We start from the raw sequence: 223511 nt of genomic DNA on the forward strand, positions 1-223511 counted from the left end.
TGCCAGACCCCGCGAGCCCGGCCTGATCGGCAAGACACCCCCCCGGACTCGACTCAGGCGGTGCGGGCCCGGCGCGAGACGACCGCGCGCAGCACGCGGCCGCCCTCGACGGAGAGCTCGCGGGCTCGGCGCAGACCGGTCGGGCCGTGGGCGGCCGATTCGAGGACGGCCTGCTGGCGGCGGAGCTCCCCGGCGAGCAGCGGGCCCGCGCCGTCCGCGCCCCCGGCCCGGCAGCGCTCGACGAGCCCGTCCGGCACCCCGGCGGCGTCGAAGCCGCCGTGCAGGGCGAGGGCGGTGGCGGAACAGGCATCGGCCCAGGTGCGGAGGGCCTCGCCGGCCCACGCCGGCGGGGCGCTCGCGAGCATCCCGCGTACGGCCTCGGCGTCCTCCGTACCGGCCGGGCCCAGCTCGACGAGGGCCTTGGCGACGGCCTCGCCCCATGCCGTCCCGTCGCCGCGCGCGACGGCCGCCCACACGGGCCGCAGGGCGTCGCCCCCGTCGGAGGCGAGCAGCGGCAGACAGCGGTCGAGGCACGCGAGACCGGCCGCGGCCAGCCCTCGCTCGTCGGCCCCGTCGATCAGGTCCCGCAGGCTCCGGCCCGTTGCTGTCTTCGCCGACGTCATGGACGCCTCCTCGCCACCCGAATGCGGACGCAGTACTTCCACTTACTGCGCCGGGCGGCGCTTTTTCGTCACTGCGCGGCCGGAATCATGCCAGTGGCCTTGGTGTGCTGCATAGAGGTCAGACGCCGGACGAAGAGGATCGCGAGGACGGCGGCGACGATGTCGAGCGCGTCGCTCACGAGGAACCAGTTCGCGGCGGACTCGTACTCCTCGAAGCTCTCGGCGCGGTCGAAGATGCGGCCCGCCACCCGCGCCACGAGGGTGTCGACGACGAAGACCGACCACCAGCCGTTGAGCAGCAGGAGTTCGCCCGGGCGGTCGGCCGCCGAGGGCTCGGCGCGGCTGGCCCGCCAGATGTCCGCGGCGATCCCGCGCGGGATCCAGAGGTTGGCGAGCGGAATGAACCAGCCGCCGATGGCCCAGCCGGGCGTACGGCCCTGGAGGCCCCCGGCCCAGACCTCGGCGTTCCCGCGCAGCCGGTGGAACCAGATGATGAAGACGGTCGCGGTCGCGAGCAGCAGCAGGATCTGGAGCAGGCCCGCCACGGCCATGGACGCCATCGCGAGGTCCCGCCCGGACACATCGCCCCCGACATCCTCCGTGACGGCGGTCCGGAGCTCGGAGGTGGCGAACAGGCTGAGGACATCGGCGAGGATCGTGCCGCCGAGCAGGGCCGTGACGGCAAACGAAAGGCCGTTCGGATTGCGGAGCATGGTGTGCGGTTCCCCCCAGGAACGTGCGACACCCCTCCCCGGGGCGCCGGCGGCGGCCGAGCGGCCGCCGCCGGGGGAACGTACGCGAACCGGACGCACCGCGTCCACGCCGGACGTCGGGTCGCCTCAGCGCACCTTCGCCGCGAGCGCCCGGAACTGGTCCCAGGTCAGGACCGGCTTCCGCTCGTCCCACAGCTTCTGCGCCGTCGCCGTCAGCGGCATCCGGATCCCGTCGGCCACCTGCGCCTGCGTCTGCGACCGGGACAGGTCGCACCAGACCGCGAACCGGCCGCCCAGGATCTGGGGTCCGTACCGGGCCGGCACCGGGGTCGTGCCCCGCAGGACCAGCGGGGTCCACTGCTCGTAGATGCGGCGGCCCGTGGGGTACGTGAACTGGTTGGGCTCGCCGAGGACGTAGTAGAGGAACTCGTCGTTGAGGTTCACGACCTTGCGGCCCTCGGCCAGGTACTCGGCGGGCGGGCGCGCGCCGATCTCCTTGCCGGTCCAGTACTCGACCTCGATGCGCTTGTCGGCGGTGACGACGCCGCCGCGGAAGAACCCGTCGTTCCAGGCCTTCGCCACCTTGCCCTCGCCACGGACGACCGCCGCCCGGTCGTTCAGCCAGCCCTCCGCCAGGTCCTGGACGCCGGCCTGGGGCCCGTACTTCTGCCGGGCCGCCGTGGCCAGCTGCGGGTACGAGGCGGAGGGGTTGCGGACGGTCAGCGCCTGGTACTCGTCGGCGCCGACGTGGAACCAGCCGCCGGGGAAGAGCGCGGAGTACTCGCGCAGCAGATCGTCGACGATCCGCGCCGAGGCGGGCTTGGAGATGTCGATGGCGCCCTGTCGCGGGACCCCCTGGACGTTGCGCAGCTGGAGGTCGGGGTGGGCGCGCAGGACGGCGCCGAGGTGTCCGGGCGAGTCGATCTCGGGCACGACGGTGATGTGCAGGCTCTGTGCGAGAGCGAGGATCCGGCGCACCTCGGCCTTGCTGAGGTGCTGGGCGGAGACGATCTCGGGGTGGGAGTCCGAGGCGATCCGGAAGCCCTGGTCGTCGGAGAAGTGCAGGCCGAACTGGTTGAGCTTGAGGTCGGCCATCTCGCGCAGCCGGTCCTCGATCCAGCCGGCGGTGAAGTACTTGCGGGCGATGTCGACGTTCAGTCCGCGCTGGGGCTTCGCGGGCGCGTCGGTGACGACGCCCTCGGGCATGGCGCCGGTGGCCTTGACCGACTGCTTGAGCGTCCGCGTGCCGTAGAAGACCCCGGCCTCGTCGGGCCCGCTGATCCGGACGCGGTTGTCACGGACGGTCAGGGTGTACGACTCGGGGCCGCCCGTCCCGCCCAGGGCCAGCTCGACGTCCCCGGGTCCGGCGGCGACGGCGCCGCGGTACGGGACGCCGAGCTCCCCGGCGAGCAGCTTCCCCTCGTCGGCGAGGCCCGCGCTGTTCGGGCCGAGGACGATCCCGGCGGCGGGCGCGGGCTTCCAGCCGGGTCCGCGGGCGGGCTCGTGGTCACGGACGGCAGGGACCGTGCGGGGCGCGGTGGAGAGCGGATACGTCCGCGTCGGGGTGGGGGTCGGCGTCGGGGAGGGCGGCGCGCTGGTGGGCACGGCGCTCGTCGCCGTCGTGCCGGAGGGCGCGGAGGGCGCGGAGGACGACGACGCCCCGGACGGAGAGCCGCTCGAACAGGCCGCCACGGTGGCCAGTGCCACCGCGGTCGCCATCAGTGCGGTGCCCCGGCGGGGCACCCGTATGGAGTACCGCATCATTCGGAATCCTCCCGTACGGAAGACGGTCCGGCCAATCGGAGGACACGCTGAACGGGTGACGGGAACCGCGGACCGGAAGCCGATCGTCCATCACTTGTTCCGAAACTCTCCCTTCCGGGTGAAATTCGTGCATCCGTCGGACACTTCCCTCGTCCCGTCGATAACGTTGCGTCACGCCCACCCCGCCCGTCCCGGAGTACCGGAGCCCACGCTGACCAGCGACACCCACGCCCCCTGCCGGAACCCGGGCTCCACGGACACGCCTGCCATACCCGCCCAGAACAAGGGCCCGGCCCACGCCGCCCTCCACGGGCTCACGCGTTTCAACGCCGCCTCGCCCGCCGAGGCCGAGGCCCTGCTGCTCTCCTGCTGCCACAGTCCCCGGTGGGCCGAACGAGTGGCCGCGCACCGCCCGTACCCGACGGTCGACGCCCTGCTCGCCGCCGCCGACGAGGCCGGCTACGACCTGACCCGCGCCGATCTCGACGGGGCGCTGGCCGCCGAGTCCTCCGCCCCGCCGCACCCCGACGCCCCGTCGGCGGCGCGGACCGCGCTGCGGGCCGCCCACGCCGCGTACGAGAGCAGTTTCGGACACGCGTTCGTGATCAGCCTCGAAGGAGTAAGGCCAGGAGAGCGTCTCGACCAGGTTTTGGCAGGCATCCGGTCACGTCTCGGCAACGAACCGGAGGAAGAGCGCGTGATCGCCGCCGACGAACTGCGCCGGCTCGCCCGCGCCCGGCTGGCCTTCCGGCTGGCCGAGGGCCTCACGCGGCGACACTCCGAAGCGTGATTCCGACCGGAACAGGGCGATTTCGGCTTGTGGGATAGCCCGTCCGTGCCTGTTTGATCACACCGATGGACCCCGCGCGAGCGAACCGACAAGTCGTCGCTACGATGACCGGGGCCGGTGGACCGTACCCGGCCGGGTCAGACCGACAGAGAAGCCGGCCGACCCTGATCCCCGCTCCCGGAGGGTTTTTCCGTGCCGGCTGGAACGCTGTACCGCGGCCGGGAAGGAATGTGGAGCTGGGTGGCTCATCGAGTCACCGGCGTCCTCATCTTCTTCTTCCTGTTCGTACACGTGCTGGACACCGCTCTCGTCCGCGTCTCGCCCGAGGCGTACGACGAGGTCGTCGCGACCTACAAGACGCCGATCGTCGCTCTTCTGGAGTACGGCCTCGTCGCAGCCATCCTCTTCCACGCGCTGAACGGCCTCCGGGTCATCGCCGTGGACTTCTGGTCCAAGGGCCCGCGCTACCAGAAGCAGATGCTCTGGACCGTCGTGGGCATCTGGGTCGTGCTGATGGCGGGCTCGCTGTACCCCGTCCTCGGCCACGCCGCACGTGAACTGTTCGGGAGCTGACGCCAGATATGTCTGCTGACACCACCTCCTCCGCCGCCATCGGCCCCGTCGAGGGCGCCGTGTACGACGTGGACAACCCCGCGCCGTACATCGAGGCCCCGCGCAAGCGCACCGGCAAGACGCCGAAGGCGACCCGCGGCAACTTCGAGATGGCCGCGTGGCTCTTCATGCGCCTCTCCGGCGTGGTCCTCGTCGTCCTGGTCCTCGGCCACCTGCTGATCCAGCTCTTCCTCGACGGCGGCGTCTCCAAGATCGGCTTCGCCTTCGTGGCCGGCCGCTGGGCGTCCCCGTTCTGGCAGGTCTGGGACCTGCTGATGCTCTGGCTCGCCATGCTGCACGGCGCCAACGGCCTCCGTACCGTCATCAACGACTACGCGGAGCGGGCCAACACGCGCCTGTGGCTCAAGGGCCTGCTGTACACCGCCACGGTGTTCACCATCCTTCTGGGCACGCTGGTGATCTTCACCTTCGACCCGAACATCCGCTAGGCACGGGGCTGAGGTAATCCACGTCATGAAGATCCACAAGTACGACACCGTCATCGTCGGCGCCGGTGGCGCCGGCATGCGCGCGGCCATCGAGTCGACGAAGCGCAGCCGCACCGCCGTGCTGACGAAGCTCTACCCCACCCGCTCCCACACGGGCGCCGCGCAGGGCGGCATGGCCGCCGCGCTGGCGAACGTGGAGGAGGACAACTGGGAGTGGCACACCTTCGACACGGTCAAGGGCGGTGACTACCTGGTCGACCAGGACGCCGCCGAGATCCTGGCGAAGGAGGCCATCGACGCCGTCCTCGACCTGGAGAAGATGGGCCTGCCGTTCAACCGCACCCCGAACGGCACCATCGACCAGCGCCGCTTCGGCGGTCACTCCCGCAACCACGGCGAGGCCCCGGTCCGCCGGTCCTGCTACGCCGCGGACCGCACCGGCCACATGATCCTCCAGACGCTGTACCAGAACTGCGTCAAGGAGGGCGTGGAGTTCTTCAACGAGTTCTACGTCCTGGACCAGCTGCTGGTCGAGGAGGACGGCGTGAAGAAGTCCGCCGGTGTGGTCGCCTACGAGCTGGCCACCGGCGAGATCCACGTCTTCCAGGCCAAGGCCGTGATCTACGCGTCCGGCGGCACCGGCAAGTTCTTCAAGGTGACCTCCAACGCGCACACTCTGACCGGTGACGGCCAGGCCGCGTGCTACCGCCGCGGTCTGCCCCTGGAGGACATGGAGTTCTTCCAGTTCCACCCGACGGGCATCTGGCGCATGGGCATCCTGCTGACGGAGGGCGCCCGCGGTGAGGGCGGCATCCTCCGCAACAAGGACGGCGAGCGCTTCATGGAGAAGTACGCGCCGGTCATGAAGGACCTCGCGTCCCGTGACGTCGTCTCCCGCTCCATCTACACGGAGATCCGCGAGGGCCGCGGCTGCGGTCCCGAGGGCGACCACGTCTACCTGGACCTGACGCACCTTCCGCCGGAGCAGCTCGACGCCAAGCTCCCGGACATCACCGAGTTCGCCCGTACGTACCTCGGCATCGAGCCGTACACGGACCCGATCCCGATCCAGCCCACCGCGCACTACGCCATGGGCGGCATCCCGACGAACGTCGAGGGTGAGGTCCTCTCGGACAACACCACCGTCGTCCCGGGTCTGTACGCGGCCGGCGAGGTCGCCTGTGTGTCGGTGCACGGCGCCAACCGCCTCGGCACCAACTCGCTGCTCGACATCAACGTCTTCGGCAAGCGCTCCGGCATCGCCGCCGCCGAGTACTCCGCCAAGGCCGACTTCGTCGAGCTGCCGGAGGACCCGGCGTCCCTCGTCGTCTCGACGATCGAGAAGCTGCGCAACTCCACGGGCAGCGAGCGGGTCGCCGACCTGCGCCGCGAGCTCCAGGAGACGATGGACGCCAACGTGATGGTGTTCCGCACGGAGCAGACGATCAAGACGGCCGTCGAGAAGATCGCCGAGCTGCGCGAGCGCTACGAGAACGTGTCCATCCAGGACAAGGGCAAGCGCTTCAACACGGACCTCCTCGAGGCGATCGAGCTGGGCAACCTGCTCGAGCTGGCCGAGGTCATGGCAGTCTCGGCCCTCGCGCGCAAGGAGTCCCGCGGCGGTCACTACCGCGAGGACTACCCGAACCGCGACGACGTCAACTTCATGCGCCACACCATGGCGTACCGCGAGGTCGGCGAGGACGGCTCCGAGACCGTCCGTCTCGACTACAAGCCGGTCGTCCAGACCCGCTACCAGCCGATGGAGCGTAAGTACTGATGGCTACCCCCGTACTGGACAAGGTCGAGGCCGAGTCCGCCGCCTCCCCGTACATCACGGTCACGATGCGGATCCGCCGCTTCAACCCCGAGATCTCGGACGCCTCGGTCTGGGAAGACTTCCAGATCGAGATCGACCCGAAGGAGCGCGTCCTCGACGCCCTCCACAAGATCAAGTGGGACGTCGACGGCACGCTGACCTTCCGTCGCTCGTGCGCGCACGGCATCTGCGGCTCGGACGCGATGCGGATCAACGGCAAGAACAGGCTCGCCTGCAAGACGCTGATCAAGGACATCAACCCCGAGAAGCCGATCACGGTCGAGGCCATCAAGGGCCTGACGGTGCTGAAGGACCTTGTCGTCGACATGGAGCCCTTCTTCCAGGCGTACCGGGACGTCATGCCGTTCCTGGTCACCAAGGGCAACGAGCCGACGCGCGAGCGTCTGCAGACCGCCGAGGACCGTGAGCGCTTCGACGACACCACCAAGTGCATCCTGTGCGCCGCGTGCACGTCGTCCTGCCCGGTCTTCTGGAACGACGGCCAGTACTTCGGTCCGGCCGCGATCGTCAACGCGCACCGCTTCATCTTCGACTCGCGTGACGAGGCGGGCGAGCAGCGCCTGGAGATCCTGAACGACAAGGACGGCGTGTGGCGCTGCCGCACGACGTTCAACTGCACCGACGCGTGCCCCCGTGGCATCGAGGTCACGAAGGCCATCCAGGAAGTCAAGCGCGCGCTGATCACGCGTCGTTTCTGACATCTCGTCGGCCGAGCATTCGGCTGTGAAGCCCGCTTCTGTACGCTGCGCGTGCAGGAGCGGGCTTTTTCCGTTGCGGAGCTGTGTGGAGAGCGGGGACTGATGAGCGAGCCGAACCCTTACGCGGACGGGGAGTACCAGTGGGGGCCTGGCCAGGGGGCCGGGACGCCGGGGTACGGGTATCCGCAGGACGCGACGCCGGGACCGGGGCCGTACCAGGCGCCGGCCTACCAGCCGACCCTGCCGGGCGGGGTGGTCGTGCCGCCGCAGTATCCGACGGGCGGGGCGCCGTCGTTCGCCATCGGGGACATCAGCGTGGTCGGTGACCAGATCCTCACCCCGGCCGGGCCGATGCCGCTGCGGGGCGCGGTGTGGAACGCGATGGACCTGTCGCGCACCGAGGAGAAGATCTCGACGGTCGGCATCGTGCTGGCCTGCCTCTTCGTCGCGGCCTGCGGTCTGGGACTGCTGTTCCTGCTGATGAAGGAGCAGCAGACGACGGGCTTCGTCCAGATCACGGTGAACAGCGGCGGCAAGCACCACTCGACGATGATCCCGGCGGTGCGCCCCGACACGATCCACTGGGCGATGGCTCAGATCAACTACGCGCGCTCGCTGAGCGTCTGACCCGTCCTCAGGGGCGGCCGGCCCCGAAGGCCCGGTCAGTCCCAGTGGCGGCTGTTCTCCGCGCTCTCGGCCTCGACCATGATCCGGCGCAGCAGGTCGTTGAGCTGGTTCCGCTCCTCGGGGGAGAGGACGCCGAGGAGCCGGTACTCCTCGTGGCCGAGGACGTCCATCGCGCCGAGCCAGGTCTGGTGACCGGATTCGGTGAGTTCGACGACGACCCGGCGGCGGTCGGTCCTGGACTGGGTACGGCGGACGAATCCACGCTTCTCCAGGGCGTCGAGGCGGCCGGAGACGGAGGCGGGGGCGAGGTCGAGGTCCTGGGCGAGCTCGGACGGGGCGGCGGTGCCGCCGCGGCCGGCGAGCTTGTGGAGGGTGTCGAACTCGTGGCGCTCCAGGTCGAAGTCGACGAGTGACTGCTCCCTGACCCGGCGGAAGTGGACGGAGAGCTTCTTCATCCGGGTGACGGCGCCTTCGACGACGGGGTCGAGGCCGGGCAGGACGGGCTGCCAGCGGGCGACGTGGTCGTCGGTCCAGTCGTGGGGTTCGCGGGGTTCGCCGGGGGCACGCGGTTCGTCGGGGAGCGCCATGGGGTGATCGTACGTCCGGGCGGTGGATCAAGCCCGGGAGCCCGGAAGCCCCCGAGAAAGTATTTCGTTGACGAATTATTCGGTACCGAAATACTCTGCGGTCCATGCCCGCAGCTCCCGCGCGCGCCGTCGCGCCCGCACCCGTCCCCCATCCCCTGCGCACCCGCTCCTTCCGCCTCCTCTTCACCGGCCGCGCCCTCTCCCTCCTCGGTGACGCGGCGATCCCGGCCGCCCTCGCCCTCGCCGTCCTGGAGGCCACCGGATCCACCTCGGCACTCGCCCTCGTCCTCGGCTGCGCGATGGTCCCCCGACTGCTCCTGCTGCCCCTCGGCGGCGTCGTCGGCGACCGCTTCGACGCCCGTACGGTCGCCCTCGTCACCGACGTCGCACGCTGCGCCACACAGCTCCTGGTCGGCGTCCAGCTGCTCGGCGGCACCCCGAGCCTCGCCGTCCTCGCGGTCGCCGAGGCGATCGGCGGGGCCGCCGGAGCCTTCGCGATGCCGACCGGCTCGCCGCTGGTGAAGGGGACCGTGGCGCCCGAGGCGCTGCACCGGGCCAACGCGGCGATGGGGATCGCCCGGAGCGCCAGCCGGCTCGGCGGACCGGCGCTCGCCGGCGCCCTCGTCCTCACCGTGGGGCCGGGCTGGGCGTTCGTCCTGGACGGGGCCACCTTCGCCGTCAGCGCCCTGCTCCTGACGGCCGTACGGGTGACGAGGGTGCGCATCCCGCGCCGCTCGCTCCGCGCCGACCTGGCGGAGGGCTGGCAGGAGGTCCGCTCCCGGGACTGGTACTGGACCAGCCTCATCGGCCACAGCGCCTGGAACGGCGCCGCGGCCGTCCTCATGACCCTCGGGCCCGCCGTCGCCGTGCAGCGGCTCGGCGGCGGCACCACCTGGGTCCTCCTGCTCCAGGTCGGCGCCGTCGGCTTCCTCCTCGGGGCGCTGCTCGCCGGCCGGGCCCGCCCCAAGCGCCCCGTCCTGACGGCGAACCTCGGGCTCGCCACGTACGCACTGCCCCTGATCCTGCTCGCCGTGGCCGCGCCCGCGCCGCTGACGATCGCGGCCTACGGGCTCGCACAGGCGGGGCTCGGCTTCCTCTCCCCCGTGTGGGACACCGCCGTCCAGCGGGCGGTGCCCGAGCACGCGCTCGCCCGGGTCACCTCGTACGACTGGCTGGTCTCACTGGCCGCGATGCCGCTGGGCTACGCCCTGGCCCCGCTCGCCGCCTCCGCCTGGGGGCCCGAGGTGCCGCTGCTCGCCGCCGCGGTGGTGGTGGGCGGCTGCTGCCTCGGCACGGCGCTCGTCCCGGGGGTGCGGCGCTTCCGCTGACGGGCCCGTTCTCGGGGGTGCTCCGCCTTCACTGACGTCCCGTCACGGCCGCCCGGGAAGCTCCGCCAGGAAGGCGGTGAGCAGTCGGGCGGTCTCGGCCGGGCGCTCCAGGGCGGGGAGGTGTCCGGCCCAGTCGAGGTCGAGCCGGCGGGCGGCGGGCAGGAGCCTGGTCAGCTCGTCGGCGACGGCCCGGAAGTCGGGCACGTCGTGGGCGCCGGCGACCACGAGCGCGGGGGCCTCGACCCCGGCGAGGTCGTCCGCGGTGACCCCGGTCCGGACGGGCGAGAACTCGTCGGGGACGGCCAGCTGGACCTCGAAGGCGCGCCGCTGCATCTCCAGTACGAGCGCGCGGGCGGCCGCGTCGGCCTCGGGGCCGAGCCAGGTGTCGACGTTGAGCTCGACGGCGCCTTCGAGGTCGCCCGCCTCCAGGAGGGCGTCCTCGCGGCCGCCCCAGGCCCGCAGCTCCTCGCTCGGCTCGAAGCCGGGCATGCCGGAGCAGAGCAGGGCGAGGGCGGAGACGTGTCCGGGGTGGCGGACGGCGAGCTCCAGGGCGATCTGGCCGCCGAAGGAGGACCCGACGACGGCGGCGCGGTCGATCCCGAGGTGGTCGAGGAGGTCCCGGACGTCGTCGGCGTGGGTGTGCGCGGCGTCGACGGGGGTCTCGCCGAAGCCGCGGAGGTCGCAGCGGACGACACGGTGGCCCGCCTCGGCGAGCGCGGAGAACTGCCCGTCCCACATCCGGCGGTCGCAGACCCCGGAGTGCAGCAGGACGACGGTCGTGGGGCCTTGGCCGGCCAGGTCATGAGAGAGCGTCACCCGCCGACCCTAGATGCGGCGGATCCGGGCGGCCACCGATTTGAACACGCGACTTGAACACGTTCAAGAGGAGGTCTACAGTCATACCCAACAGCTTTTGAACGTGTTCAAGGGAGGGTGGGGCATGGACCTCACTGTCGTCGCGTATGTCGTCTACCTGCTGATCAGCGTGGCCCTGACCATCTGGGTCGCCCGCACGCTCAGCCGCAACGGAAGGATCTTCCTCGCCGACGTCCTGCACGGGAACGAGAAGCTCGCGGAAGCCGTCAACCACCTCCTCGTGGTCGGCTTCTACCTCGTCAACTTCGGCTTCGTCGCCCTCTACCTGAGCCAGGAAGAGGCCGTCACCGACACCCGCGCCCTCTTCGAGGCCCTCTCCGTCAAGCTCGGAGTGGTCCTGCTGGTCCTCGGCGTGATGCACCTGGGCAACGTGTACGTGCTCAACAAGATCCGCCGCCGGGGCGTCATGGAGCGCGAGCAGGTGCCGCCGGTCGGTCCGCAGGGCTGGACCGCTGCCCCCAAGGCCGGCCCCTGGGCCCCGCCGGCCCCCCAGCGCTGAACCGCCGTGCGCACCCCCGTGAGACACCTGACCGTCCTGTACGACGCCGACTGCCCGCTCTGCGTGCACCTCAGGCACTGGCTGCTGCGGCAGCGGCAGCTCGTCCCGCTCGACCTCGTACCGGCCGGATCGCACGAGGCCAGGCGCCGCTTCCCGGACCTCGACCACTCCGCCACCCTGCGGGAGATCACCGTGGTCGGGGACCGGGGCCAGGTCTACCGGGAGACGAACGCCTGGATCGTCTGCCTCTGGGCGCTCGCCGACCACCGGGCCAGGGCCCACTGGCTGGCCACCCCCGCGGGGCAGCCCTTCGCCCGGGTGACCGTCCTGGCCGCCGCGAAGTGGCGCGAGGCCCTCAAGGGCCCGGACCGGGAAGGCGGGCACTGCGAGGACGGGCACTGCGAAGTGCCCGGTCCGCCCGACTAGGCTCAGTCCCGTGACGCAAGAGAAGAAGGCCGACGAGAAGAAGGCCCCGAAGAGCGAGCAGACCCGCACGCTCATCCTCGAAACCGCGCTCCGGCTGTTCAAGGAGCGCGGTTACGACAAGACGACGATGCGGGCCATCGCCCAGGAGGCCGGGGTCTCCGTCGGCAACGCGTACTACTACTTCTCGTCCAAGGAGCACCTCGTCCAGGGCTTCTACGACCGGATCGCCGAGGAGCACCAGGCCGCGGTCGAGCCCATCCTGAACGGCCCCGAGAAGGACCTCCACGCCCGGATCAAGGGCGTCTATCTCGGCTGGCTCGACATCGCCGAGCCGTACCACGAGTTCGCTTCGCAGTTCTTCAAGAACGCCGCCGACCCGGACAGCCCGCTCAGCCCGTTCTCACCGGAGTCGGAGGGCCCGCGCGAGGCGGCGATCGAGGTCCACCGGCGGGTCATCTCCGGAGCGTCGGTCAAGGTCGACCCGGAACTCGCCGAGGCGCTCCCGCAGTTGCTGTGGCTCCAGCAGATGGGCCTCGTGCTGTTCTGGGTGTACGACCGCTCGGAGGGCGCCGCGAACAGCCGGCGGCTCGTCGAGCGGCTCGCACCGGTCACGGCCCGGGCGATCTCGCTCTCCCGCTTCCGGATCCTGCGTCCGCTCGTCAAGGAGACGCACGAGCTGCTCTCCGACTTCATGCCGACGGCGGCCGGGATGGCGGCCTCGGGCAAGCCCAAGCGGGCCACCGCGAAGCCGCCGACCACCTGACCCACGGGCCCGGGGCCTCGGACCTCAGGCCTCGGGCCTCGGGCCTCAGATCCAGCTGAGCTCCCACAGGCGCCAGATGCCGGTGCCGTCCGTGAGGTACTGGGAGCCGGCCACGGCCTCCGTGGCGAGGACGAAGTCCTTCTTCTGCCACAGCGGGACGAGCGGGACGTCGTCGGCGACCTCGTCCTGGATCTCCTTGAAGTCGGAGGCCGCCCGGGAGCGGTCGCTGAACTGCTGCGTCGAGGAGATCAGGGTGTCGATCCGCTTGCTGGAGAACCCGTTGTGCAGGGTGTTCGCGGTGCCGACGAGCGGCGCGGTGAAGCTGTCGGAGTCGGGGAAGTCGGGGAGCCAGCCGACGGTGTACGCGTCGTAGGTGCCCTTCGCGTACGCCTTCTGGAACTCCGTCCACTTGACCTCGACGGTCTCGACCTCGAAGAGACCGGTCTCCTCCAGCTGCCGCTTGATCTCGGCGGTCTCGGCGCCGTAGGTGGCGTCCGCGCGGTAGCCGAAGGTGAACTTCACCGGGGTCGCGATCCCGGCGGCCTTCAGGAGCTTCTTCGCCTTCTTCGCGCTCGGCGCGGGAGTGGCGTCGTAGAAGGCCGTGCTGTGGCCCACGAAGCCCTGCGGGATCAGGGAGTAGAGCGGCTCGACCGAGCCCTTGTACGCGCCGGTGGCGATCTCGGGGCGGTCGATGACGGCGGCGACGGCCTGGCGCACGGCCTTGTCCGCCATCGGCGTGCCGGGCCGGACGTTGAAGTTGAGGTTGCGGATCTCGGCGCTCTCCGCCTCGGTGACCCGCGTCCCGTCCTTGGTCTCCAGGTTCGAGAGGAACTCCGGCGGGAGCTGCCGGTGCGTCACCTCGATGTCCTTCGCCTTCCAGGCGTCGGCGAGGTCCGCGGACTGGCCGTAGTACTTCACGAGGACCGGGCCGCCGGTCTTGGTGACGGCGCCCTTGTAGTTCGGATTGGGCTCCAGGAGGGCGGACTCGCCCTCCTTGTACTCCTTGAGGACGTACGGCCCCGATCCGTCGACGCCGGAGCCCGTACGCAGCCTGTCGGCCGGGTACTGGTCCTTGTCGACGATCGAGCCGGCACCCGTGGCCACCTTCAGCGGGAAGGTCGCGTCCCGGCCGCTCAGGTGGAAGGTGACCGTGCGGTCCTGCGACGTGACGCTCTTCAGGGTCGGGAAGAGGGCCTTCGGGCCGACGTCCGTCTTGATGCGCAGCATCCGCTCGAAGGAGTACTTGACGTCCTCGGCGGTCACCTTGCGCCCGTTGGCGAAGGAGAGGTCGTCGCGGAGCGTGCACTGGTACGTGGTGAGCTTGCTGCCCACGAACTTGCAGCTCTCCGCCGCGTCCGGAACGGGGGTCGTGAACCCCGGCTTGAACGTCAGCAGCGACTGGAAGATGTTGCTGTACATGGCCCAGGAACCGGCGTCGTACGCACCGGCCGGGTCGAGTGAAGTGATCGCGTCGGTGGTGCCGACGCCGATGGGATCATTCCGGCCGCTGTCGGAGGGCAGGAGTTGCCAGCCCCCGACCCCGGCCGCCACCAGTACTCCACAAGTGATGAGGATCCGCAGACGGACCGTCGACCGCATTGCCGTGTTTCCTTTTTTCGTACCACCTAAGGCACGACGCCCCCCGAAACGCCGCATTGCAGACAGCCAATCACACGACCTTCACAGGGGGAAGGAAAAACTTTCACACAGCAGGTAAATGTCCGGGATATGAGACTTTAAGTCGCCTAGCAGCACGTATCGCTCTCCGTGCAGGGCGTCACCCGCCCCGATTACGCCTGCTTCGAGGCGAGTTCGACGACGGTGATGTCGGAGGGCGCGCCGACCCGGACCGGGGGTCCCCAGGCGCCCGCGCCGCGCGAGACGTACAGCTGGGTGTCGCCGTACCGCTCCAGGCCGGCGACGGTCGGATTGGCCAGCTCGGCGAGGTACTCGCCCGGCCAGAGCTGACCGCCGTGGGTGTGGCCGGAGAGCTGGAGGTCCACGCCGTGGCGCACGGCGTCGTGGACGACGATCGGCTGGTGCGCGAGGAGGACGGAGGCACGGGCCCGGTCGCGGTCGCCGAGGGCGCGGGCGAAGTCGGGGCCCTGGCCCTCGCTCTCCCCCGCGACGTCGTCGACGCCCGCGAGGTCGAAGCCGGCCGCGATCTCCACGCGCTCGTTGCGCAGGGGGCGCAGGCCGAGCTCGCGTACGTGGTCGACCCAGGCGTCGGCGCCCGAGAAGTACTCGTGGTTGCCGGTCACGAAGAAGGAGCCGTGGCGGGCGCGGAGCCGGGCGAGCGGCTCGGCGGCGGAGCCGAGGTTCTCGACGGTGCCGTCGACGAGGTCGCCGACGATCGCGATCAGGTCGGGCTGGGTGGAGTTGATCGTGTCCACGATCCGCTGACTGTGGGCACGGCCCAGGATCGGCCCGAGGTGGATGTCGGACACGACGGCGATCCGGTACCCGTGCGCGGCGCGCGGCACCTTGGCGAGCGGAACGGTGACGCGCTTGACCCGCGGCCCGCGCAGCACGCCGTACGTGCCGTACCCGACGGTCCCGAGCGCCACGGCCGCGGCGGACCCGCCGACGACGCGCGAGACGAAGAGCCGCCGGGAGACGTCGGCGGGGGCGACGGCCGGAGGCGCGGGCTCCTCCGCCGGCACGGGCACGGGCGTGGACACGGACGCAGGCTTCCCCGCGTCGGGCACGGTCACGGGCTCGGGCTCGACGGCCGGGACGGGCGCGGGGGCGGCCTCCGGCGGCACGGCGGCCTTCGCGTCGCGCCGGGCGAGCCGGGCACGCAGGACGGGCCGCACGGCCTCGCCGACGATCAGGGCCAGGGTCACGTACAGGAGCAGCGCGAGCCACAGGAACCCCGGCCAGGCGACGACCTGCTGGAACCAGAAGGGCGCGCCGGCGCGCGAGGAGCTCAGGGCCGCGAGCGAGAGCAGCGGCAGGGCGACGACGACGGCCGTGCCCAGCCGGCGCGGCAGCCCGCCGGGCGCCGTCACGTCACGGACGAGGCGCCGCCACACGTACCAGTGGACCCCGCCGAGCACGGCGAGGACCACGACCAGGATCAGCAGGAAGGCGACCACGCCCCGAACCCCCTCTTTCTCGCTTTTCCGCCCAGGACCGGACAGTCCTAGGAGCTGTGACCGGTATCGCGACGCGCGCCGCGCACACCACGCAACCCGAGCACACCGATCACCGTCCCCAAGACAAAGGACGTGACGGCGAGCAGCAGGTGAACCCAGAAATAGGCCGTCGGGTCGCCCGCGTCGTCGAAGGCGAGGCCGCTCCCGTCGTTCCAGAGGTTCTTGACGAAGGTGATCCAGATGAACCAGCTCCACACCCCGAACGCGAGCAGGAACCAGGAGACGCGACGGCTGAGCTTCATGGCCCCAGTATCACCGTCCGCCTCTCGGGACCCGCGTCCGGGTGGACGAGCCCGGACGAACCGCCCGGTGGGGTTCGGATCCCTGTTCCGTACCTGTACGTTTTCGACCGTGTCTGCTTCGAAGAGGACCGCTTGGGCGGTCGCTGCTGCCGTACTCCTGCCGCTCGTCATCGCCGCGCCGGCGGCCCACGCGGACGAAGGGAAGGACACGAAGGACAAGCAGCCCAAACCGCCCGCCACGATGTCCGCGGTCGGCGGCGCGCTGCTCGGGAAGCCCGGCACCCAGGCCCAGCTGCTGCCCGGTGCCCCCGTGCTGCCCAAGGAGCTGTCCGCGCGGTCCTGGATCGTCGCGGACGCGGAGAGCGGCCAGGTCCTCGCCGCGCACAACGCGCACTGGCGGCTCGCCCCGGCGTCCACGCTCAAGATGCTCTTCGCGGACACCGTGCTGCCGAAGTTCGAGAAGACGAAGAACCACCTGGTGACCACCCAGGACCTGGCCGGGATGGGCTCCGGCTCCAGCCTGGTCGGCATCAAGGAGAAGCAGACCTACAGCGTCCACGACCTGTGGCTCGGTGTCTTCCTCCGCTCCGGCAACGACGCCGTCCACGTCCTGTCGGCCATGAACGGCGGCATCCCGCAGACCGTGAAGGACATGAACGACCACGCGGCCGAGCTCCAGGCGCTCGACACCCACGTGGTCTCCCCGGACGGCTACGACGCCCCGGGCCAGGTCTCGTCCGCGTACGACCTGACACTCATCGCCCGCAACGGCATGCAGAAGCCGGACTTCCGGGAGTACGCCGCCACGCCCCGCGCCGCCTTCCCCGGCGAGCTGAAGCCGGGCAAGAAGCGCGAGACCTTCGAGATCCAGAACACCAACCGGCTCCTCACCGGCGACCTCGGCGTCGCCCCCTACCAGGGGATCGCCGGCGTGAAGAACGGCAACACCACGCACGCGGGATCCACCTTCACGGGCGTCGCGGAGCGCGGCGGGAAGGTCCTGCTCGTCACCGTGATGAACCCGTCCTCGAAGGAGCAGCACGCGGTCTACAAGGAGACCGCCCGGCTGCTCGACTGGGGCTTCGCGGCGGCCGGGAAGGTGACCCCGGTGGGCGAACTGGTGCCGCCCGCGTCGGCCCGTACGGGCACGGGCACGGGGACCGGGTCGGGCGGCGGGACCACGCCCGCGCCCGGGAAGCAGGCCCCCGGTGCGTCGGCGACCGCCGCCGTCTCCGAGGAGAAGTCCGGCGGGGTCGGGATCGCGCTGAGCATCGCGGGCGGGGTGCTCGTCCTGCTCGCCGGCGCCGTCTTCCTCGTCAACCGCCGCTGGCCGCTGGCCGGTTCGGGCTCGCGTCGGCAGCGCTCGCGGGCTCCTCGGGATCCGGACGTGAACCCGTAGCCGTCCAGGCCGCGCAGAAGAGCAGGAGCTTCGCGGTGAAGTTGATCCACAGCATCAGGGCGATCGGCGTGCCGAAGGCCCCGTACATCGACTTCCCCGCGACCCCCTTCATGTAGCCGCCGAGCAGCAGCTTGAGCAGCTCGAAGCCGACCGCGCCGATGAGCGCCGCCACCACGAGCCGGCGCCGGGGCGGCTGGACGCCGGGCAGCAGCGTCAGGAGGTAGAGCAGCATCAGGAAGTCGGCCACGACGGCGACGAGGACGGCGGCGGCCTGGAGCAGATAGCCGCCCGCCCCCTCGCCGGAGATGCCGACCCGGTCGGCGGTCCAGCCGACGGCGGTGGAGCCGAGCCAGGACGCGGCGAGCGAGCAGATCGCGACGCCGCCGAGGCCGAGGAGCACGAGCGTGTCCTTGCCCTTGCGCACGATCGGATTGCCCTCCTCGGCGTCGTCGAGGCCCCACACGACCCGCAGGCACTCCCGCATGGCGCCGATCCAGCTGATGCCGGTGAGGAGCAGCAGGGCGCCGGCGATGAGTCCGACGGTGCCGGCGTTGGCGACGAGCCCGTCGATGTCGAGCTGGTCGGAGATGCCGGGCACCTGGTCGGCGACCTTCTCCTCGATCTTGTCCAGCTGCTTCTGGGAGAGGAGCGCAGCACCGATCGCGGCGGCGACGGTGATCAGCGGGAAGAGGGCGAGGAAGGAGAGGAAGGTGATCGCGGCGGCGAGCCGGCTCCAGTGGACCTCGTCGAGGGTCTCGTACGAGCGCCACGCGTGGGTCCGCATGAGGCGGGTGGCCACGGGGCCGATGACGGGGAGCTTGGTCAGCCAGTCCATGTCGTACGCGTACCCCTCGGTCCGTTGGTCCGGGAAAGGCCCGGTGCCCGGAGTACGAGAATCCCCCGGCGGGGCAGCCGCGCCGGGGACCGACATCCCGGAGGCGACGGCAGCAATACCGGCATAAGCGACAGGTCCGGCTATACGGTCACCCTGATGGCCGTCGAGACCCACCGCCCTCTGAGGAGTACCCCACGATGAAGGACGCCTTCGGCACCCCGCAGTCCCTGCTCGTCCTCGGCGGCACCTCCGCCATCGGGCTCGCCACCGCGCGCCGGATGATCGCCCGCGGCGTCCGGACGGTCTGGCTGGCCGGCCGCCCCTCCCCCGCGCTCACCGCCGCCGCGGACTCGCTGCGCGCGCTCGGCACGGACGTGCACACCGTCCCCTTCGACGCGCTCGACACCGAGTCGCACGAGGAGCGGCTCGGCAAGATCTTCACGGAGGGGCCCGTCGACGTGGTGCTGCTCGCCTTCGGGGTCCTCGGCGACCAGGCGCACGACGAGGCCGACCCCGTCGCCGCCGTCCGCGTCGCGCAGACCAACTACACGGGCGCCGTCTCGGCCGGCCTGGTGTGCGCGGGCGCGCTCCAGGCGCAGGGGCACGGCTCGCTGGTGGTGCTCTCCTCGGTGGCGGGCGAGCGGGCCCGGCGCGCCGACTTCATCTACGGGTCGTCGAAGGCGGGTCTCGACGTCTTCGCCCAGGGCCTCGGGGACGCGCTGTACGGCACGGGGGCGCACGTCATGGTCGTCCGGCCCGGATCCGTGCGGTCGGCGGCCGCGCCCGGGCGGTCCGGCTCCCGGCGGTCCGGCTTCGCGACCACTCCCGAGGCGGTCGCGACCGCGATCGAGCTGGGGCTGCGGCGCCGCTCGGAGACGGTGTGGGTGCCGGGGACGCTGCGGATGGCGATGTCGGCGGTACGGCACCTGCCGAGGCCGCTCTTCCGCCTCCTGCCCGTGTGAGAGGCAGGAGCGGGAGCCCGAGCGGGAAGGGTCAGCCGGCGGGGGTGGCGGTCGGCGCGTCGACCGGGCTGCCGCCCTGCGTCGGGACGGCCGAGATCGGGCGTCCGCTGCCGAACTCGTAGTCGTACAGCTTCCGCCACACGCCGTCCGGGCCCTGCTCGTACAGCGCGAACGAGCGGCACGTCCAGGCCGCCTCGTACCCGGCGAGCTCCTCGAACGCCCGGTCCATCCCCTCCTCGGAGATGGCGTGCGCCACGGTGACGTGCGGGTGGTACGGGAACTGGAGCTCGCGCGCGAGCGGTCCCTCCTCGTCCCGGATCCGGTGCTGGAGCCGGTTGCAGAGGGGGACGCCTTCCTCGAGCTTCACGAAGACGACCGGGGAGAGCGGCCGGAAGGTCCCCGTGCCCTTCAGACGGACGGGGAACGGCTGGTACCCGGCGGCGACCCCGGCGAGGTGCGCCTCGATCTCCGGGAGCCGCTCCTCCGCGACCTCGGTCGGCGGGACGAGGGTGACGTGCGTGGGGATGCCGTGCGCGGCGGGATCCCCGAAGCCCGCGCGCCGCTCCTGGAGCAGGCTGCCGTAGGGCTCCGGGACCGCGATCGAAACGCCGAGCGTTACGGTCCCCACGTCGTTCTCCTCCGTCGTCCGTCGAGTCGTGTGCCTGTGGTCGTGCTTGTGGTGGTGCAGCCGCCAGTGTGCGTCCTGCACCACCCTCGTGGCCAGGGTCCTAGGACTCAGTGCTTGGCGGGCAGGAAGCCCATCCGGTCGTAGGTCTGCGCCAGCGTCTCGGCCGCGACCGCGCGGGCCTTCTCCGCGCCCTTGGCCAGGATCGAGTCCAGCGTCTCCGGGTCGTCCAGGTATTCCTGGGTCCGGGCCCGGAACGGCGTGACGAAGTCCACCATGACCTCGGCCAGGTCCGTCTTCAGCGCGCCGTACATCTTGCCCTCGTAGCTCTTCTCCAGGTCGGCGATGCTCGTCCCGGAGAGGGTGGACAGGATGGTGAGGAGGTTGGAGACGCCGGCCTTGTTCTCCGGGTCGAAGCGGATCACGGTGTCCGTGTCGGTGACCGCGCTCTTGACCTTCTTCGCGGTGACCTTCGGCTCGTCCAGGAGGTTGATCAGGCCCTTCGGCGTGGACGCCGACTTGCTCATCTTGATCGTCGGGTCCTGGAGGTCGTAGATCTTCCCGGTCTCCTTGACGATGTACGGCTTGGGGACGGTGAAGGTGTCGCCGAAGCGGCCGTTGAAGCGCTCCGCGAGGTCGCGGGTCAGCTCGATGTGCTGGCGCTGGTCCTCGCCGACCGGGACCTCGTTGGCCTGGTAGAGCAGGATGTCCGCGACCTGGAGGATCGGGTACGTGAAGAGGCCGACGGTGGCGCGGTCGGCGCCCTGCTTCGCCGACTTGTCCTTGAACTGCGTCATGCGGGAGGCCTCGCCGAAGCCGGTGAGGCAGTTCATGACCCAGCCGAGCTGCGCGTGCTCGGGGACGTGGCTCTGGATGAACAGCGTGCAGCGGTCCGGGTCGAGCCCGGCGGCGAGCAGCTGCGCGGCGGCGAGGCGGGTGTTCGCCCGCAGCTCGGCGGGGTCCTGCGGAACCGTGATGGCGTGCAGGTCGACGACCATGTAGAAGGCGTCGTGGGACTCCTGCAGCGCGACGTACTGACGGACCGCACCGAGGTAGTTGCCGAGGTGGAAAGAGCCCGCCGTGGGCTGGATTCCGGAGAGCGCGCGAGGACGATCAGAGGCCATGCACATCATTCTCTCAGGTGTGGGAACCGATCCCCGACTGCCGGTGTATCAAGAGTGTGAGGACGCGGGAGGGGACCCGGGAGGGGGGCCTGGTCGACGACGAGGCCGTGGTGATCGCACGGGTGCGCGCCGGAGAGCCGGAGGCGTACGCGGAGCTGGTCCGCGCGCACACGGCGGTGGCGCTGAGGGCGGCCGTGGCGTGCGGCGCTGGGCCGGAGGCCGAGGACGTGGTGCAGCAGGCGTTCTTCAAGGCGTACCGCTCGCTGGGGCGGTTCAAGGAGGGTGCGGCGTTCCGGCCGTGGCTGCTGCGGATCGTCGTCAATGAGACCAGGAACACAGTGCGCTCGGCGGGTCGGCAGCGGGCCGTCGCGGACCGGGAGGCGGACCTGCTCGGCGGCGAGCCGCGGATACCGGAGTCGGCGGACCCGGCGGTCGCCGCGGAGGAGCGGGAGCGGAGCCGGCGGCTCCTCGACGCCCTGGACGGTCTCGCCGAGGACCATCGGCAGGTGGTGATCCACCGCTATCTGCTGGAGCTGGACGAGGCGGAGACGGCCGCGGCGCTCGGCTGGCCGAGAGGGACGGTGAAGTCCCGGCTGAGCCGGGCGCTGAAGAAGCTGGGACTCGTGCTGGAGGGAGGTGAGGAGCGTGGCTGACGAGCTGCTTCCGGAGGAGCTGCGGGAGCTGGGGCGGCGGCTGCGGGTGCCCGACGTGGACGGCGGGTCCATGGCGGAGCGGGTGCTCGCGCAGCTCCTCGCCGAGCATGTACCGACGCCCGCGCCGGAGCTGCCGGGGCCGTGGCGACGGCGGTGGGCGCGGGTGCGGGCATGGGTGCGGGAGCGGCGGCGGGCGCTGGTGGCCGGCCTGACCGGGGTGCTGATCGTGCTGGTGCTCACCCCTCCCGTGCGGGCGGCGGTGGCGGACTGGTTCGGCTTCGGCGGGGTCACCGTGCGCTACGCCCACGACCCCGCGGGCCGCACCGCGCCGCCCGGCGGGGCGGTGCCGGGCTGCTCCGACCCGGTGCCGGCGGCGGAGGCCGGGCGCAGGGCCGGGTTCGAGCCGGTGATACCGGGCGCGCTCGGCGCGCCGGACGCGGTCTCGGTGACGGGGTCGGCCGAGCGGGGCCGGGCGGTGATCAGCCTGTGTTGGCGCGTCGGGGAGCGGACGGTCCGGCTGGACGAGTTCCCGGCCCGGCTGGACATCGGCTTCGCCAAGGAGGTCACGACGCAGCCGGAGTGGGTGGATCTGCCGGACGGGGCGCAGGGCTACTGGTTCGCGGCTCCGCATCTGCTGACGGTCCCGATGACGGACGGGACGGGCGGGAGCTGGACCCATGAGGTCCGCACGGCGGGCCCCACCCTCCTCTGGACGCGGAGCGGGGGCGCGCTCACCTTCCGGCTGGAGGGCATACCGGACCGGGAGGAGGCGCGCCGGACGGCGGAGTCGGCCGGCTGACCGCGGCTGCGGCGTTGGCCGGCGGGCGCCCGCGTGTGGTGGGCGCGCCGTCGTCGAGGTTTCCGCTTCCGGCGCGCGAGCGACGATAAGAAGGGGAGCCACAACCCCTGAGCTCCCGGGCCGCAGGACGAACGGAGATCCCGTGTCGAGGACGCAAGACGCGATCGCTTCCGCGGAGGCGCACAGCGCTCACAACTACCACCCCCTTCCGATCGTCGTCGCCTCGGCGGACGGCGCCTGGATGACCGATGTCGAAGGGCGCCGCTATCTCGACATGCTCGCCGGGTACTCGGCGCTCAACTTCGGGCACGGCAACCGCCGGCTGATCGAGGCCGCGAAGGCGCAGCTGGAGCGGGTGACGCTGACCTCGCGCGCCTTCCACCACGACCGCTTCGCCGAGTTCTGCACGCAGCTCGCCGCCCTGTGCGGCAAGGAGGCGGTGCTGCCGATGAACACGGGGGCGGAGGCGGTCGAGACGGCCGTGAAGACCGCCCGGAAGTGGGGGTACGAGGTGAAGGGCGTGCCGGACGGGCACGCGAAGATCGTGGTCGCGGGGAACAACTTCCACGGCCGGACGACGACGATCGTCAGCTTCTCCACGGACCACGAGGCGCGGGACCACTTCGGCCCGTACACGCCGGGGTTCGAGATCGTCCCGTACGGGGACCTGACCGCCCTGGAGGCGGCGGTCACCGAGAACACGGTGGCGGTGCTGCTCGAACCGATCCAGGGCGAGGCGGGGGTCCTGGTCCCGCCGGCCGGCTATCTGCCGGGGGTGCGGGAGCTGACCCGCCGGCGGAACGTCCTGTTCATGGCGGACGAGATCCAGTCGGGTCTGGGCCGGACGGGGAAGACCTTCGCGTGCGAGCACGAGGGCGTCGTGCCGGACGTGTACATCCTGGGGAAGGCGCTGGGCGGCGGTGTCGTGCCGGTGTCGGCGGTGGTCGCCGACCGTTCCGTGCTCGGGGTGTTCCGGCCGGGTGAGCACGGGTCGACGTTCGGCGGGAATCCGCTGGCCTGCGCGGTGGCCCTGGAGGTGATCGCGATGCTGCGGACGGGCGAGTACCAGGAGCGGGCGGCCGAGCTGGGCGAGCACCTCCACGCCGAGCTGAGGCTGCTCGTGGGCGGCGGTGCGGTGGAGGCGGTGCGCGGGCGCGGCCTGTGGGCGGGTGTGGACATCGCGCCGTCGAGGGGCACGGGCCGGGAGATCTCGGAGAAGCTGATGGAGCGGGGGGTCCTGGTGAAGGACACGCACGGGTCGACGATCCGGATCGCGCCGCCCCTGGTCATCTCGAAGGAGGACCTGGACTGGGGTCTCGAGCAGCTGCGGGAGGTGCTGTCGGACTGACAGGGGGCGGACCCCCGGGGCGGCCGGTCGTCAGGTGCGCAGCGCCTCCAGCGGCTCGACCCTGGCCGCCCGGAGCGCCGGATAGAGCCCGGCGAGCAGTCCGGTGAGCGAGCCGACGGCGGGGGCGACGACCACGGTGTAGGGGTTGATGACCGCGGTCCACTCCTGGGCGAGTGCGACCACGGCGACGACTCCGATGCCGATCGCCGTCCCGGCCAGTCCACCGAGCGTTCCGAGCACGGTGGACTCGGTGAGGAACTGGGCCGCGATGTGCCGGGGCCCGGCGCCCAGGGCCCGGCGCAGGCCGATCTCGCCCCGCCGCTCCAGCACCGCGACCAGCGTGGTGTTGGCGATGCCGACCGCGCCGATGACGAGGCAGATCCCGGCCAGGACCAGGAACAGTCCGGAGAGCGAGGTGTCGATCTCGTCCCGCAGGCCGTGCGGGTCGGGCGGTGGTACGGCGGTGAGCAGTTCGGGCCGGTCGGGGCGGAGGGCGAGCGGCGCCTGGTGGGCGATGAGCCGCGCCGCGCCGACATCGGTCCCGATGAGCATCCGGGCCGGGGAGTCGCGGGGCGGACCGTAGGCGCGGAGGGCCGTGGACTCCGGGATCATCACGCCGAGCAGGAGGTCGGGCAGCCGCTCCACGTCCGAGACGATCCCGACGACCGAGTAGGGGGTGCTGTTGATGAAGACGACCGGCTGGTTGTCGACGCGGGAGATCCCGAGCAGCCGGGCCGCGCCCGCGCCCAGGACGCAGACCTGCTCGGCGCGGCCCCGGTGGAACTGGTTGTACAGCGTCCCGGCGGCCACGACCGGCCGGGCCGCCTGCAGGGCGCCGGGGGACGCGGCGAAGAGCCGGACGCTCCGGGCGCGGGCGCTCTCGCCGGGTGGGGCGGGCCGGGTGCCGACGGAGGGGCTCCGCAGGGGAAGCTGCCACCACACGCCCGCGGCCGCCACGCCGTTGAGGCGCTGGACGCGCTCGTCGGCGTCCGGGGGGAAGCTCAGGACCGGGGTGGTCGAGGGGTCGGTCGGGGTCCGGTCCTGCACGGTGACGGTGGTGGCCGTCAGGGCGGTGAAGGCGTTGCCGATCTGCTGGGTGGCCGACGAGGTCAGCCCGAGCACGGCCACGAACGCGCCGACGCCGAGGACCGTGCCGAGCATGGTGAGGACCGATCGGCCGGGCCGCTGCACGAGCCCGGCGATCGCCTCGCCGAGTCCGTCGCGCAGCCGGAGCCGGGAGAAGGGGGGCAGCCCCCTGTCCTCGTCCTTCGTCCGGGTCATGCGGGGGTCTCCGCCGTGCTTCCCAGCTCTCCGTCGCGCATGACCAGCGTGCGCCCGGCCCGCGCGGCGACCGCCGGGTCGTGGGTGATGATCACGATGGTCTGACCGCTGCGGTGCAGCTCCTCGAAGAGTTCCATGATGATCTCGGAGGTGCGGCTGTCGAGGTTTCCGGTCGGCTCGTCGCAGAGCAGCAGCCGGGGCCGGTTGACCAGCGCGCGGGCGATGGCGACCCGCTGCCGCTCGCCTCCGGACATGGTGGGCGGCAGCGCGTCGAGCCGGTGCTCCAGGCCCACCCGGCGCAGGGCCTCGACCGCCCGGAGCCGCCGGGAGCGGGCGTCGCGGGCGACGTAGAGCTGGGCGAGTTCCACGTTCTCGGTCGCGGTGCGGTACGGGAGCAGCTGGAACGACTGGAACACGAAGCCGATCAGGTGTCCGCGCACGGCGGTCCGGCGCCGCTCGCCGAGCCCGGCGACGTCGATGCCGCCGAGCTCGTACGTACCGGCCGTGGGGCGGTCGAGGAGACCGAGGAGGTTGAGCAGGGTCGACTTGCCCGATCCCGAGGGGCCGACGACGGCGAGGAACTCACCTTCCCGCACATCGAGTTCGACGGGGCGCAGGGCGTGCACCTCGACCGTTCCCGGGAAGGTGCGGCTGAGCCCCCGCAACCGGATGACGGGAGCCTCCGGGGCGCTCACTGGCCGATCACCACACGGTCGCCCGCCGCGATCCGCTCACCGCCCCCGGGCGTGATCTGCACCATCCCGTCGGCCGACACGCCCGCGATGACGACGACGCGGCGCTCGGACCCGTCGGCGGCGAGGACGGTGACCGTCGTACGGGCGTCCGCGCCGGTCAGCATCGCCGCCTGCGGCACCGCGAGCACCTTGCCGTCGGTCAGGGCGGAGGAGATCTTGATCATCACGTTCTGGCCGGCCAGCTGCTCGCTCCACGGCTTGTCGGGGACGACGGAGACGGGCAGGAAGGGCACCCCGCCGTTGACCGTGCCGGCGTCGTCCTGCCGGGCCTGGCCCGCGGCACCGCCGGACTCCTTCGTCCGGGACTTGGCGTCGCCCGGCGTGACCTGCGCCCCGACGGAGCCGACCGTGCCGGTGGCGGTCGTCCCCAGGGCCTCGCTGGTGATCTCGACCCGGGTCCCGGTCGTCACGCGCCCCTTGAGGGCCGGGTCCAGATATCCCGTGAGTCGCGGACCGCCGCTCGTCAGGACGGCGACGGGGCCCTCGACGTCGTCGCCGACGGCGAGCGGCAGGGATGTCACGCGGGCGGGGAGGCGGGCGGCGAAGACCATCTCCGACATGGGGATCATGACGCCGTCGCGAGCCACGGCCTCGCCGTACGCCACGCGGGCCGCCGCCAGCTCCTTCCGGGCGCGCCGCAGGGCGTCGGCGGTGTCGGACGAGGTGGCGGAGCCGGAGGTGCCGGAGGTGTCGGAGGAGCCGGAGGAGCCGGAGGAGCCGGAGGAGCCGGAAGTGTCCGCGGAGTCGGAAGTGCCCGCGGAGCCGGAGGTGTCGACCGCACCGGCGCTGCCCGCGGTGTCGGCACTGCCCGCGCTGCCCGCGCTCCCGGCGCCCTCGGCGCCCTCGGCGCTCCCCGCACCCCCCGCACCCCTCGCGTCCCCCGCGCCCCCCGCATCAGCCGTCGGCCGGGGCGTGGGCCGCTCCGTCCGGCCCTTCACGAGCTCGTCGACCTGGCGCTGTTTCTCCTCCAGGGCCGCACGCGCCTGGGTCACCGCGTCTTCGGTCCGCGGCCCGGTCACCGGCGCCGCGTACCCCATCCGCCGGTAGAGCCGCTCGACCGCCCTCTGCGTGCCGGCGCCGAAGTACCCCTCGGGGTCGCCGCCGCGCGAGAGGCCGAGCCCGGCCAGCGCGTCCTGGAGCTGGGCGATGTCCTCGCCCCGGCGTCCGGGCAGGAGGTCTCGGTAGCTGGGCAGCGGGCCGGGCAGGGCGAACACCGGCCGCCCGGACACCTCCACCAGCGGGCGGGCCGCCCCGACCTTGGCCCCGGGGTTCACGAGGACCTTGGTGACCACGAGCCTGCCCCCGCCACCGCCCTCCCCCTCGCCGCTCTCGCCGTCGGCGGCCACGGCGCCGGTAGGGGTGATCTCCGTCTGCCGTCCCGTGCCGAAGTCCCCCCGGAAGACGATGGACTTGATCATCCGGCGCTCGACGACCGGCGCCGTGATCAGGCTCGCCTTCGGCGGCCCGCTGTCGGCGAGCGCCTGCGCGGGGGACTTGATCGACATCGATCCGATGACGCCACCCGTCGAGAGCAAGGCGGCCGCGACGGCCACGGAGATCGCGGTGCGCCGTCGCCGGGTGAGCGCCGAGGCCATCAGGAGGCCGCCCCTCCGGTCCCGGCGATGATCGCGTCGATCCGCTTGTTCTCCTCGACCAGCCGCTTCTGGTCGTCCTTGAGGGTCTCGGCGTTCTTGTCGATCTGCTCGTTCTGGTAGGCGGTCTCGACCGCGACCCAGGTGCCGACGACGTTGCCCTTCTTGCCGCAGGTCCAGGAGGCGACGGCCACGGCGATCTCCTCCGAGGTGGCCTTCGGGGTGTTCCAGCGGGTGTCGGCGGCCGCGTCGAACGAGTCCTGCTTGTAGTTGATGTAGCCCCGGTCGGCCATGCAGGCGACCCACTTCTTCTCGGCCGCGATCACCCGGGGGTCGTTCTTCGCGATCTCGAAGGACCGCGCCTTGATGGCCGCGGCCGTGTCGGCGTGACCGACGCGCTTGCCCTCGCCCGTCCCCTGGGCGAGCTTGCGCCGTGCCTCCCCCGCGCAGCCCTCCTTCGGCACCGACTGTCCGCGGAAGGAGGTCACCGGGGTGCCGGCCCCGTCGTCCTTCATCCCTTTCAGGACCTCGACGACCTCCTGGGAGTGACGGACCATCATGTCGTTCGTGAACGACCGCGGATCCCCCTGCGCCATATGGAAGCCGTACTTCTGTGCCGCCGCGAGCGACTCGGGCGGCCCGTAGCGGCGGGCGTGCGGCGACCCCTGGTTGACGGTCGCCTTGGGGTAGGCGATCGTCAGGCCGTAGCGCGCCAGGCAGTCCGACACCAGCGCGTTCTGCGCGAGTTGCGTCTTGACCATCTGGCCCATCGAGACGTCGTAGGCGTCGATGGGCAGCACGAGACCGGTGGTGTCCGCCTTCTTCTCCGCCTTCCCGACGCCGGGAACGGCGCGCGGCTCGGCCTGCCCGGCGGCCGCGCCACCGCCTCCCCGGGCCTCGCCCTCGGGAGCGGGATCCGAGGAACATCCCACCGCAAGGGTGAGCGTGGCGACGGTGGCGAACACGGCGAGCAGGCGCCGGGGAGCATTCATGACCAGGTACACCTTGGAGAGGGAGGCGGAAGAGGGAGAAGAGGAACGCGGCGGTGGCCGCATCGACGGGACGACACGGCCACCACGTACGGGATCAGGGATAGATGTTGCCCCAGGCGATGCCGGTGCCGACCATCGTGGCGGCGTTCTCGTTCCAGGTGTAGTAGAGCGGGCCGCCCTCCCCGTCGCGCGCCCAGTCCCAGTTGCCCTTGTAGCCGCTGTTGAACCAGACCGTGCCGCCGCGGCCCTGCCGGTACTGGACCTCCATGGCGGTGGCGTTGTTCTTCACCAGGTCGCCGGAGCCGGTGCCGGTGCCCGCCCGGAAGCGCTCACCCGCCAGGTCGGACCAGCTGCCCTCCTGGGCCCACACGGCCTGGGTGCCGGTGTGGTGCCAGAACAGGCACATCGGCATGCTGCCCCACGTGCCCGGGACGTGGCACTTCGACGAGTTGGCGTTGCCGGTCGAGCGGTGGTTCGGGTTCCAGTACTCGCCGGTCGCCGAGGCCGGGGACGTACTGAGAGCGAACACGGCCAGCGCGCCCGTGAGGGCGGCCACAGTTCTGCGGATCATGATGCTCCTCTGTCGGTTCACGAGATGTCTCTACGGAGAGGGCGGTCCACGTCAGTGCCGCGCAAGTTCACACGAAGCCGTTCGGACTCGTCAACAGCCTTTTTTGGACAGGGACTTGACGGAGTGTCAGGAATGATTGCGTCCACCTCGGAGGAATGATCGCTTCCTCGCGGGCCGACCTCGGAACACTCCGTGCGATCGGATCGAGCCATCGCGGACGGGACAACTGGGGCCATTGACACGAGAGTTGGTCTAGGCCAATGATGCCGCCATGCCGAGACTCCGTCTGCGTCACGCCGTGCGTGCCGCGCTCGCCGCCCTCGTCCCCCTCGCGCTCCTCGGCGCGTCCACGGGACCCGCACACTCCGCCCCCGGGGCGGCCTGGCCCGAGCCCGTCCCGGTCGTCTCGCACGTCGAGACCACCGACCCGGTCGTCTTCATCACCATCGACGACGGCTGGTACCACGACCCCGCGGCGGCGAAGCTGCTGCTCGACCGCCGGGTACCCGCCTCGCTCTTCCTCCTGCCGGGCGCCTACTCGTACGACTCCGGCTACTTCCACACCCTGCTGAACCAGGGCAGCTCCCGCGTCGAGAACCACACCGTCAACCACCCCGACCTGACCGCGCTCGACGCCGCCGGACAGAAGGCGGAGGTCTGCGGGGCCCGCGACCAGCACCTCGCCCGGTTCGGCGACGGCCCGCGCCTGCTGCGCCCGCCGTACGGCACGTACGACGCGACCACCCGGACCACCGCGCGCGCCTGCGGGGCGAAGGCCGTCGTGACCTGGACGTACGACCTCACCACCTGGGGCTCGTGGACCCCGCCGGCGCCGCAGCTCAAGGCCGGCGACATCATCCTGCTGCACTTCAACGAGACGGTGACGCAGGACCTGAAGCGGGCCCTGGACCTGGCCGAGGCGGCCGGCCTGAAGCCCGCGCCGCTCAGGGAGTACGTCCCCGAGTAGGCGGGCCCAGTGGGCCCCGTAGGGCCCGAGCGGGACTCAGAGGATCACGTGCGGGAGGAAGCGGGCGTACTCGTCGGTGACGAGGCCCGCCGACTCCCGGATCCCGAGCCCCGCCGCCTCGTTCTCGACGACCCACGCGCCGAGCACCACCCGGTTGCCGTCGAAGTCGGCCAGCGGGGCCAGCTCCTGGTAGCAGCAGGCCTCCCCGTCCCGCACGAACGGCTCCGTACCGGCCTCGTGCAGGGTGACGCCCGCGCCCTCGCGGCCGAGCAGCGGCTTGGCGACCCAGCCCGTGGTCGAGGCGAGCTCGCGCGGGCCGTCGAGGTAGGCGGGGAGCAGGTTCGGGTGACCGGGGTTCAGCTCCCACAGGATCGCGAGCAGCGCCTTGTTGGAGAGGAGCATCTTCCAGGCGGGCTCGATCCAGCAGGTGGTGCCGGTCCCGCCGCCGTTGTCGAGGGTGTCGAGGACGTGCTTCCCGAAGCGGTCGGTGGTCAGCCACTCCCACGGGTAGAGCTTGAAGCAGGCACGGATGAAGCGGAGCCGGTCGTCGACGAAGCGGCGCGAGAGCCGGTCCCAGCCGATCCGCTCGACGGAGAGCGCCTCGGTGTCGAGCCCGGCCTGCTGGGCGGTCTCGCGCAGGTACGCGACCGTCATCAGGTCCTCGCCGAGCTCGTCGCCGTCCGAGTGGACGAAGTGGACGGGGCCCGGCGGCAGCAGCGGCGCCTGGCGCTTCCAGGCGTCGACGAGGCGCTCGTGGAGCGAGTTCCACTGGTCGGCGCCGGGGAAGCGCTCCTCCATCCAGAACCACTGCGGGCTGGCGGCCTCCACCAGCGAGGTGGGGGTGTCGGCGTTGTACTCCAGCATCTTCGCCGGGCCCGTACCGTCGTAGCGCAGGTCGAACCGCCCGTAGAGGGAGGGGAGTTCGGCCCGCCGCCGCCAGGACTCGGCGACCAGGGACGCGAGCTTCGGGTCGGTGATCCCGAGCTCGGCGAACCGGTCGTTCTCGACGATGTGCTCGGCCGCCCCCAGGCACATCGCGTGCAGCTCCTCGACGACCTCCTCCAGCGCCTCGACCTCGGGCAGGGTGAAGGAGTAGTACGCGCTCTCGTCCCAGTACGGACGCAGCGAATCGTCCGGGTAGCGGGTCAGGGGGTAGATGACGCCCTGCTCCTCGACGATCCGCTGCCAGTCGGGCCGGGGCTCGATGGTGTGCCGCTTCATGTGCCGGGCCCTCCTCAGCCGCCGCCGGAGCCCGAGCAGCCGAAGCCGCCGGTGTCGACGGCCGCCTTGCTGAAGCTGCCGCCGCTCACCTTGCCGCTCCGGACGGAGCCGCCGTAGTAGTACGAGCCCCGGGTCGTGGTGCCGTTGCTGTCGTCGTCATCGTCGCCGCCACCGCTCTCGCACCGGTAGCTGGGCAGCTCCTCGCGGGTCAGCGGGTCCACACACCGCTGGTCCGGTTCCGAACCGCACGCGGTGATCGTCGCCGCGAGCACACCCATCCCGCCGAGCACCACCGTGCTCGACCTCAGCCTGCGCATGTCCGTCGCTCCCCTTCGCGGTCGTAACCGTCGTGGGCACGACAGTCGCGACCGCACAGTGTAGGCCGGTGTTTTCCGGCCTCAACCCCTAGAGTCGTTTCGTGCTTCTCGGGATGATTTGTGCGCTTGCTTCGGCCTTCTGTTTCGGTGCGGCCTCTGTCTTTCAGGCGATGGCGGCCCGTGCCGCGGAGCCGGGGACGGGCGGGGGCGTCGATGTCGCCCTGATGTGGCGCGCGCTGCGCCAGTGGCGCTATCTCGCCGGTCTGGGGATGGACGCCCTGGGCTTCGCCCTGCAGATCGTGGCGCTGCGGACCCTGCCCATCTACGTGGTGGGCGCGGCGCTCGCCGCGAGCCTCGCGGTCACGGCGGTCATCGCCTCCCGGCTGCTGCACGTGCGGCTCAGCCGGGTGGAGTGGACGGCCGTGGCCGTGGTGTGTCTGGGGCTCGCGATGCTGGCGCTCGCCGCGGGGAGGGAGGGGCACGAGGGCGGCTCGGAGGCGCTGCGGTGGGCGCTGCTCGGCGTCTCCTTCGGGGTGCTGCTGCTGGGAGTGGTCGGGGGCCGGCTGCCGGCGAAGCCGCGCGCCCTCGTCCTCGGCCTCGGGGCGGGCTTCGGTTTCGGGGTGGTGGAGGTTGCGGTCCGGCTGATCGACGGCATCGACTTCGCCGACCCGGTCTGGTACGCGCTGCTGGTGGGCGGCGGGGCGGCGTTCCTGCTGCTGACCTCGGCGCTCCAGCGGGGCTCGGTGACCACGGCGACGGCGGGCGCGGTGCTCGGCGAGACGATCGGTCCTGCGGTGGTCGGGGTGGTCTGGCTCGGGGACAGTACGAGGGAGGGCCTGGGGTGGCTGGCGATCCTCGGCTTCGCGGTGGCGGTGGCGGGCTCCCTGACCCTTGCCCGCTTCGGCGAACCGCCGGCCCCGGAAGGATCGACCGGCCCCGCCGAAGCTCTGGAGGCGGACGCGGGCCAGGCCCAGGCCCCGGGCCCGGCTTCGGCCCCCAAGCGGGGCCCTCGCACGCCCTGACGGGCCGGGGCCGCCCGGGCGGCCGGGCCCCGTCGCTCAGGGCAGCACCCTGCACAGTGTCTGGAGCGCGCCGTGCCAGCCGCTGTCCGGGGGTGTGGCGTACCCGACGACCAGGCCGTCGAGGCCCGGCTCCACACCGGGTCGCCGGAACTGGTTCAGCCCCAGCACGGCGAGCCCGTGCCACGCGGCGGCGCGCAGGACGTCCTGCTCGGTGCCGGGCGGCAGCGCGAGAACCGCGTGGAGGCCGGCCGCGATGCCGCTGACCCGCGTCGCCGGCGAGTGCGCGGCCACCGCCTCCACCAGCTGGTCCCGGCGCCGCCGGTAGCGCAGCCGCATGGCCCGTACGTGCCGGTCGTACGCCCCCGAGCCGAGGAACTCGGCGAACGCCAGCTGGTCCGGCGCGCTCGACGCCCAGTCCACGGCCCCCTTCGCGGCGACCACCTCGCCCACCAGCCTCTCGGGCACCACCATCCACGCCAGCCGCAGCCCGGGTGCGAGGGACTTGCTCGCGGTCCCCAGGTAGACGACCCGCTCGGGGTCCAGGCCCTGGAGCGCGCCCACGGGCTGCCTGTCGTAGCGGAACTCGCCGTCGTAGTCGTCCTCCAGGACGAGGCCGCCCGAGGCGCGGGCCCAGTCGACGACGGCCGCCCGCCGGTCCGGCGGGAGGGCGCCGCCGAGCGGGAACTGGTGGGCCGGCGTCAGGAGGACGCCTCCCGCGCCCGTCAGCTCCTCGACGCGCGTACCGCGTTCGTCGATGGGCAGGACCGGGGTCCCGAGGCCGGCCCTGGTGAGGAGGCCGGCGTGGACGTCGAGACCGTACGACTCGACCGCCACGTCCCGCACTCCGCGTCCGCGCAGCACCTCGCCGATGAGCATCAGGCCGTGCACGAACCCCGCGCAGATCACGATCCGTTCGGGCCGGACGTGCACGCCCCGCGCCCGGGCGAGGTACTCGGCGAGCGCGGTGCGCAGTTCGATCCGGCCGCGCGGGTCGCCGTAGCCGAAGGCCTCGTTCGGGGCGGCGGTGAGCGCCCGCCGGTAGGCCTTGAGCCATTCGGCGCGGGGGAAGGAGGCGAGGTCGGGGGTGCCGGCCTTCAGGTCGTGCGCCGGGGCGGCGGGCGGGCCCGGCCGGACCGGTGCGGAGGGCCGGGGCGGCGGGGAGGGGGGCGTGGTCCTGCGCGGCGCGGTCCTGCGGGCGACGCGCGTGCCCGAGCCCTGCCGGGCCGTCAGCCAGCCCTCGGCGACCAGCTCGGCGTAGGCGTCGGCGACGGTGTTGCGGGCCATGCCCAGGTCGGCGGCGAGCGACCGGGAGGACGGAAGCCGGGTGCCCGCCTCCAGGCGCCCGCTGCGGACCGCTTCCCGGAGCGCGTCCATGAGGCCGGCGCGCCGACGCGGACCGCGCAGTTCCAGGTGGAGGTCGGCTCCGAAAGTGGCCCACTCGTTCGCCATGGGAATGGACCATACTCCTGTGCCATCCCGCTCGTACGGTGGGAGCCATGACCACCACGGCAGCAGACACGACAGCAGGCACGGCGACGGACACCGCAGCGGACAGGCACGCGCACGAGCACGCGCCCCGCCTCGCTTTCGCCGAGCGGGTCCCCGAGTTCTACCGGGCGATGATCCGGCTGGAGACGGCGGCCGCGAAGGACGTCGACCCGACCCTGTACCACCTGATCAAGATCCGGGCCTCGCAGGTCAACCGCTGCGCGTTCTGCCTCGACATGCACACCAAGGACGCGCTGGCGGAGGGCGAGACCGTCGAGCGGATCGTGCAGCTCTCCGCCTGGGAGGAGTCCCGGCACTTCTACACCGAGCGGGAGCTCGCGGCCCTCGCCCTGACCGAGGCCGTGACCGTCCTCACCGACGGCTTCGTCCCCGACGAGGTGTACGCGACGGCCGCCGCCCACTTCGACGAGACCGAGCTCGCCCGGGTCATCGCCGCGATCGTCACCATCAACGCCTGGAACCGGATCGGCGTGACGACCCGGATGACCCCCGGCCACTACACCCCGCGCCCCTCGTGAGCCCGGGTGGTGCCGCGCCCGTGAGCCGGGCACGGCACCACCCGATCACGGCACCACCCGTCCGTCAGTACGCGCCCGGGCGGAAGAACTCCAGCGCCACGCGCAGCACCTCGCGCTGCTTCGGCCAGTCGCTCTCCGGACCCGCGGCCAGGATGGCGTAGTGGTTGCCGTCCGCCGCCGTGAAGGCCCGGTCGACGACCTTGCGACGGCCGCCCTCGCGGGAGTACGCGTACACCAGCTCGGCGGCGTCGGCCGGGGCGCCCGGATCGCCGGTGACCCGGTCGAGGCTGATCTCCACGTACCCCGGCTTGTTGGCCTTGCCGTCGTCCGAGGCGCCGCGCAGGGCCTCGTACGGCGTCATGTCCGGCTCGGTCACGACGAAGACCTGGAGGAGGCTCTTCCCGTCCGGCGCGTTGTAGAAGACGCCCTGGTCGGACTCGGTGCGGTCCCAGCCCTCGGGGACGCCGACCGTGAAGCCCTTGAGGTCCTTCTGCGCGCGGTAGCCGGGCGGCGGGACGCCGTCCGTGGAGGCGGTGGCGGAGCCGGAGGGCGTGGGCCCGCCCGACGGGAGGCCCGTCGCGGAGTTCGTCGGCGAGTCCGTGCCGTACGAGGGCTCCGCGTCGGTCGGAGCGTCCGTCGGGTACTCCGAGGACGACGTCTCCAGCGACTCCGAGACGGAGACCGCCGGGCCGCCGGCCGCCGCGCCGTTCCCGTCCTCGCTCCTGCCCCAGAGCAGCCACGTGCCCACGGAACCGGCCGCCAGGACGGCGACGGCCACCCCCGCCGCGACCGCGCCGCGCGCCCGCGGCCGGCCGCCCGCCGCCCCGGCCGGGACCGCCGCGGTGGCGTACTGCCACTCCCCCGTCTCCGCCACGTACTCCGGGGCGTACTCCGGGGCGTACGAGGGAGGCGGGGGCGACGCGGGCGCGACGGGAACGGAAGCCGGACCGGCCACGGGACCGGAGGCCGGAGCAGGCGCCGGACCGGTCGCGGGCATCGGCGGCGGGACCGGAGCCGGGGACGGCGCGCCCCCGACCGTCTCCCAGCTCTGCGTCTCGTCGTTCCAGCGGGCGCTCATCTCACCCTCCGAGCAGGGCGCCGACGGCCTGCCCGACGGCCACGCCCGAGGCGAGGATCCCGGTCACCGCGCCCGCGTCCAGGAGCGCCTGGCGCAGCCGGGTCAGGCGGGGCGTACCGGCGCGCCCGAAGCCCTCGATCTCGTCCTCGGCGTCCGAGAGTTCGACGTCGAGGGCGGCCGTCTGCTCGGAGGCGACGACGCCGCCGAGGTCGGCCCGGAGCTTGCGGATGGCCTGGAGGAGCTCCTCCTGCTGCGGGTCGCGGGTCGGCTGCGCGCCGTTCACCGTGCTGGTGACGGTGTTGTTGTCGCCGATGGTGACGTTGCCGCCGGCGTTGGTGACGTGAATGCCGCCGCGGTCACGGGAGTTGTCGGTGTCAGCCACGGTCGCCTCCGGTCGTGGAAGTGGTGAAGGTCTTGCTGGTCACGGTGTTGTGGTTGCCGAGGGTGACGTTGCCCTTGGTGTTCTCGATGAACGTGCCGCCCTCGGCGACGTGGATGATCTTCTGCTCGAACTCGGCGGTCTCGTAACCGGCTTCGCGGAGCGCGACGGTCACCCCGTTCGCGACGCGGTCCTGGATGCTCTTCAGGTAGCGGCTGAGGTCCATCTCCTGGAAGAGGGAGGCGTCGTCGTCGGAGCCGAGCTCGCGGACCGAGACCGCGGGCCCTTCGGGCAGCGCGTTCGCGTGGCCGGCCGTGAGCAGCCGCCAGCCGTGGCCGAGCGCCCGCCAGAGCGTGGCGACGGCCTGTCCGGCGGAGCGCGGGGTCTGGCCGAGCGCCCAGACGGCCTTCCCGAAGTAGTGGTTGTGCCGGTAGCGGTGGGCGATCCGGTCGGCGTACCGGTAGAGCGGCTTGACCGGCCGCAGGACGTGCGGGGCGACCTCCAGCATCAGCATGCCGCCCTGCGTGTGGACGCGGACGAAGACGGTGGCGACGATCTCCTCGCCCCAGCCGCCGACCCGGATGCGGAGGAAGTGACGGCGGGTCTCGCCGCCCTCCTCGATGGCGCCCGAGCGGTGCAGCTCGAAGCCCTCGGGGGTGTACGGGGCGGCGGTGCGGGCCGGCAGCCCGTCGACGGGCAGGAAGACGACCTCGTCGATCTCCAGCTCGCGCAGCCGGTCCCGCACGGCGGCCTGGATCTGCGGCGAACCGTGCGGGGAGGGCACGCGCAGCGCCTCCACGAGCGGGACGACGTGCCGCATGATCGCGCTGTTGTCGAGGGGCTCGGGCGCCTTGGCGTCGAGGTTCTTGCGGGGGCGCAGCTCGATGGAGAGCGACCAGGGTTCGTACGGGGCTCCGGCGCCGCAGAACGGGTCGTCGGAGCCGTACATGACGAGGCGCGCGTGCTGCTCGATGCGGATCCGGTCGCGCAGGCGGCGGGAGCGGCCGCCCTCGGCCTGCTCGGCGGGGTCGGAGCGGAGGTCGGCGAAGCGGTCCCTGGAGAGCTCCTGGGTGAGCGCGCGGGCGAACTGGCCGCGCTGGGTCGCCACCGCCCAGGCCACGAGCAGCGGCACGGCGACGGTGATCCACACCTCCAGCGGGCCGATGCCGAAGATGCCCTCGGCGGCGATGCCGAGCGCGGGCCCGGCGAACTCGCCCGCCTCGGAGACCTCGCCGAGGAACTCGTAGCCGGACTCGTCGTCGCCGAAGCCGAGCAGGAGCAGGAGCAGCGCCGACTGGGCGAGGAAGATCCGCCCGTACCAGCGCAGGAGGAAGGCGGGGACGGTGCGCCAGAGAGGCGCGGCGGCGGACCGGCCACGGACCCAGCGGGCGAGGCCGAGCACGAGGAACGGCACGACCAGGAGGACGATCACGCCCTTGGTGAGCGGGAAGGCGATGATCCAGAGGGCGAGGATGCCGGCGGCCCAGGCGAGTTCGACGCGGCGGGCGCGCAGCGCGTGCGCGAGGACGCGGCTCGCGTCGAAGCCGAGGGAGGGTGCGGCGAAGCGCTCCTCGTGGACGTACAACTGGTCGATGACGGCGTCCCGGAAGCCGTCGTCGAGGTAGGTGCCGGCACAGAGCAGGCGGGTCGACTCGCTCGCGGAAGGTAAGCGGCGCGGATCGACGGCGGGCGGTGTACCGGGGGGCGTGCCGGGTGGTGTTCCCGGCGGCGTACTCGGCGGCTGCCCTGGCTGCTGCGGCACGAACGACTGCGTCAAAACTCCCCCGATGTGCGTGACTGTCCCTGTTTTCCGCTCACTTGGCGCGGAACCGGTGGGACAGCATAGGGGAGGCGGGGGCGGCCTGTCGGTGCGGCGGAGCGCGGGGAATGACGGAGCCCCCGGGCCGTACGGTCGGTCGTACGGCTCGGGGGCGCCGGGTATGCGGGGTGCCGTCAGGCCGTCAGGCGGTCAGGCCTTTGGGCGACGGGCGTCGGGCGGCTCAGATGAGGCCGAGCTCGCGGACCGTGTCGCGCTCCTCCGACAGCTCCTTGACGGAGGCGTCGATGCGGGCGCGGGAGAAGTCGTTGATCTCCAGGCCCTGGACGATCTCGTACTTACCGTCGGCGCAGGTGACGGGGAAGGAGGAGATGAGGCCCTCCGGGACGCCGTAGGAGCCGTCGGACGGGACGCCCATGGAGGTCCAGTCGCCCTCGGCGGTGCCGTTGACCCACGTGTACACGTGGTCGATGGCGGCGTTGGCGGCGGAGGCGGCCGAGGACGCGCCACGGGCGTCGATGATCGCGGCGCCGCGCTTGGCGACGGTCGGGATGAAGTCGCCGGCCAGCCAGGCCTCGTCGTTGACGATCTCGGCGGCGTTCTTGCCGGCGATCTGCGCCTGGAAGATGTCCGGGTACTGGGTCGCGGAGTGGTTGCCCCAGATGGTGAGGCGCTTGATGTCCGTGACCGAGGAGCCGGTCTTCTTGGCCAGCTGCGTCAGCGCGCGGTTGTGGTCCAGGCGGGTCATCGCGGTGAAGCGCTCGGCCGGGACGCCCTTGGCGGCGGACTGGGCGATCAGGGCGTTGGTGTTGGCCGGGTTGCCGACGACGAGGATCTTGATGTCGTCCGCGGCGTGCGCGGCGATGGCCTCGCCCTGCGGCTTGAAGATGCCGCCGTTGGCGGCGAGCAGGTCGCCGCGCTCCATGCCCGGGCCACGCGGGCGGGCGCCCACGAGCAGGCCGATGTTGGAGCCCTCGAAGCCCTTGTTCGGGTCGTCGAAGATGTCGATGCCCTTGAGCAGCGGGAACGCGCAGTCGTCGAGCTCCATGGCGGTGCCCTCGGCGGCCTTCACGCCCTGCGGGATCTCGAGGAGGCGCAGCTTGACCGGCACGTCCGCGCCGAGCAGGTGGCCCGAGGCGATGCGGAAGAGCAGCGCGTAGCCGATCTGGCCGGCCGCGCCGGTGACGGTGACATTCACGGGAGTGCGGGTCATGGCGATCTCCGTAAGACAGCTGGCGGTGGGGGTCCCTGCCCCGGGTTCCGGACATCTCCTCTGATCGACGATCGACGATCGATCGGTCTGATCGATCGGTGTCTCGACGTGAAGAGATTTCCAGCGGTCAGGCTATCGGACCCGGGGGCCCACGAACCCCCACCCCCTTGTGGTCCGGCTCACTGCCACCCGTCCGATGCCTCGTCCGCGCCCCTTGGAGGTACGTCAGTTCGCGGTGCGGGTCCCGCCCGGTCCGCGATGCGCGGCTCGCTCAGTTCGCGGTGCAGGTCTCGCTGCCGTCGGCGAGCGTGGCGCAGGCCGTCGCGTCCGGACCGGCCGTGACCGCGAGCATCGGGGTGTACGCGTCGGTGTCGGCGCCTTCGGGGACGGACGCGCGCCGGGTGGCCCCCGCGACCTTCACCGTGACGATGTCCCCCGGCGCGGCTCCGGTGATCCGGGCCCAGGCCGCCGCGCAGGTCTCGCTGTGCCGGACCTCGACCAGGGCGGTGCCGACGTGGGTGCGGGCGACGGTGGTCGCGAGAGGTCCGCCGCAGCCCATGGCCTCCGGGTCGCGGCCGGTGCAGCCGGGGCCCGCGCACTTCACCCCGGCGGGGAGGCCGGTGCTCGGCGCGGCGGTCGGGGTGGTCGGCGAGGGCGGGGTCGCGGCCCGGTCGTCCGTGCCGTCGCCCGTACCGCCCAGGTCGACGAGGAGGAGGGCGGCGGTGACGACGAGCAGCGCGCCGAGGGTCGCGGTGACGTAGAGGAGGAGGGTCCGCCGGGGCCGGGGCGGGGACGGCGGCGGGGACGGGGACGGGGACGGCGGCGGGGAGTCGACGGTCGCGGTGGGGGCCGGTTCGAGGCGCCGGATCTGCATGGTCCGGTCGTCACGGGGCCCGTCGGAACGGTCGGAGCCGCCGGAGCCGTCGGAGCCGTCGGAGCCGTCGGAGCCGTCGCGATCGAGCGCCTCCTCGCGGCGATCGCTCCGCGCCCACGCCCGTTCGGCGCGCTCCCACTCCGCCGCGAGGTCCCCGGGATCGGCTCCCGTCACCTCGGCGAGCGCCACGACGGCGTTCCTGGGGACGGGGCGACTCCCGCCCAGATAGGCGTCCCACGCGCTCCGGTCGTGTCCGGTGCGCTCGGCCACGGCGCTGACGCCGAGGCCGCTGCGGTCGACCAGCCGGCGGAGCCGCTCGGCGAACGCACGGACGTCCGGGTCGAGTTCGTCCGACAGCGCCTTCCAGCCAGGCATGTACGCCCCCCTTGTCCGCGACCTCCCCTGCGTCCTCGAAGGATGGCAGCTCCGAGGGCGATCCGCGCCCCGGATGCGGAGGCGAGGTGGCGGAATGGTCACTTCCGTGACACAGGGAGCGGCTGGAACTTGAACCACATTGGCGCGTACATGACCCTTGATCACAGCGGCGCCCGCCCTCCCACGGGGGAGAGGGCGGGCGCCGTACGCGATCGTCGTCCTCGTCGCGTCACCGCTTCTAGGTCACGGTGAGATGGAGGACGTCCTCCAGGAACGGGATCCGCAGCCAGGGACGCGGCTGCACCATGAGCGCGAGCAGCACGATCAGGCTGCCCATGACCCCGTACGTGATCATGTCCGTGAAGCGGGACCGGACGGCGAGCATGCCCACGGAGGGCACCACCCGACGCATCACGGCACCGATGAGCAGGGCCACTCCGACCAGCATCGCGCCCACCCGGAAGGACTGCGGGAACGGCTCCACGCCGACCACGACGAGGCCGATGCCGGCGAGGACGAGAACGCTGAGCAGCGGCCACTGGCGGGCGGGCGCCGAGGCGTCGCCGGGCGCCGCCCGGCCGCCGCCCTCGGGCGGCGCGGTGTCGGTGGTGAGGCCGAACCGCCGCCGACGGGCCCTCTTGGCGGCCTCGACCGCGGCCGTCTCGCCGCCCGCGGCCGCCTCGACCGCGGTGGCCTCCCGCTCGACGGCCTTGTCGTCGGAGGCCCCGGCCGCACCCTCGGCGGTCATGCTCAGAGCGCCGCGGCCGCGCGCTCGGCGGCCTCGACGACGTTCACGAGGAGCTGCGCGCGGGTCATCGGGCCGACACCGCCCGGGTTCGGGGAGATCCAGCCGGCCACCTCGGCGACACCGGGGTCGACGTCGCCGAGGATCTTGCCCTCGCCGTTGCGCGAGACGCCGACGTCGAGGACGGCCGCGCCCGGCTTCACGTCCTCCGGCTTGATCAGGTGCGGCACACCGGCCGCCGCCACGATGATGTCGGCGTTGCGCAGGTGCGCCGACAGGTCGCGGGTGCCGGTGTGGCACTGGGTCACGGTCGCGTTCTCGGAACGGCGGGTGAGGATGAGCGGCATCGGACGGCCGATGGTGACACCGCGGCCGACGACCACGACCTCCGCGCCGTTGATCTCCACGCCGTGCGCGCGGAGCAGCGTGATGACGCCGTTCGGCGTGCAGGGCAGCGGGGCGGGCTCGTTGAGCACGAGACGGCCGAGGTTGGTCGGGTGCAGGCCGTCCGCGTCCTTGGCCGGGTCCATCAGCTCCAGGATGCGGTTCTCGTCGATGCCCTTCGGCAGCGGGAGCTGGACGATGTAACCGGTGCAGGTCGGGTCCTCGTTGAGCTCCCGTACGACCGCCTCGATCTCCTCCTGCGTGGCGGTGGCCGGAAGGTGACGCTGGATGGAGGCGATGCCGACCTGGGCGCAGTCGCGGTGCTTGCCCGCCACGTACTTCTGGCTGGCCGGGTCGTCGCCGACGAGGACGGTGCCCAGGCCGGGCGTGACGCCCTGGTCCTTGAGGGCCGCCACACGGGCGGTCAGTTCGGTCTTGATCGCGGCTGCGGTGGCCTTGCCATCGAGAATCTGGGCGCTCATGCGGACATCCTCCCGGATGACCCCCGCCTTGTTCCAATTCGCTCACGCCGGAAGGCTCGTCATACGGAACGACAGATTGCACTTGCACAACTCCGCCACGTATCGACTGGACAAAAAGTCGACGCTACGACGACGATGACGGCGAAGTACCGCGGAAAGTGCCGGGGGGAAATCCGCTCAAATGCCGTGAAAGTCCTCCGCGCGGGCCGCGTCGTCCCCGCACAGAAAACTTCACGGAGGAACCCCCCGATGAGCTTCGGCGACTCGAACAACCCCTACGGCCAGCCCCAGGGCCAGCCGCAGCAGCCCGGCTACGGCTACCCGCAGCAGGCCCCGCAGGGCGTGCCGCCGCAGCAGGGCTACGGCTACCCGGCGGCCCCGCCGGTCTCCCCGTACGGCGGCGGCGGTTACCCGGGCGCGGTGACGGAGATGCCGGGTTCGGTCAAGGCCGCCCGCGTCATGCTCTTCGTCATCGGCGGCCTGCAGATGATCGGCGTGGTCCTCTTCGCGCTCACCGCGATGACCATCTCCGCCGCGAAGAGCGACCCCGCGGTGAAGGACGACGTCCAGTTCCAGCAGCTCGCCGACATGTCGACGGGCGCGATCTGGGGCATCACCGCCGTCGTCCTGGCCTGGGGCGTCCTCGCGATCGTCCTCGGTGCCAAGTTCGGCAGCGGCGGCAACGGCATCCGCATCACGGCGCTGGTCTTCGGCATCATCACCGCGATCCTCGGCATCTACCCGTTCATCATCGTCGGTCTCGCGCACACCGTGCTGGCCATCCTGGTCGCGGTCTTCGTCGGCAAGGCGGACGGCGCGGCCTGGTTCAACCGCAACAAGCAGGCGCAGTACTGATTCACCTCGTAAGCCGGAGGGGCCGGGTTCCGTACGGAACCCGGCCCCTCCGGCGTTCCCGGCGGGTCACACCTTCTTGAGCACCGCGAAGCCGTCCGAGCGGTACGTGATCTCGTACCGCGCCTCCGGATGCAGTTGCGAAGCCAGCTGCGCCGGGTCCGAGATCTGCTGTGACCAGCCACGCAGGTCGAAGGCGAGGTAGTCCGGGGTCGCCCCCTTCGAGGTGCCGACCCAGTAGACCCGGTGGTCCGCCGTGAGGTGGGCGAGGAGCGAGACGTCCGCCTCCACGCTCGCGCCCTCCGGCACCGCGTCCACCGCCGCCTGCGCCTGCTCGGCGCGGGTGTCCGTGCGGTACGTCTCCGACTTCAGCAGCTCCCGCAGCGGCAGGTCCATGGCGAGGACGAGCGCGACCGCCGTCGCGACGGGGACGACGACCTTCGCGTAGGCAGCGAGCCAGGCGCGCGGCGAGGTGCGCACGGACCGGGCCGCGTCCACGAGGGCCAGGAAGACCACCGGCATGAGGATGGCGCTGTAGTGCCAGTGCATGCCCCAGTGGTTGGCGTCCTGGGAGAGGAAGCGCCAGCCCAGGGTCGGCAGGACGAGCAGGATCAGCGGGGAGCGCAGGGCGAGGAAGCCGACGATCGCGAGCAGGAAGAACACCATCTCCCAGCGTTCGCCGGAGGCGAGGGCGTCGCCGATGACCTGCCCGAAGGACGTCTCCGCGCCCTCGCCCGTCTTCTCGATCTTGGACCAGTAGTCGTACTCGCCGACCCGGCTCGCCGCCGGGATCAGGACGAGGACCGTGAGGGCGAAGGCCGCGACACCGAACCCGGCCAGGGCGGCGCCCAGCCGCTTCTGCCCCTTCACGAAGAGGACCACGCCCACCATGGTGACGGTCAGCCCCATGTCCTCCTTGACGAGGACGAGCGGGGCGGCCCAGGCGACGGCCGTCGTCCAGCGCTTGAGGATCAGCGCCCGGCAGGTCAGGGCGAGCATCGGGACGGCGAAGGCGATCTCGTGGAAGTCGGACTTGACGGCCTCCTGGAGCCCCCAGGAGAGCCCGTACGCGAGGGCGAGACCGATGCCGGCGGCCCGGCTGCCGAGGACCTGCTGGGTGGTGCGACCGACGACGACGGCCGACGCGGCGAAGAGCGCGGCCTGCCCGAAGAGCAGGGAGGCGGGCGAGGGCCAGATCCAGTAGAGGGGCGCGAGCAGCGCCGTGACCGGGCTGAAGTGGTCGCCGAGTATGTGGAAGCCGGGGCCCTTGATGTCGACGACGGGGGCCCGGAACTCGGCGTACGCCCTGACGGACTGCCCGAAGATCCCGAGGTCCCAGGAGGGGGTGCGGAAGTGCGTGTACTGCACCCAGGAGTAGAGGAAGTACAGGCCGCAGAGGACGACCGCGAGGATCACATAGGGCCTCAGCGGGGCCGGGGAAAGGCCGTCCGGCGCCTCCGCGTCGGTGGTATCCGCAGCAGGCCTGTTCAGTACGTCCAACACCACGTCCCCCACAACCGGCGGCCGACAAAAGAGCAACCCATTAGACCAGAGTCCACTCGTTCGGCGGATCCGTCGCCACCACGCCCCTCCGTGCACACCCCGTGACGTTCTGCATTCGTTTATCGCCGCTTCCTACCCTGACCGCGCACGCAGACCTCGGGGAAAGGAAGCGTCATGTACAGCATCATCGTGGTGCCCGCACACGCCGCGGACCCCGGGAGCCAGGTCAGGCTGGCCCCCGGCGAGAGCCTCCCGTTCGGCCGTTCCACCCCTTCAGTCCCCTCCACCCTCGCCTCCCCCTCCACCCTCGCCGGCCCCTTGAGCCCCGGCCTTGCCATCCCCCACCCCGGGATCTCCCGTTCCGCCGGGGAGATCCGGGCGGCCGGGAGCTACTGGCTGCTCAGCAACTTCAGCGCCACCTCGACCTATGTCGTCGAGAACCCCGAGGGTGCCGGGGAACACATCAAGATCGCACCGGGCCGGCTCGACGCCCCGGTGCCGTTCGAGTTCTCCCGGGTCGTCCTGCCCGCGGGCAGCGAGCTGGTCGACTTCGGGGTCTGGGCGCCCCGCCACGACTACGCGGAACGCGCGCACGCCGCCCAGGAAGGCGAGCCGACCACGCTCGCCTTCCCCCTCGACCGGTCCAAGCGGTACTTCCTCGTGCTCGCCGCCCTCTGCGAGCCCCGGCTGCGCGACGATCCGCACGCGCCCCTTCCGACCGTCGACCGGGTCGTGGAGCGGCTCCGTCCGCTGTGGCCGGCGGCGACCCGCGCCTCCGTGCAGTGGAACATCGACTACCTGGCGGTGAAGCTACGGCTCAAGCCGGGCCCCGAGACTGCCGACCCGGGCCCGCGCCTCAACGGCAAGAAGGAGTCCCTGGTCTCGCTGGCCCTCCGCTTCGACCTCGTACGGGAAGACGACCTGGCGATCCTGGCGACCGCGCGGTGACCGGCTTCCCCCTCACCGTGCCGCACGGCTACCGGGTCGGGACGTGGACGGTCGAGCGCCCCCTGGGGGCCGGAGCCTTCGCGAGCGTGTACGCGGCCCGGCGCGCGGAGGCCCACCGCCTCGACCCGGCGGGAGCGAGCGCCGGCGCCGGGCGGGCCGCTCTGCCCGACCGGGTCGCTCTCAAGTTCCTGCCGACCGGCACGCACACCCCGCGCCAGCTGCGGCACCTGCGCGAGCTGGCCGAGCGCGAGGTGGAGCTGCTGAGCCGACTGCGCTCACCGCGCCTGATCCGGATGTACGAGACGCTGACCGTCGACGACCCGGACCGGCCCGAGCTCGACGGCGCGACCGTGCTCGTCCTGGAGGAGGCGGAGCGGCCCCTCCAGGCACTCCTCACCGGGACCGTCCCGCCCGCCGAGGGCCCGCGGCTGCTCGTCCAGGTCTGCGAGGGGCTGCACCAGCTGCACACGGCGGGCTGGGTGCACGGCGACCTGAAACCCGGCAACGTCCTGCTGATGCGGGACGGGAGCGTCCGTCTCGGCGACTTCAGCACGGCGAGCGAACTGGACGGCACCCACGCCTACGCGACCGGTTTCGCCACGGCCGACTACACGCCGCCGGAGCTGCTGTGGACGGAGCTCGGCGAGCGGGGCATACGCGTGCGCCCCAGTGCGGACGTCTGGGCCTTCGGGGTCCTCGCCCATGTCGTCCTCACGGGTTCCCGGCCCCTCCCCGGCGGCACGGCGGCTGCCCGCCGGGACGCCGCCGTGCGCTACGCCCGGGGCGAGGAGGAGCTCCGCCTGTCGCCGGAGCTCCCGCCCCTGTGGCGGGAGATCGTCGCGGACTGTCTGAGCCGTACGCACGAGGCACGGGCGGCGCACGACGCGGGGACGCTGTTACGGCGGGTGGCGGCGGCCGCCCGAACCACCCCGCCACCCGGACCGCTCCGCCGCCTCCCCCGGCCGCACCTGCGCCCGCGCCGGGGCCGCCCCCGGCGCATCCCGCTCGTCGTCGCCTCCGCGACGGTCGCCGCCACCGGGCTCGGCCTCGCCCTCACGGCCTTCGACGGCACCGCGTCCGGCTACGACCGGTGCGGGAAGGGGGCGGTCTGCTTCTACAGCGAGCCGGACGGCCGGGGCGACATGTGCCGTTGGGTCGACGGCGAGAAGTCCTGGCCGAACGGGGTCTTTCCGTGCCCCTGGACGCGCGACCGGCCGGTCAGGTCGGCCTTCAACAACGGCAACAGCCAGGCAGAGGGCGCCCAATACGTCGACGTCGTCTTCTTCGCCGCGACCGATCACCGGGAGCCGCTGGGCTGCCTCGAACGGGGGACGAGGACGAATTTCGAGGAGCCGGTCCGGCCCCGCTCCCACACCTGGCAGGAGAGCTGCTGACGTCCGGCGGCCGCCCCCCGCCGACGCTTCCCGCTGCGGCGGGGCCGACGGCCCTCGGACTTCCGAGGTACCGGCCGTCCCACGCTCTCGCGAGAGTGGAGCCACGCCGCCACGGGGGTGGGCGTCACGAGGCTCCGAAGGAGCAGAACATGCTGCGCAGTTCCACGTTCGTACGCCGGACGGTTCCGGCAGTCGTCACGGGTGCGGCCCTCATCGCCGTCGCGGGCGGGGTCTCCCCCGCCGGCGCGAGCGAGCAGCCGCCGGGGCCGGGCGACTACGTCAGCACCCCGTACTTCCAGCTGCCCTTCAAGTGCGGCACCCAGTGGCAGCTCAACACCTGGGCCCACAGCCCGGCCCTGGACATCGTCGTGAAGGGCAACAGCGGGTCCGACGGCAAGGCGGTGCTGGCCTCCGCCAAGGGGACGGTCGCCGCCGTGTACAAGGACCGTGGCTCCGGCAACACGATCCAGATCAACCACGGCAACGGCTGGTTCACCGCCTACTACCACCTGAAGGACGACCCCAAGCGGTACGTCAAGAAGGGCGACAGGGTCGCGCGGGGCAAGCAGATCGGCCGGATCGGGAAGTCCGGGAAGGCCGGCGACTGGGCCCACCTGCACTACGAGCAGCGCTACAAGCGGGGCGCCACGATCACGTACGAGCGTGACCGCAAGCCGGTGAAGTTCGACGGCAGGACGTACACCGGCGCCAACAAGCAGTGGAAGTCCGTCACGAGCCGCAACTGCTGACGGACCGCCCCTGCCCTCTCCCCCGCATGACGCGGGGGAGAGGGCAGGGGGCGTGAGCGATCAGTGGAAGAAGTGGCGCGTGCCGGTGAAGTACATCGTCACGCCCGCCTTCTTCGCGGCCTCGACGACCAGCTCGTCACGGACCGAGCCGCCGGGCTGCACGACCGCCTTCACGCCGGCGGCCGTCAGGATCTCCAGGCCGTCGGGGAAGGGGAAGAAGGCGTCCGAGGCGGCGTACGCGCCGCGCGCCCGCTCCTCGCCCGCCCGCTCGACGGCCAGCTTCGCGGAGTCGACGCGGTTGACCTGGCCCATGCCGACGCCGACCGAGGCGCCGTCCTTGGAGAGCAGGATCGCGTTGGACTTGACCGCGCGGCAGGCCTTCCAGGCGAAGGACAGCTCGGCGAGCTCCTCGGCGGACAGGGCCTCGCCGGTCGCCAGGGTCCAGTTCGCCGGGTCGTCGCCCTCGGCCTGGAGGCGGTCGGTGACCTGGAGCAGCGCGCCGCCGTCGATCGGCTTGACCTCGACCGGGTTGGCCGGGGCGCCGTCGGCGCGGAGCACGCGGATGTTCTTCTTCTTGGCCAGCACCTCGACGGCGCCGTCCTCGTAGCCGGGGGCCACGATGACCTCGGTGAAGATCTCCGCGACCTGCTCGGCCATCGCGACCGAGACCGGGCGGTTGACGGCGATGACGCCGCCGAACGCGGAGAGCGGGTCGCAGGCGTGCGCCTTGCGGTGGGCCTCGGCGACGTCGGCGCCGATCGCGATGCCGCACGGGTTGGCGTGCTTGATGATCGCGACGCAGGGCTCGGTGTGGTCGTACGCGGCCCGGCGCGCGGCGTCGGTGTCCGTGAAGTTGTTGTACGACATCTCCTTGCCGTGCAGCTGCTCGGCCTCGGCGAGGCCGCCCGTGCCGTCGACGTAGAGCGCCGCGCCCTGGTGCGGGTTCTCGCCGTAGCGCAGGACGTTGGAGCGCTCGTACGTGTGGCCCAGGAATTCGGGGAAGCCGCTGTCGTCGAAGGCGGCGTAGTCGTCGGCGAACCAGGAGGCGACGGCCACGTCGTACGCCGCGGTGTGCTGGAAGGCCCTGGCGGCGAACAGCTTGCGCACGCCCAGCGTGGTCCCACCCTCCTTGACCGCCAGGAGGACCGCGTCGTACGCGCCCGGGTCGGTGACGACCAGGACCGACGGGTGGTTCTTGGCGGCGGCGCGGACCATCGACGGGCCGCCGATGTCGATCTGCTCGACGCACTCGTCGGGGGTGGCGCCGGAGGCGACGGTCTCCTTGAACGGGTACAGGTTCACGACGACCAGGTCGAAGGGCTCGACACCCAGCTCGGCGAGCTGGTTGCGGTGGTCCTCCAGGCGCAGGTCGGCGAGGATGCCGGCGTGCACGCGCGGGTGCAGCGTCTTGACGCGGCCGTCCAGGCACTCGGGGAAGCCGGTCAGCTCCTCGACCTTGGTGACCGGGATGCCGGCGGCGGCGATCTTCGCGGCGGTCGAGCCGGTGGAGACGAGGGCGACACCCGCCTCGTGCAGGCCGCGGGCCAGCTTCTCCAGGCCGGTCTTGTCGTAGACGCTGACGAGTGCGCGGCGGATGGGGCGCGTCGTACCTTCGGCGGTCACGGGATTGTTACCTTTCGTCCCTCAATGCGGTAGCCGTGCCGGGCCAGACGCCCCACGACCTCGACGAGCAGCGAGCGCTCGACTTCCTTGATGCGCTCATGGAGCGCGCTTTCATCGTCCTCGTCCCGGACCTCGACGACGCCCTGGGCGATGATCGGGCCGGTGTCGACACCGTCGTCGACGAAGTGGACGGTGCACCCGGTGACCTTCGCGCCGTAGGCGAGGGCGTCACGCACCCCGTGGGCACCGGGAAAACTGGGGAGAAGCGCCGGGTGGGTGTTGACGACCCGGCCGCCGAAGCGGGCCAGGAACTCCTTGCCGACGATCTTCATGAACCCGGCCGAGACGACGAGGTCCGGCTCGTACGCGGCGGTCGCCTCGGTCAGGGCGCGGTCCCACTCCTCGCGGCTCGCGTGGTCCTTGACGCGGCAGACATAGGTGGGCAGCCCGGCGCGCTCGGCGCGCTCCAGACCGACGATGCCGTCGCGGTCCGCGCCGACGGCGACGACCTCCGCCCCGTACCCCTCGGGGTCGGCGGCGATGGCGTCGAGGAGGGCCTGCAGATTGGTACCGGACCCGGAGACCAGGACGACGAGGCGGGCGGCAGCCACTGGGTCACTCTTTCCGTGGTGTTTGTGCGGTCGTACGAACGAATCGTGTCGCTCGATACGGGGAACCCTACGAATGGCTCGACCGTCAGCAACGATACCGGCACACCGGACGGCCCCCACGGGACGGGGGCGGAGCAGGGCGGTAGCGTCAGGGTCCGACGCCGGATGAGACACCGGATGAGACAGCGGAAGAGACAGCAGCGGAGACCGCGGGTGCGGCCGCGGTCGCGACGACAGAGGGAAGACGTCCAGCACATGCCGGAGCGCCAGTCCACGAACGACAACAACCCGTTCGCTCCGCCGCCCGAGGGCCGGCCGGATCAGCCGTGGCAGCCCCGGCGACCGGAGGGCTCGGACGACGACACGTCCGGCTCCTCGGGGTCGCCGGACGGCTCGGGATCGGAGCCGGGCGGGTCGTCCGGGGCCTCCGACGGGCGCTGGAGCCCGCGCCAGCCGGGCCGTTCGACGGACGGGTTCGGCCGGGGTCCCGACCGCCGGGGCGGCCCGGAGGGCGGCCCGGGACAGGGCGGGCCCGGCCGCGAGAAGGGGATGCGCTGGGATCCGACGGACCCGGCACAGCGGCGCGCTCGCTACGCGATCCTCGCGGGCATGTGGGCCTTCTTCTTCGCCATCTTCGAGATCCCTGAGCTGGCGCTGCTGCTCGGCGCCCTCGGGCTCTACTGGGGCATCAGCTCTCTGCGGGCGAAGCCCAAGGAGGCGGGGGCGGCACAGCAGGCCGACGCTTCGGCGGCCTCGCCGGCCTCCCCTGTCTCACCTGCCTCGCCTGCCTCGCCTGCCTCGTCTTCGGAGGCGCCCGTCCCCGCGCCCGCGGCCGTGCCGGTCCGCTCGATGCGGACGGCGGCGATCAGCGGTCTGGTGGCGTCGAGCGTGGCCCTGATGATCGTCGCGGTCGGCTTCACGATGCAGGTCGTCTACCAGGACTTCTACGAGTGCCGTGACGACGCCCTGACCCACGCGGGCCAGCTCGCCTGCAACGACCTCCTGCCGAAGCCGCTGCGCGCGGGCTTCGGGGTCCGGGAGTAGCCGCTTCCCAGGTCCGGGGCTCAGGGCACGGCCCCGGCCTCGGACCCGAGCCTCAGGCCTTCGGGTCCGGCGGCGGGGAGGACTCCCACGCTGCTGGGAGGTAGTCGTACGGCTCGTAGCCCGGGTCGTCGTCCAGGTCCAGGGCCGGGGGCGGCGCCGGGGCGGTGGCCTTCGCGGTGGCGACCGGGGTGCCGGGGGCGGGCTTCCCGGGGGACGCCTGACCGCCGCCGGGAGTGACACCGGGAGTGACACCGGGCAGGCCGTCGGAAGGGGCGTCCGGGGCGGCCTCCGGCTGCGCCTCCAGGTCGAAGGGTTCCCCGAATCCAGCTCCTGCCCCCGCCCCGACGGGCGCGGGAGTCGTCGCGGATGCGGCCGCGTTCGCGTTCGCCGGTGCTGGTACGGGCAGCGGCTTGGGCCGGAGCGCCCGCCGGCCCCAGGCCCGTACGGCCAAGGTCATCGGCACGCCGACGCAGGCGCCCCACAGCACCGTCGCCGCTCCGGCCTGCCACCACACCGGGCCGAACGCGGACAGCCGCCCGGAGCCGAGCGGGCCGCCGGCGGCGGCCGCGAGGACGGCCACGACCGCCCCGCATCCCCAGGCGGCCGCCAGGGCCGTCAGCGCCGCGTCCCGGGCCGGCCAGCCCTTGGCGGTGCGGCCCACGTGCCAGCCCTGCACCAGGGTCGCCACCAGCGGGACCGCCACGGCCGCCCAGTGCGTCCACGTGCCGCGCCCCTCGGCGGGCAGCGCCGCCAGCAGCGGGAACGACGGCACGGCCGGATCGCCGGCGAGCCCCAGCGGGGTCGCGAGCGCGCCCGTACCGAGGGTGAAACCGGGACCGAGCCCGTACGCCGCTCCCCACACGGCCGCGTTCGGCAGCAGCGCCAGGACGAGGAGCAGGATCGCCGCCCGCCCCGACCACTCCCCCGCGAGGCCCGTGAAGGCGGCCTGCGCCTCGCCCGCGTGCCAGGCCAGCGAGACCGCGGCGAGCACCGCGCCGCCGCCGCACAGCGTCACAAGACCGAGCCCCGTCGCGCGCAGGGCGGCCGCCGCCTGCCGCTGTCCGGGCAGCGGGCGGCCGAGCGCCGTCCAGACGCCCGCACCCGCCGCCCCGAAGACGACGAAGGGCAGCCAGAACCCGGCGCTGATCAGCTCGGCGGGCAGCGGTCCGCTCTCGCTGTAGACCACCACGACCGCCGCGACCAGCAGATATCCCCCGGCCACCGCCGCCACCGCGCCGCCCGGCGAGGGGCGCGGCCGGTCACTGTCGTCGCCCGGGTCGAGGGTGTCGCGGGCCGCCCGGTGGACGAGCCAGACGGGCAGGACGGCGACGAGCATCGGCACGACGCCGAGGGGCGCGGGCAGCCCGGACAGCGTGTCCGTACGGACCAGGTCCACGCCGTGGGCGAGGAGCCAGAGCCCGGCGGCGACGTGCAGGACGCCGCCCGGGCCGCTGTCGGGGAACGGGGAGCTGATCCAGGCGGCGGTCACCAGGACGGCGAGGGCTCCGAGACCGAGCCCGGCGGCGACGCCGCCACGAACGCAGGCGGTTGCCAGGGCGGCGGAACGGCCGCCCTGGACCAGGGAGTGCTCGGTCGGATGGGTCACGGGGCCATGCTGCCAACGACACGCGCTTTAGCCGCGTAACAGGCAAACATCCGCTGTGTCGCTCAAGATACGTTTATGTACTTTTCCGCCCATAGCAGCTCTGCGGGAGGTCGACGCCGATGAGCCGGAGCACCACGGATTCCGCATCCTCCGTCACCCTGCCGACACCGAAGGAGCGGCGCAGGTTGCGTGAAGCCCTCGCCCTGAGCGAGGAGCAGGTCGCCGAGGCCATGGGCGTCACGAAGGCCACCGTCAAGGCCTGGGAGACCGGGCGCTCGGCGCCACGGGGCCGCAAGCGCGACGCGTACGCGAAGCTGCTCGGGTCGGCCGAGGGCGTCGAAGCGCAGGACGCGGAGCCCCTCCCCGCGGAGCCCCTCGCCACGGGGCCCCTCGCCACGAGGCCCCTCGCCACGAGGCCCCTGCCCACGGAGTCCCTGCCCATGGAGTCCCTGCCCATGGAACCCGTACCCCTGAACCCCGCACCCGCGCCCGCGGAATCCGCGCCTCAGCCCGCGTCCGTACCCCAGTCGGCCCCCACGTCGGCCCCCGCCTCGGCGTCGGCCAACGTCCGGCCCAAGGCCGCCGTCAAACGGGCCGCCAAGCCGCCGAAGGCCCCCTCGCCCGCCCCGGCCATCACTTCCGGGCCCGCCCGCAAGGGCTCCTCGAAGCCGCCGGAGCGCCTGAAACCCGCTGCCGCCGCGACGGCGGAGGCCACGGGATGGGAGCACGCGGCGGCGGAGCCCGCGCTGCCGCCGGCCGTCCCCGGCCTCACCCCCGAGGAGGCCTTCGACGCGCTGTACGCGCACGCCGCGCCCGGCCTCGTCCACCAGACCTATCTGCTCACCGGGCGCCGCCGGCTCTCCCGCGAGTCCGTCGAGTACGCGTTCCACCACGCCTGGGAGCACTGGCCCGAGGTCGCCGTCGACCCGGACCCGGTGGGCTGGGTGCGGGCGGCGGCATACGAGTACGCCCTCTCCCCCTGGCACCGGTTCCGGCGCGCCCACAAGCACCCCGACTCCCCGCCGACCGAGGCGAGCAGGCGGGCGCTGCTCGGCGCGCTCCTCGAACTGCCGCCGCCGTACCGCCGTACCGTCCTGCTCTACGACGGGCTCGGCCTTGACCTGCCGGACACGGCCGCCGAGACGGAGGCGAGCACCCCCGCCGCCGCCAACCGGCTGCTGCACGCCCGTACGGTCCTCGGGGAGCGGATCCCCGAGCTCGCCGAGCCGGAGGCCCTGCATCAGCGGCTGAGCCAGCTGGTCGCGGAGGCTCCGACGGCGACCCTCCCGGCGGCCCGCTCGGTCCGGTCGGGCAGCGAGAAACGGAGCCGCACCTGGACGCGGGCGGTGCTCGGGGTGACGGCGGTCCTCATCGGCGTCACCGGCTTCACGGCGGCGACCGCACCGACCCGCTACATCCCGGTCAACGCCCCCGGCGAGACCGTCAACGGGGTGCCGGTGCGCGGCGGCCCGCAGAAGCTCAGCCCGGAGGACCTGGAGCTCCGCGACAGGCTGCGCTCCGAGCCCAACCCGGGTCCCGAGCGCCTGATCCCGACGGCGGAGTAGCCGCCGCCCGTACGCGCCCCGCACCGCGTACGCACGCGAGAGGGCCCCGCCCTCGCCCGGGTGACCGGGCGGGGGCGGGGCCCTCTCGTACAGCTACCGCTGGTGTCAGCCCGCGAGGATCGCGCGCGCCAGCTTGGCCGTCTCGGTCGGCGTCTTGCCGACCTTGACGCCCGCGGCCTCAAGGGCCTCCTTCTTCGCCTGGGCGGTGCCGGAGGAGCCGGAGACGATGGCGCCGGCGTGGCCCATGGTCTTGCCCTCGGGCGCGGTGAAGCCCGCGACGTAGCCGACGACCGGCTTGGTGACGTTGGCCTTGATGAAGTCGGCCGCACGCTCCTCGGCGTCGCCGCCGATCTCACCGATCATGACGATCAGGTCGGTGTCGGGGTCCGCCTCGAACGCCGCGAGGGCGTCGATGTGCGTGGTGCCGATGACCGGGTCGCCACCGATGCCGACGGCCGACGAGAAGCCGATGTCACGGAGCTCGTACATCATCTGGTACGTCAGCGTGCCGGACTTCGAGACCAGGCCGATGCGGCCCGGCTTCGTGATGTCGCCCGGGATGATGCCGGCGTTGGACTGGCCCGGGGTGATGAGACCGGGGCAGTTCGGGCCGATGATGCGGGTCTTGTTGCCCTTCGACTGCGCGTACGCCCAGAAGGCGGCGGAGTCGTGGACGGCGATGCCCTCGGTGATGACGACGGCCAGCGGGATCTCGGCGTCGATCGCCTCGACCACGGCGGCCTTCGCGAAGGCCGGCGGGACGAAGAGGACCGAGACGTTGGCGCCGGTCTCCTTCATCGCCTCGGCGACGGAGCCGAAGACCGGGACCTCGGTGCCGTCGAAGTCGACGGACGTGCCGGCCTTGCGCGGGTTCACGCCACCGACGATGTTGGTGCCGTCACCCAGCATGAGCTTGGTGTGCTTCATGCCCGTGGCACCGGTCATGCCCTGGACGATGACCTTGCTGTCCTTGGTCAGGAAGATAGCCATGGTGTTCTGACCTCGTCCCTTACTTCGCAGCCGCGAGCTCGGCGGCCTTGTCGGCCGCGCCGTCCATGGTGTCCACGCGCTGCACGAGCGGGTGGTTCGCGTCCGACAGGATCTTGCGACCCAGCTCCGCGTTGTTGCCGTCGAGGCGCACGACCAGCGGCTTGGTGACCTCTTCGCCCTTCGAGGCGAGGAGCTCCAGGGCCTGGACGATGCCGTTGGCGACCTCGTCACAGGCGGTGATGCCACCGAAGACGTTGACGAACACGGACTTGACGTCCGGGTCGCCCAGGATGATCTCCAGGCCGTTCGCCATGACCTCGGCGGAGGCGCCGCCACCGATGTCGAGGAAGTTGGCCGGCTTCACGCCGCCGTGGTTCTCACCGGCGTACGCGACGACGTCCAGGGTCGACATGACCAGACCGGCACCGTTACCGATGATGCCGACCTCGCCCTCGAGCTTGACGTAGTTGAGGTTCTTGGCCTTGGCGGCAGCCTCGAGCGGGTTGGCTGCGGCCTTGTCCTCGAGCGCCTCGTGCTCGGGCTGACGGAAGTCGGCGTTCTCGTCGAGAGACACCTTGCCGTCGAGGGCCAGGATGCGGCCGTCCTTGGTCTTCACCAGCGGGTTGACCTCGACGAGGAGCGCGTCCTCGGCGACGAAGGTGTCCCACAGGGTCACCATCGCCTCGGCGACGCCCTCGGCCACGTCGGCCGGGAACTTCGCCAGGGCCACGATCTCGCGGGCCTTCTCGATGTTCACGCCGTCGACGGCGTTGACCGGGACCTTCGCGAGGGCCTCGGGGGTCTTCTCCGCGACCTCCTCGATGTCCATGCCGCCCTGCACCGAGGCCATGGCCAGGAAGGTGCGGTTGGTGCGGTCGAGGAGGTACGAGACGTAGTACTCCGCCTCGATCTCCGGGGACAGCTCGGCGATCATCACCTTGTGGACCGTGTGGCCCTTGATGTCCATCCCGAGGATGTCCGTCGCGCGGGCGACGGCCTCGTCCGCGTCGGCGGCCAGCTTCACGCCGCCGGCCTTGCCGCGGCCACCGACCTTCACCTGCGCCTTGACGACCGACTTGCCGCCAAGACGCTCGGTGGCCTCGCGCGCCGCCTCAGGCGTGTCGATGACTTCACCGGCCAGCACCGGTACACCGTGCTTGGCGAAGAGGTCCCTCGCCTGGTACTCGAACAGGTCCACGCGCGTCCGTCCCTTTTCTGATGATCGCGGTTCGTTGTCTGCGTGGGCGTGCCGCGAAGGGCAACGTGACTGCGCTGTCACAAGGGAGGCGTACACGGTGACCGTGGACGCGGCATGTCCGTCTCGCAGGTTATCCCCGAGGGACGTGGGTCCCTAAATCGCAGATCCCCACAGAGCGGTGATACGGGTCACAGGATGTAGGGGCCACGGGGCGGTCCGTAGGGGTTGCGGAGTGGGCGTCCACCCCCTTCGCAGCAGGCGGGGACTGGGCTCCGGGCCCCTCACGACGCGCCAGGGGATGAGGTGAGGACCTCGGCGAGGCTGGTGTGATATGAGCCTCAGTGACCCTCGGAGCACCCGTGCGTGTGGTCCGCGGCTACGGATTTCGTACCTGTCGGACCCGGTCAGACGGTGGGTATCGGCAGCGGGCGCTTCTCCAGCGCGGCGGCCATGATCTCCGGGAACAGGTCGGGGGTGCAGGCGAAGGCGGGGACGCCGAGCGCGGCGAGCGCCGCCGCGTGCTCACGGTCGTAGGCGGGGGCGCCCTCGTCGGAGAGGGCGAGCAGCGCCACGAACTGGACGCCGGAGGCCTTCATCGCCGCGACCCGCTTCAGCATCTCGTCGCGGATGCCCCCCTCGCACAGGTCGCTGATGAGGACGACGACGGTGTCGGCCGGACGGCCGATCCTCGCCTGGCAGTAGGCGAGGGCGCGGTTGATGTCGGTGCCGCCGCCCAGTCGCGTACCGAAGAGGACGTCGACCGGGTCGTCGAGCCGTTCGGTCAGATCGACGACGGCCGTGTCGAAGACGACGAGCCGGGTGGCGATCGACCGCATGGAGGCCAGCACCGCGCCGAAGACGGAGGCGTAGACGACGGAGGCGGCCATGGAGCCGGACTGGTCGATGCAGAGCACGACCTCCTTCCGCACCGCCCGGGACGCCCGCCCGTGGCCGACGAGCCGCTCCGGGACGACCGTGCGGTGCTCGGGCAGGTAGTTCTTGAGGTTGGCGCGGATCGTGCGGTCCCAGTCGATGTCCCGGTGCCGGGGGCGGCTGATCCGGGCCGAGCGGTCGAGGGCGCCGGTGAGCGTGGCCCGGGTGCGGGTGGCGAGGCGCTTCTCCAGGTCGTCGACGACCTTCCGCACGACGGCCCGCGCGGTCTCCCTGGTGGTCTCCGGCATGGCCTTGTCGAGGGAGAGCAGGGTGCCGACGAGATGGACGTCGGCCTCGACGGCCTCCAGCATCTCCGGCTCCAGGAGGAGTGCGGCGAGGCCGAGGCGGTCGATCGCGTCGCGCTGCATGACCTGGACGACGGAGCTGGGGAAGTACGTGCGGATGTCGCCGAGCCAGCGGGCGACGGAGGGCGCGGAGCCGCCGAGCCCGCCCGAGCGGTCCCTGCCCCTGCCGTCGGCACCCCGGGGCGCGCGGCCGTAGAGCTCGGCGAGGGCGCGGTCCATGGCCGCGTCGGTCCCGGTGAGCGCGCGGCCGGTCCCGTCGGCGTCCCCGCCGCCGAGGACCAGCCGCCAGCGGCGCAGCCGCTCGTCGTCCGGTCCCTCCGTGGCGCCGGCGCTCGCACCTGTGCTCGCATCTGAGCTCGTTCCTGCGGTCGTGCCTGCGCTCGTGCCTGCGCTCGTATTCATACGGCGGCCTCCGTTCCGAGGATGAGGTGGAGGAGGGGGAGGACGCCGTCCGCCCGTTCCCGGTCGAGGGCGGTGGCGAAGCCGGGTACGCCCCCGGGCGCCGCGCGGCCCGCCCCGTCGGCCTTCGGGCCGCGCGCGACGAGCTCGCCGAGAGTCCGGCGGACACCCGGCTCGTACCCGGAGAAGGTGCGCCGCAGCAGCGGCAGGACGTCGGTGAACGCCGCCGCCGGTACGGACGTGAGCCAGGTGTCGACCAGGCCGAGCAGCCGCTCGTCGTGGACGAGGAGCAGTCCGCCGCCGGAGGCGCCGCCGGCGAAGCCCTCGATCCAGGCGGCCGCGTCCTGCGGCGGGGCGCCGGGCGAGAGGGCACGGCTCATGAGCGGCCCGGCCTCGTCCTCGCCGATCCGGCCCTCGTCGAGGAGGAGCCGGGTGGCCCGGCCGCGCAGGACGCCGGGCACGCGGTCACGGCCGGCGAGGGCGTGCAGGACACCCGTCCAGCGGTCGGCCGGGCGCGCGGTGTCCGGCAGCAGGGCGAGCGCCTGGTGGACCTCGTCGATCCGGTCGCGCATGGCGGCGGCCGCGTCGGCGTCGAGCCCGGTGCAGGCGGGCGGGAGGCCGACGCAGATCCGCTCGGCGAGCCCGGCGGCGACCTCGGCGAGGGCGGCCGTGTCGGTCCCGCGGACGTCGCCGTAGCGCAGGGAGCGGGCCAGCGCCGGGAGCGCCTGGGCGAGGTGGGTGACGTCGGTATCAAGCGCGGCCCGGTCGGCGAGGGCCCGCATCACGACGGGCAAGGCGTCGGCGAGTCCGGCGAGCAGGCACTGCTCGGCGAGGGCGGTGATGTCGGCGAGGGCGGTCGCGGTCGCGGCCCGGGACTCGGCCTTGGCGGTGGCGGCGGCCTCGACGGTGGTGCCCCAGACTCCCGCCTCGGCCACCTGGACGTGCAGCTCAGGCTCCCAGCCCAGCCGCCAGGTCTCCCGGAAGGTGCCGGTGCCGGCCCGTCCCGGGGCCGGGGTGCCCCAGTCGACGCCGAGCAGCCGCAGCCGGTGCAGCAGCCGGCTGCGGGCGCCGTCCGTGTCCTTGCGGAGGTCGAGGTCGAGCTCGCGCTGCTGCGCCTCGGGCTTGAGCCGCAGCGAACGCTGGAGTCGGCTCAGGTCGCGCTGGAGGGGTACGGCGGGGGCGCCGGCCGGCACCTCGCCGAGGACGTCGCCGACGACGAGGCGGTCGCGGACGAGGTCGAGCGGCACGTCGGAGCCCTCGCACAGGACGGCGCGGACGGCGTCCGTCGTCTCGTCGAGCCCGGGAAGCGGCCGGCCGCGCAGGGCTGCGAGGGTCTCGGCGAGCCGGACGGCCTCGATGACATGGGCGGTGGAGACCTGGTGGTCCTCAGCCCTGAGCAGTCCGGCGACCTTGGCCATCCAGCGCTCGACGGGCCGGTCGGGGGCGGTGAAGAGGTGTCCGTACCAGCCGGGCGCCTCGATGCCCGCGCCGTAGCCGGAGCGCCGGGCGAGCCTCCGGTGGGTCCAGGGGACCCAGGTGAGCTCGGTCTTCACCTTGGGCAGCCCCTTGAGGAGGGCGCGGTCGGCGGCGACGGTGGTCTTCCGGGTGAGGGCGGGGACGTGCCAGGCGCCGCACACGACGGCGACCTCGTCGCCGAACTCCTTGCGGGCGGCGCGCAGCTGGAGCCGCATGTACGCCTCGCGGACCAGGTCACGGAGGTGGCCGCCGTGCCCGTACTCCTCGCGCAGCGCGCCCATGGCCTCGGCGAGGGCCTCGAACGGGGCGATGGGGTCGTCGTCACCGCGCAGTTCGACGACGTCCTCCCACCACTGCTCGGCGTCCTCGTGCCCGGCGATCCTGGCGAGTTCGGCGAGGGGGTCGATCCGGTGCCCGCCGTCGACCTCCTCGCTGTCGTCCCAGGTGGGGTCAGCGGCGGCGAGGGTGTGAGCGGCGGGAAGATCGATGAAGCGGACGGCGGCACCCCGGTCGAGGGCCCAGCGGATCGCGACCCACTCGGGCGAGAACTCGGCCATCGGCCAGAACGCGGCCCGCCCGGGGTCGTCCACGGCATGGGCGAGCAGGGCGACGGGAGGCCGCATGGCCTCGTCCCCGGCCAGAGCGACGAGAGCGTCGGCCTCGGCAGGCCCTTCGACCAGAACGACGGCAGGCTTCTCCACCTCCAACGCGGCCAGCACGGCACGCGCCGACCCGGGCCCGTGATGCCGCACCCCAAGCAACAGGGGCCGACCGCGCCGCCGCGCCGCGGCCGAAGGAGACGTCCTGGGCGCGGCCGCAGGAGACGTCTTGGGCGCGGGCGAAGCCCCGGCCCTGTTGCGGAAGGAGCCCGGAACCGGAGGCCCGGCGGCGGGGCCCGGGGCCGCATCGGCCTCGGCGTCGGTTTCGGGGCGAGCGGGCAGTCGCGTGGCAGTGGGGCCCGGGGCCGCAGGCCCGGTGGCAGGGCCCGAGGCCGCATCGGTCGCGGCAGGGCCCAGGGCCGCAGGCCCGGTCGGGACCGGGCCCCGGTCAGGGTCGGTGCCCGGCGGGCAGGTCGGGCATGGGGCCGTGGTCGCGGGGGTCATGCGCTCACCTCGCGGCAGGCGCGGTAGAAGTCCTTCCAGCCGTCTCTCTCCCTGACCACGGTCTCCAGGTACTCCTGCCAGACGACCCGATCGGCCGCCGGGTCACGGACGACGGCGCCGAGGATGCCGGCGGCGATGTCCCCGGGGCGCAGGACGCCGTCGCCGAAGTGGGCGGCGAGTGCGAGGCCGCCGGTGACGACGGAGATGGCCTCGGCCGTGGAGAGCGTCCCCGAGGGGGACTTGACCTTCGTCCGTCCGTCGGTGGTGACTCCGTCCCGCAGCTCGCGGAAGACGGTGACGACGCGGCGGATCTCGGCCGCGCCGGCCGGCACGGCGGGCAGGTCGAGGGAGCGTCCGATCTGGTCGACGCGCCGGGCGACGATCTCGACCTCGGCGTCGGGCGTCGCGGGCAGCGGCAGGACCACCGTGTTGAAGCGGCGGCGCAGCGCGCTGGAGAGTTCGTTGACGCCGCGGTCGCGGTCGTTGGCCGTGGCGATGAGGTTGAAGCCGGGGACGGCCTGCACCTCCTCGCCGAGCTCCGGGACGGGCAGGGTCTTCTCGGACAGGATCGTGATGAGGCTGTCCTGCACGTCGGCGGGGATGCGGGTGAGCTCCTCGACCCGGGCGGTCGCACCCCGCGACATCGCCCGCATCACCGGGCTCGGCACGAGTGCGTCGCGGCTGGGGCCGTGGGCGAGGAGCCGTGCGTAGTTCCAGCCGTACCGGACGGCTTCCTCGGGCGTGCCCGCGGTGCCCTGGACGAGCAGGGTGGAGTCACCGCTGACGGCGGCGGCCAGGTGCTCGGAGACCCAGGTCTTCGCGGTGCCGGGGACGCCGAGCAGCAGGAGTGCCCGGTCGGTGGCGAGCGTGGTGACGGCGACCTCGACGATGCGGCGCGGTCCGACGTACTTGGGTGTGATCACCGTCCCGTCGGGGAGCGTGCCGCCGAGGAGATAGGTGGCGACGGCCCAGGGCGAGAGGCGCCAGCGGGCGGGCCGCGGCCGGTCGTCGGCGGCGGCGAGTGCGGTGAGTTCGTCGGCGAAGGCGTGCTCGGCGTGCGGCCTCAGGACCTCCGCGGCGGCCTCCGAAGCGGCTGCGGTGGTGACCTCGGGCAGGCCCGGTCCGGTGTCCGTCTCGACACCGGAGCCGGGCTGCGCGACAGTTTCGGGCACGGTCATGGATCCCCCTCCAGATCGCTCGACCTGTTGTGCGATCCACCGTGCACCATCCCACTGACAATCGGTTTCCACCGCTGGTCAGGGGTGCTGCGAGGGGCGGGAGGTGAGGGTGGGTCAGCCCACGACGGGGGAGACGGCGACGCAGCCGCCCGCCATCGCCTGCTCGCCCTCGGCCTCCTTGATGACCTTGCCCTGGTAGATGATCTTGCAGGTGAGGCCGGCCGGGCTGAGCGCCATCGGCATGACGGCCGGCGGCATGATGCCGTGCAGCTTCACGGTCTTCTTCCACGGCAGGGTCGGCTTCTTCTCCGACTCGACCTTCGGCGCCATCGCGGTGCCGTCGCCGGCGTGGTACTCGATGGACTCGACGCCCTTGCCGCCGACCTCGTACGTCACCTCGTAGGGCCCGGTGACGGACTTGTCGACCTGGTCGACGGCCTTCTCGGCCGCCTCCGAGCAGGCGCCGAGGCCGAGGGCGAGCCCTGCGACGACGAGGGCCGAGACGGCGGTGCGGGCGGTGCGCTTCATGAAGGGGGTCCCCCTGGACGGGTGGTGCTGGTCTTCGGTCCCGCGCAGAGAATCTTAAAGGAAGAGTAAAGTCAAATCCTCTTTCCCGAGGTCGGAGGCGTTGTCAGTGCCGGCGTCTACGGTCGTGGACATGAATGCCATGGGGGTGCGCTGGACGGCTGAACAGGTGCTGGCACTGGCTCCTGACGACGCCTCACGCAGAGCGGGGAGCGAACTGGGCACGGCCGGGCCGTGGTCGGGCACGGGCCGCGGCGAGGGGGCCGTCTGGGGCGTGTGCGGCGGCAGCGGCGGGCGGTCGTACGAGACGGCCGTCGACCTCACGGCGCCCGCGTACACCTGCGGTTGCCCCAGCCGGAAGCTCCCGTGCAAGCACGCGCTGGGGCTGCTGCTGCTCCAGGCGTCCGACGTGACGGCGGTGACGGACGACACCCCGCCGGAGTGGGTGGCGCTCTGGCTCGCGAAGCGGCGGGAGGAAGGTGCCGGGAGCGTGACCCGGCCGGCCGGGACCGGCACCTCCGGGACCGTCGCCGATCCCGAGGCCGCGCGCCGCAGGGCCGAGCGCCGGGCGGCCCGGATCACCGCGGGCGCGCAGGAGTTGGAGCAGCGGCTCACCGACCTGCTCCGCGGCGGCCTGGCCACGGCGGAGCAGAGCGGCTACGGCCTCTGGGAGGAGACCGCGGCCCGCATGGTCGACGCCCAGGCGCCGGGGCTCGCGGGCCGGGTCCGGGAGCTGGGCGCGATACCGGGCTCGGGTCCCGGCTGGCCCGTGCGCCTCCTGGAGGAGTGCGCGCTGACCCACCTCCTCGACCGGGCCTGGCTCGCCGCCGACCGGCTGCCCGCCGGCTTCGCCACGACCGTGCGGACCCGGGTCGGTCTCACCGTCCCGGCCGACGGTGTCCCGGTGCGCGACCACTGGCTCGTCCTCGCGCAGTACGACACGGCCGACGCCCGGCTGACCACCCGGCGCGTCTGGCTGCACGGAGTCACGACCGGACGGACGGCGTTCCTCCTCTCCTTCGGCGCGGCCGGCCGGGCACCCGGCCTCGCCCTCCCCGTGGGCGCGCTCCTCGACGGCGAGCTGACGCCGCACGCGGGCGCCGCCCGGCTGCGCGCGGAGCCGGGCGAGCACTTCGTCCCGGTCGACGCCCCCGTCTCCCCGCCGCCGGGCGGGCCGGTGGGCGCGGCTCTCGACGCGTACGGGCGCGCGCTGAGCGAGGACCCGTGGCTGGAGTCCTGGCCCGTGACGCTGCGCCAGGTCGTCCCGGCGCGGGCGGAGTACGGCTGGCAGCTCGCCGACGCGGACGGCCGCGAGGCCCTGCCGCTGACGCCCGCCGCGCAGAACCGGCCCGGGCTCTGGCGTCTCGTCGCGCTCTCCGGCGGAGCTCCGCTGACCGTCTTCGGAGAGTGCGGCCATCGGGGCTTCACCCCGCTCGCCGCCTGGTCGGCGGAGGCCCCGGCCGAGACGGTCCCCCTCATATGACGGCCCGCCACCTCCCCCGACCGCAAGGAGGACCTCGATGAACACGCGCGCGACGACCTCGGCCCCGTACACCGCGAGCTCCGACAGCGGCAGCACCAGCAGCGGCACCGACGACAGCGCTCGTGTCTGGGAGGAGCTCGTCACCTCCGCGCTCCTCGGCACGGACCGCCGGCCACCCACGGTCCTCGCGGGCACGACCGGCGCGGGCACGACGGACGCGGGCACGACCGGCGCCGACCCGGCGGGCGCGGGCACGACCGGAGCGGACCTCGCGGGTGCGCTGCTCGACGCCGCCGTGCTGCACACCGTACGGCGCAGGGCTGGGCTGCGCCCCGGACCCGCCGCTCCCCCGCTCGAACCCGCGCCGGAGGACCCGCGCCGGCCCCTGCCCGAGGCGGCCCGGCGGCGGCTCGACCAGCTCCTCGCCGGGCGGGCCGCACCGTCGCCCGCCGCCGGGAGGCGCGGGGCCGTTCCCGACCTCGCCGAGCTGCTGCCCCAGTGGCTGACCCTCGCCAACGAGCGCGGGTACAAGGCGCCGCCCGCCGCCCTGCCCGCCCTGCTCGACGCGGCCAGGGCCCGCACCGACCTGCGGCCCCAGGCGCTCCGGCTCGCGGGGCCGCGCGGCCTGTGGCTGGCCGGCCTCAACCCCGAGTGGCGGTTCGCGCTGCGGGGCAGGGGCGCGGCCGGCCGGCTCCCGTCCCCCGAGGACGTCCAGGGCGTCAGGGCCCTGTGGGACGAGGGCCTGTTCGCCGAGCGGGTCGCGCTGCTCGCCGCCGTACGGAGCGGAGACGCGGCGGCCGGGCTCGCCCTCCTGGCGTCCACCTGGACCGCCGAGCGGGCGGAGGACCGGCTGATGTTCCTGGACTCGCTGCGGACCGGGCTCTCCGACGCGGACGAGGAGTTCCTGGAGGCCGCCCTCGCCGACCGCAGCCGCAACGTCCGCGCGACCGCCGCCGAACTGCTCGCCGCCCTGCCCGCCTCGGCCTTCGCGGGCCGGATGGCCGGCCGGGCCGCCACCTGCGTCGGTCTCGACCGGACGGCGGAGTCGCCCGTGATCTCCGTCGAGGCCCCGCACGAGTGCGATGCGGCGATGGAGCGCGACGGCGTCGTACCGACCCCGCCGGCGGGGCGGGGAGAGCGCTCCTGGTGGCTGGGCCAGCTCGTCGAGGCCGCCCCCCTCGCCTGCTGGATCGGCCGGTTCGGCGGACGGACCCCGGAGGAGATCGTGGCGCTGCCGGTCGCCGACGACTGGCAGGGAGAACTGCACGCCGCCTGGTGCCGGGCGGCCGTACGGCAGCGGGACGCGTCCTGGTCGCGCGCGCTGCTCGGCGCCCCCGCCGTGCCGCCCGCGACGGGCCCCGGGACCTCGTCGCTGGCCGAGCGGGCGCAGCTCCTCGCGACGCTCCCGGCGGACGAGCGGGCGCACTGGGTCGCCGCCTTCGTCGCCGCCCACGGCCTGTCGGAGGCGTTCCAGCTGCTCGGCGTCTGCGCCGTGCCCTGGGCCGAGCCGCTGGGCGCCGCCGTGATCGACGCCCTGGACATCGCCCGGGACGCGGGCAGTTACCCGTGGAGCTTCAGCGGGGTGATGGGCCTCGCCGAGCGCTGTCTCGCCCCGGAGGCGGCGCGGCACCTGGACTCCCTGACGGCCCTGCCCGACGAGGAGGAGGACACGGCGCCCGGTGCGGGCGGCTACTGGTCCGAGGCCTTCCAGCGCCTGGTCGCCACGCTCCGGCTGCGCGCTGCGATGCGCGCCGAGCTCGATGGCGGTCCCCGGCCCGCCGGGGCCACCGTCTGACGGGACGGCACACGGCGAAGGGCCCTCCCCGAAGGGGAGGGCCCTGGCAAAGCTAGGCACCCGAAAGTGCAAGGGTGTACGAAGGGTCAGGCCGCCACGCGGACGTTCGCGTTCACCCATTCGACGATGGACGCGGTCGTCGCGCCCGGCGTGAAGATTGCCGCCACGCCCTTCTCCTTGAGCGGTGCGATGTCCGCGTCCGGGATGATGCCACCGCCGAAGACCTTGATGTCCTCCGCGTCACGGTCCTTCAGCAGCTCCAGGACCTTCACGAAGAGCGTGTTGTGCGCGCCCGAGAGGATGGAGAGACCGATCGCGTCGGCGTCCTCCTGGATCGCGGTGTCGACGATCTGCTCGGGTGTCTGGTGGAGACCGGTGTAGATGACCTCCATACCGGCGTCGCGCAGCGCCCGCGCGATCACCTTGGCCCCGCGATCGTGGCCGTCGAGGCCCGGCTTGGCGACCACCACGCGGATCGGACCGGTCACACCCATCACTGCCTCCACATGCGACCCCCGCGCTTGATTGCCGGGGCGGTGAACGAACGTTATCTCCAGCATCCCGCAAGCAGCCGTTTCGCGGTGGCGAGGGAGGGGGAAATCACACGTGGGACATGTTCGCTCTGCGCCGTTCCCCGCTTAGGGCCCTCCTCCTGGGCCCACCAGCCGCAAGCGGGGCCCGGTCGCAAGGGAGCCGCGAGGAGGTCGCCGTACCTCCGCGCCGCCGTCCGTGCGGCGCGGAGGTACGGCGTACCTCCGTATCGTCCGGCCCCGCGTGCCGCTCGGGAGGTCGGCGATGGAGCTCTCCAAGGTCACCGCCCTGATGAAGGCCACCGCCCTGGAGCTCGCGATCCTCACCGGGCATCTCGTCCTCTATCCCTCAGGGATCGTGGCCGAGCGCCTCTCCCCCTCCTCCCCCACCACCGGCCGCGCCGCCGGCCCCGACGCCGATCCCTCCACGGATCCCGCTGGCGGCTCCACCACCGGCCCCTCCGCCGGCGCCGACGCGACGATCACCCCGGGCGTGCGCCCGGTCGTCCTGCTGCACGGCTTCGTCGACAACCGCTCCGTCTTCGTCCTGCTCCGCCGTGTCCTCAACCGGCACGGCCGTGACTGCGTCGAGTCGCTCAACTACTCGCCGCTCACCTGCGACCTGCGAAGCGCCGCCGAGCTGCTCGGGCGGCGGGTGGAGGAGATCCGTGCCCGCACGGGACACGCCGAGGTCGACATCGTCGGGCACAGCCTGGGCGGGCTCATCGCCCGTTATTACGTACAGCGCCTGGGCGGTGACACCCGGGTGCGCACCCTGGTCATGCTCGGCACCCCGCACTCCGGCACCAGGGTGGCGCCGCTCGCCGACGCGCATCCGCTGGTGCGGCAGATGCGCCCCGGTTCGGCGGTCCTGCGGGAGCTGGCCGACCCGGCGCCCGGCTGTCGGACGCGGTTCGTGAGCTTCTGGAGCGATCTGGACCAGGTGATGGTGCCGGTCGAGACCGCGCGCCTCGACCACCCCGACCTCCTCGTGCACAACATCCGGGTCAGCGGCATCGGCCATCTCGCACTGCCCGTCCACCCGACGGTGGCCGCCGGGGTGCTCGGCGCCCTGGACGCCGGCGGACCGGTGACCCGGGGCACTCACGAGGGGGAGACGGGCGCCGCCTCCGTCGCCTGACGTCTTCTCGCCACGCCCTGTTCTTCGAACGTTCCTCGAACACAAGGCCAAAGCTCTCTCCATGAGCTGGCGAAACACGTCCGATTGCCCGTTTCCTGTGTGGCCAAACCCTTCCGAAGATTGTCGGGTGCGCATACCGCCGGGTACAGTCGCGCCACTGCTTCCCCCGGGACCCCCCTCATCGGGACGGCCCGGGAATGGTCCTGCTGCCGAGGCGAGAGAGACGTTGGTGAACGACCAGCACCCCCACGCCGGGTACGTCGGAGACGACGCCCACACCACAGGCAGCTTCGCCGTCGATCCGCTGTTCGGCGCCTACCCCGCGGGTCAGGCCGACCACAGCGGCCAGTGGGATCTCGGCCAGTACGGCATGACCGGTCAGTACGACACCACCGGTCAGCAGCAGTACGACACGACCGGCCAGTGGCACACCACCGGCCAGTGGGACACGACGGGCCAGTGGCAGGCCGCCGACCAGTACGGCAGCGCCGCCGCGCACACCCCCTACGACACCAGCGGGCAGCAGCAGTACGACACCACCGGCCAGTGGGACGCCTCCGCCTGGACCGACGCCCAGCAGACCGGCCAGTACGAGACCGTGCACGCCGCTTATGCCGCCCAGGGCACTGGGGGTACCTCCCATGCCGGAGGCTATGGGGGAGGCTACGAGGCCTACGACGCCACCGGCCAGTGGGCCGCCCCCGCCTTCGCGACCGAGACCGGCGCCTACGACGCGACCGCCTGGAACCAGGCGGCCCCCGAGGCCGAACCGGTCGTCCCCCAGCAGTACACCCCGCAGCCGGAGCACACCGCCGAGTTCGCCTTCGACTACGCCCAGGCGCAAGGCGCGGAGGCGGAGGCCGAATACGCCTACGCCGACGAGCTCGTGGACGTCCTCGACGACATGGCCCACGGCCGCGACGAGGGCCTCACCCACGACGGACACGCCGCCGAGCCCACGGACGAGTTCTCGACCGAGCCCACGGACGAGTTCTCCGACGAACCCACCGTCGAGCCGGTCGCCGACCCCTACGTCGAGCTCCGCACGGAGACCCCGCTCGCGGGCCGCCCCGTGCGCCGCGGCGCGGGCAGCAGCCGAGGCCGCCGCCGTACGCCCGCCAAGCGGTCCGCCCTGCTGACCGTCGCCGTCCCCTCCGCCTGCGTCATGGGCGTCGCCGGCATCGCCGCCGCCTCCGTCAGCGGGCTCACCAACCCCACCGACGACGGCGGAAAGAAGGACACCACCGCCCTCGCCGCGGCCGACCCCGGCTCCGTCAAGCAGGTCGCCGCCAACAGCGCGCTGGACACCCAGCTCGCCGCGCTCAGCGAGGACGCCCGCGACTTCGGCGACCGCGCGAGCCGCACCCAGGAGCGCATCGACCTCCGGCAGCGCCAGGAAGCCGAGAAGAAGAAGCGCGAGGAGGAAGCGGCCCGCAAGGAGGCGCTGCGCCCCAAGTTCAGCCTGCCGGTGGAGCTCCACCGGCTCAGCGCGCGCTTCGGCCAGTCCGGCGTCAACTGGATGTCCGTGCACACCGGCATCGACTTCCCCGTGCAGACCGGCACGCCCGTGATGGCCGCGACCGACGGCACGGTCCGCACCCAGATCAACAGCGCCTACGGCAACATGGTCATCGTGACCGCCCCGGACGGCACCGAGACCTGGTACTGCCACCTCAGCAGCGCCAGGTACCGCTCCGGCACGGTCAAGGCCGGCGACGTCATCGCGTACTCCGGCGACACCGGCAACTCCACCGGCCCCCACCTCCACTTCGAGGTCCGGCCGGGCGGCGGCTACGCCATCGACCCGCTGGCCTGGCTGCGCAGCCACGGTCTCGACCCGACGAGCTGACCTTCACCCGCTGACAGACGTACGAGAGAGGGCCCCGGCCGAAGCCGGGGCCCTCTCTCGTACGCAAGCGCTACAGCTTCTCGACCGGCGCGTACCGCAGGAGCAGTCGCTTCGGCTTCTCGTCGCCGAAGTCGATCGTCGCCTGGGCGTCCGCGCCGACCCCCGTCACCGCCGTGACCGTGCCAAGACCGAACTGGTCGTGCGTGACGCGGTCGCCGATCGTGAGCGTGATGACCGGCTTGTCGCCGGCGCGCCGGGTGGCGAAGCCCGAGGGGCCGGACCGCGCCCGGGAGGAGGAGAGCGAGGAGGTGATGCCCGAGGTCGGCCCGGCGGGCTTCGCCATCGGACCGGTCCGCTTCCACTCCAGGTACGCGGGCGGGATCTCCTCCAGGAAGCGCGAGGCCGGGTTGTACGAGGGCTGGCCCCAGGCGCTGCGCATCGACGAGCGCGTGAGGTAGAGCCGCTTGCGGGCACGCGTGATGCCGACGTACGCGAGGCGTCGCTCCTCCTCCAGCTCCTTGGCCTGGCCGAGGGCGCGCATGTGCGGGAAGACGCCGTCCTCCATGCCGGTGAGGAACACGACCGGGAACTCCAGGCCCTTGGCGGTGTGCAGGGTCATCAGCGTGATGACGCCCCGGCCCTCCTCGTCCTCGTCCGGGATCTGGTCCGAGTCGGCGACGAGGGCGACCTTCTCCAGGAACTCGGCGAGGGTCGCGGGCTCCTCGCCGCGCTCCTGCTCGAACTCGAGGGCGACGGCGGCGAGTTCCTGGAGGTTCTCGATCCGGGTCTCGTCCTGCGGGTCGGTCGAGGCCTGGAGCTCGGCCAGGTAGCCCGTGCGCTCCAGGACGGCCTCCAGGACGACGGCGGGGCCGGCGCCGGACTCGACGACGGTGCGCAGCTCGTCCATGAGCGCGTTGAAGCGCTTCACGGCGTTCGCGGAGCGCGCGGCCATGCCGTACGCCTCGTCGACCCGCTTGAGGGCCTGCGGGAAGGTGATCTTCTCGCGCAGGGAGAGGGCGTCGATCATCGCCTCGGCGCGCTCGCCGATGCCCCGCTTCGGGACGTTGAGGATGCGGCGCAGCGGGACGTTGTCCTCGGGGTTGGCGAGGACGCGGAGGTACGCGAGGACGTCCCTGACCTCCTTGCGCTCGTAGAAGCGCACGCCGCCGACGACCTTGTAGGGCAGTCCGACGCGGATGAAGATCTCTTCGAAGACACGGGACTGGGCGTTGGTCCGGTAGAAGACGGCGACGTCGCCCGCCTTGGCCTCGCCGGTGTCCGTGAGCCGGTCGATCTCGTCGGCGACGAACTGCGCCTCGTCGTGCTCGGTGTCGGCGACGTAGCCGGTGATCTGCGCGCCCGCGCCCGCGTTGGTCCAGAGGTTCTTGGGGCGGCGGGACTCGTTGCGCTCGATGACGGCGTTCGCGGCGGAGAGGATCGTCTGCGTGGAGCGGTAGTTCTGCTCCAGGAGGATCGTCGTCGCGTCCGGGTAGTCCTCCTCGAACTGGAGGATGTTGCGGATGGTCGCGCCGCGGAAGGCGTAGATCGACTGGTCGGCGTCGCCGACGACGCACAGCTCGGCCGGGCCGAGGTCCTCGTAGCCGGTGCCGACGAGCTCCCGCACGAGGGTGTACTGGGCGTGGTTGGTGTCCTGGTACTCGTCGACGAGGACGTGGCGGAAGCGGCGGCGGTAGTGCTCGGCGACGTCGGGGAAGGCCTGGAGCAGGTGGACCGTCGTCATGATGATGTCGTCGAAGTCCAGGGCGTTGGCCTCGCGCAGCCGCGCCTGGTACATCCGGTACGCCTCGGCGAGCGTCTTCTCGAAGCCGTCGGCCGCCTGGTCGGCGAAGGCCTCCTCGTCGATCAGCTCGTTCTTGAGGTTCGAGATCTTGGCGCTGAAGGACTTCGGCGGAAACTTCTTCGGGTCGAGGTCCAGGTCGCGGCAGACCAGGGACATCAGCCGCTTGGAGTCGGCGGCGTCGTAGATCGAGAAGGAGGAGGTGAAGCCGAGGCGCTTCGACTCGCGGCGCAGGATGCGGACGCACGCGCTGTGGAAGGTCATGACCCACATCGCGTTGGCGCGCGGGCCGACGAGCTGCTCGACGCGCTCCTTCATCTCGCCGGCGGCCTTGTTGGTGAAGGTGATCGCCAGTATCTGGCCGGGGTGGACGTGCCGCGTGCCCAGGAGGTGGGCGATGCGGTGGGTCAGCACCCGGGTCTTGCCGGAGCCGGCGCCGGCGACGATGAGCAGCGGGGTGTCCGTGTGGACGACGGCGGCGCGCTGCTGTTCGTTCAGCCCGTCCAGGAGCGCGGCGGGGTCGACGACGGGGCGCGCCGCGCCGTCGCGGTAGTACTCGTCCCTGGGCGGGGGCGCGTCGAAGTGCTCCCCGAAGAGGTCGTGCGGGACCTCCTCCGGGGCCGGGGCGCCGTGCTCGTGGTCCTCGGGCGGGGGCGGGGCCTCCCCCGAGGAGTGGTTCTGGAGGCCGGCCAGGAAGCTGTCGTCAAAGAGGCTGCTCATCGCCTCACGAGTCTAGGACGCCCCACCGACATCCGGACCCGCCTTCGGGAGCCGCCTTCGTCACCCGGCTGCGGAACCGGTCACACCGCGGGGTCGGGGCCTCACGTCCGGAGGGTCCGGAGCTCGGGTCCGTAGCGTCCGGGGCTCAGGTCCAGAGGGTGGCGATGAAGATGTTCGCCGTGGTCAGGGCGCCGACGGCGGCGAAGAGGCCCTTGTCGACCTTCTCCTCGTCCCGCTTGACGTAGACCAGGCCGAGGACGACGACGAGCACGGCCAGCTTGATGCCGATCTTGACGTTGTTCACGGTCTGGTCGTCGGCCTGGTTGAGGCCGACGAGCGCGACGCCCGTGATCAGCATGACCAGCGCGCCGTGCAGCATCGCGGGGGTGAAGCGGGCCGTACCGGCGCCCATCGCCTTCATCTGGGTGAGGAATCCGCCCAGGAGGGAGGCGATACCGATGATGTGCAGGGCGACGAAGACATTGATGAGGACGTCCATGCAGCGGAGCCTAACCGGGGCCTTAGCACCGTCCTTCGGCCGGGTCCACTCCCTCCGGCGCTTCGGTCGGTCGTCCGCCTCAATGTCCCCCGGCCCGTCACCCCGGACGAACGAGTTCGGTCCATGTCCGTCACCTGACGCCAATAGCGGTCAACTGACCGCCGGGGCGTGACCCCCAGGTTTAGCGTCTTCCAGCAGGTGGCCGGCTCCCACCACCGCCGGTCACCCGGCGGCTGCCGGTCATCCCCGCCAGGAAAACCCGGCGGCGGTCCGTCTCCCCTGTGCGGCCCGCCGTCGGCCCTGCGGGCACCGTCCCCCCGCAGGGAAGAGGATGTGACCCGCCCTCGTGGCAGCGCACCGAAAACCCAGGCAGTCCCCGCTCGGCGGTCCCGCGGTCCGCACCGCCGCCACCCTCGCTCTCGCCTCCGCGGCGACCGCGACGCTCTTCGAGGGATCCGGGCACGCGGACCCCGGGCTCACCACCGCCCAGGTCAAGGCGAAGGTCGACCGGCTCTACCACGAGGCCGAGGTCGCGACGGAGAAGTACAACGGGGCGAAGGAGCGGGCCGACGCCTCCCGGGCTGCGTTCGACCGGCTGCGCGACGAGGCCGCCCGCAGGGCCGAGCGGCTCAACACCGCCCGGGACGGGCTCGGGTCCATGGCCACCGCGCAGTACCGCTCGGGCGGGCTCGACCCCGCCGTGCAGCTCGCCCTCACCTCCGACCCCGACGAGTACCTGGAGCGGGCCGCACTCGCGGAGAAGGCCGCGGACCGGCAGGCGGTGGCCGTCACCGCCGTGCGGCGCGAGCTCGGCGCGCTCCGGCAGCTGCGCGGCGAGTCCGCGGGACGGCTGACCGCGCTGCGGGGGCACGAGGAGGAGTTGCGCCGGCAGAAGGCCGCCGTCCTCGACAAGCTGGCGGCGGCCAGGAAGCTGCTGGCCCGGCTGACCGCGGAGGAGCGCGCCCGGTACGACGCCGCGGTCGCGGCCCGGGACAGCGTCCGCGCCCCGGGAGGCGGCGGTGCGGGCACGACGGGCGGTACGGCCACGGCCGCCGATGCGATCACCGACCCGGCCGCGACGCGCGCCGACCGCTCCTCGGGCGGCGAGCGCGGCCCCGTGACCGCCCTGAACCCCCGGGCCGCCGAGGCCGTCTCCTTCGCCCGCGCACAGCTCGGCAAGCCGTACGTCTGGGGGGCGACGGGCCCGTCCGCGTACGACTGCTCGGGCCTCACCCAGGCCGCCTGGCGCGCGGCCGGCGTCTCCCTCCCCCGCACGACGTACACCCAGATCAACGCCGGGCAGCGCGTCTCCCGCTCCCAGCTCGCCCCCGGTGACCTGATCTTCTTCTACTCCGGGATCAGCCACGTCGGGCTGTACATCGGCGGCGGCCAGATGATCCACGCCCCCCGCCCCGGCGCCCCGGTGCGGGTCGCCCCGATCGACGAGATGCCCTTCGCCGGAGCGACCCGGGTGGGGTGACCGGGCCCGATCGTGCGGGGCTCAGACCAGGCGGCGGGCGGTAGCCCAGCGGGTGAGCTCGTGGCGGTTGGAGAGCTGGAGCTTCCGCAGCACCGCCGAGACGTGCGACTCGACCGTCTTCACCGAGATGTAGAGCTGCTTGGCGATCTCCTTGTACGCGTATCCACGGGCGATCAGTCGCAGCACCTCCCGCTCCCGCTGGGTGAGCCGGTCCATGTCCTCGTCCACCGGCGGCGCGTCCGTCGAGGCGAAGGCGTCCAGGACGAACCCGGCGAGCCGGGGGGAGAAGACGGCGTCGCCCTCCTGGACACGGAAGATCGAGTCGACCAGGTCGGTGCCGGTGATCGTCTTCGTGACGTAGCCGCGGGCACCGCCCCGGATCACCCCGATGACGTCCTCGGCCGCGTCCGAGACGGACAGCGCCAGGAAGCGGACCGGGTCCTCGGCGGCCCCCATGAGGCTCGCGCAGCGGCGCAGCACCTCGACGCCGCCACCGCCCGGCAGGTGCACGTCGAGGAGGACGACCTCGGGTCGGGTCGCGGTGATGACCGTGACCGCCTGGTCGACGTCGGCGGCCTCGCCGACCACCTCGACCCCGGTGATCTCGGTCCGGCCGATCTCCGCCTGCACTCCCGTACGGAACATGCGGTGGTCGTCGACGAGCACGACCCGCACCCGGCGTTCCGTGCCCGGTGCCGTCGCCCCCGCCTCGGTCCCGCCCGCTGCCCCGGTCTCGTCGCTCATCCGTCCGCCCTCTCCATCTCAAGCTCCACTTCGGTGCCCCCGCCCGGCACGGACCGCAGCCGGGCCGAACCGCCGTTGCGCTGCATACGACCGATGATCGATTCTCGTACGCCCATCCGGTCCTCCGGTACCGCGTCCAGGTCGAAGCCGGGACCGCGGTCCCGCACCGAGACGAAGACCATGCGGCCCTCCACCTCGGCGAAAACCTGCACCGCCCCGCCCTCGCCACCGTACTTGGCGGCGTTCACCATCGCCTCGCGTGCGGCCTGCATCTGTGCGGTCAGTTTCTCGTCGAGCGGGCAGTCGCCGACGACGACGACCTCCAGCGGGACTCCGTGCTTGTCCTCGACCTCGGCCGCGGCCTTCTTCACCGCCTCCGCGAGGGTCGCGGGCTCCTCCTCGTCCCGGCCGGTGCCCTCGGGCTTGTAGAGCCAGTTCCGCAGCTCCCGCTCCTGCGCGCGGGCGAGACGACGCACCTCCCCCGGTTCGTCGGCGTTGCGCTGGATCAGAGTGAGGGTGTGGAGCACCGAGTCGTGGACGTGTGCCGCGACCTCGGCGCGCTCCTGCGCGCGGATGCGCATGGTCCGCTCCTCCGTCAGGTCCTGCGACATCCGGACCAGCCAGGGGCCCGCGAGCAGCGCTATGCCGGTGAGGACCGCGACGGCGGCGGTGAGGGCCGTCCCCAGCTGGGCTATGGAGCCGCGGACCACCAGGAAGACCGCGAGGCCCGTGCCCACGAGGGCGACGCCGACGAGTCCGCGGACGAGCTGGAGGGTGCGTCTGCGCCGGCCGGACTCGGTCCAGCTGGCGCGGCGGGCGTTGTCCGCCTGGCGCCAGACCAGGACGACGCCGACCGCTATGAGGAGGAGCGGCCATATGTACCGCCCGGACTCGTTGTCGACGTTGACCTTCCCGATGAGGGCCACGGTGCCGATCACGAGCGCGATCAGGGCGAAGACCTGGCCCTTGTCGGGCTTGCGGAGCCGGCGACGACCGTCCGGGGTGATCTCGAAGACGGGGCGGGGAGCGGCCCGGCCGCCGACGCCGAGCGGGACGACTATCCAGAAGACCGCGTAGAGCAGGACGCCGAGGCCGTCCGTGAAGAACAGCGCCACGAACAGCGCGCGCACCCAGACGACCGGCAGTCCGAGGTGGCCGGCGAGGCCGCGCGCGACACCGCCGAGCCACCGCCCGTCGGCGCTCCGGTAGAGCCTGCGCACGGGTGGTTCGTCGGTCTCGGTGACACGAGCGGCTGCGGACATGCACCGATCGTCACACGTCCGGCCCGCCCCGGACATCAGGGTCGGCCCTGAGATCGCCCCTGGTAACGCCTCAGGGGCGGCACCCCTCGGAATATCAGGGTCGGGCCAGGGTCGATCCCGGTGCCGCGACGGGTCACGGGCAGTCACCATGGACGCATGACGAGTTCGAAGCCTTCGACCCACGAGGCCCCGCCGCCGGCGGAGGCCGATGCCTCCCTGCCTCTGCAGCGCTCGCGGAGCGGCAAGGTCGTGGGCGGAGTCTGCGCGGGCCTCGGCCGGCACTTCGACCTCGACCCGGTGATCTTCCGGATCACGGTCGGCGTGCTGTCCGTGACGGGCGGGGTCGGCCTGATCTTCTACGGCTTCGCGTGGCTGCTCGTCCCGCTCGCGGGCGAGGACGAGCACGAGGGGCGCAGGCTCCTGACGGGCCGGGTCACCGGGGCCACCCTGGCCGCCATATTCATGGCGCTGACCGGCTGTGGGATCTTCCTGACGACGCTGCGCAGCGGGTCGATGCTGGGCTTCACGATGCTGCTGTCGCTCGCGGTCTGCGGCGCGGCGGTCTGGTCGCGGCGCCGGGCGGTCGGCGGCGAGGCGGAGGGCCGGACGGAGACGGGCGCCGCGCATGTGGTCGTCGAGGCGCCGCCCGAGACCAAGGCGCCGCCCCGGATCGAGTACTACCACTCCTGGTGGAAGGACCCGATCGTGAAGGACGGCTCGACCGGCAGGGTGACCTTCGAATACCTCTGGGGACCGCACGGCATCGTCGACAAGGACGGCAAGGTCGACGGCGTGGTGCCGAAGCCCGGAAGCCAGTGGGGACCCGACCCCTCCCGCGCCGACCGGCCGACCCCCTCCGTCCGGCGGACTCCGCTCTCCATCGCCGGTCTCACCCATCTGCTCGCGATGCTCGCGGCCGTCCTCGGCACCGCCCTCACCTGGGAGACCGAGCCGCTGGGCACGAGCCTGCAGACGGGTCTGGTCGCCGCCCTCGCGGTGTTCGGCCTGGGCCTCGTCATCAGCTCCTTCCTCGGCCGCACGGGCTTCGGGACGATCGTCAACACCGTGATCACGGCCTGCCTGCTCGCCGGGGCGGTCGCCCTGCCCGACCGGATCACCACGGACTGGGTCCGTGAGACATGGAAGCCGGCCACCGTCGCCGCGGTGCAGCCGTCCTACGAGCTGGGCACCGGCGTGGGCCTGCTCGACCTGTCTGCGCTCCCGGTCCCCGCGGGCACGACCGTCACCACCCGGGCGGACGTGGGCGCCGGACAGCTCAAGGTCGTCGTCCCGAAGGACGTCGTGGTGAAGCTCCACGCCGAGGTGGGGCTCGGCGATCTGAAGCTTCCCGGGCAGCCCGCCGAGGACATCGACATCGCCCCGGACCGGGACGAGACCCACACGATCGCCCCGCCGGCCGGGACCGCCCCGGCAGGCACGCTGGACCTCTCGCTCGAGGTCGGCATCGGACAGGTGGAGGTCACCCGTGCTGCTTCATGAGTTCCGCCCCGGCCGGCTGCTCGTCGGCCTCACCGCCCTCACCCTGGTCGCGGTCTACGCGGGCGACCTCGCCGGGGCCTGGACGGCCCCGTGGTTCGGGGTGGTCCCGGTGCTCTGCGCCGGTCTGGGCACGGCCGGCTTCGCGGGCTGGATGAGCTATGAAATACGCCGCCGCCGGTCCGCGAGAAGCCTGTCCGCCGACAGCTCGGACGCCCCGGCGAGCAGCAGCGGGAGCCAGGCCATCAAGTAGGCGAGGTCGTTGCCCAGGTAGTACGGGTTCACCTGCCAGCTCACGGTCAGCCAGAGGCTCAGGGAGATCAGCGCGCCGCCGAGCGCCGCCACACGGGCGTAGAGGCCGATCAGGGTCCCGATCCCGACGGCGATCTCTCCGAACGCGATGGCGTACCCGAAGCCGGCGGGGCTCTTGAGGGCGAGGTCGACGAGGCCGGGGATCGCCGAGCTGTCCCGCACGGCGCGCATCGTCTCGCCGATGGAACCGCTGCCGTCCGCGGCGAAGAAGGCGGAGTCGGTGAGCTTGTCGAGGCCGGCGTAGACGAACGTGATCCCGAGGAAGAGCCGTAGCGGGATGAGGGCGTAGCGGGAGCCGAGGGCCTTCCACCGGGTGAAGGTGACCTGCCATCGGGCGTAGGTGGCACGCCACCCCGTCGCTCCGTCCGTCCGGTTCGCTCGTCCCGTCATCGCCGGTCACCTCTCCACGCCCCGTACGACTGTTCGCGGAACGATTCTCCCCGGACTCGTGCCGGAGGGATACGTGGAGGGAGCCGGACGCTAGTCGACGACGTCGATCGTGACCCGATTGGTCTCGACGCCGGCCGCCGTCACGACCGAGACCTCCACCCGGCCCGGTTCGACGTCCGCGGGGAGGGGGACGGTGAGGGTCGCGTCCGTCGGGTTGGCGAAGCCGCCCGGGACAGGGACCAGGGGGACGTGGGCGTGGACGGGGCCGATGCGCACGACCAGCCGGGTCAGCGGTTCGGGGGCGGCGGCGCCCGGCGGGACGAAGCCGCAGCCGCGGATCTCGATGTCGTCACCCGTGCGGATCGGGGCGTCGAGGTCGCCCGCCTCCCGGGAGCGGACGACGGAGTGGATGGTGGGGCGGACGCCCTCGGTGCACTTCGCGGCGAGGTGCCAGGCCGCCGAGACGGCGAGGAGCAGCACGAGCGACCAGGGGACCTCGGGGAGCCGGCCGGGGTCACGGGCGAGGCCGACGGCCGTCAGGGCCAGGACGGCGCAGGAGACGAGGAGGTACTGGACGTCGACGAGGCCGGCCCGGCCGCTGTCGTCGCAGAGCAGGTCGGCGGCGCGCGGACGGTCGGCACGGACCTTCTGGAGGCGGCGGGAGGCGATCCGGACGGAGACGACGACGCGGGCGGTGAGAGTGACCGCCGACACGAGGGTGAAGACGGTGAGCAGGCCGGCGCTCCGGGACAGCGCGAAGGTCGACGGGCCCGGCGCGTGGACCGCCAGGAAGGGGAGGGTGAAGGCGAGGAGGAGGAGCCAGGCGGCGGCGACGGCGCGGGTGGTGGAGAGCCGGTTGTCCTCGCCGATCAGGGGGGCGAGGAGACCGCCGCGCGCCCGGTGCGTGTGGGCGGCGGCGCTGAGCAGGACGGCGAGGACGAGGGCGGTGCACAGGCCGGCCGTGCAGGCGGCGGTCCAGCCGCTCCCGATCGCGGTGAGGGCCTGGCCCAGGAGGAGGGCGAGGACGGCTCCCCAGACGGCGCCGATGCCCCCGCTGCGGACCCGGTCGAGCCAGGCCGCCCCGGCCTCGCGGCCGCGCACGGCCACGGCGCGGGCGGACTGGGCCAGCTCGTCGGAGACCCACTGGCGGGCGGCGACCGGCGAGTGGGCGACGGCCGCGGGGACTCCGTGCCCGGCGGCCAGCTCGTCCCGCCGGGCGAGGAAGGCGGCGACCGCGCGCCGGTGGCCGGCCTTCCCGCAGTGGGCGCAGCCGGCGCAGGCCGTCGCGTGTTCGCCGTACTGTCTCGCCTCTTGAACCGCCACGGTGCTCACTTCCCGAGCTCACTTCACGACCCGTTCCGTTGCGTCCCGGTGCGCTCCGATGCGTGCCGAACGGTCAACCAGCCGTTGATTCCCCGGAATTGTGTCGTATCGGCGGCTCCCGGAGCTGCCGTGTGCGCCCCGCCGGAGAGTGATTGCCGCGCCATCTCATTGACGTACAGAAGGGTGAAGCGATGGTGTTACGACAGGAGTTCGGGCTCCGCTCGGCTGATCCTGCGCCAGAGCGGCTGGTAGTTGATCCAGCCGACGAGGTCGCTGCCCAGCTGTTCGCGGGTGGCGACCGCCTCCCGGTGGTCGATCGGCACGGGTTTCCCGGCCGCCCGCGCGGTCAGTTGGACCTGGGCGGAGCGTTCCATGGCGATGAACCACCAGGCCGCCGCGTCGACGGAGGTGCCGACGGTGAGCAGCCCGTGGTTGCGCAGCACGATCGCCTTGAACGAGCCGAGGGCGAGGGCGATCCGGCGCCCTTCCTCGGCGTCGACGGTGACGCCGGTGTAGGCGTCGTAGAGGGCGTGGTCCTGGTAGAAGGCGCAGGCCTCCTGGGTGAGCGGGTCGAGGAGTTCGCCGAGCGCGGCGAGCGCCCTTCCGTGGAGGGAGTGGGTGTGGGCGACGGCGACGACGTCGGGCCGGGCCCGGTGGACCTGGGCGTGGACGGTGAAGGCCGCCTGGTTGACGTGCTGTCCGCCGCGGACGACCTGCCCGTCGCCGTTGACGAGGACGAGGTCGCTCGCGGTGAGGTCCTCGAAGGGCGCCCCGAAGGGGTTCACCCAGTAGCAGTCGGGGAACTCCGGGTCGCGGGCGCTGATGTGGCCCGAGACGCCCTCCTCGTATCCGAGCCGTCCGAAGAGCCGGAGCGCGCCCGCGAGCCGCTGTCTGCGGTGGGTGCGTTCCTCCTCGGCCGTCGCGTGGACGGGCGGCATGGCGAAGTGGAGCCGGTCGACGGGGACGGGCACGGGTATCACGCTCATGCGCCGGAAGGTAACGCCCGGCCGGGCAAGTCACCAGAGTTCGGACGTGAACACGACGAAGCCGCCGCCCCGGAGCACCGGGACGACGGCTTCGGACACCAGCGGGAGCGACTACTCCCACTCGATGGTGCCCGGGGGCTTGCTCGTGACGTCGAGGACGACGCGGTTCACGTCGGCGACCTCGTTCGTGATGCGGGTCGAGATCTTGGCCAGCACCTCGTAGGGCAGACGCGACCAGTCGGCCGTCATCGCGTCCTCGGAGGAGACGGGGCGCAGCACGATCGGGTGACCGTAGGTGCGGCCGTCGCCCTGGACGCCCACGGAGCGGACATCGGCGAGCAGGACGACCGGGCACTGCCAGATCTCACGGTCGAGACCGGCCGCGGTGAGCTCCTCGCGGGCGATGGCGTCGGCCTCGCGCAGCAGGTCCAGGCGGTCCTTGGTGACCTCGCCGACGATGCGGATGCCGAGGCCGGGGCCGGGGAACGGCTGACGCTGGACGATCTCGTCGGGCAGGCCGAGCTCCTGGCCGACCATCCGGACCTCGTCCTTGAAGAGCTGGCGCAGCGGCTCGACGAGCTGGAACTCGATGTCGTCGGGGAGTCCGCCGACGTTGTGGTGCGACTTGATGTTGGCGGTGCCGGTACCGCCGCCGGACTCGACGATGTCCGGGTAGAGCGTGCCCTGGACGAGGAACGCGACCTCGGGGCCCTCCTCCTGGAGGATCTCCAGCTGCGCCTGCTCGAAGACGCGGATGAACTCGCGGCCGATGATCTTCCGCTTGGTCTCCGGGTCGGAGACGCCGGCGAGCGCGTCGAGGAAGCGCTCCTGCGCGTCGACGACCTTCAGGTTGGCGCCGGTGGCGGCCACGAAGTCCTTCTCGACCTGCTCGGTCTCGCCCTTGCGCATCAGACCGTGGTCGACGTAGACGCAGGTGAGCTGCGAGCCGATGGCCTTCTGCACGAGCGCGGCGGCCACGGCGGAGTCGACGCCGCCGGAGAGACCGCAGATGGCGCGCTTGTCGCCGACCTGGGCGCGGATCGCCGCGACCTGCTCCTCGATCACGTTGCCCGTGGTCCAGCTGGGCTCGATGCCGGCGCCGCGGTAGAGGAAGTGCTCCAGGATCTGCTGGCCGTGCGTGGAGTGCAGCACCTCGGGGTGGTACTGGACGCCGTAGAGCTTCTTCTCGTCGTTCTCGAAGGCGGCGACCGGCACGACGTCGGTGGACGCGGTGACGGAGAAGCCCTCGGGGGCGGCGGAGCAGGCGTCGCCGTGCGACATCCACACGGACTGCTCGACCGGGGTGCCCTCGAAGAGGGTCGAGCCGGCCTTGGAGACGTGCAGGCCGGTACGGCCGTACTCACGGGCGCCGGTGTTGTCGACGGTGCCACCGAGGGTCGTCGCCATCAGCTGGAAGCCGTAACACATACCGAAGACGGGGACGCCCGCCTCGAAGATCGCGCGGTCGAGGCGGGGAGCGCCTTCCGCGTACACGGAGGACGGGCCGCCGGAGAGGATGATCGCCTTCGGGTTCTTGGCCAGCATCTCGGCCACCGGCATGGTGGACGGGACGATCTCGCTGTAGACCCGGGCCTCACGGACGCGGCGGGCGATGAGCTGGGCGTACTGGGCGCCGAAGTCGACAACGAGGACTACGTCCGGGTTGGAGACGTCGGGCGCGGCAGCGGGGGTCGCTGATGACACTACGGCGGCCTTCCGGCGGTAGGAGGGGGTCCCCCGAAGGGGGGTGCTATTTGTCGATTCTACCGGCGCGCCGGTCGGACTTTTCGTCTCACCATCCGAACCCGGGTTGGTCCCCGGTCCGCGGAGGGGTCCATACTGTCGCCATGCGCAAGCTCTCGACCTTCGTCTTTACCTATGGCACCGGCCCGTCCGGCTGCCATGGTCGTGCTGCTTGAGCAACTGACAAGCGACTTCCCAGGCGCCCCGGGCCGACAAGGCCCGGGGCGTTCTGTCGTTTCCGGGCCGTGTCGCCCCGGGGCTCCGCCCCCCGACACCCCGAGGAGCCCCGTATGACCGCCATGACCCAGACCGAGAAGACCGGCGCCCGCACCGACGAGGCGGCGACGCTGATCGGTGGCGCCCGCGAGCGCATCGACTCCCTCGACGACCGGATCATCGGCCTCATCCAGGAGCGGATGGCCGTCTCGGCCGTCATCCAGGAGGCCCGGATCTCCTCCGGCGGCCGCCGGGTGAACCTGACCCGCGAGATGGAGGTCCTCGGTCACTACCGTGACGCGCTGGGCAAGCCCGGCACGGCCCTTGCGATGACCATGCTGGAGCTGTGCCGGGGCCGCATCTGAGTTCGACCCCGCTCTCACCCGTACGGCGCGTGACCGGCCCCGACCCCGCTTCGTTGGTCCGGGTGTCCGTGCCAGCCAGGGGCGGGCCCGTAGAAACCACGCGTGGCTTCGCTGGGGCGTGTGGCGTACCTCCGGTGCGCCGTGGGACCTCGCACCAGCGCGTGTGATTGGGCAGCAGGGGACAGCAGCCCGGTCACCAGAAAGGGCGGTCGGTCCCGGGGACGCCCGGGGCCGGCCGCAACCGGTCGATCTCCCTCGTACACCCGTCCCCCGACCTCCTCCCCCGCGCGGCGCGATCCCCCGGTGCCGACGCCAAGGGCCCCGTGCCGCGACCGGAATCGCGGCACGGGGCCCTTTCTCGTGGGCGATCCCCCAGCGTGACGCGCGTCACACCAAGATCCTGTGCAACCGCTACAACCAATCCCGTCGGTCGCGGGTCATCTATGCAGCATCACCAAAAGCAGGAAAGGCGCTGCACTCGGAGGGGGGTGCAGCGCCTTTTCTCATGCCGTGCGTCTCATGCCGTGCGTCTCACGCCGGGCATGTCATGCCGTGCGTCTCACGCCTGGCCGTCCGTCGCCTTCGCCTTCGGCGGGACCGTCGGGATTCCCAGGAACGGCAGCCGCAGGGCGCCGAAGGCCTCGGCCGGGACCGCGGGCGACTTCGGCTCGACCGCCGCCACGCGTACGTACGCCTCCCCCTGCCGCGGCCGCGGGTCCTCTTCGCCCTTGTTCGGCCAGAACGACATCGCCCGCTCCGCCTGCGCCGTGATCGTCAGGGACGGGTTGACGCCGAGGTTGGCGGAGACGGTCGCCCCGTCGACGACGGAGATCCCGGGGTGCCCGAAGAGCCGGTGGTACGGGTCGATGACGCCGGACTCGGCGTCGGCGCCGATCGGGCAGCCGCCCAGGAAGTGGGCGGTGAGCGGGGTGCCCATCAGCTCGCCGATGTTGGAGCCGGCGAAGCCGTTGATCTCCTCGGCGAGGAGGGTGGCGGCCTCGGTGGCCTCCGGGATCTGCACCGGGTTCGGCGCTCCGTGCCCCTGGCGGGCCGTGAGCAGGCCCTTTCCGATCCCGCCGGGCTTGCGGTAGGTCGTCAGGGAGTTGTCCAGGGACTGCATGACCAGACCGATGATGGTCCGCTCCGACCAGCGCCAGTTGGAGAGCGAGCGGGCGGCGAGCGTGGGGTGCTTGAGCACGTTGAGGAACCAGTTGCGCACCCGGTGGGCCCCGTAGGGCACCTGGAGGACGGTCATGCCGCCCATGGAGTTGGAGCCCTTGCCGTACCGGACCGGCTCGATGTGGGTGTTCGCGTCGGGGTGGATCGAGGAGGTGATGGCGACGCCCCGGGTGAAGTCGACCTTCTCCTTGCCGTGCTTCTTGCGGTAGCGCCGGTCGGTGGTCTGCGCGCCGACCAGGCCCTCGGAGTTGGTCCGGGTGAGCTCGCCGAGCCGCTGCGAGATCCGGGGCAGCAGGCCGCCGTCCTTCATCCGGTGCAGCAGGGTCTGCGTGCCGTACGTGCCGGCCGCGATCACCACGCGGCGGGCACGGAAGGTCCGGCCCTTCCCCTTCTTGCGGTTGTCGGTGGGGAGGGTCTGCACCGCGTAGCCGCCCCGCGAGTCCTCGGTGACGGTGACGACCGTGGTCATGGGGTGGACGGTGGCGCCCGCCTTCTCGGCGAGGTGGAGGTAGTTCTCGTTGAGGGTGTTCTTGGCGCCGTGGCGGCAGCCCGTCATGCACTCGCCGCACTCGGTGCAGGCACGCCGGGCGGGGCCCGCGCCGCCGAAGTACGGGTCGGCGACCTGGCCGCCCGGCTTCGCCTTCGAGGTGCCGTCGGCGTCGGCCCCGTCCCCGAAGAAGACCCCGACGGGCGCCATGTGGAAGGTGTCGCCGATGCCCATCGCCTGCGCGGCCGCCTTGAGGTGCACGTCCGAGGGGGTCGTCGTCGGGTTGAGCCGGACGCCGAGCATCCGCTGCGCCTGGTCGTAGTACGGCCGCAGCTCGTCCTGCCAGTCCGTGATGTCCTTCCACTGCGGGTCGTCGAAGAAGGGCTTCGGCGGTACGTAGAGGGTGTTGGCGTAGTTGAGGGAGCCGCCGCCCACGCCGGCGCCCGCGAGGACCATCACGTTGCCCAGCAGGTGGATGCGCTGGATGCCGTAGAGGCCGAGGGCGGGGGCCCACAGGAAGTTCTTCAGGTCCCAGGAGTTCTTCGGCAGGGACGCGGGGGTGAAGCGGCGGCCGGCCTCCAGGACACCGACCCGGTAGCCCTTCTCCGTGAGTCGCAGGGCGGTGACCGAACCGCCGAAGCCGGAGCCGACGACGAGGACGTCGTAGTCGTACGCGGCGTCCTCCGCCTGCTCCTGATTTTGGGTAGGGGGTACCGCGGTCATGGCTCTCCTCGCACGAAAAAGGGACAGGTCGGGCGGCGCGTGGTCAGCGCAGGCGCAGGGCCTTCATCGCCTTCAGGGACAGGCTCATCACCGCGGCGTACTTCTCGTCGTCCATGCCGAAGGAGGGCGCGAGCGGCATCAGCCGCTGCTGGGCGACGGTCTGGGCCTCGGTGTACTTGAGGATGCCCTCCGAGCCGTGGCGGCGGCCGAGACCGGAGTCCTTCATGCCGCCCATCGGGGACTGCACGCTGCCGTAGGCCGGCGCGTACCCCTCGTTGATGTTGACGGTGCCGGTGCGCAGCCGGGCCGCGACGGCGTGGCCGCGGCGCGAGTCCTTGGTCCACACGGAGGAGTTGAGGCCGTACGGCGTGCCGTTGGCGAGCTCGATCACCTCGTCCTCGTCCGTGAAGCGGTAGACGGAGACGACCGGGCCGAAGGTCTCCTCGGAGCAGACGGCCATCGGGGCCTCGACGCCGTCGAGGATGGTCGGCTCGTAGAAGAGGGGGCCGATGTCGGGGCGGGCGACGCCGCCGGCGACGAGCCTGGCGCCCTTGGCGACGGCCTCCTCGACGTGCTTCGTGACCGTCTCCAGCTGCCGGTCGCCGACGAGGGAGCCCATGTCCGCCCCGTACGCGAGGGAGCTGCCGAGCCGCATGGCCTTGGTGCGGGCGGCGAAGCGGTCGAGGAAGGCGTCGGCGATCGACTCGTGGACGTAGAGCCGCTCGATGGAGATGCAGAGCTGTCCGGCGGACGAGAAGCAGGCGCGGACGGCTCCGGCGGCGGCCTTCTCGATGTCGGCGTCCTTCAGGACGAGCATCGCGTTCTTGCCGCCGAGTTCGAGGGAGACGCCGACGAGCCGGGCGGCGGCGCCCTGGGCGACCTCGCGGCCGGTGCGGGTGGAGCCGGTGAACGAGACGTAGTCGGCGTGCTTGACGACCTCGGGGCCGACGACCGGGCCCTCGCCCAGGACGACCTGGAAGACCTCGGCGGGCAGCCCGGCCTCGATCAGCAGGTCGCGGGCCCAGAGCGCGGTGAGCGCGGTCTCGGTGTCGGGCTTCATGACGACCGCGTTGCCCGAGACGAAGGCGGGGAGCGCGTCGCCGACGGAGAGCTCCAGCGGGTAGTTCCACGGCGCGATCTGGCCGACGACCCCGCGCGGCTGGCGCAGCTCGGTGACCTTGGTGAGGGTCGGTACGACTCCGGTGTGGCGCTTGGCGCGCAGGTACGAGGCGGCCTTGCGGCCGTAGTGGCGGGCGGCGACGGCCACCGCCTGGACCTCCTCGTGGGCGTGCAGACGCGCCTTGCCCGTCTCCAGCTGGATGAGGTCGAGGACCTCGGACTGCCGCTGGAGGACGAGGTCGTGGAAGCGCAGGAGGACGGCGGCGCGGGCCTTGACCGGGGTGGCGGCCCAGGCGGTCTGGGCGGCACGCGCGCGCGTGAAGGCCTCGGCGACGTCCTCGGGGGTGGACTCGGGCAGCTCCGCCAGCCTCTCCCCGGTGAAGGGGGTGTGGTTGGCGGTCCGGCCGGAGCCGACGACGCCACGGGTGAGGCGGGCGACCACCTCGGGCGTCACGACGTCGGTGGCGGTCCGCACGCCGGCGGGCGCGGGCGCGACCGGGTTGGTCGCGCCGGCGGGCGCGGCCGCTCCGCCCTTCGCGGCGGGGGCGTCGGGAACCGAGAGGGCGGCGGGGGCCTGCGAGTCCGTCATGAGGGCGAGCGTAGGCGGCGTTCCGCCCTTTGGGTACCCGTCGGTAATGCGTTTTCACCGGGCGCACACATCACGCCAGTGATCACTGGCATATAAGCCCTGATCAGGGGCTTACGGCTGCCGGAGGCCGGGCAAGGCCTCGCGAGGAGATTTCGGCCCGGCCGCTCGGTCACTCCCCCGGCGCGCGCCAGTGCTGGACCACGATGTCGAACTGCTCGCGGGTGGTCTCCCAGCTCGACTCCGGTGACGACATGTACAGGGCGTACTCCGTGCCGTCGTCCTCGTAGTACATGAGGTCGATCGCGTGCCGCGGCCCGGGGAAGTCCTTCCTCTCGGTCCAGCTGAACTCCCACTGGCAGGAGAGGACCTGGTCGCGGTAGGTGACCTGGCCGAGCTTGATCCGCGTGTAGTCCATCCGCTTCTCCAGGACGCGCTCCAGGTCGAGGGCGTGCATGTACGGATTCTCGAAGTCGGGCTTCCGGTCGATGCTGATCCGGATGCGGTGCTTGCCGTTGTCCGGGGTGTAGTCGATCTGGTCGCCCTCCTTCTGGCGCTTCCAGCCGTCCGGTACGAGAAGGCTGAAGCCCGCAGGGTCGTCGACGCGGTGCCAGCCGTCCGGGACGGGTGCTTCCTTGCCCTGGGTGGCGGGGGCGGTGGCCGTGGGCCGTCCGCCGTTGGCGTGCGGGTTGTCGCTCTTGTAGTTCATGGCCGCGAAGACGGCGCCGCCCGCGACGAGACCGGCGACCAGGGCCGCGGGGACGACGGTGCGCCAGCGGCCCCGGCCGGAGGAGGACGACGAGGGGGCGGGTGCCGGGGTGGACGCGGACGGCACCACGGTCGGCGGGGAAGCGGCGGGTTGGTGCGGGGCGGACTCGGATCCCTGCGGCGGGTGGGGCCACTGGGCGGTACGGACCGGACCGGACGGGCGCGAGGAATCCGTCGGACCCGCGGCGTTCTTCGTGCCCGCTCCGCCGTCCTCCTCCTCGCTCAGCTCGACCAGGTCGAAACCGAGCACGCTCGGCGTCGGGTCCAGGTCCTCCCGCGCCACGCGCTGGGTCGGCACGTACGCCTGCGCCGTCTGCGGCGTCCGTCCCTCCATCGCGTCGAGCAGCATCCGCTCGGCCTCTTCCGCGCGCGGCCGGTGCTCCGGCTCCTTGCGCAGCAGCGCCACGATGACGGGCGCGAGCGGCCCCGCCTTCTCCGGGTACGGCGGCTCCTCCGTCACCACGGCCTGCATCGTGCTGATCGGGGAGGTCCGGCGGAACGGCGAGGTGCCCTCCACCGCCGTGTACAGCGTGGCCCCGAGGGACCAGAGGTCGGAGGCGGGACCGGGATCTCCGCCCCGTACCCGCTCGGGCGCCAGATAGTCGATGGAGCCGACGATCTCCCCGGTCCGCGTGATCGTCGAGTCCCCCTCGATCGCCGCGATCCCGAAGTCCGTGATCAGCACGCGCCCGTCCCGCGCCAGCAGGACGTTGCCCGGCTTGACGTCCCGGTGCAGCACCCCGGCCGCGTGCGCGGCCCGCAGCGCGCCGAGGACGTGCAGCCCGACCCTGGCCGCCTCGCGCGGCTCGATCGCCCCCGACTCCTTGGCGGCGTCGGCGAGCGAGGGCCCGTCGACGTACTGCATGACGATCCACGGACGGCTGTCGTGCTCCAGGACGTCGTGGACGGTGACCACGCCCGGGTGGGTGATCCGCGCGGCGGCCCGCGCTTCCTTCTGCGTCCGCGCGTGCAGCACGAGCCGGTCGGCCTCCGCCACGAAGCGACCCGCCGTCAGCTCCTTCACCGCGACCACGCGGTGCAGTACCTCGTCGTGGGCGCGCCAGACCTTGCCCATGCCGCCGCGCCCGATGCACTCGCCGAGCCGGTAACGACCCGCGAGCAACAGCCCCGCCCCTGTGCTCTGAGAATGTTCCACTTGCCCCCGCCCGTTCCTTCGGATGCCAGGTTACGGAGGGGGGCACGGGGTGCGTAACCTCGGGGCCGTCATAGGAACAGCACTGTGACCGGGGGCCGATGGGCATTCCGGGCACCCCCGCCTCCCCGGCCCCGCTCAGCGGCCCGGACGGAACGCCTTCGTGGCCTCGTCGAAGATCTCGGAGACCTTGGCCCGCTCGTTCTTCGGGCCGATGACCTGGACGACGTGGTACCTGCCGCCGTCGATCACGGCGAAGTTGCGGACGAACACCATGCGGCCCGTACTGTCCGGCCATGTGTAACTGCCCGTGGCCGTCACCGTCGTACCGATGGTGACCCGGCGCGCCTCCTCCACGACCCCCCAGCTCGTCGCCCGCACAGGGTCCAGTTCGCGCTCCTTGGAGTTCTGGTACTCCAGCGGGTCCGAGCCGTTGTCGCCGACGCTGTCGCGGCCGGGGACGACGATCATCGTGAAGTCGCCGCCGATGTAGCGCACTTGCCCCGCGTCGTTGATCGGGCTGCGTCGCCAGCCGTTCGGGACCCCGATCCGGAAGCCCTCCGGGTCCTGGCGCAGGGCGTACCCGGCGGCGGGTGCGGGCGCCGACGGGTCGGCCGCGGGCGGGGTGGTGGACGGCTTGCCCGACGGCTTCGCGGAAGGTTCGGCGGACGGCTTGGTGGACGGCCCCGCTGACGGCTCGTCCGACGGTTCGGCGGGCCGGTCCGTGGTTGCGGACGGGCCGTTCGCGGGTGCGGTGGTACGCGGGGACGCACCGGGCTCCCCGCCCTCACCCGGCAGGAAGAAGACCGCGTACGCCACGGCCCCGCCGAGCAGGAGCAGGACGAGGAGGAGCAGCGTACGACCGAGTGAGCGCGGCGAGCCCGCGCCCCGGGCGGGGCTCCGGGGAGTACGGGGCGCTCGGGGCGCGCGCTGGGGGATCTCCTCCTGGAACTCCGGCCGTGCGTCGACGTATCCGCCCTGGTGGGCCGCCTCGGGCCCGACCTCGTAGTTCTCGTAGTTCTCGTGGTCCCCGTGGTCCCCGTGGTTCTCGTGAAGGGCCGTCGCGGGCGGTGCGGCGGGGCGGGGCTCCTTGCCCCGCTTGTGGCGGTGGCGGCCCGCTCCGGCGCCCGCGCCCTTGCGGCGCCGGCGCACCAGCTCGCCGCGGCGGCGCACGATCGGCAGCCGCTTCTCGTCGAAGGACGGCACCGGTACGACTCCGAAGCCGGCCTCCGGCTCCGGAGCCGACCGCACGAGCGAGCGCAGCCAGCCGCGCAGCTCCTCGAAGTCGGGTCGCTCGGTGGGGTCCTGGCGCAGCAGGGACTCCACGACCGGGCGCAGCGGCCCGCACTCCTCGGCGAAGGCGGGCGGCTCGGCGCAGACCAGCTGGACGAGCTCGGCGGCGCTGTCCTCCGGGTAGGGGGCGTGGCCCTGCACGGCCCGGTAGAGGAGCGCGCCGAGCGCCCACAGGTCGGTGGCGGGGCCGATGGGCGGGGCGAGCCGCCAGTTCTCGTGCACGGGGCCGGCCTGCTCGGGCGCCCAGCGCTCGGTGACCGCGCCGACGACGGCGATCCGGGTCTGGCGGGCCCGCTCGGCGTCGAGGCGCGTGGTCGGGCCGCGGTGCGCCTGGGCCGGTACGGCGGCCCGCTCGGGCGGTCCGGCGGCGCCGGCTGCGACCGGGAGGCGGGCGGGGTCGGGGGTCGCGGCCGTGTATCCGGCGGGCAGCGCCGGGCGGCCCGAGCCGGGCAGCACGGGGCCGCGGCCGGGGCCCGAGCCGCCGGCGGGGATCGGTCCTGAGCCGTCGCGCGCGGCATGGGGACCGTCGCTCCAGTTGCCGGCGAGGTGCACGCGCGGCGGGGGGTCTGACCGCGGGCCGCCGTAGGCCGTGCCGCCGGTCGCGTCGTCGTCGTCCTCGTCGTCGTCCTCGTCGTCCGCCGCCTGCGACCACCACTGCGGCTCGGGCGCGCCGGACGCGGGCACGGGGGCCGGTGGCGGTGGGGGCGCGGGGGCCGGGAGCGCTGCCTGGGCCGGCGCCGTGGGCGGCTCGGTCGGCGCGGGGCGCTGGCCGGGGAGCGTCCCGGACTCGCCGAGCCGCGCCGCGGCACGCGCCCCCGCGCGGTACGCGGCGATGGCCCCGGCCCGTGCGGCCCGTACGTCGGCGGTGGGCGGCGGGGCGACGGCCGGGGGTTCCGCCCCGGTCCGCGGCTCGGGCGCGGACCTCGCACCCGCGCCGTACGGGTCGGCCCCGTAGGACTCACGGCCGTACGCGTCGACTTCGGGCCCGTCGGCACCGTCGTCGGGCTCGGACTCGTCAGCGTCGGCGCTGTACTCCTCGGACCGGTACTCGCCGGACCCGTACTCGCCGGAGCCGTAGTGGTCGGAGCCGTATCCGTCGGAGGCGTACCCCTCGGATCCGTACCCCTCGGAGCCGTAGTCGTCAGCGGTCTCCCCGCGCGGCTCCTCGTCCGCGTCCGTCCCGTACTCGACCTCCTCGGCCTCCTCGAACTCCTCGAACTCCTCGAACTCCGCCTCGTCGTCGCCCTCGGTCTCCTCGTAGACCTCGGCCTCGTACAGGTCGGAGCTGTACACCTCGGCGAACTCGGGCTCGGGCGCGCGCGGGAAGTCGGGCTCGAACTCCCGGGACGCGAAACCGGATCCGGTCCCGGTACCCGTCCCGGCCCCGAATCTCGCCCCGAACTCCCGCTCGTCGTCGCCCGGCTCCGGCACGGGCGCGTAGCCGCACAGGGCCTCTTCCGCGGCGCCCACGGCGAGGCCCGTGAGGACGACCCGCCCGTCGTCGCAGACGAGCACGGTGCGGGCGGTGATGTTCCGGTGGACCCAGCCGTGGGCGTGGAGCGCGCGCAGGGCGGTGAGGACGTCGGCGCCGATCTCGGCCGCCCGGTACGGGTTCAGGGGCTGCTCGGCGAGGAGCGCGGACAGCGGCCTGGCCGCCACGACCTCGCTCACTATCCAGAGGGAACCGGCCTCCGCGAAGACGTCGAAGACCTGGTCGAGGAGGGGGTGGTCGGGAATCTGCGCGGCGGCCTGGGCCGCTTCGATCGCCCGGCGCACGACGGGCTCGGCCGGCCGGCGGGTCGCCCGCCCGGCGCTCCCGTAGGGCTGCGCGGAACCGCCCGCGCCGTCGAGCACCTCGGCGTCCACGAACTCCGGCAGGGGCACTTGGCGGACCAGGACCTCCTGCCCGCTGTACGTGTCGAAGGCGCGGGTCTCGGCGAGGTCGTACGCGTCCGGGCCCAGGCCCGCGTCCGTGCCGGTCGGCGGCAGCGGCAGGCGGTAGCGGTCCGCCAGCACCCTTCCCGCGTAGTCGTCCACGACGCCTCCCCACGCGCGCACGCTGTCCCCCGTGGACCCGCGGATCCGTCGGATCACGCGAGTCCGTCAATTCCGGTCCGAAACCACGCAGTTAGCGGCAATCGTCGACTGCGTACGGTCCGTGAACTCTCACGATACGTGGCGCCGGTCAGTCCTTGGGGCTGAACGTGGCGAACGCCGTCTCCCGCAGCGTCCGGCACTCGGCGCCGTCCCACTCGTCGGCCTTGCAGGTGATCATGATGGAGTAGCCGTGCGTGTCGTCCACCTTGAAGCCGCGGTTGAGCACGCGGACCTTCATGCCCTTCTGCGTGCGCGTGAACTCCCAGTCGGCGACGGTCGGGTACCCCTGGTAGGCGACCGACCTGATGCCGATGTGGTCGTAGTCCTGGCTGGTGACGGCGACGCCGGCCTTGGCCAGCTCCCAGGCGCTCTGCGCGTTGTCCTTCGGGCTGTCGTTGAAGTCGACCTGGACGCGCGGGAAGCCGCCGCTCTCGCTGAAGATGACGCCGAGGGCGTATCCCGGTATCGAGCGGGGCTCGTAGGTGGCGGGCAGCGCCATGGAGAAGTGCAGCTTCGCGTGGGTGACGAGGGTGTAGCCGGCGGGCAGCTGCGCGCCGATGCCACCGCTGGGCTTGCTGGACGGCTTGGTGCCGCCCTGCCCGTTCGTCGTCCCGACCGTGGTCCCGGCCGTCGTGCCCGTGGTCGTTCCGTTGGTCGTCCCCGTCGTGCCCGTGTCGCCGGTCGATCCGTTGGATCCGGTGCCGCCGGGCTGTGCGCCACCCTGCTGGCCGGGGCCGCCCGGTGTCTGTCCCTTGCCGCCGGTGCCCTCGGATCCACCGGATCCGTCGGCGCCGCCGGACGCGCCGGCCGAGGCCGTCGTGCCTCCGGTCCCCTGGCTCTGCTTGTCCTTGTCGTCGCCACCGCCGAGGGAGACCGTCAGGATCGTGCCGAGCAGGGCGAGGACGGCGACCGCGGCGATGATCACCAGCGTGCGGCGCGGGACGACGTCGGTCAGCGACGCGCGGGCCGGAGCCTGTCTGCCACCGCCCTGCCGGGGATCGGCCGTCTTCGGCCTCGGCGGCTTCGCCTTCGGCTCGGCCTTCGCCGAAGCCGCCGCGTTGCGCACGGACTTCAGCGCGCCCCGCACCCGGTCGGCGGCGACGGCCGTCTCGGGCGCCCCGGTCCGGTCGGCGGCCGGAGCCGCCGGAGCCCGGTCGGGGCGCGGCGGCAGCGGTACGACCGTGGTGACCTCGGGCGAGACCGGGGGCGCCGCCTCGGGCGCGTCGAGCACGGCCCGCAGCAGGACCCGCGCGCGGGCGTCGTCGAGTCGCTGGGCCGGGTCCTTGGCGAGCAGGCCGTAGATGACCTGCTCCAGCTCGGGTCCCGCGTTCTTCGGCGGGTCGACCGGCTCGGTCATCACCGCCGTGAGCGTGGCGATGGCGGAGCCCTTGTCGTACGGCGGGCTGCCCTCGACCGCCGCGTAGATCAGTCCGCCCAGCGACCACAGGTCGGCGGCCGGTCCGGGCTTGTGGCCGCGGGCGCGCTCCGGCGAGATGTAGGAGGGGGCGCCGACGAGCATGCCGGTGGAGGTGATCGAGGGGTCGCCCTCGACCTGGGCGATGCCGAAGTCGGTCAGGACGACCCGGCCGTCCTCGGCGATCAGGACGTTCGACGGCTTCACGTCACGGTGGAGGATGCCCTCGCGGTGCGCGGAGCGCAGGACGTCGAGGATGGCGAGGCCGACCTCGGCGGCGCGGCGGGGCGTGAGCGTGCCGTCCTCGCGCACGGCTTCGGCGAGGGACTTGCCCTCGATGAGCTCCATGACGATCCACGGACGGTCGTCCTCGTCGACGACGTCGTAGACGGTCACGGCGCCGTTGTTGCGGATCCGGGCGATGGCCTTCGCCTCGCGCAGGGTCCGGGTGATGAGGCGTCGCTTCTCGTCGTCGTCGATGCTCGTGGGGAAGCGGAGCTCCTTCACGGCGACGGTGCGGCCCAGGGTCTCGTCGACCGCGCGCCACACGGTGCCCATGCCGCCGCGGCCGAGGACCACCCCGAGCCGGTAGCGGCCGGCGAGCAGCCTGCCCTCGGTCACGGGGTCCTTGCGCAGCCGGTCGGCGCCGAAGCTGCCGGACGCCCTGCCGGAGGCCGAGCCGCCGGAGCCGCTCCCCCGCGCGGCGCGGCCGCTCTCGCCGTCGCCGTCCCCGGCGCCGAAGCCGGCCCGGCCGGTCGACGGCTCGGTGCCCCGCAGCCGGCCCGTCACTCCTGAGGCCTCGCCGGCGGACGTGCCGGAGGGGCCACCGGCGGAGTCGCCGGACGCCTTGTCCGGGACGTCCCGGGGCGCGTCGGACACCGCGTCACCCTTCGGGTCGTCAGCGCCCTCGGCGCCGCCCGAGCCCTCGGAGGCAGCGCCCTTCGAGCCCTCCGCGCGCTTCTCGTCGTCCGCGCGCTCCATGTCCTGCGCGCCCGCCGAAACGTCCGTGACCTGCGCGTCCTTCACGACTCGCGGGTCCCGCTCCGCCTCGCGTGCGGCCGGGACCGCCCCTCGGTCGCCGTCGGTCGCGGCCCCCGCGGCGGCGTCCCGCCGGGGGTCCCTCGCCGTGTCCCGCGACTGCTCCGCCTCCGACATGCGTCCCCTCTGCGATCCCTGATCTCCGCCGCGAATGCCGCTTCCCGTGCGATGCGGTAACCCGCCCTGGAAGAGAGGCCATTGTCCCTCACCTCGGGACGGGCGCCGCCCCCGGGTCCGTACTCCGGGATGACGACGCCCGGAGGCACCCCCCAGGTTCCCATCGGATTCCGGACGACACGGACGTCCGGCCGAAAACAGCCCGTCAGATCGGCACGATGTCCGGTGCCCCGAGCCGGGCGGCGTCGGCCGTCAGGTCGTCGGGCTGTCGCTGCGACTCGCGTTCGGCCTCGACCCGCTTCTCGTAGTGCTCGACCTCCTTGTCGATCTGGAGGGCGTCCCAGCCCAGGACGGGTGCCATCAGCTCCGCGCACTCACGCGCGCTGAGCGTCCCCCGGTCGAAGGTCTCGATGGAGATCCTGGTCCGCCGGGTGAGGACGTCGTCGAGGTGACGCGCGCCCTCGTGCGAGGCGGCGTACACGATCTCGGCGCGCAGGTAGTCGTCGGCCGCGGCGAGCGGTTGCCCGAGCCCGGGGTCCTCGGCGATGAGGTCGAGGATCTGCTCCGTCAGGGAGCCGTACCGGTTGAGCAGATGCTCGACCCTGACGACGTGCAGTCCGGTCCTGGCGGCCGTTCTCGCCCGGGCGTTCCACAGGGCGCGGTAGCCCTCGGCGCCGAGGAGCGGGATGTCCTCGGTGACGCAGGCGGCCACGCGCTGGTCGAGGCCGTGGACCGCCTCGTCCACCGCGTCCTTGGCCATGACCCGGTACGTCGTGTACTTGCCGCCGGCCACCACGACGAGGCCGGGGACCGGGTGGGCGACGGTGTGCTCGCGCGAGAGCTTGCTCGTGGCGTCCGACTCGCCCGCGAGCAGGGGCCGCAGGCCCGCGTAGACGCCTTGGACGTCGTCCCGGGTGAGCGGGGTCGCGAGCACGGTGTTCACGTGCTCCAGGAGGTAGTCGATGTCGGCGCTCGACGCGGCCGGGTGGGCCTTGTCGAGGTCCCAGTCGGTGTCGGTGGTGCCGACGATCCAGTGCCGTCCCCAGGGGATGACGAACAGCACGGACTTCTCGGTGCGCAGGATGAGCCCGGTGGTCGAGTGGATGCGGTCCTTCGGCACGACCAGATGGATGCCCTTCGAGGCGCGGACGTGGAACTGGCCGCGCTCGCCGATGAGGGCCTGGGTGTCGTCCGTCCACACCCCGGTGGCGTTGACGATCTGCTTGGCCCGGATCTCGTACGAGCCGCCGGATTCGACGTCCTGGACGCGCGTGCCGACGACCCGCTCGCCCTCGCGGAGGAAGCCGACGACGCGGGCCCGGCTGGCGGCTCTGGCGCCGTAGGCGGCGGCCGTGCGCACGAGGGTGGTGACGAAGCGTGCGTCGTCCATCTGGGCGTCGTAGTACTGGAGGGCGCCGACCAGGGCGTCCTTCTTGAGGCAGGGCGCGACCCGCAGGGCGTTCCGCCGGGAGAGGTGGCGGTGCACGGGCAGGCCTCGGCCGTGGCCGGAGGAGAGGGACATCGCGTCGTACAGCGCGACGCCCGAGCCGGCGTAGAACCGCTCCCAGCCCTTGTGCTGGAGGGGGTAGAGGAAGGGGACGGGCTTCACCAGGTGGGGCGCGAGCCGCTCCAGGAGCAGTCCGCGCTCCTTGAGCGCCTCCCGGACCAGCGCGAAGTCCAGCATCTCCAGGTAGCGCAGGCCGCCGTGGATGAGCTTGCTGGACCTGCTCGACGTGCCGGAGGCCCAGTCGCGGGCCTCGACGATGCCGGTGGAGAGTCCTCTCGTGACGGCGTCGAGGGCGATGCCCGCGCCGACCACTCCGGCGCCGACGACCAGTACGTCCAACTCGTGCTCCGCCATGGCCGTGAGCGCCTCGGTGCGCTCGGCCGGTCCCAGTGTCGCTGTCCTCACCACTGCCGCCTCCCGATCGTTCCCGAGTCGTCCCGGTTTCGATTCTGGCCCGCTCCGGCGACTTCAGCCACCGCCTCGCCGCCACCCTGTGGATAACACTCGGCGACCTTCGACCCCACAATGCCGCATATCGGTCATATTTACGCCTAGTCTGACATTGCGCTCTCCCCGTTCTGTCCACCGGGGTTGCGCCTCGCGTCCCCTCCGGCTATTGGGAAGGACGGCCCACCCCCCATGCCCGCTGATCTCGCCGTCATCGGCCTCGGCCACCACGGACTCCCCCTCGCCCAGGCCGCCACCGCCGCAGGCATCGACACCATCGGCTACGACACCGACCCCCGCCCCGTCGCCGAACTCGCCGCCGGCCGGTCCCCGGTCGACGGCTCGCTCACCGCCCCGGAGATCCGCCGGATGCTCGCGCGCGGCTTCCGCCCCACCACGAACACCGCCGAACTCGGCCGCGTCCGCACCGCCGTCCTCTGCGCGCCGACCCCCCTCGGCCCCGACCGCGCCCTCGACCTCACCGCCGTCACCGACGCCGCCCGCGCCCTCGCCACCCGACTGCGCCCGCACACCACCGTCCTCCTGGAGTCCCCCGTCCCACCGGGCACCACGGAAGGCCTCCTCCGCGAGGTCCTCGAAGCGGGCTCGGGGCTCCGCGCAGGCCGCGACTTCCACCTCGCGTACTCCCCCGGCCGCCTCGACCCCGGCAACCGCACCCACGGCTTCGCCGGCACCCCCAAGGTCATCGGCGGCCTCACCCCGGCCTGCACGGAGTCCGCCGCCGCCTTCTACGGCCGGCTCACCGACAAGGTGGTACGCGCGCGTGGCCCGCGCGAAGCCGAGACGGTCAAGCTCCTGGAGACCAACTTCCGGCACGTCAACATCGCGCTCGTCAACGAGATGGCGGTCCTCTGCCACGAACTCGGCGTCGACCTCTGGGACGTCATCCGCTGCGCCGAGACCAAGCCCTTCGGCTTCCAGGCCTTCCGCCCGGGCCCCGGCGTCGGCGGCCACGGCGTCTCCGTCGACACCATCGGCGCCCACCGCCCGCTCCGCCTCGTCGAACTCGCCGGCCAGGTCAACGAACGCATGCCCCAGTACGTCGTCCAGCGCGCCGCCACCCTCCTCAACGAGCACGGCAAGTCGGCCCGCGGCGCCCGGATCCTGCTGCTCGGCATCACCTACAAGCCCGACCTCCCGGACCGTCAGGGCTCCCCCGCCGACGAGATCGCCCGCCGCCTCATGGACCTGGGCGCGGCCGTCAGCTACCACGACCCCCACGTCCCCGACTGGCGCGTCCGCGAACTCCCCGTCCCGCGCGCGGACTCCCTCTACGAGGCCGCCGCCCACGCGGACCTGACGGTGCTGCTCCAGCACCACCGCACGTATGACCTCCAGGGCCTCTCGGTGAAGGCCCAGCTCCTCCTCGACACCCGCGGCGCCACGCCCGGCGGCGCGGCCCACCGCCTCTGACGGGGACACCGCACGCGCAGCCCCCTGTGGCGCCGTCACAGGGGGCTGCTACTCTCCGGGACCTTCTGTTCGCACATCCGTGCGTCCACGTCCCTGGGGGGATCCACAGCATGAGCCAGCCCGTTCCGCCGCCGTCCGGCAACCCGTTCGCCAACGGCGGCGTGCCCGGCCCGTACCCGGCCGCCCCGCCGCCGGCTCCGGCCCGCAACAACCTGGGCCTCGGCCTGCTCGCCGGCGTCGGCGCCGCCGTCGTCGGCGCACTCGTCCTGGGCGGCATCATGCGCGCCATGGCCGACGAGGACGGCAGCTACACCCAGCTCGGCATCCTCGCGCTCGCCGTCGGCGCGCTGGTCGGCTTCGCCCTCGGCAAGGTGGGCGGCTCCCACCCGGTCCTGCCCTTCGCGGGCGTGCCGCTCGCCCTGCTCGGCGTCTTCGCGGGCCAGCTCTTCGGCTACGCCCTGATGATCAGCTGGTGGGCCGAGCTGGAGACGCCTTACCAGGCGCCGTCCGTGACCGAGGTCCTCACCACGCACTTCTCCGACCTCTTCAGGGCGTGGAAGGAGGAGCTCGGGGCCATGGACCTGCTCTTCTTCGGCATCGCCGGATACGAGGGCTTCATCATCACCAAGAAGGTCTCCGCCTGACCCCCGCGTCCACTCCTACGGACGCGTCCGTACGCCGAGGGGCCCCGCACCACCCGGTGCGGGGCCCCTCGTGCACGTACTGCCGGATCAGCGCTTGTGCTGCGCGTCCGCGACCGTGACCTCGACGCGCTGGAACTCCTTGAGCTCCGTGTAGCCCGTCGTGGCCATCGCCCGGCGCAGGGCGCCGAAGAAGTTCATCGAACCGTCCGGGATGTGCGACGGACCCGCGAGGATCTCCTCGGTGGTGCCGACGATGCCCAGGTCGACCAGCTTGCCGCGCGGCACGTCCTCGTGGACGGCCTCCATGCCCCAGTGGTGGCCCTTGCCGGGCGCGTCCGTGGCGCGGGCCAGCGGGGAGCCCATCATGACGGAGTCGGCGCCACAGGCGATCGCCTTCGGCAGGTCGCCGGACCAGCCGACACCGCCGTCGGCGATGACGTGCACGTACCGGCCGCCGGACTCGTCCATGTAGTCACGGCGGGCCGCGGCCACATCGGCGACCGCGGTCGCCATCGGGACCTGGATGCCCAGCACGTTGCGCGTGGTGTGCGCCGCGCCGCCGCCGAAGCCGACGAGGACGCCCGCCGCGCCGGTGCGCATCAGGTGCAGGGCCGCGGTGTACGTGGCGCAGCCGCCGACGATGACCGGGACGTCCAGCTCGTAGATGAACTGCTTCAGGTTCAGCGGCTCGGCCGCGCCCGAGACGTGCTCGGCGGAGACCGTCGTGCCGCGGATGACGAAGATGTCCACGCCGGCGTCGACGACGGCCTTGGAGAACTGCGCGGTGCGCTGCGGGGAGAGCGCGGCGGCGGTGACGACACCGGAGTCGCGCACCTCCTTGATGCGCTGGCCGATCAGCTCCTCCTTGATGGGGGCGGAGTAGATCTCCTGCAGACGGCGGGTCGCGGTGGCCTCGTCCAGCTCCGCGATCTCGTCGAGCAGCGGCTGCGGGTCCTCGTACCGGGTCCAGAGACCTTCCAGGTTCAGGACGCCGAGGCCGCCCAGCTCGCCGATGCGGATGGCGGTCTGCGGCGACACGACCGAGTCCATGGGAGCGGCCAGGAACGGCAGCTCGAAGCGGTAGGCGTCGATCTGCCAGGCGATCGAGACCTCCTTCGGGTCCCGGGTGCGCCGGCTCGGGACGACGGCGATGTCGTCGAACGCGTACGCCCTGCGGCCGCGCTTGCCGCGCCCGATCTCGATCTCAGTCACGATGTGTGGCCTTTCCCTCTACGTCTGCGCCTACCAGTATCCCCGACACAAGCGTGGGGGGCGGCTCCGGCCACATGCCGGAACCGCCCCCACGCGTCGCGCTGTGTTACTTCCTGCTGTAGTTCGGCGCCTCGACCGTCATCTGGATGTCGTGCGGGTGGCTCTCCTTGAGGCCCGCGGACGTGATCCGGACGAAGCGGCCCTTCGTCTCCATCTCCTCGATGGTGGCGGCACCCACATAGCCCATGGTCTGGCGGAGACCGCCGACGAGCTGGTGCAGGACGTTGGCCAGGGGGCCCCGGTAGGGCACCTGGCCCTCGATGCCCTCGGGGACGAGCTTGTCGTCCGAGGCCACCTCGGCCTGGAAGTAGCGGTCCTTCGAGTACGACCGGCCCTGGCCGCGGGACTGCATCGCGCCGAGCGAGCCCATGCCGCGGTACGACTTGAACTGCTTGCCGTTGATGAACTGCAGCTCGCCCGGGGACTCCTCGCACCCGGCGAGCAGGCTGCCCAGCATGACCGTGTCGGCACCGGCGGCGAGCGCCTTGCCGATGTCGCCGGAGTACTGCAGACCGCCGTCGCCGATGACCGGGACACCGGCCGCGCGGGCGGCGAGGGCCGCCTCGTAGATCGCGGTGACCTGCGGGACGCCGATGCCGGCGACCACACGCGTGGTGCAGATGGAGCCGGGGCCCACGCCGACCTTGACGCCGTCGACGCCGGCGTCGATCAGGGCCTGCGCGCCGTCGCGCGTCGCGACGTTGCCGCCGATGACGTCGACGCCGACGCTGGACTTGATCTTCGCCATCCAGTTCAGGGCGTTGCTGTTGTGGCCGTGGGACGTGTCGACGATGAGGAAGTCGACGCCCGCCGCGGCCAGGCCCTGCGCGCGCTCCAGCGCCTCGGGGCTGGCACCGACGGCCGCGCCGACGAGCAGCCGGCCCTCGGCGTCCTTCGCCGCGTGCGGGTACTTCTCCGCCTTGACGAAGTCCTTGACCGTGATGAGGCCCTTGAGGATGCCGGAGTCGTCGACCAGCGGCAGCTTCTCGATCTTGTGGCGGCGCAGCAGCTCCATGGCGTCCAGGCCGGAGATGCCGACCTTGCCCGTGACCAGCGGCATCGGGGTCATGACCTCGCGCACCTGGCGGCTGCGGTCCGACTCGAAGGCCATGTCGCGGTTGGTGACGATGCCGAGCAGCTTGCCCGCCGGGTCGGTCACCGGGACGCCGCTGATGCGGAACTTGGCGCACAGCGCGTCGGCCTCGGCCAGCGTCGCGTCCGGGTGCACGGTGATCGGGTCGGTCACCATGCCGGACTCGGAGCGCTTCACGAGGTCGACCTGGTTGACCTGGTCCTCGATCGACAGGTTGCGGTGCAGGACGCCCACGCCACCCTGCCGCGCCATGGCGATGGCCATGCGGGACTCGGTGACCTTGTCCATCGCCGCGGACAGCAGCGGGATGTTCACGCGGACGTTGCGGGAGATGCGGGACGAGGTGTCGACCGCGTTCGGGAGGACCTCGGACGCGCCCGGCAGCAGCAGCACGTCGTCGTAGGTCAGCCCGAGTGTCGCGAATTTCTCGGGCACTCCGTCGACGTTTGCAGTCATGACACCTTCCCCAAATGGCCTTGATCGGTGCGGACGTCCATGCTAACGGGCTGAAGCCGTGTCTCATTCCACGATCAAGATCAGCCGCAAGCTTTGGACGTTCACACGTGTACGAAAGGGCCGATAGAGCCCGGCAACACTTACTGCCCGGCGCAACGGCCACCGCTTCCGCGGGGCGACTACTGCTCGGCCAGTGCGCGGAGCCGGCTGAGCGCGCGGTGCTGCGCGACCCGGACGGCCCCCGGGGACATACCGAGCATCTGCCCGGTCTCCTCGGCGGTCAGCCCGACGGCGACCCGCAGAACGAGCAGCTCGCGCTGGTTCTCCGGGAGGTTGGCGAGCAGCTTCTTGGCCCACTCGGCGTCGTCGCTGAGCAGCGCGCGCTCCTCGGGACCGAGCGAGTCGTCGGGCCGCTCCGGCATCTCGTCGGAGGGCACGGCCGTGGACCCCGGGTGCCGCATGGCGGCCCGCTGGAGGTCGGCCACCTTGTGTCCGGCGATGGCGAAGACAAAGGCCTCGAAGGGCCTGCCCGTGTCCTTGTAGCGCGGCAGGGCCATCAGGACGGCGACACAGACCTCCTGGGCCAGGTCCTCCACGAAGTGGCGGGCGTCCCCGGGCAGCCTGTTCAGGCGGGCCCGGCAGTACCGCAGGGCGAGCGGGTGCACACGCGCCAGAAGGTCGTGCGTGGCCTGGGCGTCGCCCTCGACCGCGCGGCGTACGAGCGCGCCGATCTCCCCCTGCCCGGCAGGCATGGGGGAACCCACGGTCTCGTCGTCGCGCATCGCTCCATGGTGCCCCGACGCCTCAGCGTTCGCGGCACCGCGTCCGTAGTTGTGCACCGAAGCGTTATGAGCAGGTGCGCCGGCACTCATCTCCGCGCCCTCCCCTCACGCTCGACCGACTCGTCCCCGAGGAACTCCACATCTCAAGGATGCGGCATTCCGCGGGGAAACGACACAAGCCCACCCCGTCCACCCCGCGACGGACGCGGACGAGGACGGGGATACGACCGGTGACCTGCGACTCAGCGCACCAGGCCCCAGCGGAAACCCAGCGCGACCGCGTGCGCCCGGTCCGAGGCGCCCAGCTTCTTGAAGAGACGCCGGGCGTGCGTCTTGACGGTGTCCTCGGAGAGGAAGAGCTCGCGCCCGATCTCCGCGTTGGACCGGCCGTGGCTCATGCCTTCGAGGACCTGGATCTCGCGCGCGGTGAGCGTGGGCGCGGCGCCCATCTCGGCCGAACGGAGCCGGCGCGGGGCGAGCCGCCAGGTCGGGTCGGCGAGCGCCTGGGTGACGGTGGCCCGCAGTTCGGCGCGCGAGGCGTCCTTGTGCAGATAGCCACGGGCACCCGCGGCGACCGCGAGCGCGACGCCGTCGAGGTCCTCGGCGACCGTGAGCATGATGATCCGGGCACCGGGGTCGGCGGAGAGCAGCCTGCGAACGGTCTCCACGCCACCCAGACCGGGCATGCGTACGTCCATCAGAATGAGGTCCGAGCGATCCGCGCCCCAGCGGCGGAGGACTTCCTCGCCGTTGGCCGCGGTGGTCACACGCTCGACGCCGGGCACGGTCGCGACCGCGCGGCGGAGCGCCTCTCGGGCAAGCGGGGAGTCATCGCAGACGAGGACGGATGTCATGACTGACCTCCGTGGCTCTCGCAGCTGTTGCGCGTCACCTTGAGCCTCCAGGGCTGGTACGTAATCGTCACCTGTGCGATTGACGCTCTCGGACACCTGCCCGATCGCTTGTTCCTTCAACCGCCTCCGCACACTCAACGACGGTCACTCGAAAGAGTTACGGGTCGGACGGCAGCCTTCGGCACTCTACGTGAGGAGCCGTAAGCGGAGGAGAGCGACGCGACCTATCTGCCCATCATCGAAAGCTATGCCCCATTTAGCGGGTTTTCTTCCCTTTTCGCAGTGTCTGTGGCTAGATTCGCAATGAGTCATATTTACATCTACTTCGACAGTAGTTGTACTCCCCCGACCCACGGGGCCCGAGGAGCCCCGGACGATCAGCCATCCACCCGCCCACCTATCCGTTCGACACGGTTTCAAGGGGACTAGCGCAATGGCAGATTTCTCCCGCCTTCCCGGACCCAACGCCGATCTGTGGGACTGGCAACTCCTCGCGACCTGCCGCGGGGTGGACAGTTCCCTGTTCTTCCACCCTGAGGGAGAGCGCGGCGCGGCACGGAGTGCGCGCGAGAACTCGGCGAAAGAGGTCTGCATGCGGTGCCCGGTACGAGCGGAGTGCGCGGCACACGCACTCGCCGTGCGGGAGCCCTACGGCGTATGGGGCGGCCTCACCGAGGACGAACGCGAAGAGCTCATGGGACGCGCCCGGAACCGCCTGATCGCGGCGGCACCGACGCCCGCGCCCGTCACCACCGTGACACCCATGACGTCCATGACGACATCCGATGTGAAGGAACGTTTCTTCAGCGAGCGTTGAGCCAGCGACGGAACAACCGACGACCGCGCCCACGCGCGCGTCGCGCAGTACCTACGCGCGCGTGGCGGCGCGGGTCAGCTCGGTGAGCGTGGCCGCGACGGCCGGGACCTGGGCCAGGTCCGGCAGGGTCAGGGCCACAATCTCCCGCTCCACGGCGGGCTCGACGGTCACGGTCCGCGCGCCCTTGGGGCGTACGGACTCGATGGCGAGCTCGGGCAGGACGGCGACGCCGAGACCCGCGCCGACCAGGCCCACGACGGCCGGGTAGTCGTCGGTGGCGAAGTCGATGCGCGGCGTGAAGCCCGCCTCCTCGCACACGTCCACGAGCTGACGGCGGCAGCGCGGGCAGCCGGCGATCCAGGACTCCTCCGCGAGCTCCGCGATCCCGACCGACCCGGCCTCGGCGAGCCGGTGCCCCTCGGGCACGAGCCCCACGAGCCGGTCCGCGAGCAGCGGGCGGACGACGAGGTCGTCCCACTCGGCCTGCCCCGCCCCGTACCGGAATGCGAGGGCCACGTCGCAGTCGCCCTCCCGGAGCATCTCGATCGAGCGCGGCGGCTCCGCCTCGACGAGGGAGACCCGGGTGCCGGGGTGCGCGGCGCGCAGGGCGGCGAGCGCGGTGGGGACGAGGGTGGAGCTGCCGCTGGGGAACGAGACCAGGCGGACGCGGCCCGCGCGGAGTCCGGCGATGGCGGCGACCTCCTCCTCGGCGGCCGTGAGCCCCGCGAGGATGCCGGCGGCGTGGCGCACCAGGACCTCGCCGGCCTGGGTGAGGCGCATCTCGCGGCCCGTACGGATCAGCAGCGGGGTGCCGGCGGAGCCTTCGAGCGCCTTCATCTGCTGGCTGACGGCGGGCTGGGTGCAGCCGAGTTCGCGCGCGGCGGCCGAGAAGGAGCCGGTGGCCGCGACGGCGCGCAGGACGCGGAGATGGCGTGCCTCGATCATGCGCCCAAGCATAAGCGAGTCTTGGGCGAAGCCGCGAATGCATAGACGTTCCTTTGAGAGATACCCCCGTAAAGTTCCCGCATGACCTTGTTGAGCGTGAACGCGGGCCGGGCCAGGCCGGCGGAGTACACCGAGTCCGCGTCGAAGATGACGGCCATCGACAAGCGCCCCGTCGACGGGCCCGTCCGGATCGAGGCCCCGGGGGCGCCGGGTGTCGGGGGCAGCGGGGTGGCCGGGGACGACGTCTGCGACCTGCGGTTCCACGGGGGCGACGACCGGGCCGCGTACGCCTTCGCCCGTGAGGACCTGGACCGGTGGGAGCGGGAGCTCGGGCGGGAGCTGGCCAACGGCTCCTTCGGCGAGAACCTCACGACGCTCGGCCTCGACGTGAACGGGGCCCTGATCGGGGAGCGGTGGCGGATCGGCGAGGACGTCGTCCTCGAGGTGACCGGCGGACGCATCCCGTGCCGGACGTTCGGAGGATTCATGGAGGAGAAGGGCTGGGTGAAGCGGTTCACGCAGTCGACGGCCGGACCCGGCGCGCTGCTGCGGGTGATCGTGCCGGGCGAGGTGCGGGCGGGCGACCCGATCACGGTCGTGCACCGGCCGGACCACGAGGTCACCGTCGCGCGGCTGCACCGCGCGGCGACCACCGAACGCACGCTGCTGCCCGACACCTTGGCCGCGGCGGAGTGGATGGAGTCGGGGCTGCTCGCGCTCGCGCGCCAGTACGCGGAGAAGTACGGCCGGGCGGGGCACTAACGTGCCGGTATGACGACTGCACTGATTACGGGAGCCACCGCGGGCATCGGTGCCGCCTTCGCACGGAGGCTGGCGGCCGACGGGCACGACGTCGTGCTGGTGGCCCGGGACGTGAAGCGGCTCCGGGAGCAGGCCACCGAACTGCACGACCGGCACGGCGTGGAGGCCGAGGTCCTCGCGGCGGACCTGGCCGAGGAGAAGGGCATCGCGGCCGTCGAGGCGCGGCTCTCGGACCCGAAGCAGCCGGTCGATGTGCTCGTGAACAACGCCGGCTTCGGCAACAAGGGCCGTTTCCTGGAAGTCTCCATGGCCGACGAGTTGAAGATGCTGACGGTGCACTGCGAGGCGGTGCTGCGGCTGACCTCGGCCGCGGCCGGCTCGATGAAGGAGCGCGGCCGCGGCGCGGTGGTGAACGTCGCCTCGGTGGCGGCCTTCGTGCCCCGCGGGACGTACGGGGCGTCGAAGGCCTGGGTCGTGCAGTTCACCCAGGGCGCGGCGCGGGACCTCGCGGGCAGCGGGGTGCGGCTGATGGCGCTCTGCCCCGGCTTCGTACGGACGGAGTTCCACGAGCGGGCCGGGATGGGGACGGACAACATCCCGGGCTGGATGTGGCTCGACGCGGACAAGCTGGTGACGGCGGCGCTCGGGGACCTGGAGCGGGGGAAGACGCTGTCGATCCCCGACCCCCGATACAAGGCCCTGATGGGTGTGGTGAAGCTGGCGCCGCGCGGCCTGCTCGGCGGGGTCTCCTCCAAGGCGGGCCGCAAGTACGGCCCTAAGTGATCCCCGTACCGGATTGGTTCACCCCCGGTCCCTCGTACCGGATCAGTTCACCCCCGGTCCCTCGTACGCCCCGATGTTCGGAACCGACGTCGCCGACACGGCGTTTCCGAACCAGTCCCTGCCGCCGTTGTCCGCGATCAGCGTGCCGGCGGCCAGGGCGGGTGATCCGGCGCCGAGCCGCAGGTCGGGGCGGAGCAGGGGGTCGGCGGTGAGGCCGCCGGGGTTCGGGCGGGTCATGGCGATGCCATGGAAGAGGTTGTGCGAGAAGGAGAGCCCGGCCGTCGGGTTCTTGAAGGCGTAGCCGCCGCTCGCGCCCTCGTTGACGAAGATGTTGTTGCGGATCGACAGCTCGTGCTGGGTGGTGGCGGGGCTGCCGGCGTCGTCCTGGACGAGGTAGCCGGGGCGGACGGTCCGGTTCACGAACGTGTTGCTGTAGATCTGGGTGTTGAGGATGGGGCCCCAGCAGTTCTGGATGAGCCGGGCTCCGTCGTCGACGCTGAGGTTGTAGCGGACCACGGTGTCGAGGGTCTTGGCGCCGCTGTAGGGGCAGATCAGCAGGAAGCCGCCCTGGTTGTCGTGGCTGTTGTTGTACTGGAAGACGGTGCCCTTCGAGGCTCCGTCGGCGTCGAAGGACATGCCGTCCTTGGTGCCGCCGCCGCCCGAGACCTCGTTGTACTCGACGACGGTGTCGTCGGTGTTGAAGGTCCAGATGCCGGCGTTGGCGGCCTTGGAGCGGAGCTGGAAGCCGTCGAGGCGGTTGTGGTCGATCCGGGCCCCGCTGGTGGTGTCGATCTTGATGCCGTCGCCGGCGAGCGAGGTCAGGGTGTTGTGATGGATCCGGACGTTCAGGCTCGGGGTCCAGGCGCCGGGGTAGGCGTTCGGGTCCTGCTGGTTGCCGACGAGGTCGCGCTTGGAGAAGCGTGACTTGAAGTAGATGCCCTCGCGGTCGACGTCCCGGATGTCGTTGTGGTGGATGTCCAGGCCGTCGTACCAGCTGGGGACGGTCGTCCCCTCGACGGCGACGTGGATCGCGCTGGACCCGGTGAGGGTCTTGAAGTCGCCGCCGCGCACGTCGTGGATGGACAGGTGGTCGAGGGTGATGCCCTTCGCGGCGCCGAAGTCTGCGAGGCGGAGGCGGACGCCGTTGCGTTCGGTGCCGGGGGCGGCCGCGTTGGTGATCTCCAGGCGGGTCAGGCGCAGGTACTGGCTGTCGGCGAGGAGTACGGCATCATGGGCGCCGTTGCCGTCGATCACGGCGCGGGTGAGGGCGCTGCCGTAGTCGGCGATGGTGAAGGGGTACGCGGCGGAGCCGGAGCCCCGGGTCGCGAGGGTGCCGACGCAGGTGGTGCCGCGCTTGAAGAGGAGCCGGTCGCCGGGCCCGTACGGGTGGGCGTTGGCCTCGGCGAGGGTGGTCCAGGGGCGGAGGACGCTGCCGTCGCCGGGGGTGGTGGCCGAGCAGTCGACGTGGTGGCGGTGGCCGGGCGGGGGTGCGGCCTGGGCGGGGGCGGCGGACAGTACGGGGAGCACGAGGGCGGTGGCGAGGACGTACGTACGGAGCCGGGTCACAGATCCTCCGGAACGAGGGCGTCGAGGTCCAGTCGGGTGGTGGTGCCGGTGCTGGTGGTGCCGGGGGTGCTGCCGTGCTGCCAGGTCACGTGCAGGGTGTGGCCCGTGACCTGGACGTTCGTGAGGGCGGCCACGGGCGCCGCGGCCGGGTCGGCGGTCAGCGAGGCGAGGGCGACGAAGAGGGCGGCCGGGCCGGTCGTCGTGCCGTGGAGGGCCAGGGTGCGGGTCCCGGGGCCCTGGAGGGTTTCCCCGGTGGGGAGTTCGGTGGCCTCGTGGGCGGCGGGGTAGCCGTGGACCGGGTGGAGTTCGGCGTGCGGACCGTCGGGGGTGGTGGCCCAGCCCGTCTGCCGTACGGGGGTCCCCTCCGGGGCGCCGAGGACGAGGTGGGCGCGGACCTCGGCGCGGCCGTGGGCGAGGGTCGCGGAGAGGATCCGGACGCCGGGGCGGGGAGTGTGCAGGGAGGCCGCCCAGTTCTCTCCCGTGCCGGCCGGGGTGGCGGGGCCGCGCGTGGTGGCCTTGCCGTCCGCCGCGAGGAGGGCGAAGTGGTTGTCGGCGGGGGCCGGGCCGGTGCTGGGGCCGGTGCGGGTGGAGTAGGCGTGGCGGGCGTAGCCGGGGTCGTCCTCGGCGCCCGGTGCGCTGTGGACATGGTTGCTGCCGTGGTTGTGGAGGCGTACGAGCCCGTCGGCGGCCGTCGTCTGGACGAGCAGCCCGGCGGGGGCGAAGGGGCGGACGGTGTCGGTCCGTTCGGCGGGGAGGGTTTCCTCGGGGTCGGTCCAGGCGGGGTGGTCCGCGGGCAGGAGGAGACCGAGGAAGCCCTTGGACGCCCAGTAGGGGGAGCCGGGGCCCGAGTACTCCTGGACGAGGGGCGGGTACGGGCCGTGCCAGCCGAGGGTGAGGAGTCCGTTCGTGTCGGTGGCGCCGCGGTCGAGGAAGTGGCGCAGGGAGCCGGAGGCGAGGCGGCGGGTCGCGCCGGGGGTGAGCGGGGTGTGGCCGGTGAGGGTGCCGAGCCAGGGGGCGGCGGCCGCGGCGAAGCGGTAGATCAGGGAGCGCCCGTACGGGAGGGGGGCGCCGTTCGCGTCGAAGAGGTGGACGTGGTCGTCGAGGTGGCGGCGCAGGCGCGGGCCGTAGCGGTCGAGGAGGGTCCGGTCTCCCGCGAGGTGGGCGTGGAGGACGGGATAGAAGTGCAGCGCCCAGGCGTTGTAGTGGTCGAAGGCGCGGTTGTCGCCGTCGCTGTACCAGCCGTCGCCGAGGTACCAGTCCTCGATGCGGGCGAGGGAGCGGTCGACGGTGGCGGCGGCCCGGTCGGTCTCGATGCCGGCGTCCTGGAGGAAACCGGCGACGGTGAGGCCGAAGAGCCACCAGTTGTTGTCGACGGGGGACGGGCGGAGGGCGGGGCGGAGCCAGTCGACGACGCGCCGGCGGGTGCGGTCGTCGAGGCGGTCCCAGAGCCAGGGGCGGGTGAGGCGGAGACCGAGGGCGACCGAGGCGGACTCGACGACCGCCTGGCGGGTGTCGGTCGTGAGGGGCCAGGAGTCGGGGTCCTCGGTGCCGGGCTCGGCCGTGCCCGCCGCGAGGCCTTCGGCGTACCGGGCGAGGTGGCCGTGGGGGTCCTCCCCCTGGCTTCCCGCGATGCGGAGGGCCGCGAGGAGGAAGGTGCGGGCCCAGCCCTCCAGGCCGTCGGAGCGGGCGCCGGACCAGCTGGGCCGGGGTCCGGGGAGGTCGATCAGGGCGCCGCGGGGGGAGGCGTACGGGCGGACGGCGACCAGGAGCCGGTCGGCCGTGCTCTCCCAGTGGGCACGGGTCCAGCCGGTGTACGGGCTGAGCTCACGGTTCTCGGGCGGCGTGGGCATGATGCTCCCTGAGGGCTCCCTGGGTGACGGCTGCGTCGCCCGGAATCCTGAACAGGCTTCGATCGAACGTCAAGGGAATCGGAGCGAATGATCGAAACTCCTGTCGTTCGATCATTCCTGGACTAGAGTCGAGAGACCCGGTCCCGGGGACCATCACCACCGCGAGGGGGAACCGCACCGTGCGCGAGAGTGCCGCCGAACGACACGACCGACTGCTGGCCCTGGTCCGCGAGCGGGGCACCGCCCGTGTCGCCGAACTGGCCGAGCGGCTCGGGGTCTCCCCCGTCACCGCCCGCCGGGACGTCGAGGCGCTGGCCGCACAGGGCCTGCTCGACCGGGTGCACGGCCAGGTGTCGTGGCCCGGGGGGCGGGGCGCCCCGGGCGCGGCGCGGCCCGGCGAGGGCCTGGTCCTCGGCCTGCTCGCGCCCTCCGCCACGTACTACTTCGCCGAGGTCATCCGGGGTGCGCACGAGGCGGCGGCCCGGGCCGGCGCCCGGCTGGTGCTGCGGGTGTCGGACTACCGGCCGGAGGAGGACCGCGCCCGCACGGAGGGCCTGCTCGCGGCGGGCGCCGAGGGCGTCCTGGTCGCCCCCGGCTGGCGGGGGCCCGAGGACCGGCTCGCCTACGGGGACTGGCTGGCCGAACTTCCCGTACCGGCCGTGCTCCTGGAGCGCAGGGCCGAGCCCGGCAGCCCGCTCGACGGTCTGGACCGGGTCGTCTCCGACCACGGCCACGGCGTCCTGCTCGCCCTGCGCCACCTGCTCGGACTCGGCCACGCGACGCCGCTGCTCGTGGCCCGCGGGGACTCCCCGACCGCGCTCGCGGTGCGCGCCGGGTACGCCGAGGCGCTGGGGACGCTGGGCCTGAAGGAGCCCCGGCCGGTCATCGAGTCCGTACCGGCCGAGGCGGATCCGGAGGGCTTCGAGCGGGCCGTGCGGGCGCTGTACGAGGCGGTCCGCTCGGGTCTGGCGGGCGCGGCGCTCGTCCACAACGACGTGGACGCGATCGAGATCGTGCAGCGCCTGGCCGAGCTGGGCGTGCGGGTGCCGCAGGACCTGGCCCTGATCGCGTACGACGACGAGGTCGCGGCCCTCGCCGACACCCCGCTGACGGCGGTCGCCCCGCCGAAGCGGCAGGTGGGGCGGTATGCCGCGGAGCTGCTGGTGGAGCGACTCACAGAGGACGCCGCGGGCGCCGCGGGGGATTCGGGGTCCGGCGAGGAGGCGCCGCGGCGGCATCTGAGCCTGCTGCCGCGACTGCGGGTGCGGGACTCGTGCGGGATGCGACTCACCTCTTCCGCCTGATCTTTCGAGGGGCGCCCGACCTCTCCCTCTCTGATCATTTTTCGATCAATCAATCTTTCGCTCTTGACTTCGGTCATGAACGGTCACAGGATCACGGCCACAACCTCCCCGCCGCCCTCAGGAGCCGTGCCGTGAGCCTCAGTCGGAGCAGAACGTCCTGTGTCATAGTCGGCACCGCCACCGCCCTCGCCGTCCTCACGGCCTGCGGCGGCAGCGGTGAAGACTCCGCGAACAAGCCCGCCGGACCCGTGACCATCACCTTCTGGGGCTGGGCCAAGGGCTCCAAGGACGTCGTCGACGCCTTCAACGCCTCCCACACCGACATCCAGGTGAAGTTCGAGGAGATCCCCTCCGGCACCGCCGGCGGATACGCCAAGATCTCCAACGCCGTGAAGGCGGGCAACGCCCCCGACCTCGTCTCCATCGAGTACTCCTCGCTCCCCGAGTTCGTGAGCTCCGGAGCGCTCCAGGACATCGGCGACCAGTTCACCGAGGCCGACCGGGCCAAGCTGCTCCCGCAGTCCGTCGAACTCACCACACTCGGGGGCAAGTCCTGGGCCGTGCCCTTCGACGCCGCCCCGCAGGCCTTCTTCTACCGCAAGGACCTGTTCGCCAAGTACAAGGTCCAGGCCCCCGCCACCTGGGACGAGTTCAGGAAGGCCGCCGAGCAGGTCAAGAAGGCCGACGCCAAGGCCCGTATCGCCACGTTCTTCCCCGACGACCCCACCACCTTCGAGGCGATGGCCTGGCAGGCCGGCGCCCAGTGGTTCAAGGCCCAGAACGACACCTGGAAGATCGACACGACCGACGCCGCCACCACCAAGGTCGCCACCTACTGGCAGGGCCTCCTCGACGACGGCCTCGTCCACAAGAACGCCTCGTTCAGCCCCGAGTGGACCGGCTCCCTCAAGAACGGCACCACCATCGGCTACCTCGGCGCCTCCTGGGGCGCGGGCGTCCTCAAGGGCACCCTGCCCGAGCAGAGCGGCAAGTGGGCCGTGGCACCCATGCCCAGCTGGGACGGCAAGCCCGCCAGCGGCATGCTCGGCGGCACCTCCTTCGCCGTCACCAAGGACAGCAAGCAGAAGGCGGCGGCCGTCACCTTCGCCGAGTGGATGTCCACCACCGAGGAGGGCGTGAAGGCCCGCATCGCCTCCGGCACCTCCTCCGCCTTCCCCGCCGCCGCGGCCCTGCGCCCGGTCGCCAAGAAGGCCTTCGACGCGAGCTACTACGGCGGCCAGGACATCTACGCCCTCTTCGAGGCCTCCGGCGCCTCCATCAACCCCAACTGGGCCTGGGGCCCGACCACCGGCACCACCAACACCACCATCAAGGACCACTTCGGCAAGATCACCCAGGGCGGCCCGGGCATCAAGGAGGCCGTCAAGGCCGGCCACGACGCCACCGTCGCCGAACTCACCAAGCGCGGCCTGAAGGTCGAGGGCTGACCGGATGAAGGCCCGCACCCGCGCCGCCGCGATCCTGCTGACCCCCTTCTTCGTCCTCTTCACCGCGGTGATGGTGGTGCCGATCGGCTACGCGGTCTGGCTCAGCCTCTTCACCGAGAAGCAGTCCGGACTGGGCTTCGGCGGCACCGAGACCGTCTTCACCGGCCTCGACAACTACACGGCGGCGCTGGGTGACCGGGCCTTCCGCGAGGGCTTCGGCGTCCTGCTCGGATACTGCCTGCTCTACATCCCGCTGCTGCTCGTCGGAGCCCTCGGCCTCGCCCTGCTCCTCGACTCGGCCCTCGCCCGCGCCCGCCGCTTCTTCCAGCTCGCGCTCTTCCTGCCGCACGCCGTCCCCGGCATCATCGCCGCCCTGATCTGGGTCTACCTCTACACACCCCAGCTCAGCCCGGTCGTGCAGGCGATGGAGGCGGGAGGCATCGGCTTCGACTTCTTCTCCCCCGAAGGCGCGCTGCCCTCCGTCGTCAACATCGCCCTGTGGGAGTGGCTCGGCTACAACATGGTCATCTTCTACGCGGCCCTCCAGGCCATCGACCGCTCCGTCCTCGAAGCGGCCACCGTCGACGGGGCGGGCGCCTGGCGCATCGCCTTCTCCATCAAGGTCCCGCTGGTCAAGGCCTCGCTCGCGATGGTCGGCCTCTTCACGGTCATCGGCTCCCTCCAGCTCTTCACCGAGCCGCTGATCCTCAACAAGGGCACCGGCTCCGCCGTCACCTCCACCTGGACGCCGAACATGTACGCGTACACCGCGGCCTTCGACCGCAACGACTACGGGCTCGCCGCCGCGGCCTCCGTACTCCTCGCCCTGACGGCCGCGCTGCTCTCCTTCGCGGTGACGCGCCTGACGGGCCGGAAGGGGAAGAGGGCATGAGCAAGCCCCGTACCGCCAACCCCTGGCTGTCCAAGGCCGCCGTCAACGGCGCCCTCGTCCTCGCCGTCGTCTACATGCTCTTCCCCCTCGTCTGGCTGCTGACCGCCGCCACCAAGGACGCCGGCGGCCTCCTCGCCGGAAACGCCTTCTCCTTCGACGGCTTCGACCTCGGCGGCAACCTCTCCCGGCTCGCCGAGTACAACGACGGCATCTACTTCCACTGGTACGCGAACAGCCTGCTCTACGCCGGATTCGGCGCCCTCGCCTGCTCCCTCGTCAGCGTCGCCGCCGGATACGCCTTCCACGTCTACGACTTCCGGGGCAAGGAGCAGCTCTTCGGCGTCGTGCTCCTGGGCGTGCTGGTCCCCACCACCGCGCTCGCCCTGCCGATGTACCTCCTCGCCAGCGAGGTCGGCGTCGTCAACACCTACTGGGCCGTCCTGATCCCCGTCCTCGTCAACCCCTTCGGCGTCTACCTCTCCCGGGTCTTCTGCGCGGGCTACATCCCCGACGAAGCCCTGGAGGCCGCCCGGATCGACGGGGCCGGCGAGCTGCGCGTCTTCTGGTCCATCGGTCTGCGCATGGTCATGCCCGGCTTCGTGACCGTCTTCCTCTTCCAGTTCACCGCCATCTGGAACAACTTCTTCCTCCCCCTGGTGATGCTCTCCGACCAGAAGCTCTACCCCCTGAGCCTCGGCCTGTACGCGTGGAACAGCAACGCCCACGCGGAACCCGACTTCTACCCCCTCGTCGTCACCGGATCCCTGCTCGCCGTCGTCCCCCTCGTCGTCGCCTTCGTCTCCCTCCAGCGCCACTGGAAGGCGGGTCTGACCGCCGGCAGCGTCAAGTGAGGAGCACACGTCCCACGATGCACCCCGCCACTGACAACCGCCCCGCCCTGCTCCTCGCGATGGGCCCCGACACCGCGGACCGCCTGCTCACCGACGCCCACCGGCAGCGCCTCGCGGCACTCACCCGCACCGACCCGCACCTCGTCGCCCACGACCTCACCGCCCCGGACGCGCGGACCGCCGCCGCCCTCGCCGAGGCCGAACTCCTCCTCACCGGCTGGGGCGCCACCCCCCTCACCACCGAGGTCCTCGACCGCGCGCCGCGCCTGAGGGCCGTCGTCCACGCCGCCGGCTCCGTCAAGCACCACATCACCGACGCCTGCTGGGACCGCGGCCTCCGCGTCACCACGGCCGCCGCCGCCAACGCGCTGCCCGTCGCCGAATACACCCTCGCCGCGATCCTCTTCGCCGGAAAGCAGGTCCTCCGCTCCGCCCAGCGCTACGCCGAAATCCGCACCGACCACGCCTGGCTCACCGAGTCCGCCGCCTGGGGCAACCACCGCCGCACGATCGGCATCGTCGGGGCCTCCCGCATCGGCCGCCGGGTCATCGAACTCCTCCGCCCCTTCGACTTCGAGATCCTGCTGTACGACCCGTACGTGACGACCCCGCCGCCCGGCGTGGAGCTGACCGGCCTCGACGACCTGTGCGCCCGCAGCACGGTCGTCTCGGTCCACGCGCCCCAACTCCCGTCCACGTACCGCATGATCGGCCCCGCCCAGCTCGCCGCGATGCCCGACGGCACCACCCTGATCAACACGGCCCGCGGCTCCCTGATCGACGAGACGGCCCTCCTCCCCCACCTCCTCTCGGGCCGCCTCCACGCGACCCTGGACGTCACGGACCCGGAGCTCCCGCCCCCGGACTCCCCGCTCTACGCCCTCCCGAACGTCCTGCTCACCCCCCACGTCGCCGGCTCCCTCGGCAACGAACTCCACCGCATGACGGACCAGGCGCTGGAGGAGGTGGAGCGGTACGTCCGCGGCGAACCCTTCGTGGAGGAGGTGCGGGCGTCAGACCTCCAGCGCTCGGCGTAGGCGGTACCCCTCGGCCTCCACGTGCTCCAGAGCCTCCGGCGCCACCGCGAGGGCGGCGGGCAACGTGTCGGCCCACACCCCGAAACGCAGGGCCAAGGCGGCGAACCGGCGAGCCCGGACGGGGTCCGGGTGCGCACGGGCGAGGACGGCGTACGCCGATCCGCAAGCGGGGCCGAGGTGGTGCAGGTCGGCGAGGAGGTTCGCCGTGCGATCGTACTCTCGCGCGCGCAGCAGCTCGGTGACGAGGCCGGGGAGGGCGACCCAGGCCTCGTCGGGACCCAAGCTCCTCGCGTGCTCGGCCGCTTCGTCGTAGGCATCGATGCTGGCCAGAGCTTCCGCGGCATCGTGGGGCGATTTGTCGATCATCCCGCGTACGAGCCGTTCCGCACCGATCCGTCCCTGGCTCAACCGGATCCAGGCGACTCGGGACGACAGACGCGACGCAGCCCCGCCGCCCTGCCCCTCCGCGATCCCGAGCAGCAGCTTGGCCCTCTCCGTATCCCCCTCGTGAGCGAGCTGCAGGACCATCAGGGCGCGCTTCGCCTCCAGGCCGGACTCCCGGGAGAGGCGGGAGAGGATATCCACCGCGCGCAGCCGGTCGCCCACGAGCGCGCACGCGACGGCCGCGGCCCCGACCACCTGAGCCGGCGTGGCGGAGCGGCCGATCAAGCGGTCGATGCGGTCGAAGGCCCGTTCGGCCGCGTAAGCCGTGACGACCTCGGAGAGCAGCGGGGCGATGTGGAGGGGGCCGGACCGCCAGGCACACCGCTCCGCCTGCGGGGTCCGCCCCGCGGCCAGCATCGCGGAGGCGGCGGCCGGGGCGTCGAGCACCCAGTCGTCGCCGATGGCGTCCACGAGAGACGCCGCCGTGTCCCGCCTGCCCGCAGCACCCACGGCACGTGCGATCCAGGCGAGTTCGCCGACCAGGGTGGCGCGGGTGGGGGCGCGGTGCCGTCGCTCCTCCTCCGTGAGCAGTTCCCTCGCCTCGGCCACGCGGCCGGCGCGGTGCAGGGCGTGCGCCAGAGTGACGGTGAGCGCCGGGACCCGCGCCTCCGCCACCAGGGCCCGCGCCCGCTCGGCCCACCCCCGTTCGACGAGGGCGCCTACGAGTGCGCCCAGGACGTCCCTCCCGGCGGGGCTCGCGACGAGCCTGTCGGCGAGCGCCGCCACCTCATCCAGCCCACCGGACGCCAACAGGGCCGACCCGATGGCCGGCCACGCGCCGAAATCCTCGTCCCCGGGCACGCCGACCGCCAGCGCCAATGCCTCCTCGACCTCACCCGCCGAGGCCAGCCGCCGGGCGAGCCGGCCCCGCACCCCCGCCGCACTGACGGCCTCCAGCCGTTCTTCGGCCGCGGCCAGCGCACGCTCCCGCTCGCCCCGCTCAGCGAGCACCTCCGCGAACAGCTGAGGCCCCACACCGTCCGCCTGTTCGCGTGCCGCGTCGAAGCGTCCGGCCGCCACGAGGGCGACCGCCAGCTCCCGTCGGGCCGAGGCACGGGTCAGGGGCTCGTCGAGCCCCCATCCGAGGTGTGCCGCCCCCGTGTACAGGGCCGCCTCAGCCTGCCGCTCGTACCCCGCCTCGCGCAGCGCGACAGAGGCGCGCACCTGGACCACCCCGTGCGGGAAGCCACGGGTCAACACCTGGGCGATCAGGTCCGCCTCACCCGCGCGTCCGCCCCGGATCAGCGCCTCGACGACATCGGCGGTCGCCGTGGCCCGGGTCGAAAGGTCGGGATCCCCCTCGGCCAGGGCGAGTGCCCGGTCGTACTCCCCCGCCGCGCACCAAGCGCGAACCATCGCCCGGAGGACCTCCGGGCGGGCGGACCCGATCCTCCGAACGAGACCGGAGGCGCGGTCGTACGCTCCGATCTCGCTCCACAGCTGGGCGGTGGTCCTCGCGGCCTCGTCGTACGCGGGCCCCGACCGTAACGCCCGGGTCGCGACCTCCGCGTCCTCGACCAGTCCGACGGCCCGCTCCCGTTCTCCGTGATCCAGCAGCCGTGCCGCCACCGCGCACAGCGCCGTGACCGTGTGCGCTCCGCCCATGCTCCGCGCGAGCCCCACCGCCCGGTCGGTCTCCCCCACCGCGGCCCATCCGGCCGCCAGCACCGGCGGCACGCCGGCGCTGCGCCGCTCCAGTTCCCCGCGGTGGAACGCGAGGCGCAGCGCCACCGTCACCAGGTCCGCCCGGTCGCCCCCGGCCACGTGCGCGGACTCCGCGGCCCGCACCTCCGCCAGCGCCGCCGTGTCCGCGCCGGTCCGGATCAGCAATCGCTCGTGCCGTACGGCGTCCAACGCGCTGTCCACCAGGCGGTCCACCTCGCCCGCCGCGCGCAGCATCGGGACGTACCCCTGGAGCAGATAGGCGGGGCTCTCCTCAGGCCAGCCGCGTTCCCGCCAGTCTTCGGCCCAGGCACCCACCATGCCGCGCCACCGGGCGAGTTCCCGTTCACCGAGCATCTCCCGGGCCTGTACGGCCAGTTGTTCATGGGCCAGCAGGTAGGCGTCGCCGCGCGACGCGAAGGTGCGCGCGAGTCCCGTGCGCAGGACGTCCTTGACCCGGTACGGCACCCCGCCCGTCAGCTCCGCGAGGTCGTCCGCCGTGAGGCCGCCACCCGCGGCCGTCAGCAGGCCCAGGAGTTCGTACGGGAGTCCCCCGGCCTCCAGGAGGCACTTCAGCTCGCGTTCGGCCTCGACCCGGATCGCGCGGGCCCTCGGGGACGGGGCGAGGATCCGTACGGCCTCCGGGTCGCGGAGCGGGTGGTCGTCCGGGACGTCGACCGGAAGCGGCGGGTTGAGGCGGCCCGAGACGATGACGGGCAGGTCGTACGGGAGGAGGGCCGCGATCGAGCGGGCGTCGGGGCCGGTCGTCACGCCCCGGTCCTCGTCCAGGCCGTCGACGAGGAGGACCAGCCGTTCGCCGCGGGCGGCGCAGGCCGCGGCGGCCGAGGCGTACAGGCGCAGCAGGTGGGCCTCGCGGGTGGCGGCGGTCAGGAGGGCGGGGAGGCCTTCGCCCGCCAGCTCCGCGAGCTGCTCCAGGACGACGTCCACATACGCGGCGACGTCGTTCTGGGCGCCGAGGCGGGCCGTGACGAAGAAGGGGACGATCCGCGTCCCCGGCGGGGGGTCGAGCGCGAACCAGGACAGCAGGGCCGTCTTGCCGGCCCAGGCCTCCGCCCGCCACCAGGTGTACGCGGGGCCCGGGTCCGTACGGCCGCAGAAGGCCGCGAGCTCCGCCAACTCGCCTTCGCGGTCGACGAGTTCGGCGGGTGCGATCCTGCGCACATGCTCCCAGTACGCCGAGCGGACCGGCGACCGTTCCGGTACGCCGATACGGTTGCCGTCGCCGACCACCACGATTCCCGCGCCGTTGTGGACCGTGACGGGCCCCGCTCGCCCCGCTCTCCCTGCCCGCTCCATGGGCCCAACCTAGACTGGAAGGGTCCTACCGGGGTCGGGAGGCGCCATGACGTTCGTACAGATAATCGACTGCAAGACGAGTCGGGTGGACGATTTGAACCGGCTCATGGACCAGTGGGTCGAACAGACCGAGGGCAAACGGACAGCGACCCACAGCATCGTCGGCAAGGACCGCTCCGACGGCTCCCACATCGTGGAGATCGTCGAGTTCCCCTCGTACGACGTGGCCATGCGCAACTCGCAGCTCCCCGAGACCGATCGGATCTTCCGGGAGATGGTCGCGCTCTGTGACGAGATGCCGACCTTCACCGACCTGGACGTGGTCAGGGACGAGGCGCTGTACAAGGCCAACGCCCGGCGGCTCATGGAGCAGCTCGCCCAGGAGCAGGAGCTCGCGCTGCTCGACGAGGTGCTGGCCGAGGGCTACCACGACCACGATCCGACCAACGAGCAGGACGTCATCGGCATGGACGCCGTCCGGCGCGAGGTGGAGATGTGGCGGGGCGGCTTCGACTTCGCCTTCACCGTCGACGACCAGATCGCCGAGGGCGACCGGGTCTGCACCCGCTGGACGTGGCGGGGCACCCACACCGGCGACTTCATGGGGCTTCAGCCGACCGGCATGGACGTGAGCATGACCGGCACGGTCATCCACCGCTTCCGCGACGACGGGAAGATCGTCGAGGGCTGGTGGCAGTACGACCTGCTCGGGCTCATGGGGCAGCTCGGCGCCGTGGAGGGGTGACCCGATGAGGCAGCGAGGCCCGGTGCCCCCGCGACGGGGGCACCGGGCCTCGGTGATCAGCTACGAGCTAGGACACGCCTCAGTGGGAGTGGCCGTGGCCGTGGCCCGCGTCCGCCGGCTCCTCTTCCTTCTTCTCCACCACGAGGGTCTCGGTGGTGAGGAGGAGGGAGGCGATCGAGGCGGCGTTCTCCAGGGCGGAGCGCGTGACCTTCACCGGGTCGATGACGCCGGCCTTGACCAGGTCGCCGTACTCGCCGGTCGCGGCGTTGAAGCCCTGGCCCTTGTCGAGCTCGGCGACCTTCGAGGTGATGACGTAGCCCTCGAGGCCGGCGTTCTCGGCGATCCAGCGCAGCGGCTCGACGGCGGCGCGGCGGACGACCGCGACACCCGTGGCCTCGTCGCCGGTCTTGTCGAGGTTGCCCTCGAGGACCTTGACGGCGTGGACCAGAGCGGAGCCACCACCGGAGACGATGCCCTCCTCGACCGCGGCGCGGGTCGCGGAGATGGCGTCCTCCAGACGGTGCTTCTTCTCCTTCAGCTCCACCTCGGTGGCGGCGCCGACCTTGATCACGCACACGCCGCCGGCCAGCTTCGCGAGGCGCTCCTGGAGCTTCTCGCGGTCCCAGTCGGAGTCCGTGGACTCGATCTCGGCCTTGATCTGGCTGACGCGACCGGCGATGTCCTCGGCGTTGCCGCCACCGTCGACGATGGTGGTGGCGTCCTTGGAGATGGTCACGCGGCGGGCGGTGCCCAGCACGTCCAGACCGGCCTGGTCGAGCTTGAGGCCGACCTCCTCGGCGATGACGGTGGCACCGGTGAGGGTGGCCATGTCGCCGAGCATCGCCTTGCGGCGGTCGCCGAAGCCGGGGGCCTTGACGGCCACGGCGTTGAAGGTGCCACGGATCTTGTTGACGACCAGGGTCGACAGGGCCTCGCCCTCGACGTCCTCGGCGATGATCAGCAGCGGCTTGCTGGCGCCGGCCTGGATGACCTTCTCCAGGATGGGCAGCAGGTCCTGGATCGAGGAGATCTTGCCCTGGTTGATCAGGATGTACGGGTCGTCGAGGACGGCCTCCATACGCTCCTGGTCGGTGACCATGTACGGGGACAGGTAGCCCTTGTCGAAGGCCATGCCCTCGGTGAAGTCGAGCTCCAGGCCGAAGGTGTTGGACTCCTCGACGGTGATGACACCGTCCTTGCCGACCTTGTCCATCGCCTCGGCGATGAGCTCGCCGACCTGCTGGTCCTGCGCGGAGAGCGCGGCGACGGCGGCGATGTCGGACTTGTCCTCGATCGGGCGCGCGGTGGCGAGGAGCTCCTCGGAGACGGCCTTGACGGCGGCGTCGATGCCCTTCTTCAGGGCGGCCGGGGAGGCGCCGGCGGCGACGTTGCGCAGACCCTCGCGGACCAGGGCCTGGGCGAGCACGGTGGCGGTGGTGGTGCCGTCACCCGCGATGTCGTTGGTCTTGGTCGCCACCTCCTTCACCAGCTGGGCACCGAGGTTCTCGAACGGGTCCTCGATCTCGACCTCACGGGCGATCGTGACACCGTCGTTGGTGATGGTGGGGGCGCCGAACTTCTTGTCGATGACGACGTTGCGGCCCTTGGGGCCGATCGTCACCTTCACCGTGTCGGCAAGCTTGTTGACGCCGCGCTCAAGGGCGCGACGGGCGTCCTCGTCGAACTTCAGGATCTTCGCCATGGGAGCGGTTCAGCCCTCTCGGAATGGGGTGGAAACGAACTACGCCCCCGGACGCCCTGTGCGGGGTCAAGGGGCGCAGCTCAAAGCATCTGCTTCAGATACTTCGGTGAATTACTTCTCGATGATCGCGAGCACGTCGCGAGCCGAGAGGACGAGGAACTCCTCGCCGTTGTACTTCACCTCGGTGCCGCCGTACTTGCTGTAGAGCACGACGTCGCCGACCTGAACGTCGAGCGGCAGGCGCTCGCCGTTCTCGAAGCGGCCCGGGCCCACGGCGAGAACAGCACCCTCCTGGGGCTTCTCCTTCGCGGTGTCCGGGATGACCAGGCCAGAGGCGGTGGTCTGCTCGGCGTCGAGCGGCTGGACCACAATGCGGTCCTCGAGCGGCTTGATGGCAACCTTGGAGCTGGTGGTCGTCACGATCCGACCTCCCCCTTCGGAGATTACGGGGTCAACTGTCTGAGGTGGCGACCAGGTGGATCCGTCGTCGCGGGTGCCGGACCTGCCCGTCGCTGTGTTGGCACTCTCCAGTGGGGAGTGCCAGAGCCGAGACTATGACCGCGATTAGCACTCGGTCAAGCGGAGTGCCAATTCCACGCCGTCGCGCGTCGTCCTGCGCCGCCCCGATTCGCGTTCCGTCGCCCCGCGGCACCCCGACTCGCCGTGCGTCGTTCCGGTCTCGGTACGGGCAACGCCGTGGCGGACCCCGCGGTTCCGTACGAGGGTGCGGCCATGACGACCTCCCCTCCCCCGGTACGCCCGGCCGGCGACGCCCTGTTCGGCGTCCTCCTCCTCGTCCTGGAGGGCGTGCTCGTCCTGATCGCCGCTTTCACCCTGGGCATGCGCGGGTGGGCCGCGAGCTACGACCCGCGCCCGGCCGGACCGCCCCCGATGGACTGGGTGCCGGTGCTGGTCTTCGGGGCGATCACGGGCGGCGCCCTGCTGCTCGCGTGGGCGATGCTGCGCGGCGGCTGGCCCTGGACGGCGGGGGGACAGTTCCTGGCCGCCGCGCTGCTGGGCATCGGCACGCTGGTCTTCGGGATCCAGGAGTGGGCCACGGCGCACCCCGCACCGCCGGGGCCGACGGCCCCGGCGGACCCGTCCGAGACGCGCTGCGTGTGCCGCAGTGGGGGCGGGCCGTGCGAGTGCCCCGGAGGGTGAGATCCCCGAGGCGCGGGAGGCGACGTCAGTCGGCGCGACCGACTCTCCGGGACGACACCCCGTCCGCCCCGTCCGCCTTCTCCTTCAGCTCCGCCTTCTCCGCCTTCTCCGCCGCGGTCGTCGTGTCCGGCGTTCCCATCCGCTCCGCGGCCTTCCGCCCCAGCCGCTCGATCGGGTCGACCGACGAACCGCAGGCGGATACGGAGAGCAGCGCGCCGGCCAGCACCGCGCCGGTCGCGATCCGGAGTGCCGGCCCTCTCACCCGGAGTCCTCTCACCCGGAGTCCTCTCACCCGGAGCCCTCCCGCACCGAGGCCCCTCACACGTAGTCCTCGAGCTTCGCGACCGCGTACCCCTTGGCCGTGATCACGTTCATGACCCGCCGGATCATGTCGGGCATCGTGCCCTTCCAGTCGCCCTTGCCCCGGAAGTGGGTGAGCACGATGTCGCCGGGGTGCAGGTCCCGGTCCCACTCGCGCCATTCCATGTGGTCGGGGAAGGCCTCGGCCGACCACAGCGGGACCGCCTTGACCCCGCAGGACTTCGCGGCGCGCAGCGTGTCCTCGTTGTAGTTGCCGTACGGCGGGCGGAAGAGCGGGGGCCGCTTGCCGAACCGCTTCTCGATGACGTCCTGCATCCCGCAGATCTCGCGCTTCTGCTGCTTGTACGAAAGCCCGGGCAGGTAGCGGTGGTTGAGGGTGTGGTTGTGCAGGGCGACCCCGGACTCCTGCGACTTCTGCATCCGCGCGAAGTAGCCGTAGTCGTCCTTGACGACGTAGTCGCTGAGGAAGGCGCTGTAGGGGATCCGGAGGTCCTTCATCATCCGCAGCAGCTCGGGGTCCTTCTCCGCGCCGTCGTCGATCGTCAGGAAGACGACCTTCTGCTTGGTCGGCACGGTCGTGAAGACGGGCGGCAGACCCTCGCCGTCCGTCTCGAATCCCTTGCGGGTGGTGATCCTGGGCTTGACCTTCGGCGGGGCCGGCGCGTCGAGCGGGGCTTTGGCGAGGCCCCACTTCTTGGCGGCGAGCGCGCGGGCGGCCTTCTGCTTGCGGACCCTCTCGACGTACGCGTTGAGCGCGCCGGCCGAGCCGGGGGCCTGTGCCCGGCCCTGCTGGCCGGCGGCGGGCGCGGGGGCGCCGCGCTCGGGTTCGGCGGGTCCGGATCCGGAGTCCGAGCAGGCCGTGGCGGCGGAGGCGAGGGCTGCGACGACGAGAGCGGCCCCGAGGGTCCGCCGGAAAGGGTGCGCGCTGATCACCATAAATTCTTCCTCTTGTCGTACAAGCTGTATGGCGCCGCATACTGTCAGTGTCGAAGCGCCCTCCGGACCACGACACCGCCGTACGGCTCCCACCGTCCCCCGGCCGGCCCACAGTGCCGCAGGGCCCACAATGGGACGGGTGACCGACCTCGCCCAGTTCACCGCCCTGCTCACGCCCGAAGGGCAGGCCCTCCTCGCCGCCCTGCGCGACTACGACCCCGCCCAGGAGCTGGCGGTCGTCTCCCGGCTGCGCCGCGACCACTCCGCGGAGCTCGTCACCTCGGCGGTCGGCCAGGCCCGGCTGCGCCAGCGCGCGGTGGCGAAGTTCGGCGCCGAGGACGCGTACCGGATGTACTTCACGCCCAACGGCGTCGAGCAGTCGACCCGCGCCTCCGTCGGCACCTACCGGGCGACCCGGCTGAAGGCGCTCGGCGTCGGCAGCGTCGCGGACCTCTGCTCCGGGATCGGCGGCGACGCGATCGCCCTCGCCCGCGCCGGGATCTCCGTCCTCGCCGTCGACCGCGACCCGCTCACCGCCGAGGTGGCCCGCGCCAACGCCGAGGCGCTCGGCCTCGCGGAGCTGATCGAGGTCCGGTGCGCCGACGTGACCGAGATCGACACGAGCCCGTACGACGCGGTCTTCGTCGACCCGGCGCGGCGCGGCGGCCGGGGCAGGATCTTCGACCCCGAGGCGTACTCCCCGCCGCTCTCCTGGGCCGTCGAGGCGGCCCGCAAGGCCCCGCACGCCGCCCTGAAGGTCGCCCCCGGCATCCCACACGAGGCCGTCCCGGAGGACGCCGAGGCCGAGTGGATCTCGGACGGCGGGGACGTGAAGGAGGCCGTGCTCTGGTTCGGCACGGAGCCGGGCGCCCGCCGCGCCACACTCCTGCCCTCCGGCGCGGGCCTCACCGGCCGGGGGCTGCCCGACCCGGCGGTCCGCCCGGTCGGCCGCTACCTCTACGAGCCGGACGGCGCCGTCATCCGCGCGCACCTCGTCGCCGAGGTGGCACAGGAGCTGGACGGCGGTCTGATCGACGAGACGATCGCCTATGTCACGGCGGACGCGCTCACCCCCACCCCGTACGCCGCCGCCTACGAGATCACCGACGAACTCCCCTTCAACCTCAAGAAGTTGAAGGCCCTGCTGCGCGAGCGCGAGGTCGGCACCCTGACGGTGAAGAAGCGCGGCTCGGCGGTCGAACCCGAGGAGATCCGGCGGAAGGTGAAGCCGAAGGGCCCCAACTCCGCGACGGTGCTGCTCACCCGGGTCGCGGGAGCCCCGACGATGCTGATCGGCCGCCCGGCGGGCGGGGGCCGGTGACTGCCGGCCCGTGACCTCCCGGCCCGTGACCTGCGGTCGGTGACCCGGCGGCCCGTGGCTAGAGTTCCCTAGGCGGCAGGATCCAGACCTGGGGGGCGGAGAGTCGTGGCGCTGTATCCGGAGGGCATGTTCACCACCGGTCCGATCGCGCACCTCGTCGGACTGGCCGCCGGCGGATCCGACCCGCTGGAGTGGGAGGTCCTGCGCTTCGGCCGCGTCACACGGACGGACTACTGGGACCCCGCCTGGCGGGTCACCCCGCAGCACCTCGCCTCCCAACTGGACTACCTCTCCACCGTGTTCAGCGAGGAGTTCCTCGACACCTGCCCGGAGGCGGACCGCAGGACCTGGCGGGCGGCCGCAGGAGCGCAGGGCGTGCCCGCGTTCATGACCGAGCTCGCGACGCTACTGCGGCTCGCGGACCGCCAGCAGGACGCCACGTACGAGGACGTGCCGCTCGCCGCGTGGGAGGTGTGGGCGCGGTTCCCGCTGCTGCTGTCGCTGGACGGCTGGGCGTACGACGGCGAGTACGCCTCGTACGAGGAAAGCCTGCGGGCCTTCGTCGAGGGCGAGCACCCGGACTGCTCCTACGAAGTGATGCCGCGCCTCAACCAGGCCCTGGCGGCGCGCACGCTCTGCGCGGAGTCGGCGGCCTTCGCCGCGTCCTTCCGGGTCCTCGCGCCGCAGGCGACACCGGAGGCCCTGGCGGTCCTCACCCGCACCACCCTCACCCACCTGACGGAGCACCATGCCTGAGCAGCCGACGGCGACCCCGCGCGCGGTCTTCCACGAGGAGCCCTTCCCCGAGCTGTTCGGGCTCGCCACCGAGGCGGTCCTCAGTGACGACGGGGAGTGGATCGCGGTCAGTTCGGTGCTGTCGCAGCTGAGCCGGGTGGCGGTCTACCGCACCGCCGACCTCTCCTGCGCGCACGTCCTGACCGTGGCCATGGAGACGGAGACGATGGCCTTCCACCCCACGCTCCCGCTCCTCGCCATCGGCTTCGACAACGGCGACGCGTACATGCGCGAGGGCCGCCTCGTCCTCCTCGACCCCACAAGCGGCCACCGCGTCGACTTCGCCGATCCCCACTGGGGTGTCGAGCTGATCCGCTGGACGGACGCGAGCACCCTCGAACTCACCTTCTGCGCCATGCACGACGGGGTGGAGTTCGAGCGGTCCGGGGCCGTCGTGGCCCGCGAGGAGTGGCGCGGCCTCGCCCCCGACGCCGTCGACCTGTCCGCCCTCCGCAAGCAGCCGCTCGCCCCGGACGCCCCGCTCCCGTACCCCGACCGGGGTCCCGCGCCGCAGGTCCTGCGGGCGCTCGCCGAGCGGGCCGGTCTGACCTACGAGGGCAGGGGCGGGGTCCGGGCCGTGGCGGGGCTGAGCGACGGCCGGGTGCTCGCCACCCGGAAGCACACCGCGCTCGAATGCCGGGCCCCCGACGGGACGCTGCTGTGGAGCGTGCCCGCACCGTCGGCGGTCGGCGGCACGCGGATCGAGGTCTCGGCCGACGAGCGGACGGCACGCGTCGTCGTCGCCGGCCCCGACTCCCGCACCCGGACCGACTTCCCGCTCGTCGACACCTCCGACGGCACGGTCCTCGACAACCCCTCGGTGCCCTTCTCGGCCGCGCTCTCGGCCCGTACGGACGGGGCGTGGGCGATCCGGGACACGTACGACCGCAGCAGCGAGAAAGAGGGTCCCGACCCCAACACCCGGGTCTTCGCCGCCGACGGCACCCCGCTGGTCACGGTCCACGAGCCGGACCGGTACGACCTCGTCCCGGTCGACGCCCGCCGCTGCCCCGAGCTGCTGTTCGGCCGGCGCCGCCTGGACGTGATCGCGCTCGACCCCCGCTCCGGCGCCGAGACGACGCTCTTCCCGCTGGAGCCCTTCCGGGTCGACCGCCCGCTCGGCCGCGCGGTGTACGTCTCCGACGCCGGCGGGCCCGCGCTCCTGCACGGCTGGACGGAGCTGGTCCGCCGGGCCTTCCCCGCCGGGGACGTCGTCTGGACCCTGCCCCTGGGCTCCGAGGCGGAGGGCTCGCCCAAGAGCCTCACGGTCGTCGACCTCGACGCGCACGGCGGCGTCCTGCACGCCCTCTGCACCGACGGCACCCTGCTCTCGGTCGACGCCGCCGACGGCACCGTCCTCGACCGGCGCCCGCTGCCGCCGTACGGTCCGCTCTCGGTGCACGCGGCCCCCGACGGCACGGTCCTCGTCGGCACCGCGGCCGGCCGGATCCTCCGCTACTGAGAGCCGGCCGCCCGCGCCCGCCCGAGCAGCAGCTCCCGCTCGCGCGCGTTCCGGGTGAGCGAGGCCGCCCGCTCGAACTCGGCCCGGGCCTCCGCCGTCCGCCCCAGCCGGGCCAGCAGATCGCCGCGCACGCTCGGCAGCAGGTGGTAGCCCGCCAGGGCGGTCCCGTCGGCGAGGGCGTCGACGAGCACGAGACCGGCCTCCGGGCCGTCCGCCATGGAGACGGCGACCGCGCGGTTCAGCTCGACCACCGGGGAGGGCGCGACGGCCGCGAGCCGGCCGTACAGGGCGGCGATGGTCCGCCAGTCCGTCTCCTCGTAGGTCACCGCCCGCGCGTGACAGGCGGCGACGGCGGCCTGGAGGGCGTACGGGCCGTAGGAGCGCCCGTCGCCGGCGCGCTCCAGGGCGGCGAACCCGCGCCGGATCAGCAGCCGGTTCCAGCGGCTCCTGTTCTGGTCGGCGAGGAGCACCGGCTGCCCGTCGGGGCCGGTCCGGGTCGCGAAGCGGGACGCCTGGAGCTCCAGCAGGGCCGCCAGGCCGTGGACCTCGCCCTCCTCCGGCATCAGCCCGGCGAGGACCCGGGCGAGCCGCAGCGCGTCCTCGCACAGCGCGGGCCGCAGCAGGTCGTCGCCCGCGGTGGCCGCGTACCCCTCGTTGAAGATCAGGTAGACGACCTCCAGGACGGAGCCGAGCCGGGCGGCCCGCTCCGCCCCGTACGGCACCTCGAACTCCACGCCCGCCTTCGCCAGCGACCGCTTGGCACGGGTGATCCGGGCCGCGACCGTCGCCTCGGGGACGAGGAAGGCCCGAGCGATCTCGTCGGTCCGGAGCCCGCCGACGAGCCGCAGCGTGAGCGCCGCGCGGGCGTCGGCGGAGAGCACCGGGTGGCAGGCGGTGAAGACGAGCCGGAGGACGTCGTCGTCGATGTCGCCGGGGCCGGACGGCTCGGGGTCGTACGACTCCTCGCTCAGCGTCCGGCCGACCTCGGCGAGCTTGCGCGCGTACGTCTCGCGCCGCCGCACGAGGTCGACGGCGCGGTGCTTCGCGGCGGCCGTCAGCCAGGCGCCCGGCCGGTCCGGGACCCCTGACCGCGGCCACTGTTCGAGGGCGGAGACGAGCGCGTCCTGGGCGATCTCCTCGGCGATGCCGACGTCCCTGACGATCCGCGCCACCGTGGCGATGATCCGCGCCGACTCCATCCGGAAGACCGTCTCAAGGGTGCTCTCCACCGTCACGGTTCACATGACAGCACAGCCGACGGCCCGGTGCGGGTCAGCCTTCCGGCAACTCCTCGACCTCGCGGACCTCCAGGCCGACCTTCCACTGCGGCGGGTGGACGGCCAGGAAGCGCCTCCCCCACTCGACGGCCTCGGCCATGTCCTTGCACTGGAGCATCGCGTAGCCGCCGACGACCTCCTTGGTCTCGGTGAACGGTCCGTCGGTGTACGACAGCTGCCCGTCCGACCAGGTGATCCGGGTGGCCTCGGCGGTCGGCCTGAGCCCGGCGGTGTCCACCATGGCGCCGGCCTTGGTGATCTCCTCGAAGAGCGCACCCATCCGCTGCTCGAAGCCGGGGTCGGCGCTCTCCATGTCGATCGTGTTCTCCTCGATGCGGACGAGGGACAGGAAGCGGGGCATGACGACTCCTCGGTGGTGCGGTGGCGGGGCCGTTCCCCGCCTTCCACACATACGTCGAACGGGCCGGGCCCGCATCGACACCGCGCCGGAGAAATCTTCCGGACAGGCCCCGCAGGCCCCATCCGCCGGACAAGGCCTAGACGTAGTCCTCCAGACGGGCCACGGTGAAGCCCTGCTCCTGGATCCTGCGCAGCATCGTGGCCGTCATCTCGGTCATCGTCCGGCCCTTGAGCTCGGACGGGCCCCGGAAGTGGGCCAGGATGATGTCGCCGGGGTGCAGCTTCCGGTCCCCGCGCTGGTACTGCATGTTCTTGATCTGCATGGACTCGCGCCACAGCACGATCGCGTCCACCCCGCAGGTCCCGGCGGCGGCGCGGGTGTCCTCGTTCCAGTTGCCGTACGGCGGGCGGAAGAGGCGCGGCGCCGTGCCGTACTCCTTCGCCAGCTTCGTCTGCTGGCCGCAGATCTCCCGGCGCTGGGCCTCCCCGGAGAGGGTGCGGAGGTTGGGGTGGGTGAGGGTGTGGTTGGCGACGCCGTGGCCCTGGGCGGCGAGCGGGGCGAAGTAGCCGTAGTCGCCGCGGATCGCCGAGTCGGTGAGGAACATCGTCACGGGGACCTTGAGGTCCTTCATCATCCGCACGAACTCGGGGTCCTTCTCGGCCCCGTCGTCGATCGTGATGAAGACGATCTTCTCGGTGGTGGGGATGTCGCTGATGACGGGTACGGGGCCGCCGGGCGCGCGGACCACCGGCTTGACCGCGGGCGGCGCGGGCGGGGCCGCGAAGGGCTTGAGGCCCCATTTCCGGTACGCGGCGGCCACGGCACCCTCGGGTGCCCCGGGCGCCTTCTGCCCCGCCTCCCCGGCCTCCCCGGCCTTCCCGGCGTCCCTGGAAGTCGTGGGAGTGGGAGCGGCGGCGGGGTCCTCCGCCGTGCAGCCGGTCACCAGGAGGGCGACGGCGGTCAGCGCCGCCCACAGCGCGATCTTCTTCTTCACGCGCTGTGTGATGCCCGATCCGGGCGAAAGGTTGCTCGATTTTCGGTCTCGTGTCGCCTATTCGACCGATTCGAAGCGCCAGCGGTGGACCGGACGGGTGATCAGCTCCGCGTCCGGCTCGGGCAGCTCGGGCAGTTCGGCGTCGAAGGCCCCGGCCTCCCACCAGGTGAGGACCAGGACCCGGTCCTGCGGGGCGCGGAAGATCTCCCGGCGCAGCGGCTCGTGGGCCAGGACCTGGGCCCTGGCCCACTCCAGGAGCTCGCCGCCGCGCCCCTGGGCGGCCCGCGCCTCCCACATGAGGGTGAGCCTCACGAGTACAGGTTCTCCTTGCTGACCTCGTGCACGTGGTCGTGGTCGTGCGCGTGGTCGTGGTGGTGCGCGCCGGGCACGTGCGGGTCCGTCACCGGCAGGGAGGAGTCCGCGGACAGCTCCAGGTCCGAGGCCGGCCGGTTGCGGGCGACCATCTCGGAGCCGAGGGCCGCGACCATCGCGCCGTTGTCCGTGCACAGGCCCGGGCGCGGCACGCGCAGCCGGATGCCGGCCCGCTCGCAGCGTTCCTGGGCGAGGGCCCGCAGCCGCGAGTTGGCGGCGACGCCGCCGCCGATCATCAGGTGGTCGACGCCCTCGTCCTTGCAGGCCCGGACGGCCTTGCGGGTGAGGACGTCCACGACCGCCTCCTGGAAGGACGCGGCCACGTCCCGGACGGGCACGTCCTCGCCGGCCGCCCGCTTCGCCTCGATCCAGCGGGCCACGGCGGTCTTGAGGCCGGAGAAGGAGAAGTCGTACGCGGGATCCCGGGAGCCGCTGAGCCCGCGCGGGAAGGCGATCGCCTTCGGGTCGCCCTCCTTGGCGAGCCGGTCGATGACCGGTCCGCCGGGGAAGCCGAGGTCGAGGACGCGGGCGATCTTGTCGAAGGCCTCGCCGGCCGCGTCGTCGATGGTGGCGCCCATCGGCCGCACGTCGGAGGTGATGTCGGAGGAGAGCAGCAGCGAGGAGTGCCCGCCGGAGACCAGCAGGGCCATCGTCGGCTCGGGCAGCTTGCCGTGCTCCAGCTGGTCGACGCAGATGTGCGAGGCGAGGTGGTTGACGCCGTACAGCGGCTTGCCGAGGGCGTAGGCGTACGCCTTCGCGGCCGAGACGCCGACGAGCAGCGCGCCCGCGAGCCCGGGCCCGGCCGTGACGGCGATGCCGTCGAGGTCCTTGGCGGAGATCCCGGCCGTCTTCAGGGCGCGCTCGATCGTCGGGACCATCGCCTCCAGGTGCGCGCGGGAGGCGATCTCGGGCACGACACCGCCGAAGCGGGCGTGGGTGTCGACGCTGGAGGCGACGGCGTCGGCGAGGAGGGTGGTGCCGTGGACGATGCCGACGCCGGTCTCGTCGCAGGAGGTCTCGATGCCGAGTACGAGGGGTTCGTCAGCAGCCATCAGAATCAGTCTCAGTTCCTTGAACGGTCAGTCGCATCACGAGCGCGTCCACGTTTCCGGGCTGGTAGTAGCCGCGCCGGAAACCGATGGGCTCGAAGCCGAAGCGCTCGTAGAGCTTCTGGGCCCGGGTGTTGTCCACGCGCACTTCGAGGAGGACCTCGTCGCACTCGAAGGCGGTGGCGTGGTGGAGCAGGTCGGTGAGGAGCCGGGCGCCGAGGCCCGTACCCCACTGGTCGCGGGAGACGGCGATCGTCTGTACGTCCCCGAGTCCGCCGGCCGCGGCGAGTCCCGCGTAGCCGACGAGCTCGCCCTCGCCGTTCTCCGCCACGACGTAGCGGCGGGTGGCCCGGGGGCCGCGCGCGTGCGCGAGCTCCGACCAGAACATCCCCGCCGACCAGGCGTCCTCGGGGAACAGTTCGTCCTCGAGGGCCAGCACGGGGGCGATGTCCCACCAGCGCATCTCGCGCAGTTCCACGCCGCCGGTCACTTGGGCGTGACCACCTTGTAGTTCTTGGGCACCTGCGCGTCGGGGCGGCGCAGGTACAGGGGCAGCGGGTCGAGGAAGCCCTCGCCGCCGGCCGCCAGCTTCTCCGCGGCGAGCGCGGCGAGCGCAGCAGCCGACTGGTGCTCGGGGTCGCGGGCGTCGGGGAAGGCCTCGGGGTAGAGACGGGCGCCGGCGCCGACGACGGGCAGGCCCGCGAGGCGTTCGGCGATCTCGGCGGGCCGGTCGACGGCCGCGTCGGTCACCCGGGTGCGGGAGTCCTCGTACCGCGCCCAGTAGACCTCCTTGCGGCGCGCGTCCGTCGCGACGGCGAAGGGCTCGTCGATCCCGGAGGCGTACGCGAGGCCGTCGAGGGTGCACAGGCCGTGCACGGGCACGCCGAGCGCGGACGAGAAGGCCGCGGCCGTGACGAGGCCGACGCGCAGGCCGGTGTACGGGCCGGGGCCGACGCCGACGACGACGCCGGTGACCGTGTCGAGGGTCAGCCCGGCCTCCTTGAGGACCCGGTCGACGGCGGGCAGCAGCAGCTCCCCGTGACGGCGGGCGTCGACCTGGCTCGACGAGGCGAGCACGGCCTCGCCGTCGTGGAGGGCGACGGTGACGGCAGGGGTGGCGGTATCCAAGGCGAGCAACAGCACGCGAACAGCCTACGGCTCCGGGGACGGGCGGCGCCCCGGGAGCCGTACCCGGCAGCCGTGGGCGGGCACCCCCGCGCACGTCACCCCGGGCACGGCGCCCCGCCCGCGGGGGCACCGGCTGCTACCGTCACCCTTCGATACGTTCGTACGAGAGGTGGGCACGGTGGCAAGGAGCAGCTCGGGATTCGTGGCCGGGCTCACCGCGGCGGCCGTCGTCGCGGTCGGCGTCCTCGCGTACCAGGCCTCGGCCAACGCCCCCGCCGATCTGTCGGCGAAGCCGACGAAGCCGGGCACGGCCGTCCCGTCCGTCTCGCCGAGCGGCGGCCCGAAGCAGCCGGCGAAGGACCCGCTGGCGGTCCCCGCGGGCTCCGGCACGGGCGAGCGGGTCGTGTACGCGCTGGCCGACCGCAAGGTGTGGCTGGTGAGCTCCAAGGGCAAGGCCACCCGGGCGTTCTCGGTGATGCCGAGCACGGTGAACCCGCTGCCGGGCGCCTACACGGTGACGTCGCGCTCGGGCGCGGTCACCGGCTCGGACGGGGTGCGGATCGAGCACGTGGTGCGGTTCGCGACGAACGAGGACGTGGTGATCGGCTTCAGCGCGGCGGTGGACGGCTCGACGCCGAAGCCGGACCCGTCGAAGAAGACCGGCGGCATCCGCATGAAGAGGGCGGACGGGGACGCGCTGTGGACGTTCGCGTCGATCGGCGCGAAGGTCGTCGTCGTCTCCTAGGCGGCTTCGTCCCGCCGTGTTCCGACGGTCTCCGCAACCGCTTCCTCACCCTGCTCGGGGCCGGGTCTGCGCGGCGGGGTGGACAGGGCGCGCGCGGCGGCACAGGACGCCAGCAGCTCGCCCATCGACACGTGGTCCCGGCCGTGTCCCGCTCCCGCTCGCGCTTCCGCGCGCTCTGGCGTGGCCATGCATGCCTCCCGTAGGTTAGGTACACCTAACCAGCTCGTGCATCCATGTGACCACGGCACGTACGACCCACGCAATATCTTCCCGACACGTTGTCGGAAGCTCCTACGATCAGACGTACGCGCCGCCGCCGGGCGGGGCACTGCCCGCGCTCCCTCAGCCGAGGTCGAGGTCCTCGTCGGCCCAGCGCGAACCGATCCCGCGCAGCACGACCGTGCGCCGGTCGTCGTCGGTGTCGCCGGTGACGCGGTGGATGAGGACGTGCAGCCGGTCGTCGGTCAAGTCCTCGACCTTGCCGTCACCCCACTCCACGACCACCACGGACTCGGGCAGCGAGACGTCCAGGTCGAGGTCCTCCATCTCGTCGAGGCCGCCGCCGAGGCGGTACGCGTCGACGTGCACGAGGGCCGGACCGCCGACCAGGGACGGATGGACACGGGCGATGACGAAGGTCGGGGAGGTGACGGCGCCCCGCACACCGAGGCCCTCGCCGAGGCCGCGCGTCAGGGTCGTCTTCCCGGCGCCGAGCTCGCCGGTGAGCATGACGAGGTCGCCGGGGCGGAGGATTTTCGCGAGCCGGCGGCCGAGGTCCCCCATCTGCTCGGGGGAGTCGATGGCGAGGGTGGCGCCGGAGACGGGCGGGTGCGCTGCTTCCATACCCGCCAACCTAACTCTTGCGGGCGTCGGTCCTCACCGTCGCGGGCCCCGGCCCCTGCCCCGGGACCGCACCGGCACGGACCAGCAGGTCGGCGAGGCGGTCGGTGACGGCCTCGGGGTGTTCCAGCATCACCAGGTGGCCGCCGTCCGGGACGATGACCAGCTCCGCGTCCGGGAGGAGACCGGCGACGGCCTCGGTGTGCGAGCTGGGGGTGACGAGGTCGTTGTCCCCGGCGAGCGCGAGCACCGGCATATCCGCGAAGGCGGCGAGGGCGGCGGCCTTGTCGTGCTCGGCGAAGGCCGGGTAGAACTCCGCCACCACGTCGATCGGGGTCGCCTCGATCATCCGCTCCGCGAAGCGGGCGACCGCCGGGTCCACGTCCTTCGAGGAGAACGAGTACTTCTTGATCAGCCCCGCGAACAGGTCGGCCGTCGCCCGGCGCCCCCGCTCGACCAGCTCCGCCTGCGACCCGAGCGCCTTGAGCACGCCCGGCAGGACCCGCCGGACGGCGTTGACGCCGGCGAGCGGCAGCCCGTACGACACCTCGGCGAGCTTCCCCGCGGAGGTGCCGACGAGGGCGACGCCCACGACCCGGTCGCGGACGAAGTCCGGGTACTGCTCGGCGAGCGCCATCACCGTCATGCCGCCCATCGAGTGCCCGACCAGGACGAGCGGGCCCTCCGGCGCGGCGACGTCGAGGACGGCCTTGAGGTCGCGGCCGAGCAGGTCGATGGAGACGGGCACCGCGTCGGGCCCGGACTGGGCGACGCCGTGGCCGGAGCGGCCGTGGCTGCGCTGGTCCCAGTGGACGGTGCGGACGAGACCGCGGAGCGCGGCCCGCTGGAAGTGCCAGGAGTCCTGGTTGAGGCAGTAGCCGTGGCTGAAGACGACGGTGACGGGGGCGGGGTCCTTGCGCCCGAAGAGCCGTCGGCGACGGGCGGGCGGAGTGTCCGCCTCGACCTCGTCGACCTCGTAGTACAGGACGGTCGAGTCCTCGGCGAGCGCCCGGCCGGAGGTGCCGCGGAGGCTGCCGTACGGGCCGGTGGCGTCCAGGGCGAGCCGGGCCTTCTGGCGGACGGAGCGGCCGACCGTGAGCCGCTCGACGGCGACTCCGGCGGCCGCGCCGGCGGCGAGGACGCCTATCGCGGCCCCGGCGAACCCGGCCCGCCGCCAACTGCTCGTACCGCTGCCACTGGACTCGCCCACGCCGGCTCCCCTATTCGTCCAGATAGACGCGCGGGACGCGCGCGCCGATCCGGGTGACGATCTCGTACGCGATGGTGTCGGCGGCCACCGCCCAGTCCTCGGCGGTCGGCTCGCCCCGGTCACCGGGGCCGAAGAGCACGGCCTCGGTGCCGGGCTCGGGAGTGTCCCCGCCGAGGTCGACGACGAACTGGTCCATGGCGACGCGCCCGGCGACCGTCCGGACGGTGTCACCGACGAGGACGGGACCGCGGCCCGAGGCGTGCCGGGGGACGCCGTCGGCGTAGCCGAGGGGGACGAGACCGAGGGTGGTGTCGGCGCCGGTGACGTAGTGGTGGCCGTAGCTCACGCCGTGCCCCGCCGGGACGTGCTTGACCAGGGCGACGCTCGCCTTCAGCGACATGACGGGCCGGAGCCCCAGCTCGGCGGAGGTGCCGAGCTCGGGGCTGGGCGAGACGCCGTAGATGGCGATGCCCGGCCGGACCAGGTCGAAGTGGGCCTCGGGCAGGGTGAGCGTGGCCGGCGAGTTCGCGATGTGCCGGACCTCGGGCCGGACACCGGCCTGCTCGGCGTGGTCGAGCAGGGAACGGAAGACGTCGAGCTGCGCGGCGATCGAGGGGTGGTGGGGTTCGTCGGCACAGGCGAGGTGCGACCAGAGCCCGGTCACCTTGACGAGCCCGTCGACCTCCGCCTTCAGGGCGGCCCCCACCAGCTCGGGCCAGTCGGCGGGCTGGCAGCCGTTGCGCCCGAGCCCGGTGTCGGCCTTGAGCTGGATCCGGGCGGTCTTCCCCACCGCCTTCGCGGCCCCGACGACCTCCTCCAGCGCCCACATCCCGCTCACGGACATGTCGAGACCGGCCTCGATGCCCTGGTCCCAGGGGTCGCCGGGGGTCCAGAGCCAGCACATGACCGGGACATCGGTGATCCCGGCGGCGCGCAGGGCGAGCGCCTCGTGCGGGGTGGCCGTACCGAGCCAGTCCGCGCCCGCTTCCAGGGCGGCGCGGGCACAGCGGACGGCGCCGTGTCCGTACGCGTCGGCCTTGACCACGGCCATGATCCGGACGTGGGGGGCGACGCGGGCGCGCAGCGTGCGGACGTTCGCACGCAGCGCACGCAGGTCGATCTCGGCGCGGGCTCGGCGGGGCGGAGGTGTCTCAGTCATCGCGCCCAGTCTCTCAGGTGTCAGCGACCGGGCCGCTTACCCCAGATGTAGACCCGGTCACCCTTGCGGAGGACGTCCCAGAGTTTCCGGGCGTTGGCGTAGCTCAGATTGACGCAGCCCCGGCTGCCGGTGGGCGTGGCGATCTGCCCGTAGACGGCGTGGAAGGCCTGGCCGCCGCTGAAGAACTGGGAGAAGGGCATCGGGGTGTTGTAGATGGAGGACCAGTGGTCCTTGTGGCGCCAGTAGACGGCGTGCCAACCGGTTCGGGTCGCGTATCCGACGCGCCCGCTTCTGATGTTGACCACCGGGAAGGTGACCTTCTTGTCCTTCCGTACCCACATCAGCTGACGGTCGAGGTCGACACAGGCGACGGCGTACTTCTTCACGGGGCAGCGCCGCCCCGGGTCGAGATTCTTCCGGGCGGCGAGCAGCTCGGCCCTGGCCCAGGTGACGGGCCCGGCGTACCCGTTGGCGGGCTTGATCTTCTCCCGTACCTGGAACGCCTTGACGGCCCTGCAGTCGGCGGCCGACTGCACGCCGTCCACCGTCAGCTTCAGCAGCCGCTCGACCTGCCGCTGATGGGTCCCGGTGGTGGCGGTACAGGCGGCCCCGATGACGCTGCGCGGCAGATACTCGACCAACTCGTCGACATCCGCCTCCGGCTCGGGCACGGGGACGTCCCCCTGTGACTGCAGCGGAGGCAGCACCTGATCGGGAGTGTCCATCGGATACTCGGCCCGCCCAGCACCGACGACCCCGGGCACGAGCGGGTCGACGGACTCGGAAGTGTCGGCCTCGGCGGGGGGCGCGTCGACGGCTGACGGGGGCGGGACGGGCTCGGACGTATCGGCGAGGGGAGGGACGGCGGCAGGCGGGACGGCGGCAGGCGGGACGGGCCCGGACGCGTCGGCGGCGGGCACGACGGGCTCGGGTGTGTCGGCGAGGGCGGACGTCGGCCCGAGGGCGAGGACGGCGGCGAGCCCGAACAGCAACGGCGCGGTACGGCTTCTTCTGCGACTGATCACCCCACCCACCCAATCCGCGCTCCGCGCTCCCAGCGCGCCGGGTCCCACGGGTGGGGCAACGGGTTCGCCCGAGTGGGGGCCGCCCGAACCGAACCGCCCCACCTACGACGCCGGCGCCACCACGTCCCGCCAGGCCCCCCGCAGGGACTCCGCCACCTCGCTCGCCGTCACCGGCCCCGCGCCCGCACCACCGCCCCGCCCCGCCGCCGCCCGCCGCGCCGCCAAGCCGTGCAGGTACGCGGCGGCCGAGGCCGCCTCCACCGCCGGGATGCCCGCCGCGAGGAGGGAGCCCGCCAGGCCCGAGAGGACGTCCCCGCTCCCGGCCGTCGCGAGCCACGGCGTGCCGGTCGGATTGACCCGTACGGGCCCGCCATCCGGCCCGCACACCAGCGTCGTCGACCCCTTGAGCAGCACCGTCGCCCCGAAACGCCCCGCCAGCTCCCGTACCGCCGCGAGCCGCCCCGCCTCCACCTCCTCCCGTGCGACGCCCAGCAGCGCCGCCGCCTCCCCCGCGTGCGGGGTGAGCAGGGTGGCGGCGGGGCGGCGGGCCCGTACGACCGCCGGGTCGAGGCCCCGCAGGCCGTCGGCGTCGACGAGGACCGGCACGTCGGAGGCGAGGACCTCGGCGACCGCGACGACGGGCCCGGGCCCCTCGCCGAGCCCGGGCCCGACGACCCAGGCCTGCACGCGCCCGGCCTTGTCGGGGCGCCCGGAGTGCACGAGGGTCTCGGGGTGCCGCGCGAGCACCGCGTCCCCGGCGGGCCCGACGTACCGCACGGCCCCCGCCCCGCCCCGCAACGCCCCGGAGACCGCGAGGACCGCCGCGCCCGGGTAGCGGGTGGATCCGGCGACGATGCCGAGGACCCCGCGCCGGTACTTGTCGCTCTCGGCCCCGGGCGCGGGCAGCAGCCGTGCGACGTCCTCGTGCTGGAGGGCCTCCAGCTCGGGGACGCCGGGGAGGTGGGGGTCGAGACCGATGCCGACGAACCGCAGCGCTCCCGCGTACTCCCTCGCCGGGTCGACGAGCAGCGCCGGCTTGTACGCCCCGAAGGTCACCGTCACGTCGGCCCGCAGCGCCTCCCCGGTCACCTCCCCCGTGTCGGCGTCGACGCCGCTCGGCAGGTCGACGGCGACGACGACGGCGTTCGAGCCGCGCGCGGCCCGGGCGATCGGGACGGCGTCGGGCCGGAGTCCGCCCCGCCCGCCGATGCCGGTGATGCCGTCGAGGACGAGGTCGGCGGCGGCGAGCGCCTCGAAGGGGTCGTCGGTGGTCCGTCCACCCGCCGCCCGGAACGCCGCGAGTCCGCTCTCATGGGCCGCGGACCCGAGCAGTACGGCCGTCACCCCGGCCCCCCGCCGGGCGAGCCGGGCTCCGGCGTACAGCGCGTCGCCGCCGTTGTCGCCGCTGCCGACGAGCAGCACGACCCTCGCCCCGTACACCCGCGGCAGCAATCCGGCGCAGGCGGCGGCGAGTCCGGCGGCGGCGCGCTGCATGAGGGCGCCTTCCGGGAGGCGGGCCATGAGTGCGGCCTCGGCGGCCCGGACGGTCTCCACGCGATGAGCGGTACGCATGGTCAGCAGTCTGCCGCAGTCCTCAAGCCACCGCCCGGGGACGAGGGTTGACGCCCCCTCATCGATCAACTTAGGTTTGCCTTACCTAACTAGCCACCGCCTGGAAGGGCAGCTTCGCCATGCGCACCAGCCTCCTCAACCGCACCCACGGCACCCGCAACACCCGCACCCTCGCCCGTACCGCCCTCACCCTCGCCTCAGCCGCCGCCCTCACCGTCGGTCTCGCCTCCACCGCCTCCGCCGCCACCGCGAACCGCACGGTCACGGACGGCACCCGCACCTACAACCTCGCCCTGACCGCCCCGAACACCGCCCCCGCCACAGGCGCCAACGTCACCGTCACCGGCTCCGGCTACAACCCCGACCAGGGCGTCTACGTAGGCCTCTGCGCGATACCCGCGGGGGTGAACACCGCCGACCCGACCACCTGGAACAGCAAGCCCACCCCCTGCCTGGGCGGCCAGGACGAGACCGGCACGACCGGCGCCTCCCACTGGGTGAACAGCGACTGGTACTGGATGTCCCCGTCCAACTCCTCCCCGTTCACGGAGTCCGGCGGCCTCGGCTCCTTCTCCGTCCAGATCCACGTCAAGGCGAAGATCTCCGACACCGTCACCTGCGGCCGGTCGGGCGTGACCTGCGCGATCGTCACCCGCGCGGACCACTTCGACAGCTCCGACCGGAAGTACGACGTGTACGTGCCGGTGACCTTCCAGTGAGAACACCCCTCCTGACGGCCGTCGCCGTGCTCGCGCTCACGAGCACGGCGGCGACGCCGCCACCACCCCTCCACGAGAACCTCCGCACCCTCACGCCGCCCTCCGGCAGCGCCCTCGACGCCGAGGTCGACCCGGCCGGCGACCGCCTCTACGTGAGCAGCAGCGACGGCACGACCCACCGCCTCACCGTCTACTCCACGGCCACCGGCGACCCCGTCGGCGAGCCCGTCGCGCTCCCGGCCCCGGCCACGGTGATGGCCCTCGGCGCCTCCGGCACGGTCTACCTCGGCCTCTCCACCCGGATCGCCGCCTACGACAGCGCGAGCGGCACCCTCACCGACCACCGCATCGCGATCGACGGCAGCGTCACCCATCTCGCCGCCGACCCGGGGCAGGGACGGCTGTACGTCGGCAACCAGGCCGCCAAGTCGGTGACGGTGTACGACACGGCCACCGGCGCGCCCGTCGGCGAGCCCGTCATCCTGCCCTTCCACCCGGCCGGCCTCGCCGTCGACACCACCCACCACACGGGGTACGCGACCTACGTCGGCGGCGCCGTCGAGAACGGCTCCGTGGTCTACCGCAACGTCCTCAACACCGTCGACGGCACCACCGGCCGCCTCACGGGCACGGTCAGCCTGGGCTCCACCGCCCTCGGCAGCATGGGGGTCACGGTCGACCCGGTGGGCCGCACGGGGTACGTGGCCAACCTCGCCGCCGGCACGGTCTCCGTCGTCGACCTGAGGGAGCAGAAGGTCACCGGCACCCTCACCGTCGACGGCAACCCGAAGGCCCTCGCGTACGACCCGGGGACCTCGACCCTCTACGCGGCCAGGACCGGCGCCTCGTCCGTGGCGGTCGTCGACCCGGCGAAGGGCGAGGTGACGGAGACGATCACGACGGGCGAACGGCCCGCCGCACTCGCCCTGGACCCGGAGGAGCACACGCTCTACACGGTGGCGGGCGGAGCCGTGACCCAGACGGCACGGAAGGCGCCACCGGAACCGACCCCGGAACCCACGCCGACCACCACGCAGGAGCCGACGGGCCCGACCCCGGAACCGACGACCACGGAACCGACGACCCCGGCCCCGACGGACACGACCCCGACTCCGACGGCAACGGCAACGGCAACGGCAACGGCAACGGCAACGGCAACGGCAACGGCAACGGCAACGGCAACGGCAACCACGGAACCGACACCGACGGAACCGACAGACACAGCCCCGGGCCCGGACTCGACGACCACACCGCCACCGCCACCGCCACCGCCCACAGACACACCCACACCCACCGGCGCAGACACAGGCACGAGCACCACCGAAGACACCGGCCCCAACACCCACGCGAGCACAAGCACGAACACCACCGGATCCACCGGATCCACCGGATCCACCGGATCCACCGGCGGCCTGGCCGCCACCGGCAGCCGTATCCTCCCCGTCACCCTCGCGGCGGCGAGCCTCGCCGCCCTCGGAGGCGCGGCCCTCGTCCTGTCCCGCTCCCGCCGCCGCGGAGCGGCAGCGCCGGAGGAGGACGACGGCACCCCCTAGACGCGCGCGGCACACGCAACCCGACGCCGGCCCTGGCAGTCGCGCGCCGTACGGCCCGGGGCCCGACCGTGGAAACGGCCGGGCCCCGGGCTCGTACACCTCGAAGGATTCACCCCTCCGCGATCACCACCGCTGAGGCCACGCCCGCGTCATGGCTCAGCGAGACGTGCCAGTGCCGCACGCCCAGCTCCGCCGCCCGCGCCGCCACCGTCCCGCGCACCCGCAGCCGCGGCTGCCCGGTGCCTTCGACGTACACCTCGGCGTCCGTCCAGAGCAGGCCGCCCGGCGCACCGAGCGCCTTCGCCAGCGCCTCCTTCGCGGCGAACCGCACCGCGAGCGAGGCCACCCCGCGCCGCTCGCCGCTCGGGAGCAGCAGCTCCCCCTCGACGAAGAGGCGCTTGAGCAGCCCCGGTGTGCGCTCGATCGACGCGGCGAAGCGGTCGATCTCCGCCACGTCGATCCCCACCCCAATGATCATTTCCCACTCACTCCACGGTCACGGACTTGGCCAGGTTGCGCGGCTGGTCGACCTCGTTGCCCCGCGCGGTGGCGAGCTCGCAGGCGAAGACCTGGAGCGGCACCGTGGAGACCAGCGGCTGGAGCAGCGTAGGCGTCGCCGGGATCCGGATGAGGTGGTCGGCGTACGGGACGACCGCCTCGTCGCCCTCCTCGGCGATCACGATGGTCCGCGCACCGCGCGCCCGGATCTCCTGGATGTTGGAGACGATCTTGTCGTGGAGGACGGAACGGGCCTTGGGCGAGGGCACCACGACGACGACCGGCAGGTCCTCCTCGATGAGCGCGATCGGCCCGTGTTTGAGCTCTCCGGCGGCGAAGCCCTCGGCGTGCATGTACGCGAGCTCCTTGAGCTTCAGCGCGCCCTCCAGGGCCACCGGGTAGCCGACGTGCCGGCCGAGGAAGAGGACGGTGTCCTTGTGGGCGAGGGAGCGGGCGAGGGCCCGGACGGGCTCCATCGTCTCCAGGACCCGCTCGACCTCGTCGCCGATCCTCGCCAGCTCGCGGACGACGGCGTGGATCTCGTCGCCCCACTTGGTGCCGCGCACCTGACCGAGATACAGCGCCAGCAGATAACAGGCGACGAGCTGCGTCAGGAAGGCCTTCGTCGAGGCGACGGCGACCTCGGGCCCGGCGTGCGTGTACAGCACGGCGTCGGACTCGCGCGGGATCGTCGACCCGTTCGTGTTGCAGACGGCGAGCACCTTGGCGCCCTGCTCACGGGCGTGCCGCAGCGCCATCAGCGTGTCCATGGTCTCGCCGGACTGCGAGATCGCGATCACCAGGGTCTTCTGCCCGAGGATCGGGTCCCGGTAGCGGAACTCGCTGGCGAGCTCGACCTCGCAGGGGATGCGGGTCCAGTGCTCGATGGCGTACTTGGCGATGAGCCCGGCGTGGAAGGCGGTGCCGCAGGCGATGATGACGACCTTGTCGGCCTCGCGGAGCACGGCGTCGGGGATGCGCACCTCGTCGAGGGTGAGCCGGCCGGAGCCGTCGATCCGGCCGAGGAGGGTGTCGGCGACGGCCTTGGGCTGCTCGGCGATCTCCTTGAGCATGAAGTAGTCGTAGCCGCCCTTCTCGGCGGCGGAGGCGTCCCAGTCGACGTGGTAGGCCCGCACCTCGGCGGGTGCGCCGTCGAAGTCGGTGACGGTGACGCCGTCCCGGGTGAGCTCGACGACCTGGTCCTGGCCGAGTTCGATCGCCGAGCGGGTGTGGGCGATGAAGGCGGACACGTCGGAGGCGAGGAAGTTCTCGCCCTCGCCGACGCCGACGACGAGCGGGGAGTTCCGGCGGGCGCCGACGACCACCTCGGGCTGGTCGGCGTGGACGGCGACCAGGGTGAAGGCCCCGTCGAGCCGGCGGCAGACGAGCCGCATGGCCTCCGCCAGGTCCCCGGCGGAGGAGAACTCCTCGGCGAGGAGGTGGGCGACGACCTCGGTGTCGGTCTCGGAGGCCAGATCGTGCCCGCGGTCGGCGAGCTCCTCCCTGAGGGCGGCGAAGTTCTCGATGATGCCGTTGTGGACGACGGCGACGCGCCCGGCGTTGTCGAGATGGGGGTGTGCGTTGACGTCGGTCGGCCCGCCGTGGGTGGCCCAGCGGGTGTGTCCGATGCCCACGGAACCGCCGGCCAGCGGCCGGTCCACGAGCTCCTTCTCCAGGTTGACGAGCTTGCCCGCCTTCTTGGCCGCGGCGAGTCCCCCGTCGGAGAGCACCGCGACACCGGCCGAGTCGTAGCCCCGGTATTCGAGCCGCTTCAGGCCCGCGACCACCACATCAAGTGCCGACTGACCGCCGGCGTATCCCACGATTCCGCACATGTCGGAAGCCTAGGACGGAAGGTGCCCGGAAGGGAGGAGTCGGCCGGGTTCGGCGGCTGCGCGTCGGCGGCCGCCGAACCCCGGAGCCCACGGGCCGGGGCCGGACCCGTGATCAGCCGAGCTTGGCGGCCTGCGCGTCGACGATGTCCTTCGGCAGGGCCTTGACCGTGCCGCCGAGGCTGAGCGTGGAGAACGAGGCCAGGGTGCCGCCCTGGCGGAAGACGACCACCTTGGTGACGAACGGCCGGCCGTCCAGGTCGGTGGTGACCGTCCAGGCGAGCGCCTCCTCGCCCGCGGTCACCGGCTCCGGCGCGACCGCGGAGATCTTCGTCTTCTCGCCGCCGCCGATGAGGGTGAAGCCGCCCGCGCACTCGGTGCCGGCCGTCTTCAGCGAGGCGAAGGTCTCCTGGGCGCCCTGCCCGTCGTACGAGCCGAGGGTCACGCCCGTCACGGGCGCCGCCAGCGCGCCCAGCGCCTCCTCCGGCGAGGCCGCCGAGCCGTCGGTCTTCGGCACCTCGATGGCCTTGCGCGTCACGGTGGCGCCCGGCTTTCCGGGGGCGACGTACGACATGACGTCGGCGAGCGGCTTGCAGGACGGCTTGTCGGTGGAGACCGCGGCGGCCAGGGGGACCTCCCCGGCCTTGGCCTTCTGCACCTTGTGGCCCGGCAGGTCGGCCTGCCCGACGATCAGCTTCTCCAGTTCGGCGGCCGACAGCACCTCGGCCGCGGGCGCGCTCGTGGCGGAGGTGCTGGGCGCGCCTTCCTTGCCGGTGCCCTTGCCCTGGTCACCGCTCTTCTCCCCGGCACCGCAGGCGGTGACGAGCAGCGCGAGGGAGACGGCGGCGACGGCGACTGCGGCGCTTCTCTTGTACGTACGCATGTGTGGTGTCTCTCTGCTTCTCTTCGCGTGCTCTACGTGGGCGGCATGAGCATGATCGCCCTCCCCCGACGGCCGGACAAAGGCTTTTGTCGCGTGACCGACCCCACGGTCCACGAAGCCCCCCGACCCACGACAATGGCTGGGTGATCACTTCGCCGCCACGAAGCACCAACGGAGACGGCCCCGGAGACGGCCCCGAGCAGGGCCCGGGGCCGGGCCCCGCCCCCGGGACCCCCCGGAACGGCACCGGCAACCGCCGCCCGTCCGAGGCGACCCCGTACGTCGACTTCACCCGCGCCGAGTGGAGCGACCTCCGCGACAAGACGCCCCTCCCCCTCACCGCCGACGAGGTCGAGCGGCTCCGCGGCCTCGGGGACGTCATCGACCTCGACGAGGTGCGGGACGTCTACCTCCCGCTCTCCCGGCTGCTCAACCTCTACGTGCAGGCCACCAGCGGCCTCCGCGGCGCCCTCAACACCTTCCTCGGCGAGAGCGCGGAGCAGCGCGGCACGCCCTTCGTCATAGGGGTCGCCGGCTCCGTCGCCGTCGGCAAGTCGACGGTCTCCCGCCTCCTGCAGGCCCTCCTGGCCCGCTGGCCGGAGCACCCGCGCGTGGAGCTCGTGACCACGGACGCCTTCCTCTACCCGATGGAGGAGCTGAAGGCGCGCGGCCTCATGGCCCGCAAGGGCTTCCCGGAGTCGTACGACCGCCGGGCGCTCACCCGCTTCGTCGCGGACATCAAGGCGGGCAAGGAGGAGGTCACGGCCCCGGTCTACTCGCACCTGATCTACGACCGCGTGCCCGGCGAGCGGCTCGTCGTCAACCGCCCCGACATCCTCATCGTGGAGGGGCTCAACGTCCTCCAGCCGGCGCTGCCCGGCAAGGACGGCCGCACCCGCGTCGGTCTCGCCGACTACTTCGACTTCTCGGTGTACGTGGACGCGCGTCCCGAGGACATCGAGCGCTGGTACCTCAACCGCTTCCGCAAGCTGCGCGACACCGCGTTCCAGAACCCCGACTCGTACTTCCAGCGCTACACCCAGGTCTCCGAGGAGGAGGCCCTCGACTACGCCCGCACCATGTGGCGGACCATCAACAAGGTGAACCTGCTGGAGAACGTGGCCCCGACCCGCGGCCGCGCGACGCTCGTCGTCCGCAAGGGCTCGGACCACAAGGTGCAGAGGCTGAGCCTCCGCAAGCTCTGACGTCCGTAAGCTCTGGGAATGTTGCATTTGCGGATGATCGTCCCGGCGGACCGCACCACGGCCGCGGTCGAGCTGATCGAGTCGACGGTCGGCACCACGCATCTCGTGGTGCTGCCGGGCGTGGCCAGGGATCCCGTCGGGGACCTGGTCATGTGCGACACGGCCCGCGAGTCGGCCGACGAACTGCTGCACGGACTGCGCGACATGAGGATCGATCAGGACGGGTCGATCGCGGTGGAGAACATCGACCTGTCGATGTCCACCCGGGCGGACGCGGCCGAGGTGGAGGCTCCGGGCGAGGGTGCGGACGCCGTGATCTGGGAGCAGCTGGCGGAGGCGACCCACGAGGAGTCGACGCTCTCCTTCACCTATCTCTCCTTCATGGGGCTCGCGACGATGATCGCGGCCTGCGGTGTCGTCCTGGACAACGCGATCCTGATCGTGGGCGCCATGGCGGTCGGCCCGGAGTTCGGCCCGCTCGCCGGGGTGTGCACGGCGATCGTGCAGCGGGCCCCGAGGCTGGCGGCCCGCTCGCTGACGGCGCTGCTCATCGGCTTCCTGTCGGCGATCCTGGCGACGACCCTGTTCAGCCTGCTCATGGACTGGCTGGGCCTGTTCAGCGACTCCATGCTGGACGCGGAACGCCCGCAGACCGGCTTCATCTGGCAGCCGGACCCGTTCTCGTTCGTGGTGGCACTGCTTGCGGGCGCGGCCGGCACCCTCTCCCTGACGTCCTCGAAGTCGGGCGCCCTGGTGGGGGTGGCGATCTCGGTGACGACGGTCCCGGCGGCGGCGAACGCGGCGGTGGCGCTGAGCTACGGCGAGTTCGCGCAGATGTGGGGGTCGATCGGGCAGCTGCTGCTCAACCTGCTGGGGATCATCCTGGCGGGTACGGCGACCCTGGCCCTGCAGCAGCGGCTGTGGCGGACCCAGCGCGGACGCCTCAAGCGTCGGCTGCGGAGGGGCTGACCCCGGCGCCGGAGGCGCTGGGAGGCTCCACGCACGCGAGGGCCCGCCTCACCGGAATCGGTGCGACGGGCCCTCGGTCATCTGCATGACGGTGCTTCAGAAAGCCTAGCCCAGCGCGGACTTCACGACGTCCGCGAGACGCTGCGCGACCGCGCGGGCCTGCTCGATGTCCGCGGCCTCGACCATGACGCGGACCAGCGGCTCGGTGCCGGAGGGGCGCAGCAGGACGCGGCCGGTGGCGCCGAGCTCGGTCTCGGCGGCGGTGACCGCGGCGGCGAGGTCGCCGGAGGTCTTCACACGGGACTTGTCGACGTCCGGGACGTTGATGAGGATCTGCGGCAGGCGCTCCATGACGCCGGCGAGCTCCGCGAGGGACTTGCCGGTGGCGGCGACCCGGGCGGCGAGCATCAGGCCGGTGAGGGTGCCGTCGCCGGTGGTGGCGTGGTCGAGCACGATGACGTGCCCGGACTGCTCGCCGCCGAGCGCGTAGCCGTTCTCCTTCATGGACTCCAGGACGTAGCGGTCGCCTACCGCGGTCTGGACGAGGTTCAGGCCCTCGCGCTCCATGGCGAGCTTGAAGCCCAGGTTGGACATGACGGTCGCGACGACGGTGTCGCCGCGCAGCGTCCCGGCCTCGCGCATGGCGAGGGAGAGTACGGCGAGGATCTGGTCGCCGTCGACCTCGTTGCCCGCGGCGTCCACGGCGAGGCAGCGGTCGGCATCGCCGTCGTGCGCGATACCGAGGTCGGCACCGTGCTCGACGACGGCGGCGCGGAGCAGACCCAGGTGGGTGGAGCCGCAGCCGTCGTTGATGTTGAGGCCGTCCGGCTCGGCACCGATGGTGACGACCTGGGCGCCGGCCCGGGTGAAGGCCTCGGGCGAGACGTGGGCGGCGGCGCCGTGGGCCTCGTCGAGGACGACCTTGAGGCCGTCGAGACGGTTGGGGAGGACGGTGAGGAGGTGGGAGACGTACGTCTCGAAGCCCTCGTCGTAGTCGCGGACCCGGCCGACGCCGGCACCGGTCGGGCGCGCCCAGGGAGCGCCGGTGCGGTGCTCCTCGTACACGGACTCGATGCGGTCCTCGAGGTCGTCGGCGAGCTTGTGGCCACCGCGGGCGAAGAACTTGATGCCGTTGTCGGGCATCGCGTTGTGGCTCGCGGAGAGCATCACGCCGAGGTCGGCGCCGAGGACGCCGGTGAGGTGGGCCACGGCGGGGGTGGGGAGGACGCCGACGCGCAGCACGTCGACACCGGCGCTGGCGAGACCCGCCACGACGGCCGCTTCCAGGAACTCTCCCGAGGCGCGCGGGTCCCGCCCGACCACGGCGGTCGGCCGATGGCCCTCGAAGGTGCCCGCTTCGGCCAGCACGTGCGCCGCCGCCACAGAGAGGCCGAGCGCGAGCTCCGCCGTCAGATCCGCGTTGGCGACGCCGCGTACGCCGTCCGTGCCGAAGAGTCGTCCCACAGCTGTCCTCCGAGAAATACGTGCCCAAGCTGATGAAAGATGAAAAAGGTTATGAAAAAACGTACGCCCCGACGGCACGGGCAGTGCCGCCGGGGCGTACGAAAACAGTCCGAGCAGGCGTGATTAACGCTTGCTGTACTGCGGAGCCTTACGGGCCTTCTTGAGACCGGCCTTCTTGCGCTCGACCGCACGGTCGTCGCGGGAGAGGAAGCCGGCCTTCTTCAGCGCCGGGCGGTTGTTCTCGACGTCCGCCTCGTTCAGCGCACGGGCCACACCGAGGCGCAGGGCGCCGGCCTGGCCGGAGACACCGCCACCCGCGATGCGGGCGATGACGTCGTAGCGGTTGTCGAGCTCGAGCACCTTGAAGGGCTCGTTGACTTCCTGCTGGTGCACCTTGTTGGGGAAGTAGTCCTCAAGGGTGCGACCGTTGATCTTCCACTTGCCGGTGCCCGGAACGATCCGGACGCGGGCAATGGCGTTCTTGCGACGGCCCAGGCCGGCGGCCGGCTGCGGGTCGCCGAAGCGGGACGCGAGCGACTCGGAGGTGTACTCACCCTCGACGAGCTCGGTCTCGGTGGTGTACTCCTCAACGCCCTCGAACTCGTCGACGGGGGTCTCGGGGGTGGTCTCGGCCACGATGCTCCTCAGATTTCTTTCGTTCTTAGGGGGTGTGGCCGGAACTACTGCGCGACCTGGGTGATCTCGAACGGGACCGGCTGCTGCGCAGCGTGCGGGTGGTTCTCGCCCGCGTAGACCTTCAGCTTCGAGAGCATCTGGCGGCCCAGGGTGTTCTTGGGGATCATGCCCTTGATGGCCTTCTCGACGGCCTTCTCGGGGTTCTTGTCCAGCAGCTCGTCGTAACGGACGGAGCGCAGACCACCCGGGAAGCCGGAGTGGCGGTACGCCAGCTTCTGGGTCTTCTTGTTGCCGGACAGGTGGACCTTGTCAGCGTTGATGATGATGACGAAGTCGCCCATGTCCATGTGGGGGGCGTAGACCGGCTTGTGCTTGCCTCGCAGGAGGTTCGCAGCCGTGGTCGCCAGACGGCCCAGGACGATGTCCTGCGCGTCGATGATGTGCCACTGGCGAGTGACATCGCCGGGCTTGGGGCTGTACGTACGCACTTCGTAGCCTTCGCTTCTTCAGTGGATGGAGTCCAGACACACCTGAAGCGATCATGCAGCTGGGGCCTGCACTGCCGGGACACCGCCCGTATGCGAGCCACTGGTAACTGCTCCAGGGAACCTGCGTAAGAGCTCTTCGTGTGAAAACGACGAAGCCAATACGCATAACAAACCGCAACAGTACCCGCGCCACCCTCGACGGGTCAAAACGCACCGCCCCCACCGGCCACCGGCCCCCGACAGCCGACAGCCGACAGCCCTAGGTCACCGCGCCCGCTCGACCCGCCGCTCGTCCCACACCGGCTCCGGCGACCTCTCCCCCACGCCACCCTCGCGCGGCTCGGCCCCGAGGGGCCTCCCCGGCTTCGCCCGGCTGCGCCGGACTCCGTCCGCCGACCGGAGCCCCCGGCCCCGCAGCCAAGCACGACGGCCGGTCACCGACGCCGACCGCCGACCGCCGAGGTCACCGCGCCCGGTCGACCCGCCGCTCGTCCCACACCGGCTCCGGCGTTTCCCGGACGACCCCGTCCGAGCCGAAGACCAGGAAGCGGTCGAAGCTCTTCGCGAACCACCGGTCGTGCGTGACGGCCAGCACGGTGCCGTCGTACGCCTCCAGGCCGTCCTGGAGGGCCTCGGCCGACTCCAGGTCCAGGTTGTCCGTCGGCTCGTCCAGGAGCAGCGCCGTGGTGCCCGCGAGCTCCAGGAGCAGGATCTGGAAGCGGGCCTGCTGCCCGCCCGAGAGCTTGTCGAAGGGCTGGTCGCCCTGGCGCTCCAGCTCGTACCGCCGCAGCATCGACATCGCCGCACCCCGGTCCTTGGCGTGCTCCGTCCACAGGATGTCGACGAGCGGCCGCCCGGTCAGCTCCGGGTGCGCGTGGGTCTGCGCGAAGTGCCCGGGCACGACCCGCGCGCCCAGCTTCCAGTCACCCGTGTGGGCGACCGTCGGGTCCCCCGCGAGCAGCCGCAGGAAGTGCGACTTCCCGGAGCCGTTCGACCCGAGGACCGCGACCCGCTCCCCGTAGAAGATCTCCAGCGAGAACGGCTTCATCAGGCCGGTCAGCTCGAGGTTCTCGACGGTCACGGCCCGCACCCCGGTCCGGCCGCCGCGCAGCCGCATCCGGATGTCCTGCTCGCGCGGCGGCTCCGGCGGCGGGCCCGCCTCCTCGAACTTCCGCAGCCGGGTCTGCGCCGCCGCGTACCGCGAGGCCATCTCGTGGCTGACCGCGGCCGCCTGCCGCAGGTTGAGGACCAGCTTCTTCAACTGTGCGTGCTTCTCGTCCCAGCGCCGCTTCAGCTCCTCGAAGCGCGCGAACCGCTCGCGCCGCGCCTCGTGGAAGGTGTCGAAGCCGCCGCCGTGCACCCAGACGTCCGAGCCGGCCGGGCCGGGCTCGACCGCGACGATCTTCTGCGCGCTGCGGGAGAGCAGCTCCCGGTCGTGGGAGATGAAGAGCACGGTCTTACGGGTCTCCCTCAGCCGCTCCTCCAGCCACCGCTTGCCGGGCACGTCGAGGTAGTTGTCCGGCTCGTCGAGGAGCAGCACCTCGTCGGGGCCGCGCAGCAGGTACTCCAGGACCAGCCGCTTCTGCTCGCCGCCGGAGAGCGTCCGCACCTCCCGGAACTGCGCCTTCTCGTACGGGACGCCCAGCGCCGCCATCGTGCAGATGTCCCAGAGGGTCTCGGCCTCGTAGCCCTGCACCTCGGCCCAGTCGCTGAGGGCCTGCGCGTACTTCATCTGCGCGGCCTCGTCGTCGACCGTCATGATCAGGTGCTCGGCCTCGTCGACCGCCTTCGCGGCCTCCCGGATCCGCTTCTGCGCCACCGAGACCAGCAGGTCGCGGACGGTGGACGCGTCCCGGACGGAGCCGACGAACTGCGGCATGACGCCCAGGCCGCCGCTGACGGTGACGGAGCCGCCGTGCGGCTGGAGCTCCCCGGAGATCAGCCGGAGCAGTGTGGTCTTGCCGGCGCCGTTGGCCCCGACGAGGGCGACGACCGCGCCCTCCCCGACCCGGAAGGAGACGTCCCCGAGCAGGACCCGCCCGTCCGGAAGGTAGTACTCAAGATGTGCGGCCTCGACATGTCCCATGGGGTGCATTGTCACCGCACGCGTCCCCTTCGCCCAACCGGATTAGGATGCGCGGCATGAGCTTTGGGGGACCGCAGTGGCCACAGGAGCCGCAGCAGCAGGGGCAGGGACAGCAGGGCCAGGGACAGCAGCCGGGGTACGGGCAGCAGCCCGGCTACGGCGGACAGCCCGAGTACGGGCAGCAGCAGCCGTACGGGGGCGGGCAGCCGTACGGCGGGCAGCCGGGCCCCGGGCAGCAGCAGCCGAACCCCTTCCCCGGGGCGCAGGGCGGCGGGACCCCTGACTGGGGCGCCCTCGCCGACGCCTCCGCGAACCGCAACCGCCGCAAGCGCTGGCTGCTGATCGGCGGCGGGGCGCTGGCCACGCTCGCCGTGGGCGCGATCGTCGCCACCGCGATCGTCAGCACGAACAAGACCGGCGACGAGGCGAAGAACGGCGGGGTCCCCACCGTCACGGCCTCCCCCACCGGCTCCCCCACGCCCGATCCGACCTTCTCGTCGGTGGCGCCGCCGCCCCCGCCGAACCCGAAGGACTACATCTCGGACCCGAAGAAGGACAAGGCCCCGCTCTCCGCGGAGGGCCTCTTCCCGGGCAAGAAGATGAGCATGAACGGCCGCCCGTACAAGAAGGGCGCGACCTCCGCCTCTGCCGACTGCGCGTCCGTGACGCAGGGCGGCCTCGGCGCCGTCCTCAAGAAGAACGGCTGCCAGAAGATCCTGCGCGCCACCTACGTGAAGGACGGTGTGGCGATCACCGTCGGCGTGGCCGTCTTCCCCTCCGAGGCCGCGGCCCTCAAGGCGAAGGCCCAGGCCACCGGCGGCATCGCGCCGCTCGCGGGCGCCGGCGTGCGTGAGTTCTGCCACGCGACGGTCTGCCTGCGCCGCTCGAACGCGATCGGCCGCTACGCCTACTTCACCCAGGCCGGCTTCGCCAACGGCAAGAAGGTCACCAAGGCCGACAAGCCGATCTTCCAGGCCAGCGACGACCTCGGGACCTTCGCCTTCAACCAGATCTACGCCCGCGGCCGGACGCAGGCCTCAGCAGCAGCCAACGCTCCCGGGGAGTGACCGCTTGTTGCGCGCCTCCTTGCTGCGGGCGGCGAGCAGCGCGTCCTCCGGGTAGCCGACCTCTTCGAGGGTGAGGCCGTGCGGCCGGACGACATGGACGGCCGAGTCCCGCACGCCGGCGGCGAGCACCTTGCCGGGCCAGTCGACCGGCCGGTGGCCGTCGCCGACGAAGAGCATGGCGCCGACGAGCGAGCGGACCATGTTGTGGCAGAAGGCGTCCGCCTTCACGGTCGCCTCGAGGATGCCGTCGTCCCGCCGCTCCCACCGCAGCACCTGAAGGGTGCGGATGGTCGTGGCGCCCTCGCGCTTCTTGCAGTACGCGGCGAAGTCGTGCTCGCCGATGAGCGCGGTCGCCGCCTCGTTCATGGCGTCCATGTCGAGGGCCCAGTCGTGCCACAGGACGTGCCCGCGCAGGAGCGGGTCGACGCCGCCGGGGTTGTCGGTGACGCGGTAGGCGTAGCGGCGCCAGATCGCCGAGAACCGGGCGTTGAAGCCGCTGGGAGCCTCTTCCACCTTCCACACCCGCACATCGTGCGAGAGCCGCCCGGCGAGCCGCCTGAGCAGCTTGTCCCGGTGCTCCGCCCACAGCTCGACGGGCAGGTCGACGTGGGCGACCTGCCCGCGCGCGTGGACGCCGGAGTCGGTCCGGCCGGCGACGGTCAGCTCGTACGTCTCCGTGGACCGCGTCACGGTCCGCAGCGCGGCCTCGATCTCACCCTGCACGGTGCGCCGGCCCTGGGGCTGCTTGGCCCAGCCGGAGAAGTCCCTGCCCTCGTACGAAAGGTCAAGGCGTACTCGTACGAACCCGTCCTGCACGTCATCGCTCACGCGGAAATCCTCTCAAACGCACGGGAGCGGGCCCGCACCCCAGGGGGTACGGGCCCGCTCGCGAGAATCGTCCGAAGAACGCTTACGCGTCCTTCGACTCCTCGGCCGGAGCCTCGGCGGCCGCGTCGGCCTCCTTGACGGCGCGCACGGTGGCGGCCTCGGCCTCGGCGACGGTCGCCTTCTTGGCGATCTCGCCCTCGACCAGCTCGATCACGGCCATCGGGGCGTTGTCGCCACGACGGTTGCCGATCTTGGTGATACGGGTGTAACCACCGGGACGCTCCGAGTAACGCGGGGCGATCTCGGTGAAGAGGGTGTGGACGATGCCCTTGTCGGTGATCGTCTGCAGCACCAGGCGACGGTTGTGGATGTCGCCCTTCTTCGCCTTGCTGATCAGGCGCTCGGCGACGGGGCGCAGGCGGCGAGCCTTGGCCTCGGTCGTCGTGATGCGGCCGTGCTCGAAGAGGGACTTCGCCAGGTTGGCGAGCAGCAGACGCTCGTGAGCGGCGGAACCGCCGAGGCGGGCACCCTTCGCGGGACGCGGCATGGTGTTTCTCCTTGGTGTCTGCCCCGGCCGTATCAGGTACCGGGGTCAGTATCCGAGCGGGCGGTCACCCGTCGGAGATCCAGGCCCCCGAAGGGGCCTGGAAGGGGCGCGGGTCGGAGTCTATGTGCGACTCCGTCGCGTGGGCGCGATCAAGCACAGCGCTCCCGCACCAGGTTACGGACCGTGAGGCCCGAGCTCTTAGTACTGCTCGGTCTCGACGAAGCCCGCGTCCGCGTCGTCGTCCGCACCGAAGGCGTCCGCGGCGGCGGTCGGGTCGAACCCGGGCGGCGAGTCCTTCAGCGCGAGGCCCATACCGGCCAGCTTCGCCTTGACCTCGTCGATCGACTTCGCACCGAAGTTGCGGATGTCGAGCAGGTCCGCCTCGGAGCGCGCCACGAGCTCACCCACGGAGTGGATGCCCTCGCGCTTGAGGCAGTTGTACGAACGAACGGTGAGCTCGAGCTCCTCGATCGGCAGCGCCAGGTCGGCGGCAAGGGCGGCGTCCGTCGGGGACGGGCCCATGTCGATGCCCTCGGCGTCGATGTTGAGCTCGCGCGCCAGACCGAACAGCTCGACCAGGGTCTTACCGGCGGACGCCATGGCGTCACGCGGGCGCATGGCCTGCTTGGTCTCGACGTCGACGATCAGCTTGTCGAAGTCGGTGCGCTGCTCGACACGGGTCGCCTCGACCTTGTACGTGACCTTGAGCACCGGCGAGTAGATGGAGTCGACCGGGATACGACCGATCTCCTGGCCCACCTGCTTGTTCTGCACGGCGGAGACGTAGCCGCGACCGCGCTCGACGGTCAGCTCCATCTCCAGCTTGCCCTTGCCGTTGAGCGTGGCGAGGACGAGGTCGGGGTTGTGCACCTCGACACCGGCCGGGGGCGCGATGTCGGCGGCGGTGACCAGACCCGGGCCCTGCTTGCGCAGGTACATCACGACCGGCTCGTCGTGCTCCGAGGAGACGACCAGCTGCTTGATGTTGAGGATGAGGTCGGTGACGTCCTCCTTGACGCCCGGCACGGTGGTGAACTCGTGCAGGACACCGTCGATGCGGATGCTGGTGACAGCGGCACCCGGGATCGAGGAGAGGAGGGTACGGCGGAGGGAGTTGCCGAGGGTGTAGCCGAAGCCCGGCTCCAGCGGCTCGATCACGAACCGGGAGCGGAACTCGTCGACGACCTCTTCGGTCAGCGACGGACGCTGAGCGATCAGCATGTCTCTTTGTCCTTCAGTCGTGGACGCCCACTATTTGACGCCCGACGGATCACTTCTGTACTGCAAGGGTACGGGCGGCACGGTCCGAAGAGCCGTACCGCCCGAAGTCCTCAGGTCAAGCAGCCGTGCGTCAGACGCGGCGGCGCTTGGGGGGACGGCAGCCGTTGTGCGGCGTGGGGGTGACGTCCTGGATCGAACCGACCTCGAGGCCCGTGGCCTGGAGGGAGCGGATCGCGGTCTCGCGGCCGGAGCCCGGACCCTTGACGAAGACGTCAACCTTGCGCATGCCGTGCTCCTGCGCGCGGCGGGCGGCCGACTCGGCGGCCATCTGCGCGGCGAACGGGGTCGACTTGCGCGAGCCCTTGAAGCCGACGTGGCCGGCGGAGGCCCAGGAGATCACGTTGCCCGAGGGGTCCGTGATCGAGACGATCGTGTTGTTGAACGTGCTCTTGATGTGCGCGTGGCCGTGAGCGACGTTCTTCTTTTCCTTGCGGCGCACCTTCTTGGCAGCGCCCTGACGACCCTTGGGGGGCATCTATTACTCCTACGGGAGGTGGTCGGTCCTACAGCGAAGACCGCTTGGTCAAGCGTCCGCTGAGGACTACTTCTTGCCCGGCTTCTTCTTGCCGGCGATGGCGCGACGCGGGCCCTTGCGGGTACGAGCGTTCGTGCTGGTGCGCTGACCGCGAACGGGCAGGCCACGACGGTGGCGAAGACCCTGGTAGCAGCCGATCTCGACCTTGCGGCGGATGTCGGCGGCGATCTCGCGGCGGAGGTCACCCTCGGTCTGGAGGTTGGCGTCCACGTACTCACGGATCTTGACGAGGTCTTCCTCGGCAAGGTCACGGACACGGGTGGACTCGTTCACGCCGGTCGCGGCGAGAATCTCCTCGGACCGGGTGCGCCCGATGCCGAAGACGTAGGTGAGTGCGACCACCACACGCTTTTCGCGCGGGATGTCAACACCGGAAACGCGTGCCATTCAATGGCTCCTGTGTTCTCGGGGGTCTGCTGCAGAACCGCTCCCGACCGCCGACCCTCTGAGGTGTTCAGAAGAGTGGTACGTCCGGGTCCCCGGCCCCCGCCGGAGGTGCCGTCAACCGTGGAACACGGCCCGACGGGCTCTGCTTATGTACGTACTGCTATGCGTCGCGCGAAGAACTGCGAAATGCAGGTCGGTCGGCGTGCGTCAGCCCTGGCGCTGCTTGTGGCGCAGGTTGTCGCAGATGACCATGACCCGGCCGTGACGGCGGATCACCTTGCACTTGTCGCAGATCTTCTTGACGCTCGGCTTGACCTTCATGGGATGTGAGGTTCTCCGGGTCAGTGCCACCACCCGCGCGCGGAGGCGGGGTGCGGGCAAGATCTACTTGTACCGGTAGACGATCCGGCCACGCGTCAGGTCGTACGGAGAGAGCTCCACGACGACCCGGTCGTCCGGGAGGATTCGGATGTAGTGCATCCGCATCTTGCCGGAGATGTGCGCGAGGACCTTGTGACCGTTCTGGAGTTCCACCTTGAACATGGCGTTCGGGAGGGACTCGATCACGGTGCCCTCGATTTCGATGGCACCTTGCTTCTTGGCCACGCTTCGCCTTTCGAATCGGCTACCTTGATCGACTCTCGCCGCCGTATGCGGACACACGGGTACACGAGAGCCGACGCATCAGTCTACGTCAGGCCCCTGGAAAAGACGAATCCGGGAAGTTTGCCCACAGTAGAAGATCATTACTCGACGATGGAGCCAGGGCTACGCGAGCGGGTCCGGCGCCGCCGGCCCATCCCCTACGCAGCCCTCGCGGGCTCGGCGCCGGGCGCCTCACAAGCTTCGGCCTGCTGCGGCGGACTCCGTCCGCCGGCCGATCGCCCGGGCCTCTTAGCCCAGCGGGTCCGGCGCCGCCGTCACGCCCAGCTCCGCCAGCTTCGCCTTGCCGCCGTCGACCGCCGTGAGGACCAGGGGGCCCTCCTCGGTGAGGGCGATGGAGTGCTCCCAGTGGGAGGACCAGGTGCCGTCCGTCGTGACGACGGTCCAGTCGTCCTTGAGGACCTCGGTGTGCGGGGTGCCCAGGGAGACCATCGGCTCGATCGCCAGGCAGAGGCCCGGGACCAGCTTCGGGCCCTTGCCGCGCTTGCGGGAGACGTAGTTCAGCAGGTGCGGGTCCATGTGCATCTCGGTGCCGATGCCGTGGCCGCCGTAGTCCTCGACGATCCCGTACCGGCCGAGGCTGTGCTCGCCGACCGAGGGACGGGGCTGCCGCTTGATGTACGTCTCGATGGCCTTCGAGATGTCGACGAGCCGGTTGCCGAGCTTCATCGCCGCGATGCCGGCCCACATCGACTCCTCCGTCACCCGGGAGAGCTCGACGAGCTCGGGCGCGTGCCCGGTGCCCACGAACGCCGTGTAGGCCGCGTCACCGTGCCAGCCGTCCACGATCGCGCCCGCGTCGATGGAGATGATGTCGCCGTCCTTCAGGACGGTCTTGTCATCGGGGATGCCGTGGACGACGACCTCGTTCACCGAGGTGCAGATCGTCGCGGGGAAGCCGCCGTACCCGAGGAAGTTCGACTTCGCGCCGTGCTCGGCGATGACCTTCCGCGAGACCTCGTCCAGGTCCCGGGTCGTGGCGCCCGGCACGGCCGCCTCGCGGGTCGCCGCGTGGATGGCGGCGACGACCAGCCCCGCCTCGCGCATCTTCGCGATCTGCTCGGGGGTCTTGATCTGCACCATCGTGGCCGCGGCCTTTCTTCGAGTACGGGGAACAGAACAACGATACGGCCGCGGCGCCCCCGAGGGGCACCGCGGCCGTATCGAACGAACCAGGGTTACTTCTTGAGCGCGGCCATCGCCTTGGCGGTGACCTCGTCCACCTTGCCGAGCGCCGAGATCGTCGCGACCAGGCTCTGCGCCCGGTAGTAGTCGATGATCGGCTCGGTCTCCGTGTGGTAGACCTCCAGGCGCCGGCGGACGGTCTCCTCGGAGTCGTCGTCGCGCTGGTAGAGCTCGCCACCACAGGCGTCGCAGACGCCCGCGGTCTTCGGAGCGTTGTACGTCACGTGGAACACGTGAGAGGAGTCGTTGCGGCAGATGCGGCGACCCGCGATCCGCTTCACGACCTCGTCCTCGGGGACCTCCAGGTCCAGGACCGCGTCCAGCTGGACGTGCCCCGCCTTGAGGATCTCGTCGAGAGCCTCGGCCTGGGCCACGTTGCGCGGGAATCCGTCGAGCAGGAAGCCGTTGACGGCGTCCGCCTGCTCCATGCGGTCCTTGGCCATCCCGATCGTCACGGAGTCCGGCACGAGCTGGCCGGCCTTCATGTACGACTGCGCCTCCACACCCAGCTCCGTGCCCTGCGAGATGTTGGCACGGAACAGGTCACCCGTGGAGATGTGCGGGATACCCAGGTTCTTGGCAAGGTACGCGGCCTGCGTACCCTTGCCGGCCCCGGGCGGTCCGACGAGGACGATTCGCATCAGCGGAGGAACCCTTCGTAATTGCGCTGCTGGAGCTGGCTCTCGATCTGCTTCACGGTCTCCAGCCCCACACCCACGATGATGAGGATGCTCGTCCCACCGAAGGGGAAGTTGGCATTGGCGCCACCGAAGCCTGCCAACGCCATCGTCGGCACAAGAGCGATCAGACCCAAGTACAGCGAGCCCGGCCAAGTGATCCGGTTGAGCACGTAGCTCAGATACTCGGCAGTAGGTCGACCAGCCCGGATACCCGGGATGAAGCCACCATACTTCTTCATGTTGTCGGCAACTTCCTCGGGGTTGAACGAGATCGCCACGTAGAAGAAGGCGAAGAACACGATCAGGAGGAAGTACGTAGCGATGTAGTAGGGGTGGTCACCCTTGACGAAGTGGGCTTCGATCCAGGTCTTCCACCCCGCGGTGGAGTTCGAGAACTGCGCGATCAAGGCCGGGATGTAGAGCAGCGACGACGCGAAGATGACAGGAATCACACCTGCCTGGTTCACCTTCAACGGGATGTAAGTGGACGTACCGCCGTAGGAGCGTCGGCCGATCATCCGCTTCGCGTACTGCACGGGGATGCGTCGCTGGGCCTGCTCGACGAAGACCACGAGGGCCACCATCGCGAAGCCGACGAGGATCACGGTGCCGAACTCGATCCAGCCGTCGGCCAGGTCACCCTCGACCTTGATCTTCCACAGCGCGCCCGGGAAGCCGGCGGCGATCGAGATGAACATCAGGATCGACATGCCGTTGCCGATGCCACGGTCGGTGATGATCTCACCGAGCCACATGACGACGGCGGTGCCCGCGGTCATCGTGATGACCATCGTGGCGATCGTGAAGATCGACTGGTCGGGCACGACCTGGTCGGCGACGACACAGCCGCTGAAGAGCGCGCCGCTCTTGGCCGTGGCCACGAGACCGGTGCCCTGGAGGATGGCGAGGGCGATCGTCAGGTACCGCGTGTACTGCGTGATCTTGGCAGTACCGGACTGACCCTCCTTCTTGAGGGCCTCCAGACGCGGGATCACGACGGTCAGCAGCTGCAGGATGATGCTCGCCGTGATGTACGGCATGATGCCGAGCGCGAAGATGGTGATCTGCAGCAGCGCCCCGCCACTGAACATGTTGACCAGGCCGAACAGGCTGTTGTTGCCCTCGCTGGCCTGCTTGACACACTGCTGGACGGCCTCGTACTTGACGCCGGGGACCGGGATGTGGGCCCCGAGGCGGTACAGCACGATGATGGCGAGCGTGAAGAGCAGCTTCTTGCGCAGGTCGGGCGTCTTGAACGCCCGGGCGAACGCGGTGAGCACGGTGCCTCCTGCGACCCCCGCGCTATGCGTCAAGGGTGACGGTCTTGAGGTTCGACGATTGGGTTTCGGTCATCAATCCCGTGCGGGCATACCGCACGGAGTCTAGACAGTGCACGCCACCTTACCGGCGACCATGCCCCCCTAGGAACGACCAACCGGGGATGCCCCTTTTGGGAGGCATCCCGGGCGGGAGCGGACCTCCGGGTCCCGGGCATCCGACTTTGGTCGGGCGCCCCTCCCGACCAAGAGCCGTCATGACACCGCACCCCACCCACAGAAGACTGATCGAGCGGTTCCGGACCGACCGGCCGGAACCGCTCGATACCCGCTGATACCGCTTCTGGGGGAACACCTGTGAAGAAGTCACTCACCGTCGCGACCGCCGTGGGCGCCGCGCTGCTGATGGGCGCCGGCACCTCCACCGCCCGGTCCGCCGCGCCGGCTCCCGCTCCACCGACCGTCACGACGGCGGTCACCACGACGGCCGCCGCCGCGCCGCAGGTCGCCGCGGCGGGCTGCTACCTCGAGGTGTACACGCCGTGGAAGGAGAACATGGCGAGCAGCGGCACGAGCGACCATGCCCGCGGCAAGTACCGGACCAGGAACAACTGCAGCGGCTGGTACAACACCGCGCTGCTGCAGTACCACCGCTGGGACGGCTGGAACCGCATCGCCGGTACGGACTGGGTCGGCAACCGCGGCATGAGCCACCTCCAGTGGAAGTGCCAGGGCAAGGGCACGTTCACCTACCGCACGAAGGGCTCCGTCCGCGGCGGCAGCCCGGCCCGTGTCGGCTGGGCCACCAGCCAGGAACGCCGCTTCACCTGCTGAGATGAAACGCATAGGGCTGGCCCTCGCGGGCGGTGCCGCGGTGACGGTCGCGGTCGCGGCCGTCACCGTCGGCACCGCCGACGCGGGACGGAGCGCAGGTGACGACGGCCGGGCAGGGGCGTCCGTCACCCGAATCGAGTTCACGGAGGCGGTCCCGCTGGAGACCGACCCATCCGTGACGACGAACCGGAGAGTGGAGATGTTCGCCGAGCACCGGGGCGACGCGGTCAGCAGACTCCGCTTCGTGATCACTTTCGAAGGGCGGACGGCGGAGGAACGACTCTGGCGTGCCGACCGCCCCGAATCCATCACCTCGCGGAACTGGGAGTCCTGTACGACCGGGGACGAACCCACCCCCGCGCCGAAGCCGGACGGCCTGGACGTGATCCTGCGGGGGTACTTCGGACCTCGCGAGATCCCCCGGGACGCGAAGAAGGTCGCCGGCGGCGCGAACCGGTGGGAGACACCCATGGGCATGATGCGCATGACCTACACCGACCTCGGCGGCCCGTATCCCCACCGGATCGTCGAGATCAAGGGGCCGGACGGCTCGATCGGCTCCACGATCAGCGGTACCCGGACGAGTGAGCACCCCGCCTTCCCCGACTGGCGGCCGGACTGGCGGTCCTGCCGGCCGTCCGCCGCGGCGGGCTGAACCGGAACATCAGGTACTGCTCAAGTGCCTGTGCAGGTGCAACCACCACGATTACAGTCGTGATCACCCAGGGGGGCGGGAGCGGGGGAACGCAGCGCCGCCCCCTGCCGCGATCGCGAAGTGGGGGAAATGAGCACGCAACGCCATGCACATGCCCATGTCCTTGTGGCCGACGACAGCCCGACCCGCACGCTCGGCCTCATCCAGATCGTCCGACGATTCTCGTACGTGAAGACACTCAGCACCTGCACCGTGAGCGACCTGGCCGAGGCGGTCGACCGCCTCGGCCCCGACCTCGTCCTGCTCAGCACCGCCGACTCACCCGAAGAGGACGTGACCGCCGCCCTCCGGCCCCGGGCAGGGGACCACGCGGTCCGCTTCATCTCCATCGGTCATCCGGCGCGGACCCGTATCTCTCCGTCCAGCGTGTCGGCCGGTCTCCATGGATTCCTGCCCGACACCGCGACTCCGGAGGACTTCGACCGCGCCCTGGCCGCCGCCCTCACGGGGTTCACGTACTTCCCCCGCGACATGACGGAGGAACTGACCGAATACCGCATGCGGTTCCCGCAGCTGACCCCCCGGGAACAGCAGGTGCTGGATCTGCTCTCCGACGGGATGAGCAATCACCGCATCGCGAGCTCCATGGGAATCAAGGAGGCCACGGTGAAGATGTACGTGACCCACGTGCTGGCCAAGCTCAACGTCGAGAGCCGGCTCCAAGCCTGTCTCAAGGCCCGCGGGCTCACCTCGGCCGTGGCCTGAGACCCTCCACACGCAGAGAAGCCCGGCCGGCTCCCCCTAAGGGGAACCGGCCGGGCTTACTCAGTGCTGTCTACCGGGCTCAGACGAGCTCGGTGACGGTGCCACCAGCGGCGGCGATCTTCTCCTTGGCGGAGCCGGAGACGGCGTCAACCGAAACCTGCAGCGCCACGGTGATCTCGCCGGTGCCGAGCACCTTGACGAGGCTGTTCTTGCGAACCGCGCCCTTGGCGACCAGGTCGGCCACCGTGACCTCTCCACCCTCGGGGTAGAGAGCGCCGAGCTTGTCCAGGTTCACGACCTGGAACTCGGTGCGGAACGGGTTCTTGAAGCCCTTGAGCTTCGGCAGACGCATGTGGAGGGGCATCTGCCCACCCTCGAAGCGCTGCGGAACCTGGTAACGGGCCTTCGTACCCTTGGTACCACGACCGGCCGTCTTACCCTTCGACGCCTCACCACGACCGACACGGGTCTTGGCAGTCTTGGCGCCGGGGGCGGGACGGAGGTTGTGGGCCTTCAGCGGGCTGTTCTCCGCCATTTTACTCAACCTCCTCGACCGTCACGAGGTGGCGGACGGTGTGCACCATGCCGCGGAACTCGGGACGATCCTCCTTGACAACCACGTCGTTGACCTTCTTGAGGCCAAGCGAGCGCAGGGTGTCGCGGTGGTTCTGCTTGCTGCCGATGTACGACTTCGTCTGCGTGACCTTGAGGCGAGCCATTACGCACCCGCCCCAGCACGCGCACGGAGCAGAGCCGCGGGAGCGACGTCCTCGAGGGGCAGACCACGGCGAGCCGCGATCTCCTCGGGACGCTGCAGGCCCTTGAGGGCCTCCACGGTCGCGTGCACGATGTTGATCGCGTTGTCGGAGCCGAGCGACTTCGACAGGATGTCGTGAACGCCGGCGCACTCCAGAACGGCGCGCACCGGGCCACCGGCGATAACACCGGTACCGGGGGAAGCAGGCTTCAGCAGGACAACGCCGGCCGCCTTCTCGCCCTGGATCGGGTGCGGGATGGTGCCCTGGATGCGGGGAACCTTGAAGAAGTTCTTCTTGGCTTCCTCGACGCCCTTGGCGATGGCCGCGGGAACTTCCTTGGCCTTGCCGTAACCGACACCTACGGTGCCGTCACCGTCGCCCACCACGACGAGCGCGGTGAAGCTGAAGCGACGACCACCCTTGACAACCTTGGCGACGCGGTTGATCGCGACAACGCGCTCAACGTACGCGGTCTTCTCGGCGGCAGCGCCACCGTCGCGGCCCTTCCGGTCCCGCCGCTCGCCGCCACCGGCACCGCTTCCGCGGCGCTGGGGTCCAGCCATTGGATTACCTCTCTCTGTTACGTCCGTTAGTCCCGGAACCGGGGCTTAGAACTTCAGCCCGGCTTCGCGGGCGGCGTCAGCCAGAGCGGCAATGCGCCCGGCGTACCTGTTGCCACCACGGTCGAACACGACAGCCTCGACACCAGCAGCCTTGGCGCGCTCGGCGACGAGAGCACCCACCTGCTTGGCCTGCGCGGACTTGTCACCCTCGCCGCCGCGGATCGACGCGTCCAGGTTCGACGCAGACGCAAGGGTGTGACCCTTGAGGTCGTCGATGACCTGAGCGGTGATACCGCGGTTGGAACGCGTCACGACGAGGCGCGGACGCTCCGCCGTACCCGACACGTTCTTGCGGATGCGGATGTGGCGGCGCGCCTTGGCGGCACGCTTGTAAGCGTCGCCCTTGGCGATCTTCACACCGTATGCCATGGCTTACTTACCAGCCTTTCCGACCTTGCGGCGGATGACCTCGCCGGCGTACTTGACGCCCTTGGCCTTGTACGGGTCGGGCTTCCGCAGCTTGCGGATGTTCGCCGCGACCTCGCCGACCTTCTGCTTGTCGATGCCCTCGACCGAGAACTTGGTCGGCGACTCGACCTTGAACGAGATGCCCTCGGGCGCCTCGACGAGGATCGGGTGGCTGTAGCCGAGCTGGAACTCCAGGTTGGAGCCCTTCGCGGCAACGCGGTAACCGACACCGCTGATCTCGAGCGCCTTCACGTAACCCTGGGTCACACCGGTGATCATGTTGGCCACCAGCGTGCGGGACAGGCCGTGAAGGGCCTTGTTCTGACGCTCGTCGTTCGGACGGTTGACGTTGAGCACGCCATCCTCGCCCTTAACGATCTCGATCGGAGCGGCGACGGTGTGGCTCAGGGTGCCCTTGGAACCCTTCACCGTGACCGTGCGGCCATCGATGGTGACGTCCACGCCGGCGGGAACCTGGATAGGCAGCTTGCCAATACGCGACATGAGCTTTCCTTCCTTTCCCGACTACCAGACGTAGGCGAGGACTTCCCCACCTACGCCCTTCTTGCCTGCCTGCTGGCCGGTCAGGAGACCGTGGGACGTGGAGATGATCGCCACGCCCAGGCCGCCGAGGACCTTCGGCAGGTTGGTGGACTTCGCGTAAACCCGGAGACCGGGCTTCGAGATCCGCTTGATGCCCGCGATGGAGCGCTCACGGTTCGGACCGAACTTGAGCTCGAGGACGAGGTTCTTGCCGACCTCGGCGTCCTCGACCTTCCAGCCCGTGATGAAGCCCTCCTGCTGGAGGATTTCCGCGATGTGAGACTTGATCTTGCTGTGCGGCATCGTCACGGAGTCGTGGTATGCCGAGTTCGCGTTACGCAGACGAGTCAGCATGTCCGCGATCGGATCAGTCATGGTCATGAATTGGCCTTCGGCCTCTCTCGCCGGGGTTTCCTGTATGCGCCATCCCTCTCCCCACACAGGGGCGGGACGGGTGCGGCGCGGGGACCTACGGCGTAGTAAGTCGTACGGGCGACGGACGCCCAACCCTCCTAGCCTAAGCCATGGAGGGGTGGGCATCCGCCAACCCAGTGCTTACCGAGAGTCTCTGGGTATCCCTAACGTCCAAAGGACAGTAGGGAATTACCAGGAGCTCTTGGTCACGCCCGGCAGCTCGCCACGGTGAGCCATCTCACGGAGGCACACGCGGCACAGGCCGAACTTGCGGTACACGGAGTGGGGACGACCACAGCGCTGGCAGCGCGTGTAGCCACGCACGCCGAACTTGGGCTTGCGAGCAGCCTTCGCGATGAGAGCCTTCTTCGCCATCTCGCTTACGCCTCCTTGAAGGGGAAGCCGAGGTGACGGAGAAGGGCGCGGCCCTCAGCGTCGTTGGTCGCCGTGGTCACCACGGTGATGTCCATACCCCGGACACGGTCGATCTTGTCCTGGTCGATCTCGTGGAACATGACCTGCTCCGTGAGACCGAAGGTGTAGTTGCCACGCCCGTCGAACTGCTTGGGGGACAGACCACGGAAGTCGCGGATGCGCGGAAGCGCGAGCGACAGGGTGCGGTCCAGGAACTCCCACATGCGGTCGCCACGGAGGGTGACGTGCGCACCGATCGGCTGGCCCTCACGCAGCTTGAACTGCGCGATGGACTTGCGAGCCTTGGTGACGGCCGGCTTCTGACCGGTGATCGTGGTCAGGTCGCGGATCGCACCGTCGATCAGCTTCGAGTCACGGGCGGCGTCGCCGACACCCATGTTGACCACGATCTTCACGAGGCCGGGAACCTGCATGACGTTCTCGTACGAGAACTCCTCACGCAGCTTGCCCGCGATCTCCTCGCGGTACTTCGTCTTGAGACGCGGAGTGGTGGTAGCCATCAGATGTCCTCACCCGTCCGCTTGGCAACGCGGATCTTGTTGCCCTCGTCGTCGAAGCGGTAACCGACACGCGTGACGACCTTCTTGCCGTCCTTCTCCACGACCAGCTGGACGTTGGAGACGTGGACCGGAGCCTCGGTCGTGACGATGCCACCGGCCTGCGACGGGCCGGCCTTGGTGTGCTTCTTGACCCGGTTGACACCCTCGACCAGGACGCGGTTCTCGCGGGGGAAGGCCGTGATGACCTTGCCCTGCTTGCCCTTGTCCTTACCGGTGATGACCTGGACCAGGTCGCCCTTCTTGATCTTCATGCTTACAGCACCTCCGGCGCGAGCGAGATGATCTTCATGAACTTCTTCTCGCGCAGCTCACGGCCGACCGGGCCGAAGATACGGGTGCCACGAGGGTCGCCGTCGTTCTTGAGAATGACAGCGGCGTTCTCGTCGAAGCGGATGTACGAGCCGTCCTGGCGGCGGCGCTCCTTGACGGTGCGAACGATGACCGCCTTGACGACGTCACCCTTCTTCACGTTGCCACCGGGGATCGCGTCCTTGACGGTGGCGACGATGACGTCACCGATGCCCGCGTAGCGGCGACCCGAGCCACCGAGAACACGGATGCAAAGGATCTCCTTGGCACCAGTGTTGTCGGCGACACGCAGTCGCGACTCCTGCTGGATCACGTCTATCTCCTGATTGTCTGCCGGTTCCCGGCCGGGGCTTCAGAAGAAGCCCCGGCCGAGCCTGGCGGAACGAACTCGAAGGGTTACCCCTTCAAGAATTACTTGGCCTTCTCGAGGATCTCGACGACGCGCCAGTGCTTCGTCGACGACAGCTTCCGGGTCTCCATCAGGAGGACGCGGTCACCGATGCCGGCAGCGTTCTGCTCGTCGTGAGCCTTGAGCTTGTTCGTACGGCGGATGACCTTGCCGTACAGCGCGTGCTTGACGCGGTCCTCGACAGCGACGACGACGGTCTTGTCCATCTTGTCGCTGACGACCAGGCCCTCGCGGACCTTGCGAGCGTTGCGCTCGGTCTTCTCAGTCACGTTGCTCTCGCTCATCAGGCGTTCTCCACCGTCTCGATGCCCAGCTCGCGCTCACGCATCAGGGTGTAGATCCGGGCGATGTCCTTACGGACGGACTTGAGCCGGCCGTGGTTCTCGAGCTGGCCCGTCGCCGCCTGGAAGCGGAGGTTGAACAGCTCTTCCTTGGCCTCGCGGAGCTTGTTGAGAAGCTCCTCGTTGCCCAGCTCGCGCAGCTCGGACGCCTTGGTACCGGCCGACATCACAGCTCACCTGCTTCGCGCTTAACGATCTTGCACTTCATCGGCAGCTTGTGGGCCGCACGGGTCAGGGCCTCGCGCGCGATCTTCTCGTTCGGGTAGGACAGTTCGAACATCACCCGACCCGGCTTGACGTTCGCGATCCACCACTCCGGAGAACCCTTACCGGAACCCATGCGGGTCTCGGCGGGCTTCTTCGTCAGGGGACGGTCCGGGTAGATGTTGATCCAGACCTTGCCGCCACGCTTGATGTGGCGGGTCATCGCGATACGAGCAGCCTCGATCTGGCGGTTCGTCACGTACGCCGGCGTGAGGGCCTGAATGCCGTACTCGCCGAACGCAACCTGCGTACCACCCTTGCTCATACCCGAGCGCTTGGGGTGGTGCTGCTTGCGGTGCTTGACCCTACGGGGGATCAGCATTTCGGTCAGGCCTCCGTTCCGGTGCTCTCAGCCGGAGCGGCAGCGGCGGCGGGAGCGTCGGCCTTGGGGGCCTCGGCAGCCGGCGCGGACTGCTGCTGCGGCTTGCGGCCGCGGCCGCCACGCTCGCCACCACGGCCACCACGGCCGGCCGGGCGGTCGCCAGCGCCGGCACCACGGGCCGGGCGGTTACCCGCACGGGCCGCAGCGTTCTCGGCGCGGACCTCGGCGATGTTCTTGACGTCGCCCTTGTAGATCCAGACCTTGACGCCAATGCGACCGAAGGTCGTCTTGGCCTCGAAGAAGCCGTAGTCCACGTTCGCGCGGAGCGTGTGCAGCGGCACACGACCCTCGCGGTAGAACTCGGAGCGGGACATCTCGGCGCCGCCGAGACGACCGCCACACTGGATCTTGATGCCCTTGGCGCCGGCCTTCATCGTGCCCTGCATGCTCTTACGCATGGCGCGACGGAAGGAGACGCGGGAGGAGAGCTGCTCGGCAACGGCCTGAGCAACCAGCTGAGCGTCCATCTCGGGGTTCTTGACCTCGAGGATGTTCAGCTGGACCTGCTTGCCCGTGAGCTTCTCGAGGTCACCGCGGATGCGGTCGGCCTCGGCGCCACGGCGGCCGATGACGATGCCGGGACGCGCGGTGTGGATGTCCACACGCACACGGTCACGGGTGCGCTCGATCTCAACCTTCGAGATGCCGGCGCGCTCCATGCCGGACGTCATCATCCGACGGATGGCGACGTCTTCCTTGACGTAGTCCTTGTACAGCTTGTCGGCGTACCAACGGGACTTGAAGTCCGTGGTGATGCCGAGCCGGAACCCATGCGGGTTAACCTTCTGGCCCATTACCGGGTTCCTTCCTTGCTGCTGACGACCACGGTGATGTGGCTGGTCCGCTTACGGATCCGGAATGCACGGCCCTGAGCACGCGGACGGAACCGCTTCAGGGTCGGGCCCTCATCGACGTACGCCTCGCTGATGACCAGCGAAGAGGCGTCAGTGTGGTCGTAGTTGTGTGCAGCGTTGGCGATGGCGCTGTCCAGCACCTTGCCAACCGGCACGCTCGCGGCCTGCGGGGCGAAACGCAGGACCGCCTGAGCCTCCGTGGCGTCCATGCCACGGATAAGGTCCACCACTCGGCGGGCCTTCATGGGCGTGACGCGGATGTACCGCGCCTGGGCCCTGGCTTCCATGGTTGTCCTTCCAGTGTCTGTCATGGTCGATTCCACCCCGCTACTAGCGGCGCTTCGACTTCCGGTCGTCCTTCACGTGACCCCGGAAGGTGCGCGTCGGCGAGAACTCACCGAGCTTGTGGCCGACCATCGACTCGGTGACAAACACCGGAATGTGGGTCTTGCCGTTGTGCACCGCGATCGTGTGGCCGAGCATGGCCGGGATGATCATCGAGCGACGGGACCAGGTCTTGATGACGTTCTTGGTACCGGCTTCGTTCTGTACGTCCACCTTCTTTACGAGGTGTCCGTCGACGAAGGGTCCCTTCTTGAGACTGCGCGGCATCTAAACCCGCTCCTAGCGCTTCTTGTTCGTCTTGCGGCGGCGGACGATGTACTTGCTCGAAGCCTTCTTCGGCGAGCGAGTACGACCCTCCTTCTGACCCCACGGGGAGACCGGGTGGCGACCACCGGAGGTCTTACCCTCACCACCACCGTGCGGGTGGTCGACCGGGTTCATCGCCACACCGCGAACGGTCGGGCGAACGCCCAGCCAGCGCTTACGGCCGGCCTTGCCCCAGTTGATGTTCGACTGCTCGGCGTTGCCGACCTCGCCGATGGTGGCGCGGCAGCGGGCGTCGACGAGACGGATCTCACCGGACGGCATACGAAGGTGGGCCATCGTGCCCTCCTTCGCCAGCAGCTGCACGGAGGCACCAGCGGAGCGCGCGAACTTGGCGCCGCCACCGGGACGGAGCTCGATCGCGTGGATCGTGGTACCGACCGGGATGTTGCGGAGCGCCAGGTTGTTGCCGGGCTTGATGTCCGCGCCGGGGCCGTTCTCGACCCGGTCACCCTGGTGCAGGTTCTTCGGGGCGATGATGTAGCGCTTCTCGCCGTCCGCGTAGTGGAGCAGCGCGATGCGCGCGGTGCGGTTGGGGTCGTACTCGATGTGAGCGACCTTCGCCGGCACGCCGTCCTTGTCGTGACGACGGAAGTCGATCACACGGTAGGCGCGCTTGTGTCCGCCACCCTGGTGGCGAACGGTGATCCGACCGGTGTTGTTACGGCCGCCCTTGCTGTGCAGGGGGCGAACCAGCGACTTCTCCGGCGTGGACCGCGTGATCTCGACGAAGTCGGCAACGGAGGAGCCACGGCGGCCCGGCGTTGTCGGCTTGTACTTGCGGATTCCCATTTCTCAGTCCTCGTCCGATTCCGGACGATCCAGACCGCCGTTAGGCGGTCGGACCGCCGAAGATGTCGATACGGTTGCCCTCAGCAAGGGTCACGATGGCGCGCTTGGTGTCCTTGCGCTTACCGAAACCGGCCTTGGTGCGCTTGCGCTTGCCCTGGCGGTTGATCGTGTTGACCCCGGTGACCTTGACCGAGAAGACCGCCTCGACGGCCTGCTTGATCTGGGTCTTGTTGGAGCCAGGCGCGACGATGAACGTGTACTTGTTCTCGTCCAGCAGGGCGTAGCTCTTCTCCGAGACAACCGGCTTGACGAGAATGTCGCGCGGGTCCGAGAAGGTCTTGCTGGTGACGACGGCGTCAGTCATCAGGCGTCGCTCCCTTCGGTCTCAGCGGTCTGGGGGCCAGACACGAAGGACTCGAGGGCGGCCTGGGTGAAGACCACGTCGTCGGAGACGATCACGTCGTACGTGTTGAGCTGGCCCGGCTCCAGGATGTGCACCTGGGGCAGGTTACGAGCGGACAGCCACGCAGCCTCGTCGGAGCGCTCGGCGACCAGGAGCACGTGCTTGCGCTCCGAGATCTTGCCGAACAGCGTCTTCGCGGCCTTGGTGGAGACGCCACCCTCGACCACGCCGGTGACGACGTGGATGCGGGAGTGGGTGGCCCGGTCCGAGAGGGCACCGCGGAGAGCGGCGACCTTCATCTTCTTCGGGGTCCGCTGCGAGTAGTCACGCGGCACGGGACCGTGCACGACGCCACCACCGGCGAACTGCGGGGCGCGGGTCGAACCCTGACGGGCGCGGCCGGTGCCCTTCTGGCGGTAAGGCTTCTTGCCACCACCGCGGACTTCGCCACGGCTCTTGGTCTTGTGCGTGCCCTGACGGGCCGCGGCCAGCTGCGCGACGACGACCTGGTGGATCAGCGGAACGCTGACCTTGGCGCCGAAGATCTCCGCGGGGAGCTCGACGGTCCCGGCCTTGTCGCCTGCCGGCGAAAGGATGTCAATGGTGCTCATCGGTTCCTCAAACCCCCTTGGCCGCAGTGCGGACCAGGACGAGGCCACCGTTGGGGCCGGGGACGGCGCCCTTGATGAGCAGCAGACCCTTCTCGGCGTCAACGGCGTGGACGGTCAGGTTCTGGGTGGTCACACGCTCGTTGCCCATGCGACCGGCCATCTTCATGCCCTTGAAGACACGACCCGGAGTGGCACAGCCACCGATGGAGCCGGGCTTACGGTGCACGCGGTGGGCACCGTGCGACGCCTTGCCACCACGGAAGTTGTGGCGCTTCATGACACCGGCGAAGCCCTTGCCCTTGCTCTTACCGGTGACGTCGACCTTGACGCCGGCCTCGAAGAGCTCGGCGGTGATCTCCTGGCCGAGCGTGTACTCGGAGGCGTCAGCGGTGCGGAGCTCCACCAGGTGGCGGCGCGGGGTGACGTCAGCCTTGGCGAAGTGACCCTTGAGGGGCTTGTTCACCTTGCGAGGGTCGATCTCGCCGAAGGCGATCTGGACCGACTCGTAGCCGTCGACGTCGTTCGTACGGACCTGGGTCACGACATTGGGGCCGGCCTTGACGACGGTCACCGGGACGACCCGGTTGTTCTCGTCCCAGACCTGCGTCATGCCGAGCTTCTCGCCCAGGATGCCCTTGATGTTCTTAGCCATCTCGCGCGCCCTCAGAGCTTGATCTCGATGTCAACGCCCGCCGGAAGGTCGAGACGCATGAGCGAGTCAACCGTCTTCGGCGTGGGGTCGAGGATGTCGATGAGGCGCTTGTGCGTGCGCATCTCGAAGTGCTCGCGAGAGTCCTTGTACTTGTGCGGCGACTTGATGACGCAGTACACGTTCTTCTCAGTGGGCAGCGGCACCGGGCCCGCGACCGACGCACCAGTGCGGGTCACCGTCTCGACGATCTTCTTCGCCGAGGAGTCGATGACCTCGTGGTCGTAGGCCTTGAGCCGGATGCGGATCTTCTGTCCCGCCATGGCTACTAGTAGTCCTTTGTCTCGTAACGCTCTGGCACCCCGGTCGACTGGGCTTCCTGAGAAGCCCCGTCCTACCTCCGACCCACGCGGTCGGGCGTGTCGCACTCCCTCTACGCAGAAATCCCTAAGGATTTCCCAACCAAGGGGGTGCGGTCACCATGACCGCGAGTCGGGGGTGGAACACCCACCGGGAGCCTGGCCGGCGCCCCGCTGACGCTTCCCAGAAGATTCCCGTACGTCCGCCCGACGCCTCTCCGAAGAGAGGTGTGAAGCGACGAGTACTGTGGGACTCGCTTCCGGTCCTCCCGACGGGAGGCGCGCAGCATCGGCACTCAACCGAGCAACCCCGACAGTCTGCCATACGGGACCTTCCGGCCGCCAATCGGGGGCGAAGACTGTACCCCACGTCACGTACGGACAAGCGCCGGGGCGTACGCGTGTTCCCGGGCGCCCCCTCTCGAACCCCTCACCCCAACCGGCGTGCCCGCTCCGTCAGATGGCGGCGCTCGGGAGCGCTCGTCGTGTGACGGGCCGCCTCGCGGTAGGCCGCCGCCGCGTTCTCCGCGTCGCCGAGGAGTTCGAGGAGATGCGCGCGGGTCGCCAGGAGCCGGTGGTGGTGGGCGAGGCGCTTATCCTCCGCCAGCCCGGCGAGCAGCTCCAGGCCCGCCTCCGGGCCGTGGACCATCGCGACCGCGACCGCGCGGTTGAGCGTGATCACCGGATTGTCCGCGGTCCGCTCCAGGAGCTCGTACAGGGCGAGGATCTGTGGCCAGTCCGTGGCCGCGGCGGACTCGGCCTCGTCGTGCACGGCCGCGATCGCCGCCTGGAGCTGGTACGGGCCGACCTGCCCCTTCGGCAGCGTGCGGCTGATCAGCTCGACGCCCTCCGCGATCAGCCGGCCGTCCCAGCGGTCCCGGTCCTGCTCGGCGAGTGGCACCAGCTCGCCGTGCGGGCCCGTGCGGGCCGGGCGGCGGGCGTCGGTGAGCAGCATGAGCGCGAGGAGGCCGGCCGTCTCGGTGTCCTCGGGGACGAGCCGGTGCAGGAGCCGGGCGAGCCGGATCGCCTCCGTGGAGAGCGCGGGCGCGGTGAGCTCGTCGCCGCCGCTCGCCGTGTAGCCCTCGTTGAAGGTCAGGTAGAGGACGTGCCGGACCTCGGCGAGGCGGACGGCCCGGTCCTCCCCCTCGGGCTGGGCGAGCCCTCCCCCGGCGGCCTTGATCGTCTGCTTGGCGCGGCTGATGCGCTGCGCCATGGTCGACTCGGGTACGAGGAAGGCCGCGGCGATCTGCGCGGTGGTGAGGCCGCCGACGGCCCGCAGGGTGAGCGCGATCCGGCTGGGGGACGACAGGTCCGGGTGGCAGCAGAGGAAGAGCAGGGCCAGGGAGTCGTCCCGGCCCGTGTCGGGGACGTCCGCGGCCCGGGCGACGAGCTCGGCGTCGGGTGTGGCGAACGCGAGGGCGTCCTCGCGGCGCCGGCGCGCGACGTCGGCGCGCAGCTGGTCGATGTACTTGCGGGTCGCGACGGTGAACAGCCACGCGCGCGCGTTGTCGGGGACGCCGTCCTCGGGCCACTGGCGTGCGGCGGCGATCAGGGCCTCCTGGAGGGCGTCCTCGCAGGCGTCGAAGTTGCCGTGCCGCCGCATGAGCAGTCCGAGGACCTGCGGCGTGCACTCCCGCAGCAGGTCCTCGATCTCCTGGGCTCCGGTCACACGTCCGCCGCGGACTCGTGCAGGACCGGCCAGAGCTCCACGGGGTCGACGTCCGCGAAGGGCATGTCCGCGGCGATCTGCTGGGCGCGCTCCGGGCTGTCGCAGTCGAGCAGGTAGAAGCTGGCCAGGTACTCCTTGGTCTCCAGGTACGGACCGTCGGTGACGGCGGGGACGCCGTCCTCGCGGCGGACGAGCCGGGCGGCGGCCGCGTCGGCGAGTCCGTACGCGCCGAGCAGCTCGCCCGTCTCCCGGTACTTCCGGTTGAAGGCCTCCTGCCTGGCGATCGCCTCGGGCCAGGCCTCGGCCGGGAAGGACTCCCACTTGGCCTGGTTGCCGTAGATCATCGCGACGTACTTCATCTCGGGTGTCCTCCCCGTCCCGCGCGCCCCTGTGGCGTGCTGTCACCCATGAGTCGGAGCCGCTCGCGCGGTCTCGACACCTCCGACCCTATTTCCCGGAGCGGGATACGCGAGAAGGCCCCGCACCGAAAGGTGCGGGGCCTTCTGCTGCAGCTACTTGAGCTACCAGATCAGATCAAGATCAGGCAGTGATCTTGACGACCTGGCCGGCGCCGACGGTCCGGCCACCCTCACGGATGGCGAACTTGAGGCCCTCCTCCATGGCGATGGGCTGGATCAGCTCAACGCTCATGGCGGTGTTGTCGCCCGGCATGACCATCTCGGTGCCCTCGGGGAGGGTCACGACGCCGGTCACGTCCGTGGTACGGAAGTAGAACTGCGGGCGGTAGTTGTTGAAGAACGGGGTGTGACGGCCACCCTCGTCCTTCGACAGGATGTACGCCTGCGCCTCGAAGTTGGTGTGAGGCGTGACCGAGCCCGGCTTGATGATGACCTGGCCGCGCTCGACATCCTCGCGCTTGATGCCACGGAGGAGCAGACCGACGTTCTCACCGGCCTGGCCCTCGTCGAGCAGCTTGCGGAACATCTCGATACCGGTGACCGTGGTGGTGGTCTTCTCGGTCTTGATGCCGATGATGTCGACGGTCTCGTTGACCTTGAGGATACCGCGCTCGATACGACCGGTGACGACGGTGCCACGACCGGTGATCGTGAAGACGTCCTCGATCGGCATCAGGAACGGCTTGTCGACGTCACGCTCGGGCTGCGGGATGGACTCGTCCACCGCGTGCATGAGGCCGAGGAGCTTCTCGCCCCACTCCTTGTCGCCCTCGAGGGCCTTGAGCGCCGAGACACGGACGACCGGAAGGTCGTCGCCCGGGAACTCGTACTCGGAGAGGAGCTCACGGACCTCGAGCTCGACGAGCTCCAGGATCTCCTCGTCGTCCACCATGTCGGCCTTGTTCAGGGCGACGACGATGTACGGAACGCCGACCTGGCGGGCCAGGAGCACGTGCTCCTTGGTCTGCGGCATCGGGCCGTCGGTGGCGGCAACCACGAGGATCGCGCCGTCCATCTGCGCGGCACCCGTGATCATGTTCTTGATGTAGTCAGCGTGACCGGGGCAGTCGACGTGCGCGTAGTGACGCGACTCCGTCTGGTACTCGACGTGCGCGATCGAGATGGTGATACCGCGCTGGCGCTCCTCGGGAGCCTTGTCGATCTGGTCGAAGGCCGAGGCCTCGTTCAGGTCCGGGTACGCGTCGTGCAGCACCTTGGTAATGGCGGCCGTGAGGGTCGTCTTACCGTGGTCAATGTGACCGATGGTGCCGATGTTGACGTGCGGCTTAGTCCGCTCGAACTTTGCCTTCGCCACTGAATCCTCCTGCGGAGTGGTTCTGTACGCCTTGCTTCATCGGCGCCAGGTGATCTTTGCTGGGATGCCAGTCGCCGGAGCCCGATCCTCGGGGTTCCGGGGTGAAACCCCGGCGACTGGTGTCAAGCCTAAAGCGTGAACTCGGGAGAGTTACTCGCCCTTGGCCTTCGCGATGATCTCCTCGGCGACGTTCCGCGGAACCTCGGCGTAGGAGTCGAACTGCATCGAGTAGCTTGCGCGACCCGAGGTCTTGCTGCGGAGGTCTCCGACGTAGCCGAACATCTCCGAGAGGGGCACGAGGCCCTTCACGACGCGAGCGCCGCTGCGCTCCTCCATGGCCTGAATCTGACCACGGCGGGAGTTGATGTCGCCGATGACCTCACCCATGTAGTCCTCGGGCGTGGTGACCTCGACGGACATCATGGGCTCGAGGATGACCGGCGAAGCCTTCCGCGCGGCCTCCTTGAAGGCCTGCGAACCGGCGATCTTGAACGCGAGTTCGGAGGAGTCGACCTCGTGGTAGCCACCGTCGAGAAGGATGACGCGGACGCCAGTCATCTCGTAGCCGGCCAGGATGCCGAACTGCATGGCCTCCTGCGCACCCGCGTCGACCGAAGGGATGTACTCCTTCGGGATGCGGCCACCGGTGACCTTGTTCACGAACTCGTACGAGGCGTCGCCCTCGGTGATCGGCTCGATCGCGATCTGCACCTTGGCGAACTGACCGGTACCACCGGTCTGCTTCTTGTGGGTGTAGTCCACGCGCTCGACGGTCTTGCGGATCGTCTCGCGGTACGCGACCTGCGGCTTGCCGACGTTCGCCTCGACCTTGAACTCGCGACGCATACGGTCGACGAGGATGTCGAGGTGAAGCTCGCCCATACCACCGATGATGGTCTGGCCGGTCTCCTCGTCCGAGTGCACCTGGAAGGAGGGGTCCTCCTCCGCGAGACGCTGGATGGCAACACCCAGCTTCTCCTGGTCACCCTTGGACTTGGGCTCGATCGCGACCTGAATGACCGGCGCCGGGAAGTCCATGGACTCCAGGATGACCGGGTTCTTCTCGTCGCACAGCGTCTCACCGGTGGTGGTCTGCTTCAGGCCCATGACGGCGACGATGTCGCCGGCGCCCACCGAGTCGATCTCCTCACGCTTGTTCGCGTGCATGCGGTAGATCTTGCCGATGCGCTCCTTCTTGCCCTTGACGGAGTTCAGCACCGCGGTGCCGGCCTCCAGGCGACCGGAGTAGATCCGGACGAAGGTGAGCTTGCCGAGGTGCGGGTCGCTCGCGATCTTGAACGCGAGAGCCGACAGCGGCTCCTCGTCGGACGGCTTGCGCTTGACGACCAGCTCCGCGTCCTTGACGTCGTGGCCCTCGATGGCCTCGACGTCCAGGGGGGAGGGGAGGTAGCGCACGACCGCGTCGAGCAGGGGCTGGACGCCCTTGTTCTTGAACGCGGTGCCACAGAAGACGGGGGTGACCGTCTTCTCGCCGCCACCCTTGCCGGAGGCAATGGTGATGCGACGGACGGCAGCGTAGAGCTGCTCCTCGGTGGGCTCGACGCCCTCGAGGAAGAGCTCCATGAGCTCCTCGTCGTTCTCGGAAACGGCCTCGACCAGCTTGCCGCGGTACTCCTCGGCGAGCTCGACGAGGTCGGCGGGGATGTCGACGACGTCGTACATCTCGCCCTTGGACGCTTCCGCGGACCAGACCAGGGCCTTCATGCGGACGAGGTCCACAACACCCTGGAAGTCCATCTCGGCGCCGATGGGCAGCTGCATGACGATCGGGACCGCGCCGAGGCGGTTCACGATCATGTCGACGCAGCGGAGGAAATCGGCGCCCGTACGGTCGAGCTTGTTGACGAAGCAGATACGCGGAACGCCGTAGCGGTCCGCCTGACGCCAAACAGTCTCGGACTGGGGCTCGACGCCGGCCACACCGTCGAACACGGTGACAGCACCGTCGAGCACGCGCAGCGAACGCTCCACCTCGACGGTGAAGTCGACGTGACCCGGCGTGTCGATGATGTTGATCGTGTGATCGACATTCTCGAGCGGCCAGTGGCAGGTCGTCGCGGCGGACGTGATCGTGATGCCGCGCTCCTGCTCCTGCTCCATCCAGTCCATCGTGGCAGCGCCGTCGTGGACTTCACCGATCTTGTAAGAGACGCCGGTGTAGAACAGGATCCGCTCGGTGGTGGTCGTCTTGCCCGCGTCGATGTGAGCCATGATGCCGATGTTGCGCACCTTGGCAAGGTCAAGCGAAGTGGTAGCCATATCGGCTCAGTCTTCTCTCGGTCTCGATGTGGGTTGCGACTACCAGCGGTAGTGCGCGAAGGCCTTGTTGGACTCGGCCATCTTGTGCGTGTCCTCACGCTTCTTGACCGAAGCACCGAGGCCGTTGGAGGCGTCGAGGAGCTCGTTCAGGAGGCGCTCGGTCATGGTCTTCTCGCGACGGGCGCGGGAGTAACCGACGAGCCAGCGGAGGGCCAGCGTGGACGCGCGGCCCGGCTTGACCTCGATCGGCACCTGGTAGGTGGCGCCACCGACACGGCGGGACTTGACCTCGAGGGACGGCTTGACGTTCTCGAGAGCGCGCTTCAGCGTGATGACCGGGTCCTGGCCGGTCTTCTCACGAAGACCCTCCATGGCGCCGTACACGATGCGCTCGGCGGTGGAACGCTTGCCGTCCAGCAGGATCTTGTTGATCAGCGAGGTGACAAGAGGAGAGCTGTAGACCGGGTCGATGATGACCGGGCGCTTCGGGGCGGGGCCCTTACGAGGCATTCTTACTTCTCCTTCTTGGCGCCGTAGCGGCTGCGAGCCTGCTTACGGTTCTTGACGCCCTGCGTGTCGAGGGAACCGCGGATGATCTTGTAACGAACACCCGGCAGGTCCTTCACACGGCCACCACGCACGAGCACGATGGAGTGCTCCTGCAGGTTGTGACCCTCACCCGGGATGTAGGCCGTGACCTCGATGCCCGAGGTCAGACGCACACGCGCGACCTTACGGAGGGCCGAGTTCGGCTTCTTCGGGGTGGTCGTGAACACACGCGTGCAGACGCCGCGACGCTGAGGGGAACCCTCGAGTGCGGGCGTCTTGTTCTTCTCGACCTTGTCCTGCCGGCCCTTACGGACCAGCTGCTGGATCGTAGGCACTACTTCTCCGGTTTCTGTGTGCCGTCGGTGAAACTAACCTGAAACACTCACCGACCCACGCGGTCGGGTGTGTCGAATCTCGCGGACCTCCGCCGAAGGCGGAAAAGGCGCGGATCACGGTGGCCGTTTCGCGGACTCACTGTGCGGCGGAAGACACGCACGCGAGCCCAGGCACACCCCAGGCACAAGGCTTGAGCGTACCTATCGCACGGACTCCGGTCAAAACAAATGGCCACGCGCGCGGACCCCGGCCGCGGCGGAGGCACGGTCGGGGCGCGGCCGGGGCGCGGCCGGGGCGCGGCGGGGGCGCGGTGGGCCGCCCCGTACCGCCGCGCCCGCGGTGGTCAGTCGCGCGCGGTGCGCCGCGCCTCGACGGCGGCGGCGTCCTCCGCCCCCTCCTCCTCGGGGTCAAGGAACTGGTTCACGACCTTGACGAAGACGCCCAGGCGCTCGTCGGGCACGCCGAGCCAGCGGGCGAAGTCCTCCATGGTCGGCTGCCAGTCGTTGGGCGGCAGGAGGTCCGCCGCCATGGGCAGCTCCTCGGGGGTGACCCGGCCGGACCGGATCAGCATGTCCCGCACGGAGACCCCGAGGAGCGGGGCGATCCGGCGCATCGTCTCCAGGTCGGGCATGCTCTGCCGCTGGAGCAGGCGCGTGACGGCGGCACGGTGCACCCCGGCCTCGTCGGCGATCCGGGACTTCCCGCCGCCACGGGGACTGTCGATGTCGTATCCGCGCGCTCTCATCAGGCCTTCGACCCAGCCCGCGAATTCGTCGAGCCCTTGACTGGTCATGTGTACCGCTCCCTTACTCCCCACCCTCCGGATTCCATACTTTAGCGTGCTTGCGCGCACAGAATTACGTGCTTTCGGGCACGCAACCGTGTCGAATCGATGAAGACCCGGTCAGGGCATCACCACAAGTTTGTTGCGCGCTCGCACGCAACGTGTAAGGCTGCTCATCGCCGCACTCGCCGGCCCCCTGAGCCCCAGAAGCCCCACCGGCCCCATGGATGCCCCGGTGGCCCCGGACCGTGGAGAACCCTCTTGTTCCCGACCGACCCGTCCCCCTGGCAGGCCTCCGCCGCGTGCGCCGGCCTCTCCCCGTCCGTCGTCTTCGCCCGTCGGCCCAAGGACGCCGCCCCGGCACTGCGCGCCTGCGCCGACTGTCCCGTCCGCCGCGAGTGCGAGGCGGCCGTGTCCCCTGCCGAGAGCTACTTCGACGGCGTCTGCGCCGGCCGACTGTGGCGCAACGGCCGCGCCGCGGACGCGGAGCGCGTCGCGAAGGCGGTCGCGAAGGCGGGGGGCCGCCGCCGTGGCTGACCTCACCGACCGCATGGACAGCACGGACAGCACGTTCCGTGCGGACGACGCCGACCGCACCGACCCTGCCGACCGCACCGTCGAGCTCGTGCTGCGGGACATCGCCCTCTGGACCGCCTCCCTCGTACGGCAGTTCCCCGAGCTCTCCGAGGAGCTGGCCCCCGGCCGCCGCTCCCCCGCCGGGACCGCCCCCACCGCCCCGCACCCCGGCCGCGACGAGCTGATCCGCGAGGAGCGGCGCGAGGCGCTGCTGCTCGAACAGCGGCACGGCCTCTCCGTCCCCGGGCACGGCGCCGCCCCGATCCGGCTGCACATCTCCGACGCCATCCGGGACATCACCGACGGCGTGGTGGAGCTGGAGGAGGCGGTCTGCGCCCGGCTCGCCCTGCCGAGGCCGCGCCGCGCCGGGGTGATCGAGCGGCTGCGGCGGATCGTCGGGCTGCTCGACGCCGTCGCCGCGCACCCGGTCCTCGCCCGGCACGTCCGGGACGAGATCCGGCGGATGGCCCGCCGGTGCGCGCGGACGCTGGGCGATGCGGAGACGATCGTCCGGGTCTCGGGGCGCTGCCCGTGGTGCGACTCGGTGTCGCTGCGGGCGTTCCCCGACCGACGGGCGGTGCTGTGCGTGAACCCGGCGTGCGTGTGCACGGACGCGGCGTGCGGCTGCCAGGACGACCCCGCGTACCGGCACCTGTGGCCGGAGAGCGCGTGGGCGGAACTGACGGAGGCCTCGGGGACGCGTACCGAGGAGATCGAAGCGGCGATGGACGACACGAAGGAGACCTCATGCTGAGCTCGCCCGCGATGCCCGCACTGCCGGCACTGGCCGCGATGCCCGCGCTGATCCCCGGACCGCTCGCCGCCGAGGAGGCCGGGGTCGCCCCCGCGACGATCCGCAAGTGGGTCCAGTTGGGACATCTGCGGGCCGCGGGGAAGGCGGGTCGCGCCCAGCTCTTCCGCCTGGAGGACGTCTTCGCGGCGGAGCGGCTGGCCCGCCGCCGTACGCGTACCGCCTCAGCCTGATCGTCCGTCACACCGAAGCGCCCCGATTCCGGATCCGGAATCGGGGCGCTTCGTCATGTCCTCAAGTCCTCAAGCCCTCATGCCCTCATGCCCTCATGCCCTCATGCGCTCAGGAAGTCGTGGAGGGAGCGGACCAGGGTGTCGGCGAAGTGCTCGCGGACCGGCTCGGCGACGCGGTCGAGGGAGAGGTACGGATTGAGGTCCTCCAGCTCGACGAGGAGGAGCCCGCCCTCCGGGGCGCGGCAGGCGTCGACGCGCTGGATGCCGTGGTCGAGGGTGTTCCAGTCGACGAAACGGCGGGCGAAGGCGAGGTCCTCGGCGGTCGGTTCGTACGGCTCCAGGACCCAGCGGCGCTCGGGGTCGGGGGCGTACAGGGCGTACTGGAAGTGGTCGTCGACGAAGTAGAAGGACACCTCGTACCGGAAGTGGACGCGCGGCTGGACGAGGAGGTCGCCGTACGGGAGGGCCGCCAGCTCCTCGCGGCCCACGAAGCGCAGGCCTATGGAGTCGGCGCCGGCCTTGGGCTTGACCGCGTACTCCGTGGCGTCGGGCAGCCGGTGGAGGTCCTCGGGGCGGTCGACGGTGGGGATGACGGGGTACCCGGCGGCGGTGAGGTCGAGCAGGTACTGCTTGCCGGCCATGTCGCCGCGCCCGTGGAGCGGGTTGTAGACGCGGGTGCCGAGTGACAGGGCGCGCTCGCGGAAGGCCTCGTACTCCTTCTCGTACGCGAGGACCGGGCCGCTGTTGCGCACGACGACGGCGTCGAAGCCCTCCATGAGGGCGGCGGCGTCGAGCGGGTGGCAGAGGGCGAGGTCGAAGTCGGCGCGCAGCCGGGCGGTGAGGTGGATGTCCTCGTCGCCGTACCGCCGCCCCTTGGCCGGGTAGGCCAGGTCGGTCACGTACAGCAGGCGGGGGCGGGTGGCGGGCACGGCGGACACGGGCGGCTCCCTCGGTCGGGTCGGGACAACCTATCGAGGCGGGTTCCGGCGGGGTCCGGCACATCCACTGTCACTCCCTTCGGATCCACTCCCCGTTCTAGTTGCGTGCGCGCACGATCGCTGTCACAGTTGGTGCAGCGGCGGAGCTGCGCCCGCAGGACGGGACGCGGCTCCGCCGTCCGCCGTCCGGGCGCGCTGCCGCGCCCCGCCCTCCTTTCGCCGGAGCGCCCCGGACGGCACCCCGTCCCGCCATCCCTCCCCTCCACCGAGGAGAACCGTCATGACCACTCCCCCGAGTGCTTTCCCGGACGTCGAGAAGCTGGTCGTCGACGTCCTCAAGGCCGACCCCGCCCTCGCCGGCGCCACGATCGCGGTCAACGCGCCGGCCGGCTTCGACGGCACGACGAGCGCCGTCCTGGTGAACCGCCGCGGCGGCGCCTGGATCGGCGACCAGCACGTCGACATGCCGCTGATCGAGTTCGAGGTGTACGGGCCGAGCAAGACCGCCGCCCACGTCCTCGCCAACGCGGCCCGGCGGGCGCTGCTCGCCACGATCGGCAAGCAGATCGGCGCCAACAACCGCGTGCACGACGTCGAGGAGCAGGACGGGCCGCGCTGGTTGCCCGACTACCTCTACCGGGGCGCGAACCGCTACCTCTGCGTGATCCGCCTCTCCCTGAGCGTCTTCTAGCCGCTCGCCGAGCGTTCTTCCGAGCCGCTCGCCCCGAGCGTCTTCCGAGCCCTTTCGGCTCCCTGACGGACGCTCACCCCACAGACCAGGCCTCGCCGTCCGGCGGGGCCTTTGCCGTACCCGGACCGGATGTCCGGGGACGGTCGCTCTCTCAACCCGAACACACCAAGGAGAAACACCACCATGGCTGGAAACAACTCTGCCGAGATCCGCGTCGCAGGTACCGGCAAGCTCTACGTCGCCGACGCCGGCACGTCCGCCCCGGCCACCTTCGGCACGGACCCCGCCGTCGACTGGACCGGCGCGGGCTGGAAGGACCTGGGCTTCACCTCCGGCGACGGCGTCACCTTCTCGAAGAAGGACAAGCTGGAGGCCATCGACTCGTGGCAGTCGGTCTCCCCGGTCCACTACATCTACTCGGCCCGTGACCTCTCGCTGAAGTTCTCCATGCTCCAGTTCAACGAGGACACGCTGCCCTTCTTCATGGGCGGTGGCTCCGTCAAGGCCGAGCCGACCCCGGCGGTCGACACCTACCGCTACGAGATCGCCGAGCGTCCGTTCGCCGACGTGCGCGCCCTCGGCCTGGAGTTCACCGACGTGAAGGCCGGTGGCACGACCGCGGTCACGTACCGCTTCATCATCCCGCGTGGCCAGGTCACCGCCTCCGACGACATCAAGCTGGCCCGCAAGGCGGCCTCCCAGCTCGGTGTCACCTTCTCGGCCATGTCGAAGGGCGACGGCAAGCCGCTGGCGACCTTCCTCATGAAGGACAGCCAGTACTCCGCGACTGTCTGATCCTTCTCCACCCGGGGCGGGACGGCACACCGCCGTCCCGCCCCACCCTTCTCCTCTTCACCCGTTCGAACAAGGAGTACGCATCACCATGGCCCGTTTCGACGTCAACGCAGCCCGCGCCCAGCGACAGGAGGCCCACGGACGCAAGTGGTCCTTCGAGCTGGACGGCGAGACCTACACCCTTCCGACCGAGCTCAGCCGCGCCACCGCCAAGGGGCTGCGGAAGCTCGACGACAACGACGTGGACGGCCTGCTCGCACTCCTGATGGGTGAGGAGCAGTTCTCCCGCTTCGAGCAGCACGACATCACCATGCAGGACATCTCCGCCATCCTGGAGGCCTACGGCAAGGAGACCGGGCTCGGCCTGGGGGAAGACTGAGCCTCGTCGAGTTCGTCGAAGAACACGCCGAGGCCCTTGAGGCGGACCTCATCCGCTATTACGGGGTCGACATCCTCGACTGGCACCGCCAGGAGCTCTCCAGCAGGCGGGTCCTGGCGCTGATCAAGCACCTGCCGCGGGACAGCGCCGTCCAGCGTGAGCTCCACGGCGAGGCCGCCGAGTGGTCGATCACCGACCATCTGCTGGCGGCCACGGTGGACCATCTGGCCGTCGCCAACTGGATGTTCTCCTGCGTCAACGCGAGCGAGGACAGCGACACACCCGAGGCACCGAAGCCCGTCCCCCGTCCGGGAGACGCGGACGAGGACAAGGAGGGTGGCGAGGGTGCGGCCCACGGTGGACGGAACACGTCCGCCGAGGACGACGAAGGTATGTCCCCCCAAGCCCTCGCCCGATTCTTCGGGTGATCCCGCGGCCCCCGGAGCCCCTTCCCGTCAGGGAGTGGGCTCCGGGGGCGCTTCCCGTGCTCGCTCGGAGGCCATGTCCTCCTCCAGGGCCCGGGCACGCTCGGACAGCCGGCGTCGTCCCTTGCGTTCGGATTCGCGCTCGGGCTCGGGCTCGGTTTCGTGAACCGGTTCGGGTTCGCGTACAGGCTCGGATTCCGGTTCACGGCGGTCGGCGGCCGAGGCCGGCTGGATCGGCACCCCGGCGAGCGGCGGCACGATCGGCCGCCCGCCCTTGCCGCGTACGACCTTCCGTACCGGCTGGGCGTTCCGGCGGGTACGGCTCTCCTGCGCGGTCAGCAGAACCTCGGGTTCCGCGTCCGGCTCAGGGCTCGTCCGGTGCTCCGGCTCCGGCTCGGGGCGCTGGTCGAACAGCTCGCGCTCCTTGCGTACCCGCTCCTCGGCCTCGACGACGGCCGCGGGGGGTTCGAGAAGCCGGGCGAAGGGCAGCGCGATGACCCGGGCGCCCTCCTGGCCGACGTCCGTACGGCGCTGGGGGCGGCGGATCCCCCGCGCGTCACCCTGCCCCTGCGCATAGGCGTCGGCGACCCGCTTCTCGTACTCCCTGCGGATACGGGGGAGTTCATCCGACACCGCCTCGGCCCAGCCGGCGGTGAACGCGGAGGTCTCCCGGCGGTCGATCTCGGCCCTCGGGATCACGACGAGCTCGTCCGGCGCGTACCCGGCGAGGTGGACGAGCTCCGAAAGGTAGGCGAAAAGGTGGGGCAGATCGGGGTGGGCGTCGAGCCAGTCGACTACCCGTTCCCCCCGGTTGGCGCCCGGCTCCGTTTCCATGCGTCAGTGCTGCCTTCCAGCCCCCTGGGGTCCCCGCGCGCCCCTCGCGCCCCTCGCGCCCCGAAGTGGTCGGCCCCAGGAATGCGTCCTCCAGGTTACCCCGGTCGAACGCATGACCCGTTCAAGGGCCAACCCGCGCCGGGAACGGTGGAGAAGACACGCCGTCAGCCGTTTCCGGCTCGACAAACCTCGAACAGATGTTCCACACTCTGTTCGCACAGAAGTTCGAACACGTGGTGCCCCCGCTCCTCACTCCGCGGCGCCGCCACACACGCACGGGCAAGCAACCGGAAGGCAGGCGTCCATGACCCAGCAGGCCGAGGCATCGCGACCGCAGATCCCTCTCCAGGACCGCCTCCGCCAGCTCCTCGACGGACCCGTCGCCCTCGACAAGAGAGCGTTGCTGGGCACGTTGTACGCCGAGGTCTCCCGCTACGAGACCCTCGCGTACGTGGCCGGCTGGAACGACGCCCTCGCGACGGCGCGCCGCGGCCCCCGCCGGGGTGAGGACGCCTAGCCGCCCCCGCTGCCCCAGACGAACGAGCCCCTGCCGGGACCGGCAGGGGCTTTTCGGCGCTTGGCCGTCACCGGCCGGAAGCGGAGCAATCCATGGCAGACACCATCGAGGGGCTCTCCAGAGAGATCGCCTCTCTCAGGGATGCCCTCCTCAAGGACAGGGTCGACAACAGCGACCCCAAGAACCCGAAGACGGTGGTCTCCGAACTCAAGGAGTACCTCGTCCTGAAGTCCCCGAAGATCGCCACCGAGGAGTGGATCAAGACCCAGTTCACCGCCGACTTCTTCAAGAAGATCGACGACATGCACCAGGAGCTCACCAAGGCGAAGAAGACGGAGTGGATGGAGGCCGCAGGCCTCGGCAGCTTCGCCGCCTCCCTGGAGAAGTTCCACGAGGGCAACGCATGGTGGCCCGTCTACCTCGTCTCGGGTTTCCTCAGCCTCGCCGTCCCCGCGTTCCTCATCGCCCTGGCGATGAACCTCACGGCCTTCCAGCGGACGATCCAAGGAGGGATATTCAACCTCCTCAGCAAGATCAAGCCGAGTCTCGAAGGCAAGATCCTCGCCCGCCCCGAGGGGGGCGGCATCATCCCCCGGCCCCAGCTGGCCGCCGACGTCAGGGCGCGCGAGAACTCCGTCCTCTCCGGCCTCGCCGCCCTCCCTCAGAACGCGGACTTCAGCGGCCTGCGGACGCAGCTCGAAGGGATCAACCCGCTCCTGGCGACGTTCAACCAGCACGCCCCCGCGTTCAACAAGGAGTTCCGCAAGCTGCCGAGCGAGAGCAAGGCCACCAAGGCGGGCCTCGGCGTCAAGGCCGTCGCCGACGCCATCACCGGCGTGAACCACGAGGCGATGGCCCCGATCGCCACCGGCATGGGCAAGATCACCGACGCCGTGAAGCTCTCGGACCCGAAGAAGACCTCCAAGTTCGCCGATGCCATCGGGAAGCTCAAGACCTCCATGACCGGCCTCGAGGTGGACAAGGTCCCCACGATGGCGACCTTCCAGAATGCGGCCAACGCGGCCAAGGAACTCGCCCAGCACACCGGCACCCTCTCCGGGCGGATGCGCGACTTCGCCACGGCCGTCCGTGACCTCAACCGCGAAATGGGTGGCGGCGGCAGCGCCCCGGCCGCCGCCTGATCACACCCCACCCCGAAAGGAGGTACACCCATGTCCCTCGTCAGAAACCTGAAGAGCGCGTCCACCGGCCTCGGCAACCTCAAGACCCAGGCGTCCGGCGCCGGCACCTCGGTCAAGAAGGTCGGCGACGCCGGCCGGGCGGCCAACGGCCAGCTCAAGAACCTCAAGACCGCCGCCCAGGGCTCCACCGGTCAGCTCAAGAACCTGAAGACCGCCTCGGACCAGGCCGAGCGGTCCATGAAGAAGGCCGGCGACACCGCGCAGTCGGCCGGCGGCAAGCTCGGCAAGTACGAGTCGGGCGCCGGCAAGGCGGCCAAGGGCCAGGACAAGCTCAACAAGTCCATGAAGGGCAACATCCTCGCCCGGCTCCTCGAACTCTTCATGCCGCTCATCGAGAAGATCGTCGAGATGGCGATGCGCTCGAAGACGATGCAGACGGTCATGAAGAAGGCGTTCGACGCCATCAAGACCGTCATCAGCGCCGTCATGAAGGCCATCGGGCCGATCATGAAGAAGGCCGGAGACCTGATCAAGACGGTCTGGAACGGCATCAAGACCGCCATCTCCACCGTCGTCAAGGCCGTCGCCACCGTCATCAAGACCTACGTGAACATCTGGAAGACGGTCATCACCACGGTGATGAACGCGATCAAGACCGTCATCAGCGGGGTCTGGAAGGGCATCAAGGCCGTCATCACGCCGGTCGTCGACTGGATCAAGTCGGCGATCCCGCAGGCGTTCACCGCCGTCAAGGACAAGATGTCGTCCATCTGGAACGGCCTCAAGGACATCGCGTCCCGGGCGTTCGACGGCATCAAGAGCGGCGTGAAGGGCCCGATCAACTCGGTCATCAGCCTCATCAACTCGATGATCAGCAGCCTCAACCGGGTCAAGGTCAGCGTCCCCGGCTGGGTCCCCGTCGTCGGCGGCAAGACCTTCGGCGTCAACCTGCCGACCATCCCCATGCTCGCCACCGGTGGTGTCGTCATGCCCCGCCACGGCGGTGTCCCGGCGATCCTCGCCGAGGCCGGCGAGGCCGAGGCCGTCCTCCCGCTCTCCAAGCTGGACCGGCTGCTCGCCATGACCGCGAAGCGCGCCCGTGTGAACGCCGGCCCCCAGGCCGGCCAGGGCGGCACCGGACTGCACATCGAGCACTACCACGCCGCCCGCGGCAGTGACCCGCAGTCCACGGCCGACGCCCTCATGTACCTGGCGAAGGCACGCGGATGACCGCCGTCGCCCCCATGCCCGGCTTCAGGGTCGCCGTCCCGGCGATGAGCTCCCTGCTGCAGGGCGTCGGCCAGGCGAACACCGCGATGCGGAAGCTCAGGCAGGACGTCCAGCACGCGTCCCGCAACGTCGGCGCGCTCGCCACCGGGCTGCGTACCGTCGGCACCACCCTCCGGACCCTCGGCACCACCGCGTCCGGGACCGCCACCGCCGTCACCAAGATCCGCCGGTCCACCGCCCCCGCCGGGGTCAAGCGGATCGGCACGGCGGCGGGCAAGGCCCGCACCGCGGCGGGCAAGATCGGCACCGGTGCCGGGGCGATCTTCGCGCTCATCCTGCCGATGCTCCCCATCGCCGACGTCATCACCGGCCTGATGGGCACCTTCGGCACCGTCATGACCGTCGCCTCCGTCGTCATGACCGCCGTCAACGTCGCCATGCGGGCCAACCCGCTCGGCTTCGTCGTCGGCATCATCGTGCCCATCGCGGCGGCCATCATCGAGTTCGCGCTGAACTCCGAGACCGGCCAGCAGATCATGCAGCAGGTCTTCGAGCGCGCGCTCGCGGTCATCGAGGAGATCTGGAATTTCCTCGCCCCGTTCGTGGAGATGATCGGGACGGCGGTCGGGACGTACTTCAACGGGTATCTGGCCGTGATCACCGGAGTGATCACGGGCATCGGTGTCGTCATCGGCGGGGTCGAGAAGCTCAGCGCCTCCGTCTCCTCCGCCTGGAACGCGCTCCGCGGGATCGCCTCGGGCGCGATGGACGGCATCAAGAACGCCGTACGCCCCGTCGTCTCGTGGATCACCGACTCCGTCCCCGGCTTCTTCCGGACCGCGAAGGACGCGGTCTCCGGGGCCCTGCGCGGTATCGGTGACCTGATCAAGGGCGCTCTGAGTTCCGTGATCGGGGTCGTCAAGGGCCCGATCAACGGCATGATCGCCTTCGTCAACTGGATCATCGACGGCCTCAACAAGCTCAGCTTCGAGATCCCCCTCACCGACAAGAAGTTCGGTGTCGAACTCGACAAGATCCCCATGCTCGCCGAGGGCGGCATCGTCTTCCCCGGCGACGCGGACGAGTTCCGTATCGACCCGCTCTCCCAGCTGGAGAACCGCCGCGTGCCGGCGCTCACCGAGCCGCTCCCGAAGCCGCACTACGTACGCGACTTCCACGAGCAGCCGGGCGCCGGCCCCCGGGCGGTCGCCGAGGACCTGCTCTTCCTCGCCACGGCCCACGCAGCCGCCTGAGCAGCAGCCCGCGCCGCCTGAGCAGCAGCCCGCGCCGCGTGACCGGCTGCCCGCGCCCGGGTCGCGGCCCGATCCCGGGCAGCGGCCCGTGCCCGGGCGGCAGCCGCCCTCGACACCAGCCGACCTCCCATCAGAAGTGAGGTGACGGCCCCCATGGCCGAGACCACCACCGCATACACCGGAAGCACCTACACCGCCGACCTCGCGCCCGGCTCACTGATCACCCAGGACGGGCAGATCCAGTGGGCCGGGCTTCTCATCGGGCCCGGCACGCCGTTCAACATCGACAAGTCCGGCCTGTCGGGCTGGGAGGACCTGCCCGAGTACGACTCCTCCGACGCCGACCGGCCGACCTCCCACGGAGCCTGGCCGGGCTCCCGGTTCGCCAAGCCGCGCAAGGTCGGCGGCACGGTCGTACTGATTCCGGAGTTCAACCAGGCCGCCGAGGCCATCCGCGCGCTGCGCCAGGCCCTCGCCCTCCTCGACGAGGAGCGCTGGCTCACCGTCCGGCTGCACGGCGAACTGCTCACCGTGCGCGCCCGGATCGCCCAGCGCGTCGTCCCCGCCGACCAGGGCTTCGCCACCCAGGGCAGCTCCCGCATGTCCGTCCAGTGGCTGGCGGCCGACCCCCGCCGGTACGGCGTGACCGAGCAGATGGTCAGCACGACGGCCCCTCAGCCCGAGCGAGGTCTCATATGGCCTCTCACCTGGCCGCTCACCTGGGGCGAGGCGAAGAGCACGGGTGACGCCGTCGCCGTGAACACCGGCTCCGCCGCCTGCCATCCGGTGATCGTCTTCCGCGGCCCGTGCTCCGTCCCCACCGTCACCGAGCGGACCACGCGCCGCCGGCTGCGGTACGCGATCGACCTGGCCGCCGGCGACGAACTCGTCGTCGACACCGGCGCGGGCACGGTCATGCTCAACAACTCCGCGTCGCGGCGGCACACCGCGATGGCCGACTCCAACCCGGAGGAGCTGTTCGCGCTCGAACCGGGCCGTACGGAGCTGTCCTTCCGGCCCGACTCGGCCACTCCGGACGCCCAGATGACGGTGCGCTGGCGCAGCGCCGAATGGTGACCCGCCGCCGCTGATCCCGGGCTCCCGACCCGCGCATCCGCGCCCGGTCCCGACCCCCGGCCCCGATCACCCGGCCTCGATCCCCCGGCCCCGATCCCCGGCGCCTGATTCTCAGGCCCAGGCGCCCCGGCGCCCAGGCCCAGGCACCAGCCCCGGCCCAGGCGCAGGCCCCGGCCCCGGCCCCCGATCCCCACCCCTGATCCCGCCGCCCCGACCGTCACGGAGAGGTGACCCATGACCGTACGCGCCGCTTGGCTCCAGACCACCGGCCAGACCCGCGAGGACACCCGGCTCGCCCTCGCCGCCCTGCTCACCCCCAGTGGCCAGAGCGCCGAGGAGACCCCGCTGCGCTCGCGGGCGGGCATCGTGCCGGGCGGATTCGTCCTGACCGGCAGCTCGCCCATGCAGGGCACCATCGGCACCGGACGAGCGATCGTCCAGGGCAAGGACACCGCCCAGGGTGCCTATCTCGTCGCCGTCACCTCTCCGGAGCTCCTCACCATCGCGGACGGCGACCCGATGTACGACCGGATCGACCTGATCGAACTGGCCGTCGTCGACGACGCCTACGACCGCACCGGTGCAACGGAGGCGGTGGTACGCCTGGTCAAGGGCGTCCCCGCCGCCTCCCCCACCGCGCCGGCGAGCGGCCCGGGCAGCACGATCCCGCTCTACACCGTCCTGGTGCCGAAGGGCATCTCCGCCGGCGCCGGCGGCATCCAGTGGAACACCTCCGCGGTCACCACCATGCACTGGCCGGTCGTGGCCCTCGGCGGCATCCTGCCCGCCAGCGGTTTCAAGGGCGCGTACGTCGGCCAGTACCGCGACACCGCCGGGCTCCTCCAGCGCTGGGACGGGACGACCTGGGTCTCGTACCCCAAGCCCGTCGGCGGCATCGCCCCGAGCACCACGACCAACGGCGCCTACACCGGCCAGTACCGGGACAACGGCGGCGGCCTGCAGCGCTGGAACGGCACCTCCTGGCAGTACGTCGAAGGCGCCTCGTCCGTGCTGTTCAGCGCCACGCAGTGGCTGACAGCCCAGGCGCAGAGCGTCCCCTCCAACACCTGGACCGTGCTCAACCTGCCCACCGTCGAGGTCGACGACGCCACCGCCTGGACCACGAACAACACCTACACCGTGCCGCGCACCGGCTGGTGGCGGGTCTCCGCACTCGCCACCTGGGCCAACGACGCCCAGACCGGTATGCGCGGCGCCCGGGTCATGCTCTCCGGCGTCGGACAGTCCCGGCTGACCTGGCTCACCCCCGCCGGCAACGGCGCCATATCCGTGGGCGGCAGCAGCCTGATCAGGCTCGTCGCCGGCGAGACCCTCCAGCTCGCCGGATTCCACAACCACACCGCGGCGATCAAGACCCTCGGCGGCTCGGGCTACGCCTGCAACCTCTCCGCCGAATGGATCAAGTCCTGACACGCCCGAACGCTGAACCGTCGCCCGACTCTTCGAACGGAGAAACCCCATGAACCTGCGCAGCAGCTGGGTCGCCGAGACCGGCCAGACCCGCGAGGACACCCGCCTCACCCAGACCGGCGTGACGACGCTGGCCAACCCCGTCCAGGTCCGCTCCGGCGTCCTGCCGGGCTCGTACACCGGCGAGCACCGACTGGCCGCCTTCTGGACCTTCGGCGCCTCCGCCATGACGGCGACCGTCTCCGAGGGCCGGGCCGTGATCCAGGGCGAGATCTCCCAGGGCGTCTACCCGGTGACCCTGCCGAGCTCCGTGGACGTCACCTTCGAGCCGGGCGACGCCCAGTACGGCCGCATCGACCTGATCGTCATCCGGATCTACGACAACCTCTACGACTCCTCGAACCGCAACGAGGCGAAGGTCGAGATCATCAAGGGCGTCCCCGCCCAGGCCCCGCATGCCCCGGCCGTCCCGCCGCGCAGCCTCGTGCTGTACGAGGTGACCGTCCCGGCCACCGTCAGCGCGGGCAACGGCGGCATCCCGTGGGCGACCGCCCTCAACGACCTGCGCACCCCGGTCGTCGCCCTCGGCGGCATCCTCCCGGTCGAGGGCGCGGTCCACGATGGTGCCTACCCGGGCCAGTACCAGGACTCCGGCGGCGCGCTCCAGCGCTGGGACGGCAGCGCCTGGGTGCCGTACCCGTCGGCGCTCGGCGGCATCGCCCCCGCGGGCACCGTCACCACCGCCAGCTACACGGGCCAGTACCGGGACACGAACGGCAGCCTCCAGCGCTGGGACGGCAACGCCTGGGTGCCGATCGGCGGCATCGCCCCGCCCGGCACCCTCACCACCGGCAGCTACGCGGGCCAGTACCGGGACACCCCGGGCGGTCAGCTCCAGCGCTGGAACGGCACGACGTGGGGTCCTGCGGTGCCCGGGCCGTACTTCGTCGACAACAGCGACTACGGCGACACCACGTCGCTCACCTGGACCTCGACGCTCGCGGGACGCGCCACGAACCCGCTCGCGCTCAACTTCGTCGCCCCGCCGTCGAGGGCCGTCGTGGTCAGCTTCGGCGCCCGCATGAAGTCGCACAGTGCCGACCACTACGCCTTCATGGCGCTCAAGCTCACCCAGGGAGCCACGGTCGTCGGCGACCTCGACGACGAGTACGCGACGGTCGCCGCCAGCCCGCACCTGATCTCGGTGGCCACCACGCGCCGGCTGTCGAACCTGACCGCCGGCGCGACGTACACCCTCACGGCCTTCTTCAAGATGGTCACCAACACCACCTCCCTCAAGGGCGGATTCGACAACACGTTCATCAAGGTCGACCCGCTTCCGTAGCCGCCGCCCGCCACCACCTCTCCGGGAGAACCCATGACCTTGCACACCGGGTGGCTCGCCCCCACGGCACAGACCCGCCAGGGCACCCGCCACATCGCCGTCGGTGCCACCACCCCGACCACTCCGCTCACCGCCCGCTCCGGCATCCTGCCCGGCACCAACGACGGCAAGTACCGCGTCGGCGGCCTGTGGATGAGCGGCAACGGCCCGATGACCGCCACCGTCTACGCCGGCCGGGCGATCGTCCAGGGGCCCGCCGTCCAGGGCGCCTACCCCGTCGCGCTCGACCAGGACACCGTCCTCACCTTCGCCGACGGCGACCCGCTGAACGCCCGGATCGACCTCGTCGTCCTCCGCGTGTACGACGACCAGTACGACAGCTCGAAGCGGAGCGAAGCCGCCATCGAGATCGTCAAGGGCACCCCGTCGGCCGTCCCCGCGGCCCCGGCGGCGCCCCCGCTCTCCCTCCCCCTGTTCAGCGTCAAGGTGGTGGCCGGCGCCTCCGCAGGCACCAACGGCATCCTCTGGTCGGGGACCGGCATCGTCACCGACCTGCGCGTCACGACGGCGAGCGTCGGCGGCATCCTGCCCGTCTACAACAACGCGGCCGTGCCCGGCTCCTACCCGGGCCAGTACCAGGACAACGACAACGCGCACTTCCTCCAGCGCTGGGACGGCACCGGCTGGATCCCCTACCCCAAGGAGCTCGGCGGTATCGCCGCCAACGGCACACTGCCCACCGGCAGTTACGTCGGGCAGTTCCGCGAGACGAACGGCGTCCTCCAGCGCTGGAACGGCACCGTCTGGGCCACCTACCACCCTCCGGTGGAGGTCGAGACCGCGACGGGCTCGCTGAACACCTACGGCGGCTGGACCGCCACCTGGTCCGCTCGCCGTACCCGCGGCATCGCCACGGTCAGGATGAGCGTCACCCGCACCGGCGCCGACATCACCGCGGGCGCCAACGGCTACATCACCGACCAGCAGATGTGCGCCCTGCCTCCCGGCTGGCCCCCGGGCATCGCCTTCGAGGCGATGGCCAGCGACACCATGGCCACCGGCTGCGCCACGATCACCGCGACCGGCGTGGTCACGCTGCGCTCCTGGACCCCGACCGCGATCATCCGCAACGGCGGCGTCGTGAACGTCACCGCCACCTACGTCCTGTAAGGGAGGAGCACCGTGGCACTCGACACTCCCTACCGGGCGATCTTCTGTGACCTGCTGACCGACCAGACGCTCGACATCCTCCCCCTGCGGGACGTCCAGTTCGACGACTACATCGGCAAGGCCGGCTCCCTCTCCGGCACCATCCCCATCCCCGACCGGGCGATCGCCGCGCGCGTCCGCCAGGTCCAGGAGGGCCGCACCGCGGTCTACCTGGAGCGCGGCGGCGACCTGTGGTGGGGCGGCATCATCTGGACCAGCACGCTGCAGAGCAACGAGCGCGGCGTCATGACGCTGTCCATCCAGGCCGCGACCTTCGACTCGTACGCCGCGCGCCGCCGTATCCGTACGAAGATCGAGATCAAGCAGGCCACCGACCAGCTGGCGATCGCCCGGAAGCTCTGGGAGGAGCTCCAGAAGCCCGTCGGCGGCAACATCTCCGTCGAGCCCGGGGAGGAGACCTCCACCACCCTGCGGACCGCGAGCTGGCGCGAGGGCGACGAGACCCTCTACTCGGAGGCGCTCGAACAGCTCGCCAACCTCGACGAGGGCTTCGAGCACCAGATCATGGTCTACCGGGACCCGGTCGACGGGCGGCGGATCCGCCAGCTCAGGCTCGGCGCCCCCAAGATCCGTACCGGCGCCACCGATCTGGTCTTCGACCGGCCCGGCACGATCCTGTCGTACTCCTTCCCGCGCGACGCGACCCGCGGCGGCACCACCGCGGTGGCGCGCGGCGCGTCGATCAACTCCAACGCCGCCGCCGAGTCCAGGCCGCTGTTCTCGAAAGAGAAGACATCACCGCTGATCAAGGGCGGCTGGCCGCGGATCGACCTGTCGTCGGACCACAACGAGATCACCTCCCCGGACACCCTGGAGAAGCTGGCCGAAGCCGAACTCGCCTCGGCGGCCGGCGCCGTCGTGATCCCCGAGATCACCATCAGGCTCGGCGGCGTCGTGCCGCCGGCGCTGCTCGGCCGCTCCGCCCGGATCCGCATCACCGACGAGTGGCACAACCCCGGCCTCGACGCCCGCTACCGCATCATCGGCGTCAAGGTGAAGCCGCCGGAGCGCGGCCGCCCCGACACCGCCGAGCTCTACCTTGAGGAGGCCTGATGCCCCAGCTGCCCGAGGACATCATCGACCGGCTCACCCAGATGGAGCGCCGGATCCAGGCGCTGTCCACCGCCGTCAACACCCGGCCCGCCCAGAACGAGGTGACCGACGGCGCGTTCAACGTGAGGCTGCCGAACGGCACCTCCGTCCTCCAGGTCGGCAAGTGGGACGAGGACCCGGAGAAGAGCGAGTACGGCGTGGCGCTGCGCCGCCAGACCGGCGAGCTCGCCGTCGCGCTCTTCAACGGCAGCGGCACCGACACCTCCAAGCAGGTGCTGCGGCTCTACGACTCGTACCTCCACGAGGTCTTCTCCGACGACATCGTCAAGGGCGGCCTCGCCAGGCCGTGGCTCGCGATGCTGCCGCCGCAGGACCTCGCCTCCGCGAACTGGCCGGCGACCACCTCCGTGAACAACTGGGCGACGATCGCCCGCTCCTACAACCCGGTCTGGCAGCCGCGCATGCGCCTGCTGATGGAGACCCGGGTGAGCGCGGGCGCGACCGGCGAGGTGAAGGTCGTCATCGACGGCGCCACCCAGTTCGGCGGGGTCGTCGCCGCCGGCAGCCAGTTCGACGTCACCGACACGTTCGTGGCCGACATGGCGACGCGCTTCGGCACCACCGCCAAGATCGAGATCCAGGCCCGGGTCACCAGTGCCTCCGGCACCGTCTACGCCAAGCCGGTGCTGATGTACGGCACCCAGAGCTGAGCCGTCCCGCCCCCATGGAGAGGAACCCCTCATGATCATCGACCCGACCCAGCCCTGGGGCGTGGCCGTCGACTACGCCGGCCGCGCCACCGTCGCCGACGGCGGCCACACCGTCGACATCCGCATCTACGACACCACGATGGGCGGCCCGCTGGAGGTGGACCCGGTGACCGGCGAGTACCCGCAGGTCTACGTGACCGCCCAGCTCGGCGCGTCCGGCGCGGCCGGCTCCGCGCTGCGCGGCAGCGGTGTCGTCACCCTCAACTCGCAGGGAGGCGTGCCGGTCGGCCCGAACCCGGAGGCCGTACGCGACGCCGTCGCCGCCGCGCTCGCGGACTTCGAGTCCCGCCGGCAGGCCTACGCCGCGCTCTGCGCGACCTGGGCTCCGCCGGCCCCCGACCCGACCCCCACGCCCGAGCCGACCCCGGAACCCACGCCGGAGCCCACGCCCGAGCCGGCCCCGGAGCAGCCCGCCCCCGAGCCGACCAAGCCGGAGACCGAGCCGGCCGCGTAGCCCGCGGCCACCGCCCCACCCGTACGTACGCCCGCCCGAGTGCGGGCCTTTTTCATGTCCGGAGGAACACCAGATGGCCACTCCCCTCCCCGCGGACCGGCTCCTCGCCGCGCTCCGCGCCGAAGGCGTCACCGTCGTCGAGCACCCCGGCTGGCGCACCCACAACCGCAACCACACCGGCGCCTGGGGCCCCGTCACCGGCGTGATGATCCACCACACCGTCTCCACCGGCACCGCCTCCTCCGTCGAGCTCTGCTTCAACGGCTACGAGGGCCTGCCCGGACCGCTCTGCCACGGCGTCATCGCCAAGGACGGCACCGTCCACCTCGTCGCCAACGGCCGCGCCAACCACGCCGGCGGCGGCGACCCGTCCGTCCTCCAGGCCGTGATCAGCGAGACGTACGGGGACCGGCCGCCGACCCCCCGCGCCCACCAGGGCAGCCCGAACGCCGTCGACGGCAACTCCCGCTTCTACGGCTTCGAGTGCATCAACCTCGGCAACGGCACCGACCCCTGGCCGGCCGCCCAGCTCGACGCGATCGAGCGGGTCTCCGCCGCGCTCTGCCGGGCCCACGACTGGGGCGCCCGCTCCGTCATCGGCCACCTGGAGTGGTCCGACTGGAAGAGCGACCCCAAGGGCTTCGGCATGCCGACGATGCGCGACCGCGTCCAGGCCCGCCTCAACAAGGCGCCGGCCAAGACGCCCGCCCCGGGCAACCCGGCGAGCGGCAAGCCCACCCCGCCCCGCCTCCAGCCCTTCCCGGGCACCTCGTTCTTCCGCAAGGAGACGAGCTCCCCGATCATCACCGCGATGGGCCGCCGGCTCGTCGCCGAAGGCTGCTCCGCGTACGGCGTGGGCCCCGGCCCCCGCTGGAGCGAGGCCGACCGGCGCAGCTACGCCAAGTGGCAGCACAAGCTCGGCTTCCGCGGCTCCGACGCCGACGGCATGCCCGGCGCCGCCTCCTGGAACGCGCTGAAGGTCCCGTACAGCAAGTAACCCGTACGCGTACACGAAGCAGCCCGTACGAAAGGAGACCCCGATGTCCGATGCCGCCAAGCGCACGGCCCGCACCGTCCTCCAGTCCGCCGTCGGCATCGCCGTCGTGCTCCCCGCGATCGTCGACGCCTCCGGCGTCCCCGCGACCCTCCCCTGGGTCGCCGGGGCGCTGGCCGTCGCCGGCGGACTGGCCCGCGTGATGGCCCTCGACGTGGTGCAGACCCTGCTGCCGTCCTGGCTGCGCAGCTCCCCGGGCGGTGCCGATGACCGAGTCTGATCCGAACGACCCGGTCGCCGTCGCCCTCGAACTGGAACGCCTCCGCGGCACCCTGGAGGCCGGCTTCGCCCGCGTCGACGGCTCGCTCGCGCTGCTCGTGCAGCGCAGCGACCAGACCGACAAACAGCTGGCCGACCACGAGGCCCGGCTCGACGCCCTGGAGCGCACCCGCTGGCCGCTCGCCAGCATCGCCGCGCTCACCGCGAGCGCCGGCGTGCTGATCGCGGTCTGGGAACTGGCCGCCCGCTAGGACGGCCGGATACGCCGAAGGGCGGCCACCCCACACGGGGTGACCGCCCTTCGGTTCGCACTACTTACTGGTTGTACGGACCGTAGTCGTAGTCCTCCAGCGGAACGGCCTGGCCGGAGCCCGAGCCGAACGGCGAGTAGTCGATGTCGTCGTAGCCGACGGCCGAGTACATCGCGGCCTTGGCCTCTTCGGTCGGCTCGACCCGGATGTTGCGGTAGCGGGCGAGGCCCGTACCGGCCGGGATGAGCTTACCGATGATGACGTTCTCCTTGAGGCCGACCAGGGAGTCCGACTTGGCGTTGATCGCCGCGTCGGTCAGAACCCGGGTCGTCTCCTGGAAGGACGCCGCCGACAGCCACGACTCGGTGGCGAGCGAGGCCTTGGTGATACCCATCAGCTGCGGACGGCCGGAGGCGGGGTGACCGCCCTCGGTGACCACACGACGGTTCTCGGTCTCGAACTTCGAGCGCTCGACGAGCTCGCCCGGCAGCAGCTCCGCGTCGCCGGACTCGATGATCGTCACGCGGCGCAGCATCTGCCGGATGATGATCTCGATGTGCTTGTCGTGGATCGACACGCCCTGCGAGTTGTAGACCTTCTGGACCTCGGCGACCAGGTGGACCTGGACCGCACGCTGACCGAGGATGCGCAGCACGTCGTGCGGGTTGGTGGCACCCACGGTGAGCTTCTGGCCCACCTCGACGTGGTCGCCCTCGCCCACGAGCAGACGGGCACGCTTCGAGATCGGGAACGCCGTCTCGTCGGTGCCGTCGTCCGGGGTGACGACGATCTTCTTGGTCTTCTCGGTCTCCTCGATACGGATGCGGCCGGCCGCCTCCGAGATCGGGGCGACACCCTTGGGCTGACGAGCCTCGAAGAGCTCGACGACACGGGGCAGACCCTGGGTGATGTCGTCACCGGCCACACCACCGGTGTGGAAGGTACGCATCGTCAGCTGGGTACCGGGCTCACCGATGGACTGGGCGGCGATGATGCCGACCGCCTCACCGATGTCGACCAGCTTGCCGGTGGCGAGCGAACGGCCGTAGCAGAACGCACACGTACCGACCGCGGACTCACAGGTCAGGACCGAGCGGGTCTTGACCTCCTCGACGCCCGCGTTGACGAGGGCGTCGATGAGCACGTCACCCAGGTCGACGTTGGCCGGCGCGATGACCTTGCCGTCGACGACGACGTCCTCGGCGAGCATCCGCGCGTACACGGAGGTCTCGACGTCGTCCGTCTTCCGCAGGACACCGGCCTCGTCCTTGGCCGCGATCCGCAGCTTCAGACCGCGCTCGGTGCCACAGTCCTCCTCGCGGATGATGACGTCCTGCGAGACGTCCACCAGACGACGGGTCAGGTAACCCGAGTCGGCGGTACGCAGGGCGGTGTCGGCGAGACCCTTACGGGCACCGTGCGTGGAGATGAAGTACTCGAGGACGGTGAGGCCCTCGCGGAACGACGCCTTGATGGGACGCGGGATCGTCTCGTTCTTGGCGTTCGACACCAGACCACGCATACCGGCGATCTGACGCATCTGCATCATGTTTCCTCGGGCACCCGAGTCAACCATCATGAAGATGGGGTTCGTCTTGGGGAAGTTCGCGTTCATCGCCTCGGCAACCTCGTTGGTCGCCTTGGTCCAGATCGCGATGAGCTCCTGCGTGCGCTCTTCCTTGGTGATCAGGCCGCGCTCGTACTGCTTCTGGACCTTCTCGTCCTGCGCCTCGTAGCCCTTGACGATCTCCTTCTTCGCCTCGGGAACGACGACGTCGGAGATGGCCACGGTGACGCCGGAACGGGTCGCCCAGTAGAAGCCCGCCGCCTTCAGGTTGTCGAGCGTCGCCGCCACGATGACCTTGGGGTAGCGCTCGGCGAGGTCGTTGACGATCTCGGAGAGCTGCTTCTTGCCGACGGAGTAGTCGACGAACGGGTAGTCCTCGGGCAGCAGCTCGTTGAAGAGCGCGCGGCCCAGGGTCGTCCGCAGACGGAACGAGTCACCCTGCTGCCACTCACCGGCGGCGACGCTGTCGTCACCCTCCTCCGTGACCGGGGGAACCCAGCCGCGGGGAGCGACGGTGCCGACGGGGAAGCGGATGTCGATCTCCGACTGGAGAGCGAGCTCGCCGGCGTCGAACGCCATGATCGCCTCGGCCGTGGAGCCGAACGCGCGGCCCTCGCCCTTGGTGTCACGGAGCTCACCGTCGGTGGTCAGGAAGAACAGACCGAGGACCATGTCCTGGGTCGGCATCGTGACCGGACGGCCGTCGGCCGGCTTCAGGATGTTGTTCGAGGACAGCATCAGGATGCGGGCCTCGGCCTGCGCCTCCGCGGAGAGCGGCAGGTGCACGGCCATCTGGTCACCGTCGAAGTCCGCGTTGAACGCGGTGCAGACGAGCGGGTGGATCTGGATGGCCTTGCCCTCGACCAGCTGGGGCTCGAAGGCCTGGATGCCGAGGCGGTGCAGCGTGGGCGCACGGTTCAGCAGAACCGGGTGCTCGGCGATGACCTCTTCGAGGACGTCGTACACGACCGTGCGGCCGCGCTCGACCATCCGCTTGGCGCTCTTGATGTTCTGCGCGTGGTTCAGGTCGACCAGGCGCTTCATCACGAACGGCTTGAAGAGCTCCAGCGCCATGGCCTTGGGCAGACCGCACTGGTGCAGCTTCAGCTGCGGACCGACGACGATGACGGAACGCGCGGAGTAGTCCACACGCTTACCGAGCAGGTTCTGACGGAATCGACCCTGCTTACCCTTCAGCATGTCGCTGAGGGACTTCAGGGGACGGTTACCGGGACCGGTCACCGGACGACCACGACGACCGTTGTCGAAGAGGGCGTCCACGGCCTCCTGAAGCATGCGCTTCTCGTTGTTCACGATGATCTCGGGCGCGCCGAGGTCAAGGAGTCGCTTCAGACGGTTGTTGCGGTTGATCACGCGGCGGTACAGGTCGTTCAGGTCGGAGGTCGCGAAGCGGCCACCGTCCAGCTGCACCATCGGACGCAGGTCCGGCGGGATGACCGGCACGCAGTCGAGAACCATGCCCTTGGGGCTGTTCGCGGTCTGCAGGAACGCGGAGACGACCTTGAGGCGCTTGAGCGCACGGGTCTTCTTCTGGCCCTTGCCGGTACGGATGATCTCGCGGAGGCGCTCGGCCTCCTCCTCCAGGTCGAAGGACTCCAGGCGCTTCTGCAGCGCCGCGGCACCCATCGAGCCGTCGAAGTACGTGCCGAAGCGGTCACGCAGCTCGCGGTAGAGGAGCTCGTCGCCCTCCAGGTCCTGGACCTTGAGGTTCTTGAAGCGCGACCAGACCTCGTCCAGACGGTCGATCTCGCGCTGCGCACGGTCGCGCAGCTGCTTCATCTCGCGCTCGGCACCCTCGCGCACCTTGCGGCGCACGTCGGCCTTCGCACCCTCGGCCTCAAGCTCGGCCAGGTCGTTCTCGAGCTTCTTGGCGCGGGCCTCCAGGTCGGAGTCGCGACGGTTCTCGATCTGCTGACGCTCGACGGAGACGTGCGCCTCGAGGGAGGGCAGGTCACGCGTACGACGCTCGTCGTCGACGAACGTGATCATGTACGCCGCGAAGTAGATGACCTTCTCGAGGTCCTTCGGGGCGAGGTCGAGCAGGTATCCGAGGCGCGACGGGACGCCCTTGAAGTACCAGATGTGGGTGACGGGAGCGGCGAGCTCGATGTGGCCCATCCGCTCACGGCGCACCTTGGCGCGGGTGACCTCGACGCCACACCGCTCACAGATGATGCCCTTGAAGCGGACACGCTTGTACTTGCCGCAGTAGCACTCCCAGTCCCGGGTCGGACCGAAGATCTTCTCGCAGAAGAGTCCGTCCTTCTCGGGCTTGAGCGTGCGGTAGTTGATGGTCTCCGGCTTCTTGACCTCGCCGTGGCTCCACTGACGGATGTCGTCAGCGGTAGCCAGACCGATCCGGAGCTCGTCGAAGAAGTTGACGTCGAGCACTATGCGTCAATCCCTCTCAGGGTTGTAAGTCTTGGGGTCTGGAACGGGGGTCCTGGGGCCGGCGGGGGGACCATCACTGGTGGTCCCCCTGCCGGAACTCCCGTCAGACCTCTTCGACGCTGCTCGGCTCGCGCCGGGACAGGTCGATGCCGAGCTCCTCCGCTGCGCGGAAGACGTCCTCGTCGGTGTCGCGCATCTCGATGGACATGCCGTCCGAAGAGAGCACCTCCACGTTGAGGCACAGGGACTGCATCTCCTTGATGAGCACCTTGAAGGACTCGGGGATGCCGGGCTCAGGGATGTTCTCGCCCTTGACGATGGCCTCGTAGACCTTCACGCGGCCGGTCACGTCGTCGGACTTGATCGTCAGCAGCTCCTGGAGGGCGTACGCGGCGCCGTATGCCTCCAGCGCCCACACCTCCATCTCACCGAAGCGCTGGCCACCGAACTGGGCCTTACCACCCAGCGGCTGCTGGGTGATCATCGAGTACGGGCCGGTCGAACGCGCGTGCAGCTTGTCGTCGACCAGGTGGTGGAGCTTGAGGATGTACATGTACCCGACCGAGATCGGGTCCGGGAACGGCTCGCCGGAGCGGCCGTCGAACAGCCTCGCCTTACCGGTCGGGAGCACCATGCGCTCGCCGTCGCGGTTCGGGATGGTGTGGTTCAGCAGACCCGCGAGCTCGTCCTCACGCGCACCGTCGAACACCGGGGTGGCGACGTTGGTGCCGGGGGCGACCTGGTCGGCGCCGATCGCCTGGAGGCGCTGCGCCCACTCGTCCGCGAGACCGGAGACGTCCCAGCCGCGGCTGGCGAGCCAGCCGAGGTGGATCTCCAGGACCTGTCCCGGGTTCATTCGGGACGGGACACCCAGCGGGTTGAGGATGATGTCGACCGGCGTGCCGTCCTCGAGGAAGGGCATGTCCTCGATCGGAAGGATCTTGGAGATGACACCCTTGTTGCCGTGACGGCCGGCGAGCTTGTCACCATCGGTGATCTTGCGCTTCTGGGCGACGTAGACGCGGACCAGCTGGTTCACGCCCGGGGGAAGCTCGTCGCCCTCCTCGCGGTCGAAGACGCGGACGCCGATGATCTTGCCGATCTCGCCGTGCGGCACCTTCAGCGAGGTGTCACGGACCTCACGGGCCTTCTCACCGAAGATCGCGCGGAGCAGGCGCTCCTCCGGGGTCAGCTCGGTCTCACCCTTGGGCGTGACCTTGCCGACGAGGATGTCGCCGGCGACGACCTCGGCACCGATACGGATGATGCCGCGCTCGTCGAGGTCGGCGAGGACCTCCTCGGAGACGTTCGGGATGTCCCGGGTGATCTCCTCCGGGCCGAGCTTGGTGTCACGGGCGTCGACCTCGTGCTCCTCGATGTGGATCGAGGAGAGGACGTCGTCCTGCACGAGGCGCTGCGACAGGATGATCGCGTCCTCGTAGTTGTGACCCTCCCACGGCATGAACGCCACGAGCAGGTTCTTGCCGAGCGCCATCTCGCCGTCTTCGGTGGCGGGACCGTCGGCGAGGACCTGGCCCTCGATGACGCGGTCGCCCTCGTCCACGACGACCTTCTGGTTCACAGAGGTGCCCTGGTTGGAGCGCGAGAACTTGTGCAGGCGGTACGTGATGTACGTGCCGTCGTCGTTGGCGACCGTGACGTAGTCGGCCGACAGCTCCTGGACGACACCGTCCTTCTCGGCCTTGAGCACGTCGCCGGCGTCGGTGGCGCAGCGGTACTCCATGCCGGTGCCGACGAGCGGGGCCTCCGACTTAATCAGCGGCACCGCCTGACGCATCATGTTCGCGCCCATGAGGGCACGGTTGGCGTCGTCGTGCTCGAGGAACGGGATCATGGCGGTCGCGACCGACACCATCTGGCGCGGCGAGACGTCCATGTAGTCGACCTCGGCCGGCAGGACGTAGTCGACCTCGCCGCCACGCTTACGCACCAGGACGCGGTTCTCGGTGAGCCGCATGTCGTCGTTGAGCGCGGCGTTGGCCTGCGCGATGACGAAGCGGTCCTCCTCGTCGGCGGTGACGTAGTCGACCTCGTCGGTGACCTGGCCGTCGACGACCTTGCGGTACGGCGTCTCGATGAAGCCGAACGCGTTGACGCGGCCGTACGAGGCGAGCGAACCGATCAGACCGATGTTCGGGCCTTCGGGGGTCTCGATCGGGCACATGCGTCCGTAGTGGGACGGGTGCACGTCTCGGACCTCGAAGCCGGCCCGCTCACGGGACAGACCACCAGGGCCCAGCGCCGAGAGACGACGCTTGTGCGTCAGACCCGACAGCGGGTTGTTCTGGTCCATGAACTGGGACAGCTGGCTGGTGCCGAAGAACTCCTTGATGGAGGCGACGACCGGCCGGATGTTGATCAGGGTCTGCGGCGTGATCGCCTCGACGTCCTGGGTGGTCATGCGCTCACGCACGACGCGCTCCATACGAGCCAGACCCGTGCGGACCTGGTTCTGGATGAGCTCGCCGACGTTACGCAGACGACGGTTGCCGAAGTGGTCGATGTCGTCGGTCTCGACGACGATCTCGTTGCCGTTCTCGCCGATCGTCTCGGTCTCGCCCGCGTGGAGCTTGACCAGGTACTTGATCGTGGCGATGACGTCGTCGGTGGTGAGCACGCCGGCGTCCAGCGGCTCGTCGGCGCCGAGCTTCTTGTTCACCTTGTAGCGGCCGACCTTCGCGAGGTCGTAGCGCTTCGGGTTGAAGTAGAGGTTCTCGAGCAGCGTCTGAGCGGCCTCACGGGTCGGCGGCTCGCCCGGACGCAGCTTGCGGTAGATGTCGAGCAGCGCGTCGTCCTGGCCCTGGGTGTGGTCCTTCTCCAGGGTGGCGCGCATGGACTCGTACTCGCCGAACTCCTGCAGGATCTGCTCGGTGGTCCAGCCGAGAGCCTTGAGGAGCACGGTGACCGACTGCTTGCGCTTGCGGTCGATACGGACACCGACCAGGTCGCGCTTGTCGATCTCCATCTCCAGCCAGGCACCCCGGGACGGGATGATCTTGGCGGAGAAGATGTCCTTGTCGGACGTCTTGTCGATCGAGGAGTCGAAGTAGACACCCGGCGAGCGGACGAGCTGCGACACGACGACACGCTCGGTGCCGTTGATGACGAAGGTGCCCTTGTTGGTCATGAGCGGGAAGTCGCCCATGAAGACCGTCTGAGACTTGATCTCGCCGGTCTCGTTGTTGGTGAACTCGGCGGTGACGAAGAGCGGGGCACCGTACGTGAAGTCACGGTCCTTGCACTCGTCGATCGAGTTCTTCGGCGGCTCGAAGCGGTGGTCGCGGAAGGTCAGCGACATCGACCCGGAGAAGTCCTCGATCGGCGAGATCTCCTCGAAGATCTCTTCCAGGCCGGACTTCGTGGGGACGTCCTGTCCCGACTCAAGGGCAGCCTCGACGCGAGCCTTCCAGGCGGCGTTGCCGAGCAGCCAGTCAAAGCTCTCGGTCTGCAGCGCGAGGAGGTTCGGAACCTCGAGGGGCTCCTTGATCTTTGCAAAGGAGATGCGCAGCGGGGCGGTGCTTGCGCCGTTGTTCGTATTGGTCGAGGCGTTGCGCGAGGCGGCCAAGAGGGGGTCCTTCCGAGGGCTCGGACTCACTACGCGCGTACCGGTCCCCAGCAATGCTTTGCGGCAGACTTTTCCTGAGATGACCAAAAGGCCAGGTCAGACGGGGTCGGTCCACGAAGCGGATGCGAAGGTATGCCCCTGGTGACGGGCAGAGGGCAGCTAACAGGCAGCGCAAAGGGTCAGTGTAGCCACTTGGCTCACTGATGTCCAGGGCGAGTAATTCGCGACCCTCGTTGCTCTCAACTCCGCGGTACCTCGCGCCGTGTGGCGCACCTCGATACTGCCCGTTCAGCCGTCGATCCATGCCTCGGATGCGGATCGTTGTGACGACGCGTCCTGAGAATTGCGCGCTGCGTGCGGTTCGTCAAGGCCCCCCGGTGTGCGGGGCGCACGGCGAAGATCACCATACTCCGCTCCCGGCGGCCCTCGGGCCCCCCGCCACGCCCTTCCCGGGGAACGCCGAAAGGCGACCACCCACAAGGGTGATCGCCTTTCGGTGCTCCCGCGTTACACGGGGGCAGGAGTCAGCTCAGCGAGCCGAAACGGTCTTACTTGACCGTGACGGAGGCGCCGGCGGCCTTGAGGGACTCGGCGGCCTTCTCGGCAACGTCCTTCGCGACCTTCTCGAGGACGGCCTTCGGGGTGCCGTCGACGAGGTCCTTGGCCTCCTTGAGGCCCAGGGAGGTGAGCTCACGCACGACCTTGATGACCTGGATCTTCTTGTCGCCCGCGCCATCGAGGATGACGTCGAACTCGTCCTGCTCCTCAGCGGCCTCGGCAACGGCGCCCGGGCCGGCCGGACCGGCAACGGCGACGGCCGCGGCGGCGGTGACGTCGAACTTCTCCTCGAAGGCCTTCACGAACTCGGAGAGCTCGATGAGGGTCATCTCCTCGAACTGGGCGAGGAGGTCGTCCTGAGAGAGCTTCGCCATGATGGGCGATCCTTCCACTAATTCGGCAGGTGCCGATGTGTCTTGAGAGGCGGGCGTAACGGCCCGCTACGACCCGCGCACTAGGCGGCGCGGATCAATGCGCGAGCCGAATTACTCGGCACCGCCCTGCTCGGCGAGCTTGACGCGAAGCGCTTCCGCGGTGCGGACGAACTTCGACGGCAGCGCCTGGAGGAGCGAAGCAGTCTGCGACTGCTTGCCCTTGAAGGCACCGGCCAGCTTGCTGAGCAGAACCTCGCGGGACTCGAGGTCCGCAAGCTTCTTGATGTCGTCGGCGGAGAGAGCCTTACCGTCAAGGACACCGGCCTTGATGATGAGGTTCGGGTTCTCCTTGGCGAAGTCACGCAGGGCCTTCGCCGACTCCACCGGGTCACCGGTGACGAAGGCGACCGCGGTCGGACCAGCGAAGTGCTCGTCCAGTGCGGTGATCCCGGCCTCGTTGGCCGCAATCTTGGTCAGCGTGTTCTTCACCACGGCGTACTGGGCGTTCTCACCGAGCGAACGACGCAGCGTCTTGAGCTGCGCAACGGTGAGACCCCGGTACTCGGTCAGCACGGCGGCGTTGGAGCTCTGGAACGCGTCCTTGAGCTCGGCCACCGATGCAGCCTTGTTGGGCGTCGGCATAGTGCTTCGGCCTCCTTCCGGGTGATGAGGACCGCTCAGAAGGAGGCTGAACAAAACAAAACGCCCCGGCGCAGGCGCACGGGGCTTAGCTCGACCGGACGAGTCCGGGAACCTTCCACAGTCACCTGCGCGGGTCGTCCGTTGTCAGCGGATCCTTCGGCCACCGCACCCGGTAAGGGCACAGCAACGACCAGCGGTCTTTGGCTTCTGTGGAAGCTTACGTGACGCGTTCCGGTTCGGGCAAATCAGCTCTGACCGGCGCCTTCGCCGAGGCCCTCGCCGAGCTGCTTGATCATCGCCATGAAGTCGAAGGTGTCCTTGGCCGGCGGGGCCACGACGCTCGCCTTCGTGCCGTAGTCGGAGTAGAAGGCGGTCATGTTCATCTGGCCCTCGGGCATCTTCATGCCGACGACCATCTTGACCGGGTAGCCGTCGCCGTTGACCCAGAGCTCGGTGTCGTAGCCCTTGATCCCGGATTCCTTCATGGTCGCGACGAGCTTGTCGCGGTCGGCCTTCGGCAGGCCGTCGAAGCTCTTGTTGGCCTTCAGCATGTCCTCGAAGGCGATCGCACCCTTGTAGTGCTCGGCGTCGACGCCCTCGACCTTCTCCGGGCCGATGTGCTTGATGCCCGGGGCCTCCAGGAGCAGCGCGAGCTGCTGCGCCGGGTCCTGGTTCATGCCGCCCAGGCCCTGCGTCATCTGCTTCTGCAGGGCGGCGTCGCCGGACTCCTTCGCGATCCCCGCGAAGTCCAGCTTCATCCAGCGCTTGCCGTCCATCTCGGCGGCCTGCTCGGCGCCCATGTCCATGTACATGACGTTGTCACGCATGATCATGCGGATCTTCTCGGGCATCCCGGCGGCGCCCGCGCCGGCGAACATGCCGCCGGTCATCGTCACGTCCATCGCGGCCGGGTCCCAGCCCTGCACGCCGGTCATGGTGGTGGTGCCGGCGCCCGGGCCGTCACCCTTCATCTCGATCGTCATCCGGATCTTCGCGGCCTTGGCGGCCGAGGTCTTCTCGTACGCGGCCTGGATGACCTTCGTGACGTCCCCGTGGCTCTTCACCCCGCCGGCCGCCTTGGCGTCCCCGTCGTCCTGACAGCCCGCGACACCCACGACGACGGCCGTGGCCGTCAGGGCGACGCCCGCGCGCTTCCATGCGGACATGTTCATGAGCGTTCCCCACCCCTTGATGATTCTTTACGGTCCTTTGAACCGTAACAAAGAACAGGCCCCCGCCTCTCCGAGGAGAGGCGGGGGCCTGTTGACCACTCAGTGAACCTGTGAGGTTCAGACCGCGGCCGGGTCCTCCTCGACGAGGAGGTTACGGGTGCGGTTGGAGTCCAGCGGGATGCCGGGGCCCATCGTCGTCGTCAGGGTCGCCTTCTTGATGTAGCGGCCCTTGGCGGCGGACGGCTTCAGACGAAGGATCTCGTCCAGGGCCGCGGCGTAGTTCTCGACCAGCTTCGTCTCGTCGAAGGAGACCTTGCCGATGATGAAGTGCAGGTTCGAGTGCTTGTCGACGCGGAACTCGATCTTGCCGCCCTTGATGTCGTTGACAGCCTTCGCGACATCGGGGGTGACGGTGCCGACCTTGGGGTTCGGCATGAGACCACGCGGGCCGAGGACGCGGCCGAGGCGGCCGACCTTGCCCATGAGGTCCGGGGTGGCCACAACGGCGTCGAACTCGTTCAGGCGGTTGCCCTTGGAGATCTCGTCGATGAGCTCGTCGGAGCCGACGATGTCGGCACCCGCGGCGATCGCGGCCTCGGCACGGTCACCGGTCGCGAAGACCAGGACCCGGGCGGTCTTGCCGGTGCCGTGCGGGAGGTTCACGGTGCCGCGGACCATCTGGTCGGCCTTGCGCGGGTCGACGCCCAGGCGGAAGGCGACCTCGACGGTGCCGTCGAACTTGGTGGCGGCGGTGTCCTTCGCCAGACGGACGGCCTCGAGGGGGGCGTAGTTACGCTCCCGGTCGATCTTGGCGTCCGCGGCGCGGAGAGCCTTGCTGCGCTTCACTTCTTCTCCTGTTGGTTCAGGTATGGAGTCGTGGTGCGGGCCGCGCAGGCCCTACCACTGAGGTCACGAGGTGGGGGTGATCAGCCCTCGACCGTGATGCCCATGGAGCGGGCGGTGCCAGCGATGATCTTGGACGCGGCGTCCAGGTCGTTGGCGTTCAGGTCGGGGAGCTTGACCGTGGCGATCTCGCGGACCTGGGCAGCCGTGAGCTTGGCGACCTTGGTCTTGTGCGGCTCGCCGGAGCCCTTGTCCACACCAGCGGCCTTGAGGATCAGCTTCGCGGCCGGCGGAGTCTTCGTGATGAAGGTGAAGGTGCGGTCCTCGTAGACCGTGATCTCCACCGGCACGACCATGCCACGCTGCGACTCGGTCGCGGCGTTGTAGGCCTTGCAGAACTCCATGATGTTGACGCCGTGCTGACCCAGCGCGGGGCCGACCGGCGGGGCCGGGTTGGCCGCGCCGGCGTTGATCTGGAGCTTGATAAGCCCCGTGACCTTCTTCTTCTTGGGAGGCATTGCTCTCTCCGGGTCCTAGTGAGAGTGTTCAGCCCGCCTTCCGGTCATCCGGATGCAGGCATACCGCACAACGATAACGGGTATAGACGCGCGGCTAAAAACCGAGCAGGTCAGAGCAGCTACGAGAGCCACTCTGACCTGGTCGGAAGACGGTGAGATCAGTTCTTCTGGATCTGGTCGAAGCTCAGCTCGACCGGGGTCTCGCGACCGAAGATCTCGACGAGGCCCTTGACCTTCTTCGAGTCCGGGTTGATCTCGTTGATCGTGGCCTGGAGGGTCGCGAAGGGACCGTCCGTGACCGTGACCGAGTCGCCGACCTCGAAGTCCAGAACCTGGACCTCCAGCTTGCGGGCGGGAGCGGGCTTGCCCTCGGCCTCGGCGGCCTCGCGGGCGGCCTTCTCCTCGGCCTCCGGGGCGAGCATCTTGACGATCTCGTCCAGGGTCAGCGGGTACGGGTCGTAGGCGTTGCCCACGAAGCCGGTGACGCCGGGAGTGTTGCGGACGACGCCCCAGGACTCGTTCGTCAGGTCCATGCGGACGAGAACGTAGCCGGGGAGCTTGTTCTGCTTGACGTTCTTCCGCTCGCCGCCCTTGATCTGGACGATCTCTTCCTCGGGGACCTCGGCCTGGTAGATGAAGTCCTCGACGTTGAGCGAGACGGCACGCTGCTCGAGGTTGGCCTTCACGCGCTTCTCGTAGCCCGCGTAGGTGTGGATGACGTACCACTCGCCGGGGAGGGTGCGGAGCTCCTCGCGAAGCGCGGCGACCGGGTCGACCGGGGCGGCCGGCTCGGCCTCCTCCTCGGTCTCGTCCTCGGCGTCCTCGACCTCGTCGGACTCCTCGGCGTCGGACTCGTCCGACTCGTCTTCCTCGGCGTCCTCGTCGGACTCCTCGGCGTCAGCCTCGTCCTCGTCGGACTCGTCCTCGTCGGCCTCGGCGTGGAGAGCGGCTTCCTCGGCGGCGTCGCCCGCAGCGTCGTCAGCAGCGTCGGCCTGGTCCTCGTCGGCGGCCTCGACGATGTCCAGCTCGTCCTCGACGGACTCGGACTCGAAGGCGTCGTTCAGGTTCGCGTCAGACACGGTGGCTGCTTCTTCCTGCGATACAGATGGGGTGGAACAAAAAGTCAGCCGAAGACGTACTTGACTGCTTCCTGGAAGCCATAGTCAATCACGGTGACAAGGCCGATCATGATGACGACGAAGATAATCACCACAGTGGTGTACGACGTCAGCTGGCTGCGAGTCGGCCAGACGACCTTGCGGAGCTCCGCGACGATCTGGCGGTAGAAGAGCGCGAGACGGCCCAGAGGGCCCTTCTTGCCGCGCTTGCCGCCCTTGCGAGTCTTCTTCTTCGACTCGGAGGCCTCGTCATCGGCATCAGGCATGTCGATGGAGCCTACGGCGTCCGTCACGATCTCTCACCTGATTCCGGGTCGGCCGTGCCGCGCCCGGGATGGAGCCGCACGGCGGTGCAATGAAGTACGTACATGCGCACAACACCTGGCGGTGTGTGTAGCAGGGCCGGAGGGACTTGAACCCCCAACCGCCGGTTTTGGAGACCGGTGCTCTACCAATTGAGCTACGACCCTTTGTTGGTGTCCCTCAACGTACCGCATCGTGAGATGTGGTCGGTGCGGGCCAACGAGGAGTGAGCATACGTGGTCATGGGGGTCCGCGTCGAACAGAAACCACGCCGACCTGCCCTCGGACGGGCGTACGACCGGGAATGACCGTTCCTGTCCGGTCCGTGAAACCTGTGTGCCGGGCCCGGATCCGGTCTGGGACGATGGCCCGTATGAGCGCTGCTACCCCTCCCACCGAGCGTCGGGTCTCCGCCCGCATCGGTGCGATCTCCGAGTCCGCCACCCTCGCCGTCGACGCCAAGGCCAAGGCCCTCAAGGCCGCCGGGCGTCCGGTGATCGGCTTCGGTGCCGGTGAGCCCGACTTCCCGACCCCCGACTACATCGTCGAGGCGGCCGTCGAGGCCTGCAGGAACCCGAAGTTCCACCGCTACACGCCGGCCGGCGGTCTGCCCGAGCTGAAGGCCGCGATCGCCGCCAAGACGCTGCGCGACTCGGGCTACGAGGTCGACGCCTCCCAGGTCCTCGTGACCAACGGCGGCAAGCAGGCGATCTACGAGGCCTTCGCCGCGATCCTCGACCCGGGCGACGAGGTCATCGTCCCGGCGCCCTACTGGACGACGTACCCCGAGTCGATCCGTCTCGCGGGCGGTGTCCCGGTCGAGGTCGTGGCCGACGAGACCACCGACTACCGGGTCTCCGTGGAGCAGCTGGAGGCCGCGCGCACGGAGAAGACGAAGGTCGTCCTCTTCGTCTCGCCGTCCAACCCGACCGGCGCGGTGTACTCCGAGGCCGAGACCGAGGCGATCGGCCGCTGGGCCGTCGAGCACGGTCTGTGGGTCCTGACGGACGAGATCTACGAGCACCTGGTCTACGGCAGCGCCTCGGCGGTCTCCCTCCCGGCGGTCATGCCGGAGCTGCGCGACAAGTGCATCGTCGTCAACGGTGTCGCCAAGACGTACGCGATGACGGGCTGGCGCGTGGGCTGGATCATCGGCCCGAAGGACGTCGTGAAGGCCGCGACGAACCTCCAGTCGCACGCCACGTCGAACGTGAGCAACGTGGCGCAGGTGGCCGCGCTGGCCGCCGTGTCCGGCAACCTGGACGCCGTCGAGGAGATGGGGCGCGCCTTCGACCGGCGCCGCCAGACGATCGTGCGGATGCTCAACGACATCGAGGGCGTCTACTGCCCGACCCCGGAGGGCGCGTTCTACGTGTACCCCTCGGTGAAGGGTCTGCTCGGCAAGGAGATCCGTGGCAAGCGCCCCGAGACCTCGGTCGAGCTCGCGGCCCTGATCCTCGACGAGGCCGAGGTCGCGGTCGTCCCCGGCGAGGCCTTCGGCACGCCCGGTTACCTGCGCCTGTCGTACGCGCTCGGCGACGAGGACCTGGTCGAGGGTGTGTCCCGGATGCAGAAGCTGCTGGCGGAGGCGACCGCCTGAGTCGACCACCTAGGAACGTTCCTAAGTGATCGGGCCCCCGGTTCTTCGGAACCGGGGGCCCGTTTTTGCGTTCTAGCAAGGTCCCGATCGGGGAAACGGGGTGCCTTCGTCCATTCGGGTGCGGCAGTATCAGTCGATGGAGCACGTTTCACGCGACATCACCCTGCTGCCCAAGGCCCATCTGCACCTGCACTTCACCGGTTCGATGCGGCCCACGACGCTCATCGAGCTGGCCGACAAGTACGGCGTCCATCTCCCCGAGGCACTCAAGGGCGGTACGCCCCCGAAGCTACGGGCGACCGACGAGCGCGGCTGGTTCCGCTTCCAACGCCTGTACGACATCGCCCGCTCCTGCCTGCGCGAGCCCGAGGACATCCGGCGGCTCGTCCGCGAGGCGGCCGAGGAGGACGTCAGGGACGGCTCGGGGTGGCTGGAGATCCAGGTCGACCCCACCTCGTACGCTCCGCTGCTCGGCGGGCTCATCGCGGCCATGGAGGTCATCCTCGACGCGGTCGACTCGGCGTCCCGCGAGACGGGGCTCGGGATGCGGGTGCTCGTCGCCGCGAACCGGATGAAGCATCCCCTGGAGGCGCGGACGCTCGCCCGGCTCGCGGTGCGGTACGCGGACCGGGGCGTGGTCGGCTTCGGGCTCTCCAACGACGAGCGGCGGGGCATGGCGCGCGACTTCGACCGCGCGTTCTCGATCGCCCGCGACGGCGGTCTGCTGGCGGCGCCGCACGGCGGCGAGCTGACGGGCCCGGCGTCGGTACGGGACTGCCTGGACGATCTGCGGGCCTCGCGGGTCGGCCACGGGGTGCGGGCGGCGGAGGACCCCCGGCTGCTGCGGAAGCTCGCGGAGCGGGGGGTGACCTGCGAGGTCTGCCCCGCGTCGAACGTGGCGCTCGGCGTGTACGAGCGGCACGAGGACGTACCGCTGCGGACGCTCTTCGAGGCGGGGGTGCCGATGGCGCTGGGCGCGGACGACCCGCTGCTGTTCGGCTCGCGGCTCGCGGCGCAGTACGAGATCGCCCGCCGGTACCACGGGTTCACCGACGCGGAGCTGGCGGAGCTGGCCCGTCAGTCGGTGCGGGGTTCGGCGGCCCCCGAGGGCGTCCGGGCGAAGCTGCTGGCGGGGATCGACGACTGGATCGCCGACTGATCCGTCGCCTCGGCCTCTAGCCGAGCCCGCTCATCAGTGTGCGCGCGATCGAGCGGGCGAAGTCGTCGAGCGACTGGGGCGGCCTGCCGTCCTCGGTCATCTCGTACGCGAAGGCCCGCTGGACGCAGGCGCCGAGGAGGAGCGCCGCGGCCGCCCGGGGGTCCGCGTCGGCGCCGACGCGGCCGAGGCGCTGCTCGGTGCGGAGGTAGGCGGTGAGCCCCTCGACGGGCTTGTGCGGGCCGGCGCCGAGTCTGCGCATGCCCTCCTCGTGGCGGGCCTTGAGCTGCGGCTCGGCGTAGAGCGAGGCGGCCATCGGGAAGCTCTCCTCGTAGAAGAGGGCGGCCTGCCGGGCGATCTCCGTGAGGTTCTCCTCGACGGTGCGGCTGCCGGGGTCGGCGGCGAGGGCGCCGAGCAGTCCGCCGAGCCGGGGCAGCCGTTCGTCGAGGACGGTCAGGAAGAGTTCTTCCTTGCTCGCGAAGTACTTGTAGAGCGCCGCCTCCGAGCAGCCCGCGGCCTTGGCGATCTCCTTGGTCGTGGTGCGGGCGAGCCCCGCCGTCCGCATGAGGTCGCGCGCGGCGTCGACGATCCGTACGCGGGTCGGCTTCTGTTCCATGCATCCTCCACTCACGCTTGACGCGTGAGTGAGTATCCACCCACCCTGAGGGTGAGTGAACACTTACCCACCCCGGGAGGGTGCGACATGAGGCTCACAGTCTTCGGCGCGACCGGCGGCATCGGACGGGAGATCGTCCGCCAGGCTCTGGCCACGGGCCACGAGGTGACGGCGGTGGTGCGGGACCCCGCGCGGCTGGCGGTCACCGGGGAGCGGCTCGTGGTCCACCGGGCGGACCTCGCCGACCCGGAGACCCTGCGCGCGGCCGTCACCGGCCGGGACGCCGTGCTCTCGGGTCTCGGCGCGCGCGGACGCGCGGACGCGGCCACGGGCGTGGCGGCGCGGCTGACCCGCTCGGTGCTCGCGGCGATGGAGGCGGAGCGGGTCCGGCGGCTCCTGGTGGTCAGCGCGGCACCCGTGGGCCCCGCCGCGGAGGGCGACGGGGTGCTCGACAAGGCCGTCCTCGCGGTGATCAGCAGCGTCCTGAAGGACGTCTACGCCGATCTGCGGGTGATGGAGTCCGCGCTGGCGGCGAGCGCCACCGACTGGACCTCGGTCCGCCCGCCGAAGCTGACCGACAAGCCGCTCACCGGCCGGTACCGCACGGTCGTCGGCGGCAACCCGCCCCGGGGCCGCACGCTGGCCCGCGCGGACGTGGCCCACGCGATGCTGGCGATGATCGACGCCCCGACGACGGTCGGCCAGGGCGTCGGAGTCGCCTACTAGGAACCGGCGCTCGGCGCTAGAGCTCCACGCCCACCGTGACGGGCTCGTTGACGAGGGTGATCCCGAAGGCGTCCCGCACGCCGGCGACGACCTCGCGGGCCAGGGCGAGGAGGTCCTCGGTGGTGGCCTCGCCGCGGTTGGTGAGGGCGAGCGTGTGCTTGGTGGAGATCCGGGCGGGCCCGGTTCCGTACCCCTTGGTGAACCCGGCCCGGTCGATGAGCCAGGCCGCGGAGGTCTTCACGGTGCCGTCCTCGCCCGTGGGGAAGGCCGGCGGGGTGACGTCGGGGCCGAGCCGTCCGGCCACGCGGGTGAGGAAGGTCTCGTACTCCCCCGCCGTGAGGATGGGGTTGGTGAAGAACGAGCCCGCGGACCAGGTGTCGTGGTCCGCGGGGTCCAGGACCATGCCCTTGCCGGCGCGGAGCCTCAGGACGGTCTCACGGGCGGTGGTGAGCGGTACGCGGTCGCCGGCCTCGACGCCGAGGGCGCGGGCGGTCTCCGGGTACTTGATCGGCGCCGACATCCCGTCCGCGTCCTCGAGCTCGAAGCGGACCCGCAGCACCACGTACCGCTCGGGCTGGTCCTTGAAGAGGCTGTGGCGGTACGAGAAGGCGCACTCGGCGTTGGCGAGGGTGACGGTCTCCTCGGCACGCCGGTCGTAGGCGACGACCTCGGTGACGGTGGCGGAGACGTCCTGCCCGTACGCGCCGACGTTCTGGATCGGGGTCGCGCCGGCCGAGCCGGGGATGCCGGCGAGGCACTCGATCCCGGCGAGCCCGGCCTCGACGGTCCGCGCGACGGCGTCCGTCCAGACCTCGCCCGCCGCGAGCTCCAGGCGGGTGCCCTCCAGGGAGAAGCCGGTGGTGGCGATGCGCAGCGCCGTGCCGTCGAAGCCCTTGTCCCCGATGACCAGGTTGGAGCCGCCGCCGATGATCAGCAGCGGGGTGCCCGTGGTGTCGGCCTCGCGGACGGCCGCGACCACCTCGTCGTCGGTGGTGGCGGTGACGAGCCGGGTGGCGGGTCCGCCGAGCCGGAAGGTGGTCAGGGGCGCGAGGGGGGCGTCGTGGAGAGGCTGCACGCGCTCAAGAGTACGAGAGAGAAAGAAGCCCATAGCCCCATTGCATGCGCAATGGGGCTATGGGCTCTCGGCTGTCAGGCGAGCTCGACCACGGCCCGCGACATGCCCAGGACCTTCTGGCCGGCGCTCATGGCGGTGATGTCGACCCGCACCTTCCGGTCGTCCAGCTTCGCGGCGACCTTGGCGCTGACCTCGATGAGGGCGCCCTGGTCGTCGTTGGGGACGACGACCGGCTTGGTGAAGCGGACGCCGTACTCGACGACGGCGGCGGGGTCGCCGGCCCAGTCGGTGACGACGCGGATCGCCTCGGCCATGGTGAACATGCCGTGGGCGATGACGTCCGGGAGGCCGACCTCCACCGCGAACTTCTCGTTCCAGTGGATGGGGTTGAAGTCCCCGGAGGCGCCCGCGTACTGCACGAGCGTGGCGCGCGTCACGGGGAAGCTCTGCGCGGGCAGCTCGGTGCCGACCTCGACCTCGTCGTAGGCGATCTTGGCGGTCATGGTCAGGCCCCCTCGGGTGCGCGGGAGACGAGCTTCGTCCAGGCGGTCACGACGTGCTCGCCGGAGGCGTCGTGGACCTCACCGCGGATGTCCAGGATGTCGTTGCCCGCGAGGGACTTGATCGCCTCGATGGTGGAGGTGACCGAGAGCCGGTCCCCGGCGCGTACGGGCCGGGTGTAGGCGAACTTCTGGTCGCCGTGGACCACGCGGCTGTAGTCGAGGCCGAGCTGCGGGTCCTCGATGACGGCGCCCGCGGCCTTGAATGTGATGGCAAACACAAAGGTGGGCGGGGCGATCACGTCGGAATGGCCGAGCGCCTTGGCCGCCTCGGTGTCGGTGAACGCGGGATTGGCGTCACCGATCGCCTCGGCGAACTCGCGGATCTTCTCGCGGCCGACCTCGTAGGCCGCGGTGGGCGGATAGGTCCGGCCCACGAAGGACTGGTCGAGCGCCATGGACTCGATACCTCCTGGATTCATTGCCGATGTTGCCGGTGTTGCGGATCGTGCCGACAAACGACACGAGGCCGCCCCCTGGTGGGGACGGCCTCGTGTACGAGCCTGATTAGCGCGTCTCGCGGTGCGCAGTGTGCGAGTTGCAGCGGGGGCAGTGCTTCTTCATCTCCATGCGATCCGGGTTGTTACGCCGGTTCTTCTTGGTGATGTAGTTCCGCTCCTTGCACTCCACGCAGGCCAGCGTGATCTTCGGGCGGACGTCGGTGGCAGCCACGTGAGTGCTCCTTGACGGACGGATAGGATGGATGAACGCATAAAAGAGTAGCCGATCGCAGGACCGACCCCACAATCGGCTACCGTGTGTAGCGGTGACCGGACTTGAACCGGTGACACAGCGATTATGAGCCGCTTGCTCTACCGACTGAGCTACACCGCTTTGATGATCCGGATCCCGCCCGAAGGCGGGGTCCTTCTCACCAGAGCCCCAATACGGAATCGAACCGTAGACCTTCTCCTTACCATGGAGACGCTCTACCGACTGAGCTATTGGGGCGAGCGAGGAAGACATTACACGGTCTCCGGGCCATCACCCAAATCCGTTTCCCCGTGCCTTCGCGACGGCCCTGACCAGGCCCCTCACCAGGCGTCACGTACGCCACACGTGGACTCATCGGTACGACTATTGCGCTCCTCCTCGAAGGTCGGTCCGAGCCGCCCTAGGCTCTGCCCCACCTTGCGCGATCTTGATCTTGAGGAGCCTTGAGGAGCCCGGATGTCAGCCGACAGCAAGCAGCCCCAGCCACCCGAGGACGGGGCCGCCACCACCGCCGACTCGACCTCGCTCCTGCTCTCCCACGCACGCCTCACCGACGGCCGGAACGTGGACGTCCGGCTCGTCGGCGGGCGGATCGAGGCCGTGGGCACGGCCGGCAGTCTCAGCGCCGGCGCCGGTTCCCGCGTCGACCTCGCCGGCTATCTGCTGCTGCCCGCCGCCGCCGAACCCCACGCCCACGCCGACACCGCGCTCTCCGCCGACACCCCGGGCCCCGTCTCGTACGCCCCCGAGGATGTGCAGCGCCGGGCCACCGAGGCCGCCCTCCTCCAGCTGGGCCACGGCGCGACCGCGCTGCGCGCGCACGTCCGGATCGGCGACGTGCAGGGGCTCGGGTCCCTGGAGGCCGTGCTCCAGGCGCGGCGCTCGCTGCGCGGCCTCGCCGACCTCACGGCCGTCGCCGTCCCCCGGCTCCTCACCGGAGTGGCGGGCGCGGACGGGCTCGCGATGCTGCGGGACGCGGTGAAGATGGGCGCCGGCGTGGTCGGCGGCTGCCCGGACCTCGACCCGGACCCGGCGGGGTACGTGGAGGCGGTCCTGGAGGTCGCGGCCGAGCACGGCTGCCCGGTCGACCTGCACACCGACGGGGACGACCCGGCCCGGCTCGCCCGGCTCGCGGCGATGGCCGGCGGACTGCGGCCCGGGGTGACGATCGGTCCGTGCGCCGGGCTCGGCCGGCTCCCCGCCGACGCGGCGCGGCGGGCGGCGGACCAGCTGGCGGCGGCCGGGGTGACGGTGGTGTGCCTGCCGCAGGGCGGCTGCGGGGGCACGGAGCTGCGCGGCGCGGCGCCGGTCCGGCTGCTGCGGGCGGCCGGAGTGCGGGTCGCGGCGGGCAGCGGGGCGCTGCGGGACATGGCGAACCCGGTGGGGCGCGGGGACCCGCTGGAGGCGGCGTACCTGCTCGCCTCGCTCGGCGGGCTGCCGCCCCAGGAGGCGTACGCGGCGGTGAGCGCGGGGGCTCGGGCCGCGATGGGGCTGCCGGAGGTGCGGGTGGAGGCCGGCTTCCCGGCGGAGCTGCTCGCGGTGCGCGGCGAGCGGCTCGCGGGCGTGCTGTCCCTCGCGTACAGCAGGATCGTGGTGCACCGGGGGCGCGTGGTGGCCCGGACGAGCGCGGTGCGGGAGTACTGCGACTCGGCGGCCGCCCTCGACCTGCCCAGGCAGGCCCGGCCGGAGCGGCCGCCCGAGCCGGGGAGCCCTCCGGCGGGTCCCGTCGTACGGTCGTGAGTATGCGCATCGTCATCGCTGGAGGACACGGACAGATCGCCCTGCGCCTGGAGAGGCTGCTCGCGGCGGGCGGACACGAGGTGGCGGGGATCATCCGCCGGCCCGAGCAGGGCGACGACCTACGGGCGGCGGGCGCCGAGCCGGTCGTGCTCGATCTGGAGACGGCGTCGGTGGAGATGGTCGCCGCGGTGCTCCAGGGCGCCGATGCGGCGGTCTTCGCGGCGGGCGCGGGCCCGGGCAGTTCGGTGGAGCGCAAGGACACGGTGGACCGCGCTGCGGCCGTGCTCTTCGCGGACGCGGCGGAGCGGGCGGGCGTACGGCGCTATGTCGTGGTCTCCTCGATGGGCGCGGACGCGACCCACGCGGGCGACGAGGTCTTCGACACCTACCTCCGCGCCAAGGGCGCCGCCGACGACTCGGTCCGCGCCCGTACGGCCCTGGACTGGACGATCCTGCGCCCCGGCTCCCTGACGAACGACGCGGGAACGGGCCAGGTCCGCCTGGAGGCCCATACGGGCCGCGGGATGGTGCCGCGGGACGACGTGGCGGCGGTCCTGGCGGAACTCCTCGACACGCCGGCGACGGCCGGCCTGACCCTGGAGCTGATCAGCGGCTCGACGCCGCTCTCGGTCGCGGTGAAGGACGTGGCCGGAAACTGACACTCAGGCCCTGAGGGGCCACGGCCCCCAGAAACGAGTGAAGGTCCCCGGTGCAAGCACCGGGGACCTTCTTCACGTGGCGACGCCAGGATTCGAACCTGGGTAGGCTAAGCCGACGGATTTACAGTCCGCTCCCATTGGCCACTCGGGCACATCGCCATGAGATCGCTGCCGTGGAGCCGCTTTCGCGGTGTTCCGTGGCAACGACGTAAACAATACCTGATCCCAGGGGGTGGTTCGCCACCGGATTGATCAGCGGTTCGAGTCGCGGCGAACCCCCTAGGCTTTGGGCTGTACCCGACAGCAAACCAACAAGGAGCCACGAGTCATGGCCGACTCCAGTTTCGACATCGTGTCCAAGGTCGAGCGGCAGGAGGTCGACAACGCCCTCAACCAGGCCGTGAAGGAGATCTCCCAGCGCTACGACTTCAAGGGGACCAACGCCTCGATCTCCTGGTCGGGCGAGAAGATCCTGATGCAGGCGAACGGCGAGGAGCGCGTCATGGCGATCCTCGACATCTTCCAGACCAAGCTGATCAAGCGCGGGATCTCGCTGAAGTCGCTGGACGTCGAGGGTGAGCCGCAGCTGTCCGGCAAGGAGTACAAGCTCTTCGCCTCGATCACCGAGGGCATCTCCCAGGAGAACGCCAAGAAGGTCGCGAAGGCCATCCGGGACGAGGGTCCCAAGGGCGTCAAGGCGCAGGTCCAGGGCGACGAGCTGCGTGTCAGCTCGAAGAGCCGGGACGACCTGCAGGCCGTCCAGGCGCTGCTCAAGGGCAAGGACTTCGACTTCGCCCTCCAGTACGTGAACTACCGCTGACCCGACCGCCCGGTCGATGCTTGTGTCCGAATTCCGCCAGCCGGAAGGGTGGCGGGCCCCGCACACTGGGTCGTGAGAGACCCGTGCGGGGAGAGGAACCAGTCATGACCGTGTACGCGTACGTCGACGGCCCCCTGGGCGAGATGCTGCTGGTCGGGCAGCTCGCCGAAGGGGGCCGTGCCGTGCTGCGCTCGCTGTCCCTGCCGGGGCAGAAGGGCGGCGTCGAGGTCGAGGACGGGTGGACGCACGCGCCCGAGGCCTTCGCCGAGGCGGCCCGGCAGCTGGGCGAGTACTTCGCCGGGCGGCGGGACCGGTTCGACCTCCCGTACGACCTCGACGGCGGTACGGAGTTCCAGCGGCGCGTCTGGCGCGCCCTGGAGGAGATCCCGTACGGGACGACCGTGTCCTACGGGGACATCGCCCGGCTCGTCGGCTCCTCCGGGGCCGGGGTGCGGGCCGTGGGCACCGCGATCGGGCGCAATCCGCTGCTCGTGGTGCGGCCCTGCCACCGGGTGATCGGGGCCGACGGGAGCCTGCGCGGGTACGCCGCCGGGGTGGAGCGGAAGCAGCGGCTGCTGGGGCTTGAGGGTGGTCCGGCGGGGTCCGTGTGAGCGAGGGGCTCTTTCCCCGCGAGCGGGCCGTCGTCGCGCCCGGGGCCGTGCACGTGCCCGGGTGGCTGTCGCTCGCGCGGCAGCGGGAGTTGGTGGACGCCTGCCGGGAGTGGGGGCGCGGGCCGGACTCGTACCGGCGGACCGTGCTGCCGGGCGGGGGTGTCATGTCGGTGCGGTCGCTGTGTCTGGGCCGGCGATGGGAGCCGTACCGCTATCTCGACTCCGTCGGCGTCGAACTGCCCGACTGGCTGGCCGCGTTGGGGCGGGAGGCGGTCGTCGAGGCGTACGGGGAGAGCGGCGGGCTCGGAGGGTTCTCGCCTGACACGGCCTTGGTGAACTTCTACGGGGCCGGCGCCAGGATGGGCATGCACCAGGACAAGGAGGAGCGGTCCGGGGCTCCGGTGGTGTCGTTGAGCCTCGGGGACTCCTGTGTCTTCCGGCTCGGGAACGCGGAGAACCGCGGGCGGCCCTACCGGGACGTCGAGCTGGTCTCCGGTGACCTCTTCGTCTTCGGCGGGGCTTCGCGGTGGGTGCACCACGGGGTGCCCGCGGTCCGTCCGGGGACGGCCGATCCGGCGCTCGGTCTGGCCGGGCGGCTCAACATCACGCTGCGGGAGACCGGTTGGTGACCGCCCTCTAGGCTGATGTCGTGGCAGAGGAACTGCGCCGGTCGCTCGGCGTCTTCGACGCGGTCGTGATCGGGCTCGGCTCGATGATCGGGGCCGGGATCTTCGTGGCGCTCGGACCGGCGGCCGGTGCGGCCGGGTCCGGGGCGGGGCTCCTCTGGGCGCTCGGGATCGCCGCCGTCGTCGCCTACGCCAACGCCATGGCCTCGGCCCGGCTCGCCGCCCTCTACCCGGCCTCCGGCGGCACGTATGTGTACGGTCGCGAACGCCTCGGTTCCTTCTGGGGGTACATGGCCGGCTGGGCCTTCGTGGTCGGCAAGACCGCCTCGTGCGCGGCGATGGCGCTGACCGTCGGAGCGTACGTCTGGCCCGCGCACGCGCATGCGGTGGCGGTCGCCGCCGTGGTGGCCCTGACCGCCGTCAACTACCGGGGAGTTCAGAAGTCGGCACTGCTCACACGGGTCGTCGTGGCGGTGGTCCTGGCCGTCCTCGCCTGTGTCGTCGTGGTGTCCCTCGGGGCCGGTGAGGCCGCCCGGCCGACGCTCGGCGGGGAGCTCGTCGGGGGCTCGGTCTTCCAGGCCGCCGGTTTGCTCTTCTTCGCATTCGCGGGGTACGCGCGCATCGCCACGCTCGGCGAGGAGGTCCGCGATCCGGCCCGCACGATCCCCCGGGCGGTGCCCGTGGCCCTCGGGATCGCGCTCGCCGTCTACGCGGCGGTCACGGTGAGCGTGCTCGCCGTCCTGGGGCCCGACGCCCTGGCCGCCTCCCCCGCGCCGCTCGCCGACGCGGCCCGCGCGGCGGACGCGGAGTGGCTGGTGCCGCTCGTCACGGTGGGGGCGGCGGTCGCCGCGCTCGGCTCGCTGCTCTCGCTGATCCTCGGGGTGTCCCGGACGACCCTGGCGATGGCGCGGGACGGATACCTGCCGGGCGCGCTCGCCGCCGTGCACCCCCGCTTCCGGGTGCCGCACCGGGCCGAGCTCGCCGTGGGCGCGGTGGTGGCCGTGGTGGCGGCGACGGCGGACGTGCGGGACGCGATCGGCTTCTCGTCGTTCGGCGTGCTCGTCTACTACGGGATCGCGAACGCCTCGGCCTGGACCCTGGGGGGCCGGAGCCGGCCGCTCGCCGCGCTCGGGATCGTCGGCTGCGCGGTGCTCGCGTTCGCGCTGCCGCTCGGGTCGGTCCTCGCGGGGTCCGGGGTCCTCGCGGCGGGCGTCGTGGCCTGGGCGGTCAGTCGAGGACGAGCCGTACCCCCGCGTCCGTGAGCTCCTCGACGAGCTCCTGGAAGGTCGCCGGGCGGCGCCCGCTGTAGGGCAGGACACCCAGGCAGGCGCGGGCCACGTCGGCGTGGTGCCAGACGACGGTGGCGCCGGACAGCTCCTCGCCGATCGCTCCGGCGCCTCCCGCGGGGAAGCAGCGGCCGGGGCCGAGCACGGCCTCCCCCAGCGCGCACCGGAACGAGTCCTCGTCGACGACGTCGGTGCCGTCGAGGTGGTACGCGGCGCCGGGGACGAGCCCCGGCGCGCCGTGCGGGCCGTGGGCGGCCGCCCGGTCCAGCCACTCGCCGCGCGCCGCACCGGTGAACCGCCGCCAGGTGCCGGGCTCGGCGGGCCTCGCCCGCCAGAACAGGTCCCATATCTCGCCGGTCGCGGGCGGCACCAGCCGCGTACGCGGGAAGGACAGGGTGAGGTCGACGAGGCCGCGGTGGCCGGTGGAGGTGTCCCAGCCGGTGATGCGGCCCGCCTCGCCCTCGTAGTGCCCGGTCCCGGTGCGGGTCAGGCCCTGGTAGCGCACTTCGCGGAAGTCGTCCGCTCCCGCGTCGAGGGCGTCGCGGAGCTCGCCGCGCGGGGAGCAGCCGACGAAGGTGACGTCGGTGTGGGTCTCCTCCTCGGGTGCGGCGGGCGTGACCCGGATCAGGTTCCCGCACGGGACCGGGTCGGGCGGGTGGTGGACGCGGTGCGGTGCGCCGGCCGCCTCCACCGTGACGACGTCGCCGCGCATGCCGAGGACGCGGGTGTCCGCGAGGGCCCACCCGGTGCCGTGGAGGTCGACGACGAGCGTCCCGAAGGGCGCCGTGCCCTCGACGACGGCCTGGGCGACGGCCCGGGACAGCGCGCCGCGCGGTTCGCAGCCGCGGAGCTCGTAGCGGACCCGGGCGGGGCGGGCGGGTTCGGCGAAGAGGCCCGCCACGTCGGCGCAGAGGGCCAGGACGACGTGGCGGGCGGGATCGCCGGGGGCGGGCACCAGCGCGTAACGGGGGAACCGCATCAGCGGGCCGCGTACGCCTGGTCCGTACGGACGATCTCCTTGCCGAGGGGGAGCAGCGACACCGGGATCAGCTTGAAGTTCGCGATGCCGAGCGGGATGCCGATGATCGTGATGCAGAGGGCGATGCCGGTGGCGATGTGGCCGAGGGCCAGCCACCAGCCGGCGAGGATCAGCCACAGCACGTTGC

The 223511-nt window shown here is 71.3% G+C and carries 225 protein-coding genes and 4 tRNA genes (1 of these 229 running past the window's edge); 86 read left to right on the forward strand and 143 right to left on the reverse strand.

The window, feature by feature from the left end:
• Positions 1 to 53 precede the first annotated feature (53 nt).
• The 3 genes from SGA01_RS09735 to SGA01_RS09745 all read right to left on the reverse strand — a co-directional run bounded on the left by SGA01_RS09735 (position 54) and on the right by SGA01_RS09745 (position 3100).
• Positions 54 to 623, reverse strand: coding sequence for a hypothetical protein (locus tag SGA01_RS09735; protein WP_141295385.1), 570 nt, complete (start codon positions 621 to 623; stop codon positions 54 to 56).
• Positions 624 to 691: 68 nt separating this feature from the next.
• Positions 692 to 1336 carry a DUF4328 domain-containing protein gene (locus SGA01_RS09740; protein ID WP_141295388.1) on the reverse strand — a complete coding sequence of 215 codons (645 nt, stop codon included), beginning with the start codon at positions 1334 to 1336 and terminating at the stop codon, positions 692 to 694.
• Between the two features lie 126 nt (positions 1337 to 1462).
• On the reverse strand, positions 1463 to 3100 hold the full coding sequence (locus SGA01_RS09745) for a beta-N-acetylhexosaminidase (protein ID WP_141295391.1): 1638 nt from the start codon (positions 3098 to 3100) through the stop codon (positions 1463 to 1465).
• A gap of 166 nt (positions 3101 to 3266) precedes the next feature.
• On the opposite strand from SGA01_RS09745, the gene SGA01_RS09750 reads away from it, so the two are divergent.
• From SGA01_RS09750 to SGA01_RS09775, 6 genes are all read left to right on the forward strand, one after another.
• Positions 3267 to 3890 (forward strand): 2-oxo-4-hydroxy-4-carboxy-5-ureidoimidazoline decarboxylase, encoded by a 624-nt coding sequence (locus tag SGA01_RS09750; protein ID WP_141295394.1) that lies wholly within the window; start codon positions 3267 to 3269, stop codon positions 3888 to 3890.
• 192 nt (positions 3891 to 4082) lie between these two features.
• Positions 4083 to 4463: a succinate dehydrogenase, cytochrome b556 subunit gene (gene sdhC / locus SGA01_RS09755; RefSeq protein WP_015035721.1), complete on the forward strand. Its 381-nt coding sequence runs from the start codon at positions 4083 to 4085 to the stop codon at positions 4461 to 4463.
• Between the two features lie 8 nt (positions 4464 to 4471).
• Complete coding sequence (locus tag SGA01_RS09760) at positions 4472 to 4951, forward strand: succinate dehydrogenase hydrophobic membrane anchor subunit (RefSeq protein WP_141295397.1); 480 nt, start codon at positions 4472 to 4474, stop codon at positions 4949 to 4951.
• Positions 4952 to 4976: 25 nt separating this feature from the next.
• Positions 4977 to 6731: a succinate dehydrogenase flavoprotein subunit gene (sdhA, locus tag SGA01_RS09765; RefSeq protein ID WP_141295400.1), complete on the forward strand. Its 1755-nt coding sequence runs from the start codon at positions 4977 to 4979 to the stop codon at positions 6729 to 6731.
• Positions 6731 to 7489: a succinate dehydrogenase iron-sulfur subunit gene (locus tag SGA01_RS09770; protein ID WP_024755306.1), complete on the forward strand. Its 759-nt coding sequence runs from the start codon at positions 6731 to 6733 to the stop codon at positions 7487 to 7489. Before sdhA ends, SGA01_RS09770 begins: the two co-directional genes overlap by 1 nt.
• Positions 7490 to 7591: 102 nt before the next feature.
• Positions 7592 to 8116 (forward strand): hypothetical protein, encoded by a 525-nt coding sequence (locus tag SGA01_RS09775; RefSeq protein ID WP_141295403.1) that lies wholly within the window; start codon positions 7592 to 7594, stop codon positions 8114 to 8116.
• A gap of 35 nt (positions 8117 to 8151) precedes the next feature.
• On the opposite strand, the gene SGA01_RS09780 is transcribed toward SGA01_RS09775, so the two are convergent.
• Positions 8152 to 8703 (reverse strand): MarR family winged helix-turn-helix transcriptional regulator, encoded by a 552-nt coding sequence (locus SGA01_RS09780; RefSeq protein ID WP_141295406.1) that lies wholly within the window; start codon positions 8701 to 8703, stop codon positions 8152 to 8154.
• A gap of 104 nt (positions 8704 to 8807) precedes the next feature.
• Here SGA01_RS09780 and SGA01_RS09785 point away from each other — a divergent pair, with 104 nt between their 5' ends.
• Positions 8808 to 10031 carry an MFS transporter gene (locus SGA01_RS09785; RefSeq protein ID WP_141295409.1) on the forward strand — a complete coding sequence of 408 codons (1224 nt, stop codon included), beginning with the start codon at positions 8808 to 8810 and terminating at the stop codon, positions 10029 to 10031.
• 42 nt (positions 10032 to 10073) lie between these two features.
• Here SGA01_RS09785 and SGA01_RS09790 read toward each other — a convergent pair whose 3' ends face one another.
• Positions 10074 to 10847, reverse strand: coding sequence for an alpha/beta fold hydrolase (locus tag SGA01_RS09790; RefSeq protein WP_141295412.1), 774 nt, complete (start codon positions 10845 to 10847; stop codon positions 10074 to 10076).
• A gap of 124 nt (positions 10848 to 10971) precedes the next feature.
• Here SGA01_RS09790 and SGA01_RS09795 point away from each other — a divergent pair, with 124 nt between their 5' ends.
• Genes SGA01_RS09795 through SGA01_RS09805 form a run of 3 tightly spaced genes read left to right on the forward strand, consistent with a single transcriptional unit; the run spans position 10972 to position 12595 of the window.
• On the forward strand, positions 10972 to 11406 hold the full coding sequence (locus SGA01_RS09795; protein WP_055641730.1) for a hypothetical protein: 435 nt from the start codon (positions 10972 to 10974) through the stop codon (positions 11404 to 11406).
• A gap of 6 nt (positions 11407 to 11412) precedes the next feature.
• Entirely contained in the window at positions 11413 to 11832 is a 420-nt protein-coding gene (locus tag SGA01_RS09800; protein ID WP_229918320.1) for a thiol-disulfide oxidoreductase DCC family protein, read from the forward strand.
• A 10-nt stretch (positions 11833 to 11842) separates the two neighbouring features.
• On the forward strand, positions 11843 to 12595 hold the full coding sequence (locus SGA01_RS09805; RefSeq protein WP_141295415.1) for a TetR/AcrR family transcriptional regulator: 753 nt from the start codon (positions 11843 to 11845) through the stop codon (positions 12593 to 12595).
• 45 nt (positions 12596 to 12640) lie between these two features.
• Here SGA01_RS09805 and SGA01_RS09810 read toward each other — a convergent pair whose 3' ends face one another.
• The 3 genes from SGA01_RS09810 to SGA01_RS09820 form a co-directional block, all read right to left on the reverse strand.
• Complete coding sequence (locus SGA01_RS09810) at positions 12641 to 14194, reverse strand: ABC transporter substrate-binding protein (RefSeq protein WP_141295418.1); 1554 nt, start codon at positions 14192 to 14194, stop codon at positions 12641 to 12643.
• 191 nt (positions 14195 to 14385) lie between these two features.
• Entirely contained in the window at positions 14386 to 15693 is a 1308-nt protein-coding gene (locus tag SGA01_RS09815) for a metallophosphoesterase (RefSeq protein ID WP_141295421.1), read from the reverse strand.
• A 47-nt stretch (positions 15694 to 15740) separates the two neighbouring features.
• Positions 15741 to 15995 carry an SCO4848 family membrane protein gene (locus SGA01_RS09820; protein ID WP_055641735.1) on the reverse strand — a complete coding sequence of 85 codons (255 nt, stop codon included), beginning with the start codon at positions 15993 to 15995 and terminating at the stop codon, positions 15741 to 15743.
• A gap of 109 nt (positions 15996 to 16104) precedes the next feature.
• Here SGA01_RS09820 and SGA01_RS09825 point away from each other — a divergent pair, with 109 nt between their 5' ends.
• Positions 16105 to 17394, forward strand: a complete 1290-nt coding sequence (locus tag SGA01_RS09825; protein WP_229918321.1) for a D-alanyl-D-alanine carboxypeptidase family protein — start codon at positions 16105 to 16107, stop codon at positions 17392 to 17394.
• On the opposite strand, the gene SGA01_RS09830 is transcribed toward SGA01_RS09825, so the two are convergent.
• Positions 17312 to 18229, reverse strand: coding sequence for a YihY/virulence factor BrkB family protein (locus tag SGA01_RS09830; protein ID WP_141295427.1), 918 nt, complete (start codon positions 18227 to 18229; stop codon positions 17312 to 17314). The two genes, SGA01_RS09825 and SGA01_RS09830, sit on opposite strands and share 83 nt — an antisense overlap.
• A 197-nt stretch (positions 18230 to 18426) precedes the next feature.
• Here SGA01_RS09830 and dprE2 point away from each other — a divergent pair, with 197 nt between their 5' ends.
• Positions 18427 to 19191, forward strand: a complete 765-nt coding sequence (gene dprE2 / locus SGA01_RS09835) for a decaprenylphospho-beta-D-erythro-pentofuranosid-2-ulose 2-reductase (RefSeq protein ID WP_055641737.1) — start codon at positions 18427 to 18429, stop codon at positions 19189 to 19191.
• A gap of 31 nt (positions 19192 to 19222) precedes the next feature.
• Here dprE2 and SGA01_RS09840 read toward each other — a convergent pair whose 3' ends face one another.
• Positions 19223 to 19819: a 2'-5' RNA ligase family protein gene (locus SGA01_RS09840; protein WP_141295430.1), complete on the reverse strand. Its 597-nt coding sequence runs from the start codon at positions 19817 to 19819 to the stop codon at positions 19223 to 19225.
• Between the two features lie 107 nt (positions 19820 to 19926).
• Complete coding sequence (gene trpS, locus SGA01_RS09845; protein WP_055641739.1) at positions 19927 to 20940, reverse strand: tryptophan--tRNA ligase; 1014 nt, start codon at positions 20938 to 20940, stop codon at positions 19927 to 19929.
• A gap of 56 nt (positions 20941 to 20996) precedes the next feature.
• On the opposite strand from trpS, the gene SGA01_RS09850 reads away from it, so the two are divergent.
• The 3 genes from SGA01_RS09850 to rocD all read left to right on the forward strand — a co-directional run bounded on the left by SGA01_RS09850 (position 20997) and on the right by rocD (position 23740).
• Complete coding sequence (locus SGA01_RS09850; protein WP_141295432.1) at positions 20997 to 21593, forward strand: RNA polymerase sigma factor; 597 nt, start codon at positions 20997 to 20999, stop codon at positions 21591 to 21593.
• Entirely contained in the window at positions 21586 to 22392 is an 807-nt protein-coding gene (locus SGA01_RS09855; protein ID WP_141295434.1) for a hypothetical protein, read from the forward strand. Before SGA01_RS09850 ends, SGA01_RS09855 begins: the two co-directional genes overlap by 8 nt.
• Before the next feature lie 142 nt (positions 22393 to 22534).
• Entirely contained in the window at positions 22535 to 23740 is a 1206-nt protein-coding gene (gene rocD / locus SGA01_RS09860) for an ornithine--oxo-acid transaminase (protein WP_141295437.1), read from the forward strand.
• A 30-nt stretch (positions 23741 to 23770) separates the two neighbouring features.
• On the opposite strand, the gene SGA01_RS09865 is transcribed toward rocD, so the two are convergent.
• The 5 genes from SGA01_RS09865 to SGA01_RS09885 form a co-directional block, all read right to left on the reverse strand.
• Complete coding sequence (locus tag SGA01_RS09865; protein WP_167534054.1) at positions 23771 to 25021, reverse strand: ABC transporter permease; 1251 nt, start codon at positions 25019 to 25021, stop codon at positions 23771 to 23773.
• On the reverse strand, positions 25018 to 25716 hold the full coding sequence (locus tag SGA01_RS09870; protein ID WP_055641742.1) for an ABC transporter ATP-binding protein: 699 nt from the start codon (positions 25714 to 25716) through the stop codon (positions 25018 to 25020). The genes SGA01_RS09865 and SGA01_RS09870 overlap by 4 nt, the downstream gene beginning before the upstream one ends.
• Positions 25713 to 27371: a peptidoglycan-binding domain-containing protein gene (locus SGA01_RS41505; protein WP_176602600.1), complete on the reverse strand. Its 1659-nt coding sequence runs from the start codon at positions 27369 to 27371 to the stop codon at positions 25713 to 25715. Before SGA01_RS41505 ends, SGA01_RS09870 begins: the two co-directional genes overlap by 4 nt.
• Entirely contained in the window at positions 27371 to 28360 is a 990-nt protein-coding gene (locus tag SGA01_RS09880) for a hypothetical protein (protein ID WP_141295440.1), read from the reverse strand. The genes SGA01_RS41505 and SGA01_RS09880 overlap by 1 nt, the downstream gene beginning before the upstream one ends.
• 94 nt (positions 28361 to 28454) lie before the next feature.
• Entirely contained in the window at positions 28455 to 28931 is a 477-nt protein-coding gene (locus tag SGA01_RS09885; protein ID WP_141295444.1) for a hypothetical protein, read from the reverse strand.
• A 271-nt stretch (positions 28932 to 29202) separates the two neighbouring features.
• On the opposite strand from SGA01_RS09885, the gene SGA01_RS09890 reads away from it, so the two are divergent.
• A complete protein-coding gene (locus SGA01_RS09890) occupies positions 29203 to 29898 on the forward strand; it encodes a polysaccharide deacetylase family protein (protein WP_141295447.1) in 696 nt (231 codons plus the stop codon).
• 36 nt (positions 29899 to 29934) lie between these two features.
• On the opposite strand, the gene SGA01_RS09895 is transcribed toward SGA01_RS09890, so the two are convergent.
• Together SGA01_RS09895 and SGA01_RS09900 are read right to left on the reverse strand one after the other, a co-directional pair.
• Positions 29935 to 31119, reverse strand: coding sequence for a glutathionylspermidine synthase family protein (locus SGA01_RS09895; protein ID WP_141295450.1), 1185 nt, complete (start codon positions 31117 to 31119; stop codon positions 29935 to 29937).
• A 14-nt stretch (positions 31120 to 31133) separates the two neighbouring features.
• Positions 31134 to 31436: a hypothetical protein gene (locus tag SGA01_RS09900; protein ID WP_024755284.1), complete on the reverse strand. Its 303-nt coding sequence runs from the start codon at positions 31434 to 31436 to the stop codon at positions 31134 to 31136.
• Between the two features lie 113 nt (positions 31437 to 31549).
• Here SGA01_RS09900 and SGA01_RS09905 point away from each other — a divergent pair, with 113 nt between their 5' ends.
• Positions 31550 to 32458, forward strand: a complete 909-nt coding sequence (locus SGA01_RS09905) for a DMT family transporter (protein WP_229918328.1) — start codon at positions 31550 to 31552, stop codon at positions 32456 to 32458.
• A gap of 36 nt (positions 32459 to 32494) precedes the next feature.
• Here the strand turns inward: SGA01_RS09905 and pdxR are convergent, their stop codons facing one another.
• Positions 32495 to 33907 carry a MocR-like pyridoxine biosynthesis transcription factor PdxR gene (pdxR, locus tag SGA01_RS09910; RefSeq protein WP_141295453.1) on the reverse strand — a complete coding sequence of 471 codons (1413 nt, stop codon included), beginning with the start codon at positions 33905 to 33907 and terminating at the stop codon, positions 32495 to 32497.
• A gap of 47 nt (positions 33908 to 33954) precedes the next feature.
• On the opposite strand from pdxR, the gene SGA01_RS09915 reads away from it, so the two are divergent.
• Positions 33955 to 34485 carry a carboxymuconolactone decarboxylase family protein gene (locus tag SGA01_RS09915; RefSeq protein WP_141295456.1) on the forward strand — a complete coding sequence of 177 codons (531 nt, stop codon included), beginning with the start codon at positions 33955 to 33957 and terminating at the stop codon, positions 34483 to 34485.
• A gap of 64 nt (positions 34486 to 34549) precedes the next feature.
• Here SGA01_RS09915 and SGA01_RS09920 read toward each other — a convergent pair whose 3' ends face one another.
• The 7 genes from SGA01_RS09920 to SGA01_RS09950 all read right to left on the reverse strand — a co-directional run bounded on the left by SGA01_RS09920 (position 34550) and on the right by SGA01_RS09950 (position 41792).
• On the reverse strand, positions 34550 to 35563 hold the full coding sequence (locus tag SGA01_RS09920) for a serine/threonine kinase C-terminal domain-containing protein (protein ID WP_141295459.1): 1014 nt from the start codon (positions 35561 to 35563) through the stop codon (positions 34550 to 34552).
• Position 35564: 1 nt separating this feature from the next.
• A complete protein-coding gene (locus SGA01_RS09925) occupies positions 35565 to 35945 on the reverse strand; it encodes a hypothetical protein (RefSeq protein WP_141295462.1) in 381 nt (126 codons plus the stop codon).
• Entirely contained in the window at positions 35938 to 37704 is a 1767-nt protein-coding gene (locus SGA01_RS09930) for an AbeC-like domain-containing protein (protein WP_141295465.1), read from the reverse strand. Before SGA01_RS09930 ends, SGA01_RS09925 begins: the two co-directional genes overlap by 8 nt.
• Positions 37705 to 37942: 238 nt before the next feature.
• Entirely contained in the window at positions 37943 to 38932 is a 990-nt protein-coding gene (locus SGA01_RS09935) for a malate dehydrogenase (RefSeq protein ID WP_055641753.1), read from the reverse strand.
• 271 nt (positions 38933 to 39203) lie between these two features.
• Positions 39204 to 40181, reverse strand: a complete 978-nt coding sequence (locus SGA01_RS09940; protein ID WP_141295468.1) for a helix-turn-helix domain-containing protein — start codon at positions 40179 to 40181, stop codon at positions 39204 to 39206.
• Positions 40182 to 40419: 238 nt separating this feature from the next.
• A complete protein-coding gene (locus SGA01_RS09945) occupies positions 40420 to 41031 on the reverse strand; it encodes a DUF3017 domain-containing protein (RefSeq protein WP_141295832.1) in 612 nt (203 codons plus the stop codon).
• The gene (locus tag SGA01_RS09950) at positions 40932 to 41792 is read right to left on the reverse strand and encodes a bifunctional methylenetetrahydrofolate dehydrogenase/methenyltetrahydrofolate cyclohydrolase (protein WP_055641755.1); all 861 of its coding nucleotides are present in this window, start codon (positions 41790 to 41792) and stop codon (positions 40932 to 40934) included. Before SGA01_RS09950 ends, SGA01_RS09945 begins: the two co-directional genes overlap by 100 nt.
• Positions 41793 to 42041: 249 nt before the next feature.
• Here SGA01_RS09950 and SGA01_RS09955 point away from each other — a divergent pair, with 249 nt between their 5' ends.
• Entirely contained in the window at positions 42042 to 42647 is a 606-nt protein-coding gene (locus tag SGA01_RS09955; protein ID WP_141295470.1) for a hypothetical protein, read from the forward strand.
• Positions 42648 to 42713: 66 nt separating this feature from the next.
• Here the strand turns inward: SGA01_RS09955 and SGA01_RS09960 are convergent, their stop codons facing one another.
• On the reverse strand, positions 42714 to 44147 hold the full coding sequence (locus SGA01_RS09960) for a DUF2079 domain-containing protein (RefSeq protein ID WP_371866015.1): 1434 nt from the start codon (positions 44145 to 44147) through the stop codon (positions 42714 to 42716).
• Between the two features lie 174 nt (positions 44148 to 44321).
• Between SGA01_RS09960 and SGA01_RS09965 the strand changes: the two genes are divergently transcribed.
• The 3 genes from SGA01_RS09965 (at position 44322) to SGA01_RS09975 (ending at position 47238) form a co-directional block, all read left to right on the forward strand.
• Positions 44322 to 45095 (forward strand): FHA domain-containing protein, encoded by a 774-nt coding sequence (locus SGA01_RS09965; protein WP_141295476.1) that lies wholly within the window; start codon positions 44322 to 44324, stop codon positions 45093 to 45095.
• A complete protein-coding gene (locus SGA01_RS09970) occupies positions 45092 to 46489 on the forward strand; it encodes a serine/threonine-protein kinase (protein ID WP_141295479.1) in 1398 nt (465 codons plus the stop codon). Before SGA01_RS09965 ends, SGA01_RS09970 begins: the two co-directional genes overlap by 4 nt.
• Positions 46490 to 46638: 149 nt before the next feature.
• Positions 46639 to 47238, forward strand: coding sequence for a M23 family metallopeptidase (locus SGA01_RS09975; RefSeq protein WP_141295481.1), 600 nt, complete (start codon positions 46639 to 46641; stop codon positions 47236 to 47238).
• Between the two features lie 60 nt (positions 47239 to 47298).
• On the opposite strand, the gene purH is transcribed toward SGA01_RS09975, so the two are convergent.
• Both purH and purN read right to left on the reverse strand, forming a co-directional pair.
• Positions 47299 to 48861, reverse strand: coding sequence for a bifunctional phosphoribosylaminoimidazolecarboxamide formyltransferase/IMP cyclohydrolase (gene purH / locus SGA01_RS09980; protein WP_141295485.1), 1563 nt, complete (start codon positions 48859 to 48861; stop codon positions 47299 to 47301).
• Positions 48858 to 49472, reverse strand: coding sequence for a phosphoribosylglycinamide formyltransferase (purN, locus tag SGA01_RS09985; RefSeq protein ID WP_055641762.1), 615 nt, complete (start codon positions 49470 to 49472; stop codon positions 48858 to 48860). Before purN ends, purH begins: the two co-directional genes overlap by 4 nt.
• A gap of 255 nt (positions 49473 to 49727) precedes the next feature.
• Between purN and SGA01_RS09990 the strand changes: the two genes are divergently transcribed.
• Positions 49728 to 50516 (forward strand): hypothetical protein, encoded by a 789-nt coding sequence (locus SGA01_RS09990; protein ID WP_141295488.1) that lies wholly within the window; start codon positions 49728 to 49730, stop codon positions 50514 to 50516.
• 52 nt (positions 50517 to 50568) lie between these two features.
• Here the strand turns inward: SGA01_RS09990 and SGA01_RS09995 are convergent, their stop codons facing one another.
• Entirely contained in the window at positions 50569 to 52122 is a 1554-nt protein-coding gene (locus SGA01_RS09995) for a cell division protein PerM (RefSeq protein ID WP_141295491.1), read from the reverse strand.
• A gap of 119 nt (positions 52123 to 52241) precedes the next feature.
• Between SGA01_RS09995 and SGA01_RS10000 the strand changes: the two genes are divergently transcribed.
• On the forward strand, positions 52242 to 53687 hold the full coding sequence (locus tag SGA01_RS10000) for a helix-turn-helix domain-containing protein (protein ID WP_141295494.1): 1446 nt from the start codon (positions 52242 to 52244) through the stop codon (positions 53685 to 53687).
• Between the two features lie 105 nt (positions 53688 to 53792).
• Here the strand turns inward: SGA01_RS10000 and sucD are convergent, their stop codons facing one another.
• The 6 genes from sucD to SGA01_RS10030 all read right to left on the reverse strand — a co-directional run bounded on the left by sucD (position 53793) and on the right by SGA01_RS10030 (position 61797).
• A complete protein-coding gene (gene sucD, locus SGA01_RS10005) occupies positions 53793 to 54677 on the reverse strand; it encodes a succinate--CoA ligase subunit alpha (RefSeq protein ID WP_055641765.1) in 885 nt (294 codons plus the stop codon).
• Between the two features lie 19 nt (positions 54678 to 54696).
• The gene (gene sucC, locus SGA01_RS10010; protein ID WP_030318498.1) at positions 54697 to 55875 is read right to left on the reverse strand and encodes an ADP-forming succinate--CoA ligase subunit beta; all 1179 of its coding nucleotides are present in this window, start codon (positions 55873 to 55875) and stop codon (positions 54697 to 54699) included.
• 404 nt (positions 55876 to 56279) lie between these two features.
• Positions 56280 to 57515 (reverse strand): VWA domain-containing protein, encoded by a 1236-nt coding sequence (locus tag SGA01_RS10015; RefSeq protein ID WP_141295498.1) that lies wholly within the window; start codon positions 57513 to 57515, stop codon positions 56280 to 56282.
• Positions 57512 to 59707 (reverse strand): DUF5682 family protein, encoded by a 2196-nt coding sequence (locus SGA01_RS10020; RefSeq protein WP_229918322.1) that lies wholly within the window; start codon positions 59705 to 59707, stop codon positions 57512 to 57514. Before SGA01_RS10020 ends, SGA01_RS10015 begins: the two co-directional genes overlap by 4 nt.
• 380 nt (positions 59708 to 60087) lie before the next feature.
• Positions 60088 to 61269, reverse strand: coding sequence for an ATP-binding protein (locus SGA01_RS10025; RefSeq protein ID WP_141295501.1), 1182 nt, complete (start codon positions 61267 to 61269; stop codon positions 60088 to 60090).
• 114 nt (positions 61270 to 61383) lie between these two features.
• Positions 61384 to 61797 carry an MmpS family transport accessory protein gene (locus SGA01_RS10030; protein ID WP_141295504.1) on the reverse strand — a complete coding sequence of 138 codons (414 nt, stop codon included), beginning with the start codon at positions 61795 to 61797 and terminating at the stop codon, positions 61384 to 61386.
• A 130-nt stretch (positions 61798 to 61927) separates the two neighbouring features.
• Between SGA01_RS10030 and SGA01_RS10035 the strand changes: the two genes are divergently transcribed.
• Both SGA01_RS10035 and SGA01_RS10040 read left to right on the forward strand, forming a co-directional pair.
• Positions 61928 to 63277, forward strand: coding sequence for an SWIM zinc finger family protein (locus SGA01_RS10035; RefSeq protein ID WP_174867247.1), 1350 nt, complete (start codon positions 61928 to 61930; stop codon positions 63275 to 63277).
• A 37-nt stretch (positions 63278 to 63314) separates the two neighbouring features.
• A complete protein-coding gene (locus SGA01_RS10040) occupies positions 63315 to 65072 on the forward strand; it encodes a DUF5691 domain-containing protein (protein ID WP_141295507.1) in 1758 nt (585 codons plus the stop codon).
• 86 nt (positions 65073 to 65158) lie between these two features.
• On the opposite strand, the gene icmB is transcribed toward SGA01_RS10040, so the two are convergent.
• On the reverse strand, positions 65159 to 65566 hold the full coding sequence (gene icmB / locus SGA01_RS10045) for a coenzyme B12-dependent isobutyryl CoA mutase small subunit (RefSeq protein ID WP_141295510.1): 408 nt from the start codon (positions 65564 to 65566) through the stop codon (positions 65159 to 65161).
• A gap of 301 nt (positions 65567 to 65867) precedes the next feature.
• Here icmB and SGA01_RS10050 point away from each other — a divergent pair, with 301 nt between their 5' ends.
• Positions 65868 to 66743: an esterase/lipase family protein gene (locus SGA01_RS10050; protein ID WP_141295513.1), complete on the forward strand. Its 876-nt coding sequence runs from the start codon at positions 65868 to 65870 to the stop codon at positions 66741 to 66743.
• A gap of 226 nt (positions 66744 to 66969) precedes the next feature.
• A complete protein-coding gene (locus SGA01_RS10055; protein WP_443098359.1) occupies positions 66970 to 68592 on the forward strand; it encodes a M23 family metallopeptidase in 1623 nt (540 codons plus the stop codon).
• A 70-nt stretch (positions 68593 to 68662) separates the two neighbouring features.
• Here the strand turns inward: SGA01_RS10055 and pcrA are convergent, their stop codons facing one another.
• Together pcrA and SGA01_RS10065 are read right to left on the reverse strand one after the other, a co-directional pair.
• Positions 68663 to 71110, reverse strand: coding sequence for a DNA helicase PcrA (gene pcrA, locus SGA01_RS10060; protein WP_141295519.1), 2448 nt, complete (start codon positions 71108 to 71110; stop codon positions 68663 to 68665).
• A 145-nt stretch (positions 71111 to 71255) separates the two neighbouring features.
• Positions 71256 to 71609 (reverse strand): hypothetical protein, encoded by a 354-nt coding sequence (locus tag SGA01_RS10065; protein WP_141295522.1) that lies wholly within the window; start codon positions 71607 to 71609, stop codon positions 71256 to 71258.
• Between the two features lie 346 nt (positions 71610 to 71955).
• Here SGA01_RS10065 and SGA01_RS10070 point away from each other — a divergent pair, with 346 nt between their 5' ends.
• On the forward strand, positions 71956 to 73089 hold the full coding sequence (locus tag SGA01_RS10070; RefSeq protein WP_141295527.1) for a C40 family peptidase: 1134 nt from the start codon (positions 71956 to 71958) through the stop codon (positions 73087 to 73089).
• Between the two features lie 21 nt (positions 73090 to 73110).
• Here SGA01_RS10070 and SGA01_RS10075 read toward each other — a convergent pair whose 3' ends face one another.
• The gene (locus SGA01_RS10075) at positions 73111 to 73833 is read right to left on the reverse strand and encodes a LuxR C-terminal-related transcriptional regulator (RefSeq protein ID WP_141295530.1); all 723 of its coding nucleotides are present in this window, start codon (positions 73831 to 73833) and stop codon (positions 73111 to 73113) included.
• Positions 73830 to 75095 carry an ATP-binding protein gene (locus tag SGA01_RS10080; RefSeq protein WP_141295533.1) on the reverse strand — a complete coding sequence of 422 codons (1266 nt, stop codon included), beginning with the start codon at positions 75093 to 75095 and terminating at the stop codon, positions 73830 to 73832. Before SGA01_RS10080 ends, SGA01_RS10075 begins: the two co-directional genes overlap by 4 nt.
• 156 nt (positions 75096 to 75251) lie before the next feature.
• Here SGA01_RS10080 and SGA01_RS10085 point away from each other — a divergent pair, with 156 nt between their 5' ends.
• Positions 75252 to 76595 (forward strand): PspC domain-containing protein, encoded by a 1344-nt coding sequence (locus tag SGA01_RS10085; protein WP_141295536.1) that lies wholly within the window; start codon positions 75252 to 75254, stop codon positions 76593 to 76595.
• Positions 76582 to 76845 (forward strand): hypothetical protein, encoded by a 264-nt coding sequence (locus tag SGA01_RS10090; protein ID WP_141295539.1) that lies wholly within the window; start codon positions 76582 to 76584, stop codon positions 76843 to 76845. Before SGA01_RS10085 ends, SGA01_RS10090 begins: the two co-directional genes overlap by 14 nt.
• Here SGA01_RS10090 and SGA01_RS10095 read toward each other — a convergent pair.
• From SGA01_RS10095 to guaA, 4 genes are all read right to left on the reverse strand, one after another.
• Positions 76752 to 77294, reverse strand: a complete 543-nt coding sequence (locus SGA01_RS10095; protein WP_141295542.1) for a DoxX family protein — start codon at positions 77292 to 77294, stop codon at positions 76752 to 76754. The genes SGA01_RS10090 and SGA01_RS10095 overlap by 94 nt on opposite strands.
• Before the next feature lie 90 nt (positions 77295 to 77384).
• A complete protein-coding gene (locus SGA01_RS10100) occupies positions 77385 to 78617 on the reverse strand; it encodes a hypothetical protein (protein ID WP_371866016.1) in 1233 nt (410 codons plus the stop codon).
• Positions 78618 to 78814: 197 nt separating this feature from the next.
• Entirely contained in the window at positions 78815 to 79603 is a 789-nt protein-coding gene (locus SGA01_RS10105) for a class II aldolase/adducin family protein (RefSeq protein WP_055641781.1), read from the reverse strand.
• 111 nt (positions 79604 to 79714) lie between these two features.
• Entirely contained in the window at positions 79715 to 81307 is a 1593-nt protein-coding gene (gene guaA, locus SGA01_RS10110; protein ID WP_141295548.1) for a glutamine-hydrolyzing GMP synthase, read from the reverse strand.
• Positions 81308 to 81636: 329 nt separating this feature from the next.
• Here guaA and SGA01_RS10115 point away from each other — a divergent pair, with 329 nt between their 5' ends.
• Positions 81637 to 81927 carry a chorismate mutase gene (locus SGA01_RS10115; RefSeq protein WP_055641783.1) on the forward strand — a complete coding sequence of 97 codons (291 nt, stop codon included), beginning with the start codon at positions 81637 to 81639 and terminating at the stop codon, positions 81925 to 81927.
• 559 nt (positions 81928 to 82486) lie between these two features.
• Here the strand turns inward: SGA01_RS10115 and SGA01_RS10120 are convergent.
• The 6 genes from SGA01_RS10120 to SGA01_RS10145 form a co-directional block, all read right to left on the reverse strand.
• The gene (locus SGA01_RS10120; protein ID WP_141295551.1) at positions 82487 to 84316 is read right to left on the reverse strand and encodes a GMC family oxidoreductase N-terminal domain-containing protein; all 1830 of its coding nucleotides are present in this window, start codon (positions 84314 to 84316) and stop codon (positions 82487 to 82489) included.
• Positions 84317 to 84359: 43 nt separating this feature from the next.
• Positions 84360 to 86024 carry a succinic semialdehyde dehydrogenase gene (locus SGA01_RS10125; protein WP_141295555.1) on the reverse strand — a complete coding sequence of 555 codons (1665 nt, stop codon included), beginning with the start codon at positions 86022 to 86024 and terminating at the stop codon, positions 84360 to 84362.
• A gap of 169 nt (positions 86025 to 86193) precedes the next feature.
• Complete coding sequence (locus tag SGA01_RS10130) at positions 86194 to 87945, reverse strand: serine/threonine-protein kinase (protein WP_141295559.1); 1752 nt, start codon at positions 87943 to 87945, stop codon at positions 86194 to 86196.
• Positions 87946 to 88080: 135 nt separating this feature from the next.
• Complete coding sequence (locus tag SGA01_RS10135) at positions 88081 to 91272, reverse strand: serine/threonine kinase C-terminal domain-containing protein (RefSeq protein WP_141295562.1); 3192 nt, start codon at positions 91270 to 91272, stop codon at positions 88081 to 88083.
• Positions 91273 to 91420: 148 nt separating this feature from the next.
• Positions 91421 to 93901 carry a serine/threonine-protein kinase gene (locus tag SGA01_RS10140; protein ID WP_174867249.1) on the reverse strand — a complete coding sequence of 827 codons (2481 nt, stop codon included), beginning with the start codon at positions 93899 to 93901 and terminating at the stop codon, positions 91421 to 91423.
• Between the two features lie 205 nt (positions 93902 to 94106).
• Positions 94107 to 95813, reverse strand: a complete 1707-nt coding sequence (locus SGA01_RS10145) for a glycerol-3-phosphate dehydrogenase/oxidase (RefSeq protein WP_141295565.1) — start codon at positions 95811 to 95813, stop codon at positions 94107 to 94109.
• A 234-nt stretch (positions 95814 to 96047) separates the two neighbouring features.
• On the opposite strand from SGA01_RS10145, the gene SGA01_RS10150 reads away from it, so the two are divergent.
• Both SGA01_RS10150 and SGA01_RS10155 read left to right on the forward strand, forming a co-directional pair.
• Entirely contained in the window at positions 96048 to 97289 is a 1242-nt protein-coding gene (locus SGA01_RS10150) for a nucleotide sugar dehydrogenase (RefSeq protein WP_141295568.1), read from the forward strand.
• Between the two features lie 110 nt (positions 97290 to 97399).
• Entirely contained in the window at positions 97400 to 97933 is a 534-nt protein-coding gene (locus SGA01_RS10155) for a hypothetical protein (protein WP_141295571.1), read from the forward strand.
• A gap of 87 nt (positions 97934 to 98020) precedes the next feature.
• Here SGA01_RS10155 and SGA01_RS10160 read toward each other — a convergent pair whose 3' ends face one another.
• From SGA01_RS10160 to SGA01_RS10175, 4 genes are all read right to left on the reverse strand, one after another.
• Positions 98021 to 99145, reverse strand: a complete 1125-nt coding sequence (locus SGA01_RS10160) for a GuaB3 family IMP dehydrogenase-related protein (protein WP_055641789.1) — start codon at positions 99143 to 99145, stop codon at positions 98021 to 98023.
• A 106-nt stretch (positions 99146 to 99251) separates the two neighbouring features.
• Positions 99252 to 100754: an IMP dehydrogenase gene (gene guaB / locus SGA01_RS10165; protein ID WP_055641790.1), complete on the reverse strand. Its 1503-nt coding sequence runs from the start codon at positions 100752 to 100754 to the stop codon at positions 99252 to 99254.
• A gap of 179 nt (positions 100755 to 100933) precedes the next feature.
• Positions 100934 to 101536, reverse strand: a complete 603-nt coding sequence (locus SGA01_RS10170; protein ID WP_024756693.1) for a sigma-70 family RNA polymerase sigma factor — start codon at positions 101534 to 101536, stop codon at positions 100934 to 100936.
• A gap of 242 nt (positions 101537 to 101778) precedes the next feature.
• A complete protein-coding gene (locus SGA01_RS10175) occupies positions 101779 to 102390 on the reverse strand; it encodes a response regulator transcription factor (RefSeq protein WP_003948568.1) in 612 nt (203 codons plus the stop codon).
• 433 nt (positions 102391 to 102823) lie between these two features.
• On the opposite strand from SGA01_RS10175, the gene SGA01_RS10180 reads away from it, so the two are divergent.
• A complete protein-coding gene (locus tag SGA01_RS10180) occupies positions 102824 to 103207 on the forward strand; it encodes a WhiB family transcriptional regulator (protein WP_141295574.1) in 384 nt (127 codons plus the stop codon).
• 51 nt (positions 103208 to 103258) lie between these two features.
• Here the strand turns inward: SGA01_RS10180 and SGA01_RS10185 are convergent, their stop codons facing one another.
• Complete coding sequence (locus tag SGA01_RS10185; protein ID WP_141295577.1) at positions 103259 to 104152, reverse strand: LysR family transcriptional regulator; 894 nt, start codon at positions 104150 to 104152, stop codon at positions 103259 to 103261.
• Between the two features lie 81 nt (positions 104153 to 104233).
• On the opposite strand from SGA01_RS10185, the gene SGA01_RS10190 reads away from it, so the two are divergent.
• Both SGA01_RS10190 and SGA01_RS10195 read left to right on the forward strand, forming a co-directional pair.
• Positions 104234 to 104914, forward strand: coding sequence for an MOSC domain-containing protein (locus SGA01_RS10190; RefSeq protein WP_141295580.1), 681 nt, complete (start codon positions 104234 to 104236; stop codon positions 104912 to 104914).
• A 9-nt stretch (positions 104915 to 104923) separates the two neighbouring features.
• On the forward strand, positions 104924 to 105697 hold the full coding sequence (locus tag SGA01_RS10195; protein WP_141295583.1) for an SDR family NAD(P)-dependent oxidoreductase: 774 nt from the start codon (positions 104924 to 104926) through the stop codon (positions 105695 to 105697).
• Positions 105698 to 105739: 42 nt separating this feature from the next.
• Here SGA01_RS10195 and SGA01_RS10200 read toward each other — a convergent pair whose 3' ends face one another.
• Both SGA01_RS10200 and SGA01_RS10205 read right to left on the reverse strand, forming a co-directional pair.
• A complete protein-coding gene (locus SGA01_RS10200) occupies positions 105740 to 107263 on the reverse strand; it encodes a right-handed parallel beta-helix repeat-containing protein (protein ID WP_167534055.1) in 1524 nt (507 codons plus the stop codon).
• Positions 107260 to 109113: a DUF2264 domain-containing protein gene (locus SGA01_RS10205; RefSeq protein WP_141295586.1), complete on the reverse strand. Its 1854-nt coding sequence runs from the start codon at positions 109111 to 109113 to the stop codon at positions 107260 to 107262. Before SGA01_RS10205 ends, SGA01_RS10200 begins: the two co-directional genes overlap by 4 nt.
• Positions 109114 to 109292: 179 nt before the next feature.
• Between SGA01_RS10205 and SGA01_RS10210 the strand changes: the two genes are divergently transcribed.
• From SGA01_RS10210 to SGA01_RS10230, 5 genes are all read left to right on the forward strand, one after another.
• Positions 109293 to 110417, forward strand: a complete 1125-nt coding sequence (locus SGA01_RS10210) for a substrate-binding domain-containing protein (protein ID WP_141295589.1) — start codon at positions 109293 to 109295, stop codon at positions 110415 to 110417.
• A 131-nt stretch (positions 110418 to 110548) separates the two neighbouring features.
• Positions 110549 to 111865 carry an ABC transporter substrate-binding protein gene (locus tag SGA01_RS10215; protein WP_141295592.1) on the forward strand — a complete coding sequence of 439 codons (1317 nt, stop codon included), beginning with the start codon at positions 110549 to 110551 and terminating at the stop codon, positions 111863 to 111865.
• Positions 111866 to 111869: 4 nt separating this feature from the next.
• Positions 111870 to 112757, forward strand: a complete 888-nt coding sequence (locus tag SGA01_RS10220; RefSeq protein WP_141295595.1) for a carbohydrate ABC transporter permease — start codon at positions 111870 to 111872, stop codon at positions 112755 to 112757.
• Positions 112754 to 113608: a carbohydrate ABC transporter permease gene (locus SGA01_RS10225; RefSeq protein WP_141295598.1), complete on the forward strand. Its 855-nt coding sequence runs from the start codon at positions 112754 to 112756 to the stop codon at positions 113606 to 113608. The genes SGA01_RS10220 and SGA01_RS10225 overlap by 4 nt, the downstream gene beginning before the upstream one ends.
• A gap of 17 nt (positions 113609 to 113625) precedes the next feature.
• On the forward strand, positions 113626 to 114645 hold the full coding sequence (locus SGA01_RS10230) for a hydroxyacid dehydrogenase (protein WP_141295601.1): 1020 nt from the start codon (positions 113626 to 113628) through the stop codon (positions 114643 to 114645).
• On the opposite strand, the gene SGA01_RS10235 is transcribed toward SGA01_RS10230, so the two are convergent.
• Complete coding sequence (locus SGA01_RS10235; protein WP_141295604.1) at positions 114622 to 118068, reverse strand: hypothetical protein; 3447 nt, start codon at positions 118066 to 118068, stop codon at positions 114622 to 114624. The genes SGA01_RS10230 and SGA01_RS10235 overlap by 24 nt on opposite strands.
• Positions 118069 to 118114: 46 nt before the next feature.
• Here SGA01_RS10235 and SGA01_RS10240 point away from each other — a divergent pair, with 46 nt between their 5' ends.
• On the forward strand, positions 118115 to 118813 hold the full coding sequence (locus tag SGA01_RS10240) for an ester cyclase (RefSeq protein WP_141295607.1): 699 nt from the start codon (positions 118115 to 118117) through the stop codon (positions 118811 to 118813).
• A gap of 79 nt (positions 118814 to 118892) precedes the next feature.
• Here SGA01_RS10240 and groL read toward each other — a convergent pair whose 3' ends face one another.
• Together groL and groES are read right to left on the reverse strand one after the other, a co-directional pair.
• A complete protein-coding gene (gene groL, locus SGA01_RS10245; protein ID WP_141295610.1) occupies positions 118893 to 120515 on the reverse strand; it encodes a chaperonin GroEL in 1623 nt (540 codons plus the stop codon).
• Positions 120516 to 120626: 111 nt separating this feature from the next.
• Positions 120627 to 120935, reverse strand: coding sequence for a co-chaperone GroES (gene groES, locus SGA01_RS10250; protein ID WP_024756677.1), 309 nt, complete (start codon positions 120933 to 120935; stop codon positions 120627 to 120629).
• A gap of 312 nt (positions 120936 to 121247) precedes the next feature.
• On the opposite strand from groES, the gene SGA01_RS10255 reads away from it, so the two are divergent.
• Positions 121248 to 121676: a DUF6234 family protein gene (locus tag SGA01_RS10255; RefSeq protein WP_141295613.1), complete on the forward strand. Its 429-nt coding sequence runs from the start codon at positions 121248 to 121250 to the stop codon at positions 121674 to 121676.
• A 25-nt stretch (positions 121677 to 121701) separates the two neighbouring features.
• On the opposite strand, the gene SGA01_RS10260 is transcribed toward SGA01_RS10255, so the two are convergent.
• Both SGA01_RS10260 and SGA01_RS10265 read right to left on the reverse strand, forming a co-directional pair.
• Positions 121702 to 121938, reverse strand: coding sequence for a hypothetical protein (locus SGA01_RS10260; RefSeq protein WP_141295616.1), 237 nt, complete (start codon positions 121936 to 121938; stop codon positions 121702 to 121704).
• A 56-nt stretch (positions 121939 to 121994) separates the two neighbouring features.
• Positions 121995 to 122933 (reverse strand): polysaccharide deacetylase family protein, encoded by a 939-nt coding sequence (locus tag SGA01_RS10265; RefSeq protein ID WP_141295619.1) that lies wholly within the window; start codon positions 122931 to 122933, stop codon positions 121995 to 121997.
• A gap of 130 nt (positions 122934 to 123063) precedes the next feature.
• On the opposite strand from SGA01_RS10265, the gene SGA01_RS10270 reads away from it, so the two are divergent.
• The 3 genes from SGA01_RS10270 to SGA01_RS10280 all read left to right on the forward strand — a co-directional run bounded on the left by SGA01_RS10270 (position 123064) and on the right by SGA01_RS10280 (position 126511).
• On the forward strand, positions 123064 to 124254 hold the full coding sequence (locus SGA01_RS10270; protein ID WP_057950497.1) for a THUMP-like domain-containing protein: 1191 nt from the start codon (positions 123064 to 123066) through the stop codon (positions 124252 to 124254).
• A gap of 105 nt (positions 124255 to 124359) precedes the next feature.
• The gene (locus tag SGA01_RS10275; protein WP_141295622.1) at positions 124360 to 125010 is read left to right on the forward strand and encodes a hypothetical protein; all 651 of its coding nucleotides are present in this window, start codon (positions 124360 to 124362) and stop codon (positions 125008 to 125010) included.
• Complete coding sequence (locus SGA01_RS10280) at positions 125003 to 126511, forward strand: PQQ-binding-like beta-propeller repeat protein (protein ID WP_141295625.1); 1509 nt, start codon at positions 125003 to 125005, stop codon at positions 126509 to 126511. Before SGA01_RS10275 ends, SGA01_RS10280 begins: the two co-directional genes overlap by 8 nt.
• Here the strand turns inward: SGA01_RS10280 and SGA01_RS10285 are convergent.
• From SGA01_RS10285 to tsaB, 7 genes are all read right to left on the reverse strand, one after another.
• The gene (locus tag SGA01_RS10285) at positions 126505 to 127710 is read right to left on the reverse strand and encodes an RNA polymerase sigma factor (RefSeq protein WP_174867259.1); all 1206 of its coding nucleotides are present in this window, start codon (positions 127708 to 127710) and stop codon (positions 126505 to 126507) included. The genes SGA01_RS10280 and SGA01_RS10285 overlap by 7 nt on opposite strands.
• Before the next feature lie 73 nt (positions 127711 to 127783).
• On the reverse strand, positions 127784 to 128149 hold the full coding sequence (locus tag SGA01_RS10290) for a YciI family protein (RefSeq protein WP_141295631.1): 366 nt from the start codon (positions 128147 to 128149) through the stop codon (positions 127784 to 127786).
• Positions 128150 to 128285: 136 nt separating this feature from the next.
• The gene (locus tag SGA01_RS10295; RefSeq protein WP_141295634.1) at positions 128286 to 129143 is read right to left on the reverse strand and encodes a polysaccharide deacetylase family protein; all 858 of its coding nucleotides are present in this window, start codon (positions 129141 to 129143) and stop codon (positions 128286 to 128288) included.
• Positions 129144 to 129200: 57 nt separating this feature from the next.
• Positions 129201 to 129440, reverse strand: a complete 240-nt coding sequence (locus SGA01_RS10300; protein WP_371866018.1) for a hypothetical protein — start codon at positions 129438 to 129440, stop codon at positions 129201 to 129203.
• A gap of 11 nt (positions 129441 to 129451) precedes the next feature.
• The gene (tsaD, locus tag SGA01_RS10305) at positions 129452 to 130567 is read right to left on the reverse strand and encodes a tRNA (adenosine(37)-N6)-threonylcarbamoyltransferase complex transferase subunit TsaD (RefSeq protein ID WP_055641816.1); all 1116 of its coding nucleotides are present in this window, start codon (positions 130565 to 130567) and stop codon (positions 129452 to 129454) included.
• Positions 130557 to 131027: a ribosomal protein S18-alanine N-acetyltransferase gene (rimI, locus tag SGA01_RS10310; protein ID WP_141295863.1), complete on the reverse strand. Its 471-nt coding sequence runs from the start codon at positions 131025 to 131027 to the stop codon at positions 130557 to 130559. The genes tsaD and rimI overlap by 11 nt, the downstream gene beginning before the upstream one ends.
• 23 nt (positions 131028 to 131050) lie before the next feature.
• Positions 131051 to 131707, reverse strand: coding sequence for a tRNA (adenosine(37)-N6)-threonylcarbamoyltransferase complex dimerization subunit type 1 TsaB (gene tsaB, locus SGA01_RS10315; RefSeq protein ID WP_141295640.1), 657 nt, complete (start codon positions 131705 to 131707; stop codon positions 131051 to 131053).
• A gap of 163 nt (positions 131708 to 131870) precedes the next feature.
• On the opposite strand from tsaB, the gene SGA01_RS10320 reads away from it, so the two are divergent.
• Complete coding sequence (locus tag SGA01_RS10320; RefSeq protein ID WP_229918324.1) at positions 131871 to 132437, forward strand: hypothetical protein; 567 nt, start codon at positions 131871 to 131873, stop codon at positions 132435 to 132437.
• On the opposite strand, the gene SGA01_RS10325 is transcribed toward SGA01_RS10320, so the two are convergent.
• From SGA01_RS10325 to SGA01_RS10350, 6 genes are all read right to left on the reverse strand, one after another.
• On the reverse strand, positions 132434 to 132625 hold the full coding sequence (locus SGA01_RS10325) for a hypothetical protein (RefSeq protein WP_141295643.1): 192 nt from the start codon (positions 132623 to 132625) through the stop codon (positions 132434 to 132436). The genes SGA01_RS10320 and SGA01_RS10325 overlap by 4 nt on opposite strands.
• A gap of 154 nt (positions 132626 to 132779) precedes the next feature.
• Entirely contained in the window at positions 132780 to 133280 is a 501-nt protein-coding gene (tsaE, locus tag SGA01_RS10330; protein ID WP_141295646.1) for a tRNA (adenosine(37)-N6)-threonylcarbamoyltransferase complex ATPase subunit type 1 TsaE, read from the reverse strand.
• 10 nt (positions 133281 to 133290) lie between these two features.
• Complete coding sequence (locus SGA01_RS10335; protein ID WP_174867251.1) at positions 133291 to 134487, reverse strand: alpha/beta fold hydrolase; 1197 nt, start codon at positions 134485 to 134487, stop codon at positions 133291 to 133293.
• Positions 134488 to 134497: 10 nt separating this feature from the next.
• Complete coding sequence (alr, locus tag SGA01_RS10340) at positions 134498 to 135646, reverse strand: alanine racemase (protein ID WP_141295649.1); 1149 nt, start codon at positions 135644 to 135646, stop codon at positions 134498 to 134500.
• A gap of 20 nt (positions 135647 to 135666) precedes the next feature.
• A complete protein-coding gene (locus SGA01_RS10345; protein WP_229918325.1) occupies positions 135667 to 136671 on the reverse strand; it encodes a L,D-transpeptidase family protein in 1005 nt (334 codons plus the stop codon).
• A 102-nt stretch (positions 136672 to 136773) separates the two neighbouring features.
• Positions 136774 to 138243 carry an NAD(P)H-hydrate dehydratase gene (locus tag SGA01_RS10350; RefSeq protein WP_141295652.1) on the reverse strand — a complete coding sequence of 490 codons (1470 nt, stop codon included), beginning with the start codon at positions 138241 to 138243 and terminating at the stop codon, positions 136774 to 136776.
• 119 nt (positions 138244 to 138362) lie between these two features.
• On the opposite strand from SGA01_RS10350, the gene SGA01_RS10355 reads away from it, so the two are divergent.
• Together SGA01_RS10355 and SGA01_RS10360 are read left to right on the forward strand one after the other, a co-directional pair.
• On the forward strand, positions 138363 to 138962 hold the full coding sequence (locus SGA01_RS10355; protein WP_141295655.1) for a hypothetical protein: 600 nt from the start codon (positions 138363 to 138365) through the stop codon (positions 138960 to 138962).
• Positions 138959 to 140515 carry a YncE family protein gene (locus SGA01_RS10360; RefSeq protein WP_141295658.1) on the forward strand — a complete coding sequence of 519 codons (1557 nt, stop codon included), beginning with the start codon at positions 138959 to 138961 and terminating at the stop codon, positions 140513 to 140515. Before SGA01_RS10355 ends, SGA01_RS10360 begins: the two co-directional genes overlap by 4 nt.
• A gap of 109 nt (positions 140516 to 140624) precedes the next feature.
• Here the strand turns inward: SGA01_RS10360 and SGA01_RS10365 are convergent, their stop codons facing one another.
• The 3 genes from SGA01_RS10365 to SGA01_RS10375 all read right to left on the reverse strand — a co-directional run bounded on the left by SGA01_RS10365 (position 140625) and on the right by SGA01_RS10375 (position 143728).
• On the reverse strand, positions 140625 to 140993 hold the full coding sequence (locus SGA01_RS10365) for a holo-ACP synthase (protein ID WP_141295661.1): 369 nt from the start codon (positions 140991 to 140993) through the stop codon (positions 140625 to 140627).
• A 7-nt stretch (positions 140994 to 141000) separates the two neighbouring features.
• Entirely contained in the window at positions 141001 to 142848 is a 1848-nt protein-coding gene (gene glmS, locus SGA01_RS10370) for a glutamine--fructose-6-phosphate transaminase (isomerizing) (RefSeq protein WP_141295663.1), read from the reverse strand.
• Positions 142849 to 142960: 112 nt separating this feature from the next.
• Complete coding sequence (locus SGA01_RS10375) at positions 142961 to 143728, reverse strand: hypothetical protein (RefSeq protein ID WP_141295665.1); 768 nt, start codon at positions 143726 to 143728, stop codon at positions 142961 to 142963.
• Between the two features lie 143 nt (positions 143729 to 143871).
• Between SGA01_RS10375 and coaA the strand changes: the two genes are divergently transcribed.
• A complete protein-coding gene (gene coaA / locus SGA01_RS10380; protein ID WP_141295667.1) occupies positions 143872 to 144933 on the forward strand; it encodes a type I pantothenate kinase in 1062 nt (353 codons plus the stop codon).
• An 18-nt stretch (positions 144934 to 144951) separates the two neighbouring features.
• Entirely contained in the window at positions 144952 to 145902 is a 951-nt protein-coding gene (locus tag SGA01_RS10385; RefSeq protein ID WP_141295675.1) for a DUF389 domain-containing protein, read from the forward strand.
• Between the two features lie 105 nt (positions 145903 to 146007).
• Here the strand turns inward: SGA01_RS10385 and glmM are convergent, their stop codons facing one another.
• The 4 genes from glmM to SGA01_RS43055 form a co-directional block, all read right to left on the reverse strand.
• Positions 146008 to 147366, reverse strand: coding sequence for a phosphoglucosamine mutase (glmM, locus tag SGA01_RS10390; RefSeq protein WP_141295679.1), 1359 nt, complete (start codon positions 147364 to 147366; stop codon positions 146008 to 146010).
• 123 nt (positions 147367 to 147489) lie between these two features.
• Positions 147490 to 148002: a 30S ribosomal protein S9 gene (rpsI, locus tag SGA01_RS10395; protein WP_015035601.1), complete on the reverse strand. Its 513-nt coding sequence runs from the start codon at positions 148000 to 148002 to the stop codon at positions 147490 to 147492.
• 44 nt (positions 148003 to 148046) lie between these two features.
• Positions 148047 to 148490 (reverse strand): 50S ribosomal protein L13, encoded by a 444-nt coding sequence (rplM, locus tag SGA01_RS10400; RefSeq protein WP_055641831.1) that lies wholly within the window; start codon positions 148488 to 148490, stop codon positions 148047 to 148049.
• 463 nt (positions 148491 to 148953) lie between these two features.
• On the reverse strand, positions 148954 to 150576 hold the full coding sequence (locus tag SGA01_RS43055) for an ABC-F family ATP-binding cassette domain-containing protein (RefSeq protein WP_174867253.1): 1623 nt from the start codon (positions 150574 to 150576) through the stop codon (positions 148954 to 148956).
• 56 nt (positions 150577 to 150632) lie between these two features.
• Between SGA01_RS43055 and SGA01_RS10415 the strand changes: the two genes are divergently transcribed.
• Positions 150633 to 151643: a hypothetical protein gene (locus SGA01_RS10415; RefSeq protein WP_167534056.1), complete on the forward strand. Its 1011-nt coding sequence runs from the start codon at positions 150633 to 150635 to the stop codon at positions 151641 to 151643.
• Here SGA01_RS10415 and truA read toward each other — a convergent pair.
• The 10 genes from truA to secY form a co-directional block, all read right to left on the reverse strand.
• Entirely contained in the window at positions 151614 to 152471 is an 858-nt protein-coding gene (truA, locus tag SGA01_RS10420; RefSeq protein ID WP_055641834.1) for a tRNA pseudouridine(38-40) synthase TruA, read from the reverse strand. The genes SGA01_RS10415 and truA overlap by 30 nt on opposite strands.
• A gap of 82 nt (positions 152472 to 152553) precedes the next feature.
• Positions 152554 to 153018: a 50S ribosomal protein L17 gene (gene rplQ, locus SGA01_RS10425; RefSeq protein WP_024755424.1), complete on the reverse strand. Its 465-nt coding sequence runs from the start codon at positions 153016 to 153018 to the stop codon at positions 152554 to 152556.
• A gap of 198 nt (positions 153019 to 153216) precedes the next feature.
• Positions 153217 to 154239, reverse strand: coding sequence for a DNA-directed RNA polymerase subunit alpha (locus tag SGA01_RS10430; RefSeq protein ID WP_003966937.1), 1023 nt, complete (start codon positions 154237 to 154239; stop codon positions 153217 to 153219).
• A 130-nt stretch (positions 154240 to 154369) separates the two neighbouring features.
• A complete protein-coding gene (gene rpsK, locus SGA01_RS10435; protein ID WP_003956432.1) occupies positions 154370 to 154774 on the reverse strand; it encodes a 30S ribosomal protein S11 in 405 nt (134 codons plus the stop codon).
• Positions 154775 to 154840: 66 nt separating this feature from the next.
• Positions 154841 to 155221, reverse strand: a complete 381-nt coding sequence (rpsM, locus tag SGA01_RS10440; protein ID WP_024755422.1) for a 30S ribosomal protein S13 — start codon at positions 155219 to 155221, stop codon at positions 154841 to 154843.
• Between the two features lie 207 nt (positions 155222 to 155428).
• Complete coding sequence (rpmJ, locus tag SGA01_RS10445; protein ID WP_003956441.1) at positions 155429 to 155542, reverse strand: 50S ribosomal protein L36; 114 nt, start codon at positions 155540 to 155542, stop codon at positions 155429 to 155431.
• 63 nt (positions 155543 to 155605) lie between these two features.
• Complete coding sequence (gene infA, locus SGA01_RS10450; RefSeq protein ID WP_003956442.1) at positions 155606 to 155827, reverse strand: translation initiation factor IF-1; 222 nt, start codon at positions 155825 to 155827, stop codon at positions 155606 to 155608.
• Between the two features lie 288 nt (positions 155828 to 156115).
• Positions 156116 to 156967 (reverse strand): type I methionyl aminopeptidase, encoded by an 852-nt coding sequence (gene map / locus SGA01_RS10455; protein ID WP_055641836.1) that lies wholly within the window; start codon positions 156965 to 156967, stop codon positions 156116 to 156118.
• A gap of 95 nt (positions 156968 to 157062) precedes the next feature.
• Positions 157063 to 157710, reverse strand: coding sequence for an adenylate kinase (locus SGA01_RS10460; protein ID WP_141295685.1), 648 nt, complete (start codon positions 157708 to 157710; stop codon positions 157063 to 157065).
• On the reverse strand, positions 157710 to 159029 hold the full coding sequence (gene secY, locus SGA01_RS10465; RefSeq protein ID WP_141295688.1) for a preprotein translocase subunit SecY: 1320 nt from the start codon (positions 159027 to 159029) through the stop codon (positions 157710 to 157712). Before secY ends, SGA01_RS10460 begins: the two co-directional genes overlap by 1 nt.
• 354 nt (positions 159030 to 159383) lie before the next feature.
• Between secY and SGA01_RS10470 the strand changes: the two genes are divergently transcribed.
• From SGA01_RS10470 to SGA01_RS10480, 3 genes are all read left to right on the forward strand, one after another.
• Entirely contained in the window at positions 159384 to 159860 is a 477-nt protein-coding gene (locus tag SGA01_RS10470) for a hypothetical protein (RefSeq protein ID WP_141295691.1), read from the forward strand.
• 1 nt (position 159861) lies between these two features.
• Entirely contained in the window at positions 159862 to 160515 is a 654-nt protein-coding gene (locus tag SGA01_RS10475; protein ID WP_141295694.1) for a hypothetical protein, read from the forward strand.
• A gap of 165 nt (positions 160516 to 160680) precedes the next feature.
• Positions 160681 to 161280 carry a response regulator transcription factor gene (locus SGA01_RS10480; protein ID WP_141295696.1) on the forward strand — a complete coding sequence of 200 codons (600 nt, stop codon included), beginning with the start codon at positions 160681 to 160683 and terminating at the stop codon, positions 161278 to 161280.
• A 79-nt stretch (positions 161281 to 161359) separates the two neighbouring features.
• Here SGA01_RS10480 and rplO read toward each other — a convergent pair whose 3' ends face one another.
• From rplO to SGA01_RS10625, 28 genes are all read right to left on the reverse strand, one after another.
• Entirely contained in the window at positions 161360 to 161815 is a 456-nt protein-coding gene (gene rplO / locus SGA01_RS10485) for a 50S ribosomal protein L15 (protein ID WP_024755416.1), read from the reverse strand.
• A 1-nt stretch (position 161816) separates the two neighbouring features.
• Entirely contained in the window at positions 161817 to 161999 is a 183-nt protein-coding gene (rpmD, locus tag SGA01_RS10490; RefSeq protein ID WP_024755415.1) for a 50S ribosomal protein L30, read from the reverse strand.
• Positions 161999 to 162601, reverse strand: a complete 603-nt coding sequence (gene rpsE / locus SGA01_RS10495; RefSeq protein WP_015035588.1) for a 30S ribosomal protein S5 — start codon at positions 162599 to 162601, stop codon at positions 161999 to 162001. Before rpsE ends, rpmD begins: the two co-directional genes overlap by 1 nt.
• A 45-nt stretch (positions 162602 to 162646) precedes the next feature.
• On the reverse strand, positions 162647 to 163030 hold the full coding sequence (gene rplR, locus SGA01_RS10500; protein ID WP_015035587.1) for a 50S ribosomal protein L18: 384 nt from the start codon (positions 163028 to 163030) through the stop codon (positions 162647 to 162649).
• A gap of 3 nt (positions 163031 to 163033) precedes the next feature.
• A complete protein-coding gene (rplF, locus tag SGA01_RS10505; RefSeq protein WP_024755414.1) occupies positions 163034 to 163573 on the reverse strand; it encodes a 50S ribosomal protein L6 in 540 nt (179 codons plus the stop codon).
• Between the two features lie 21 nt (positions 163574 to 163594).
• Entirely contained in the window at positions 163595 to 163993 is a 399-nt protein-coding gene (gene rpsH / locus SGA01_RS10510) for a 30S ribosomal protein S8 (protein ID WP_015035585.1), read from the reverse strand.
• 222 nt (positions 163994 to 164215) lie between these two features.
• Entirely contained in the window at positions 164216 to 164401 is a 186-nt protein-coding gene (locus SGA01_RS10520) for a type Z 30S ribosomal protein S14 (RefSeq protein ID WP_003948630.1), read from the reverse strand.
• A gap of 5 nt (positions 164402 to 164406) precedes the next feature.
• Positions 164407 to 164964, reverse strand: a complete 558-nt coding sequence (rplE, locus tag SGA01_RS10525; protein WP_099054322.1) for a 50S ribosomal protein L5 — start codon at positions 164962 to 164964, stop codon at positions 164407 to 164409.
• Positions 164961 to 165272 carry a 50S ribosomal protein L24 gene (gene rplX / locus SGA01_RS10530; RefSeq protein ID WP_015035583.1) on the reverse strand — a complete coding sequence of 104 codons (312 nt, stop codon included), beginning with the start codon at positions 165270 to 165272 and terminating at the stop codon, positions 164961 to 164963. The genes rplE and rplX overlap by 4 nt, the downstream gene beginning before the upstream one ends.
• Before the next feature lie 2 nt (positions 165273 to 165274).
• Positions 165275 to 165643, reverse strand: a complete 369-nt coding sequence (gene rplN, locus SGA01_RS10535) for a 50S ribosomal protein L14 (protein WP_003956455.1) — start codon at positions 165641 to 165643, stop codon at positions 165275 to 165277.
• Positions 165644 to 165741: 98 nt separating this feature from the next.
• Entirely contained in the window at positions 165742 to 166023 is a 282-nt protein-coding gene (gene rpsQ, locus SGA01_RS10540) for a 30S ribosomal protein S17 (RefSeq protein ID WP_024755411.1), read from the reverse strand.
• Positions 166023 to 166247, reverse strand: coding sequence for a 50S ribosomal protein L29 (rpmC, locus tag SGA01_RS10545; protein WP_017239580.1), 225 nt, complete (start codon positions 166245 to 166247; stop codon positions 166023 to 166025). Before rpmC ends, rpsQ begins: the two co-directional genes overlap by 1 nt.
• Entirely contained in the window at positions 166247 to 166666 is a 420-nt protein-coding gene (rplP, locus tag SGA01_RS10550) for a 50S ribosomal protein L16 (RefSeq protein ID WP_015035580.1), read from the reverse strand. Before rplP ends, rpmC begins: the two co-directional genes overlap by 1 nt.
• 5 nt (positions 166667 to 166671) lie before the next feature.
• Entirely contained in the window at positions 166672 to 167520 is an 849-nt protein-coding gene (gene rpsC / locus SGA01_RS10555; protein WP_017239578.1) for a 30S ribosomal protein S3, read from the reverse strand.
• Positions 167520 to 167867: a 50S ribosomal protein L22 gene (gene rplV, locus SGA01_RS10560; RefSeq protein WP_024755410.1), complete on the reverse strand. Its 348-nt coding sequence runs from the start codon at positions 167865 to 167867 to the stop codon at positions 167520 to 167522. Before rplV ends, rpsC begins: the two co-directional genes overlap by 1 nt.
• A gap of 43 nt (positions 167868 to 167910) precedes the next feature.
• Positions 167911 to 168192, reverse strand: a complete 282-nt coding sequence (rpsS, locus tag SGA01_RS10565; protein ID WP_024755409.1) for a 30S ribosomal protein S19 — start codon at positions 168190 to 168192, stop codon at positions 167911 to 167913.
• Between the two features lie 12 nt (positions 168193 to 168204).
• The gene (gene rplB / locus SGA01_RS10570) at positions 168205 to 169041 is read right to left on the reverse strand and encodes a 50S ribosomal protein L2 (protein WP_024755408.1); all 837 of its coding nucleotides are present in this window, start codon (positions 169039 to 169041) and stop codon (positions 168205 to 168207) included.
• Positions 169042 to 169081: 40 nt separating this feature from the next.
• Positions 169082 to 169405 (reverse strand): 50S ribosomal protein L23, encoded by a 324-nt coding sequence (gene rplW / locus SGA01_RS10575; RefSeq protein ID WP_141295699.1) that lies wholly within the window; start codon positions 169403 to 169405, stop codon positions 169082 to 169084.
• Entirely contained in the window at positions 169405 to 170055 is a 651-nt protein-coding gene (gene rplD, locus SGA01_RS10580) for a 50S ribosomal protein L4 (protein ID WP_055641841.1), read from the reverse strand. Before rplD ends, rplW begins: the two co-directional genes overlap by 1 nt.
• Before the next feature lie 7 nt (positions 170056 to 170062).
• On the reverse strand, positions 170063 to 170707 hold the full coding sequence (gene rplC / locus SGA01_RS10585) for a 50S ribosomal protein L3 (protein WP_024755405.1): 645 nt from the start codon (positions 170705 to 170707) through the stop codon (positions 170063 to 170065).
• An 11-nt stretch (positions 170708 to 170718) separates the two neighbouring features.
• The gene (gene rpsJ / locus SGA01_RS10590) at positions 170719 to 171027 is read right to left on the reverse strand and encodes a 30S ribosomal protein S10 (RefSeq protein ID WP_003948644.1); all 309 of its coding nucleotides are present in this window, start codon (positions 171025 to 171027) and stop codon (positions 170719 to 170721) included.
• 466 nt (positions 171028 to 171493) lie between these two features.
• Positions 171494 to 172732 (reverse strand): RNA polymerase sigma factor, encoded by a 1239-nt coding sequence (locus SGA01_RS10595; protein ID WP_141295702.1) that lies wholly within the window; start codon positions 172730 to 172732, stop codon positions 171494 to 171496.
• Positions 172729 to 173091, reverse strand: coding sequence for a YciI family protein (locus SGA01_RS10600; protein ID WP_141295705.1), 363 nt, complete (start codon positions 173089 to 173091; stop codon positions 172729 to 172731). Before SGA01_RS10600 ends, SGA01_RS10595 begins: the two co-directional genes overlap by 4 nt.
• Before the next feature lie 181 nt (positions 173092 to 173272).
• Positions 173273 to 174466, reverse strand: a complete 1194-nt coding sequence (tuf, locus tag SGA01_RS10605; protein WP_026058274.1) for an elongation factor Tu — start codon at positions 174464 to 174466, stop codon at positions 173273 to 173275.
• Between the two features lie 150 nt (positions 174467 to 174616).
• Positions 174617 to 176746, reverse strand: coding sequence for an elongation factor G (fusA, locus tag SGA01_RS10610; RefSeq protein WP_141295708.1), 2130 nt, complete (start codon positions 176744 to 176746; stop codon positions 174617 to 174619).
• 39 nt (positions 176747 to 176785) lie between these two features.
• Positions 176786 to 177256 (reverse strand): 30S ribosomal protein S7, encoded by a 471-nt coding sequence (gene rpsG, locus SGA01_RS10615; RefSeq protein WP_055641845.1) that lies wholly within the window; start codon positions 177254 to 177256, stop codon positions 176786 to 176788.
• A 2-nt stretch (positions 177257 to 177258) separates the two neighbouring features.
• The gene (gene rpsL / locus SGA01_RS10620; RefSeq protein WP_003948652.1) at positions 177259 to 177630 is read right to left on the reverse strand and encodes a 30S ribosomal protein S12; all 372 of its coding nucleotides are present in this window, start codon (positions 177628 to 177630) and stop codon (positions 177259 to 177261) included.
• A gap of 344 nt (positions 177631 to 177974) precedes the next feature.
• The gene (locus SGA01_RS10625; RefSeq protein ID WP_141295711.1) at positions 177975 to 178424 is read right to left on the reverse strand and encodes a helix-turn-helix domain-containing protein; all 450 of its coding nucleotides are present in this window, start codon (positions 178422 to 178424) and stop codon (positions 177975 to 177977) included.
• A 252-nt stretch (positions 178425 to 178676) separates the two neighbouring features.
• Between SGA01_RS10625 and SGA01_RS10630 the strand changes: the two genes are divergently transcribed.
• Genes SGA01_RS10630 through SGA01_RS10640 form a run of 3 tightly spaced genes read left to right on the forward strand, consistent with a single transcriptional unit; the run spans position 178677 to position 179975 of the window.
• Positions 178677 to 178952: a WhiB family transcriptional regulator gene (locus tag SGA01_RS10630; RefSeq protein WP_141295713.1), complete on the forward strand. Its 276-nt coding sequence runs from the start codon at positions 178677 to 178679 to the stop codon at positions 178950 to 178952.
• A gap of 13 nt (positions 178953 to 178965) precedes the next feature.
• Complete coding sequence (locus tag SGA01_RS10635; RefSeq protein ID WP_141295878.1) at positions 178966 to 179745, forward strand: hypothetical protein; 780 nt, start codon at positions 178966 to 178968, stop codon at positions 179743 to 179745.
• Entirely contained in the window at positions 179739 to 179975 is a 237-nt protein-coding gene (locus SGA01_RS10640; protein WP_055641848.1) for a MerR family transcriptional regulator, read from the forward strand. Before SGA01_RS10635 ends, SGA01_RS10640 begins: the two co-directional genes overlap by 7 nt.
• Positions 179976 to 180076: 101 nt before the next feature.
• On the opposite strand, the gene SGA01_RS10645 is transcribed toward SGA01_RS10640, so the two are convergent.
• Positions 180077 to 180904, reverse strand: a complete 828-nt coding sequence (locus tag SGA01_RS10645; RefSeq protein WP_141295880.1) for an ATP-grasp domain-containing protein — start codon at positions 180902 to 180904, stop codon at positions 180077 to 180079.
• A 289-nt stretch (positions 180905 to 181193) separates the two neighbouring features.
• Here SGA01_RS10645 and SGA01_RS10650 point away from each other — a divergent pair, with 289 nt between their 5' ends.
• The 4 genes from SGA01_RS10650 (at position 181194) to SGA01_RS10665 (ending at position 183206) form a co-directional block, all read left to right on the forward strand.
• Positions 181194 to 181604, forward strand: a complete 411-nt coding sequence (locus SGA01_RS10650; protein WP_055641849.1) for a phage tail termination protein — start codon at positions 181194 to 181196, stop codon at positions 181602 to 181604.
• Between the two features lie 183 nt (positions 181605 to 181787).
• Positions 181788 to 182399: a phage tail tube protein gene (locus tag SGA01_RS10655; protein ID WP_141295716.1), complete on the forward strand. Its 612-nt coding sequence runs from the start codon at positions 181788 to 181790 to the stop codon at positions 182397 to 182399.
• Between the two features lie 88 nt (positions 182400 to 182487).
• Complete coding sequence (locus SGA01_RS10660) at positions 182488 to 182778, forward strand: hypothetical protein (RefSeq protein WP_141295719.1); 291 nt, start codon at positions 182488 to 182490, stop codon at positions 182776 to 182778.
• 215 nt (positions 182779 to 182993) lie between these two features.
• Positions 182994 to 183206: a hypothetical protein gene (locus tag SGA01_RS10665; protein ID WP_371866017.1), complete on the forward strand. Its 213-nt coding sequence runs from the start codon at positions 182994 to 182996 to the stop codon at positions 183204 to 183206.
• Positions 183207 to 183233: 27 nt separating this feature from the next.
• On the opposite strand, the gene SGA01_RS10670 is transcribed toward SGA01_RS10665, so the two are convergent.
• Positions 183234 to 184037, reverse strand: a complete 804-nt coding sequence (locus SGA01_RS10670; RefSeq protein WP_141295724.1) for a hypothetical protein — start codon at positions 184035 to 184037, stop codon at positions 183234 to 183236.
• Between the two features lie 304 nt (positions 184038 to 184341).
• Here SGA01_RS10670 and SGA01_RS10675 point away from each other — a divergent pair, with 304 nt between their 5' ends.
• From SGA01_RS10675 to SGA01_RS10740, 14 genes are all read left to right on the forward strand, one after another.
• On the forward strand, positions 184342 to 184554 hold the full coding sequence (locus SGA01_RS10675; RefSeq protein ID WP_141295727.1) for a hypothetical protein: 213 nt from the start codon (positions 184342 to 184344) through the stop codon (positions 184552 to 184554).
• Between the two features lie 92 nt (positions 184555 to 184646).
• Positions 184647 to 185696 carry a hypothetical protein gene (locus SGA01_RS10680; protein ID WP_141295729.1) on the forward strand — a complete coding sequence of 350 codons (1050 nt, stop codon included), beginning with the start codon at positions 184647 to 184649 and terminating at the stop codon, positions 185694 to 185696.
• 30 nt (positions 185697 to 185726) lie between these two features.
• The gene (locus SGA01_RS10685) at positions 185727 to 186926 is read left to right on the forward strand and encodes a phage tail protein (protein WP_141295732.1); all 1200 of its coding nucleotides are present in this window, start codon (positions 185727 to 185729) and stop codon (positions 186924 to 186926) included.
• Complete coding sequence (locus SGA01_RS10690) at positions 186923 to 188179, forward strand: phage tail protein (RefSeq protein WP_141295735.1); 1257 nt, start codon at positions 186923 to 186925, stop codon at positions 188177 to 188179. Before SGA01_RS10685 ends, SGA01_RS10690 begins: the two co-directional genes overlap by 4 nt.
• A gap of 153 nt (positions 188180 to 188332) precedes the next feature.
• On the forward strand, positions 188333 to 189256 hold the full coding sequence (locus SGA01_RS10695) for a phage distal tail protein (RefSeq protein ID WP_141295739.1): 924 nt from the start codon (positions 188333 to 188335) through the stop codon (positions 189254 to 189256).
• Between the two features lie 234 nt (positions 189257 to 189490).
• The gene (locus SGA01_RS10700) at positions 189491 to 190687 is read left to right on the forward strand and encodes a hypothetical protein (protein ID WP_141295741.1); all 1197 of its coding nucleotides are present in this window, start codon (positions 189491 to 189493) and stop codon (positions 190685 to 190687) included.
• Positions 190688 to 190736: 49 nt separating this feature from the next.
• Positions 190737 to 192032, forward strand: a complete 1296-nt coding sequence (locus SGA01_RS41845) for a hypothetical protein (RefSeq protein ID WP_229918381.1) — start codon at positions 190737 to 190739, stop codon at positions 192030 to 192032.
• Positions 192033 to 192065: 33 nt separating this feature from the next.
• Positions 192066 to 193202, forward strand: coding sequence for a hypothetical protein (locus tag SGA01_RS10710; RefSeq protein ID WP_141295744.1), 1137 nt, complete (start codon positions 192066 to 192068; stop codon positions 193200 to 193202).
• A gap of 12 nt (positions 193203 to 193214) precedes the next feature.
• Entirely contained in the window at positions 193215 to 194315 is a 1101-nt protein-coding gene (locus SGA01_RS10715) for a hypothetical protein (RefSeq protein ID WP_141295747.1), read from the forward strand.
• Positions 194315 to 195025 (forward strand): hypothetical protein, encoded by a 711-nt coding sequence (locus tag SGA01_RS10720; protein ID WP_141295750.1) that lies wholly within the window; start codon positions 194315 to 194317, stop codon positions 195023 to 195025. Before SGA01_RS10715 ends, SGA01_RS10720 begins: the two co-directional genes overlap by 1 nt.
• A gap of 31 nt (positions 195026 to 195056) precedes the next feature.
• Entirely contained in the window at positions 195057 to 195539 is a 483-nt protein-coding gene (locus SGA01_RS41510; protein ID WP_176602601.1) for an ATP-binding protein, read from the forward strand.
• 73 nt (positions 195540 to 195612) lie between these two features.
• A complete protein-coding gene (locus tag SGA01_RS10730) occupies positions 195613 to 196536 on the forward strand; it encodes a peptidoglycan-binding protein (protein WP_141295753.1) in 924 nt (307 codons plus the stop codon).
• A 43-nt stretch (positions 196537 to 196579) separates the two neighbouring features.
• Positions 196580 to 196813: a hypothetical protein gene (locus tag SGA01_RS10735; protein ID WP_055641864.1), complete on the forward strand. Its 234-nt coding sequence runs from the start codon at positions 196580 to 196582 to the stop codon at positions 196811 to 196813.
• Positions 196800 to 197063, forward strand: a complete 264-nt coding sequence (locus SGA01_RS10740) for a hypothetical protein (RefSeq protein WP_141295756.1) — start codon at positions 196800 to 196802, stop codon at positions 197061 to 197063. Before SGA01_RS10735 ends, SGA01_RS10740 begins: the two co-directional genes overlap by 14 nt.
• Positions 197064 to 197127: 64 nt before the next feature.
• Here the strand turns inward: SGA01_RS10740 and SGA01_RS10745 are convergent, their stop codons facing one another.
• From SGA01_RS10745 to SGA01_RS10795, 10 genes are all read right to left on the reverse strand, one after another.
• Positions 197128 to 201042, reverse strand: a complete 3915-nt coding sequence (locus SGA01_RS10745; RefSeq protein WP_024755375.1) for a DNA-directed RNA polymerase subunit beta' — start codon at positions 201040 to 201042, stop codon at positions 197128 to 197130.
• A 103-nt stretch (positions 201043 to 201145) separates the two neighbouring features.
• A complete protein-coding gene (rpoB, locus tag SGA01_RS10750) occupies positions 201146 to 204628 on the reverse strand; it encodes a DNA-directed RNA polymerase subunit beta (RefSeq protein WP_055641866.1) in 3483 nt (1160 codons plus the stop codon).
• 548 nt (positions 204629 to 205176) lie between these two features.
• Entirely contained in the window at positions 205177 to 205560 is a 384-nt protein-coding gene (rplL, locus tag SGA01_RS10760) for a 50S ribosomal protein L7/L12 (protein ID WP_141295759.1), read from the reverse strand.
• Between the two features lie 111 nt (positions 205561 to 205671).
• Positions 205672 to 206202, reverse strand: a complete 531-nt coding sequence (rplJ, locus tag SGA01_RS10765) for a 50S ribosomal protein L10 (protein ID WP_055641868.1) — start codon at positions 206200 to 206202, stop codon at positions 205672 to 205674.
• Between the two features lie 245 nt (positions 206203 to 206447).
• A complete protein-coding gene (locus SGA01_RS10770; protein WP_141295762.1) occupies positions 206448 to 207374 on the reverse strand; it encodes an SCO4651 family lipoprotein in 927 nt (308 codons plus the stop codon).
• A gap of 117 nt (positions 207375 to 207491) precedes the next feature.
• The gene (rplA, locus tag SGA01_RS10775; RefSeq protein ID WP_024755370.1) at positions 207492 to 208220 is read right to left on the reverse strand and encodes a 50S ribosomal protein L1; all 729 of its coding nucleotides are present in this window, start codon (positions 208218 to 208220) and stop codon (positions 207492 to 207494) included.
• A gap of 80 nt (positions 208221 to 208300) precedes the next feature.
• Positions 208301 to 208735, reverse strand: coding sequence for a 50S ribosomal protein L11 (gene rplK, locus SGA01_RS10780; RefSeq protein WP_015035536.1), 435 nt, complete (start codon positions 208733 to 208735; stop codon positions 208301 to 208303).
• Between the two features lie 158 nt (positions 208736 to 208893).
• On the reverse strand, positions 208894 to 209814 hold the full coding sequence (nusG, locus tag SGA01_RS10785; RefSeq protein WP_141295765.1) for a transcription termination/antitermination protein NusG: 921 nt from the start codon (positions 209812 to 209814) through the stop codon (positions 208894 to 208896).
• Positions 209815 to 209858: 44 nt separating this feature from the next.
• Positions 209859 to 210146, reverse strand: coding sequence for a preprotein translocase subunit SecE (gene secE / locus SGA01_RS10790; protein WP_141295768.1), 288 nt, complete (start codon positions 210144 to 210146; stop codon positions 209859 to 209861).
• Positions 210147 to 210250: 104 nt separating this feature from the next.
• A tRNA-Trp gene (locus SGA01_RS10795) sits at positions 210251 to 210323 on the reverse strand.
• 206 nt (positions 210324 to 210529) lie between these two features.
• On the opposite strand from SGA01_RS10795, the gene SGA01_RS10800 reads away from it, so the two are divergent.
• Entirely contained in the window at positions 210530 to 211756 is a 1227-nt protein-coding gene (locus tag SGA01_RS10800; RefSeq protein ID WP_055641872.1) for a pyridoxal phosphate-dependent aminotransferase, read from the forward strand.
• A 136-nt stretch (positions 211757 to 211892) separates the two neighbouring features.
• On the forward strand, positions 211893 to 212915 hold the full coding sequence (locus SGA01_RS10805; RefSeq protein ID WP_141295771.1) for an adenosine deaminase: 1023 nt from the start codon (positions 211893 to 211895) through the stop codon (positions 212913 to 212915).
• A gap of 16 nt (positions 212916 to 212931) precedes the next feature.
• Here SGA01_RS10805 and SGA01_RS10810 read toward each other — a convergent pair whose 3' ends face one another.
• Entirely contained in the window at positions 212932 to 213528 is a 597-nt protein-coding gene (locus tag SGA01_RS10810) for a TetR/AcrR family transcriptional regulator (protein WP_141295774.1), read from the reverse strand.
• Between the two features lie 87 nt (positions 213529 to 213615).
• Here SGA01_RS10810 and SGA01_RS10815 point away from each other — a divergent pair, with 87 nt between their 5' ends.
• Positions 213616 to 214254, forward strand: coding sequence for an NAD(P)-dependent oxidoreductase (locus tag SGA01_RS10815; RefSeq protein WP_141295777.1), 639 nt, complete (start codon positions 213616 to 213618; stop codon positions 214252 to 214254).
• 16 nt (positions 214255 to 214270) lie between these two features.
• Here SGA01_RS10815 and SGA01_RS10820 read toward each other — a convergent pair whose 3' ends face one another.
• The 6 genes from SGA01_RS10820 to SGA01_RS10845 form a co-directional block, all read right to left on the reverse strand.
• Positions 214271 to 215329 carry a UDP-N-acetylmuramate dehydrogenase gene (locus SGA01_RS10820; protein ID WP_229918382.1) on the reverse strand — a complete coding sequence of 353 codons (1059 nt, stop codon included), beginning with the start codon at positions 215327 to 215329 and terminating at the stop codon, positions 214271 to 214273.
• Positions 215330 to 215403: 74 nt separating this feature from the next.
• Positions 215404 to 215832: a MaoC family dehydratase gene (locus tag SGA01_RS10825; protein ID WP_141295782.1), complete on the reverse strand. Its 429-nt coding sequence runs from the start codon at positions 215830 to 215832 to the stop codon at positions 215404 to 215406.
• 2 nt (positions 215833 to 215834) lie between these two features.
• The gene (locus SGA01_RS10830; protein ID WP_055641877.1) at positions 215835 to 216287 is read right to left on the reverse strand and encodes a MaoC family dehydratase N-terminal domain-containing protein; all 453 of its coding nucleotides are present in this window, start codon (positions 216285 to 216287) and stop codon (positions 215835 to 215837) included.
• 109 nt (positions 216288 to 216396) lie between these two features.
• Complete coding sequence (gene rpmG, locus SGA01_RS10835; protein WP_007265873.1) at positions 216397 to 216561, reverse strand: 50S ribosomal protein L33; 165 nt, start codon at positions 216559 to 216561, stop codon at positions 216397 to 216399.
• Positions 216562 to 216650: 89 nt separating this feature from the next.
• Positions 216651 to 216723 (reverse strand) — tRNA-Met (locus tag SGA01_RS10840).
• Positions 216724 to 216767: 44 nt separating this feature from the next.
• Positions 216768 to 216840, reverse strand: a tRNA-Thr gene (locus tag SGA01_RS10845).
• Between the two features lie 219 nt (positions 216841 to 217059).
• Here SGA01_RS10845 and SGA01_RS10850 point away from each other — a divergent pair.
• Both SGA01_RS10850 and SGA01_RS10855 read left to right on the forward strand, forming a co-directional pair.
• The gene (locus tag SGA01_RS10850) at positions 217060 to 218343 is read left to right on the forward strand and encodes an amidohydrolase family protein (protein ID WP_141295788.1); all 1284 of its coding nucleotides are present in this window, start codon (positions 217060 to 217062) and stop codon (positions 218341 to 218343) included.
• Positions 218344 to 218345: 2 nt separating this feature from the next.
• The gene (locus tag SGA01_RS10855) at positions 218346 to 219002 is read left to right on the forward strand and encodes an NAD(P)H-binding protein (RefSeq protein WP_055641879.1); all 657 of its coding nucleotides are present in this window, start codon (positions 218346 to 218348) and stop codon (positions 219000 to 219002) included.
• A gap of 77 nt (positions 219003 to 219079) precedes the next feature.
• On the opposite strand, the gene SGA01_RS10860 is transcribed toward SGA01_RS10855, so the two are convergent.
• Positions 219080 to 219161: transfer RNA gene (locus SGA01_RS10860), tRNA-Tyr, on the reverse strand.
• 169 nt (positions 219162 to 219330) lie between these two features.
• Between SGA01_RS10860 and SGA01_RS10865 the strand changes: the two genes are divergently transcribed.
• From SGA01_RS10865 to SGA01_RS10880, 4 genes are all read left to right on the forward strand, one after another.
• Positions 219331 to 219822, forward strand: coding sequence for a YajQ family cyclic di-GMP-binding protein (locus SGA01_RS10865; protein WP_141295791.1), 492 nt, complete (start codon positions 219331 to 219333; stop codon positions 219820 to 219822).
• Positions 219823 to 219926: 104 nt separating this feature from the next.
• Positions 219927 to 220433, forward strand: a complete 507-nt coding sequence (locus tag SGA01_RS10870) for a methylated-DNA--[protein]-cysteine S-methyltransferase (RefSeq protein ID WP_141295794.1) — start codon at positions 219927 to 219929, stop codon at positions 220431 to 220433.
• A complete protein-coding gene (locus SGA01_RS10875) occupies positions 220430 to 221062 on the forward strand; it encodes an alpha-ketoglutarate-dependent dioxygenase AlkB family protein (RefSeq protein ID WP_141295798.1) in 633 nt (210 codons plus the stop codon). The genes SGA01_RS10870 and SGA01_RS10875 overlap by 4 nt, the downstream gene beginning before the upstream one ends.
• A 20-nt stretch (positions 221063 to 221082) precedes the next feature.
• Positions 221083 to 222321, forward strand: coding sequence for an APC family permease (locus tag SGA01_RS10880; protein ID WP_141295801.1), 1239 nt, complete (start codon positions 221083 to 221085; stop codon positions 222319 to 222321).
• Here the strand turns inward: SGA01_RS10880 and SGA01_RS10885 are convergent.
• Positions 222287 to 223324, reverse strand: a complete 1038-nt coding sequence (locus SGA01_RS10885) for a barstar family protein (RefSeq protein WP_141295804.1) — start codon at positions 223322 to 223324, stop codon at positions 222287 to 222289. The genes SGA01_RS10880 and SGA01_RS10885 overlap by 35 nt on opposite strands.
• Positions 223324 to 223511, reverse strand: the 3' portion of a protein-coding gene (locus SGA01_RS10890) for a YccF domain-containing protein (protein WP_141295807.1). It continues 205 nt past the right edge of the window; the window shows 188 of its 393 coding nt (coding positions 206-393); its start codon lies off the right edge, out of view; the stop codon is at positions 223324 to 223326. The genes SGA01_RS10885 and SGA01_RS10890 overlap by 1 nt, the downstream gene beginning before the upstream one ends.

The sequence above is a fragment of the Streptomyces gardneri genome, from assembly GCF_006539185.1.
Taxonomy (GTDB): Bacteria; Actinomycetota; Actinomycetes; order Streptomycetales; family Streptomycetaceae; genus Streptomyces; species Streptomyces gardneri.

Bases quoted from the DNA above. Each gene is read 5' to 3' on its own strand.
- rplQ (WP_024755424.1), bottom strand. From the start codon at position 153,018: ATGCCGCGTCCCGCGAAGGGTGCCCGCCTCGGCGGTTCCGCCGCTCAC.
- SGA01_RS09915 (WP_141295456.1), top strand. From the start codon at position 33,955: ATGACCACCACGGCAGCAGACACGACAGCAGGCACGGCGACGGACACC.
- SGA01_RS10695 (WP_141295739.1), top strand. From the start codon at position 188,333: ATGGCCGAGACCACCACCGCATACACCGGAAGCACCTACACCGCCGAC.
- SGA01_RS10290 (WP_141295631.1), bottom strand. From the start codon at position 128,149: ATGCCCCGCTTCCTGTCCCTCGTCCGCATCGAGGAGAACACGATCGAC.
- SGA01_RS10125 (WP_141295555.1), bottom strand. From the start codon at position 86,024: ATGACGGACTCGCAGGCCCCCGCCGCCCTCTCGGTTCCCGACGCCCCC.
- sdhA (WP_141295400.1), top strand. From the start codon at position 4,977: ATGAAGATCCACAAGTACGACACCGTCATCGTCGGCGCCGGTGGCGCC.
- SGA01_RS10080 (WP_141295533.1), bottom strand. From the start codon at position 75,095: ATGTCCGCAGCCGCTCGTGTCACCGAGACCGACGAACCACCCGTGCGC.
- SGA01_RS10170 (WP_024756693.1), bottom strand. From the start codon at position 101,536: ATGCGCGACGACGAGACCGTGGGTTCCCCCATGCCTGCCGGGCAGGGG.
- SGA01_RS09950 (WP_055641755.1), bottom strand. From the start codon at position 41,792: ATGAGCGCCCAGATTCTCGATGGCAAGGCCACCGCAGCCGCGATCAAG.
- SGA01_RS10830 (WP_055641877.1), bottom strand. From the start codon at position 216,287: ATGGCGCTCGACCAGTCCTTCGTGGGCCGGACCTATCCGCCCACCGCG.
- rimI (WP_141295863.1), bottom strand. From the start codon at position 131,027: ATGCGCTGGTGGGACATCGCCCCCGTGCTGGCCCTCGAGGACGAACTG.
- SGA01_RS10805 (WP_141295771.1), top strand. From the start codon at position 211,893: ATGGAGCACGTTTCACGCGACATCACCCTGCTGCCCAAGGCCCATCTG.
- tsaD (WP_055641816.1), bottom strand. From the start codon at position 130,567: ATGGCTGCTGACGAACCCCTCGTACTCGGCATCGAGACCTCCTGCGAC.
- SGA01_RS10700 (WP_141295741.1), top strand. From the start codon at position 189,491: ATGACCGTACGCGCCGCTTGGCTCCAGACCACCGGCCAGACCCGCGAG.
- rpmJ (WP_003956441.1), bottom strand. From the start codon at position 155,542: ATGAAGGTCAAGCCGAGCGTCAAGAAGATCTGCGACAAGTGCAAGGTG.
- SGA01_RS10230 (WP_141295601.1), top strand. From the start codon at position 113,626: ATGCACCCCGCCACTGACAACCGCCCCGCCCTGCTCCTCGCGATGGGC.
- SGA01_RS10015 (WP_141295498.1), bottom strand. From the start codon at position 57,515: ATGAATACGAGCGCAGGCACGAGCGCAGGCACGACCGCAGGAACGAGC.
- SGA01_RS10105 (WP_055641781.1), bottom strand. From the start codon at position 79,603: ATGAGCGTGATACCCGTGCCCGTCCCCGTCGACCGGCTCCACTTCGCC.
- SGA01_RS10865 (WP_141295791.1), top strand. From the start codon at position 219,331: ATGGCCGACTCCAGTTTCGACATCGTGTCCAAGGTCGAGCGGCAGGAG.
- SGA01_RS10155 (WP_141295571.1), top strand. From the start codon at position 97,400: ATGAGCCAGCCCGTTCCGCCGCCGTCCGGCAACCCGTTCGCCAACGGC.
- SGA01_RS10850 (WP_141295788.1), top strand. From the start codon at position 217,060: ATGTCAGCCGACAGCAAGCAGCCCCAGCCACCCGAGGACGGGGCCGCC.
- SGA01_RS10355 (WP_141295655.1), top strand. From the start codon at position 138,363: ATGCGCACCAGCCTCCTCAACCGCACCCACGGCACCCGCAACACCCGC.
- SGA01_RS10825 (WP_141295782.1), bottom strand. From the start codon at position 215,832: ATGACCGCCAAGATCGCCTACGACGAGGTCGAGGTCGGCACCGAGCTG.
- rplP (WP_015035580.1), bottom strand. From the start codon at position 166,666: ATGCTGATCCCCCGTAGGGTCAAGCACCGCAAGCAGCACCACCCCAAG.
- SGA01_RS09890 (WP_141295447.1), top strand. From the start codon at position 29,203: ATGCCGAGACTCCGTCTGCGTCACGCCGTGCGTGCCGCGCTCGCCGCC.
- pcrA (WP_141295519.1), bottom strand. From the start codon at position 71,110: ATGAGCAGCCTCTTTGACGACAGCTTCCTGGCCGGCCTCCAGAACCAC.
- SGA01_RS10220 (WP_141295595.1), top strand. From the start codon at position 111,870: ATGAAGGCCCGCACCCGCGCCGCCGCGATCCTGCTGACCCCCTTCTTC.
- SGA01_RS09940 (WP_141295468.1), bottom strand. From the start codon at position 40,181: ATGCCTGGCTGGAAGGCGCTGTCGGACGAACTCGACCCGGACGTCCGT.
- rpmC (WP_017239580.1), bottom strand. From the start codon at position 166,247: ATGTCGGCCGGTACCAAGGCGTCCGAGCTGCGCGAGCTGGGCAACGAG.
- SGA01_RS10180 (WP_141295574.1), top strand. From the start codon at position 102,824: ATGGCAGATTTCTCCCGCCTTCCCGGACCCAACGCCGATCTGTGGGAC.
- SGA01_RS09810 (WP_141295418.1), bottom strand. From the start codon at position 14,194: ATGCGGTCGACGGTCCGTCTGCGGATCCTCATCACTTGTGGAGTACTG.
- SGA01_RS10655 (WP_141295716.1), top strand. From the start codon at position 181,788: ATGGCTGGAAACAACTCTGCCGAGATCCGCGTCGCAGGTACCGGCAAG.
- SGA01_RS10025 (WP_141295501.1), bottom strand. From the start codon at position 61,269: ATGACCGTGCCCGAAACTGTCGCGCAGCCCGGCTCCGGTGTCGAGACG.
- rpsG (WP_055641845.1), bottom strand. From the start codon at position 177,256: ATGCCTCGTAAGGGCCCCGCCCCGAAGCGCCCGGTCATCATCGACCCG.
- SGA01_RS10190 (WP_141295580.1), top strand. From the start codon at position 104,234: ATGACCTTGTTGAGCGTGAACGCGGGCCGGGCCAGGCCGGCGGAGTAC.
- rplB (WP_024755408.1), bottom strand. From the start codon at position 169,041: ATGGGAATCCGCAAGTACAAGCCGACAACGCCGGGCCGCCGTGGCTCC.
- SGA01_RS09900 (WP_024755284.1), bottom strand. From the start codon at position 31,436: ATGCGCAGGCTGAGGTCGAGCACGGTGGTGCTCGGCGGGATGGGTGTG.
- rplK (WP_015035536.1), bottom strand. From the start codon at position 208,735: ATGCCTCCCAAGAAGAAGAAGGTCACGGGGCTTATCAAGCTCCAGATC.
- SGA01_RS09935 (WP_055641753.1), bottom strand. From the start codon at position 38,932: ATGACCCGCACTCCCGTGAATGTCACCGTCACCGGCGCGGCCGGCCAG.
- SGA01_RS10660 (WP_141295719.1), top strand. From the start codon at position 182,488: ATGGCCCGTTTCGACGTCAACGCAGCCCGCGCCCAGCGACAGGAGGCC.
- SGA01_RS09905 (WP_229918328.1), top strand. From the start codon at position 31,550: ATGATTTGTGCGCTTGCTTCGGCCTTCTGTTTCGGTGCGGCCTCTGTC.
- SGA01_RS10240 (WP_141295607.1), top strand. From the start codon at position 118,115: ATGACGTTCGTACAGATAATCGACTGCAAGACGAGTCGGGTGGACGAT.
- SGA01_RS10150 (WP_141295568.1), top strand. From the start codon at position 96,048: ATGCCCGCTGATCTCGCCGTCATCGGCCTCGGCCACCACGGACTCCCC.
- SGA01_RS09740 (WP_141295388.1), bottom strand. From the start codon at position 1,336: ATGCTCCGCAATCCGAACGGCCTTTCGTTTGCCGTCACGGCCCTGCTC.
- SGA01_RS09770 (WP_024755306.1), top strand. From the start codon at position 6,731: ATGGCTACCCCCGTACTGGACAAGGTCGAGGCCGAGTCCGCCGCCTCC.
- rplO (WP_024755416.1), bottom strand. From the start codon at position 161,815: ATGGCGGAGAACAGCCCGCTGAAGGCCCACAACCTCCGTCCCGCCCCC.
- SGA01_RS09975 (WP_141295481.1), top strand. From the start codon at position 46,639: ATGCTGCGCAGTTCCACGTTCGTACGCCGGACGGTTCCGGCAGTCGTC.
- SGA01_RS10375 (WP_141295665.1), bottom strand. From the start codon at position 143,728: ATGCGTACGTACAAGAGAAGCGCCGCAGTCGCCGTCGCCGCCGTCTCC.
- SGA01_RS10810 (WP_141295774.1), bottom strand. From the start codon at position 213,528: ATGGAACAGAAGCCGACCCGCGTACGGATCGTCGACGCCGCGCGCGAC.
- rpsK (WP_003956432.1), bottom strand. From the start codon at position 154,774: ATGCCCCCCAAGGGTCGTCAGGGCGCTGCCAAGAAGGTGCGCCGCAAG.
- SGA01_RS41510 (WP_176602601.1), top strand. From the start codon at position 195,057: ATGATCATCGACCCGACCCAGCCCTGGGGCGTGGCCGTCGACTACGCC.
- SGA01_RS10430 (WP_003966937.1), bottom strand. From the start codon at position 154,239: ATGCTGATCGCTCAGCGTCCGTCGCTGACCGAAGAGGTCGTCGACGAG.
- SGA01_RS09865 (WP_167534054.1), bottom strand. From the start codon at position 25,021: ATGACCCGGACGAAGGACGAGGACAGGGGGCTGCCCCCCTTCTCCCGG.
- SGA01_RS10175 (WP_003948568.1), bottom strand. From the start codon at position 102,390: ATGACATCCGTCCTCGTCTGCGATGACTCCCCGCTTGCCCGAGAGGCG.
- rplJ (WP_055641868.1), bottom strand. From the start codon at position 206,202: ATGCCGACGCCCAACAAGGCTGCATCGGTGGCCGAGCTCAAGGACGCG.
- sucD (WP_055641765.1), bottom strand. From the start codon at position 54,677: ATGGCTATCTTCCTGACCAAGGACAGCAAGGTCATCGTCCAGGGCATG.
- SGA01_RS10120 (WP_141295551.1), bottom strand. From the start codon at position 84,316: ATGACCGCGGTACCCCCTACCCAAAATCAGGAGCAGGCGGAGGACGCC.
- SGA01_RS10690 (WP_141295735.1), top strand. From the start codon at position 186,923: ATGACCGCCGTCGCCCCCATGCCCGGCTTCAGGGTCGCCGTCCCGGCG.
- SGA01_RS10285 (WP_174867259.1), bottom strand. From the start codon at position 127,710: ATGGAGTCGGCGCGGATCATCGCCACGGTGGCGCGGATCGTCAGGGAC.
- SGA01_RS10095 (WP_141295542.1), bottom strand. From the start codon at position 77,294: ATGACGGGACGAGCGAACCGGACGGACGGAGCGACGGGGTGGCGTGCC.
- SGA01_RS10415 (WP_167534056.1), top strand. From the start codon at position 150,633: ATGAGCTTTGGGGGACCGCAGTGGCCACAGGAGCCGCAGCAGCAGGGG.
- SGA01_RS10235 (WP_141295604.1), bottom strand. From the start codon at position 118,068: ATGGAGCGGGCAGGGAGAGCGGGGCGAGCGGGGCCCGTCACGGTCCAC.
- map (WP_055641836.1), bottom strand. From the start codon at position 156,967: ATGGTGCAGATCAAGACCCCCGAGCAGATCGCGAAGATGCGCGAGGCG.
- SGA01_RS10140 (WP_174867249.1), bottom strand. From the start codon at position 93,901: ATGTCGGAGGCGGAGCAGTCGCGGGACACGGCGAGGGACCCCCGGCGG.
- SGA01_RS09830 (WP_141295427.1), bottom strand. From the start codon at position 18,229: ATGGACTGGCTGACCAAGCTCCCCGTCATCGGCCCCGTGGCCACCCGC.
- rplF (WP_024755414.1), bottom strand. From the start codon at position 163,573: ATGTCGCGTATTGGCAAGCTGCCTATCCAGGTTCCCGCCGGCGTGGAC.
- guaB (WP_055641790.1), bottom strand. From the start codon at position 100,754: ATGACTGCAAACGTCGACGGAGTGCCCGAGAAATTCGCGACACTCGGG.
- SGA01_RS10325 (WP_141295643.1), bottom strand. From the start codon at position 132,625: ATGGCCACGCCAGAGCGCGCGGAAGCGCGAGCGGGAGCGGGACACGGC.
- SGA01_RS10035 (WP_174867247.1), top strand. From the start codon at position 61,928: ATGAATGCCATGGGGGTGCGCTGGACGGCTGAACAGGTGCTGGCACTG.
- SGA01_RS10870 (WP_141295794.1), top strand. From the start codon at position 219,927: ATGACCGTGTACGCGTACGTCGACGGCCCCCTGGGCGAGATGCTGCTG.
- groL (WP_141295610.1), bottom strand. From the start codon at position 120,515: ATGGCGAAGATCCTGAAGTTCGACGAGGACGCCCGTCGCGCCCTTGAG.
- SGA01_RS10600 (WP_141295705.1), bottom strand. From the start codon at position 173,091: ATGAAGTACGTCGCGATGATCTACGGCAACCAGGCCAAGTGGGAGTCC.
- glmS (WP_141295663.1), bottom strand. From the start codon at position 142,848: ATGTGCGGAATCGTGGGATACGCCGGCGGTCAGTCGGCACTTGATGTG.
- SGA01_RS41845 (WP_229918381.1), top strand. From the start codon at position 190,737: ATGAACCTGCGCAGCAGCTGGGTCGCCGAGACCGGCCAGACCCGCGAG.
- SGA01_RS09745 (WP_141295391.1), bottom strand. From the start codon at position 3,100: ATGATGCGGTACTCCATACGGGTGCCCCGCCGGGGCACCGCACTGATG.
- SGA01_RS10685 (WP_141295732.1), top strand. From the start codon at position 185,727: ATGTCCCTCGTCAGAAACCTGAAGAGCGCGTCCACCGGCCTCGGCAAC.
- SGA01_RS10855 (WP_055641879.1), top strand. From the start codon at position 218,346: ATGCGCATCGTCATCGCTGGAGGACACGGACAGATCGCCCTGCGCCTG.
- SGA01_RS10350 (WP_141295652.1), bottom strand. From the start codon at position 138,243: ATGCGTACCGCTCATCGCGTGGAGACCGTCCGGGCCGCCGAGGCCGCA.
- rplW (WP_141295699.1), bottom strand. From the start codon at position 169,405: ATGACTGACGCCGTCGTCACCAGCAAGACCTTCTCGGACCCGCGCGAC.
- SGA01_RS10085 (WP_141295536.1), top strand. From the start codon at position 75,252: ATGACGAGTTCGAAGCCTTCGACCCACGAGGCCCCGCCGCCGGCGGAG.
- SGA01_RS09955 (WP_141295470.1), top strand. From the start codon at position 42,042: ATGAGCTTCGGCGACTCGAACAACCCCTACGGCCAGCCCCAGGGCCAG.
- alr (WP_141295649.1), bottom strand. From the start codon at position 135,646: ATGACTGAGACACCTCCGCCCCGCCGAGCCCGCGCCGAGATCGACCTG.
- SGA01_RS10770 (WP_141295762.1), bottom strand. From the start codon at position 207,374: ATGAACATGTCCGCATGGAAGCGCGCGGGCGTCGCCCTGACGGCCACG.
- SGA01_RS10710 (WP_141295744.1), top strand. From the start codon at position 192,066: ATGACCTTGCACACCGGGTGGCTCGCCCCCACGGCACAGACCCGCCAG.
- SGA01_RS10365 (WP_141295661.1), bottom strand. From the start codon at position 140,993: ATGATCATTGGGGTGGGGATCGACGTGGCGGAGATCGACCGCTTCGCC.
- rpsJ (WP_003948644.1), bottom strand. From the start codon at position 171,027: ATGGCGGGACAGAAGATCCGCATCCGGCTCAAGGCCTACGACCACGAG.
- SGA01_RS10065 (WP_141295522.1), bottom strand. From the start codon at position 71,609: ATGGACGTCCTCATCAATGTCTTCGTCGCCCTGCACATCATCGGTATC.
- SGA01_RS09990 (WP_141295488.1), top strand. From the start codon at position 49,728: ATGCCGGAGCGCCAGTCCACGAACGACAACAACCCGTTCGCTCCGCCG.
- rpsH (WP_015035585.1), bottom strand. From the start codon at position 163,993: ATGACCATGACTGATCCGATCGCGGACATGCTGACTCGTCTGCGTAAC.
- dprE2 (WP_055641737.1), top strand. From the start codon at position 18,427: ATGAAGGACGCCTTCGGCACCCCGCAGTCCCTGCTCGTCCTCGGCGGC.
- SGA01_RS10460 (WP_141295685.1), bottom strand. From the start codon at position 157,710: ATGCGAATCGTCCTCGTCGGACCGCCCGGGGCCGGCAAGGGTACGCAG.
- SGA01_RS10625 (WP_141295711.1), bottom strand. From the start codon at position 178,424: ATGACCAGTCAAGGGCTCGACGAATTCGCGGGCTGGGTCGAAGGCCTG.
- SGA01_RS10205 (WP_141295586.1), bottom strand. From the start codon at position 109,113: ATGCCCACGCCGCCCGAGAACCGTGAGCTCAGCCCGTACACCGGCTGG.
- SGA01_RS10075 (WP_141295530.1), bottom strand. From the start codon at position 73,833: ATGAGCGACGAGACCGGGGCAGCGGGCGGGACCGAGGCGGGGGCGACG.
- rplR (WP_015035587.1), bottom strand. From the start codon at position 163,030: ATGGCATACGGTGTGAAGATCGCCAAGGGCGACGCTTACAAGCGTGCC.
- SGA01_RS10650 (WP_055641849.1), top strand. From the start codon at position 181,194: ATGACCACTCCCCCGAGTGCTTTCCCGGACGTCGAGAAGCTGGTCGTC.
- SGA01_RS10475 (WP_141295694.1), top strand. From the start codon at position 159,862: ATGAAACGCATAGGGCTGGCCCTCGCGGGCGGTGCCGCGGTGACGGTC.
- SGA01_RS10050 (WP_141295513.1), top strand. From the start codon at position 65,868: ATGGAGCTCTCCAAGGTCACCGCCCTGATGAAGGCCACCGCCCTGGAG.
- SGA01_RS10300 (WP_371866018.1), bottom strand. From the start codon at position 129,440: ATGTGGGAGGCGCGGGCCGCCCAGGGGCGCGGCGGCGAGCTCCTGGAG.
- SGA01_RS09965 (WP_141295476.1), top strand. From the start codon at position 44,322: ATGTACAGCATCATCGTGGTGCCCGCACACGCCGCGGACCCCGGGAGC.
- SGA01_RS09895 (WP_141295450.1), bottom strand. From the start codon at position 31,119: ATGAAGCGGCACACCATCGAGCCCCGGCCCGACTGGCAGCGGATCGTC.
- SGA01_RS10195 (WP_141295583.1), top strand. From the start codon at position 104,924: ATGACGACTGCACTGATTACGGGAGCCACCGCGGGCATCGGTGCCGCC.
- SGA01_RS10640 (WP_055641848.1), top strand. From the start codon at position 179,739: ATGCTGAGCTCGCCCGCGATGCCCGCACTGCCGGCACTGGCCGCGATG.
- SGA01_RS10730 (WP_141295753.1), top strand. From the start codon at position 195,613: ATGGCCACTCCCCTCCCCGCGGACCGGCTCCTCGCCGCGCTCCGCGCC.
- trpS (WP_055641739.1), bottom strand. From the start codon at position 20,940: ATGGCCTCTGATCGTCCTCGCGCGCTCTCCGGAATCCAGCCCACGGCG.
- SGA01_RS43055 (WP_174867253.1), bottom strand. From the start codon at position 150,576: ATGGGACATGTCGAGGCCGCACATCTTGAGTACTACCTTCCGGACGGG.
- pdxR (WP_141295453.1), bottom strand. From the start codon at position 33,907: ATGGCGAACGAGTGGGCCACTTTCGGAGCCGACCTCCACCTGGAACTG.
- SGA01_RS10040 (WP_141295507.1), top strand. From the start codon at position 63,315: ATGAACACGCGCGCGACGACCTCGGCCCCGTACACCGCGAGCTCCGAC.
- SGA01_RS09885 (WP_141295444.1), bottom strand. From the start codon at position 28,931: ATGATCCGCAGAACTGTGGCCGCCCTCACGGGCGCGCTGGCCGTGTTC.
- SGA01_RS09920 (WP_141295459.1), bottom strand. From the start codon at position 35,563: ATGAGCGCCCGCTGGAACGACGAGACGCAGAGCTGGGAGACGGTCGGG.
- rpsE (WP_015035588.1), bottom strand. From the start codon at position 162,601: ATGGCTGGACCCCAGCGCCGCGGAAGCGGTGCCGGTGGCGGCGAGCGG.
- SGA01_RS10885 (WP_141295804.1), bottom strand. From the start codon at position 223,324: ATGCGGTTCCCCCGTTACGCGCTGGTGCCCGCCCCCGGCGATCCCGCC.
- SGA01_RS10115 (WP_055641783.1), top strand. From the start codon at position 81,637: ATGACCGCCATGACCCAGACCGAGAAGACCGGCGCCCGCACCGACGAG.
- SGA01_RS09735 (WP_141295385.1), bottom strand. From the start codon at position 623: ATGACGTCGGCGAAGACAGCAACGGGCCGGAGCCTGCGGGACCTGATC.
- SGA01_RS09760 (WP_141295397.1), top strand. From the start codon at position 4,472: ATGTCTGCTGACACCACCTCCTCCGCCGCCATCGGCCCCGTCGAGGGC.
- SGA01_RS41505 (WP_176602600.1), bottom strand. From the start codon at position 27,371: ATGGCCTCGGCGCTCACCCGGCGACGGCGCACCGCGATCTCCGTGGCC.
- SGA01_RS10520 (WP_003948630.1), bottom strand. From the start codon at position 164,401: ATGGCGAAGAAGGCTCTCATCGCGAAGGCTGCTCGCAAGCCCAAGTTC.
- SGA01_RS10385 (WP_141295675.1), top strand. From the start codon at position 144,952: ATGTTGCATTTGCGGATGATCGTCCCGGCGGACCGCACCACGGCCGCG.
- SGA01_RS10680 (WP_141295729.1), top strand. From the start codon at position 184,647: ATGGCAGACACCATCGAGGGGCTCTCCAGAGAGATCGCCTCTCTCAGG.
- SGA01_RS10000 (WP_141295494.1), top strand. From the start codon at position 52,242: ATGAGCCGGAGCACCACGGATTCCGCATCCTCCGTCACCCTGCCGACA.
- rplC (WP_024755405.1), bottom strand. From the start codon at position 170,707: ATGGCTAAGAACATCAAGGGCATCCTGGGCGAGAAGCTCGGCATGACG.
- SGA01_RS09820 (WP_055641735.1), bottom strand. From the start codon at position 15,995: ATGAAGCTCAGCCGTCGCGTCTCCTGGTTCCTGCTCGCGTTCGGGGTG.
- rpsS (WP_024755409.1), bottom strand. From the start codon at position 168,192: ATGCCGCGCAGTCTCAAGAAGGGACCCTTCGTCGACGGACACCTCGTA.
- SGA01_RS10280 (WP_141295625.1), top strand. From the start codon at position 125,003: ATGCCTGAGCAGCCGACGGCGACCCCGCGCGCGGTCTTCCACGAGGAG.
- SGA01_RS10255 (WP_141295613.1), top strand. From the start codon at position 121,248: ATGACGACCTCCCCTCCCCCGGTACGCCCGGCCGGCGACGCCCTGTTC.
- SGA01_RS10675 (WP_141295727.1), top strand. From the start codon at position 184,342: ATGACCCAGCAGGCCGAGGCATCGCGACCGCAGATCCCTCTCCAGGAC.
- SGA01_RS10265 (WP_141295619.1), bottom strand. From the start codon at position 122,933: ATGGTGATCAGCGCGCACCCTTTCCGGCGGACCCTCGGGGCCGCTCTC.
- SGA01_RS09785 (WP_141295409.1), top strand. From the start codon at position 8,808: ATGCCCGCAGCTCCCGCGCGCGCCGTCGCGCCCGCACCCGTCCCCCAT.
- rpsM (WP_024755422.1), bottom strand. From the start codon at position 155,221: ATGGCACGCGTTTCCGGTGTTGACATCCCGCGCGAAAAGCGTGTGGTG.
- rplD (WP_055641841.1), bottom strand. From the start codon at position 170,055: ATGAGCACCATTGACATCCTTTCGCCGGCAGGCGACAAGGCCGGGACC.
- SGA01_RS10720 (WP_141295750.1), top strand. From the start codon at position 194,315: ATGCCCCAGCTGCCCGAGGACATCATCGACCGGCTCACCCAGATGGAG.
- SGA01_RS09780 (WP_141295406.1), bottom strand. From the start codon at position 8,703: ATGGCGCTCCCCGACGAACCGCGTGCCCCCGGCGAACCCCGCGAACCC.
- SGA01_RS10815 (WP_141295777.1), top strand. From the start codon at position 213,616: ATGAGGCTCACAGTCTTCGGCGCGACCGGCGGCATCGGACGGGAGATC.
- SGA01_RS10740 (WP_141295756.1), top strand. From the start codon at position 196,800: ATGACCGAGTCTGATCCGAACGACCCGGTCGCCGTCGCCCTCGAACTG.
- SGA01_RS10735 (WP_055641864.1), top strand. From the start codon at position 196,580: ATGTCCGATGCCGCCAAGCGCACGGCCCGCACCGTCCTCCAGTCCGCC.
- SGA01_RS10270 (WP_057950497.1), top strand. From the start codon at position 123,064: ATGGGACGGGTGACCGACCTCGCCCAGTTCACCGCCCTGCTCACGCCC.
- SGA01_RS10800 (WP_055641872.1), top strand. From the start codon at position 210,530: ATGAGCGCTGCTACCCCTCCCACCGAGCGTCGGGTCTCCGCCCGCATC.
- tsaE (WP_141295646.1), bottom strand. From the start codon at position 133,280: ATGGAAGCAGCGCACCCGCCCGTCTCCGGCGCCACCCTCGCCATCGAC.
- rpsC (WP_017239578.1), bottom strand. From the start codon at position 167,520: ATGGGCCAGAAGGTTAACCCGCATGGGTTCCGGCTCGGCATCACCACG.
- SGA01_RS09880 (WP_141295440.1), bottom strand. From the start codon at position 28,360: ATGAATGCTCCCCGGCGCCTGCTCGCCGTGTTCGCCACCGTCGCCACG.
- rpmD (WP_024755415.1), bottom strand. From the start codon at position 161,999: ATGGCTCGCCTCAAGGTCACGCAGACGAAGTCGTACATCGGCAGCAAG.
- rplV (WP_024755410.1), bottom strand. From the start codon at position 167,867: ATGGAAGCCAGGGCCCAGGCGCGGTACATCCGCGTCACGCCCATGAAG.
- rplX (WP_015035583.1), bottom strand. From the start codon at position 165,272: ATGAAGATCAAGAAGGGCGACCTGGTCCAGGTCATCACCGGTAAGGAC.
- rpsQ (WP_024755411.1), bottom strand. From the start codon at position 166,023: ATGAGCGAGAGCAACGTGACTGAGAAGACCGAGCGCAACGCTCGCAAG.
- icmB (WP_141295510.1), bottom strand. From the start codon at position 65,566: ATGGGTGTGACCGGTCCGATCCGCGTGGTGGTCGCCAAGCCGGGCCTC.
- SGA01_RS09775 (WP_141295403.1), top strand. From the start codon at position 7,592: ATGAGCGAGCCGAACCCTTACGCGGACGGGGAGTACCAGTGGGGGCCT.
- SGA01_RS10670 (WP_141295724.1), bottom strand. From the start codon at position 184,037: ATGGAAACGGAGCCGGGCGCCAACCGGGGGGAACGGGTAGTCGACTGG.
- SGA01_RS10185 (WP_141295577.1), bottom strand. From the start codon at position 104,152: ATGATCGAGGCACGCCATCTCCGCGTCCTGCGCGCCGTCGCGGCCACC.
- SGA01_RS09795 (WP_055641730.1), top strand. From the start codon at position 10,972: ATGGACCTCACTGTCGTCGCGTATGTCGTCTACCTGCTGATCAGCGTG.
- rplL (WP_141295759.1), bottom strand. From the start codon at position 205,560: ATGGCGAAGCTCTCTCAGGACGACCTCCTCGCCCAGTTCGAGGAGATG.
- SGA01_RS10225 (WP_141295598.1), top strand. From the start codon at position 112,754: ATGAGCAAGCCCCGTACCGCCAACCCCTGGCTGTCCAAGGCCGCCGTC.
- SGA01_RS10635 (WP_141295878.1), top strand. From the start codon at position 178,966: ATGGACAGCACGGACAGCACGTTCCGTGCGGACGACGCCGACCGCACC.
- SGA01_RS10030 (WP_141295504.1), bottom strand. From the start codon at position 61,797: ATGAAGCGCACCGCCCGCACCGCCGTCTCGGCCCTCGTCGTCGCAGGG.
- fusA (WP_141295708.1), bottom strand. From the start codon at position 176,746: ATGGCTACCACTTCGCTTGACCTTGCCAAGGTGCGCAACATCGGCATC.